General features: G+C 57.1%; 203 protein-coding genes (2 of these 203 only partly in view). 145 read left to right on the forward strand and 58 right to left on the reverse strand.

Annotated features, from left to right (window positions below; all coding sequences use genetic code 11):
• Together AC1V0D_RS03465 and grxB are read right to left on the reverse strand one after the other, a co-directional pair.
• Nucleotides 1–522 carry the 5' portion of a lipoprotein gene (locus tag AC1V0D_RS03465; RefSeq protein WP_482906968.1) on the reverse strand. It extends 42 nt beyond the left edge of the window, so the window shows 522 of its 564 coding nt (coding positions 1–522); it begins with the start codon at nt 520–522; its stop codon lies beyond the left edge, outside the window.
• 115 nt (nt 523–637) lie between these two features.
• Nucleotides 638–1,285, reverse strand: a complete 648-nt coding sequence (gene grxB, locus AC1V0D_RS03470) for a glutaredoxin 2 (protein ID WP_482906969.1) — start codon at nt 1,283–1,285, stop codon at nt 638–640.
• 295 nt (nt 1,286–1,580) lie between these two features.
• Between grxB and rimJ the strand changes: the two genes are divergently transcribed.
• The 4 genes from rimJ to murJ all read left to right on the forward strand — a co-directional run bounded on the left by rimJ (nt 1,581) and on the right by murJ (nt 5,407).
• A complete protein-coding gene (gene rimJ, locus AC1V0D_RS03475) occupies nt 1,581–2,177 on the forward strand; it encodes a ribosomal protein S5-alanine N-acetyltransferase (protein WP_482906970.1) in 597 nt (198 codons plus the stop codon).
• Between the two features lie 10 nt (nt 2,178–2,187).
• The gene (locus AC1V0D_RS03480; RefSeq protein ID WP_009090893.1) at nt 2,188–2,826 is read left to right on the forward strand and encodes a YceH family protein; all 639 of its coding nucleotides are present in this window, start codon (nt 2,188–2,190) and stop codon (nt 2,824–2,826) included.
• 1 nt (nt 2,827) lies between these two features.
• Nucleotides 2,828–3,748 carry a Gfo/Idh/MocA family protein gene (locus AC1V0D_RS03485; RefSeq protein ID WP_046101591.1) on the forward strand — a complete coding sequence of 307 codons (921 nt, stop codon included), beginning with the start codon at nt 2,828–2,830 and terminating at the stop codon, nt 3,746–3,748.
• A 120-nt stretch (nt 3,749–3,868) separates the two neighbouring features.
• Nucleotides 3,869–5,407: a murein biosynthesis integral membrane protein MurJ gene (murJ, locus tag AC1V0D_RS03490; RefSeq protein WP_009090890.1), complete on the forward strand. Its 1,539-nt coding sequence runs from the start codon at nt 3,869–3,871 to the stop codon at nt 5,405–5,407.
• 65 nt (nt 5,408–5,472) lie between these two features.
• On the opposite strand, the gene flgN is transcribed toward murJ, so the two are convergent.
• The 3 genes from flgN to flgA form a co-directional block, all read right to left on the reverse strand.
• The gene (flgN, locus tag AC1V0D_RS03495; protein ID WP_009090889.1) at nt 5,473–5,904 is read right to left on the reverse strand and encodes a flagellar export chaperone FlgN; all 432 of its coding nucleotides are present in this window, start codon (nt 5,902–5,904) and stop codon (nt 5,473–5,475) included.
• Between the two features lie 5 nt (nt 5,905–5,909).
• On the reverse strand, nt 5,910–6,212 hold the full coding sequence (gene flgM, locus AC1V0D_RS03500) for a flagellar biosynthesis anti-sigma factor FlgM (protein ID WP_009090886.1): 303 nt from the start codon (nt 6,210–6,212) through the stop codon (nt 5,910–5,912).
• A 104-nt stretch (nt 6,213–6,316) separates the two neighbouring features.
• Complete coding sequence (gene flgA, locus AC1V0D_RS03505; RefSeq protein WP_058957505.1) at nt 6,317–6,976, reverse strand: flagellar basal body P-ring formation chaperone FlgA; 660 nt, start codon at nt 6,974–6,976, stop codon at nt 6,317–6,319.
• A 154-nt stretch (nt 6,977–7,130) separates the two neighbouring features.
• Between flgA and flgB the strand changes: the two genes are divergently transcribed.
• The 11 genes from flgB (at nt 7,131) to flgL (ending at nt 17,098) form a co-directional block, all read left to right on the forward strand.
• Nucleotides 7,131–7,544, forward strand: coding sequence for a flagellar basal body rod protein FlgB (flgB, locus tag AC1V0D_RS03510; RefSeq protein WP_009090882.1), 414 nt, complete (start codon nt 7,131–7,133; stop codon nt 7,542–7,544).
• A 2-nt stretch (nt 7,545–7,546) separates the two neighbouring features.
• Nucleotides 7,547–7,951, forward strand: coding sequence for a flagellar basal body rod protein FlgC (flgC, locus tag AC1V0D_RS03515; RefSeq protein WP_009090881.1), 405 nt, complete (start codon nt 7,547–7,549; stop codon nt 7,949–7,951).
• Between the two features lie 12 nt (nt 7,952–7,963).
• Nucleotides 7,964–8,635 carry a flagellar hook assembly protein FlgD gene (flgD, locus tag AC1V0D_RS03520; protein ID WP_009090880.1) on the forward strand — a complete coding sequence of 224 codons (672 nt, stop codon included), beginning with the start codon at nt 7,964–7,966 and terminating at the stop codon, nt 8,633–8,635.
• Between the two features lie 26 nt (nt 8,636–8,661).
• On the forward strand, nt 8,662–9,918 hold the full coding sequence (gene flgE, locus AC1V0D_RS03525) for a flagellar hook protein FlgE (protein WP_009090879.1): 1,257 nt from the start codon (nt 8,662–8,664) through the stop codon (nt 9,916–9,918).
• A gap of 20 nt (nt 9,919–9,938) precedes the next feature.
• Complete coding sequence (locus AC1V0D_RS03530; RefSeq protein WP_009090878.1) at nt 9,939–10,694, forward strand: flagellar basal body rod protein FlgF; 756 nt, start codon at nt 9,939–9,941, stop codon at nt 10,692–10,694.
• Between the two features lie 17 nt (nt 10,695–10,711).
• Nucleotides 10,712–11,494 carry a flagellar basal-body rod protein FlgG gene (gene flgG / locus AC1V0D_RS03535; RefSeq protein ID WP_009090877.1) on the forward strand — a complete coding sequence of 261 codons (783 nt, stop codon included), beginning with the start codon at nt 10,712–10,714 and terminating at the stop codon, nt 11,492–11,494.
• A 60-nt stretch (nt 11,495–11,554) separates the two neighbouring features.
• Entirely contained in the window at nt 11,555–12,265 is a 711-nt protein-coding gene (locus tag AC1V0D_RS03540) for a flagellar basal body L-ring protein FlgH (RefSeq protein ID WP_033736336.1), read from the forward strand.
• A 9-nt stretch (nt 12,266–12,274) separates the two neighbouring features.
• Nucleotides 12,275–13,384 carry a flagellar basal body P-ring protein FlgI gene (locus AC1V0D_RS03545; protein WP_009090875.1) on the forward strand — a complete coding sequence of 370 codons (1,110 nt, stop codon included), beginning with the start codon at nt 12,275–12,277 and terminating at the stop codon, nt 13,382–13,384.
• Nucleotides 13,384–14,343, forward strand: coding sequence for a flagellar assembly peptidoglycan hydrolase FlgJ (flgJ, locus tag AC1V0D_RS03550; RefSeq protein WP_009090874.1), 960 nt, complete (start codon nt 13,384–13,386; stop codon nt 14,341–14,343). The genes AC1V0D_RS03545 and flgJ overlap by 1 nt, the downstream gene beginning before the upstream one ends.
• 125 nt (nt 14,344–14,468) lie before the next feature.
• Nucleotides 14,469–16,118: a flagellar hook-associated protein FlgK gene (flgK, locus tag AC1V0D_RS03555; RefSeq protein WP_058957504.1), complete on the forward strand. Its 1,650-nt coding sequence runs from the start codon at nt 14,469–14,471 to the stop codon at nt 16,116–16,118.
• A gap of 14 nt (nt 16,119–16,132) precedes the next feature.
• Entirely contained in the window at nt 16,133–17,098 is a 966-nt protein-coding gene (gene flgL / locus AC1V0D_RS03560; RefSeq protein ID WP_009090872.1) for a flagellar hook-associated protein FlgL, read from the forward strand.
• 179 nt (nt 17,099–17,277) lie between these two features.
• On the opposite strand, the gene rne is transcribed toward flgL, so the two are convergent.
• The gene (gene rne / locus AC1V0D_RS03565) at nt 17,278–20,712 is read right to left on the reverse strand and encodes a ribonuclease E (protein ID WP_482906971.1); all 3,435 of its coding nucleotides are present in this window, start codon (nt 20,710–20,712) and stop codon (nt 17,278–17,280) included.
• 572 nt (nt 20,713–21,284) lie between these two features.
• Here rne and rluC point away from each other — a divergent pair.
• Entirely contained in the window at nt 21,285–22,241 is a 957-nt protein-coding gene (gene rluC, locus AC1V0D_RS03570; RefSeq protein ID WP_009090870.1) for a 23S rRNA pseudouridine(955/2504/2580) synthase RluC, read from the forward strand.
• 11 nt (nt 22,242–22,252) lie between these two features.
• On the opposite strand, the gene AC1V0D_RS03575 is transcribed toward rluC, so the two are convergent.
• Nucleotides 22,253–22,840 (reverse strand): Maf family protein, encoded by a 588-nt coding sequence (locus AC1V0D_RS03575; protein ID WP_482906972.1) that lies wholly within the window; start codon nt 22,838–22,840, stop codon nt 22,253–22,255.
• Between the two features lie 140 nt (nt 22,841–22,980).
• Here AC1V0D_RS03575 and yceD point away from each other — a divergent pair, with 140 nt between their 5' ends.
• The 14 genes from yceD to ptsG all read left to right on the forward strand — a co-directional run bounded on the left by yceD (nt 22,981) and on the right by ptsG (nt 35,191).
• The gene (gene yceD, locus AC1V0D_RS03580; RefSeq protein ID WP_009090867.1) at nt 22,981–23,502 is read left to right on the forward strand and encodes a 23S rRNA accumulation protein YceD; all 522 of its coding nucleotides are present in this window, start codon (nt 22,981–22,983) and stop codon (nt 23,500–23,502) included.
• Nucleotides 23,503–23,516: 14 nt separating this feature from the next.
• Nucleotides 23,517–23,687 carry a 50S ribosomal protein L32 gene (rpmF, locus tag AC1V0D_RS03585; protein ID WP_003849870.1) on the forward strand — a complete coding sequence of 57 codons (171 nt, stop codon included), beginning with the start codon at nt 23,517–23,519 and terminating at the stop codon, nt 23,685–23,687.
• A gap of 25 nt (nt 23,688–23,712) precedes the next feature.
• Complete coding sequence (gene plsX, locus AC1V0D_RS03590) at nt 23,713–24,753, forward strand: phosphate acyltransferase PlsX (RefSeq protein WP_009090865.1); 1,041 nt, start codon at nt 23,713–23,715, stop codon at nt 24,751–24,753.
• Entirely contained in the window at nt 24,754–25,707 is a 954-nt protein-coding gene (locus AC1V0D_RS03595; protein WP_009090864.1) for a beta-ketoacyl-ACP synthase III, read from the forward strand.
• A gap of 16 nt (nt 25,708–25,723) precedes the next feature.
• The gene (fabD, locus tag AC1V0D_RS03600) at nt 25,724–26,656 is read left to right on the forward strand and encodes an ACP S-malonyltransferase (protein ID WP_009090863.1); all 933 of its coding nucleotides are present in this window, start codon (nt 25,724–25,726) and stop codon (nt 26,654–26,656) included.
• A 10-nt stretch (nt 26,657–26,666) separates the two neighbouring features.
• Entirely contained in the window at nt 26,667–27,401 is a 735-nt protein-coding gene (fabG, locus tag AC1V0D_RS03605; RefSeq protein ID WP_009090862.1) for a 3-oxoacyl-ACP reductase FabG, read from the forward strand.
• Nucleotides 27,402–27,555: 154 nt separating this feature from the next.
• Nucleotides 27,556–27,792, forward strand: a complete 237-nt coding sequence (gene acpP, locus AC1V0D_RS03610) for an acyl carrier protein (protein WP_003849865.1) — start codon at nt 27,556–27,558, stop codon at nt 27,790–27,792.
• A gap of 84 nt (nt 27,793–27,876) precedes the next feature.
• Nucleotides 27,877–29,118 (forward strand): beta-ketoacyl-ACP synthase II, encoded by a 1,242-nt coding sequence (gene fabF, locus AC1V0D_RS03615; protein WP_009090861.1) that lies wholly within the window; start codon nt 27,877–27,879, stop codon nt 29,116–29,118.
• A gap of 91 nt (nt 29,119–29,209) precedes the next feature.
• On the forward strand, nt 29,210–30,025 hold the full coding sequence (pabC, locus tag AC1V0D_RS03620; RefSeq protein WP_312828937.1) for an aminodeoxychorismate lyase: 816 nt from the start codon (nt 29,210–29,212) through the stop codon (nt 30,023–30,025).
• A complete protein-coding gene (mltG, locus tag AC1V0D_RS03625) occupies nt 30,022–31,041 on the forward strand; it encodes an endolytic transglycosylase MltG (RefSeq protein ID WP_046101601.1) in 1,020 nt (339 codons plus the stop codon). Before pabC ends, mltG begins: the two co-directional genes overlap by 4 nt.
• A complete protein-coding gene (gene tmk / locus AC1V0D_RS03630; protein WP_482906973.1) occupies nt 31,031–31,663 on the forward strand; it encodes a dTMP kinase in 633 nt (210 codons plus the stop codon). The genes mltG and tmk overlap by 11 nt, the downstream gene beginning before the upstream one ends.
• Complete coding sequence (gene holB, locus AC1V0D_RS03635) at nt 31,663–32,652, forward strand: DNA polymerase III subunit delta' (RefSeq protein WP_111207926.1); 990 nt, start codon at nt 31,663–31,665, stop codon at nt 32,650–32,652. The genes tmk and holB overlap by 1 nt, the downstream gene beginning before the upstream one ends.
• An 18-nt stretch (nt 32,653–32,670) precedes the next feature.
• Entirely contained in the window at nt 32,671–33,462 is a 792-nt protein-coding gene (locus AC1V0D_RS03640; RefSeq protein ID WP_111207925.1) for a metal-dependent hydrolase, read from the forward strand.
• Between the two features lie 292 nt (nt 33,463–33,754).
• Nucleotides 33,755–35,191, forward strand: a complete 1,437-nt coding sequence (ptsG, locus tag AC1V0D_RS03645) for a PTS glucose transporter subunit IIBC (RefSeq protein ID WP_009090856.1) — start codon at nt 33,755–33,757, stop codon at nt 35,189–35,191.
• 54 nt (nt 35,192–35,245) lie between these two features.
• Here ptsG and bglB read toward each other — a convergent pair whose 3' ends face one another.
• Nucleotides 35,246–36,385 carry a beta-galactosidase BglB gene (gene bglB / locus AC1V0D_RS03650; RefSeq protein ID WP_312829749.1) on the reverse strand — a complete coding sequence of 380 codons (1,140 nt, stop codon included), beginning with the start codon at nt 36,383–36,385 and terminating at the stop codon, nt 35,246–35,248.
• Entirely contained in the window at nt 36,382–37,983 is a 1,602-nt protein-coding gene (locus AC1V0D_RS03655; RefSeq protein ID WP_167428386.1) for an MFS transporter, read from the reverse strand. Before AC1V0D_RS03655 ends, bglB begins: the two co-directional genes overlap by 4 nt.
• A 359-nt stretch (nt 37,984–38,342) precedes the next feature.
• On the opposite strand from AC1V0D_RS03655, the gene hinT reads away from it, so the two are divergent.
• The 12 genes from hinT to AC1V0D_RS03715 all read left to right on the forward strand — a co-directional run bounded on the left by hinT (nt 38,343) and on the right by AC1V0D_RS03715 (nt 58,950).
• Nucleotides 38,343–38,693 (forward strand): purine nucleoside phosphoramidase, encoded by a 351-nt coding sequence (hinT, locus tag AC1V0D_RS03660; protein ID WP_009090851.1) that lies wholly within the window; start codon nt 38,343–38,345, stop codon nt 38,691–38,693.
• Nucleotides 38,694–38,713: 20 nt separating this feature from the next.
• Nucleotides 38,714–39,082: a YcfL family putative periplasmic lipoprotein gene (locus AC1V0D_RS03665; protein ID WP_009090849.1), complete on the forward strand. Its 369-nt coding sequence runs from the start codon at nt 38,714–38,716 to the stop codon at nt 39,080–39,082.
• 11 nt (nt 39,083–39,093) lie between these two features.
• Entirely contained in the window at nt 39,094–39,693 is a 600-nt protein-coding gene (gene lpoB, locus AC1V0D_RS03670) for a penicillin-binding protein activator LpoB (protein WP_482906974.1), read from the forward strand.
• Between the two features lie 16 nt (nt 39,694–39,709).
• Entirely contained in the window at nt 39,710–40,492 is a 783-nt protein-coding gene (gene thiK, locus AC1V0D_RS03675) for a thiamine kinase (RefSeq protein ID WP_111207939.1), read from the forward strand.
• A 39-nt stretch (nt 40,493–40,531) separates the two neighbouring features.
• A complete protein-coding gene (gene nagZ / locus AC1V0D_RS03680) occupies nt 40,532–41,572 on the forward strand; it encodes a beta-N-acetylhexosaminidase (RefSeq protein ID WP_140028342.1) in 1,041 nt (346 codons plus the stop codon).
• A gap of 40 nt (nt 41,573–41,612) precedes the next feature.
• Nucleotides 41,613–42,155 (forward strand): alpha/beta hydrolase YcfP, encoded by a 543-nt coding sequence (ycfP, locus tag AC1V0D_RS03685; protein WP_482906975.1) that lies wholly within the window; start codon nt 41,613–41,615, stop codon nt 42,153–42,155.
• Between the two features lie 213 nt (nt 42,156–42,368).
• Complete coding sequence (locus AC1V0D_RS03690) at nt 42,369–43,673, forward strand: NAD(P)/FAD-dependent oxidoreductase (protein WP_009090841.1); 1,305 nt, start codon at nt 42,369–42,371, stop codon at nt 43,671–43,673.
• A 546-nt stretch (nt 43,674–44,219) separates the two neighbouring features.
• Nucleotides 44,220–45,938, forward strand: coding sequence for a ShlB/FhaC/HecB family hemolysin secretion/activation protein (locus tag AC1V0D_RS03695; RefSeq protein ID WP_482906976.1), 1,719 nt, complete (start codon nt 44,220–44,222; stop codon nt 45,936–45,938).
• Between the two features lie 39 nt (nt 45,939–45,977).
• The gene (locus tag AC1V0D_RS03700) at nt 45,978–56,426 is read left to right on the forward strand and encodes a hemagglutinin repeat-containing protein (RefSeq protein ID WP_482906977.1); all 10,449 of its coding nucleotides are present in this window, start codon (nt 45,978–45,980) and stop codon (nt 56,424–56,426) included.
• Nucleotides 56,416–57,036: a hypothetical protein gene (locus AC1V0D_RS03705; protein WP_482906978.1), complete on the forward strand. Its 621-nt coding sequence runs from the start codon at nt 56,416–56,418 to the stop codon at nt 57,034–57,036. Before AC1V0D_RS03700 ends, AC1V0D_RS03705 begins: the two co-directional genes overlap by 11 nt.
• A gap of 200 nt (nt 57,037–57,236) precedes the next feature.
• Nucleotides 57,237–58,340 carry a VENN motif pre-toxin domain-containing protein gene (locus tag AC1V0D_RS03710; RefSeq protein ID WP_482906979.1) on the forward strand — a complete coding sequence of 368 codons (1,104 nt, stop codon included), beginning with the start codon at nt 57,237–57,239 and terminating at the stop codon, nt 58,338–58,340.
• Complete coding sequence (locus AC1V0D_RS03715; RefSeq protein ID WP_482906980.1) at nt 58,330–58,950, forward strand: hypothetical protein; 621 nt, start codon at nt 58,330–58,332, stop codon at nt 58,948–58,950. The genes AC1V0D_RS03710 and AC1V0D_RS03715 overlap by 11 nt, the downstream gene beginning before the upstream one ends.
• Nucleotides 58,951–59,043: 93 nt before the next feature.
• Here AC1V0D_RS03715 and AC1V0D_RS03720 read toward each other — a convergent pair whose 3' ends face one another.
• Nucleotides 59,044–59,307 (reverse strand): hypothetical protein, encoded by a 264-nt coding sequence (locus AC1V0D_RS03720; RefSeq protein ID WP_482906981.1) that lies wholly within the window; start codon nt 59,305–59,307, stop codon nt 59,044–59,046.
• Between the two features lie 43 nt (nt 59,308–59,350).
• On the opposite strand from AC1V0D_RS03720, the gene AC1V0D_RS03725 reads away from it, so the two are divergent.
• Complete coding sequence (locus tag AC1V0D_RS03725) at nt 59,351–61,192, forward strand: VENN motif pre-toxin domain-containing protein (RefSeq protein ID WP_482906982.1); 1,842 nt, start codon at nt 59,351–59,353, stop codon at nt 61,190–61,192.
• A gap of 84 nt (nt 61,193–61,276) precedes the next feature.
• Nucleotides 61,277–61,774 (forward strand): hypothetical protein, encoded by a 498-nt coding sequence (locus AC1V0D_RS03730; protein ID WP_482906983.1) that lies wholly within the window; start codon nt 61,277–61,279, stop codon nt 61,772–61,774.
• A 32-nt stretch (nt 61,775–61,806) separates the two neighbouring features.
• Here AC1V0D_RS03730 and AC1V0D_RS03735 read toward each other — a convergent pair whose 3' ends face one another.
• The gene (locus tag AC1V0D_RS03735; RefSeq protein WP_482906984.1) at nt 61,807–62,055 is read right to left on the reverse strand and encodes a SymE family type I addiction module toxin; all 249 of its coding nucleotides are present in this window, start codon (nt 62,053–62,055) and stop codon (nt 61,807–61,809) included.
• A gap of 1,006 nt (nt 62,056–63,061) precedes the next feature.
• Here AC1V0D_RS03735 and AC1V0D_RS03740 point away from each other — a divergent pair.
• The 4 genes from AC1V0D_RS03740 (at nt 63,062) to AC1V0D_RS03755 (ending at nt 65,935) form a co-directional block, all read left to right on the forward strand.
• The gene (locus tag AC1V0D_RS03740) at nt 63,062–63,625 is read left to right on the forward strand and encodes an Ail/Lom family outer membrane beta-barrel protein (RefSeq protein WP_482906985.1); all 564 of its coding nucleotides are present in this window, start codon (nt 63,062–63,064) and stop codon (nt 63,623–63,625) included.
• A 211-nt stretch (nt 63,626–63,836) separates the two neighbouring features.
• Entirely contained in the window at nt 63,837–64,331 is a 495-nt protein-coding gene (locus AC1V0D_RS03745) for a DUF2569 domain-containing protein (protein WP_482906986.1), read from the forward strand.
• A gap of 116 nt (nt 64,332–64,447) precedes the next feature.
• Nucleotides 64,448–64,987, forward strand: coding sequence for a hypothetical protein (locus AC1V0D_RS03750; RefSeq protein WP_482906987.1), 540 nt, complete (start codon nt 64,448–64,450; stop codon nt 64,985–64,987).
• A 405-nt stretch (nt 64,988–65,392) separates the two neighbouring features.
• A complete protein-coding gene (locus AC1V0D_RS03755) occupies nt 65,393–65,935 on the forward strand; it encodes a glycine zipper 2TM domain-containing protein (protein ID WP_009090837.1) in 543 nt (180 codons plus the stop codon).
• Between the two features lie 135 nt (nt 65,936–66,070).
• Here AC1V0D_RS03755 and mfd read toward each other — a convergent pair whose 3' ends face one another.
• Entirely contained in the window at nt 66,071–69,514 is a 3,444-nt protein-coding gene (mfd, locus tag AC1V0D_RS03760; RefSeq protein WP_482906988.1) for a transcription-repair coupling factor, read from the reverse strand.
• Between the two features lie 226 nt (nt 69,515–69,740).
• Nucleotides 69,741–69,950, reverse strand: a complete 210-nt coding sequence (locus tag AC1V0D_RS03765; RefSeq protein WP_009090835.1) for a hypothetical protein — start codon at nt 69,948–69,950, stop codon at nt 69,741–69,743.
• Nucleotides 69,951–70,198: 248 nt separating this feature from the next.
• Here AC1V0D_RS03765 and lolC point away from each other — a divergent pair, with 248 nt between their 5' ends.
• The 5 genes from lolC (at nt 70,199) to pepT (ending at nt 75,749) form a co-directional block, all read left to right on the forward strand.
• Nucleotides 70,199–71,398, forward strand: coding sequence for a lipoprotein-releasing ABC transporter permease subunit LolC (gene lolC / locus AC1V0D_RS03770; protein WP_009090834.1), 1,200 nt, complete (start codon nt 70,199–70,201; stop codon nt 71,396–71,398).
• The gene (gene lolD, locus AC1V0D_RS03775; protein ID WP_009090833.1) at nt 71,391–72,095 is read left to right on the forward strand and encodes a lipoprotein-releasing ABC transporter ATP-binding protein LolD; all 705 of its coding nucleotides are present in this window, start codon (nt 71,391–71,393) and stop codon (nt 72,093–72,095) included. The genes lolC and lolD overlap by 8 nt, the downstream gene beginning before the upstream one ends.
• The gene (lolE, locus tag AC1V0D_RS03780) at nt 72,095–73,339 is read left to right on the forward strand and encodes a lipoprotein-releasing ABC transporter permease subunit LolE (RefSeq protein WP_009090832.1); all 1,245 of its coding nucleotides are present in this window, start codon (nt 72,095–72,097) and stop codon (nt 73,337–73,339) included. The genes lolD and lolE overlap by 1 nt, the downstream gene beginning before the upstream one ends.
• A 146-nt stretch (nt 73,340–73,485) precedes the next feature.
• Entirely contained in the window at nt 73,486–74,319 is an 834-nt protein-coding gene (gene cobB / locus AC1V0D_RS03785) for a Sir2 family NAD+-dependent deacetylase (protein WP_058957489.1), read from the forward strand.
• Between the two features lie 200 nt (nt 74,320–74,519).
• Entirely contained in the window at nt 74,520–75,749 is a 1,230-nt protein-coding gene (pepT, locus tag AC1V0D_RS03790; RefSeq protein ID WP_009090830.1) for a peptidase T, read from the forward strand.
• A 59-nt stretch (nt 75,750–75,808) separates the two neighbouring features.
• Here the strand turns inward: pepT and AC1V0D_RS03795 are convergent, their stop codons facing one another.
• The 8 genes from AC1V0D_RS03795 to rluE all read right to left on the reverse strand — a co-directional run bounded on the left by AC1V0D_RS03795 (nt 75,809) and on the right by rluE (nt 83,661).
• On the reverse strand, nt 75,809–76,933 hold the full coding sequence (locus AC1V0D_RS03795; RefSeq protein ID WP_046101610.1) for a ribosomal protein uL16 3-hydroxylase: 1,125 nt from the start codon (nt 76,931–76,933) through the stop codon (nt 75,809–75,811).
• 57 nt (nt 76,934–76,990) lie between these two features.
• The gene (gene phoQ, locus AC1V0D_RS03800) at nt 76,991–78,451 is read right to left on the reverse strand and encodes a two-component system sensor histidine kinase PhoQ (protein WP_046101611.1); all 1,461 of its coding nucleotides are present in this window, start codon (nt 78,449–78,451) and stop codon (nt 76,991–76,993) included.
• A 2-nt stretch (nt 78,452–78,453) separates the two neighbouring features.
• Nucleotides 78,454–79,122 (reverse strand): two-component system response regulator PhoP, encoded by a 669-nt coding sequence (gene phoP, locus AC1V0D_RS03805; protein ID WP_009090826.1) that lies wholly within the window; start codon nt 79,120–79,122, stop codon nt 78,454–78,456.
• Between the two features lie 104 nt (nt 79,123–79,226).
• Nucleotides 79,227–80,597: an adenylosuccinate lyase gene (gene purB / locus AC1V0D_RS03810; RefSeq protein ID WP_307743670.1), complete on the reverse strand. Its 1,371-nt coding sequence runs from the start codon at nt 80,595–80,597 to the stop codon at nt 79,227–79,229.
• A 44-nt stretch (nt 80,598–80,641) separates the two neighbouring features.
• Entirely contained in the window at nt 80,642–81,283 is a 642-nt protein-coding gene (hflD, locus tag AC1V0D_RS03815) for a high frequency lysogenization protein HflD (RefSeq protein ID WP_009090821.1), read from the reverse strand.
• A 42-nt stretch (nt 81,284–81,325) separates the two neighbouring features.
• Entirely contained in the window at nt 81,326–82,438 is a 1,113-nt protein-coding gene (gene mnmA / locus AC1V0D_RS03820; protein ID WP_111207917.1) for a tRNA 2-thiouridine(34) synthase MnmA, read from the reverse strand.
• Between the two features lie 42 nt (nt 82,439–82,480).
• Nucleotides 82,481–82,954 carry an NUDIX domain-containing protein gene (locus AC1V0D_RS03825; protein WP_111207916.1) on the reverse strand — a complete coding sequence of 158 codons (474 nt, stop codon included), beginning with the start codon at nt 82,952–82,954 and terminating at the stop codon, nt 82,481–82,483.
• 44 nt (nt 82,955–82,998) lie between these two features.
• A complete protein-coding gene (rluE, locus tag AC1V0D_RS03830; RefSeq protein ID WP_140924294.1) occupies nt 82,999–83,661 on the reverse strand; it encodes a 23S rRNA pseudouridine(2457) synthase RluE in 663 nt (220 codons plus the stop codon).
• A 104-nt stretch (nt 83,662–83,765) separates the two neighbouring features.
• Here rluE and icd point away from each other — a divergent pair, with 104 nt between their 5' ends.
• The 3 genes from icd (at nt 83,766) to AC1V0D_RS03845 (ending at nt 86,802) form a co-directional block, all read left to right on the forward strand.
• Nucleotides 83,766–85,016: an NADP-dependent isocitrate dehydrogenase gene (icd, locus tag AC1V0D_RS03835; RefSeq protein WP_009090813.1), complete on the forward strand. Its 1,251-nt coding sequence runs from the start codon at nt 83,766–83,768 to the stop codon at nt 85,014–85,016.
• Between the two features lie 235 nt (nt 85,017–85,251).
• Nucleotides 85,252–85,449 (forward strand): hypothetical protein, encoded by a 198-nt coding sequence (locus tag AC1V0D_RS03840; protein ID WP_111207915.1) that lies wholly within the window; start codon nt 85,252–85,254, stop codon nt 85,447–85,449.
• A gap of 276 nt (nt 85,450–85,725) precedes the next feature.
• On the forward strand, nt 85,726–86,802 hold the full coding sequence (locus tag AC1V0D_RS03845; protein ID WP_482906989.1) for a glycosyltransferase family 9 protein: 1,077 nt from the start codon (nt 85,726–85,728) through the stop codon (nt 86,800–86,802).
• Here the strand turns inward: AC1V0D_RS03845 and AC1V0D_RS03850 are convergent.
• The 7 genes from AC1V0D_RS03850 to AC1V0D_RS03880 form a co-directional block, all read right to left on the reverse strand.
• Nucleotides 86,730–87,068, reverse strand: coding sequence for a DUF1493 family protein (locus AC1V0D_RS03850; RefSeq protein WP_482906990.1), 339 nt, complete (start codon nt 87,066–87,068; stop codon nt 86,730–86,732). The genes AC1V0D_RS03845 and AC1V0D_RS03850 overlap by 73 nt on opposite strands.
• Nucleotides 87,068–88,129 (reverse strand): glycosyltransferase family 9 protein, encoded by a 1,062-nt coding sequence (locus AC1V0D_RS03855; protein ID WP_482906991.1) that lies wholly within the window; start codon nt 88,127–88,129, stop codon nt 87,068–87,070. Before AC1V0D_RS03855 ends, AC1V0D_RS03850 begins: the two co-directional genes overlap by 1 nt.
• A gap of 365 nt (nt 88,130–88,494) precedes the next feature.
• Complete coding sequence (locus AC1V0D_RS03860) at nt 88,495–88,665, reverse strand: YgdI/YgdR family lipoprotein (protein ID WP_009090806.1); 171 nt, start codon at nt 88,663–88,665, stop codon at nt 88,495–88,497.
• 166 nt (nt 88,666–88,831) lie between these two features.
• Entirely contained in the window at nt 88,832–89,080 is a 249-nt protein-coding gene (locus AC1V0D_RS03865) for an ElaB/YgaM/YqjD family protein (protein WP_046101619.1), read from the reverse strand.
• Nucleotides 89,081–89,236: 156 nt separating this feature from the next.
• Entirely contained in the window at nt 89,237–90,247 is a 1,011-nt protein-coding gene (locus tag AC1V0D_RS03870; RefSeq protein ID WP_009090803.1) for a Ppx/GppA phosphatase family protein, read from the reverse strand.
• 23 nt (nt 90,248–90,270) lie between these two features.
• On the reverse strand, nt 90,271–90,828 hold the full coding sequence (locus AC1V0D_RS03875; RefSeq protein ID WP_046101621.1) for a hypothetical protein: 558 nt from the start codon (nt 90,826–90,828) through the stop codon (nt 90,271–90,273).
• Between the two features lie 61 nt (nt 90,829–90,889).
• Nucleotides 90,890–91,219, reverse strand: a complete 330-nt coding sequence (locus AC1V0D_RS03880; protein ID WP_009090800.1) for a hypothetical protein — start codon at nt 91,217–91,219, stop codon at nt 90,890–90,892.
• A 214-nt stretch (nt 91,220–91,433) separates the two neighbouring features.
• Between AC1V0D_RS03880 and AC1V0D_RS03885 the strand changes: the two genes are divergently transcribed.
• The 3 genes from AC1V0D_RS03885 (at nt 91,434) to AC1V0D_RS03895 (ending at nt 92,622) form a co-directional block, all read left to right on the forward strand.
• On the forward strand, nt 91,434–91,613 hold the full coding sequence (locus tag AC1V0D_RS03885; protein ID WP_009090798.1) for a hypothetical protein: 180 nt from the start codon (nt 91,434–91,436) through the stop codon (nt 91,611–91,613).
• Nucleotides 91,614–91,803: 190 nt separating this feature from the next.
• Nucleotides 91,804–92,187: a hypothetical protein gene (locus tag AC1V0D_RS03890; protein WP_009090796.1), complete on the forward strand. Its 384-nt coding sequence runs from the start codon at nt 91,804–91,806 to the stop codon at nt 92,185–92,187.
• Between the two features lie 21 nt (nt 92,188–92,208).
• Entirely contained in the window at nt 92,209–92,622 is a 414-nt protein-coding gene (locus AC1V0D_RS03895) for a GNAT family N-acetyltransferase (protein WP_058957481.1), read from the forward strand.
• On the opposite strand, the gene AC1V0D_RS03900 is transcribed toward AC1V0D_RS03895, so the two are convergent.
• Both AC1V0D_RS03900 and ldcA read right to left on the reverse strand, forming a co-directional pair.
• Entirely contained in the window at nt 92,623–93,285 is a 663-nt protein-coding gene (locus tag AC1V0D_RS03900) for an MBL fold metallo-hydrolase (RefSeq protein ID WP_482906992.1), read from the reverse strand. It abuts the gene before it with no gap.
• Nucleotides 93,286–93,307: 22 nt separating this feature from the next.
• Nucleotides 93,308–94,231, reverse strand: a complete 924-nt coding sequence (gene ldcA, locus AC1V0D_RS03905; RefSeq protein WP_325953212.1) for a muramoyltetrapeptide carboxypeptidase — start codon at nt 94,229–94,231, stop codon at nt 93,308–93,310.
• A 166-nt stretch (nt 94,232–94,397) separates the two neighbouring features.
• Between ldcA and emtA the strand changes: the two genes are divergently transcribed.
• Entirely contained in the window at nt 94,398–95,027 is a 630-nt protein-coding gene (gene emtA, locus AC1V0D_RS03910) for a membrane-bound lytic murein transglycosylase EmtA (protein ID WP_072215488.1), read from the forward strand.
• Between the two features lie 36 nt (nt 95,028–95,063).
• Here the strand turns inward: emtA and AC1V0D_RS03915 are convergent, their stop codons facing one another.
• Nucleotides 95,064–96,014: a sugar-binding transcriptional regulator gene (locus AC1V0D_RS03915; protein WP_009090789.1), complete on the reverse strand. Its 951-nt coding sequence runs from the start codon at nt 96,012–96,014 to the stop codon at nt 95,064–95,066.
• A gap of 398 nt (nt 96,015–96,412) precedes the next feature.
• Here AC1V0D_RS03915 and AC1V0D_RS03920 point away from each other — a divergent pair, with 398 nt between their 5' ends.
• From AC1V0D_RS03920 to AC1V0D_RS03930, 3 genes are read left to right on the forward strand one after another with little or no spacing between them, the layout of a single operon-like run.
• Nucleotides 96,413–97,243, forward strand: coding sequence for a transketolase (locus AC1V0D_RS03920; RefSeq protein ID WP_482906993.1), 831 nt, complete (start codon nt 96,413–96,415; stop codon nt 97,241–97,243).
• Nucleotides 97,236–98,180, forward strand: a complete 945-nt coding sequence (locus AC1V0D_RS03925) for a transketolase family protein (protein WP_009090787.1) — start codon at nt 97,236–97,238, stop codon at nt 98,178–98,180. Before AC1V0D_RS03920 ends, AC1V0D_RS03925 begins: the two co-directional genes overlap by 8 nt.
• A 2-nt stretch (nt 98,181–98,182) precedes the next feature.
• Nucleotides 98,183–99,670 carry an FGGY family carbohydrate kinase gene (locus AC1V0D_RS03930; protein WP_482906994.1) on the forward strand — a complete coding sequence of 496 codons (1,488 nt, stop codon included), beginning with the start codon at nt 98,183–98,185 and terminating at the stop codon, nt 99,668–99,670.
• Between the two features lie 65 nt (nt 99,671–99,735).
• On the opposite strand, the gene AC1V0D_RS03935 is transcribed toward AC1V0D_RS03930, so the two are convergent.
• Together AC1V0D_RS03935 and AC1V0D_RS03940 are read right to left on the reverse strand one after the other, a co-directional pair.
• Nucleotides 99,736–100,866 carry a mechanosensitive ion channel family protein gene (locus AC1V0D_RS03935; protein WP_482906995.1) on the reverse strand — a complete coding sequence of 377 codons (1,131 nt, stop codon included), beginning with the start codon at nt 100,864–100,866 and terminating at the stop codon, nt 99,736–99,738.
• A 96-nt stretch (nt 100,867–100,962) separates the two neighbouring features.
• Nucleotides 100,963–101,697: a flagellar brake protein gene (locus tag AC1V0D_RS03940; RefSeq protein ID WP_033736567.1), complete on the reverse strand. Its 735-nt coding sequence runs from the start codon at nt 101,695–101,697 to the stop codon at nt 100,963–100,965.
• Between the two features lie 208 nt (nt 101,698–101,905).
• Here AC1V0D_RS03940 and AC1V0D_RS03945 point away from each other — a divergent pair, with 208 nt between their 5' ends.
• A complete protein-coding gene (locus AC1V0D_RS03945) occupies nt 101,906–102,154 on the forward strand; it encodes a GlsB/YeaQ/YmgE family stress response membrane protein (protein ID WP_009090782.1) in 249 nt (82 codons plus the stop codon).
• Nucleotides 102,155–102,242: 88 nt separating this feature from the next.
• On the opposite strand, the gene AC1V0D_RS03950 is transcribed toward AC1V0D_RS03945, so the two are convergent.
• The 3 genes from AC1V0D_RS03950 to treA all read right to left on the reverse strand — a co-directional run bounded on the left by AC1V0D_RS03950 (nt 102,243) and on the right by treA (nt 107,166).
• The gene (locus AC1V0D_RS03950) at nt 102,243–102,926 is read right to left on the reverse strand and encodes a class I SAM-dependent methyltransferase (protein ID WP_482906996.1); all 684 of its coding nucleotides are present in this window, start codon (nt 102,924–102,926) and stop codon (nt 102,243–102,245) included.
• Nucleotides 102,927–103,187: 261 nt separating this feature from the next.
• A complete protein-coding gene (locus tag AC1V0D_RS03955) occupies nt 103,188–105,287 on the reverse strand; it encodes a TonB-dependent siderophore receptor (RefSeq protein WP_482906997.1) in 2,100 nt (699 codons plus the stop codon).
• A gap of 193 nt (nt 105,288–105,480) precedes the next feature.
• Complete coding sequence (gene treA / locus AC1V0D_RS03960; RefSeq protein ID WP_482906998.1) at nt 105,481–107,166, reverse strand: alpha,alpha-trehalase TreA; 1,686 nt, start codon at nt 107,164–107,166, stop codon at nt 105,481–105,483.
• A 210-nt stretch (nt 107,167–107,376) separates the two neighbouring features.
• On the opposite strand from treA, the gene ghrA reads away from it, so the two are divergent.
• The 3 genes from ghrA to AC1V0D_RS03975 are packed head-to-tail and all read left to right on the forward strand — an operon-like array spanning nt 107,377 to nt 109,690.
• Nucleotides 107,377–108,318, forward strand: a complete 942-nt coding sequence (gene ghrA, locus AC1V0D_RS03965) for a glyoxylate/hydroxypyruvate reductase GhrA (RefSeq protein WP_154927833.1) — start codon at nt 107,377–107,379, stop codon at nt 108,316–108,318.
• A 39-nt stretch (nt 108,319–108,357) separates the two neighbouring features.
• Entirely contained in the window at nt 108,358–109,095 is a 738-nt protein-coding gene (locus tag AC1V0D_RS03970) for a phosphatase (protein ID WP_111209085.1), read from the forward strand.
• Between the two features lie 28 nt (nt 109,096–109,123).
• The gene (locus tag AC1V0D_RS03975; RefSeq protein WP_482906999.1) at nt 109,124–109,690 is read left to right on the forward strand and encodes a TorD/DmsD family molecular chaperone; all 567 of its coding nucleotides are present in this window, start codon (nt 109,124–109,126) and stop codon (nt 109,688–109,690) included.
• Between the two features lies 1 nt (nt 109,691).
• On the opposite strand, the gene AC1V0D_RS03980 is transcribed toward AC1V0D_RS03975, so the two are convergent.
• Both AC1V0D_RS03980 and AC1V0D_RS03985 read right to left on the reverse strand, forming a co-directional pair.
• Entirely contained in the window at nt 109,692–111,071 is a 1,380-nt protein-coding gene (locus AC1V0D_RS03980; RefSeq protein ID WP_482907000.1) for a CoA transferase, read from the reverse strand.
• A 43-nt stretch (nt 111,072–111,114) separates the two neighbouring features.
• A complete protein-coding gene (locus AC1V0D_RS03985) occupies nt 111,115–111,999 on the reverse strand; it encodes a DMT family transporter (protein WP_046101638.1) in 885 nt (294 codons plus the stop codon).
• 163 nt (nt 112,000–112,162) lie between these two features.
• On the opposite strand from AC1V0D_RS03985, the gene AC1V0D_RS03990 reads away from it, so the two are divergent.
• Nucleotides 112,163–112,885: a glutamine amidotransferase gene (locus AC1V0D_RS03990; RefSeq protein ID WP_046101639.1), complete on the forward strand. Its 723-nt coding sequence runs from the start codon at nt 112,163–112,165 to the stop codon at nt 112,883–112,885.
• On the opposite strand, the gene AC1V0D_RS03995 is transcribed toward AC1V0D_RS03990, so the two are convergent.
• The gene (locus AC1V0D_RS03995; RefSeq protein WP_009090764.1) at nt 112,873–113,436 is read right to left on the reverse strand and encodes a class I SAM-dependent methyltransferase; all 564 of its coding nucleotides are present in this window, start codon (nt 113,434–113,436) and stop codon (nt 112,873–112,875) included. The two genes, AC1V0D_RS03990 and AC1V0D_RS03995, sit on opposite strands and share 13 nt — an antisense overlap.
• A gap of 232 nt (nt 113,437–113,668) precedes the next feature.
• On the opposite strand from AC1V0D_RS03995, the gene exaC reads away from it, so the two are divergent.
• The 10 genes from exaC to tssC all read left to right on the forward strand — a co-directional run bounded on the left by exaC (nt 113,669) and on the right by tssC (nt 127,476).
• Nucleotides 113,669–115,189: an acetaldehyde dehydrogenase ExaC gene (gene exaC / locus AC1V0D_RS04000; RefSeq protein ID WP_009090762.1), complete on the forward strand. Its 1,521-nt coding sequence runs from the start codon at nt 113,669–113,671 to the stop codon at nt 115,187–115,189.
• A gap of 1,067 nt (nt 115,190–116,256) precedes the next feature.
• Nucleotides 116,257–116,850, forward strand: coding sequence for an SH3 domain-containing protein (locus tag AC1V0D_RS04005; protein ID WP_046101640.1), 594 nt, complete (start codon nt 116,257–116,259; stop codon nt 116,848–116,850).
• Nucleotides 116,851–116,873: 23 nt separating this feature from the next.
• Nucleotides 116,874–117,368 (forward strand): type VI secretion system lipoprotein TssJ, encoded by a 495-nt coding sequence (gene tssJ, locus AC1V0D_RS04010; RefSeq protein WP_009090760.1) that lies wholly within the window; start codon nt 116,874–116,876, stop codon nt 117,366–117,368.
• A gap of 5 nt (nt 117,369–117,373) precedes the next feature.
• A complete protein-coding gene (tssK, locus tag AC1V0D_RS04015; RefSeq protein ID WP_009090759.1) occupies nt 117,374–118,714 on the forward strand; it encodes a type VI secretion system baseplate subunit TssK in 1,341 nt (446 codons plus the stop codon).
• A 17-nt stretch (nt 118,715–118,731) separates the two neighbouring features.
• Nucleotides 118,732–119,970 carry a DotU family type VI secretion system protein gene (locus AC1V0D_RS04020; RefSeq protein ID WP_046101641.1) on the forward strand — a complete coding sequence of 413 codons (1,239 nt, stop codon included), beginning with the start codon at nt 118,732–118,734 and terminating at the stop codon, nt 119,968–119,970.
• Nucleotides 119,971–119,973: 3 nt separating this feature from the next.
• Nucleotides 119,974–123,603: a type VI secretion system membrane subunit TssM gene (gene tssM / locus AC1V0D_RS04025; RefSeq protein WP_009090757.1), complete on the forward strand. Its 3,630-nt coding sequence runs from the start codon at nt 119,974–119,976 to the stop codon at nt 123,601–123,603.
• 14 nt (nt 123,604–123,617) lie between these two features.
• A complete protein-coding gene (gene tagF, locus AC1V0D_RS04030) occupies nt 123,618–124,334 on the forward strand; it encodes a type VI secretion system-associated protein TagF (protein WP_009090756.1) in 717 nt (238 codons plus the stop codon).
• 10 nt (nt 124,335–124,344) lie between these two features.
• A complete protein-coding gene (tssA, locus tag AC1V0D_RS04035; protein ID WP_307743694.1) occupies nt 124,345–125,367 on the forward strand; it encodes a type VI secretion system protein TssA in 1,023 nt (340 codons plus the stop codon).
• A 79-nt stretch (nt 125,368–125,446) separates the two neighbouring features.
• Entirely contained in the window at nt 125,447–125,980 is a 534-nt protein-coding gene (gene tssB, locus AC1V0D_RS04040; RefSeq protein ID WP_009090754.1) for a type VI secretion system contractile sheath small subunit, read from the forward strand.
• A complete protein-coding gene (gene tssC / locus AC1V0D_RS04045) occupies nt 125,977–127,476 on the forward strand; it encodes a type VI secretion system contractile sheath large subunit (RefSeq protein WP_482907001.1) in 1,500 nt (499 codons plus the stop codon). Before tssB ends, tssC begins: the two co-directional genes overlap by 4 nt.
• A gap of 101 nt (nt 127,477–127,577) precedes the next feature.
• Here tssC and AC1V0D_RS04050 read toward each other — a convergent pair whose 3' ends face one another.
• Nucleotides 127,578–127,817 (reverse strand): hypothetical protein, encoded by a 240-nt coding sequence (locus tag AC1V0D_RS04050; protein WP_482907002.1) that lies wholly within the window; start codon nt 127,815–127,817, stop codon nt 127,578–127,580.
• A gap of 121 nt (nt 127,818–127,938) precedes the next feature.
• Between AC1V0D_RS04050 and AC1V0D_RS04055 the strand changes: the two genes are divergently transcribed.
• The 30 genes from AC1V0D_RS04055 (at nt 127,939) to AC1V0D_RS04200 (ending at nt 161,556) form a co-directional block, all read left to right on the forward strand.
• Nucleotides 127,939–128,124: a hypothetical protein gene (locus AC1V0D_RS04055; RefSeq protein ID WP_167430990.1), complete on the forward strand. Its 186-nt coding sequence runs from the start codon at nt 127,939–127,941 to the stop codon at nt 128,122–128,124.
• A 13-nt stretch (nt 128,125–128,137) separates the two neighbouring features.
• A complete protein-coding gene (locus tag AC1V0D_RS04060; protein ID WP_009090751.1) occupies nt 128,138–128,620 on the forward strand; it encodes an Hcp family type VI secretion system effector in 483 nt (160 codons plus the stop codon).
• A 74-nt stretch (nt 128,621–128,694) separates the two neighbouring features.
• Complete coding sequence (locus tag AC1V0D_RS04065) at nt 128,695–129,687, forward strand: hypothetical protein (protein ID WP_482907003.1); 993 nt, start codon at nt 128,695–128,697, stop codon at nt 129,685–129,687.
• A complete protein-coding gene (locus AC1V0D_RS04070) occupies nt 129,684–130,097 on the forward strand; it encodes a hypothetical protein (protein ID WP_482907004.1) in 414 nt (137 codons plus the stop codon). Before AC1V0D_RS04065 ends, AC1V0D_RS04070 begins: the two co-directional genes overlap by 4 nt.
• A gap of 16 nt (nt 130,098–130,113) precedes the next feature.
• Entirely contained in the window at nt 130,114–130,509 is a 396-nt protein-coding gene (locus tag AC1V0D_RS04075) for a lysozyme inhibitor LprI family protein (protein ID WP_223813775.1), read from the forward strand.
• Between the two features lie 14 nt (nt 130,510–130,523).
• Nucleotides 130,524–130,943: a hypothetical protein gene (locus tag AC1V0D_RS04080; protein WP_482907005.1), complete on the forward strand. Its 420-nt coding sequence runs from the start codon at nt 130,524–130,526 to the stop codon at nt 130,941–130,943.
• A 174-nt stretch (nt 130,944–131,117) separates the two neighbouring features.
• A complete protein-coding gene (locus tag AC1V0D_RS04085; protein ID WP_476640139.1) occupies nt 131,118–131,492 on the forward strand; it encodes a T6SS amidase immunity protein Tai4 family protein in 375 nt (124 codons plus the stop codon).
• Between the two features lie 26 nt (nt 131,493–131,518).
• Nucleotides 131,519–131,893, forward strand: a complete 375-nt coding sequence (locus AC1V0D_RS04090; protein ID WP_140028378.1) for a hypothetical protein — start codon at nt 131,519–131,521, stop codon at nt 131,891–131,893.
• Nucleotides 131,894–132,206: 313 nt separating this feature from the next.
• Nucleotides 132,207–134,078 carry a type VI secretion system-associated FHA domain protein TagH gene (tagH, locus tag AC1V0D_RS04095; protein ID WP_267369450.1) on the forward strand — a complete coding sequence of 624 codons (1,872 nt, stop codon included), beginning with the start codon at nt 132,207–132,209 and terminating at the stop codon, nt 134,076–134,078.
• A complete protein-coding gene (locus AC1V0D_RS04100; protein ID WP_009090744.1) occupies nt 134,075–134,866 on the forward strand; it encodes a PP2C family protein-serine/threonine phosphatase in 792 nt (263 codons plus the stop codon). Before tagH (AC1V0D_RS04095) ends, AC1V0D_RS04100 begins: the two co-directional genes overlap by 4 nt.
• 10 nt (nt 134,867–134,876) lie before the next feature.
• Complete coding sequence (locus AC1V0D_RS04105) at nt 134,877–135,857, forward strand: hypothetical protein (protein ID WP_482907006.1); 981 nt, start codon at nt 134,877–134,879, stop codon at nt 135,855–135,857.
• A 16-nt stretch (nt 135,858–135,873) separates the two neighbouring features.
• A complete protein-coding gene (locus AC1V0D_RS04110) occupies nt 135,874–136,701 on the forward strand; it encodes a type VI secretion system accessory protein TagJ (protein WP_265136315.1) in 828 nt (275 codons plus the stop codon).
• The gene (gene tssE, locus AC1V0D_RS04115; protein WP_009090738.1) at nt 136,691–137,266 is read left to right on the forward strand and encodes a type VI secretion system baseplate subunit TssE; all 576 of its coding nucleotides are present in this window, start codon (nt 136,691–136,693) and stop codon (nt 137,264–137,266) included. Before AC1V0D_RS04110 ends, tssE begins: the two co-directional genes overlap by 11 nt.
• 2 nt (nt 137,267–137,268) lie before the next feature.
• Nucleotides 137,269–139,140 carry a type VI secretion system baseplate subunit TssF gene (gene tssF / locus AC1V0D_RS04120; RefSeq protein ID WP_482907007.1) on the forward strand — a complete coding sequence of 624 codons (1,872 nt, stop codon included), beginning with the start codon at nt 137,269–137,271 and terminating at the stop codon, nt 139,138–139,140.
• Nucleotides 139,137–140,183 carry a type VI secretion system baseplate subunit TssG gene (gene tssG / locus AC1V0D_RS04125; RefSeq protein ID WP_482907008.1) on the forward strand — a complete coding sequence of 349 codons (1,047 nt, stop codon included), beginning with the start codon at nt 139,137–139,139 and terminating at the stop codon, nt 140,181–140,183. Before tssF ends, tssG begins: the two co-directional genes overlap by 4 nt.
• Before the next feature lie 54 nt (nt 140,184–140,237).
• Nucleotides 140,238–142,847, forward strand: a complete 2,610-nt coding sequence (tssH, locus tag AC1V0D_RS04130) for a type VI secretion system ATPase TssH (protein ID WP_482907009.1) — start codon at nt 140,238–140,240, stop codon at nt 142,845–142,847.
• 27 nt (nt 142,848–142,874) lie between these two features.
• Nucleotides 142,875–144,377 (forward strand): serine/threonine protein kinase, encoded by a 1,503-nt coding sequence (locus tag AC1V0D_RS04135; RefSeq protein WP_140028383.1) that lies wholly within the window; start codon nt 142,875–142,877, stop codon nt 144,375–144,377.
• Between the two features lie 16 nt (nt 144,378–144,393).
• Nucleotides 144,394–146,340 carry a type VI secretion system Vgr family protein gene (locus tag AC1V0D_RS04140; protein WP_482907010.1) on the forward strand — a complete coding sequence of 649 codons (1,947 nt, stop codon included), beginning with the start codon at nt 144,394–144,396 and terminating at the stop codon, nt 146,338–146,340.
• A 2-nt stretch (nt 146,341–146,342) separates the two neighbouring features.
• Complete coding sequence (locus AC1V0D_RS04145; RefSeq protein WP_482907011.1) at nt 146,343–147,137, forward strand: DcrB-related protein; 795 nt, start codon at nt 146,343–146,345, stop codon at nt 147,135–147,137.
• Between the two features lie 3 nt (nt 147,138–147,140).
• Nucleotides 147,141–148,478, forward strand: a complete 1,338-nt coding sequence (locus tag AC1V0D_RS04150; protein WP_307745054.1) for a PAAR domain-containing protein — start codon at nt 147,141–147,143, stop codon at nt 148,476–148,478.
• The gene (gene tri1 / locus AC1V0D_RS04155; protein ID WP_307745055.1) at nt 148,475–149,566 is read left to right on the forward strand and encodes an ADP-ribosylarginine hydrolase Tri1; all 1,092 of its coding nucleotides are present in this window, start codon (nt 148,475–148,477) and stop codon (nt 149,564–149,566) included. The genes AC1V0D_RS04150 and tri1 overlap by 4 nt, the downstream gene beginning before the upstream one ends.
• Before the next feature lie 525 nt (nt 149,567–150,091).
• Nucleotides 150,092–150,529, forward strand: coding sequence for a hypothetical protein (locus tag AC1V0D_RS04160; protein WP_482907012.1), 438 nt, complete (start codon nt 150,092–150,094; stop codon nt 150,527–150,529).
• A gap of 519 nt (nt 150,530–151,048) precedes the next feature.
• Nucleotides 151,049–152,980, forward strand: a complete 1,932-nt coding sequence (locus AC1V0D_RS04165; RefSeq protein ID WP_482907013.1) for a type VI secretion system Vgr family protein — start codon at nt 151,049–151,051, stop codon at nt 152,978–152,980.
• Between the two features lie 108 nt (nt 152,981–153,088).
• Nucleotides 153,089–153,868, forward strand: a complete 780-nt coding sequence (locus AC1V0D_RS04170) for a hypothetical protein (RefSeq protein WP_482907014.1) — start codon at nt 153,089–153,091, stop codon at nt 153,866–153,868.
• Between the two features lie 332 nt (nt 153,869–154,200).
• Nucleotides 154,201–154,563, forward strand: coding sequence for a hypothetical protein (locus AC1V0D_RS04175; protein ID WP_140923100.1), 363 nt, complete (start codon nt 154,201–154,203; stop codon nt 154,561–154,563).
• Nucleotides 154,564–154,713: 150 nt separating this feature from the next.
• Nucleotides 154,714–155,424 (forward strand): hypothetical protein, encoded by a 711-nt coding sequence (locus AC1V0D_RS04180; RefSeq protein WP_482907015.1) that lies wholly within the window; start codon nt 154,714–154,716, stop codon nt 155,422–155,424.
• A gap of 71 nt (nt 155,425–155,495) precedes the next feature.
• A complete protein-coding gene (locus tag AC1V0D_RS04185; protein ID WP_482907016.1) occupies nt 155,496–156,344 on the forward strand; it encodes a hypothetical protein in 849 nt (282 codons plus the stop codon).
• A 14-nt stretch (nt 156,345–156,358) separates the two neighbouring features.
• A complete protein-coding gene (locus tag AC1V0D_RS04190; RefSeq protein WP_140925093.1) occupies nt 156,359–156,799 on the forward strand; it encodes a DcrB-related protein in 441 nt (146 codons plus the stop codon).
• A 3-nt stretch (nt 156,800–156,802) separates the two neighbouring features.
• Nucleotides 156,803–161,173 (forward strand): RHS repeat-associated core domain-containing protein, encoded by a 4,371-nt coding sequence (locus AC1V0D_RS04195; protein ID WP_482907017.1) that lies wholly within the window; start codon nt 156,803–156,805, stop codon nt 161,171–161,173.
• A complete protein-coding gene (locus AC1V0D_RS04200) occupies nt 161,170–161,556 on the forward strand; it encodes a hypothetical protein (protein WP_482907018.1) in 387 nt (128 codons plus the stop codon). The genes AC1V0D_RS04195 and AC1V0D_RS04200 overlap by 4 nt, the downstream gene beginning before the upstream one ends.
• A 178-nt stretch (nt 161,557–161,734) precedes the next feature.
• On the opposite strand, the gene AC1V0D_RS04205 is transcribed toward AC1V0D_RS04200, so the two are convergent.
• Nucleotides 161,735–161,965: a hypothetical protein gene (locus AC1V0D_RS04205; RefSeq protein WP_482907019.1), complete on the reverse strand. Its 231-nt coding sequence runs from the start codon at nt 161,963–161,965 to the stop codon at nt 161,735–161,737.
• A gap of 196 nt (nt 161,966–162,161) precedes the next feature.
• Between AC1V0D_RS04205 and dgcN the strand changes: the two genes are divergently transcribed.
• The 16 genes from dgcN to AC1V0D_RS04285 all read left to right on the forward strand — a co-directional run bounded on the left by dgcN (nt 162,162) and on the right by AC1V0D_RS04285 (nt 184,519).
• Nucleotides 162,162–163,169: an N-acetyltransferase DgcN gene (dgcN, locus tag AC1V0D_RS04210; protein WP_140925104.1), complete on the forward strand. Its 1,008-nt coding sequence runs from the start codon at nt 162,162–162,164 to the stop codon at nt 163,167–163,169.
• Nucleotide 163,170: 1 nt separating this feature from the next.
• Nucleotides 163,171–164,136 (forward strand): N-acetyl-D-Glu racemase DgcA, encoded by a 966-nt coding sequence (gene dgcA / locus AC1V0D_RS04215; protein ID WP_482907020.1) that lies wholly within the window; start codon nt 163,171–163,173, stop codon nt 164,134–164,136.
• 15 nt (nt 164,137–164,151) lie between these two features.
• The gene (locus tag AC1V0D_RS04220; RefSeq protein WP_482907021.1) at nt 164,152–166,017 is read left to right on the forward strand and encodes an ABC transporter ATP-binding protein; all 1,866 of its coding nucleotides are present in this window, start codon (nt 164,152–164,154) and stop codon (nt 166,015–166,017) included.
• A 22-nt stretch (nt 166,018–166,039) separates the two neighbouring features.
• Complete coding sequence (locus AC1V0D_RS04225; RefSeq protein ID WP_476639848.1) at nt 166,040–167,581, forward strand: glutathione ABC transporter substrate-binding protein; 1,542 nt, start codon at nt 166,040–166,042, stop codon at nt 167,579–167,581.
• Between the two features lie 83 nt (nt 167,582–167,664).
• Nucleotides 167,665–168,597, forward strand: a complete 933-nt coding sequence (locus tag AC1V0D_RS04230; RefSeq protein WP_009090709.1) for an ABC transporter permease — start codon at nt 167,665–167,667, stop codon at nt 168,595–168,597.
• A complete protein-coding gene (locus tag AC1V0D_RS04235; protein ID WP_482907022.1) occupies nt 168,594–169,478 on the forward strand; it encodes an ABC transporter permease subunit in 885 nt (294 codons plus the stop codon). The genes AC1V0D_RS04230 and AC1V0D_RS04235 overlap by 4 nt, the downstream gene beginning before the upstream one ends.
• A 2-nt stretch (nt 169,479–169,480) precedes the next feature.
• Nucleotides 169,481–170,524 carry a DmpA family aminopeptidase gene (locus AC1V0D_RS04240; protein ID WP_482907023.1) on the forward strand — a complete coding sequence of 348 codons (1,044 nt, stop codon included), beginning with the start codon at nt 169,481–169,483 and terminating at the stop codon, nt 170,522–170,524.
• The gene (locus tag AC1V0D_RS04245) at nt 170,521–171,348 is read left to right on the forward strand and encodes a M55 family metallopeptidase (RefSeq protein ID WP_482907024.1); all 828 of its coding nucleotides are present in this window, start codon (nt 170,521–170,523) and stop codon (nt 171,346–171,348) included. Before AC1V0D_RS04240 ends, AC1V0D_RS04245 begins: the two co-directional genes overlap by 4 nt.
• Before the next feature lie 170 nt (nt 171,349–171,518).
• Nucleotides 171,519–172,427: a LysR family transcriptional regulator gene (locus tag AC1V0D_RS04250; protein ID WP_009090702.1), complete on the forward strand. Its 909-nt coding sequence runs from the start codon at nt 171,519–171,521 to the stop codon at nt 172,425–172,427.
• A 310-nt stretch (nt 172,428–172,737) separates the two neighbouring features.
• Nucleotides 172,738–174,231, forward strand: coding sequence for a purine-cytosine permease family protein (locus tag AC1V0D_RS04255; protein WP_482907025.1), 1,494 nt, complete (start codon nt 172,738–172,740; stop codon nt 174,229–174,231).
• Nucleotides 174,231–175,937: a nitrilase-related carbon-nitrogen hydrolase gene (locus tag AC1V0D_RS04260; protein WP_482907026.1), complete on the forward strand. Its 1,707-nt coding sequence runs from the start codon at nt 174,231–174,233 to the stop codon at nt 175,935–175,937. Before AC1V0D_RS04255 ends, AC1V0D_RS04260 begins: the two co-directional genes overlap by 1 nt.
• A 43-nt stretch (nt 175,938–175,980) precedes the next feature.
• Nucleotides 175,981–177,138 (forward strand): transporter substrate-binding domain-containing protein, encoded by a 1,158-nt coding sequence (locus tag AC1V0D_RS04265; protein ID WP_140925117.1) that lies wholly within the window; start codon nt 175,981–175,983, stop codon nt 177,136–177,138.
• The gene (locus tag AC1V0D_RS04270) at nt 177,135–177,743 is read left to right on the forward strand and encodes an ANTAR domain-containing response regulator (RefSeq protein WP_140028435.1); all 609 of its coding nucleotides are present in this window, start codon (nt 177,135–177,137) and stop codon (nt 177,741–177,743) included. Before AC1V0D_RS04265 ends, AC1V0D_RS04270 begins: the two co-directional genes overlap by 4 nt.
• Nucleotides 177,744–178,697: 954 nt before the next feature.
• Complete coding sequence (locus tag AC1V0D_RS04275) at nt 178,698–181,007, forward strand: TerB N-terminal domain-containing protein (RefSeq protein WP_482907027.1); 2,310 nt, start codon at nt 178,698–178,700, stop codon at nt 181,005–181,007.
• Between the two features lie 3 nt (nt 181,008–181,010).
• Complete coding sequence (locus tag AC1V0D_RS04280; protein WP_058956603.1) at nt 181,011–182,327, forward strand: ATP-binding protein; 1,317 nt, start codon at nt 181,011–181,013, stop codon at nt 182,325–182,327.
• A complete protein-coding gene (locus AC1V0D_RS04285; RefSeq protein ID WP_150030022.1) occupies nt 182,324–184,519 on the forward strand; it encodes a DEAD/DEAH box helicase in 2,196 nt (731 codons plus the stop codon). The genes AC1V0D_RS04280 and AC1V0D_RS04285 overlap by 4 nt, the downstream gene beginning before the upstream one ends.
• A 196-nt stretch (nt 184,520–184,715) precedes the next feature.
• Here the strand turns inward: AC1V0D_RS04285 and AC1V0D_RS04290 are convergent, their stop codons facing one another.
• Complete coding sequence (locus tag AC1V0D_RS04290) at nt 184,716–188,345, reverse strand: DEAD/DEAH box helicase (RefSeq protein ID WP_482907395.1); 3,630 nt, start codon at nt 188,343–188,345, stop codon at nt 184,716–184,718.
• Between the two features lie 430 nt (nt 188,346–188,775).
• Here AC1V0D_RS04290 and AC1V0D_RS04295 point away from each other — a divergent pair, with 430 nt between their 5' ends.
• The gene (locus tag AC1V0D_RS04295) at nt 188,776–189,456 is read left to right on the forward strand and encodes a hypothetical protein (protein WP_058956600.1); all 681 of its coding nucleotides are present in this window, start codon (nt 188,776–188,778) and stop codon (nt 189,454–189,456) included.
• A gap of 728 nt (nt 189,457–190,184) precedes the next feature.
• Here the strand turns inward: AC1V0D_RS04295 and ychF are convergent.
• The gene (ychF, locus tag AC1V0D_RS04300) at nt 190,185–191,276 is read right to left on the reverse strand and encodes a redox-regulated ATPase YchF (RefSeq protein ID WP_046101684.1); all 1,092 of its coding nucleotides are present in this window, start codon (nt 191,274–191,276) and stop codon (nt 190,185–190,187) included.
• Nucleotides 191,277–191,384: 108 nt separating this feature from the next.
• Entirely contained in the window at nt 191,385–191,972 is a 588-nt protein-coding gene (pth, locus tag AC1V0D_RS04305; RefSeq protein ID WP_482907028.1) for an aminoacyl-tRNA hydrolase, read from the reverse strand.
• Nucleotides 191,973–192,227: 255 nt separating this feature from the next.
• On the opposite strand from pth, the gene ychH reads away from it, so the two are divergent.
• Nucleotides 192,228–192,503: a stress-induced protein YchH gene (gene ychH / locus AC1V0D_RS04310; protein ID WP_009090642.1), complete on the forward strand. Its 276-nt coding sequence runs from the start codon at nt 192,228–192,230 to the stop codon at nt 192,501–192,503.
• Here ychH and AC1V0D_RS04315 read toward each other — a convergent pair.
• From AC1V0D_RS04315 to lolB, 4 genes are all read right to left on the reverse strand, one after another.
• Complete coding sequence (locus AC1V0D_RS04315; protein ID WP_482907029.1) at nt 192,500–193,651, reverse strand: GGDEF domain-containing protein; 1,152 nt, start codon at nt 193,649–193,651, stop codon at nt 192,500–192,502. The genes ychH and AC1V0D_RS04315 overlap by 4 nt on opposite strands.
• 213 nt (nt 193,652–193,864) lie before the next feature.
• Nucleotides 193,865–194,812 carry a ribose-phosphate diphosphokinase gene (gene prs / locus AC1V0D_RS04320; protein ID WP_009090638.1) on the reverse strand — a complete coding sequence of 316 codons (948 nt, stop codon included), beginning with the start codon at nt 194,810–194,812 and terminating at the stop codon, nt 193,865–193,867.
• Between the two features lie 136 nt (nt 194,813–194,948).
• On the reverse strand, nt 194,949–195,806 hold the full coding sequence (gene ispE, locus AC1V0D_RS04325) for a 4-(cytidine 5'-diphospho)-2-C-methyl-D-erythritol kinase (protein ID WP_009090636.1): 858 nt from the start codon (nt 195,804–195,806) through the stop codon (nt 194,949–194,951).
• Nucleotides 195,803–196,426: a lipoprotein insertase outer membrane protein LolB gene (gene lolB / locus AC1V0D_RS04330; RefSeq protein WP_009090634.1), complete on the reverse strand. Its 624-nt coding sequence runs from the start codon at nt 196,424–196,426 to the stop codon at nt 195,803–195,805. Before lolB ends, ispE begins: the two co-directional genes overlap by 4 nt.
• A 216-nt stretch (nt 196,427–196,642) precedes the next feature.
• On the opposite strand from lolB, the gene hemA reads away from it, so the two are divergent.
• Genes hemA through kdsA form a run of 6 tightly spaced genes read left to right on the forward strand, consistent with a single transcriptional unit; the run spans nt 196,643 to nt 201,965 of the window.
• The gene (gene hemA / locus AC1V0D_RS04335) at nt 196,643–197,899 is read left to right on the forward strand and encodes a glutamyl-tRNA reductase (protein ID WP_009090632.1); all 1,257 of its coding nucleotides are present in this window, start codon (nt 196,643–196,645) and stop codon (nt 197,897–197,899) included.
• 42 nt (nt 197,900–197,941) lie between these two features.
• Complete coding sequence (gene prfA, locus AC1V0D_RS04340) at nt 197,942–199,024, forward strand: peptide chain release factor 1 (protein WP_482907030.1); 1,083 nt, start codon at nt 197,942–197,944, stop codon at nt 199,022–199,024.
• The gene (prmC, locus tag AC1V0D_RS04345) at nt 199,024–199,857 is read left to right on the forward strand and encodes a peptide chain release factor N(5)-glutamine methyltransferase (protein WP_046101689.1); all 834 of its coding nucleotides are present in this window, start codon (nt 199,024–199,026) and stop codon (nt 199,855–199,857) included. Before prfA ends, prmC begins: the two co-directional genes overlap by 1 nt.
• 24 nt (nt 199,858–199,881) lie before the next feature.
• The gene (locus AC1V0D_RS04350; RefSeq protein ID WP_009090625.1) at nt 199,882–200,274 is read left to right on the forward strand and encodes a SirB2 family protein; all 393 of its coding nucleotides are present in this window, start codon (nt 199,882–199,884) and stop codon (nt 200,272–200,274) included.
• A gap of 1 nt (nt 200,275) precedes the next feature.
• Complete coding sequence (sirB1, locus tag AC1V0D_RS04355; protein WP_009090623.1) at nt 200,276–201,085, forward strand: invasion regulator SirB1; 810 nt, start codon at nt 200,276–200,278, stop codon at nt 201,083–201,085.
• 25 nt (nt 201,086–201,110) lie between these two features.
• The gene (gene kdsA / locus AC1V0D_RS04360; RefSeq protein WP_009090621.1) at nt 201,111–201,965 is read left to right on the forward strand and encodes a 3-deoxy-8-phosphooctulonate synthase; all 855 of its coding nucleotides are present in this window, start codon (nt 201,111–201,113) and stop codon (nt 201,963–201,965) included.
• Between the two features lie 62 nt (nt 201,966–202,027).
• On the opposite strand, the gene chaA is transcribed toward kdsA, so the two are convergent.
• On the reverse strand, nt 202,028–203,119 hold the full coding sequence (gene chaA / locus AC1V0D_RS04365; RefSeq protein WP_009090620.1) for a sodium-potassium/proton antiporter ChaA: 1,092 nt from the start codon (nt 203,117–203,119) through the stop codon (nt 202,028–202,030).
• A 372-nt stretch (nt 203,120–203,491) separates the two neighbouring features.
• On the opposite strand from chaA, the gene chaB reads away from it, so the two are divergent.
• Together chaB and AC1V0D_RS04375 are read left to right on the forward strand one after the other, a co-directional pair.
• Nucleotides 203,492–203,722 carry a putative cation transport regulator ChaB gene (chaB, locus tag AC1V0D_RS04370; RefSeq protein WP_009090618.1) on the forward strand — a complete coding sequence of 77 codons (231 nt, stop codon included), beginning with the start codon at nt 203,492–203,494 and terminating at the stop codon, nt 203,720–203,722.
• A 225-nt stretch (nt 203,723–203,947) separates the two neighbouring features.
• On the forward strand, nt 203,948–204,622 hold the full coding sequence (locus tag AC1V0D_RS04375) for a gamma-glutamylcyclotransferase (RefSeq protein ID WP_482907396.1): 675 nt from the start codon (nt 203,948–203,950) through the stop codon (nt 204,620–204,622).
• 78 nt (nt 204,623–204,700) lie between these two features.
• On the opposite strand, the gene AC1V0D_RS04380 is transcribed toward AC1V0D_RS04375, so the two are convergent.
• The 8 genes from AC1V0D_RS04380 to AC1V0D_RS04415 form a co-directional block, all read right to left on the reverse strand.
• The gene (locus tag AC1V0D_RS04380; RefSeq protein ID WP_482907031.1) at nt 204,701–206,128 is read right to left on the reverse strand and encodes a serine/threonine protein kinase; all 1,428 of its coding nucleotides are present in this window, start codon (nt 206,126–206,128) and stop codon (nt 204,701–204,703) included.
• A gap of 44 nt (nt 206,129–206,172) precedes the next feature.
• The gene (locus AC1V0D_RS04385) at nt 206,173–207,126 is read right to left on the reverse strand and encodes a hypothetical protein (RefSeq protein ID WP_111208525.1); all 954 of its coding nucleotides are present in this window, start codon (nt 207,124–207,126) and stop codon (nt 206,173–206,175) included.
• 14 nt (nt 207,127–207,140) lie between these two features.
• Nucleotides 207,141–207,917 (reverse strand): PP2C family protein-serine/threonine phosphatase, encoded by a 777-nt coding sequence (locus tag AC1V0D_RS04390; protein WP_009090611.1) that lies wholly within the window; start codon nt 207,915–207,917, stop codon nt 207,141–207,143.
• Nucleotides 207,914–209,050: a type VI secretion system-associated FHA domain protein TagH gene (gene tagH / locus AC1V0D_RS04395; RefSeq protein ID WP_009090609.1), complete on the reverse strand. Its 1,137-nt coding sequence runs from the start codon at nt 209,048–209,050 to the stop codon at nt 207,914–207,916. Before tagH (AC1V0D_RS04395) ends, AC1V0D_RS04390 begins: the two co-directional genes overlap by 4 nt.
• A gap of 36 nt (nt 209,051–209,086) precedes the next feature.
• Complete coding sequence (gene tagF / locus AC1V0D_RS04400; protein WP_009090607.1) at nt 209,087–209,785, reverse strand: type VI secretion system-associated protein TagF; 699 nt, start codon at nt 209,783–209,785, stop codon at nt 209,087–209,089.
• A 13-nt stretch (nt 209,786–209,798) separates the two neighbouring features.
• Nucleotides 209,799–211,913 carry a type VI secretion system membrane subunit TssM gene (gene tssM / locus AC1V0D_RS04405; protein ID WP_009090605.1) on the reverse strand — a complete coding sequence of 705 codons (2,115 nt, stop codon included), beginning with the start codon at nt 211,911–211,913 and terminating at the stop codon, nt 209,799–209,801.
• The gene (icmH, locus tag AC1V0D_RS04410) at nt 211,913–213,130 is read right to left on the reverse strand and encodes a type IVB secretion system protein IcmH/DotU (protein ID WP_482907032.1); all 1,218 of its coding nucleotides are present in this window, start codon (nt 213,128–213,130) and stop codon (nt 211,913–211,915) included. The genes tssM (AC1V0D_RS04405) and icmH overlap by 1 nt, the downstream gene beginning before the upstream one ends.
• 85 nt (nt 213,131–213,215) lie before the next feature.
• Nucleotides 213,216–213,707, reverse strand: a complete 492-nt coding sequence (locus AC1V0D_RS04415; protein ID WP_009090601.1) for a hypothetical protein — start codon at nt 213,705–213,707, stop codon at nt 213,216–213,218.
• Nucleotides 213,708–214,194: 487 nt separating this feature from the next.
• Here AC1V0D_RS04415 and AC1V0D_RS04420 point away from each other — a divergent pair, with 487 nt between their 5' ends.
• The 7 genes from AC1V0D_RS04420 to cobA all read left to right on the forward strand — a co-directional run bounded on the left by AC1V0D_RS04420 (nt 214,195) and on the right by cobA (nt 226,128).
• Entirely contained in the window at nt 214,195–215,409 is a 1,215-nt protein-coding gene (locus tag AC1V0D_RS04420) for a nitrate- and nitrite sensing domain-containing protein (protein ID WP_482907033.1), read from the forward strand.
• 262 nt (nt 215,410–215,671) lie between these two features.
• Nucleotides 215,672–216,922, forward strand: coding sequence for a CmpA/NrtA family ABC transporter substrate-binding protein (locus AC1V0D_RS04425; protein ID WP_482907397.1), 1,251 nt, complete (start codon nt 215,672–215,674; stop codon nt 216,920–216,922).
• Nucleotides 216,923–216,933: 11 nt separating this feature from the next.
• Nucleotides 216,934–217,806, forward strand: coding sequence for a nitrate ABC transporter permease (gene ntrB / locus AC1V0D_RS04430; RefSeq protein WP_009090596.1), 873 nt, complete (start codon nt 216,934–216,936; stop codon nt 217,804–217,806).
• A 10-nt stretch (nt 217,807–217,816) separates the two neighbouring features.
• Nucleotides 217,817–218,605: an ABC transporter ATP-binding protein gene (locus AC1V0D_RS04435; RefSeq protein WP_111208531.1), complete on the forward strand. Its 789-nt coding sequence runs from the start codon at nt 217,817–217,819 to the stop codon at nt 218,603–218,605.
• A 10-nt stretch (nt 218,606–218,615) separates the two neighbouring features.
• A complete protein-coding gene (gene nirB / locus AC1V0D_RS04440; RefSeq protein ID WP_482907034.1) occupies nt 218,616–222,680 on the forward strand; it encodes a nitrite reductase large subunit NirB in 4,065 nt (1,354 codons plus the stop codon).
• Nucleotides 222,677–225,295, forward strand: coding sequence for a nitrate reductase (locus tag AC1V0D_RS04445; RefSeq protein WP_482907035.1), 2,619 nt, complete (start codon nt 222,677–222,679; stop codon nt 225,293–225,295). Before nirB ends, AC1V0D_RS04445 begins: the two co-directional genes overlap by 4 nt.
• Complete coding sequence (cobA, locus tag AC1V0D_RS04450) at nt 225,295–226,128, forward strand: uroporphyrinogen-III C-methyltransferase (RefSeq protein ID WP_482907398.1); 834 nt, start codon at nt 225,295–225,297, stop codon at nt 226,126–226,128. Before AC1V0D_RS04445 ends, cobA begins: the two co-directional genes overlap by 1 nt.
• A gap of 200 nt (nt 226,129–226,328) precedes the next feature.
• On the opposite strand, the gene AC1V0D_RS04455 is transcribed toward cobA, so the two are convergent.
• Complete coding sequence (locus AC1V0D_RS04455) at nt 226,329–227,141, reverse strand: DeoR/GlpR family DNA-binding transcription regulator (RefSeq protein WP_482907036.1); 813 nt, start codon at nt 227,139–227,141, stop codon at nt 226,329–226,331.
• 352 nt (nt 227,142–227,493) lie between these two features.
• Between AC1V0D_RS04455 and AC1V0D_RS04460 the strand changes: the two genes are divergently transcribed.
• The 4 genes in view from AC1V0D_RS04460 to AC1V0D_RS04475 are tightly spaced (at most 55 nt apart) and all read left to right on the forward strand, a layout consistent with a single transcriptional unit that may run on beyond the window.
• Complete coding sequence (locus AC1V0D_RS04460; RefSeq protein WP_482907037.1) at nt 227,494–228,291, forward strand: GolD/DthD family dehydrogenase; 798 nt, start codon at nt 227,494–227,496, stop codon at nt 228,289–228,291.
• A gap of 55 nt (nt 228,292–228,346) precedes the next feature.
• Nucleotides 228,347–229,282 carry a D-ribose ABC transporter substrate-binding protein gene (locus AC1V0D_RS04465; protein WP_046101702.1) on the forward strand — a complete coding sequence of 312 codons (936 nt, stop codon included), beginning with the start codon at nt 228,347–228,349 and terminating at the stop codon, nt 229,280–229,282.
• A 45-nt stretch (nt 229,283–229,327) separates the two neighbouring features.
• Nucleotides 229,328–229,939, forward strand: coding sequence for a DUF2291 family protein (locus AC1V0D_RS04470; RefSeq protein WP_482907038.1), 612 nt, complete (start codon nt 229,328–229,330; stop codon nt 229,937–229,939).
• Nucleotides 229,940–229,949: 10 nt separating this feature from the next.
• Nucleotides 229,950–230,686, forward strand: the 5' portion of a protein-coding gene (locus tag AC1V0D_RS04475) for a sugar ABC transporter ATP-binding protein (protein WP_482907039.1). The gene runs 790 nt beyond the window's last position; only the first 737 of its 1,527 coding nucleotides appear in the window; it begins with the start codon at nt 229,950–229,952; the stop codon falls past the right edge of the window.

Below are 230,686 nucleotides of genomic sequence, written 5' to 3' on the forward strand. Positions count from 1 at the left end.
CAGTCCTTTGGCAAATTTTTTCGCCAGTGACTCACCTTTACTGCGGTCAGCGCTGAGACGGTACGCCGGGTTTTGATCGAAATAGCTCTTCAGCGACTGATTCAGATAAGGCGTCAGGGTTTTCATGATGGCGGCCATTTTCTCCGGCGCCACCTGTGCGTCGGTTATCTCCAGATCGCGCAGAAAGATCGCCCCCTGCTGTGGGTCATAGACGGGCTGTGCGCGCATCGTCAGCTGCATGTCAGCCTGCTGCGGGCCGAACAGAGAGGTGACGTTAATCTTTGCTTTGCCGGAGAGCGACACTTTGCCGGGTTCTGCGCGGCCGATCTGGCTGGTGAGATTATTCAGGACAATATGCGCATTGACCAGACCGGACACGCCAATGTCTTTCTCGTAGTTGTTATGCTTTTGCAGCGCCTGATTCACTTCCTGTTCGCTGATAGTGTACTGCGTCAGTTTATTGCAGCCGCTCACCAGCAGCACAAACATCAGGGCAGTCAGCCCGAAAAATACCTTTTTCATCGTTCTATATCCTGGATAACAAAGTCAGTTAACAGGATATAGCCTGCCTGAATGCGTGAGAGGTGTCATCAGAAAAGGGATGAGAAACACCGCGGCGTCTCTCATCCGGGCGGGATTACTGCGCAATAGAAGAGAGCAGATTGACCTGGGTCTGTTTGGCCATATTGTCGCGATAGTCAGCGACCCGTGCTGGCCAGTCGATGCCCGGAACCAGCGTCAGGGAGCGCAGCAGCGGGAAGAGACTGAAATCATCCTCCGACAGCTCGCCGTTAACCGCATTAGGCTGGACAATTAGGCCGTCCAGTTTGCGCAGATTGCCGCTGACTTTTTTAATCAGTCCGGCCGAATGCGTTTTCAGCTCCTCGAAATCACCGATGCTGGCCTGCTTTTTCGCGCGGAAATAGTCACGTGCCGCCGGGGTGGCAAACTCCGCAAAAGGGGCCTCGGCAATGCGCGGCAGCAGCAGCTTATTCACGTAGCTGTTCATGTGACGCAGCCAGTCGCCAATGGCCGGATTGAGCGCACCGGTAATCAGCGGTTTGCCATCCTGCTGGTCGACATAGTGCACAATCTCCATGCTTTCCGGCATCGCGCTGCCATCCTTTTTCTGCAGGACAGGCGCCATTTTCTGGCCAATCAGTCGCTGAGGCGTCTCTTCATCGTCATTGAGCATGACCACCAGCTCAACCGGCAAATTCTTCAGACCAAAAATCATGCGCGCTTTCACACAGAAGGGGCAGTGGTCGTAGATATAGAGCTTCATCCTGATCTCCCTCGTTTACAGGTTAATGTTTAACAGAGTGAATCATTTCATCCTGTTCCGGGCGCCTGAAAAGTATGGAAGAGATTCCCCCTCCCGGCAAACCAGCCCGACAGATGGCCGGGCTGAACGGGCGTTGATGACGCCTGAGCAGGGGCGTCTGCGCGGTGATAACACAACAAAATCAACCTCTTTACGGCAAAAAATCCGTAATGTTTTACCGCAGCCCAGGCGGCGGTTATAGTGAAAGCCAGATAATGACGGCTTTCACTCTCAGCCATTGATTTCAGGAGTCAGGATGTTTGGCTATCGTTCTGCCGCGCCCAGGGTGCGCTTAACCACCGATCGGCTGGTGGTCCGTCTGGTTCACGAACGTGATGCCTGGCGAATGGCAGATTACTACGCGGAAAACCGCCTGTTTTTAAAACCGTGGGAGCCGGTGCGCGATGACAGTCACTGCTATCCCTCCGGCTGGCAGGCGCGGCTGGGGCTGATCGCCGACATGCATAAGCAGGGCTCGGCCTTCTATTTTATTCTGATGGACAGCGAAGAAACCGAAGTGCGCGGCGTAGCTAACTTCAGCAACGTACTGCGCGGTTCCTTTCACGCCTGTTATCTCGGCTATTCGCTGGGCGAAAAGTGGCAGGGACAGGGGCTGATGTTTGAAGCGTTACAGTCTGCTATCCGCTACATGCAGCGTCAGCAGCATATTCACCGCATCATGGCGAACTACATGCCGCATAACCAGCGCAGCGGCGACCTGCTGGCGCGCCTCGGTTTTGAGAAAGAGGGATATGCGAAAGACTATCTGCTGATTGACGGACGCTGGCAGGATCACGTGCTGACAGCGCTAACCCAGCGGGAATGGACGCCTGACCGGCGTGGACAACAATGAGGACGCAAGCATGAAGATGGCTTTATCGGCGCAGGCGCTGCGCGTGCTGGGCTGCCTGCTGGAGAAGCAGGTCACCACGCCGGAACAGTATCCGCTGTCACTGAATGGGGTCGTGGTGGCCTGTAACCAGAAATCAAACCGCGAGCCGGTGATGGAGCTGAGTGAAAGCGCGGTACAGGATGAACTCGATCAGTTGGTGAAGCGGCATCTGGTTACCGCCAGCAGCGCGTCCGGTCAGCGGGTCGTGAAATATGAGCAGCGTTTCTGTAACTCCGCCTTTGGCACGCTGAAGCTGAACAGCGCCGAAGTTGCCGTGCTGACGTTACTGATGCTGCGCGGTCCGCAGACGCCAGGCGAACTGCGCACCCGCAGCGGCCGTCTTCATGAGTTCAGTGACGTCAGCGAAACAGAACAGACGCTGGAAGGCCTGATGCAGCGTGACGACAGCGCCCGGGTGATCCGCCTGGCGCGCGAGCCGGGCAAGCGCGAAAGCCGCTTTATGCATCTGCTGGCCGGGGAGAGCGACACGCCACTGGCCGCCGATGAGCCGGAAGAGCAGGGCGATCTGGCAAGGCGTGTGGCCACCCTGGAACAGCAGGTCGCCCGGCTTCAGGCTCAGCTCACTCAACTGCTGCAGCCGGAGCATTAAGATGACTTTACGTATTGGTGTGGTGGGACTCGGCGGTATCGCACAGAAAGCCTGGCTGCCGGTGTTGTCGGCGGCGACGGACTGGACGCTGGTGGGGGCATTTTCGCCGAATCAGGCCAAAGCCCGGCCACTCTGCGACAGTTACCGTATGGACTGTTTCAGTTCCCTGAATGCGCTGGCCGCGGCCTGCGATGCCGTTTTTGTCCACAGCAGCACTGCCACGCACTATGAGGTGGTGAAGGCGCTGCTGCTGGCCGGAAAAGATGTCTGCGTCGATAAGCCGCTGGCGGAAACTCTGGATCAGGCTGAGGCGCTGGTGGCGCTGGCGGAGAAACAGCAGCGTAAGCTGATGGTCGCCTTTAATCGCCGCTTCGCCCCGCGCTATCAGCAGCTGCGGGCGGAGATGGGACACGTCGCTTCCCTGCGGATTGAAAAGCACCGCAGCGACAGCGTCGGGCCTCAGGATCTCCGCTTTACCCTGCTTGATGACTACCTGCACGTCGTCGACACCGCACTCTGGCTCGGCGGCAAGCCTGTTCAGCATGTTCAGGGGCGCATTGACACCAACGAACAGGGACAGATGCTCTACGCTGAGCACCACTTCGCCCTGGAGGGCCTGTCAATCACCACCAGCATGCATCGGCGCGCAGGCAGTCAGCGTGAGCGGGTCAGTGCGACAGGCGACGGTAAATGTATCGACATCAGTGAGATGCGCGACTGGCAGGAAGAGCGGCACGATGGCGTGCTGATCGCTCCGCCTGCCGCCTGGCAGAGCCATCTGACCCAGCGCGGGTTCAGCGGGGCCGCACGCCATTTTATCGACTGCGTGCAGAATCAGATGACGCCTGAAACCAGCGGTGAACAGGCGCTGATGGCGCAGCGTGTGGTGGAAAACCTCTGGCGTAGTGCCATTCTGGAATAACGCCTTGTAACACTCCGTGCTGGTCATTTCCCTCCGTGGCAGTAGACTGTCGCCGGGCATCTTTCAGGTGCCCGCGCGACTTCTCCTTTTTACTGATTTTTTCAGGATGCGCCGTCAATTATGAATCTTTTGAAATCGCTGGCAGCGGTCAGTTCCATGACCCTGTTTTCCCGCGTTCTGGGCTTTGCCCGTGATGCCATCGTGGCGCGGGTGTTTGGCGCCGGAATGGCGACCGATGCGTTTTTTGTTGCGTTTAAACTGCCGAATCTGCTGAGGCGTATTTTTGCCGAAGGCGCGTTTTCCCAGGCATTTGTACCCATTCTCGCGGAATATAAAAGCAAGCAGGGTGAGGAGGCGACACGTCTGTTCCTCTCCTATGTCTCAGGCCTGCTGACACTGGCGCTGGCGCTGGTGACCTTCGCGGGGATGCTCGCTGCGCCCTGGGTGATCATGATTACCGCACCGGGCTTCAGCGACCATGCGGATAAATTTGCCCTGACCAGTTCCCTGCTGCGGGTGACCTTTCCCTACATTATGCTGATCTCGCTGGCGTCGCTGGCGGGTGCGGTGCTGAACACCTGGAACCGCTTCTCGGTGCCAGCTTTTGCGCCGACCCTGCTGAACGTCAGCATGATCAGCTTCGCCCTGTTCGCCGCGCCGCATTTCCATCCGCCGGTGATGGCGCTCGCCTGGGCGGTCGTTGTGGGCGGGGTGCTGCAGCTCGGCTATCAGCTGCCACACCTGAAGAAGCTGGGAATGCTGGTGCTGCCACGCATCAATCTGCGTGACGCAGGCGTCTGGCGCGTGATGCGTCAGATGGGGCCGGCGATCCTGGGCGTTTCGGTCAGTCAGATCTCGCTGATCATCAATACCATCTTCGCCTCGTTCCTGGTGTCGGGTTCTGTCTCCTGGATGTACTACGCCGATCGCCTGATGGAGTTCCCCTCCGGCGTACTGGGCGTGGCGCTGGGTACCATTCTGCTGCCGTCGCTGGCCAAAAGTTTTTCCAGCGGCAATCACGATGAGTATTCCCGGCTGATGGACTGGGGACTACGCCTCTGCTTCCTGCTGGCGCTGCCCTGCGCTGTGGCGCTGGGGATGCTCTCCGGCCCGCTCACCGTGGCGCTGTTCCAGTATGGCAAATTCACGGCCTTTGATGCGCTGATGACGCAGCGTGCGCTGATCGCCTACTCTGTAGGCCTGATGGGCCTGATTGTGGTTAAGGTGCTGGCACCCGGCTTCTATTCACGGCAGGACATCAAAACCCCGGTTAAAATCGCGATTATCACGCTGATCATGACGCAGGTGATGAACCTGGCCTTCATCGGCCCGCTGAAACATGCCGGTCTCTCTCTGTCGATTGGGCTGGCGGCCTGTCTGAATGCCTCGCTGCTCTACTGGCAGCTGCGCAAGAAGCAGATATTTATGCCTCAGCCGGGCTGGAGCAGCTTTCTGGTGCGTCTGCTGATCGCCGTGGCGGTGATGGCCGGGGCGCTGTTTGCCATGCTGCAATGGATGCCCGCCTGGGAGCAGGGCTCGATGCTGTGGCGACTGCTGCGTCTGGCGCTGGTCTGTGCAGTGGGTGGGGGAAGTTACTTCCTGGCGCTGGCGCTGCTGGGATTTCGGCTGCGCGACTATGCGCGCCGAACCGCTGCCTGACGCGGTTCCTCTTCTGCCATAAAAAAATCCCGCATCAGGCGGGATTTTTTTTGCTACTTTTCTGCTCAGGCTTTACGGCTTAACGTGGCCTGGCCTTTACCCATCCCATCCGGGCCATAAAACGCCTGGGTCTGATGCGGCTTCAGCACCTCCAGGGCATCCTGGGTGTAGCGAATCTGATGCTGCAGCAGCATGCCGTTATGCACATTGGCATCCTGCAGACGACGGCTATGCTGCTGGATGACGTCCCAGCGGCGTGCCATGTCGTTCTGACCACGATAAGGTGCCGACACGGACTGACTCTTTTCAGCGGTGCGTCGCATCTCATCCAGATAGTTCAGCGTGCTGAGCAGCGCGCTTTTATCTTCAGTGATGCGCTGCAGCAGGTTGCTGTTAATGTTGCCGCTTGCCAGCTGCTGCTGCTCTTCTTCCAGCACCGCAGAAAGCGATGCCAGCACGTCCTGCATCTTATCTAATGTGGTCTGCAAATTACTCATGGTAACTAATTACCCTCTAAATACGCCTTAGTATCGGCAATCAGCGCATCGGCGATTTTGCCGGTATCCATCTTCAGTTCGCCATTACGAATGGCGGTTTTCAGTTGTTCAACGCGCTCGACGTTGATGTCTTTGCTGCTCGGCTGCATCAGCTGAGACTGCGCGCTGCTCAGATTGACCTGAGCGGCCGCCGCCGGCGCTGCCGCCGGGCTGGCACTCTGACGCACTTTGCTGCTGCCTGGCTCGCTGGTATCGCGGCTCTGTACGGTGCTGGCGGGTTTCAGAGGTTGCGTTCTGTCAATGCTCATATTCGGGCTCCTGTACGGTCAGGGGAAGTCTGCCACCTGAATCATAATAGCGTTATCGCTTTGTTGATTCTTCTATCGGCAGCATGATGGGCTTCTTTAACACTTTACAGCGTTATAAGAATATTCCCATCCTCGCGCACCTTACCGCTGACAATCTGACCATTCCCCATCCTGACGCGAACCCACTGTGAACGGGTGGCGTTGTTCAGCGCCTTGCCCTCACCACTGGCGTCAAAGCCGTCGCCGCTGGCTATCACCATCACACTCTGACCCGCCTTAACCCGCCACGGCTGACGCAGCATGGCGGGGTTGATTGGCTGTCCCGGTGGGATGTCACGCAGGACGACCGCATCGGCCACCGAGTCGCTGTTCAGCAGGGCGCGTGCGGGCAGGGTATCCAGACGCCCCGTCTGCAGCGTGAAGTCGCTTTCGCTGACGCTGCTGCCCCGGCTCAGCAGCCGGTTCGCCACCAGATAGCTCCCGGTCACCTGGACCTGGACCTGAAGATAACGGCGGTTTTCACCGCAGTTGGCCGCCACGCTCATGTTGCCCCATAACCGGCTGTTGCCGGGCAGGGTGAACTGGGGCGCCTCACAGGTGGGCCACTGCGCCTGCGGCGTGCGAATCACCACCGTCATGCCCTGAGCATGCTGGGCGTCACGCGCTTTAAAAAACTGGTTCAGTTGTGCATTGAGATCTCCCGCAGAAGCCGGCAGGGCGATCGCGACCAGCAGGCTGGTCAGCAGGGTCAGATATCGACGCATGGTGCAATTCCTCACTGATGATGGCAACGAGTGTAACCGTTAAGAAAAATCCTCAATTGTCAAAATAGCGGTCATTTGAGGCCTTATTCAGACGATGACCCCTTGCTTTTTCAAATTAAGCTGCCAGCTCGAAATTCTCATACGCGGAGGAAACATGCTCGACAAACTGGATGCGGCGCTGAAATTTGGTACGGAGGCCCTCAACCTGCGTGCTCAACGTCAGGAGATCCTGGCGTCAAATATTGCCAACGCCGATACCCCTGGTTATCAGGCCCGGGATATCGACTTTGCCAGCGAGCTGAGTCGGGTGATGTCCAATGGCCGTGCGGAAGGCAGCAGCATGGCGTTGAAGGTCACTTCAGCTCGCCACATTGAAGCACAGACAAACGGCGTACCCTCGATGGACATGCTTTATCGCATTCCCGATCAGCCTTCTGCCGACGGCAACACCGTAGATATGGACCGTGAGCGTACGCAGTTCGCGGATAACAGCCTGAAATATCAAACCGACCTCACCCTCATCAGCAGCCAGATCAAAGGCATGATGAGCGTGTTACAAGGGCAATAATTATGGCCTTGCTGAATATTTTTGACATTGCCGGTTCAGCGATGACCGCGCAATCACAGCGATTAAACGTCAGTGCCAGTAACCTGGCGAACGCCGACAGCGTCACCGGTCCCGATGGCAAGCCTTACGTGGCAAAGCAGGTGGTCTTCCAGACCGATGCGGCGCCGGGCTCAGCAACCGGCGGGGTGAAAGTCGCCCGGGTTGTCGAAGATCCGACGCCAGCGAAACTGGTTTACGACCCGGGCAACCCGATGGCCGATGCCAAAGGCTACGTGAAGATGCCGAACGTGGATGTGGTCTCCGAAAGCGTCAACACCATGTCGGCGTCACGCAGCTACCAGGCCAACGTGGAAGTGCTGAACACCGTGAAGTCGATGATGATGAAAACCCTGACGATTGGGCAATAACGGAGAAAAACCATGGCTATCGCGGTAGGCGTTAATGAAAAACTGGATCCGTCGGTTCTCAGCTCCTCCAGCACCGGCACCGGCAACAATGCGCAGGATCTGCAGAATCAGTTCCTGACCATGCTGGTTACCCAGTTACAGAACCAGGATCCCACCAATCCGATGGATAACAGCCAGCTCACCACCCAGCTGGCACAGATCAATACCCTGAGCGGGATTGAAAAACTGAACACCACGCTGGGATCGATCTCCGGCCAGATCAGCACCAGCCAGTCGCTGCAGAGCTCCACGCTGATTGGGCATGGCGTGATGGTCAACGGCAGCCAGATTCTGGTCGGCAACGGCACCACAACGCCTTTTGGTGTTGAGCTCGGCTCCGCCTCGACCGGCGCCACTGCCACCATTAAAGATGCCAGTGGCGCGGTAATTGACACCGTCGATCTGGGCGCGCTGAGCGCTGGCGTGCACACCTTCTCGTGGGACGGCAAGCTGACGGATGGTTCAGTGGCCCCGGATGGTAAATACAGCGTTGCGATTGCTGCAAGCAATGGCAACACACAACTGGTGGCACAACCGCTGAACTACGCCTACGTCAATGGGGTGAGTACCGCGAACGACACCACCAAACTGGATCTCGGCACCATGGGCTCCGCCACCCTTGACGACGTACGTCAGATTCTCTGATTAACCTGTAGACAGGAGACACACACATGTCATTTTCCCAAGCGGTCAGCGGCCTTGGCGCTGCCTCTAGTAACCTTGATGTCATCGGTAACAACATCGCCAACTCCGCCACCGCGGGCTTTAAATCCAGCACCATCGCGTTTGCCGATATGTTTGCCGGTTCTAACGTCGGCCTCGGCACGAAAGTGGCGGCCGTGATCCAGAACTTCAACGACGGTGCGACTACCACCACCAGCCGTGGCCTGGATGTGGCGCTGAGCGGTAACGGTTTCTTCCGCATGACCGACAACAGCGGCGGCGTGTTCTACTCACGTAATGGTCAGTTCACCCTTGATGCCAACCGTAACCTGGTTAACACCCAGGGCCTGAACGTGACCGGCTATCCGGCCAGCGGTTCACCGGCTACCATCCAGTCGGGTGCAAACCCGGTGGCGATCCGTATTCCGACCGAGCAGATGCCAGCCCGCGCCACCACCACGGCCGGACTGATTGCCAACCTGAACTCAACGGACACCACGCCATCTGTGACCACCTTCTCGACGGCGAACGCAGACAGCTACAACAAGAAAACCACGGCAACCGTGTTCGACTCGCAGGGTAATGACCATGCGCTCGACATGTACTTCGTGAAAGACACCACCAGCAACAGCTGGACCGTTCATACCATCGACGGTAACACCGGCAGCTCGGCGGGCGACTTCCGCATGACGTTTGATACCAGCGGTAAGCTGACAGGCGTCTCTAAGCTGGATGCAAACGGTGCGGTAGTGAGCACCACCAACGACGGTACCGTTGGCCTGACGCTGAACGTGGGCGGCGCCAATGGCGCGGTCGCGAACCAGCCGATCACCCTGAGCATGCTGGGCAGCCTGCAGCAGAACACCGGCGCCACCACTTTTGGCAGCCCGACACAGGATGGTTATGCACCTGGCGATCTGACCAGCTACGCCATCAATGATGACGGCACCATCACTGGCACCTACTCCAACAAGAAAACCCAGCTGCTGGGTCAGATTGTGCTGGCGAGCTTCTCTAACCCGGAAGGTCTGCAGTCACAGGGCGACAACGTCTGGTCTGCGTCAGGCGCATCCGGTCAGGCAGCAATTGGTCTGGCCAACACCGGAACCTTTGGTTCTCTGACGGCGGGCGCACTGGAGTCCTCAAACGTCGATATGAGTAAAGAGCTGGTGAACATGATCGTGGCGCAGCGTAACTATCAGGCGAATGCGCAGACCATCAAAACTCAGGACCAGATTCTCAACACGCTGGTTAACTTACGTTAATTCGCTAACAGGATTGCCATATGGATCACGCGATATATACCGCGATGGGCGCGGCCAGCCAGACGCTGGATCAGCAGGCGGTCACCGCCAGCAACCTCGCCAACGCCTCAACACCAGGCTTTCGTGCGCAGCTCAATGCGCTGCGCGCGGTGCCGGTGAATGGCTGGTCACTGCCAACCCGCACGCTGGTCGCCGCCTCCACACCCGGCGCCGACATGAGCCAGGGCGCGATGGATTACACCGAGCGTCCACTCGATGTGGCGGTGCAGCAGGATGGCTGGCTGGCGGTGCGTACCGCTGACGGCAGCGAAGCTTATACCCGCAACGGCAATATGCAGATCAGCCCGAACGGCACGCTGACGGTTCAGGGCAATCCTGTGATGGGCGACGGCGGTCCGATTGTGATCCCGCAGGGCACCGAAATCACCATTGCGGCTGACGGCTCCATTACCGGCCTGAATGCCGGTGACTCGCCTAACGCCACGGTTCAGCTGGGTAAGCTGAAGCTGGTCAGGGCCACCGGTCAGGAGCTGCAGCGCAGTGATGACGGGATGTTCCGTCCCACGGCTGCGACACAGGCAACCCGCGGTGCGGCGCTGCAGGCTGACGCCACCATGCAGGTGATGCCTGGCGTGCTGGAAGGCAGCAACGTCAAACCGGTGGAAACCATGGTCGATATGATCGCCAACGCCCGACGTTTTGAGATGCAGATGAAAGTCATCACTAACGTCGACGAAAATGAACAAAAAGCCAATCAGCTCCTGAACATGAGCTAAGGCGCGAGGATAACAACATGATTCGTTCTTTATGGATCGCTAAGACCGGTCTTGATGCGCAGCAGATGAACATGGACGTGATTGCCAACAACCTGGCTAACGTCAGCACCAATGGCTTTAAGCGTTCGCGTGCCGTGTTCGAAGATCTGATGTACCAGACCATGCGTCAGCCGGGCACGCAGTCGTCCGAACAGACGACGCTGCCCTCCGGTCTGCAGATCGGCACCGGTGTCCGTCCGGTCACCACCGAGCGTCTGCACACCCAGGGCAATCTGTCACAGACCAGCAATTCAAAAGATATCGCCATTAACGGCCAGGGCTATTTTCAGATTCAGATGCCGGATGGCACCTCTGCTTATACCCGTGACGGCGCGTTTCAGGTGGATCAGAACGGCCAGCTGGTGACCAACTCCGGTTTCCCGGTGCAGCCCGGCATTACCATTCCGGCTAACGCCACCAGCATCACGGTTTCGCGTGACGGTGTGGTCAGTGTGACGCAGCAGGGCCAGGCCCAGGCTGCGCAGGTGGGTCAGTTAACCCTGAGCACCTTCATGAACGATGCCGGTCTCGATAGCGTGGGTGAAAACCTCTACAAGGAAACTCAGGCATCGGGCGCACCGACTGACAGCACCCCAGGCCAGAACGGCGCGGGTCTGCTCTATCAGGGCTATACCGAAACCTCAAACGTTAACGTGGCGGAAGAGCTGGTCACCATGATTCAGACGCAGCGCGCTTACGAAATCAACAGCAAGGCGATCAGTACCTCTGATCAGATGCTGGCGAAATTAACGCAGATTTAATCCCGAACAGGGCCAGCCCGTGCTGGCCTGAATGACAGACATTAATAAGGTCGTGACGCCGTGGCGAAGCAACAGATTCTCAAGCCTGGACATTGGTTAGTCGCCTCGCTGCTGCTAACTCTTAACGGTTGTGCCCTGGTCCCCCGGACCCCGCTGGTCGAAGGCGCAACCACAGCACAGCCGATGCCGTCCGCGCCACCGGTGGTAAACGGCTCCATTTTCCAGGGCGTCGCGCCGCTTAACTACGGCTATCAGCCGCTGTTTGAAGACCGCCGTCCACGCAACATTGGCGATACCCTGACCATCACGCTGCAGGAAAACGTCAGTGCCAGTAAAAGCTCTTCCGCCAATGCCAGCCGCGATGGCAGCAACAGCTTTGGCCTGAACGCCGTGCCGACCGGTCTGGCGGGCCTGGTGGGTGCCGGTGGCGAAAAAGCCAATATCAGCGCGGAAGGCAAAAACGATTTCGCCGGGAAAGGGGGCGCATCTGCCAACAACACCTTTACCGGCACCATTACCGTTACGGTGGATCAGGTGTTGTCGAACGGCAACCTGCACGTGGTCGGTGAAAAACAGATCGCCATTAATCAGGGCACGGAGTTCATTCGCTTCTCAGGTGTAGTCAACCCACGCACCATCAGCGCCAGCAACGCCGTGTTATCTACCGCTGTCGCCGATGCACGTATTGAGTACGTCGGAAATGGCTATATCAATGAGGCGCAGACCATGGGTTGGTTACAGCGCTTCTTCCTGAACATCTCGCCGATGTAAGAGGTTTCAATGAAAAAGTTAACGCTGTTGCGCGCCGGGCTGGCGCTGCTGCTGGGCGTCAGCCTGCTGGCAAAAGCCGATTTAATTCGTGACTTAACCACCATCCAGGGGGTTCGCGAAAACCAGTTACTGGGCTATGGCCTGGTTGTGGGTCTCGATGGTACCGGTGACCAGACGACCCAGACGCCGTTTACCACTCAGACCGTCAGCAACATGCTGTCACAGCTGGGGATTACCGTGCCCGCAGGCACCAACATGCAGCTGAAAAACGTGGCGGCGGTTATGGTCACCGCAAAACTGCCCGCGTTTGCCCGTCAGGGACAGAACCTGGATGTGGTGGTCTCTTCACTGGGTAACGCCAAAAGCCTGCGCGGCGGCACGCTGTTAATGACGCCGCTGAAAGGGGTCGATAACCAGGTCTATGCGCTGGCGCAGGGAAATATCCTCGTCGGCGGTGCAGGCGCATCGGCAGGCGGCAGCAGTGTTCAGGTTAACCAGCTTAACGGCGGCCGGATTACCGGCGGGGCCACGGTAGAGCGTGAACTGCAGAGCAACTTTGGTTCGCAGAACACCATTAACCTGCAGCTGAACAACGAAGACTTCTCCATGGCGCAGCGGATTGCTGATGCCATCAACGCGCGTGGGGGATATGGCTCGGCTCAGCCGCTGGATGCGCGTACCGTGCAGATCCGCGTCTCACCAAACAATGGCGCGCAGGTGCGTCTGCTGGCCGATATCCAGAACATTAACGTCTCGATTCCGGTTGAAGATGCCAAAGTGATCATCAACTCCCGTACCGGCTCGGTGGTGATGAACCGCGAAGTGACGCTGAATCAGTGTGCGGTGGCGCAGGGCAACCTCTCTGTGACGGTCAACCAGCAGCAGAACGTCAGCCAGCCTGATACTCCGCTGGCCGGTGGTCAGACGGTGGCGACAACGCAGACCCAGATCGATCTGCGTCAGAGCGGCGGTGCGCTGCAACGCGTCAACGCCAGCGCCAACCTGAACAACGTGGTGCGTGCGCTGAATGCGCTGGGCGCTTCACCTATCGAGCTGATGTCGATTCTGCAGTCAATGCAGAGTGCCGGCTGTCTGCGTGCCAAACTGGAAATTATCTGATGGCTGATATGCAATCTGTGATGAGTGCGGCTTACGACAGCCGCTCCCTGAATGAACTGAAACACCAGGCCAGCAACGACCCGAAAGGGCATGCGTTGCAGGTGGCGCGTCAGGTCGAAGGGATGTTTGTACAGATGATGCTGAAAAGTATGCGCGAGGCGTTGCCGCAGGACGGCATTATGAGCAACGAACAGACCAAACTCTTCACCTCTATGTATGACCAGCAGATTGCGCAGGAGATGGGGAAACGCGGGCTTGGCCTGGCGGAAACCATCGTCAAACAGATGCAGCCCGCTGTCGCGCCGGATGAGAAAGCCGGAACGGTGCCGATGAAGCTGGATAACAGCTTCATCCTCAGCACCAGCGGGGCGACGCCGATGCCGGCGCAGCAGCTGGAGCAGATGGTGCGTAAAGCTATGCCGCGTCTGCCTGCCGCTTCGCCAACCGGCCTGCCCAGCGACAGCCGCGAGTTTATCGCGCAGCTGACGCAGCCCGCGCAGGCGGCCAGTCAGCAGAGTGGTATCCCTCATCACCTGATTCTGGCGCAGGCGGCGCTGGAGTCGGGCTGGGGCCAGCGTCAGATCCTGACCCGCGACGGCAAACCGAGCTACAACGTCTTCGGCATCAAAGCGAGTGGCGACTGGAAGGGTGACACAACCGACATCATGACCACCGAATATGAGCAGGGCGAAGCGAAAAAAGTCCGGGCCAGCTTCCGGGTCTATAACTCCTATTTCGAGGCGCTGACCGACTACGTCCGGCTCCTGACGAAAAACCCACGCTATGCGGCGGTCACTACCGCATCCAGTGCAGAGCAGGGCGCGCAGGCGCTGCAGGCGGCGGGCTATGCCACCGATCCTAAATATGCGCAGAAGCTGGTGGGAATGATTCAGCAATTCAAAAGCATGGGCGACAAAGTCGTTAAAGCGTACAGCCAGGATATTGGCGACCTGTTCTGATCATTGCGCCTCAAGTTTCACTTAAGCAAGCCGATAACATCACCATAAGCCAGATGCGTTTTCGCCCGCTGGCGTTCATTCAGATCTCTGCCAGCCCGGTTGACGGGGGAACGTAAGGAACCGAGATGTCCAGCATAATTAACTCCGCGATGAGCGGATTGAGTGCCGCACAGGCCGCCCTGAGCACCACCAGTAATAACATCACGAACTACACCGTGGCGGGCTACTCCCGTCAGACAACGGTGCTGGCGCAGGCAAACAGTACCCTGCAGGGCAACAGCTATTACGGCAACGGCGTAAAAATCTCCGGTGTACAGCGCGAGTATGATGCTTTCATCGCAACGCAGTTGCGCGGTGCCAGTGCCAGCTACAGTGCTGTCGATCTCCAGCATAGCCAGATCTCTAACATTGACGATCTGCTGTCGACCTCGACCACCAGCCTCTCCACCTCCCTGCAGGGCTTCTTTACCAACCTGCAGAACGTGGTCAGCAACGCCAACGATCCCTCGGCGCGTCAGTCTATGCTCAGTAACGCTCAGGGTCTGGTCAGCCAGTTTCAGACCACGGCGCAGTATCTGAACAACATGCAGAACAGCGTCAATTCTGATGTCGCCTCCAGCGTGAAACAGATCAACACCTACAGCTCGCAGATTGCCGACCTCAACCAGCAGATTGCCAAACTGACAAACGGCAACGGTGCCGAACCTAACGATCTGCTGGATAAACGCGATCAGCTGGTTAACGAGCTGAATAACGTGGTTGGCGTCACGGTTTCGCAGCAGGATGGCAATTACACCGTATCCATGGCCAACGGCCTGACGCTGGTGAACGGCTACAAATCCAGCGATCTGGTGGCGATGAACTCCAGCAGCGATCCGACACGCACCACCATCGGCTATGTCGACAAACAGGCGGGCAACGTCGAGATCCCGGAAAAGCTGATCACCACCGGATCGCTGGGCGGTCTGCTGGCGTTCCGCTCTCAGGATCTCGATCTGGCACAGAATCAGCTCGGACAGCTGGCGGCGGCCTTTACCACCAGCTTTAACGACGTGCACAAGCAGGGCTTTGACAGCAACGGCGACCAGGGTGTCGATTTCTTTAACATCGGCACTCCGCTGGTGGTCAGCAACAGCAAAAACAGCACCGCTGCGTCTGTCACCGCCGAATGGACCGATACCAGCGCACTGAAAGCCTCTAACTACACCGTCAGCTATGACGGCACTAAATGGACTGCTACCCGTGCTTCAGACAGCACGGCGGTCACCATTGCGCAGGGAACCGACGCCAGTGGCAACACGACGCTGAGCTTTGATGGTCTGAAACTGACCGTCGCGGCCACCCCGGCACCTGCCGCAAAAGACAGTTTCCTGGTGAAGCCCGTTCAGAACGTCATTAACGACATGTCCGTAGCGATTACCAGTGAATCCCAGGTAGCCGCGGCGAGCGCCGTAGGCGGCGAAAGTGATAACCGCAATGCGCAGAAGCTGCTGAACTTGCAGGATGTGAAGCTGGTGGGCGGAAATGCCACGCTGTCGCAGGCGTATGCGAGCATCGTCAGCACCGTGGGTAACAAAACCAGCTCGCTGGAAACCACCAGCACCACCCAGAAAAGCGTGGTCAGTCAGCTGACCGATCGCCAGCAGTCGGTCTCGGGTGTCAACCTCGATGAGGAGTACGCCAACCTGACTAAATACCAGCAATATTACATGGCTAATGCGCAGGTGCTGCAGACGGCCAGCACCGTGTTTAACGCATTGATTAATATTCGCTAAGGGCAGGAGATAACATGCGAATCAGTACAAATATGATTTTTGACCAGCAGGTGCGCGGCATTACCGACTCGCAGGCCTCCTGGCTGAAGGTGGGTGAGCAGCTCTCCAGCGGTCGCCGTGTAACGAATCCCTCGGATGACCCGATTGCGGCGTCACGCGCGGTGGTGCTGTCACAGACCCAGCAGAAGGGAAGTCAGTATGCGCTGGCGCGTACCTTTGCTGAGCAGGGGCTCTCCCTGGAAGAGAATGCGCTGAAAGGCGTGACCAGCAGTATTCAGAGCGCACAGACGCTGATCATCAACGGTTCAACCGGTACGCTGAGCGACGATGACCGTGGCTCGATCGCCACCCAGCTGGAGGGGATCCGTGCTCAGTTGCTGAACCAGGCAAACAGCCAGGATGCCAACGGACGCTACATCTTTGCCGGTTATAAAACCGACAGCGCACCTTTTGTTGATGGTGCCGGAACCGGCGTCACCTACACGGGCGGCACAGAAGCCATCACCCAGAAGGTCGATACCAGCCGTACCATGACCGTGGCGCACACCGGTGACAATGTCTTTATGTCTATCACCAGCAACGCAACCAAAGAGCCGGATGGCAGCGCCAGCGAAACCAACCTGTTTAAGATGCTGGATAGCGCGATTGCCGCACTGAAAGTGCCGCAGAATGATGCTGACGCCGCAACCAAAAAGACCTTCCAGGACGCCATGGATAAAACCAACCGCGGCCTGGGCAATGCGCTGAATAATGTTTTAACCGTGCGTGCTGAGATTGGTACCCAGCTGTCTGAAATCGATACGCTGAATGCGCAGGGTGATGACCGCGACGTGATCTATAACTCCCAGATGAGTGACCTGGTGAATGTGGATTACACCGAGGCCGCTTCCAGCTACACCATGCAGCAGACGGCACTACAGGCTTCTTATAAGACCTTTACCGACATGTCGAAGATGTCACTGTTTAAGATGAACTCGTAATCTGACCTGAAAATTTGAGCGTACTTTAACCGGATACGCTTATTTTTTCCCACTCTCCCCTCAGGGAGGGTGGGATTTTTTTTGCCTGTGATTTAGCGACTGGCGGAGCAGGAGGACAGAATGGCAGCCATAAAAAAACCCCGGCTAAGGCCGGGGTTCAGATGACAACTGCTGAGAGATTACGGCTTGGTTGCCGGGGCTGTTGCCTGATGCGTGGCGCTGTGACCGCCTGCCGAACCGCGACCGTCGAACTGATACGGTGAACGTACCCAGTCACTGTGCGGAGCCGGTTCTGACTGCCAGGCTGGCGCCGGGGCTTTAGTCATTGGCGCAGAGGCGAAGTGCTTCCAGCGCGTGCCGTCATTCGCTACCGCATCAGCAGCAGGCGCGGCTGCTACCGGCTCGGCTGCGGTCACGGGAGCTGCAGGCGCAACATCGCGCGCGGCAACCGGTGCGTGAGGTTCCTGAACCGGCGCAGTGTCAGCATCAGCTGCGACCGGAGCCTTCAGAACCTCTTCAACCTCGGCAGCAATCGCTTCGCTGACATCAACGGCAGCGTGCTCAGCAACGGCAGCTGGCTGTGCGGTATCCGCAGAGGTCGCAACCGGGGTTTCGGTGGCCGGTTCAGCAGGAACGGCTTCAGCCGCGACCACTTCTGCTTTTGCTTCGTCTGCAGCAGGAACCACAGAAGGCTGCTGATCAACCGGTGCTTCAATAGCGCGCGTGTCGTCAGTGTTCACCACCGGCACGGGCGTTTCTGCCAGTGGCTCGGCCTGCTGTACTGCGGCGTCAGCCTGCTGAACTGGCGCATCGGCTTGCGGCGCAGCCTGCTCTGCAGAGACGTCTGCCTGTACTGCGGATTCAGCCGCAGCCGCGACCGGCAGCGCAGTGGCTTCTGCGCTCTCTTCAGGGCTGTACGCCGGTGTCTCATGCGTCACATTCTGAACCTGCTCTTCGCTGGCCTGGCTTACCGGGTAGCGAACCCAGACTTTACCGGACGCCATCTCAGGCGAGGCTGCTGCCGCAGCCAGAGGCATTGCAGACTGCGTCGGATAACGCTCATCACGGTAACGACGGCGACGTTGTCCGCTGACGCGCAGATGACGCGGTGAACGACGTGAGCGACGCGGCATATTCGCACCGTCGCGGTTCTCGTTGTCATCCTGCTCATCAGTCTGAGCACTCTGCAGCTCAGGCTGCGGCTGAGCAACGTCGGCCGGCTGAGGCTGACGCACTTCGGCAGGCTGCGCATTGTCGCTGGCATCCGCTGCCACAGGCTGACGGTTGTCATCAACGCGGACCTTCTGGTTCAGCTGGCGCGGCTTACGACGCGGCATAACCTGAACGCGTTCCTCTTCCTGTGCGTCAGTTGCTTCCGGCGCATCTGCCACGGCTGACTGCTCAGCGGCTTTGGCGGCTTCTTCACCCGCGCGCTTCTCTTCCTGACGACGACGCTGACGTTCAGCGCGCTGTTCACGGCGCTGTTGCTGCTGCTCTTCACGCTGCTGACGCGCTTCTTCGCTCAGTGCCGGACGCTCTTCGCGAGTCTCGCCAGACTGAGACTGACGCTTGTTGCGGCGATTATCGTTGCCATCACGCGGCTCGCGGCTTTCGCGTGGCTCACGGCTCTCACGCGGTTCACGTGGCTCGCGACTTTCACGCGGTTCACGGCCTTCGCGTGACTGTGCATTGTCACCGTTACGCGGCGTGCGTTCACGACGATTGTTGTTGCGACGGTTGTTATTGTTGCGACGCTCGCCGCCACGGGAGGAACTCTGCTCCTGCTCACTTTCTGCGGCTTTCTGCGGTTCAGCAACGGCAGCGGTCTCAGGCTTAGCAGCAGGGGCTTCTTCGCCCGCGAACATTTTTTTCAGGCCACCCAGCAGTCGTCCGAAGAAACCGGTGCTGACGGTCGCTGACGGTGCCACCGCCGGCGCGCCTTTTGCTGCGGGTTTGCTTTCGGTGCGCTTCGCTTCAGGGGCGACTTCAACCGGGGCCGGCGGCGCATCAGGCATCACAAAGGCAGCCAGAGCTGGCTGCTCAGGACGACGACGCTCAGAGTGCTCCTCATCCGACGGCATCGCCATCTCGGCTTCATGCAACTTCGGCAGGTGATAACTCAGGGTCTGCGTCTCTTCGCCTTTACGCACGCGCAGCACGGAGTAGTGTGGGGTCTGCATCTTGTCATCAGGAACGATGATCGCCCGCACGCCACCCTGGCGTTTTTCAATCGCGTTGACCGCTTCACGTTTTTCGTTCAGCAGGTAAGAGGCCACCTGAACCGGAACTATCGCGTGCACTTCTTTGGTGTTGTCTTTCAGCGCTTCTTCTTCAATCAGACGCAGAATCGACAGCGCCAGCGACTCGTTATCACGAATGGTGCCGGTGCCGCTACAGCGCGGGCAGACGTGGTGGCTGGACTCGCCCAGTGACGGGCTCAGACGCTGACGTGACATCTCCAGCAGGCCAAAACGTGAAATGTGGCTGATCTGAATACGGGCACGATCCTGACGAACCGCTTCACGAAGCCGATTCTCGACGGCGCGCTGATGGCGAACCGGAGTCATATCGATGTAATCGATAACGATCAGCCCGCCCAGGTCGCGCAGACGCAGCTGACGGGCAATCTCATCGGCCGCTTCCAGGTTGGTGTTAAACGCCGTCTCTTCGATGTCACCGCCGCGAGTCGCACGGGCTGAGTTGATATCGATAGCGGTCAGCGCTTCCGTGCTGTCGATGACGATGGAGCCACCGGACGGCAGGCGAACCTCACGCTGGAACGCGGATTCAATTTGCGATTCGATCTGATAGTGGCTGAACAGCGGGATTTCACCGGTGTAGAGCTTGATTTTGCTGCTGAAGTCCGGGCGGCCCAGCGCAGCGATGTGCTGACGCGCCAGCTCCAGAACTTTCGGGTTATCGATAAGAATTTCACCGATGTCCTGACGCAGATAGTCGCGGAAGGCACGCACAATCACGTTACTTTCCTGATGGATCAGGAAGGGCGCCGGACGGCTCTCTGCGGCTTTTTTGATCGCATCCCAGTGCTTAAGACGGAAACTTAAATCCCACTGCAGCGATTCGGCAGATTTGCCGACGCCTGCGGTACGGACGATCAGGCCCATACCTTCCGGCAGTTCCAGCGCAGACAGGGCTTCTTTCAACTCGGTACGGTCGTCACCTTCAATGCGGCGGGAGATACCGCCTGCACGCGGGTTGTTCGGCATCAGCACCAGATAACTGCCCGCCAGCGAGATAAAGGTGGTCAGCGCCGCGCCTTTGTTGCCGCGCTCTTCTTTATCGATCTGAACAATCACTTCCTGACCTTCACGCAGCACATCTTTAATGTTGGGACGGCCATGCGCGTTGTAGCTGGAGGGGAAGTATTCGCGGGAAATTTCTTTTAACGGGAGGAAACCGTGACGCTCTGCGCCGTAGTCGACAAACGCAGCTTCAAGGCTGGGTTCAATGCGAGTGATTTTACCTTTGTAGATGTTGGCTTTTTTCTGTTCGTGTCCGGGGCTTTCGATATCCAGGTCGTACAGACGCTGACCGTCAACCAGGGCAACGCGCAACTCTTCCTGCTGAGTTGCGTTTATTAACATTCTTTTCATCGTGACTTACTCGTTATTCTTTCATGAGTGATTACAGCTGCGGGCATAGTTACCCTGGACGAGTATCAACCGATGGCCCCGTGACTTAGTGCAATGTCGTCAACCTCACGGCTGTCAACCGCGCGAGGGGCGCAAATAACGTCGGTGGCCTGTTTTTCATAAGGGAAAACAGCACCAGATAGTGGAAATGCCTGAGACAATTAAAAAACCCGTGCATCCCATACTGTTGTCCAGGCCGCAACCCGCAGCCCGCTAAGTGCCTGATTTCGCATTACGTCTTACGCCATTGCTGCGTGTCTGCTCAATCCGGCAAAATGACAATTTCGCTCTTTTTCTGCCCTGAAATGCTTCAGGTAAGAAACTCAAGCATTATTCCACTGCTAACCTTCATATAGCAAGGCGACTTTAGCCAGCTTGTGAAGTTTCTTTACATTTAACTTATTAATGTGTCGGACAAAGCAGCGGTTTGCTGAAAAAGCCAGCAGGGAGGCGACCTGCCGCCACATCAACCCCAGAGTTAAGCACAGAAAAAGGGGTGGCGCTATCAGGGGACACTATTTAGAATCGCCGCCATGAAAACAGAGAATCCGGGCGTACAATTTGTCGCCATCACGGCTGAAAATGCCGGACAACGCATTGATAACTTTTTGCGCACCCAGCTCAAGGGTGTGCCAAAAAGCATGGTTTATCGCATCGTTCGCAAAGGCGAGGTGCGGGTGAATAAAAAGCGCGTCAAGCCCGAGTATAAGCTGGAGGAGGGCGATGAGGTTCGCATTCCACCGGTGCGGGTCGCCGAACGCGATGACGAGGCCGTGTCACCGAAGCTGGCAAAAGTGGCCTCACTGGCTGACGCCATTCTGTATGAAGATGAGGCGCTGCTGGTGATGAACAAGCCTTCCGGCACCGCCGTTCACGGAGGCAGCGGGTTGACCTTCGGCGTCATCGAAGGCCTGCGCGCACTGCGTCCCGAAGCACGCTTCCTGGAACTGGTACATCGCCTGGACCGTGACACCTCCGGTATTCTGCTGGTGGCGAAAAAGCGCTCGGCGCTGCGCTCTCTGCATGAGCAACTGCGCGAAAAGGGGATGCAGAAGGATTATCTGGCGCTGGTGCGCGGCAACTGGCCGTCACACCTGAAAGTGGTTCAGGCTCCGCTGCTGAAAAACATCCTGCAGAGCGGCGAACGCGTGGTGCGCGTCAGCAGCGAAGGCAAACCCTCTGAAACCCGCTTTAAAGTCGAAGAGCGGTTTGAGTTTGCCACGCTGGTGAAGGCCAGCCCGGTAACCGGTCGCACGCATCAGATTCGTGTGCATACGCTGCACGCCGGTCATCCTATCGCGTTTGACGATCGCTATGGCGAACGTGACTTTGACAGTCAGCTGGCGGCAACCGGCTTAAATCGCCTCTTCCTGCACGCGGCGGCCCTGACCTTTACCCATCCTGGCACGGGCGACGTGATGCGGGTTGAAGCGCCGCTGGACGAAGGCCTGAAGCAGTGTCTGCTCAGGTTACGTCAGCGCAAAGGGTGAGTGCTCCGGCATCACGCGGTTAAAGGATTGATGCCGGCCTGCTGCAGCATTGCATTGAGCGCAATCAGCGGCAGGCCGACCAGCGTGTTGGGGTCGCGCCCCTCCAGTCGATCAAACAGACAAATTCCCAGCCCCTCACTTTTAAAGCTGCCCGCACACTGAAGCGGCTGCTCTTTCTCAACATAGCCGGTAATTTCTGCCTCGGTTAAGGTGCGGAAATGCACCACAAAAGGTTCACACTCCTGCAGCAGTGTGCCACTGGCGGGGTGGCAGAGTGCCAGACCGGTATAAAACGTGATCGCTTTGCCGCTGGCGGCACGCAGCTGCGCCCGCGCCTTCTCTGCAGTGTGAGGCTTCCCGGTAATCACGCCATCCAGTACACAGACCTGGTCGGAGCCGATAATCCAGTGACTGGGGTAGGTTTCTGCCAGTGCCTGCGCTTTGGCTTTGGCAAGTCGCATCACCAGCGCCTGCGCCGATTCATCCGGCAGCGGCGACTCATCTACTTCTGGCGCAGCCGTAATAAAAGGCAGCCCCAGCTTGCGCAGCAGCGCCTGTCGGAAGGGGGAGGTCGAAGCTAAAAGAATCGATGGCGTCATTTTTTTTCAATAGTAATAGCGAATTGGTGACAGTCATTTTAAACTGTGCGCCGCACTGGATGCGAATAGTGGTTGAAAGATGCTGTTTAACGGCCTTTTTCTTTGACTCTATGACATTACAAAGTTAATATGCGCGCCCTATGCAAAAGGTAAAATTACCCCTAACGCTGGACCCTGTCCGCACCGCTCAGAAGCGCCTTGATTATCAGGGTGTCTACACATCTGCACAGGTGGAGCGTGTGGCCGAGTCGGTCGTTAGTGTGGACAGTGATGTGGATTGTGCCATGTCGTTCGCGGTTGATAGCCAACGTCTGGCGGTACTGACGGGTACTGCTGAAGTTCAGGTGACGTTGCGTTGTCAGCGCTGCAACCAGACCTTTCCCCATCACGTAAAAGTCAGTTTTTGTTTCAGTCCCGTCTCTTCTGAAGAGCAGGCCGAAGCATTGCCGGAAGCGTACGAGCCGGTCGATGTCAACGAATTTGGTGAGATCGATCTGCTGGCGGTTGTTGAGGATGAACTGATCCTCGCGCTGCCGGTCGTTCCGGTGCACGATTCTGAACACTGTGAAGTGTCCGAGGCGGACATGGTCTTTGGTAAACTGCCTGCAGAGGCGGAGAAACCAAATCCATTTGCCGTATTAGCCAGTTTAAAGCGTAAGTAATAGGAGTAAGGTCCATGGCCGTACAACAGAATAAACCCACCCGTTCTAAGCGTGGTATGCGTCGTTCGCACGATGCGCTGACCACTGCTGCTCTGTCAGTAGATAAAGTTTCTGGCGAAACTCATCTGCGTCACCACATCACTGCGGACGGTTACTACCGCGGTCGCAAGGTTATCGTTAAGTAAGTTTCTTGCTTAGCAAGGCGATACCTTGACACGTTTGACCCTGGCGATTGATGCCATGGGCGGGGACTTCGGTCCCTGCGTGACAGTGCCTGCAGCATTGCAGGCACTGGCCTCTCATTCGGAACTATTCCTTCTTCTGGTCGGACATCCCGACACTCTCATGCCATTGCTTGCCAAAGCGGATTCCTCCCTGATGGGGCGTTTGCAGGTTATCCCTGCCGAATCGGTTATTGCAAGTGATGCGCGGCCCGCTCAGGCCATCCGGAACAGTCGCGGCAGCTCAATGCGTGTGGCGCTGGAGATGGTGAAAGAGGGACGTGCCCAGGCCTGTATCAGCGCCGGTAATACCGGGGCTTTGATGGGGCTGTCGACACTCTTATTAAAACCGCTGGATGGCATTAAGCGTCCGGCGCTGATGTCCGTTTTGCCGCATCAGCAGCAGGGTAAAACGGTGGTACTCGATCTGGGCGCGAATGTGGACTCAGACAGTGCGATGCTGGTGCAGTTTGCCGTGATGGGTTCCGTGATGGCCGAGTATGTACTGGGGATTTCACAGCCCCGTGTTGCATTGCTCAACATCGGTCATGAAGAGACCAAAGGGCTGGAAACGATCCGTGACGCCGCGGTTATGCTGCGAGAATCACCGCACATCAACTATATTGGTTACCTCGAAGGTAACGAGCTGCTGACCGGTAAAACCGATGTCATGGTCTGTGACGGTTTTGTCGGGAACGTCACGCTGAAGACGATGGAAGGCGTGGTAAGAATGTTTCTTTCTCTGCTGAAGTCCTCAGGGGAAGGCAAAAAACGGTCATGGTGGCTTCAGTTGCTGGGGCGCTGGGTTCAGAAACGTCTGGCAAAGCGCTTCGGGCATCTCAACCCCGACCAGTACAATGGCGCTTGTCTGTTAGGATTGCGCGGAACAGTGATCAAGAGTCACGGCGCAGCAAATCAACACGCCTTCGCCGTGGCGATAGAACAGGCAGAGCAGGCGGTGAGGCAGCAAATTCCCGAACGAATTGCTGCGCGCCTTGATGCTGTATTAGCCAGGAGTGACAAAGCCTAGATGTATACCAAAATTATCGGTACGGGCAGTTATCTGCCCAGCCAGGTTCGCACCAATGCCGATCTGGAAAAAATGGTGGAGACGTCGGACGAGTGGATTGTTACCCGTACCGGCATCCGTGAGCGTCGCATTGCTGCACCTGACGAAACCGTCGCCACCATGGGATTCAGCGCCGCTCAGCGCGCGCTGGAAATGGCCGGCATTGAGGCGAACGACGTTGGGCTGATCATTGTCGCCACAACCTCTTCCAGCCATGCCTTCCCGAGCTCCGCCTGCATGATCCAGCAAATGCTGGAGATCAAAGACTGCGCGGCGTTTGACCTTGCGGCCGCCTGCGCCGGTTTCACCTATGCACTGAGCGTGGCCGATCAATACATCAAAAATGGCGCCGTAAAACATGCGCTGGTGATTGGTGCTGATGTGCTGGCGCGTGCGCTGGATCCGGAAGATCGCGGCACCATCATCCTGTTCGGTGATGGCGCGGGTGCGGTTGTGCTGGGCCAGAGCGAAGAGCAGGGGATCATCTCTACCCATCTGCACGCCGACGGTCGCTATTCGCAGCTGCTGACCCTGCCTTATCAGGATCGCGCGCATCAGGATCAGCCTGCCTATGTCACCATGGCGGGCAACGAAGTCTTTAAAGTCGCCGTAACCGAGCTGGCCCACATCGTTGACGAAACGCTGCAGGCCAATAATCTCGATCGTGAAATGCTGGACTGGCTGGTGCCGCATCAGGCTAACCTGCGCATCATCAGCGCCACCGCGAAAAAACTCGGCATGACCATGGATAAAGTGGTCGTCACACTGGATCGCCACGGCAACACCTCTGCCGCCTCGGTGCCAAGCGCACTGGACGAAGCGGTTCGTGATGGCCGCATCAAACCCGGACACCTTATTCTGCTGGAAGCCTTTGGTGGTGGATTCACCTGGGGTTCTGCGCTGGTTCGCTTTTGATTGACAGGAACGAAAGATGACGCAAATTGCATTTGTTTTTCCCGGTCAGGGTTCACAGACCGTGGGCATGCTGGCTGAATTAGCAGCCACTTATCCGCAGGTTGAAGAGACCTTCCGTGAGGCTTCTGACGCGCTGGGATACGATCTGTGGCAGTTAGTCAGTCAGGGTCCGGCTGAAGAGCTGAATAAAACCTGGCAGACTCAGCCAGCCCTGCTGGCCGCCTCCGTGGCTATCTATCGTGTCTGGCAGGCGCAGGGCGGCGAACAGCCCGTTCTGATGGCTGGTCACAGCCTGGGCGAGTACTCGGCACTGGTGTGTGCAGGCGTGCTCAACTTCGCTGACGCGGTGAAACTGGTTGAGCTGCGCGGCAAACTGATGCAGGAAGCGGTGCCGGAAGGCACGGGCGCAATGCAGGCGATTATTGGCCTGGATGACGCCGCTATCCGTCAGGCCTGTGAAGAGAGTGCTCAGGGCCAGGTTGTTTCGCCGGTAAACTTCAACTCGCCAGGCCAGGTGGTCATTGCGGGTAACAAAGAAGCCGTTGAACGTGCAGGCGCTGCCTGTAAAGCAGCGGGTGCCAAGCGTGCCTTACCGCTGCCGGTCAGCGTGCCTTCCCACTGCGCACTGATGAAGCCTGCTGCCGACAAACTGGCGGTGGCGCTTGAAGGCATAACGTTTAATACGCCAGCGGTGCCGGTCATTAATAATGTCGATGTCAAAGCAGAATCCGATGCGTCGGCTATCCGCCATGCGCTGGTTCGTCAGCTTTACAGCCCGGTTCGCTGGACCGAGAGCGTGGAAGCGATGGCAGCACAGGGCGTGACACACCTGCTGGAGATGGGTCCGGGCAAAGTCCTGACCGGTCTGACCAAACGCATTGTCGATACCCTGACCGCTGCTGCCGTGAACGATACGGCTTCACTGAACGCTGCACTCGGAAAGGAATAAGAGGAAAATCATGAGCTTTGAAGGTAAAGTTGCGCTGGTTACCGGCGCGAGTCGCGGCATTGGTCGTGCGATTGCAGAAACCCTGGTGGCACGCGGTGCCAGAGTCGTCGGAACTGCAACCAGCCAGAGTGGCGCCGACGCCATCAGTGCTTACCTTGGCGACAAGGGCAAGGGCCTGTTACTGAATGTGACTGACGCTGACTCCATTAACAGCGTTTTAGAGAATATTCGCGCTGAATTTGGCGAAGTGGATATTTTAGTCAATAATGCAGGCATTACGCGTGACAATCTTCTCATGCGCATGAAGGACGATGAGTGGCAGGATATCCTGGATACTAACCTCACATCGGTATTCCGCCTTTCTAAGGCGGTTCTGCGTGCCATGATGAAAAAGCGCGTGGGCCGTATCATCACCATTGGTTCCGTTGTCGGCACCATGGGTAACGCGGGCCAGGCAAACTACGCAGCAGCAAAAGCGGGTTTGATTGGCTTTAGCAAATCACTGGCGCGCGAAATCGCGTCACGTGGCATTACCGTCAACGTCGTGGCTCCAGGCTTTATTGAGACTGACATGACGCGGGCACTGAACGAAGATCAACGTTCCGGTATTTTGGCGGAAGTGCCAGCGGGTCGCTTAGGCGAAGCGCAGGAAATCGCCAATGCTGTGGCATTTTTAGCCTCTGACGAAGCAGCCTACATCACAGGTGAAACGCTGCACGTCAATGGCGGAATGTACATGGTCTGATAAATCACGAAATCATTTGCATTATTTGCGGTTAAAACCGCAAAATAACGCAAAATCGTGGTTAGACCAGCCGGGATTTTGTTGCATCTTTTTCACCATTTTATACACTACGAAAACCATCGCGAAAGCGAGTTTTGATAGGAAATTAAATAGTATGAGCGATATCGAACAACGCGTTAAGAAAATCATCAGTGAGCAGCTGGGTGTGAAAGAGGAAGAAGTCACCAACTCTGCATCTTTCGTAGAAGACCTGGGTGCCGATTCTCTTGATACCGTTGAGCTGGTGATGGCTCTGGAAGAAGAGTTTGATACTGAGATTCCAGACGAAGAAGCTGAGAAAATCACTACCGTTCAGGCAGCGATCGACTACATCAATAGCCATAAAGGCTAATGAATATCTTCAGGCGGTCGCTCGACCGCCTGATTTTTTTGTTTGTCCCACATAGTTCCTATTTCCCCTCCCTGGAGGACGAACGTGTCTAAGCGTCGTGTAGTTGTGACTGGTCTTGGCATGTTGTCTCCTGTCGGCAATACCGTAGAGTCTACCTGGAGTGCTCTCCTTGCCGGTCAGAGCGGCATTACCCTGATCGACCATTTTGATACCAGTGCTTATGCAACGCGTTTTGCAGGTCTGGTAAGAGATTTTAATTGTGATGATTTCATCTCGCGCAAAGATCAGCGCAAGATGGACGAATTCATCCAATACGGCATCGTGGCTGGTATTCAGGCCATGCAGGACAGCGGTCTGGTTGTGACCGAGGAAAATGCAGGCCGTATGGGCGCAGCGATTGGCTCCGGCATCGGTGGCCTGGGTCTGATTGAAGAGAATCATACTTCCCTGGTCAACGGCGGCCCGCGCAAAATCAGTCCATTCTTTGTGCCTTCAACCATCGTTAACATGGTGGCGGGTCATCTCACCATCATGTATGGCCTGAAAGGTCCGAGCATCTCTATTGCGACAGCCTGTACTTCTGGCGTCCATAACATCGGTCATGCTGCACGTATCATCGCCTATAACGATGCTGACGTGATGCTGGCAGGTGGCACAGAGAAAGCCAGTACGCCATTGGGCGTGGGCGGTTTTGGTGCTGCACGTGCGCTCTCAACCCGTAACGACAACCCGCAGGCGGCAAGCCGTCCGTGGGATAAAGATCGGGATGGTTTTGTGCTGGGCGACGGTGCCGGTATCGTGGTGCTGGAAGAGTACGAACACGCGAAAAAACGCGGCGCGAAAATCTATGCAGAAATCGTCGGTTTCGGCATGAGCAGCGACGCTTACCACATGACATCACCACCGGAAAACGGTTCTGGTGCGGCGGCAGCGATGGTCAACGCGCTGCGTGACGCTCAGCTGGATCCGGCGCAGATCGGCTACGTTAACGCGCACGGCACGTCAACGCCGGCCGGTGACAAAGCGGAAGCGCAGGCAGTGAAATCCGTGTTTGGTGCGGCGGCACAGAGCGTGATGGTCAGCTCGACTAAGTCGATGACCGGTCACCTGCTGGGTGCGGCAGGCGCGGTGGAGGCGATCTACTCGATTCTGGCGCTGCGCGACCAGGCGATTCCACCGACCATCAACCTCGACAATCCGGATGAAGGCTGCGATCTCGACTTCGTGCCTCATACCGCACGTCAGGTTACCGGCCTGGAATACACGCTGTGTAACTCCTTTGGCTTTGGCGGAACCAACGGTTCGTTGATTTTCCGTAAAGTGTAATCGGTGTTGATGCGTAAAAAGGCCCGCGATGCGGGCCTTTTTTTATCCTGCAGAATGCGCTGAAATCACACGTCATCCCCGGGAGAGAACGATGTGGATTAACGGTATCAAACAATCAACGCTGGCAGCCAGCGACCGTGGCCTGCAGTTTGGCGACGGCTGCTTTACCACCGCGGCTGTGCGTCAGGGTAACATTCTGCTGCTGGAGAACCACCTTCAGCGGCTCAGGCAGGGCTGCGAACGGTTATGGATCGGCGGCATTGACTGGCTTCAGCTCGAGGCTGAGATGAAACAGGCCGCGCAGGGGCAGGAGCAGGCCGTTCTGAAAGTGATTATCAGCGCCGGTAGCGGCGGACGCGGATACAGCCGGCAGGGCTGCGCCGAACCCACACGGATTATTTCGCTCGCGCCCTGGCCGCACCATTACGCCACGTTGCAAGAGCGCGGTGTGTCTCTCAGCCTCAGTCCGGTTCGTCTGGCGCGTAATCCTCTGTTTGCCGGTATCAAACATCTTAATCGCCTGGAGCAGGTGCTGATCAGGGCTCATCTTGACCAGACAGACGCCGACGAGGCGCTGGTGCTTGACACTGAAGGTTGGGTGGTGGAATGCTGTGCGGCCAATTTATTCTGGCGTCACGGCACGCAGATTTACACCCCCGATCTGTCAGAATCGGGCGTGGATGGCATTATGCGGCGGAGTCTGATGGCACAACTCGCGGCGGCAGGTCAGGCTTGCCAGGTCATAAAAAGCGAACTGGCGCAGTTGCTGGACGCCGATGAAGTGGTGATATGTAATGCGCTGATGCCGGTTCTGCCGGTCCGACAGATAGAAGCGTCGCACTTTACTGAACGCTCGCTGTTTAATCAGTTGCTCGCAAGCTGTGAAAAGATAATGGATGCATCATGAGTCGAAGCAAAAAAATTCTCGCCGCTCTGCTGGCGATAGTGGGTCTCGCCGCGGTTGTCAGTTACTGGCAGGTTAAGCAGTTTGCGGCCACCCCTTTAACACTGCATCAGGAAACGATCTACACGCTGCCTGCCGGTACGGGACGGGTGGCGCTTGAAGCGCAGCTGGAAGAGCAGAAGATCATACCTGAGAGCATCTGGTTCGGTGCGCTGCTGAAGCTGGAGCCGGAACTGGCGACGTTTAAGGCGGGAACCTATCGCCTTGAGCCGACCATGACGGTGCGTTCGCTGTTACAGCTGCTGGCCAGCGGTAAAGAAGCCCAGTTCCCGTTGCGGTTCGTGGAAGGTCAGCGACTGAAAGAGTGGCTGAGTGAACTGCGCAAGGCACCCTATATCCGGCATACCCTGAAAGACGATCAGTTCGCTACCGTTGCCAGCGCGCTTAACGTGCCAGCGGATCAGCTGGAGGGCAACTTTTTCCCCGATACCTGGCTCTACACGGCGAACACCACCGATGTTTCGCTGCTGCAGCGTGCACATGAACGCATGAAAAAAACCATTGAGGAAGTGTGGCAGGGCCGGGCAGACAATCTGCCCTATAAAACGCCGCAGGATCTGGTCACGATGGCCTCTATTATTGAAAAAGAGACCGCCGTCAGCGCCGAGCGTGCGCGGGTTGCGTCGGTCTTTATCAATCGTCTGCGCACCGGGATGCGCCTCCAGACCGATCCCACCGTGATCTATGGCATGGGCGACAGCTACACCGGAACGCTGACCCGCAAAGATCTGGAGACGGCCAGCAGTTACAATACCTATATGATTAATGGCCTGCCGCCTGGCCCGATCGCCATACCGGGTAAAGCCTCGCTGCAGGCAGCGGCCCATCCGGAAAAAACCAACTATCTCTACTTTGTGGCGGATGGCAAGGGCGGGCATACCTTTACCACGAATCTTGCCAGCCATAATAAGGCGGTGCAGGTCTACCGGCAGACGCTTAAGGAAAAAAATGGACAGTAAGTTTATCGTCATTGAAGGCCTGGAAGGCGCCGGAAAAACCACCGCTCGCGACGCTATCGTCGCCACGCTGCGCGCCCGGGGCATCACCGAGCTGGTCTTTACCCGGGAGCCGGGCGGAACGCCGCTGGCGGAACAGCTGCGGGTGCTGGTCAAGCAGGGGATTGAGGGTGAACAGGTTACCGATAAAGCGGAACTGCTGATGCTCTACGCTGCTCGGGTTCAGCTGGTGGAAACCGTGATCAAACCGGCGCTGGCGCGCGGGGCCTGGGTGATCGGCGATCGTCACGATCTCTCCTCTCAGGCTTATCAGGGGGGCGGACGGGGACTCGACAGCGATCTGATGCAGACGCTGCGCAGTGCGGTACTCGGCGACTTCCGTCCGGATCTGACGCTCTATCTGGATGTGACACCTGAGATCGGTCTGCAGCGCGCCCGGGCACGCGGCGAACTGGACCGCATTGAGCAGGAGTCGCTGCGCTTCTTCGAACGCACCCGTGCGCGCTACCTGGCGCTGGCAGCCGCGGATCCGGCCATCCTCACGATTGATGCCACGCAGGCGCTGCCTGATGTGACAGCGTCACTTCAGGCAGCGCTGGATACGTGGCTGGCGGAGCAGGCGTGATGAACTGGTATCCGTGGCTGAACCAGCCTTACCGCCAGATCATCAGCCAGCATCAGGAGAATCGCGCTCACCATGCGCTGATGATCCATGCGATGACGGGCATGGGCGATGAGGCGCTGGTCTGGGGAATGAGCCGCTGGCTGATGTGTCAGCAGCCGGATGGCCTGAAAAGTTGCGGCCAGTGCCACGGTTGCCAGCTGATGCAGGCCAATACGCACCCGGACTGGTACCGGCTTGAGGCGGAGAAAGGTAAATCCACGCTGGGCATTGATGCAGTGCGGCAGGTGACAGAAAAAATGTACCACTTTGGTCAGCAGGGGGGGGCAAAAGTCGTCTGGCTGCCGGATGCGGCACAGCTTTCGGAAGCGGCGGCCAACGCCCTGTTGAAAACGCTGGAAGAACCCCCCGCTAACAGCTGGTTCTTCCTCAGCAGCCGCGATCCGTCACGGCTGCTGGCAACGCTGCGCAGTCGCTGCATGACGCTGCACCTGACGCCACCGGATGAAGGGCAGAGCCTGCTCTGGCTGAAGAAGCACGCCTCACAGGATGAAGCGATGCTGCTGGCGGCGTTACGCCTGAGCGCGGGCGCGCCCGGTGCGGCGCTGAGCCTGCTGGACACCGGGCCGTGGCAGGCCAGACAGAAGCTCTGCGACGCGCTGCCTGCGGCGTTACAGCATGACATCCTGCAACTGCTGCCTGTGCTGAATGCAGATGATGCGGCAGCACGCATTGGCTGGCTGATTTCATTACTGCTGGACGCCATGAAATGGCAGCAGAATGCGGAGCAGTGGCTGAGCAACATCGATCGCCAGGATGTGGTGGCCTTACTGGCCAGCCACTTTTCAGCCAGCGCGCTCAACAACACGGCCCGGACCTGGATGCGCTGCCGTGAACAGCTACTGCATGTGGCGTCAGTCAACCGTGAATTATTGCTGACCGATCAGCTCCTGAGCTGGGCAGATAACCAGAAGCCCGCCCTGATCGGCTAAATCACTCTGAGAGTTTTTATGTTTATTGTCGATTCCCATTGCCATCTTGATGGCCTGGATTATGAAAAGAACCACCGTGACCTGGATGACGTGCTTGCCAAAGCGGCGGCGCGTGATGTGAAATTTATGCTGGCCATCGCCACCACGCTGCCGGGTTTTCATACCCTGAAGCAGCTGGTAGGGGAGCGAAAAAACATTGCGCTCTCCTGCGGCGTACATCCGCTGAATCAGGAAGAGGCGTACGATGTTGAGGAGTTTCGCCGGCTCGCTGCCGATCCCCGCGTGGTCGCGCTGGGTGAAACCGGGCTGGATTATCACTACCAGCCTGAGACGCGGGAGCAGCAGCAGCGCTCGTTCCGGGAACATATCCGAACCGGTATCGCACTGAACAAACCGATTATTGTTCACACCCGCGATGCGCGTGACGATACGCTGGCGATCCTGCGGGAAGAGCAGGTTGAGCGCTGTGGTGGCGTGCTGCACTGCTTCACAGAAGATCAGCCCACCGCGGCTAAACTGCTGGATATGGGCTTCTACATCTCCTTCTCCGGTATCGTTACCTTCCGTAATGCCGAACAGTTACGTGAGGCCGCACGCTATGTACCGCTGGACCGGATGCTGGTCGAAACCGACTCGCCGTATCTGGCCCCGGTGCCTTATCGCGGCAAAGAGAACCAGCCCGCCTATACGCGCGACGTTGCCGACTATCTGGCCGTGCTGAAAGGTGTCGATATCGAAACGCTGGCGGAGGCGACCACCCGCAACTTCTCCACGCTGTTTCATATCCCGATGAGCCAGCTGGGTGCCTGAGTCGGCCGGTTTATTTCAGTCTCTGTAATTAATCTGCAATCTTCCCGAATGACCCTGTTTTTTTGAACAGGGTCAGTTTTTTATTGCGTGTTGCAGCGCTGAATTAATCAGAAATTTCGCAAATCATGCCGCTGTAATTGTTGAAACGTGATAGCCGTCAAAGTAAAAAATCGGTAATTATTTTACCCTTCGTAATAAATCAAAAGGCGGTTACCGCCACCCCGGTAAAGAATCCTCCCTCTTTACCACGCGCACTGCGCAAATATGCACTCATACTCAGGAGCTTCACGCTATGTTCAAAAATGCTTTTGCCAACCTTCAAAAGGTCGGTAAATCGCTGATGCTGCCGGTATCGGTTCTGCCGATTGCCGGGATTTTATTAGGGGTCGGTTCAGCTAATTTCAGCTGGTTACCTGCAGTAGTTTCGCATGTGATGGCAGAAGCGGGCGGCTCGGTGTTCGCCAATATGCCGCTGATTTTTGCGATTGGTGTGGCGCTGGGCTTTACCAACAATGACGGCGTTTCCGCACTGGCCGCTGTGGTCGCGTATGGCATCATGGTGAAAACCATGGCGGTCGTGGCGCCGCTGGTTCTGCATCTGCCGGCGGCAGAGATCGAGGCTAAACACCTCGCCGACACCGGGGTGCTGGGCGGAATTATCGCCGGCTCCATCGCCGCCTATATGTTTAACCGTTTTTACCGCATCAAGCTGCCTGAGTATCTGGGCTTCTTTGCCGGTAAGCGTTTTGTGCCGATTATTTCCGGCCTGGCGGCGATTGTGCTGGGCGTGCTGCTCTCCTTCATCTGGCCACCGGTGGGTGCCGCGATTCAGGAGTTCTCGCAGTGGGCGGCCTATCAGAACCCGGTTGTGGCCTTTGGTATCTATGGCGTCGTAGAACGCGCTCTGGTGCCGTTTGGTCTGCATCACATCTGGAACGTGCCTTTCCAGATGCAGATTGGCGAGTACACCAACGCCGCAGGCCAGGTGTTCCACGGCGATATCCCACGCTACATGGCGGGTGACCCGACTGCCGGTAAACTCTCAGGCGGCTTCCTGTTCAAAATGTACGGCCTGCCGGCTGCTGCGATTGCTATCTGGCACTCCGCGAAACCTGAAAACCGTGCCAAAGTCGGCGGCATCATGATCTCTGCTGCGCTGACCTCGTTCCTGACCGGTATCACCGAACCGATTGAATTCTCATTCATGTTCGTGGCACCCATTCTGTATGTGATCCATGCGATTCTGGCGGGTCTGGCGTTCCCAATCTGCATCCTGCTGGGTATGCGTGATGGCACCAGCTTCTCACACGGTCTGATCGACTTTATCGTGCTGAGCGGCAACAGCAGCAAAATCTGGCTGTTCCCGATTATCGGTATCATCTACGGTCTGGTGTACTACACCCTGTTCCGCGTACTGATTGTTAAGCTGAACCTGAAAACGCCTGGCCGTGAAGAGAGCAGCAGCAGCGAGCAATCTTCTGCGACCGGTACAGAGATGGCTGGCAAACTGGTTGCCGCGTTTGGCGGTAAAGAGAACATCACTAACCTGGATGCCTGTATCACCCGTCTGCGCGTCAGCGTGGCCGATGTGGCGAAAGTGGATCAGTCAGAACTGAAAAACCTCGGCGCCCGCGGCGTGGTAGTGGCCGGTTCAGGTGTGCAGGCCATTTTCGGCACCAAGTCCGATAACCTGAAAACCGATATGGATGATTACATCCGCAGCATGTAACGAGACACGCTGATGAGAAAGCCCCGCACTGCGGGGCTTTTTTTTTATTACCACTCAGAGGTAAACCCGCAGATACTCGGTCAGACAGAGCAGCGCCATTGCCTGGCCGTACGGCATTGAGGTCAGGGGAATGTTGCGGTAGTCATCGAGATCGCTGCTCATCGCGGTGCCAAACGAAACCTGTTTCAGCTCGCCATCTTCATCAATGTTGGCAATCACACCGCGCAGTGCTTTTTCAGCGACCTCACGATATTCAGCGGGCAGGTAACGTTTACGGACGCCTTTCAGAATCCCATAGGCAAAGCCAGCCGTGGCAGAGGCTTCCGGATAACTGTGCGGGTCATCGAGCAGGGTGTGCCATAATCCACTGCTGTGCTGACAGGCGCTGAGTGCTCTGACCTGGCTTTCCAGCACCTGCTGCAGAAAACGGCGGGTGGCGTGATGCTCAGGCCAGTCCATCATCTCCAGAAAGTCGGGGATCACTATCGTCACCCAGCTGTTGCCACGGGCCCAGCGCGCATTCGCGAAGTGATGGCGGCCGTCAAAGTTCCAGCCGTGAAACCACAAGCCGGTCCCGCGATCCATCAGATACTGGGTATGAAGCAGGAACTGATAAACCGCTTCCTCAATCCACGCGTCGCGCTTCAGCAGCTGCCCGATTTTGGCCAGCGCCATCACGCTCATCATGAGCGTATCGTCCCAGAGTTGCTGCCTGTTTTCGCTGTTATAGACAATGTGCTGCAGGCCACCCTGTTCGGTGCGCGGCATCTCATACATGACCCATTCCGCCCAGCGCTCAAGTACCGGCTTCCAGACCGGATTACCGGTCTCCTCATAGCGATAGGCCAGAGTCAGAAAAGGACAGACCGTATTGACATTTTTGGTCGGCGTGCCTTCCGCCAGCCGCTGCGAAAACCACGTATCGATAATCGACAGCGTCTGCTCATCACCGGTCTGCTGGTAGTAGTGCAGCATCCCATAGAGACCAATGCCGTGAGTCCACTCCCAGCCTGCCCAGCCTTTGGTATCAATCACCCGGCCATCATCCAGCCGCAGCAAAAATTCGCCGGTTTCATCGGTGATGTTAATCAGATTTTGTGTCAGCTTCTCAATCAGCTGTACCAGTTCACGGCGTGGCAGCAGATACTCAGGCTGGCGCAGCAGCGGACTCTGTTTAACGGGAAAGAGCATCATGATTTATTCCTGTTTAAGGTCGGGTTTAAAGAAGGGGAGATCAGAGAGGGGGCCGGGAGTTTGCCGGGAGCGGGCTTGTTGCGATTGAGGAAGCCAATATTATTGTTACCCCACAGATTCTCATAAGGCATGCCCGCCAGCGTTTCAACGATCCTGCGCGCGTCCGGGGTGATACTTTCCGGCACGATACGGCCCGCTTCGCGCATTTTCTGCGTCTCCTGACGCAGCACAGTATGGGTCTGCAGATTCAGCCTGAAGCGCAGTGACACCATAAAACCGCAGGCCAGAACGGCGACGGTGCCGATGCTCAGAATCGCCAGGATGGTGTGGCTGACCCCGGGTAACTGCGTCGACTGACCTGAGACAAAGCCCGAGAGTTGCAGAATGATGCCAACCAGCATCACCGCCCCCGCCTGCGATGCTTTCCGCGTCAGCGTCATGATGCCGGCAAAAATCCCTTCCCGTCGCTGACCGGTGATCACCTCATCCACGTCGGCGATATAGGTGTAGGTGTTCCACGGCACATAATTGATGCCGCCACGTCCCAGCCCAGCCAGGGCAGAGACGGCGAGCAGCAGTGACATGTTGTCGTTCAGGCCGGCATACCACAATCCGGCATAGGAGAGCGCCGCCAGAGCGAACAGGAGAGCCACCATACGGTAGGCGGGCGCAGGACCAAGACGGATGCAAAGCGGGATCATCACCATCACCGCGATGAACTGCAGCACCGCCATCGTGCCCATCAGGCTTGAGGCGACCTGGGCGCTCTGCATCAGCACAAATACCACATACCAGGTAAAGACGGCGTTAAAGATATCCTGAGCGATATAGCCACCGAGATACATGCCCAGGTGCTGGCGGAAGATGCGGATGCGCAGGGTAGAAGCCAGCTCCACATAGAGCCGTTTCAGGCTCTGCCGGAGCGTCAGTTGCTGTTTTTCCAGCCCGGCCCGGCGCGACTCCGCGGAAAAATCATCAGGATGACGCTCCCAGGTAAAACACCACACCAGTGTCAGCACCAGCGCACAGATGACGGAGAAGACCAGACTGGCGTAGAAAAAGGAGAGAGGGTTATCTTTCCCCAGCCAGCCCAGCAAAAGGCCAGGCAAAAACGCTGCCAGTATGGCCGACAGCTGTGCCAGCCCGATGCGTGCACCGGAGAAGTGCGTTTTTTGGCGGAAATCGTCCGTCATTTCCGGGACCAGCGTTTCATAAGGCACCAGGATCATGGTGTAGACGATGTCAAACAGCAGATAAGTGGAGAGATACCACCAGAAACTCATGTCGCTGACCCACATCAGGCTGTAACTGAACACCGCGGGAATGCCGAGCAGGATAAAGAATTTGCGGCGGCCAAAGCGTTTACCCAGTCGGGTAGAGCCGAAGTTATCGGTGATAAACCCCATCAGCGGACTGACTATTGCATCCAGAACGCGGGCGGCGGCGAAAATCAGGGTGGCCTGAATCGGGGTCAATCCACAAAAGGTGGTGTAAAAATAGAGCAACCAGGCGGCAGTCAGTGCCGTCGTGCCGGCTCCAAGAAAATCTCCAGAACCATAGGCCAGATAGTGGCCCGGACCAATTTTACGTGAGCGCATAGCAGAGGCTCCTTGAGGTTGTATGGCGGTTAACTCTGGTGACGCCGGACATCTCAACCGGACTGGTTAGCAAAGTAGAACTGACCGGAGGGGTAAACCTTCGCGATTTGGCAAGGGATGGCGCCAGAATGGCAACCAGATGAAGAAAAGGGGGGCGAAACTCTTATTTATGAAACAGCGTTTCATTTTTATAATGAGGCGGTGGTCAGCAGGACCAGCAAAACGGCATACTGGCTAGGAAGATAGCGCGCTGCTGCAAAGGCAGGCTAACAAAACAAGAAAAGTGGCACCGAGGTTGAAAGAAAACAAATTTCTCCCTCATACTGCTTGATTACGACTCATGCTAAAGGAATTGCACCATGGCTGAAGAAACCATTTTTAGTAAAATTATCCGCCGCGAAATCCCCGCTGATGTGGTTTATCAGGATGAGCTGGTCACTGCCTTCCGCGACATTTCGCCCAAAGCCCCGACCCATATCCTGATCGTGCCGAATGTACTGATCCCGACGGTTAACGAGGCGGAAGCGGCGCATGAGCATGCGCTGGGCCGCATGTTCACCACCGCGGCGAAAATCGCCCGTCAGGAAGGCATCGATCAGAATGGTTATCGGCTGATTGTGAACTGCAATCAACATGGGGGTCAGGAGGTTTATCATATTCACATGCATCTGCTGGGTGGCGAACCGCTGGGCCCGATGCTTTCAAACTGAACTGACAACGGAAACGTGCTATGCGATCCTGGCTGACTGGCCTGCCGATCCTGCTCTGCCTGACGGCCTGTAGCAGTGATAAACCGATGATCAATACCTCGCAATCGCTGGTGATGGAGTCCTCTGTGCTGTCGGCAGGGATCATCACCGATGAGCCGACGCTGGATGAGAACGATGGACTGAAACGCGCCACCAGCGTGCTCTATAATCAGCGCGAAACCCCGGTCATTGTGCACTATCGTTACTACTGGTATGACGACAAGGGGCTGGAAATCACCCCGCAGGAACCGGCGCAGACCGTCACCGTTCCGGCACAGGGGAGCATTGTCGCCACATCGCAACTGGGTAACCTGACTGCCAGCAAGGTTCGTCTCTATCTCTATCTTTAAGGATTTTCGACGTGATACGCAGTATTAATCGTACCGGAGCGCTCCTGATGGCGCTCATTCTCACCGGCTGTGTCGTGAAGCAGCAGCAGCCCGCCACGGTTGAACCGACCCAGCCTTCTGAGCCGGTGCAGCCCGTTCCGCAACCTGAACCGGTGCCGCAACCGCAGCCACAGCCGGTGCCGCAGCCACCGAAGCTGGTGACGATCAACTGGGACGCCAGCGTTCAGCCGCTGGTGGCGCAGATGCTGCAGGCGACCAGCGCCGAGCCAGGCAGCGTGCTGCTGGTGGATCGGATTAAAAACAGCACCAACGGATCGCTGCAAAGCGAGAAAGCCACAGCGGCGATCCAGAATGCGCTGAACAACAACGGCAAATTCACTCTGGTTTCAGCCGATCAACTGGCACAGGCCAAGCAGGCGCTGGGTTTGTCACCGGATGACAGCCTGAACTCGCGCAGTAAAGCGATTGGCCTGGCACGCAATGTTAACGCGCAGTATGTGCTTTACAGCAATGCACGCGGCGAAGTGAAAGCGCCGACCCTGCAGATGCAGCTGATGCTGGTGCAGACCGGCGAAATCATCTGGTCTGGCAACGGCATTGCACAGCATTGATTCCGCATTTTCGCGGATGATTCATCAGGTCACCGGCGAGCCAGAGAGGACGACATCGCTTCCGCTCGCCGGGCTGACCGGGCACAGTCAGAAAATCGTCAGCCCGCGTGGTCTCTTTATCGCGCGGGCGGCACCTCAGCCGCCGATTCCCTTTGTTGACCGGCAGCGTGAGTTTCGTCTGTTACGAAAACTGCGCGCCAGCGGAGTGGCCCCTCAGCCCGTTGCAGGCCACCGGCAGGGGAATGTGCTGAGCTGGTGTCCTGGCGAGGCGCTGGATGAACAGCGCTTCAGCCAGCAGCGTCCGCAGATTGTCACTCTGCTGCAACAGCTGCACCAGCAGCCGCTGACCGGCTACCGCCTGTCGCTGCTGCCGCTGCTCTGGCGGTACTGGCAACAGGTTCCTCAGCGCAATCATCGCTGGCTGCGGGCGCTCCGGCGGCTGACGCAGCAGGGCGAACCTCAGCCGCTGAGGCTGGCACCGCTGCACATGGACGTGCATGCCGGGAATATTATCCAGGGTGAGACAGGGCTGCATCTGATTGACTGGGAATATGCCGCGGATGGTGATGTGGCGCTGGAGCTGGCCGCACTCTGCGCCAGCGATCCGCAAAACCAGGCCGACTGGCTGGCCGACTATGCTGCGGCAATGCGGCTGCCGCCTGATGCCCTGGTAAAGCAGGTCAGACGCTGGCAGCCCTGGCTGCGGTTACTGATAGCCAGCTGGTATCAGCTCCGTGCCGCTCAGTGTGACGATGAAGCACTACAACAGATGGCTCGACAGAGCTGGCAACAGATTTAATCGCGTCACGCAGAGGCGTAACGCTACAGGATTCAGGTTATGAAATCACATTTACCCGGCCCACTGATGCTCGACGTTGAGGGTTATGAACTGGATGGCGAAGAGCGCGACATCCTGCAGCATCCGCTGGTCGGCGGTTTGATATTATTTGCCCGCAATTATCACGATCCCGCTCAGCTGGCCGAGCTGGTGCGCCAGATTCGCGCCGCCTCGCACACCCGGCTGGTGGTTGCGGTGGATCAGGAGGGGGGGCGCGTGCAGCGATTCCGCGACGGCTTCACCCAGCTGCCCGCCATGCAATCTTTTGCCGCCCTTCACGACGCTGAGCGCGCCGGTGAGATGGCACAGCAGGCAGGATGGCAGATGGCGGCAGAAATGATCGCGATGGACATCGACATCAGCTTCGCGCCGGTGCTTGATGTGGGTCATATCAGCGCCGCGATTGGCGACCGCGCTTTCCATGACGATCCGGCTATCGCGCTTGCCGTCGCCCGTCGTTTTATCGCCGGGATGCATGAGGCGGGCATGAAAACCACCGGGAAACATTTTCCGGGGCATGGTGCGGTCAGTGCCGATTCGCACAAAGAGACCCCGCGCGATCCGCGCGATGAAAAAACGCTGCGTGAACATGACATGGCGATCTTCAGCCAGCTGATAACCGAGCAGGCGCTGGATGCCATTATGCCCGCGCATGTCATCTACACCGACGTGGACCCGCTGCCTGCCAGTGGTTCGCCTTACTGGCTGAAAACCGTCCTGCGCGAGCAGCTGGGCTTCAGCGGGGTGATTTTCTCCGACGATCTCTCGATGGAGGGCGCCGCGGTCATGGGCAGCTATCCTGAGCGGGCACAGCAGTCTCTCTCTGCCGGTTGCGACATGATTCTGGTCTGTAATCAGCGTCAGGGGGCTATCAGTGTGCTCGATAACCTGATCCCGGTCGGGTCAGAGCGGGTAACGCAGCTGTATCATCAGGGCAGATTGACCCGCGATGCGCTGCAGGCAACGTCTCGCTGGAAAGAGAATGCCCGGCAACTGAGTGCACTTCAGGAACGCTGGCTGGCTCATAAAGCGTCGTGGTAAGGAGGGATTGCCCGGCGCTATCGATACCTTGAGGATTAACATGATCATCTATCTGCACGGTTTTGATTCAAACAGTCCAGGCAATCACGAAAAAGTGCTGCAACTGCAGTTTATCGACCCTGACGTCAGGTTGATCAGTTACAGCACCCGCCATCCTAAACATGACATGCAGTTTCTGCTGAAAGAGACGGACAAAATGCTGACCCTGTCTGACGATGACCGTCCGCTGATTTGCGGTGTCGGGCTGGGCGGCTACTGGTCAGAACGCATCGGATTTTTATGTGGCATCCGGCAGGCGATCTTCAACCCTAACCTGTTTCCGCAGGAGAACATGGAGGGGAAGATCGACCGGCCAGAGGAGTATCAGGATATCGCCACGAAATGCGTCAGTGACTTTCGCGAGCGTAACCGCGATCGCTGCCTGACTTTTCTTTCCCGTCAGGATGAGGCGCTGGATACGCAGCGCATCGCCAGTGAGCTGCATCCCTTTTATCAGATTGTCTGGGACGAAACGGAAGGGCACAAATTCAAAAATATATCCCCACACCTTCAGCGGATAAAAGCCTTTAAAACAGTAGGTTAAGCAGAGCAGGCACCGCAGGGTGCCTGTTTTCATTGCGTAATTCTCTGAGTTTTATTCGTCTTCTTTGATGTATATCAATATTCTTATGTCCTCCTCTTCCTGCCATGCTATTCTGCCAGCAGATTGCGATTTTTAACTTCGCCAACCCTATGTTTATTAAGGTTTAATTTAACCTTCAGTTAACTTCTGGTTCACAATTTGAGGGGGTCTTTGTTGACTACATCTGTTAAGAAAATTGTTATCGTCGGCGGGGGAGCAGGCGGCCTGGAAATGGCGACGCAGCTGGGCCATAAACTGGGCCGTAAAAAGAAGGCCGAGATTATTCTGGTCGATCGCAACCACAGTCATTTGTGGAAGCCGCTGCTGCATGAAGTGGCGACCGGCTCGATGGACGAAGGCATTGATGCACTGAGCTATCTGGCCCATGCCCGCAATCACGGTTTCGAGTTCCAGCTGGGATCGCTCACCGATATTGATCGCAGCCGTAAAGTGATCCGCCTGGCCGAAGTGCTTGATGCGCACGGTGAAGTGCTGGTGCCACAGCGCGAAGTGGCCTATGACCAGCTGGTTATGGCGCTGGGCAGCACCTCCAATGACTTCGGCACGCCTGGCGTGAAAGATCACTGTATCTTCCTGGATAACCCGCATCAGGCGCGTCGTTTCCATAATGAGATGCTCAACCTGTTTCTGAAGTTCTCTGCCAGCGAAGGTAAGGTCGAGAAAGTGAATATCGCCATTGTTGGCGGCGGTGCAACGGGCGTTGAGCTCTCAGCCGAACTGCACAACGCGGTGAAACAGCTGCACAGCTACGGATTTAAAGGTCTGGGACGCGAAGCGCTGAACGTGACGCTGGTTGAAGCGGGCGAGCGCATTCTGCCTGCGCTGCCACCGCGCATCTCTGCCGCCGCCCATCAGGAGCTGACCAAGCTGGGCGTGCGGGTGCTGACACAGACCATGGTGACCAGTGCCGAGCGCAACGGTCTTAACACCAAAGGCGGTGAGTTTATCGAAGCCGATCTGATGGTCTGGGCGGCGGGCATCAAAGCACCAGACTTCCTGAAAGAGATTGGCGGACTGGAAACGAACCGTATCAATCAGCTGGTGGTGAAAGAGACGCTGCAGACCACGCTGGATGATGACATCTATGCGATTGGCGACTGCGCCTCCTGCGCCCTGCCGGGTGGCGGATTTGTCCCGCCGCGTGCTCAGTCGGCGCACCAGATGGCTTCACGCGCGATGGAAAATATCCTGGCGCAGCGTCACGGTAAACCGCTGAAAGCCTATGTCTATAAAGATCATGGCTCGCTGGTATCGCTTTCCCGCTTCAGTACCGTCGGCAGCCTGATGGGCAACCTGATGCGCGGGTCCATGATGGTGGAAGGGCGCATTGCGCGCTTTGTCTACATCTCTCTCTATCGTATGCACCAGATCGCACTGCACGGCTACTTTAAAACCGGCCTGATGATGCTGGTCGGCAGCATCAACCGGGTGATCCGCCCGCGGCTTAAGCTGCACTAAGCAACCGCACTTAATCTGGTAAAGGCTGAGCCTCCTCATTTAAGAGGGGGCTTTTTTATTCCCTGAAAAGAGGCTGAGACCGATGCCGACAGCGGAAATAGACCTTCATCTCGCCAGCATTCATAAATTGATTAACACGGCTTAATGAATTTCCTGTGACGATCGCAGGCTGACAGGGAGGGGGGCTGTATTTGCGTGCCACTTTAAAAAAGAGGTTAGTCCGGTTGGTCAGATTAAATCGTGAACCTTTTTTTCCAGCGGGGCCGCAATCCATTTAGTCGTAACGTCCGGGGCGCAGACTTCATCCAGCTTATTGTGTCGACGATTTAACACGAGCTGATGCGTGGCTGAACAGGCCTCTGTCCCTGCTATAAGCAGATTGGTGATAAGGGATGGTACGTTTTTAAAGGGGCGCGCAGCTTGCTATTGTAAGTTTTATGTAAGTTTTTCTACATTTTTTCTTGAGGTTTTTGATATCGGCGGCATAATGTGCGACGAAAAAGTATTCATGTACATTTTGTAACATCTTAACCACATGGACAGGTTATGCGGCCCGATAAAAATGGATTTCTCACCGTGCTGGCACTTCTGCCCGGCGCGCTGTTGATCAATGCTCTGACAATGAATACGGTGCAGGCGGCACCCGGTGATGAGCAGTTGCAGCATCAGCAGGAGCAACAAAAAGCGCGTCAGCAGCGGCTGATGCCGCAGGTGCCTGATGTGCGTCTCTCCGAAACGGTTCCGTCACCATCCCATCTGAAGTTTCCGCGGGAAACACCCTGTTTTGTTATTCAGCAGGTCAGTCTTTCTGGCCAGGAAGCGCTGCCGCACTGGGTGCCTCTGCAGCGTCTCGCCAGTCAGGCGAATGGTCACTGTCTGGGCGTAAAAGGGATTAGCCAGTTAATGGGCACGCTGCAAAACCGGCTGATTAATCACGGCTGGGTCACTACGCGTGTGCTGGCACCGCAGCAGGATCTGCGTCAGGGCGTTCTGCACCTGCTAATCGTACCTGGCAAAATTCGCAATGTGGAATTGTCACCTTCCTCATCCCGCTACGTCAGCCTGTGGCCTGCATTACCCGCCCATGCCGGCAATCTGCTGGATCTGCGGGATATTGAGCAGGGACTGGAAAATCTGCAACGTCTGCCGACGGTAGAGGCGCACATGGCGCTGCGCCCTGGTCTCAATCCAGGTGAAAGTGACATTGTGATTGAACGCACGCAGCGTCGTTTCTGGCGACTCGGCGCATGGCTGGATGACTCCGGCACCGAAAGTACCGGGCGTTACCAGAGCGGGATCATGCTGGCGCTGGATAATCCCACCTCCCTCAGCGATCTCTTCTACCTGACCGCCAGCCGCGATCTGGGATTTGCGGGCAGAAAAAGCAGCAAAAGCCTGTCGGGACACTACTCAGTAGCTGTGGGCTACTGGCTGTTTGGCCTTACCGCCAGCGACTACGACTATCATCAGACGGTTGCCGGTTACAGCCGCGATTTTCTCTACGCCGGTAAGAGCCGATCGCTGGATGTTCAGGCCAGTCGGGTGATCTACCGCAATGCAACCGCCAGAACCAGCGTCAGCGCTGATGTGCTGGTCAAAGCGTCACGCAACTTCATCAACGACACCGAAATTACCAGCCAGCAGCGTCGTACCAGCGCATGGCGACTCGGCCTGTCGCACCGGCACTATATCGGCCCCGCCACGCTGGACGCCGGTGTCAGTTATCAGCGCGGCACGCGCTGGTTCGGCGCGCTGCCCGCCTGGGAGGAGTCGTATCAGGATTCCACTTATGCCACCGCGCTATCAAAAATTCTGACCTGGCAGGCGGGACTTACCACGCCGTTCACGCTGGGCAATCAGCATTTAAGTTACAACATCCAATATCGTCGCCAGATGAGCAACACCCCGCTGACAGCACAGGATGAGTTTGCAATTGGCAACCGCTGGACCGTGCGTGGTTTTGATGGTGAGCGCACTCTTAGCGCAAGTCGCGGCTGGACTGTTCAGAACACGCTCGCCTGGCAGACACCGCTGCCTGCGCAGGAACTCTACCTGGGTGCCGACTATGGCGAGGTAGGGGGCAATAGTGCCTCACAGGGTGGGCCCCTGGGACGTCATCTGGCGGGTGGCGTCATTGGGCTGCGCGGCGGCATCACGCCCGTCGGTGTCAGTTACGACTTATTTGCCGGAATGCCTCTATCGAAACCGGACGGTTTCAAAACCGATCCTGTGACGTTTGGTTTCAGCGTGAACTGGAACTACTGAATCCTTTATCAATATTGCTGACAATGGACTGTGCGCATTATGAATAAACTCTGCTATCGCCTTATCTTCAACCGGGTTCGCGGCATGTTAATGGTGGTGTCCGAGATCACCCGTAGCGGCTATTCGCGCGTTGCACGCAGCCCGAAACGTGCCTCAATTACAGAAGCACGGGTCAGAATCTCACTGCTCAGCTTTACACTCTGGCTGGCGGCGGGTGTGGTCAGTCTGCCTGTACAGGCGAATATTGTGGCCGACAGCAGTGCGCCGGGCAGCCTGCAGCCCACTGTCATGGCTACTGCCAACGGTCTGCCGCAAATCAATATTCAGACGCCCAACAGCCAGGGTGTTTCCCGCAATCAGTACAGCCAGCTCGACGTCGATGCGCGTGGCGCAATCCTCAACAACAGTCATCAGAACACCGCGACTCAACTGGGCGGCATGGTCGCGGCAAACCCATGGCTGTCAAAGCAGGAAGCGACGGTCATCCTTAATGAGGTAAACAGCCGTAACCCCAGCCAGTTGAACGGATTTATCGAAGTCGCGGGTAAACGGGCGGCGGTAGTAATTGCTAACCCTTCAGGCATTACCTGTAACGGCTGCGGATTTATCAACGCCAGCCGCAATACGCTCACCACCGGGCAGGCGCTGATTGAGAATGGGCAGCTTAAGGGCTTCGATGTGAACGGCGGTCGCATCAATATCGAAGGTAAGGGCCTGAATGACAGCGATGCGGACTACACCCAGATCATTGCGCAGTCGGTAGCGGTTAACGCAAAAGTCCATGCCCGCGAACTCAATGTGGTTACGGGCAGGAACCAGGTTACGGCTGAAGGCAACGTCACCACAGTAAAAGCGGATGATGGGACGCCACGGCCTGAGTTTGCGCTCGATGTGGCGGCGATTGGTGGTATGTATGCCAATAAAATTACCCTGACCGGGACTGAAAAGGGCGTGGGTGTGCGTAATGCCGGCGAACTGGGGGCCAGCGCCGGTGAACTGCATCTGACGGTGGATGGACGACTGGAGAACAGTGGCACACTGCAAAGTCAGGCCGCATTGCAGATAGCCAGCAATGGCGACCAGGATAACCGCGGCAATATCGTTTCTCAGCAGGATGTCACACTGACTTCCGGCGGCACGCTGCGCAACAGCGGGCTGGTGAGCGCGGGCAGGCACGCCACGCTCTCTGCCGGCACCCTGCAGAGTAGCGCTGAAAGCACGCTGGCGGCAGGCGTTGACGGCAACGGTACACTGAGTCAGCCTGGTAATCTGCTGCTGACCAGTCAGGGTGAGCTGAAAGCTCAGGGTAAAAATCTGGCGCATAACCAGATCCTGGTGCAGGGCAGCCGGATCGATCTGGCTGGCAGCCAGACCTCAGCCGATGCCATTGCGCTGACCTCCACCCAGGCAGATATCAGCACTCATGGTGCAACGGTAGCGGGCCGCACGCTCGGCATCCAGGCCGCAACAGCGCTTAACAATGACGACGGCAAAGTGGCCGCTGACAGCCTGGCCATCACAGCCCAAAACGTCAGTAACAATCGCGGTCTGCTGCGCCAGCAGAACCGTGAAGCGCTGACTCTCTCCACCGGTTCACTACTCAACAATCAGGGTACGCTGAGCAATGAAGGCGATACCCGGCTACAGGCACAGCACATTGAAAATCGCGGTGGACTCATCGCAGGCAACGGTGATTCGCTGCAGCTTGATACGCCATGGCTGGATAATCAGGGCGGCACGGTGCAGCTGGCGGGCAACGGCGCGCTGACCCTTAATACAACCCGGCTGGAAGGCAATCAGGGCAATCTGCTGTCAGCGGGTGCGTTAACGCTCAGCGGCGACAGGATCGATCTCTCTGAAGGTCATACCCAGGCAGAGGCGTTAACGCTGACGGCGGGCACGCTGGATCACCATCAGGGTCTGCTGTCGCAGCGCGGCACAGGCGAGATGGCGATCGCGGTTTCAGGTGACGCAGACAACCGCGGTGGACGGATTGAGAGCGGCGGTAATCTGCGCGTCACATCAGCCAGCCTGGATAACAGTGGCGGGACGCTACTGGCGGCGGGCAGCGGTGATCTGCAACTGCAGGTTCAGGAGACCCTTACGAATGTACAGGGCGCGCTGCAGGCCAGCCGCAATCTGCAACTTATTAGTGCTGGCCTGAGTAACCAGCAAGGCCGCATCACTGCCATCAGCGGCGATGCTACATTAACGACCCGCCAGGCTATCGATAATGAGCAGGGCCGCATCGAAGCGGGCCAGCAACTTACCCTGCGCAGCCAGGGACTGGATAACCACAGCGGGACCGTGCTCGGTGAGGGGGTAAACCTCGACACCCAACAGGGCCAGATCGATAACACCGGCGGAAATCTGGTGGCCCGGCGCGATTTGAAGATCTCCGGCGGTAAAACGGACAATAGCACCGGCCTGGTGCAGTCCGGCGGCGATCTGGCGATCAATACTCACGACAAGGCACTGATCAACCGTGACAGCGGTAAAGCCGGAATAGTCAGCGGCGGCGCACTTGCCCTCACCACCGGCGACCTTGATAACCAGAACGGCGTGATAGCAGCCGCTTCGGCAGCCACGATCAGTAGTGCAGGTGTGACCAACGGTGACGGCACGCTGCTGTCGGATGGCGCACTCACGCTGAACAGTGGCGCATTCGATAATCAGCGCGGCCTTATCCAGTCCGGTGCATCGCTGTCGCTGGACACCCACGGCGCGCAGCTGACCAACACGGCCAGTGGCGACCGCGGCGGCATTGTGGCGCGCGGTGATCTGCAACTCTCAACCGGAACGATTGCGGGCGACCACGGCGTCATTCAGGGACAAAACCTGTTCATTGATAGCCGGGGCCAGGCCGTCAATATTGAGGCGGGGCTGGTCAGTGCCAGAGGGGAAGTGCAGCTGAGCAGCGGTGCGCTGAACAATCGCGCCGGACGGCTCCAGTCTGGCGGTGATATGCAGCTGGATACGCAGGGAGAGGCGCTGAATAACGCGGCATCCGGCGTTATGGTGGCGGGCGGCAATCTGCACGTGAGCAGCGGCGATATCAACAACAGCGGCGGTTCGCTGGTTTCAGCGGGGAATGCACAGCTCAACAGCGGTGCGGTAAATAACACTGACGGCACCCTCACTGCCGATCGTGCGCTGACGCTGGAGAGCGGCAGCGTGGATAACCAGCATGGCCTGCTGCAGGCGGGTGAGGCGCTGTCGCTGAACACCCACGGCGCGCAGCTGACCAACACCGCCAGCGGTGCACAAGGGGGGATCGTGGCGGGTGGCGATCTGCTCCTTTCCACGGGCCAGATCGATGGCCAGAACGGGATGATGCTGGGACAGAATGTCCGCATCGACACCCATCAGCAGACCTTCGATCATCAGCAGGGACAACTGGGCGCTAAAGGCACACTGCAACTGGACAGCGGGATGCTCAACAACCGTGCAGGCAGGATTGAGTCGGGCGGCGATCTCCATCTGGATACCCATGGCAACGATCTCATTAACCGTGACAGTGGAGCGGCAGGCGGCCTGTTCAGTGCGGGCATCCTGAAGCTCTACAGCGGCACGCTGGATAACCTGCGCGGCTTTATCACCGGCAGCAAAGGGGCACAGATTGCGGCAGGCGACATTCACAACCAGTCCGGCACGCTGACGGGCGGTAAAGGACGGCTTGATCTCACCAGTGGCGAGCTGCAGAACCAGGGCGGTCTGTTACAGGCCGGCAGCGACATGACGCTGGACACCCAGGGCCACACCCTGATCAATCGCGACAGTGGCAGCCAGCGCGGCATCGTTGCTCTGAACAGTCTGGATCTGCGCAGTGGTGCGATTGATAACCAGACGGGCTTTATTGCCGCCGGAAACCAGACCACGATCAATGCCTCTGAGCTGAACAACAGTCAGGGACAAATCGCAGGTAATGGCGGGCTGTTGTTCAGCGGTCAGGCACTGAAAAACAGTGACGGTAAACTGCAGTCGGCGGGGGATATCACCCTTAACACGTCCGGCCAGACGCTGGCTAACCAGCGCGGACTGATTGCCAGTGGCGGTAACCTTCACATTGACAGTGGCGCGCTGGATAACCAGCAGGGGCAGATACAGGGCGGCACCGATCTGACGCTCAATGCGGGACAAAATGCGCTGCTTAATCAGACAGGCAAACTCCTCTCAGCAGGCACGCTATCACTGACGGCAGGTCAGCTCACCAACAGTGACGGACTGGTGCAAAGCGTCGGTGACGGCTTACTGTCGCTGAGCCAGCAACTGGATAACCGCAGCGGGCTGATTCAGGGCGGCCAGCAGATGACGATTACCACGCCATCGCTGATCAACCGCGATACCCGACAGAGCGGCAAAGGGATCGAAGCGGGCAGCTTAACCCTCGAAGCCGATACCCTGGATAACAGCCAGGGTGCGTTACGTGCAAATCAGCGGCTGGCATTGATCGTGCAGCAGGCGCTGGACAACGTCAGCGGGCTGATCTCATCCGCCGATACCCTGACCATCCAGCAGAGTGCGCCAGCCCGGTCTGCGGCCTCTAAAACCCAGCAGCGCCGGATGCTGGCCATCAATAATGCGCCTGGTCAGACGCTGACTATCAACAACCAGCAGGGCACCCTGATCGCCGATCACGACGCACAGATCAACGCGGCTGCACTGAGCGGCGACGGGCAGGTGTTATCGCAGGGTGATCTTGGCATCACCCTGGCGGGCGATTTTCATAACACCTCTGCGGTCAAAGCCAACGGCATACTGCGCCTGACGACAGGAGGGGACGTCACCAACGATGGCACCCTCGCGGGTCAGCAGTCGCTGTTCCTGACCGCACAGAACATCAACAACCAGGCAGGTGGTGAGATCAGCGGCGGACAGACCGACATCACGGCAGCCGATACCCTTAATAATAGGGGTCTGATTGACGGTGGCCTGACGCATCTGGTGGCGGGCATTCTGAATAATAGCGGCACCGGTCGCATCTTTGGCGATCACATTGCCATTGCGGCTTCGCTGCTCAATAACCTCAGCGAAGAGGGCAAAGCGGCAGTAATTGCTGCCCGACAGCGACTGGATATCGGGGCGGACACCCTGAATAACCGTGACCACGCGCTGATTTACAGTGATGGCGATCTGCATATTGGCGGCCAGCTGGATGCGAACTATCAGGCTACCGGCCAGGGGCAGCAGCTCAACAATGACGGGGCAACCATTGAGGCCGGGCAGGATGCCACGATCAGCATGGCGGAAATCAACAATACCAACCGTCATCTGACCACGCAGGTCGTTACGACTGAAGATAGCCAGCACCATGACGCGGTGCTCAAAGGCCATACTGACCGCTTCGACTGGGCCAAAGTGGACACCAGCAAAAAAAATAAATATGGCGTGCACACGGCAAAAATGCCGGACGGCACCAGCGGCAGCGAGTTTTATGAGTATGACTACCGAAGAGTAGTAAAAGAAACTCAGATCCAGGAGAGCGATCCGGGCAAAATCCTGTCAGGCGGCAACATGACCTTTAGCGCCGGCCGTCTCAACAACCACGACAGTCAGATTGTCGCGGGAGCCGTGCTGGGCGGTCAGATAGGCGAGCTGAATAATCAGGCGACGAAAGGGACGCGCGTTACCATGGACGACGGGAAATCGGTGCGCTGGTACGCGAAGAAGAAGAAAAAGAAATTTGGCGGGACCAAAACCTCGCAGGGTAAGGATCGGAAAACCTATCGCCCGGCCCCCGTAACGGAAACCATCGATCTGAAGACGCTGAGCTGGCAGGCGAATGCCGCGCCGCAGGGCAATGGCTACGAGACCGGCAACCGGCAGCAGCAGGGTGTCACTGCGCAGGCCGACAGTATTGGCTCGCCTTCTCTTCAGCAGGCGGTTACCGCCGTGGCGCTGAGTGCCACGGATAGCGGCAGTACCTTGCTGCCCGCCGGATTACGCTATGACAGCGCACTGACGCTGGACAAACTCGGCAGCCTCAAAGACCGGCCGCTGCTGTTACCTGCCGGGCAGCAGTTCTCGCTGACGCTGCCTGCGACGGTGGTCGACGGACAGACGATTACGCCAGTGATTCGCGCCGTCTCACCGGACATCCGTCTGCCGGATAACAGCCTCTATCAGTTGCAGCCCGGCAGTGACAGTCACTATCTGGTTGAGACCGATCCGCGTTTTGTGAATCAGAAACAGTGGCTCAGCAGCGACTATATGCAGAATGCCCTGACCACCGACAGCAGCCTGATTCTGAAGCGGCTGGGTGATGGTTATTACGAGCAGCGGCTGGTGCGTGATCAGATTATTCAGCTGACCGGCAACCGCTATATCAGCGGGTATGGCAGCGATGAAGATCAGTATCGCGGGCTGATGAATAATGGGGTAGCCTTTGGCAAAGCCTACGACCTTGAGTTGGGCGTGGCGCTGACCCCGGCACAGATGGCCCTGCTGACCAGCGATATCGTCTGGCTTGTGAATCAGACCGTGACGCTGCCGGATGGCACCCAGCAGACCGTGCTGGTGCCGCAGGTTTATGCGAAGGTAAAACAGGGTGACTTAACCGGCGACGGCGCGTTGATCGGGGGCGGTAGCGTGGCGCTGACTGCCCGCAACGACATCACCAACAGCGGGACCATTCAGGGCCGCGACGTGACGCAGCTGACGGCGCAGTCGCTGACTAACAGCGGTTACATCAGCGGCAACACCGTTAATCTTACCGCCCGTCAGGATATCACTAACCTCGGCGGTACCCTGCGTGGCGACAGTCAGCTTACGCTGCTGGCGGGGCGTGACATCACCAGCCAGTCAACGCTGCGCGGCGACGGTACCGACCGCTGGATCGATCGTCCGGCCGGTATCTACGTGCAGGGCAGTGACGGTGCGCTGACGCTGAGTGCACTGAACAATATCAACCTGGCCGCCAGCGATATCGGCAACGCCGGAGAGAAGAGCACCACGACGATTCAGGCGGGCAATGACCTGACGCTCGGCACCCTCAGCACGCAGCACAGTGAAGATGACAGCTGGAACAGCAGCAACTACCGTCGCCTGTCACAGCAGAGCGACGCCGGGACACGCATCACCGCCGGCGGCGCGCTGCAGCTGAGCGCCGGACAGGATATCCGCGCCACCGCCGCGGACGTTACGGCGGGCGGTGCACTGACCGCCAGTGCCGGACGAGACATCGTGCTCAGCGCGGGCAACAGCCGCACCGATCTCACCGAACACAGTAAGCAGTCCAGCAAAGGGCTGCTGTCGGGCAGCAGCCTGGAGACCCACGACGAGCTGCACAGCAGTCAGGCGCTCAGCACCACGCTGAGCGGCGACAGCGTCCGGCTTCAGGCGGGCCGTGACATTGGCGTGACAGGCAGCAACGTCGCCGGTACGCAGGATGTGGCGCTGGCCGCAGGCCGCGATCTCAGCATCACGACCGCCACAGAAACTCGTGATGAAGTGCATCAGCGCGAGGAGAAAAAATCGGGCCTGATGGGCACTGGCGGCATCGGTTTCACCGTGGGGCAGGCGATGCAGAAGAGCAGCACCGACGCCAGCGGCGCACTTAACCGGGGCAGCACGGTGGGCAGCAGCGACGGCAGCGTGATCCTCAGCGCCGGTAACCAGCTTACCGTGCACGGCAGCGACGTCATCGCCGGTAAAGATCTTTCTCTGAGCGGCAGCGATGTAACCGTCAGCGCAGCCGAAAACAGCCACACGGCACTGACGAAAACTGAGCAGAAGCAGAGCGGGCTGACGCTGGCGCTGTCCGGGACAGTTGGCGCGGCGCTTAATACGGCAGTCCAGACCGCCCGCACCGCCGATGAAAGCGATGATGGCCGGCTGAAGGCGCTGCAGGGTACTAAAGCGGCGCTGACGGCGGCGCAGGCCGCGCAGGCTTACCAGATGGACGGCGCGCAGACCGACGCGGCGAACGCCAGAAACACCGCTTCGGGCCTCAAACCGGGTGATAAAGGCTATGAAGAAGGCTCGACCAGCTCGGTCGGCATCAGCCTCTCGTACGGCAGCCAGTCGTCGAAAAGCGAGTCACGTTCCGAAAGCCGCGAGGCGCAGGGCAGTACGCTGGGCGCGGGCGGTAATCTGAACATCACCGCCACCGGCGCGCAGCCGGGCAGCGCGGGTGATATCCTCGTGCAGGGCAGTCAGCTGCAGGCGGGGGGTGACCTCGGGCTGACGGCGAAAAACGACATCAGCCTGCTCTCTGCGCAGAACAGCGAGCGCACCGACAGCACCAACAGCAGCAAGGGCGGCAGCGTCGGTATCGGGCTGACTGCCGGATCGGGCGGCTACGGCATCAGCGTGTCGGCCAGCGTCAATGCGGGCAAAGGGCGCGCAAACGGCAACGGGCTGACCCACACCGAGACCACGCTCACGGCGGGCAACGGGCTGAGCCTGAACGCCGGGCGCGACACCACGCTCACGGGCGCCCAGGTGCGCGGCGACAGCGTGAAGGTCGACACCGGCCGCAACCTGACGCTGACCTCAGAGCAGGACAGCGACCGCTACGACAGTAAGCAGCAGAACGCCAGCGCGGGCGGCAGCTTCACCTTCGGCTCGATGACCGGGTCGGCAAGCGTGAACCTCAGCCAGGACAAAATGCACAGCAACTGGCAGAGCGTGACCGAACAGACGGGCATCTTTGCCGGTAAGGGCGGCTTTGACGTAACCGCCGGTGAGCACACCCAGCTCAACGGTGCGGTCATCAGCTCCACCGCCAGCGCGGATAAAAACCGGCTCGACACCGGCACGCTGGGCTTCAGCAACATTGAGAACACCGCGGACTACAAAACCGAGCACCAGAGCGTGGGGATGAGCACCGGCGGCAGCATCGGCAGCCAGTTTGAGGGCAACATGGCGAACGGCCTGCTGGCGGGCCTGAACGGCAGCGGCAGCGCCTCGTCGGTAACGAAGTCGGCGGTGAGCGACGGCACGATTGTTATCCGCGATAAGGCGAAGCAGACGCAGGACGTGTCGGCGCTGAGCCGCGACGCAGAGGGGGCGAATCCGGGGCTTGATAAAATCTTCGATAAGGATAAAGAGCAGCGGCGGATGGAGACGGTGCAGCTGCTGGCAGAAATCGGCAGCCAGGCGGGCGACATCGCGCGGACGCAGGGCGAGATAGCGGGCCTGAAGGCGCAGACTGACCCGGCGGCGCTGGCCGCGGCGAGGGAAGAGCTGGCCGGAAAAGGGAAGCTGAACCCGACGTCAGATGAGATAGCGAAGCAGGCTTACAACATGGCGCAGAAGCCGTTCGGTACAGGTTCGTCGCTGCAGCAGGGTATCAGCGCGGCGACGGCGGCGATACAGGGACTGGCGGGGGGCAACATCGCCCAGGCCATGAGCGGGGCGGCGGCACCGTACCTGGCGGAGCAGATACATACGCTGACGACCACGAAAGGCCCGGACGGCAAGGATGTGGTGAACGTTGAGGCGAACCTGATAGCGCACGCGGTGGTGGGCGCGGTGACCGCATACGCATCGGGTAATCCTGCACTGGCGGGTGCCTCGGGCGCGGCGATGGGCGAGTACATCGCGCAGCAGATGTATCCGGGGGTCAGGCGCGAGGACCTGAGTGAGGATCAGCGCCAGACGATAAGCGCGCTGGGGACGCTGGCGGCGGGCCTGGCAGGCGGCATTGCCGGAGACAGCGCGGGCAGTGCGGTGGCGGGCGCGCAGGCGGGTAAAAATGCGCTGGAAAACAATAGTCTTCTCCTGCCAAGGCCTGTGCCGGTACCCGTTCCGGGACTACCATTGAGTCCAGGTGATAAGGTAGTTCTGGATGCGAATAACAAAATTGCATCGGAACTGGATAAGACTCTGAAAGGGTCAGGAACTGAGGCGGATACGCCACCGATTACTGATGGTCGTGCAATCGTTGAAGCGCGTGATGAGGCTGCCAAATCGCGCGATCTAAATGTGGCAAAGAATCAGCAGCATCAGGATGGCGCTGGTAACAGAACTGAAACGTTGCCGGTTAATGATGACCTGACGGGTGGTAAGCTGGTCAACCCGGCGCAGGATCAAAATAAAGGAACTTCACTGGTCACGCCGGATCGGTCTGGTGAGCAGGGACCAAGCAATACAGGGAATACGGATGGTCTGCCGGATACGGGAGGCAATACCACGGTAACGCCGATTCCCCCACAGAATAAGGATGATTTGGCTTATCTGGCTGAAGGGGATAAGCCTGCAAATCTTTCTCCTGAAGGGGCTGGTCGCTCAGGTGCTTTCAATGAGGCGAAGAGACAATCTGGTATACCAGTGAGTCAAAGCCCCAATAAGGTATCCCCGAATATAGACAAGCGTGGTAATCCTCAACCAGGTTATATCTATGAATTTATAGTTCAAAAACCGGGAGGAGGTACGCAAAAAGTTTATATAAGAGATGATGCAGGAGGCCATTTCTTTGGAGTCGATGATCCTCAAAATCGAGGCTCACATTTTAACGATCCTGCAGGTAACCACTATGACTACTGATGTTGTTATTAGATATGCTGAAGATATAAATGAAAAAAATGAAATCACAGATTTCAATTTATTTTCAATAAGCGGAAAAGATATCTCGGCAGTGAGCTGGGAATTACCCAATGTGCCACTAAAAAATTTTGGTGAGGGTTTGTTGAGGGAGATGGTAAAAAATTATTCTTCAGGTCTTAGCGATGAAGTCATATACACATTTGTCGTTTTATCAGCAGAGCAACCTGATAACGCAATTGTTAACCACAGAAAAACTTGGGGTTTACTTAATGTTAGAGGCGTTAAAGTTAATGGGGTTGATGAAAGGAAAGATTTGATAGTTAAAGGAAATGAAGGCTTGATTCTTTCCGGCTTAGGTTCTGTCAATTTAAATAGCGCGGGAGTAATTGAAAGCTTAATTAATAGCGGCGAGAAGGTGTTTTTTTCAACCATCCAACCAACTAATGTGAATATGACTGATTCCATACCGAGGCAGATAACAGAATGGATGAGTAATATCTGGATAAATAATGGTGTCGTTTTTTTTGCATTGGGGCGTTATGACGAACCGGATTGTGAAATCGTTGCTTTAGGCCAAAAAAGAAACCTGCAAAAACTTCAGTATACCTAGCGTTAAGGCGGTGGACATCGACAGGACACAAGGGCAGATTGCGGCGACGAAAACAGCCATTAATAAGCTGAAGATGATAATGCCAGAGCAGAAGAAGGATGCAGACGTGTAGTGGCAGTATACCGGGCGCGGGCGGTAACCTGAACATCACCGCCATCAGCGCGGCGACGGCGGCGATACAGGGGCTGGCGGGGGGCGATTTGAAAGCCGCACTGGCTGGCAGTTCGGCCCCTTACCTTGCCGAACTGATTAAGCAAAAAGCGCCGGATGAGGCCAGTCGTATAATGGCGCATGCTGCGGTGGCCGGGGTCGTGGCTGCCGCACAGGGGAATGCAGCGGCAGCGGGCGCGGCAGGCGCGGCCACCACGGCGGCGATGGGCGAAGCCATCAAAAACGCACTATATGGAGACGTACCGGTCAGCCAGATGAGCGAGCAGCAGAAGCAGACGCTGGTCGCGCTGGGCACGGTTGCGGCAGGACTTGCGGGCGGCCTGACCGGAAACGGCACAGCGGATGCAGTAGCCGGAGCGCAGGCCGGCCATAATGAAATCAGCAATAATATGGTCGGCATGGGCATGTTGCAGCAGATGCTGGCGCAGGAGACGCTGAATTCGGCAGCGATGGCCGAAGCGGGCAAAGGTGGTGCGAACGAGCAGGCGGCACTGGCGCTGACGAAAGCAGTTAAGGAAGGCCTTGATTCGACCTGCCGGGCAAATCCCAGCTGCGTGCTGATGGCAATCGTTTCGGCGCAGAGCCAGCAGCATACAAATGGAGCAGGCAGCAAAACGGAAACCGTGCCGGTTGATGATGACCTGACGGGTGGTAAGCTGGTTAATCCCGTGCAGGAGGAAAAGAAAGGAACGACGCTGGTTACGCCGGATCGATCTGGTGAGAAGGGAGCAGGCCATACCGGAAATACCGGAGGTACGCCGGATACGGCGGACAATAGCACGGTTACGCCGCTTCCTGAGCAGAATAAGGACGATCTGGCTTATCTGGCTGAAGGGGACAAGCCTGCAAATCTTTCTCCTGAAGGGGCTGGTCGCTCAGGTGCTTTTAATGAGGCGAAGAGGCAGTCAGGTATACCTGTATCAAAACATCCGGATAGAGTAACTCCTAATTATGATCGCCGTGGTAAGTTACAGCCAGGTAAAAATTATGAGTTTGATACACGAGATGAAAATGGAAATATCAAAACTATAATTATTAGAGATGATGCTAAAGGCCATTTTTTTGGTGATAATGACCCCCAAAATAGAGGTCCGCATTTTAATGACGATTTAGGTAACCATTATGACTATTAAATACAAGGTAAGAGCTACAGATAGCATCAAGAAAGGTAATGATGTTATCTGCTTTGATTATATCAATGAATTAACTAATGACTATAAGGCTACCAGTCTTGAAATAAATGCCAGCGATAGAAATGATGGCTATTTTCAGATTTTTAGTGACATGCTGAAGTGGTTGGGTTACTCATCTGAAAAAAAATTACTCTATTTTTATGGTGAATTAGCGCCCTGGTTAGATGATACTAAAATAAATCGGCATAAAGGGTTTTGGGGTTTAAAACCATATAATTGTAAGAATTATAGCTTCCTTAAGGAAAGAAAAAATGTCTTTTTAATCAGAGATAAAAAAATAAAGCTGTGCGGATTTGTTAAGTTGGAGTTTGAAAATTTATCTGACATGATTATGACGACATCGTACAAGGATAAAAGTTTTTATTTTCTTGTTGCTGACTCATGTTTTGATGAGGATTGTTTTGTTTCGGTTATACAAAAAAACTCGTTTGGGAAAGTTATGGATTATATTCTATCACAAGGTTCAGTAGTATTTATTCTCTTAGGTGATGAGGATTTTAAGTCTTCCGAAATTGTTATGATTGGTGACGTAGATAAAATTATTCCATAAAGGCCGTGGTGGTAATTTTTCAGTTTTAACATGAATTTGAACGTATATCGGGGACTGCAACCTGACGCTGACCTCAGAGCAGGACAGCGACCGCTACGACAGTAAGCAGCAGAACGCCAGCGCGGGCGGCAGCTTCACCTTCGGCTCGATGACCGGGTCGGCAAGCGTGAACCTCAGCCAGGACAAAATGCACAGCAACTGGCAGAGCGTGGCCGAACAGACGGGCATCTTTGCCGGTAAGGGCGGCTTTGACGTAACCGCCGGTGAGCACACCCAGCTCAACGGTGCGGTCATCAGCTCCACCGCCAGCGCGGATAAAAACCGGCTCGACACCGGCACGCTGGGCTTCAGCAACATTGAGAACACCGCGGACTACAAAACCGAGCACCAGAGCGTGGGGATGAGCACCGGCAGCAGCATCGGCAGCCAGTTTGAGGGCAATATGGCGAACGGCCTGCTGGCGGGGCTGAACGGCAGCGGCAGCGCCTCGTCGGTAACGAAGTCGGCGGTGAGCGACGGCACGATTGTTATCCGCGATAAGGCGAAGCAGACGCAGGACGTGTCGGCGCTGAGCCGCGACGCAGAGGGGGCGAATCCGGGGCTTGATAAAATCTTCGATAAGGATAAAGAGCAGCGGCGGATGGAGACGGTGCAGCTGCTGGCAGAAATCGGCAGCCAGGCGGGCGACATCGCGCGGACGCAGGGTGAGATTGCGGCGACAAAGGCCGCTACTGAGAAGATGAAAAACATCTCGCCGGACCAGAGGAAGGACGCCGAAGCGCAGTGGCGGAAGGCGAATCCGGGTCAGGAACCCACCACGGCCGACATCACCGGTCAGGTGTACCAGACGCTGTACAACCGGGCGATGCTGGACAGCGGAATGGGGACCGGCGGGGCGGTGCAGCAGGGTATCAGCGCGGCGACGGCGGCGATACAGGGGCTGGCGGGGGGCAACATCGCCCAGGCCGTGAGCGGGGCGGCGGCACCGTACCTGGCGGAGCAGATACATACGCTGACGACCACGAAAGGCCCGGACGGCAAGGATGTGGTGAACGTTGAGGCGAACCTGATAGCGCACGCGGTGGTGGGTGCGGTGACGGCACACGCATCGGGCAACGCGGCACTGGCGGGTGCCTCGGGCGCGGCGATGGGCGAATATATCGCGCAGCAGATGTATCCGGGTGTTAAGCGCGAGAACCTGAGTGAGGAGCAGCGCCAGACGATAAGCGCGCTGGGAACGCTGGCGGCGGGCCTGGCGGGCGGCATTGCCGGAGACAGCGCGGGCAGTGCGGTGGCGGGCGCGCAGGCGGGAAGAAATGCGGTTGAGAATAATTATCTGCACGTGTCCGAGAAGACTGAACTTGAGATAGCGAAACAGAAACTCAACAGTAGCGACCCGGCAGTGCGTGAGCAGGCACAGCAAACCATCAAGGACCTGCGTGAAAAGGACATCAGCCGCGATCAGAAGGTTATTGAAGCCTGTGGTAACGGAAATGCGGGAAGTGCGGCCTGTGCCGGAGCAAGGCTGGAAGTCATTGCGGCTAAGAGTGAATACGAAACCGGCCAGTACAATAATAAAGACAGTGAAATGTATGCTGACTCTTACGGCCAGATAGTGAACCTGCTGAATATCACCAGTGTTGATGCGCAGAATCAGCAGCAGGTGAAGGATGCGATGGTGAACTATGCCATGACGCAGCTTGGTGTTGATAAGGCGACGGCAGAGCAGTACGTCTCGACTTATGAGGGGATGCAGATTGTTACGGCTTCAATGACGCCTGTCATTGGCCCAGCAGCAGCCAGCAAAATTGAAGCTCTGGCAGGTAAGCAACGACTGGCCAGTAGTTTTGAAATACACTCTCTGCCAGATGCCAACGGGAAAAATCATGTTACAGCAGTGAAGGGTGATGCAAAGATATCTGTAGATAAGATTGAACTGTATATGCGCGGTAAAGCATCAGGTGATCTTGAGTCTCTGCAGAAAGAATATAACTCTTTAAAAGACGCAAAAATTAGCAGTCAAAGAGAATTTGCAAAAGATCCAGGTAATGCAGTTAGATTAAAGCAAGTGTCAGATCAAATATATAACATCGAAAGATCGCGTGATATGGATCGTGTTCTAAATAATGCGGGTATACCTGATACGCCTGCCAACAATAGTATGATAATGGATAAATTATTGGATTCAGCACAGACCAACGCCTTCAAACAAACAAACATCAGTTGTTGTCTCAGGACCTAACGGTAACGTAAGAGTTAATGCTACATGGACTATTTTACCTGATGGCTCGAGGCGGTTGGCAACTGTACAAACTGGAGCATTCAAATGATGATGAATCTAAAGCAGCCAGAAATCAAAGAGTTACTTGATGGGTTAAAAAGTTATTTGAAAAATGGCTATGTTAATGAACTTTCGCCTGAAGATCCTGCGAAAGATGCGTTTGATTATCTCAACGCTCTTTATTTGATTAAACAGCACGATGGGATTGTTTTTTGTAGATTAATTCTGGAGTCAAAAACATTACATAATGACTTTTTGAGAGCAACTTGCTTGTCTTATCTACTGTTATCAGAGAATGATTTGCAATACTCATTTTCATTTTTACTTGAAAATAGTAATTCTTTATCGGTCCCGTTGCTGCAAGAGGCGCTATTCTATTTTTACTGTGCAAAAAATGAAGAAGAACCTTATCCTGTACCAGAAGGTTTATTTAAAAAGCTAATGGAAAGATATGAGGAATTGAAAGGTGATCCCGATGAAAAATTTTATCATCTTCATGAAACGTACAATGATTTTTCAAAAGCTTACTCGCTGAAAAATTAATTAAATCCCGGCATTGGTGCCGGGATATTGTTTTACAGGTCAGTCCGGTACCCTTCAGTCGCCAGCCGGATAATCAGCTGTCCCGGCCCGGTGATCACCTCGATCTTCTGCCCGGTCGTAAAGCCCAGCGCTTCCAGCCAGCGGCCTTTGATGGTGAGCTGTGGCAGCGGGTTAGGCTGGCCTTTATTAGGCCGGTATCCCACTTTGTAATAATGCGACTGCGATCCGCTGGCGGTAGTTGTGGGTGTGTGCGTCTCTGGCTTATGATGCGTGTCAGCCATGATCAACTCCTCATTAGTTGGTTGTGGTCAGCGGCTGCTGCGGGGTGCCGCCCGCTTCAGCCGCGCTAAAATCTCACGTTACGCTCTTCCTCTCCTGTTTTCTCCTGTTCAAATATACACCTTCCGCCGGGTAAACTCGCTGAAAGCGAAGTAGTAAACTGCGAGCCGTCTCTGAGAACGGATTCTTTTTTTCGGTCTGCATTTTGCTTATCCTTTCTTCATCTCTCCTTACGGAATATTCTTTCCCGGCGGAATGTCACACTATGATTCCGCATTAACCAGCCTTCATTCTGTCTTACTGATTACGCCTTGCCTCCACTAAAGTCGGTAATAACGGCTGCGACGTGACGCAGCTGTAACATGACTGCGGATGAGCACATCCGGCAGAAGGGAGCATTGACAGCCTCCATTGGCAGTCAGTTTCAGGCCAGACTTTTGAATAAGTGCAGATGTAACTCGCCAATTGCTATTTTCCATACAGGTCAATTTAAATAGATCTGTAACTCAGGGTCTGAATAAAGGGGAACCTTGCGGTCAGATTGAGAATCTGTGTTAATAGACGGTATAAAATCGTGTGGTTTTCTGGATGTATTAGCGATAATATTTTCGGTGATTTTTCTTTTTTTGTGGTGATGCGGCCTTGATACCTCTGATTATTTTTGGTCTAATAATGCCCTGAAAATGGATTAATAAATAAAGTACATTAGTTATTCAGGTGGTGAAATTCCTGACTTAACTCAAATTAAATGGACGAAATGCCATTGTGAACGAGTGGGATTTAAATCCCAGATTTCCACAGGTCAGCCTGTTTTAAAACATCCGGATATAAACAGATGTACTCCGACCCTATCTGAGCATAAGGCGCGGAGCGCTACAGGAAATTCCTGGGCGGTACAGGCGGATTGATAAAACGATAACCAGTCCGTCGGGTATGGGTGATTCAGGGAACGAAGTCCTGCGATAAGCGCAGGGAAATAATGTTAAATTATGTAAAGGAATTAACCAGATGACCTCTAAGTTAACGATGCTGGCATTACTGTGTGGCGGTTTGTTCGTGGGCAGCAATGCGCTGGCTGATAATCACACTGTCTCGATCGGCTATGCTCAAAGCAAAGTTGATGACTTCAAAAACATTCGCGGTGTCAATGTTCAGTATCGCTATGAATGGGACTCTCCACTCAGCGTTATTGGTTCGTTCAGCTATCTGAAAGGCGATAAAAGTTTTTCTGAGCGCGAAGATTTTTATGGCGATGTCAGCGGGTATGACGGCAAAACTAAAGTGAAATATTATTCACTAATGGCTGGTCCGGCATATCGTATCAATGACTATGTCAGCTTCTATGGATTGATCGGTGTTGCCCATACCAAAGTGGATGAGAACGTGACTTATCTCGGAGCGTATTCCGAAGATTATAGCGAAAATAAATCCTCTTTTGCCTATGGCGCTGGCGTTATCGTGAATCCTGTCAGCAACCTCTCTGTGAGTGTTGGCTATGAAGGGACTCGCGTGAAATATAACGAAGATGTTGCCATCAATGGTTTTAACATCGGCATCGGATACCGTTTCTGATTCAACGCTAAAAACTGCAACCCTGATCATCTGGTCAGGGTTTTTACGGCCTGCAAAGGAAAGTATTTAATAAATACCGTCTTACGCGACTCTTCGTTAGGTTTAAAAAATACGTGATTCCGTCTTGTCAGAGATGCAAACCTCATGAAATAAGTCGGCTTAATTTTTGTTAAAAATATGGAAAACAATTGCTGTATGCAAGGAGATGAGCATGTTATGCATTAAGTGTCAGGAAGCGGAAGAGAACAAAGAGTCAGGCTTTTGTGATAATTGTGAAAAAAAAGAAGAGGGCAGGATTAATGGTTTATTATATCTGCCAGCTTTAGGCTTAATTGTTGGTTTTTTTACGGTGTTGTATAATGGTTTTAGTATTTTTGCGTTGATTGCCGACACCTACCAGAAACATGGTGTGATTAATAGTTTTAGTGTTTTACTGTCAGTGTTATCCATTATTAATCTTTCCGTAACAGTGCTGGCGTGCTGGTTCTTCTTTAAGAGAAAAGTGAAAGCCAGATATTTGATGATATCGTATTATTTATATGGTCTTCTCTTTGCGACTTTTTGCACGCTTTATCCTGCTTTGGTTTTTCACGTGGATCTTACGCAGTCTGCTATCAATATGCTGGCTCGGGCCTTGATCAGTTGTCTGATATGGGTGCCGTATTTTATTTTTTCCAGCAGGATTAATAAAGTCTTTGTACATTAATACGGTCAGTATGTTTTTCAAAAAATAAACGATGTGCAAGGCAACTCGCGCCTCGTTATAGTACCAATAAAATAACGAAGTCCAGTCTGTGTCAGTTAAATTAAGGGTAATAAAAAATGGCGGAAAAAATCATCATCTTCGGATTGATAGCGCTATTATTGAGTGGTTGCACCGCAGGTTTCAGACCTTCTCTGGATGATTATAAAGGACAGGATGCGGCCCGGATTCGCGTCGCTTCAGAGGGCAATACGGCACTTCAGTTCTTTGAAAAGCAGGGTTCAGGTTGCTATAAAAAAGTGCTGGAACGCCGTATTACTTCTGGCTTTGTCATTCTGGGTATCCCTGTCACAGGGAATAAACGAATAGGTATGCCAGCCTCATCCGATAATAATGGTGCTTTCATCAATGAGTTTACCCTGAAGCCGGGACAAATGATTCGGGTCATCCACTACTGGACAGAGGCTGGGTACTATCAGAACACTCAAAAATCTGCCACTGCTGAATTTATTCCTCAGGCTAACCATGACTACGATATTGTGGTCAGAGGCTCTGAATATTCAGGCGATAGCGTGTCCATCAAAAATCTCACCCCAGACGGCGCCGTAGTGGGCTGGGGCGACGTGAAGGAATGTCCGTCAGAGAGTATTTTTGATTAGTTTCCTCTTTCTTCATTCCTGAAGCCTGGTTGCTTCAGGAATGAATGTTCACGTTTACGGCATAGTCAGTAACCTGCTTACAGGTAGCGATGAAAATGCCGTTATCAGAACAGGCAGTCAGCGTCTTTATAACGCTTTGCAAAGGTTTATCACATTGATTTTAATAGTTAAATTTCTGGGTTAAATCGGTACAAGTAACAACTCTCTGCACCTCAGAACCCTCCTAAAAACTGGTCCTGAAAGCAAAGTGAACGATTTCCTCCATTTATCTGATGTTGCAATTTCGGTCCATCTGTAAAACTTCATCCCAACAAACACGGCGAGTCGCGCACGTCGGTTATGCCTCAGTTAACGAGGATGCTTTACGGCAGTAATGCGCGGTAACACTTTTCAGGAGGACTTCCTGTGAATAAATCAATGTTAGCGGGTATCGGTATTGGTGTGGCAGCAGCACTGGGTGTTGCCGCCGTAGCAGGCATGAACGTGTTTGATCGCGGTCCTCAATACGCTCAGGTACTGGCTGCAACGCCAATCAAAGAGAGCATCAGACAGCCACGTCAGGAGTGCCGAAACGTCACGCTGACGCATCGCCGGGCGGTTCAGGATGAGAACCGTATTGCTGGCTCGGTGTTAGGTGCAGTAGCCGGGGGCGTGTTAGGTCACCAGTTTGGTGGCGGACGCGGCAGGGACGTGGCAACCGTCGCAGGTGCGTTAGCGGGCGGTTATGCCGGTAATCAGGTCCAGGGCGGACTGCAGGATCGGGATACCTACACCACAACCGAGCAGCGCTGCAAAACAGTTTACGACAAACAAGAGAAACAACTGGGATATGACGTGACCTATAAAATAGGCGACCAGCAGGGCAAAATCCGTATGGAAAATGATCCCGGCACCCGTATTCCACTGGACCGCAATGGTCAGCTGATCCTTAACGGCGACCAGGCGTAATTGGGCAAAGCTTTGCCGCACTCGCGGCCACACAGCACGACGTAATAAAAAAGGCGCATCTCAGGATGCGCCTTTTTTCGTGGCGTTCTGCGCGCCGCGCTTCGCCGGAAAACGGGCGAGGCGCGGAAGAACCGGTTACGCCTGATGCTCAGCCAGTTGTGAAACGAAGCTCTGCACCCAATCCATACGAATCTTTCTTTCCGTCAGCTCACGCGTAAACCGGAGCCGTGTCGGGCCATCCAGCTTCCACTGCTGAGGCTCTTTCTGCAGCAGGCTGATCAGCCAGGCCGGATCCACCTTGTTCTGCGGCGCAAAATCGAAATAGCCGCCTTTATCGCTGGCTTCAATCTTGCGCAGCCCCACCGCGCGGGCCTTCAGCCTGATGATAGCGACATCCAGCAGATTGCGCGCCGGATCGGGCAGCAGGCCAAAGCGGTCGATCATCTCCACTTTCAGCTCCTGCAGCTCCTCTTCCGCTTCCGCGCTGGCGATGCGCTTATAGAGCGACAGACGGGTGCTGACATCCGGTATAAAGGTCTCCGGCAGCAGCGCGGGCATCCGCAGTTCTACCTCGGTCTGATTGCTGGTGAGATCCTCCAGTGAAGGTTCACGCCCCGCTTTCAGCGCATCGACGGCGTTCTCCAGCAGCTCCATATAGAGCGTGAAGCCCAGCGTCTCCATCTGCCCGCTCTGCTCATCACCCAGCAGTTCGCCAGCCCCGCGGATCTCCAGATCGTGCGTGGCCAGCGCAAAACCGGCCCCCAGATCTTCCAGCGAGGCGATCGCTTCCAGTCGCTTATGCGCGTCGGTGGTCATCGCCTTCGGATGTGGCGTTAACAGCCAGGCATAAGCCTGATGGTGCGAACGCCCGACGCGGCCGCGCAACTGATGCAGCTGCGCCAGGCCAAAGTGGTCGGCCCGCTCGATGATGATGGTGTTAGCGGTCGGAATATCGATCCCGGTTTCGATAATGGTGGTGCAGACCAGCACGTTGAAACGCTGATGATGGAAATCGTTCATCACCCGTTCCAGCTCACGCTCACGCATCTGCCCGTGGCCGATCGCTACCCGCGCCTCCGGCACCAGTTCGCTGAGACGCTGTGCCGCTTTCTCAATATTTTCGACGTCGTTGTAGAGGTAGTAGACCTGGCCGCCACGCAGAATCTCACGCAGGATCGCTTCGCGGATCACCAGATCATCATATTCGCGCACAAAGGTTTTCACCGCTAAGCGGCGGGCAGGCGGCGTGGCGATAATGGAGAGATCGCGCATGCCGCTCATCGCCATATTCAGGGTACGCGGAATAGGCGTGGCGGTCAGGGTCAGGATATCCACGTCGGCCCGCATCACCTTGATGCGCTCTTTGTGACGCACCCCGAAACGGTGCTCCTCATCGACAATCAGCAGACCCAGATCGTGCCATTTCAGATCGCTCATCAGCAGCTTATGCGTGCCGATCAGGATATCGATGTTGCCTTCGCTGGCCTGTTCCAGCACCTGCGCCTGCTCTTTCGCGGTGCGGAAACGGGACAGCATCTCAATGCGCACCGGCCAGTTGGCGAAGCGATCGCGGAAGTTATCGTAGTGCTGCTGCGCCAGCAGGGTTGTCGGCACCAGCACGGCAACCTGCTTGTGGTTCTCAATAGCCAGAAACGCGGCACGCATGGCCACTTCCGTTTTACCGAAGCCCACATCACCACATACCAGGCGGTCCATTGCCAGCGGCTGACACATATCGCTCAGCACCGCGTTGATGGCCTGAGCCTGATCGGGTGTGGTCTCAAACGGGAAGCTCTCGCAGAACAGCTGATACTGTTCACGGTCATGCTTAAAGGCAAAACCGGTTTTGGCGGCGCGCTGCGCATAGATGTCCAGCAGCTCCGCCGCTACGTCGCGCACTTTTTCAGCGGCTTTCTGCCGTGCGCGCGACCAGGCGTCGCTGCCCAGTTTGTGCAGCGGCGCGTTTTCGTCAGCCCCACCGGCATAGCGGCTAATCAGATGCAGCGAGGAGACCGGCACGTAAAGTTTGGCGTCGTTCGCGTAGGAGAGCATCAGGTATTCCGCCTGGATGCCACCCGCTTCCAGCGTAGTCAGGCCGATATAGCGGCCCACGCCGTGCTCCAGATGCACCACCGGCTGACCGGGATGAAGCTCCGCCAGGTTACGGATAAGGATATCCGGGTTAATGGTACGGCGGGTATCCTGACGGCGACGACTGACGCGTTCGCCCAGCAGATCGCTTTCGCAAATCAGCGCCCGGTTCCCCACGGTGTCGATAAAACCCCGTTCGCTGGCCCCGATCATCAGGCTGAAACGATCCTCACCGGTCTCATCGAAGCGATGCACCGGCTGAGGACGCAGTTTGATGCGTGCCAGCAGCTCCTGCAGGCTTTCCCGGCGGCCCTCACTTTCAACCGAGAAGACCACGGCACCGCTGAAGGTGTCGATAAACTGACGCAGCGGGTCAAGGGGCGCTTTTGCCTGGGCCTGAACGGCCACATCCGGCAGCGGGATATAACCGAGATTGGTGTTGGCGGCTTTTGCCGGGAGCACCTCATTGGTCATGGAGATGCGCGGCCAGGCTTTTAGTTCGCCCATCAGACCGTCCGGACGCAGCCACAGGGTGGCTGGCTCCAGCAGCGGACGCATCGGATCGACGCGACGATTCTCGTAACGCGCTTCCGCATCCTGCCAGAAGCGGGTGGCACTGCCTTCCAGGTCGCCGCAGTTCACAATCAGGGTGTTGTCAGGCAGATAGCTGAACAGGCTGGGCAGAGGCTGCTCAAAAAACAGCGGCTGCCAGTATTCGATGCCCGCCGGGAGCGTGCCTTTGCTGACCTGCTGATAGATATGCTCCGACTCGCGGCGCACGTCGAAGATCTCGCGCCAGCGGCTGCGGAACAGCTCAATGGCTGCCTTGTCGCTGGGAAATTCATGCGCGGGCAGCAGATTGATTTCCGGCACCGCTTCCAGCGTACGCTGACTGTCAACGTCGAACAGACGCAGGCTGTCAATCTCATCATCGAAGAAGTCGATGCGGTAGGGCTGATCGCTGCCCATCGGAAACAGGTCGAGCAGGGCGCCGCGCGTCGCGTATTCACCGTGCTCCATCACCTGGTCGACATGGCGGTAACCCGCCTGCTCAAGCTGGTCGCGCAGCCTGTCGCGCGACAGTTTTTGTCCCTGTTTCATCACCAGCGCGTGACCGTGCAGGAAGCTGTGCGGGCAGACGCGCTGCATTAGCGTATTGACCGGCATAATCAGCAACCCGCGCTGCATCACCGGCAGCTGGTAAAGGGTCGACAGGCGGGAGGAGATAATATCCTGATGCGGTGAAAAGCTGTCGTAGGGCAGCGTTTCCCAATCGGCGAGATGGGCCACTGGCAGATCGGTAAACTGGCGGATTTCATCCAGCAGACGCAGGGCGGTTTGGGTATCGGGCGTAATCATCAACACCGGACCGGCATGTCGCTCGGTAATGCTGGCACACTCTACCGCGTGCGCAGCGCCGATAAGCTGACCAAGCTGCCGGTGATCGCCGGATTTAACGGGCAGGGTATAACGAGTCTGTTCGGGCATGGGATCTCGGGGTTGCTCCATTTTTCCAGGACGTAATCATTCCATATTATGTCAGGGGGATCACCTTTGCGGCACAATTTTCCTGCCGCACCGTGCTCAACCCGAATCGGGCAGTGCTTACCGGGTGTCAGCGGTAACGCAGCGGCTAAAAAGAGAATAGACGGAGTCGGGCGGGGGGATCGGAAAAAACCACCGTCGCAATGCAGCGACGGGGTTAAACGGGCAGTTATTTTATGGATTGCTGTGTGTAATGCATGCGTGGGCGGTCGATATTCGCCCAGGATAACTCCTGCTCAGGATGAAAACTGAGGTTGCCGTCGTCCCACTTTACGTAGTAGCCAGCCGATGCCGCTCCCTGCTCAAAGACGTTGATAATCTCGCCCCGGATCTCCCCGGATTGATGTTTCACGATGCTGCCTTTGGGAAATCTGAACATGATCGCTACCTCTGTGGCCGGGCGATAACCTCGCTTCTTATCCTGTTACTGATTGTAGTCTACCCCCTGTGGTGGCGGATAATCAGCCAATAAGCGGCGGCTTTATGCTCTATTCCCCGGCTTTGGCAGGAAATGTGACGCATTCTGATGCAACTTTGCTGCCGACTCAGAGGGTTAGAGGTTTCATAAAGCCAGCCTCTCCTTTATCATCCCACTACCTATTTTCAGGCAACGGCTTACTGGATTCCATGTATCAACCTGTCGCGCTATTTATCGGTCTGCGTTACATGCGCGGACGAGCATCGGATCGCTTCGGTCGCTTTGTCTCCTGGCTCTCAACGATTGGCATTACGCTCGGCGTGCTGGCGATGGTGACCGTGTTATCGGTCATGAACGGATTTGAGCGTGAACTCGAAGGCAATATTCTTGGCCTGATGCCTCAGGCGCTGATCACCAGCGACAAAGGCAGCATTAATCCGCAACAGCAACCCGCCCGTTCCCTCAACCTCAACGGGGTCAGCCGTATTGCACCGCTGACCACGGCGAATGTGGTGTTGCAAAGCCCGCACAGCGTCTCGGTTGGGGTGATGCTCGGTATCGCGCCGGATGAGAAAGATCCGCTGACGCCGTTTCTGGTCAACACCGATCAGCGCGTCCTGCAGGCCGGGCAGTACAATGTCATCCTCGGGGAACAGCTGGCCTCTCAGCTGGGCGTTAAACGCGGCGACCAGCTGCGTCTGATGGTGCCGTCGGTCAGCCAGTTTACGCCGATGGGCCGCGTGCCGAGCCAGCGCCTGTTTACCGTGGCGGGCACCTATGCTGCCAACAGCGAAGTCGATGGTTATCAGATCCTGGTCAATCTTCAGGATGCGTCGCGTGTCATGCGCTATCCGGCCGGGAATATCACCGGCTGGCGACTCTGGCTCGACAAACCGCTTGAGGTTGACAGCCTGAGCCAGCAGACGCTGCCGGCGGGCCTGGTCTGGAAAGACTGGCGCGAGCGCAAAGGCGATCTCTTCCAGGCGGTGCGTATGGAGAAGAACATGATGGGCCTGCTGCTGAGCCTGATCATCGCCGTCGCCGCCTTTAACATCATTACGTCGCTGGGCCTGCTGATCATGGAGAAGCAGGGCGAAGTGGCGATCCTGCAAACCCAGGGCCTGACGCGCCGGCAGATTGTGGCGGTGTTTATGGTTCAGGGAGCCAGCGCCGGTATTATCGGCACGCTGCTCGGCACCCTGCTGGGCGTGCTGCTCGCCAGCCAGCTCAACACCTTAATGCCGGTCATTGGCCTGTTCCTGGATGGCGCAGCATTGCCGGTCGATATTAATCCGTGGCAGGTGGTGACCATCGCCCTCAGCGCGATGATCGTGGCGCTGCTGTCTACGCTTTATCCTTCATGGCGCGCTGCCGCCGTTCAACCCGCTGAGGCTTTACGTTATGAGTAACTCTCCTTTGTTGCAGTGTCGCGACCTGTGCAAACGCTATCAGGAAGGCAGCGTGCAGACCGATGTGCTGCGCAACGTGGCTTTCAGCCTCCAGCCGGGTGAACTGATGGCGATTGTCGGCAGCTCCGGTTCCGGTAAGAGTACGCTGCTGCATCTGCTGGGCGGCCTGGATGCGCCAACCTCTGGCGATGTGGTCTTCGACGGCCAGTCACTCAATGCGATGTCCTCCCCGGCCAAAGCCGAACTGCGCAACCGCGAGCTGGGCTTTATCTATCAGTTCCACCATCTGCTGCCGGACTTCAGCGCGCTGGAGAATGTAGCGATGCCGCTGCTGATTGGCAAAACCGCCAAAGCGGAAGCGCAGGATCGCGCCCGTGAAATGCTGGCCGCGGTCGGGCTGGACCACCGTGCCGCGCACCGGCCCTCTGAGCTTTCCGGCGGCGAGCGTCAGCGTGTGGCGATTGCCCGTGCGCTGGTCAACCGTCCCCGGCTGGTGATGGCGGATGAGCCTACCGGCAACCTCGATGCGCGCAACGCCGACGCTATTTTTGAACTGCTGGGCGAACTGAACGTCCGTCAGGGCACCGCCTTTCTGGTGGTGACCCACGATCTGATGCTGGCAAAACGCATGACGCGTCAGATGGAGATGCGTGACGGGCAGTTAAGCGATCGGCTCACCCTGGCAGGAGCGGTGTAATGGGTTCGTCGTTATCGCTGTTGCTGGGCCTGCGCTTCAGCCGCGGACGCCGCCGGGGCGGCATGGTGTCGCTGATTTCGGTGATCTCCACTATCGGTATCGCCCTGGGTGTGGCGGTGCTGATTATCGGTCTGAGCGCCATGAACGGCTTTGAGCGTGAACTGAATAACCGCATTCTGGCGGTGGTGCCGCACGGTGAGATCGAGGCGGTGAATCAGCCGTTTCAGCACTGGCAATCGATGATCGCCCCGATTGAAAAGGTGCCCGGCATTGCGGCCGCCGCCCCCTACGTTAACTTCACCGGCCTGATTGAGAGCGGAGCACGGCTGGAAGCGCTGCAGGTCAAGGGCGTCGATCCGGCTCAGGAGCCGCGCCTGAGCGCGCTGCCGCAGTTTGTAGCAGACAACGCCTGGTCCTCCTTTGCCGCCGGTAAACAGCAGATCATCCTCGGCGGCGGCATTGCCAAATCGCTGAATGTGAAGCAGGGCGACTGGATCACCATCATGATCCCGAATAACGATGGTGATAATAAACTGCTGCAGCCAAAACGCATCCGGCTGCAGGTGAGCGGCATCCTGCAACTCAGCGGTATGCTCGATCACAGCCTGGCGCTGGTGCCGCTGGCTGATGCCCAGCACTATCTGGAGATGGGGGAGAGCGTCTCCGGCATCGCCCTGAAGATGACCGACCCGTTCCAGGCCGTTAAGCTGGTGCGCGAGGCTGGTGAGGCGACCCGTTCTTACGTCTACATTAAGAGCTGGATCGGCACTTACGGCTACATGTACCGCGACATTCAGATGATCCGCGCCATTATGTATCTGGCAATGGTACTGGTGATTGGCGTCGCCTGCTTCAACATCGTCTCCACGCTGGTGATGGCGGTGAAAGATAAGAGCAGCGACATTGCGGTCCTGCGTACCCTGGGTGCCAAAGACCGCCTGATCCGTGCCATCTTTATCTGGTACGGGCTGCTGGCAGGTCTGCTGGGCAGCGTCAGCGGCGTGGTCGCGGGCGTGCTGGTGGCGCTGAATCTGACGAAACTGGTGCGCGGACTGGAGTCGATCACCGGTCATCATCTGCTGGCGGGCGATATTTACTTTATCGACTTTCTGCCGTCGGAACTGCACTGGATTGATGTGTTCTCAGTACTGATTACTGCGATTCTGTTGAGTCTGCTGGCGAGCTGGTATCCCGCCAGACGCGCCAGCCGCATTGACCCGGCTCGGGTTTTAAGCGGTCAGTAGCACAATGCGGCGCGAGTGATTATCGCGCCGCTTTTGTTTAAGACCTTTGCTATGGGTTTCTGCCCCCGGCAACCGTTACCATCGGGTGATGTTTACCCGGAATCTGTTCAGAGCAGCTCGCCGCAGCTGCTACGCCAGGAGATTTTATGCGAACACCACGTCGCCGCATACGACTTGCCCGCCTGAAGAAAACCCGGCGAAAAGTGCATCAGCGCTTTCGTCAGCGCATATTTGAGCGCGATCGTCAGGCCGAACTGGCCGCCCACCCTCTGCCGCATGTGGTGATCCTGACCGGCGCAGGTATTTCCGCCGAGTCCGGCATTCGTACGTTTCGCGCGGCTGACGGTCTGTGGGAAGAGCATCACGTAGAAGATGTGGCGACACCGGAAGGCTTTCAGCGCGATCCCGCGCTGGTGCAGCGCTTCTACAATGCGCGCCGTCAGCAGCTGCAGCAGCCAGAGATTCAGCCCAACGCGGCCCATCTGGCGCTGGCGGAGCTGGAGCAGGTGTTAGGCGATAATCTTCTGCTGGTTACGCAGAACATCGACAACCTGCATGAGCGCGCCGGAAACAGCCGGGTGCTGCATATGCACGGCGAGCTGTTAAAAGTGCGCTGTGTGACCAGCGGCCAGGTAATTGAGTGGAGCGGCGATATCACCCCGGACGATCGCTGCACCTGCTGCCAGTTTCCCTCCGCACTTCGACCGCATGTGGTCTGGTTTGGTGAGATGCCGCTGGGCATGGAGCAGATTTATCAGGCGCTGGAACAGGCCGACTATTTTATCGCCATCGGCACCTCGGGCCACGTCTATCCGGCGGCGGGCTTTGTTCACGAAGCCAGACTGCAGGGCGCGCATACCGTTGAGCTGAACCTGGAGCCGAGCCAGGTGGGCAACGAGTTTGCCGAGCGGCATTACGGCCTGGCGAGTGAAGTGGTGCCGGAGTTCGTGCATAAGCTACTGCGCGGTCTTTATAAATAAACAGGGGCGGCGATGGCCGCCCCTGTTGTTATCGACGACGTCTGACCCGATGCAACAATCTCGTCATCCGGCGTTTTTTTCGGGCTTATTACTTTGCTGAAGGTCAGCGACAGCGCTAACCTGACTGCTGATGATTTTACGCAACGTTGTGACTGGCCGATCGGTGAATAATACCGCACAGCACTTTTAAAGGATGGGATATGGAACAGTTACTTGAGCGCTTTTTAAGTTATGTGGCCGTTGAAACTCAGGCTAAGCCGCAGGCGCGCCAGGTGCCCAGCAGCGAAGGGCAGTGGACGCTGGCACGGCAGCTGCAGGAAGAGCTGCTGGCGCTGGGATTTGTCGATGTCACCTTAAGCGATCACTGCTGTGTTATGGGCACGCTGCCTGCCAATGTCGACTGGCCCACCCCGGTCATCGGTTTCATCTCCCACATGGATACGTCGCCTGATTTCACGGCGAAGCATGTGAATCCCCAGATCATTGAAAACTATCGCGGCGGTGACATCGCGCTGGGAAGCGGCAATGAGATCCTGTCGCCGGTCATGTTCCCGGTGCTGCACAAATTAATCGGTCATACGCTGATTACCACCGACGGCAAAACCCTGCTCGGTGCGGATGACAAAGCGGGCATTGCAGAGATCATGACGGCGATGGCGCAGCTGGCGGCGAGTGATACGCCGCACGGGGCGATCCGCGTGGCCTTTACGCCTGACGAAGAGATCGGACGCGGCACCTCTCACTTTGATGTGGAAGGCTTCGCCGCCGACTGGGCTTACACCATTGATGGCAGCGATCTGGGTGAGTTCGAATATGAGAACTTCAATGCCGCCTCGGCCACGGTCCGCATCGTCGGCAACAACGTCCACCCTGGCTCCGCCAAAGGGGTGATGGTGAATGCGCTGGAGCTGGCAAATCAGTTCCATGCGGCGGTACCGGCCCGTGAGAAACCGCAGTTTACCGACGGCTACGAGGGCTTCTACCATCTGCATCAGATCAAGGGCAGTGTCGAGCACGCCGAGATGCTCTACATTATCCGTGACTTTGAAACGGAAAGTTTTGAACAGCGGAAACAGACGCTGCTGCAGATCGCTGCGGAGATCAACAAAACCCTGCATCCTGACTGCTCCGTCACCGTTGAGATCACCAACAGCTATCGCAACATGCGTGAAAAGGTCGAGCCGTTCCCGCATATCATTGACCTGGCCCTGCAGGCGATGCGTGACTGCGGTATTGAACCGGTGGTGAAACCGATTCGTGGCGGCACCGATGGGTCGTCGCTGTCGTGGAAAGGGCTGCCCTGTCCGAACATCTTTACCGGGGGCTACAACTATCACGGCAAGCACGAGTTCGCCTCGCTGAACATCATGGCGAAAACGGTGGAAGTGATTGTGCGTCTGTCAGAACTGGCGGCGCAGAAGAAGGGATAATGAGAGAAGGCTCTCTGACCTGAGGGGCAGAGAGCCTGATTCTGGAAGCGGACTACTGGTTATTCGTCACCAAAATACCAGTACCCGGCATTCACCAGACCGGCGATCTGCGCCAGCACTGCCGGATCATCCAGCGCATCACCCAGATCATCCAGCGTGATGCGGGAGTGATGCGCCAGCACCGCCATCACCTCAGGGCGTGAACATTCGACCCGCTCACCGTTGACATACACCGCATCGCCAACCGTTAATACACGCAGGCCGCCCAGGCGGCTCAGGGCATCGCCCTGCTGCAGCGCATCATAAATTTCATCAGGCTGATAAGGCGGCTCCGGCGGGGCCACATCAAGCTCATGGCGCGACTGCGAAATAAATTCGCCAAACCAGTGCGCGAAATGCTCCGGCTGGTTAACGACATCCAGCATCAGCTGACGCACACCTTCAATCTCCTGCGGCAGGATCTGCGACGGGCATTCGCGCGCCGGGACATCCGGGTCGCTGAAGCGCAGGCTGCCCAGCTCATTCGCCAGAGCATAATCCGCAAAGCCGCTGATGAGCTCGCGGCCACTGGGGGCACGGAAACCAACGGAGTAGTTCAGGGCGTTTTCCAGCGAATAGCCTTCGTGCGGGAATCCTGGTGGAATGTAGAGGATATCGCCCGGCTCCAGCTCTTCATCAATGATGGCGTCGAACGGCTCAACCTGCAGCAGATCGGGATGCGGGCAGTGCTGCTTCATCGGCACTTTTTCACCGACGCGCCAGCGACGGCGACCGGTTCCCTGAATAATAAAGACATCGTACTGATCAAAATGGGGGCCGACGCCGCCGCCAGGCACAGCAAACGACACCATCAGGTCATCAATGCGCCAGTCAGGCAGGAAACGGAAAGGGCGCATCAGCGCAGCAGAGGGTTCGTGCCAGTGATTGACTGCCTGTACCAGCAGCGACCAGTTGTTCTCGCCCAGGTGATCGTAGCTCTCAAACGGGCCGTGGCTGACCTGCCATTTGCCATCCTGATGGCTGACAAGGCGGCTATCCACCTCGTTTTCCATCGCCAGTCCGGCCAGTTCATCCGGTGAAATCGGATCGACAAAGTCTTTAAAGCCACGCTTCAGCACCACCGGGCGTTTCTGCCAGTAGCGCTGAATAAAATCGGGCCAGTTAAGATCGAGCTGATAGTCCATAAAAGAGTTCCGCTTAGGGCTGTAAATGCCAGCAAGTATAACAGCCCGGCGGCTTTTCTACTCGCGGCGATGTTCGACTTCCTGCCGCTGAAAGATCACTTCCATGCGGGTTCCGCCGAGTGCACTGCCGGAGGCGATGACGTTACCTTCATACTGCTCAAGAATGTCGCGCACCACGGCCAGACCTAATCCCTGGCCAGGACGCAGCGTATCGGCCCGCTGTCCGCGAACAAACACCAGGTCGCGCTTGCTTTCAGGGATGCCCGGGCCATCGTCATCGATATAGAGATGCAGCGCCTTGTCGCTCTGAAACGCGCTCACTTCGATAAATTCCAGGCAATATTTGCAGGCGTTATCGAGCACGTTACCCAGCACTTCCATAAAGTCATTCTGGTCACCCACAAAGGTCAGCTCCGGGGAGATATCCAGGGTAATCGCCACGCCCTTACGCTGATAGACTTTATTCAGGGCCGAACAGAGGCTGTCGAGCAGGCCAGAGACCGAATGCAGATCGCGCTGCAGCGGATTGTGATCGGCCTGCATACTGGCGCGGTGCAGGTAATATCCTACCTGCTGCGAGATACGACTGATCTGCTCCAGCATCACCGGTTCTGCCTCTTCCACCGTCAGCTCTTTGCCGTTGCGCAGCGAGCGCAGCGTACTCTGCAACACGGCCAGCGGCGTTTTCAGGCTGTGGGTCAGGTCAGAGAGGGTGGTGCGATAGCGGGTATAACGCTGCCGCTCATTGGTCAGCAGCAGATTGAGATTGCGTACCAGGCTGCGCAGCTCCTGTGGGGGATTGTCGTCCAGGTTTTCGCGCTGACTGGTCTCCAGTTCGCGCACCTGCTGAGTCAGCGCACCGATGGGCCGCAGACTCCAGTGCGCGGCCAGCCACAGCAACGGAACAATCAGGATCAGGTTGGCGGCCAGCACGTAGCTGAACCACGACCAGACCACGTCCGAGTGCTGAAGCTCCTGCGGGATCGAGTCGACCACCACGATGGTGAGCGCAGGCAGATTGGTGGTGGCATCGTAACGGTTGACAGCCACCGAGTGGGTAAAGGTATCGTTGCTGTCGTTATCCCAGTCGTTGAGGCGTCGCTGCGCATTCAGGTTGTTCCCCATCGCCAGCATGCTGGTGCGGTTGCTGGTGTCAATCTCGTAAAAATCGGGCTTCAGCAGCCATTCATGGCGGATCTTTTTGCGGATATCCGGGACGTCGCGCTGCTGCCACAGCAGCTTGCCGCGCTCGTCGTAGATAAACACCAGCGTCGGGAAGTTGAGCGTCATCCGCTCCGGCTGGGCGATGGTGAGCTTGTTGTCATGCCATTGCGCCAGCGTAAAGAAGAGGTTGCTCTCACCACGCATGACGCGATAGGTGTTTTTATCAAAGCTCACCACATAGCCTATCACCGCGACCATGCCGTAAGAGAGGGAGAGGAACAGAACAATCGCTGCGGAGGCCAGCAGAAAGCGGGCGCGCAGCGAAATCGGGCGATAACGATTAAACCAGGACATGGTCAGAGATCAAAGCGGTAACCCTGGCCACGCACGGTGGCGATCACGTCAGTGGGGTGCAGCGCTAAAATCTTTTTGCGCAGGCGGCCCATTAGTACGTCGATGGTGTGGCTTTCACGCAGTTCCGCATCCGGATAGAGCTGGAGCATCAGCGAATCTTTGCTGACCACTTTGCCCGCGTTACGAATCAGCGTCTCGACGATGGTGTACTCAAAGGCGGTGAGCTTCACCGGCTGTTCATTGACGGTCAGTTCCCGGCGGGAGAGATCGACCTGAAAGGGAGCCATATCGATAATCTGCGAGGCGTGACCGCTGTTGCGGCGCATCAGCGCCTGCAGTCGGGCGGCCACCTCTTCAATATGAAACGGTTTGGTCACGTAGTCGTCGGCACCGGCTTCCAGCGCTTCGACTTTGGCCTGCCACCCTTCGCGAGCTGTCAGCACCAGAATGGGCTGGCGCACGGCGTCGCCGCGCCAGCGACGGATTAGCGACATGCCATCTTCATCCGGCAGGCCGAGGTCCACCAGCGCGATATCGGGCAGATGTTCCCGAAGAAAATAGTCGGCTTCTTTGGCGTCTTCGGCGGCATCGACCTGATGGCCCATGTCACGTAACTGGACGGCGAGATGATGGCGCAGCAGGGCATTGTCTTCAACAACCAGAACACGCATAGAAAGTCCTTACACTCTGTTTGAGTCAACCTGCAGAAAGTATACGCGAAATGTATTAAACAGGATGTTAACGCAGACCGGAGTGAGCCGGTCTGCGGCGGGCATTATTTCAGATCGTCAACCATCCGGACAGCGCGACCGATATAGTTTGCTGGCGTCATCTGCTTCAGACGCACTTTTTCCTCTTCCGGCAGCGCCAGGCTGTCGATAAAGGCCTGCATACCGGCGGCATCCACACGTTTGCCGCGCGTCAGCTCTTTCAGCTTCTCATAAGGTTTCTCGATGCCGTAACGGCGCATCACCGTCTGGATCGGCTCCGCCAGCACTTCCCAGTTGTGATCCAGTTCGTCCAGCAGACGTTCGCGGTTCACTTCCAGTTTAGAGATGCCTTTCAGCGTCGCCTGATAGGCGATCAGCGCATAACCGACGCCGACGCCAAGGTTACGCAGCACGGTAGAGTCGGTCAGGTCACGCTGCCAGCGCGACACCGGCAGTTTGCTGGCCAGATGCTGCATGACTGCATTCGCCAGACCCAGGTTGCCTTCGGAGTTTTCGAAGTCGATTGGGTTGACCTTATGCGGCATCGTTGACGAGCCAATCTCGCCCGCAATGGTTTTCTGTTTGAAATGGTTCAGCGCCACATAGCCCCAGATATCGCGATCAAAGTCGATCAGGATGGTGTTGAAGCGGGCGATGCAGTCGAACATCTCGGCGATGTAGTCGTGCGGCTCGATCTGCGTGGTGTAGGGGTTCCAGGTGATCCCCAGCGAGGTGACAAAATTCTCGCTCAGCGCGTGCCAGTCCACTTCCGGGTAGGCAGCAATGTGGGCGTTGTAGTTGCCCACTGCCCCGTTGATTTTGCCCAGCACTTCGATCTGCTTCAGCTGACGTAACTGACGCTCAAGGCGGTACGCCACGTTTGCCATCTCTTTACCCATGGTTGACGGCGTTGCCGGCTGTCCGTGGGTGCGGGAGAGCAGCGGAATATCACGGTATTCGCTGGCCAGACCCTTCACCGCACCGATCAACTGTTCCCAGTAAGGCAGCAGCACGTCACGGCGGGCTGTTTCCAGCATCAGCGCGTGCGACAGGTTGTTGATATCTTCCGAGGTGCAGGCGAAGTGGATAAATTCAGAGACGGCGTGCAGCGCAGGCGTGTCGGCAACTTTTTCTTTCAGGAAATACTCGACCGCTTTCACATCATGGTTGGTGGTGCGTTCGATGGTTTTGATGCGCGCGGCATCTTCTTCGGAAAAACCGGCAACAATCGCATCAAGGAAAGCGTTTGCGTCAGCGTCAAATGCAGGAACTTCCTTGATCTCTGCGGTCGCGGCCAGTTTTTGTAACCAGCGAACTTCAACCTCAACGCGGAATTTCAGCAGACCAAATTCGCTGAAAATCGCACGCAGCGGGCTGACTTTGTCGCCGTAACGACCATCGACAGGTGAGACGGCGGTCAGAGAGGATAATTCCATCAGTGCAACTCCTGAATCATTTAGCAGTGTTTGGCCACACCGACTTAGTAGGTCAGTGGCAGCCGGGATAAGAGGGTTTTCGCTTCACGCAGCAAACGCTGACGCGAGAACATCAGTTGCAGTCGGCCACCACCGACCTGCTGCCAGAGCACCGCCGCGCGGATACCGGCCAGCAGGGTGGCGCGCACTTTACTCTGAACCTGGCTGTTCTGCAGCACGGCAGGTGAACCGGTCACCTGAATCCGCGGGCCAAGCGGGCTGATGACATCGACATAGATGCCCGCCATGGCGCTGAGAATGGTATCGGATTCCAGCTCATAATGCGCCAGCTGGCGATCCAGCTGACTGATGCGCTGCGCCAGGGTCGCCATGGCAGACTTGCTGGCGCTGAGTTTACGTTCCAGCACCATCATGCTCAGGGTGTAACGGGTCAGTTCGGCACCGGCGCCCTGGCGACTGCTGCTGTTCAGCACCGCCATCAGGGTTTCCAGTCCGAGACGCAGGTTGGCTTCATTGTTGCCAAACACGGCCAGCGTGGAGTCAGGATTGAGATCCAGCACGCTGCGCAGCGAAACGGTCAGCGCCTCTGGCTGGCAGTGACCCTGCTGAGCCAGCTGCTGCACCAGATGCGCGGACTGACAGATGCCCGCCAGCGCCAGCGTAATTTCCTGATAATTTTTCGCCACGGTTACTCCTGTTTACGCGTCATCAATAGGTGCTGCGCCCGCTTACTCTGTCACGAAAGGCAGACGCTGTTCGATAATACCGCCACCGAGGCAGACATCGCCAAGATAAAAGACCGCAGACTGGCCGGGCGTCACCGCAGCAACCGGCTCATCGAAGCGCACTTCAATCCGATCGTCACCGTGAGGAATAATCTCACAGGGAATATCGGTCTGACGATAACGGGTTTTCACGGTGCAGCGAAGCGGGGCGGTGATCGGCTGACGATCGACCCAGTGCAGCTGCTGCGCAATCAGTCCCACAGACATCAGACGCGGATGATCGCCGCCCTGAGCGACAATCAGGCGGTTCCGCGCCACATCTTTGTCGACCACATACCAGGGATCATCTTTGCTCTCTTTCAGGCCACCGATACCCAGGCCTTTACGCTGTCCCAGGGTGTGGTACATCAGCCCCTGGTGCTCACCGACGATCTGACCGTCAGTGGTTTCAATCTCTCCTGGCTGGGCCGGCAGATAGCGTGCCAGGAAGTCGCGGAATTTACGCTCGCCGATAAAGCAGATGCCGGTCGAATCTTTCTTCTTCGCGGTGATCAGGTCCAGCTCTTCAGCGATGCGGCGCACTTCCGGCTTTTCCAGCTCGCCGACCGGGAACAGGCTCTGCGCAATCTGCTGGTGGCTCAGGGTGTAGAGGAAGTAGCTCTGATCTTTGTTGCCATCCAGGCCGCGCAGCAGCTGGCTCTGGCCAGCAACATCCTGACGGCGCACATAGTGACCGGTAGCGATGAAGTCAGCGCCGAGATCCTCAGCCGCGAACTCCAGGAACGCTTTGAATTTGATCTCTTTGTTACAGAGAATATCGGGGTTAGGGGTGCGGCCCGCTTTATACTCTTCGAGGAAATGCTCGAAGACGTTATCCCAGTATTCCGCGGCAAAGTTAACCTTGTGCAGCTTCATACCCAGCTTGTCGCACACCGCTTGCGCATCCGCCAGATCGTCCGCGGCGGTACAATACTCCTCGCCATCGTCCTCCTCCCAGTTCTTCATGAACAGGCCTTCAACCTGGTAACCCTGCTGCTGCAGTAACCAGGCGGAAACGGAAGAATCGACGCCGCCGGACATACCGACGATCACTTTTTTCTGGCTGTTGTCAGACATGACACGCTCGCATTACGATAAAAAAACAGGCGGCGCATTCTATCATGCAGAAGGCAGACGCGCACCCTCGTGAAACGGCCACCGGAACGGGCTGACCAGATGAAGCGGGTAGCGCGTGCCCTGTTGCCACAGGCGGACGCTCTCCGCCACCAGCGGCGAACGCAGGTTAGAAGCCGTGAGAATCTGCGCTGGCGGCAGCCACCAGCAGCAGTCGATGTCGCTGTCCTGCGGCTCCGTCACCACTTTTTCCGGCAGATCGACCCCAAACAGAAAACGCACAAAAGGCGTGGTGTCCGGGGCTATCCACTGGTTAATCGCAATGAAATAGTCCATCTGCGCCACGATGCCGGTCTCTTCATAGAGTTCACGCGCCGCGGCTTCATGCAGCGTTTCATCCGCTTCAAGATGGCCGGCTGGCTGGTTCCAGGTGGCGCGTCCGTTGATGGTCTCTTCCACCACCAGCAGCTCACCTTCCGCCTGAACCAGACAGGCGACCGTAACATGAGGTTTAAACATCCCTTCTCCGCAATTGTTAACCTGAGGTTATGAAAGTTCGGTTGTCAGACAGGGTCTGTGCTGATCTCGCGCCACGCTCCGGGGGCCAGATCGTCGAGGCTGTAGTGACCCATGGCATAGCGAATCAGGCGCAGGGTAGGAAAGCCGATGTGGGCGGTCATGCGGCGAACCTGACGATTACGCCCCTCATACAGCGTAACCTTCAGCCACTGCGTCGGAATGTTTTTACGCTCGCGGATCGGCGGCTGGCGTGGCCAGAGCCATTCGGGTTCATCGACTTTTTCCACGCCAGCGGGCAGGGTCGGACCATCTTTCAGATTAACCCCATCCCGCAGCGGCTGCAGATCCGCCTCCTGTGGCGCGCCTTCGACCTGCACGTAGTAGATTTTGCCGGTGCGTTTGCCGGGCTGAGTCAGCGCGGCCTGCAGGGCGCCGTCGTTGGTCAGCACCATCAGGCCTTCACTGTCACGATCGAGGCGGCCTGCGGCATAGACCCCGGTAACAGTAACAAAATCCTTCAGGGTGCGGCGGCCCGCTTCATCCGTAAACTGCGGCAGAACGTCGAAGGGTTTGTTAAAGAGAATCACGCGGCGCGGGGCCGCAGGACGGGCAGGCGTACGTCGCGCATCACGCGCCGGACGGCTGAATCGTTTATCCTGGTGAATTCGTTGAGAAGTTTTTCGCATGGGCTTTGCAGTCAGAAACATTCGGCGCATTATAACGTGAAATTGCGGTGATTGGCGTGGCGGAAATATTCAAGTAGTATTGACGCGCATCTTACAAATCATTAACAAACGCCCAGGAGAGGTTAATGGAAAGCAAAGTAGTTGTTCCGGCGGAAGGTCAAAAAATCACCCTGAATCAGGGCAAGCTGACAGTGCCAAACAATCCGATCATTCCTTACATTGAGGGTGACGGTATCGGTGTTGATGTTTCCCCGGTCATGCTGAAAGTGGTCGACGCGGCGGTGAAGAAAGCCTACAACGGCGAGCGTAAAATCTCCTGGATGGAGATTTACACCGGTGAGAAATCAGTCGAACTCTACGGCCAGGACGTCTGGCTGCCTCAGGAAACCCTCGATTTAATCAAAGAATATCGCGTTGCGATCAAAGGTCCACTGACCACCCCGGTCGGCGGCGGTATTCGTTCACTGAACGTGGCCCTGCGTCAGGAGCTTGACCTTTACGTCTGCCTGCGTCCGGTTCGTTACTACAAAGGCACGCCAAGCCCGGTTAAACGTCCTGAAGAGACCGACATGGTGATCTTCCGTGAAAACTCCGAAGATATCTATGCGGGTATCGAGTGGAAAGCGGGCTCTGCCGAAGCGGACAAAGTGATCAAGTTCCTGCGCGAAGAGATGGGCGTGAAGAAAATCCGCTTCCCTGAGCAGTGCGGTATCGGCGTTAAGCCATGCTCCGAAGAGGGAACCAAGCGTCTGGTGCGTGCGGCAGTGGAATACACCATCACCAACGATCGTGATTCACTGACCCTGGTTCACAAAGGCAACATCATGAAGTTCACCGAAGGCTCTTTCAAAGACTGGGGATACCAGTTAGTGAAAGAAGAGTTTGGCGGCGAGCTGATCGACGGCGGCCCGTGGATGAAGTTCAAAAACCCGAACACCGGCAAAGAGATCATCGTTAAAGATGTGATCGCGGATGCGTTCCTGCAGCAGATCCTGCTGCGTCCGGCTGAATATGACGTTATCGCCTGTATGAACCTGAACGGTGACTACATCTCTGACGCCCTGGCGGCTCAGGTCGGTGGTATCGGTATCGCACCTGGCGCCAACATCGGTGACGAGTGCGCGCTGTTTGAAGCCACGCACGGCACTGCGCCGAAGTATGCAGGCCAGGATAAAGTGAACCCAGGTTCCGTGATCCTGTCGGCAGAGATGATGCTGCGCCACCTGGAGTGGTTCGAAGCGGCTGACCTGATTGTTAAAGGTGTTGAAGGCGCTATCGCTAACAAGACCGTGACTTACGATTTCGAACGCCTGATGGATGGCGCTAAACTGCTGAAATGTTCAGAGTTTGGTGACGCGATCATCGAAAATATGTAATGTCTGATGCGGCCGGCACAGGGTCATGCTCTGTGCCGGCTTTTTTGTGCCCGCGTTTCACGCTTTTCTCTTTCTCCGCCTCACCTGACCCTTCAGTCAGTGACATCATCGCGTTTTAATATTTCTGCAAATCGGATTGTCTGATGCCACTGCAAAAAAAGGCAGCGCCCCTGCATCGGCCATTCTTCAGCGTCTGAATCCCGTTACTGTAAACACTCATTCATAAGGAGGATTTATGGACGCAAAATATACCAAAGACGCGATTTATATCTGTCGCCTGATGTTCGGTCAGGCTGTGCTGGAATTACTGGCGGATAATCAGGCCGTCACGAACCGCGCCCTGGAGGAGAAAATCAAGCGGATGTTACCCGATGCCCAGCCTGGGCTGATTTATCGGGTCGCCCTTGAGCTGTTAGACGACAGGCTCCATTAATCCCGTCCTGAAAACTGCGTGCCCGGCATACTCTGTGCCGGGCCGAATGATCCTGACGCTCTCCCTGCCGGAAACCGGCTAACTGCCCAAACCCGTTAAGCGTATTCGTCTGCTCTGCCCGGCCTCATATTTTAACAACATGGCAACTGTTGAACCAATCTGACACTTCGCTGACTAATCAGCTGACTGTACCGTTACGTTAGCATTCCGCGAGCGTTAACGGGGACGTCTTATTTTTAGCCAGCCAGCACAGACTGTGCGCAGAGGATGTCAGACATGCGGGTTTTAATTATTTGCAGGGATAATATTGGCGACACGTTACTGACCACGCCGCTCATCAGTGCGCTGGCGCAGTCGGGACGGTATCAGGTCGATGTACTGACGAACAACTACGCCGCCCCTGTGCTGGCGCATAACCCCGACATCCGGCAGCTCTTCTTTTACACCAAACTGCATCACCGGGAGTCAGGGCAGGGAAGAGTGACCTGCCTGTTACAGCGGCTGAAGCTGATGCTGACCCTGAAAAAGCAACGCTATGAGGTGGTGATACTGGCGAAAAGCCGCTGGGATCAGCATGGCCTGAAATGGGTAAAGAGCCTGCGTCCGGCAAGAGTCATCGCCCTGGGAGAGCAGTCCCATCCTCTGATTACCGACCTGCTGCCACCGCCCGACCCGTCGCCGTGCCATATCAGCGAAACGCTGTTCAGCCTGGGACGCCCCTTCAATCTCCGTGAAAAAAGACCGGGCAGACTGACGCTGCGGCCTGACGCCGCCCTTGCCGCCAGCCTGCGCGACACTTACGCAATTGATGCCGCCCTCCCGGTGTATGCGCTGCAAATCAGCGCCCGAAAGCCGAGCCAGCAATGGGAAGCGACACGTTTTGCCGGACTGGCTGAGAAGATTGCCGCTCACCACCCCTGCCAGATCATGCTGCTGTGGTCACCCGGCAGTCGCGATAATCCGCGTCATCCGGGTGATGATGAAAAAGCCGCAGACATCATGGCGCTCTGTCCGCACCTGCCGATCAGAGCGGTCTCAACAACCAGCCTGCCGCAACTGATCGCGGCGATGTCGTTATGTCAGGGGCTCGTGAGCAGTGATGGCGGGGCGATGCACATCGGTGCGGCGCTGGGATTGCCGGTGGTGGCGCTGTTCGGCGACAGCGACCCGGCGTGCTGGCATCCCTGGCAGGTGAATTATCAGGTGCTGCAGCCCGCGTCACGGAATGTTAACGCGCTGAACAGCTGTGAAGTCTATGACGCCGTTGTCCATACCCTGATTCAGTCATCCTCTTCAGGCCAGCACCCCCTGCTGGCCGCCTCAGACAGCATCGCGACGGTGACAGGGCGGTAAGCCGGTTCAGCGCCGGCTCTGAATCCGGGAGTGAAAGCCAAGCGTCGCCGTTGCGCTGCCGGAAAATAGCGGGACTCATCATAATGGTCGGCGCTGACGTTAAACGTGAGAAAAAAGTCGCTCATCAGCAGCGCAAATTCCACCTCATTCAGCGGAAGCTGTTGCAGGTGAAAACCCGGCCGGTCCACTCTGCGGAACCAGCCCAGCGGGGTCGGCTGATTATGATATTCAATCAGCGTAATAATGGCGGTAGATAAGCGGTTCATTATCCCACCAGTTGCGCCACGGCCTGCTCAACCTCTTCCGCCTTAATCGACGCCATGGGATGCTGCGTCGCCGTCTTATCCGGACGGTGAATGATAATGTGGCGATCGCTGTCCTGACAGGGGCCGGTATAGCGCGGGTTAGCGGTGGAGAAGAGGCTGACGGTCGGGGTCTGCGCCGCCACGGCGATGTGCAGCGGGCCGGTGTCGCCGGTGACCAGCAGATCCAGCGAGCGGATCAGGGTAATCAGGCCACTGAGGTTTGTTTTGCCCGCCATTGGCGTCACATTTTTCCGGCAGTGCGGCGGCAGACTGGCGATAAACGCCTGCTCAAGCGGTTGCTCAGCCGCTGTACCGGTCACAACGATTTCACTGTCAGGCCAGCGCGCAAGCAGGGCGGTGGCCAGCTGACTAAACGACTCCAGCGGCCAGCGGCGGATATCTTTCGATGCCCCCAGTTGAAACCCGATGCGGCGATGCGACGCGTCTGCCGTGGCACTGCTACTCAGCGCTGGCAGATGCATCCGGGTCTGCTGCGTCTCTGCGCCCAGTGCTTCAATTAATTTCAGCTTACGCTTGATGGTGTGATCGTCGAAATAACCCGAATAGTGGTCGAGATATTTATTCAGTACCGGCGATTCGCTGCCGTAATGGTCGCGTAAAATAGCCTGACTGCCGGTCAGTACCGAGCTCATAATATCGTAGGGGAAATGCGCGTGTAATATGACGGACAGTTCTGGTTTATGGCGACGCAGTTTGAAAAATAACGGCAGAAAATTTGCCAGTTTGTTATCCCAGATATAAATCTTATCGAACCAGGGATAGCGGCTGACGAGATCCTTATTTTTCAGGCTGGAGACCAGAATAAATTTACTGGCAGGAAAGCGTTTTTTCAGGCTCCAGATAGCGGGCGTATTCATCAGGAAATCGCCCAGCGCGGTGGTGGAGTAGATGACCACGGTCTCCGGGTTCAGCTGCTGCAGGGCCTGCGGTTGTCTTCTGCCGGAAAATCGAGAATAAAGCGTTAAAAGGCGGTCTATCAGATAAATCTTTTTTTTCTTCACGTCTCAATTCTCTTTCACGTAGCAATTATATTAAACAAAAAATCATTATGCGTGATTAGAGAATAGTTTCAGCGAGAAAGTTCATTACGGAAATGTTTTTTTAAACGCTGTAGAGGATCTGTTTAAATTGTTTCCACAATTTCTGTGTTGTTTATTCAGGGTGTATTTACAGGATTGCGTAAAGAGAGTAGGGGCTTATTGAAAAGGACTGGGATGAATCTTAAAAAATTATTTTATTTTGCATGTGATGTTAATTGCAGTAATAACTAATAGCAGGATAACAATGAGTGACATTATTTTATGCGCGCTATCGGTTAATGCCGCGCACTAAAAACAGACCCCGGCGTCAGAGCCGGGGCCGGGAATCAGGACTGAGGCTGACCCACCGGGCCGGAGCCGAGCGTGCCGCCAGGTGAGGACTGACCGCTTGGCGCATGAGGGCGTCCATCTTCTTTAATCGCGCTGCTCTGGTGTGAGCAGCCCGCCAGAGAGGTCAGCGTCGCTGCAACGAGCAGCAGGGCAGGAATCGTTTTCATAAGGTCACCTTGATGTTGTCAGAAAAAGGGAAGCTCACTTAATCATAGTGACTGACCGCGATCTGGCCTGAAAAGGGTTATTTTTCAGATGTTTCTCAGCGGCACGTCGCTGTGAGCGAAAAAAAACGGAAGCCACCGGCTTCCGTTCTGCTGACGTTCTGCAGGATTACTTGCGGCCCAGCAGAAAGCCGAGGATAACACCAACGCCTGCCGCAACAGCCAGACCGGCAACAGGATTAGACTGAACCTGATCCTTGATGCAGTCAGCAGCATCGCGTGCCGCGTAGCTTGCCTGGTTGGCATAACGGCGCGCGGCGCCTTTAGCCTGATGCTCAGAAGAGCCGGTTGCTGCGCCCCATTGTTCCTGAACTGCGCCAGCGGCTTCTTTTACTTTATCTTCGATTTTTCCTGACATCTGTTGCTCCTTGGTTTTAAGTGAGACACTCAAAGCGTAGCAAAGATAGTGAATCCTGCTCCGTCAGAGGCAAATCAGAGGCTAAAAAATTATGTCCGGCTGTTAATGGCGCGGTGTCAGCGGCTCAGCTGGAGGCGAAGCAGGGCAGAGACAGGGCTATTGCAGCAGCACGCCCTGGAGCAGACTGGCCTCCACGATGGTCACCTCGTTGATTTTCAGCGCCTCCATATAGCCTTCAACCAGCAACAGGTTGCTGACGTCCGTGGCGCGATAGTCGCCAGACAGTTCACTGTCACCCTTCCAGACCTGCTGCTGAGAGAGCTGGCGCAATGCTGCCAGCGTGTAGTGATGGGGTCTGCCCGGTAACTGATTGCGGATGGAAAACCCGTGCACACCACCAATACCGATGACCCGGCGACCCGCCACATCCTGTTTGATCTGCGGGCTGACCTCGTTAGTGGCATAAAACTGCACGAAGCGCAGCACGGACTGCCGCCAGGAGCCAATCGGGTTGGGTGACGGGGCATCCGGGCTGTTCTTCAGCACGCGCAGGATAAAGTTTTTCAGCGTCACGGAAGCCAGCTTCCCCTGATAGATATCGGCCACCGGCTGACCGGCCTGCTGTCGCCAGGCGGTCATCTGCATCGATCCGCCGCCAATATCCCAGACCAGCAACTGCTCATCACGGATCGCGGGATCGTTCAGCGCGGCTCTGGCGGAGAGGAAGCCGAGCTTCGCCTCCTGCTGCTGTGAGATCAGGCTGATTTGCGCCCCGGTCTGCCGCTGCAGATCGTCAATGACCGCCTGGCCATTGCGGGCGTTGCGAAACACGGCGGTCGCCACGCCGCTGATCCGCTGAGGATGAAAGCGCTGAGCATGGGCCAGAAGCTGCTGCAGCGCCGCGGCGCCCTGGCGGGCGATCGCCGGGGTGAGCTGATTGTCGGGAGCATGTGCCAGCGCATCGTTCCAGGCGACGGCGCGCTGATCCTGATAGAGCACTTTTTCAATGCGCGACTGGCAGACATTGACGCGGGCCACCGCGATTTTGGTGGTGCCGGAACCGATATCAAGACCGGCGCGAATTTGCTGGCAGCGATCGGCCAGGGCAGACGTGGCGAAAAAGAGCGAACAGAAGAGGGTAACAGCAGAAAGTGCAGCAGAACGCATAGCGACTCCGGATGCCAGGGGGATCAGCGTGAGCGGGCCGTGACGCAGGCCGGATAAACGCTCACCAGAAAATGACGCAGGTGATCGAAACACCATTCGGCGTCGTCAGCCTGCGGACAATAGAACTGAACGGTGATCTTTTCATAGTCGCGCTGACGCTGGCGCAGAGGCGACCAGCTCCAGTCGAGCACCGAGCGGGCATAATTTACCAGCGTTTCAGCAGGCAGGTTATGCTGCTTCTCCTGCCCGGCCAGGTAGCGGATGAAATGCGCTTCCAGCGCCAGTGCCTCGTCGTGACCGTGCTGCGGCAGATCGGGACGAAAGGCCACATCGATAAAGCCACAGACCGCATCGGCCTGCTGCTGCCAGTCGCAGGCGAGCGTCATAAACAGCCCCTCCTGCAGATTGACCTCTTCGACCAGACGGCGCAGGTTTTCTGAGCGGTTCAGGACCGCAATCTCCTCCAGCCGGCTGGTTTCCAGCGTTAAATCAATACCGCACGGATTGACGGAGCCATCCGCATTGCGGGTGGCCGGAAAGGGGAAGTCGATATAACCGTTGTTATCCAGACGCTTTTCCATCGGGGAAACCTGCTGCTTGACGTTTCCTGACAATAAACCATCTGGCAGCAGGATTCACCCCTTACGGACAGGTCCAGGTGATCTGGGTATCCTGGTAGGGATTGATCAGCCGGAACTGCTTATCAGAGAGGCGCTGCGCATAGTAGCCTTCCCGCGTCACGGCGGAGGGGACATATTTAAAGCGATCCAGCGACTGCAGCGGCCCACTCTCCACGCTGACGTCATCCCGGGTCACGGTGAAGGCGCTGACCAGATCAAAAATCCGCCCCTGCGTTTGCCCCATCGGCTGACCATAAATTGTCGAAACCTCACCCGGACAGTCGACCCCTTTCGGGCCAGATGAACATCCAGTCAGTATGGTGATGAGGATAAAAATGCTGAGTCGCATCATGATTTTCTACCTGCTTCAATCCCTGGGCGTGTCGTGGCGTGGCGTCTCTTCTGCCAGGCCATCATTTTGTTAATCATAGCAGTTTCCGCTGCGCTTCCTGTTTGCGATTTGTTTAATCGTTAAGCAACAGGAATGTAAAAGGGTGACTTTGCTTATCAATAAACGGTATTCTTGGCTCCTTTGCGCACCACTTAGGCAAATCCAGGGATAAATGATGAAAGAAGAAGAAGCCAGTCTAATGATTATTCGCCACGCGATTGACCAGTTAGATGCCGATAAGAAGCAACAGGTCGTTGCCTGCTCCGAGCGTATTCGCGCAGCGATGCAGGCGTATGACAGCGAGAATGCCGGGCTGGCGCTGATGCTGGTGGCCGCAGAGGTTGCCGCCGAATAACCGTTATCCGGTCAGCATGCGGCGCTGATATGCTGACCGGATTACTTTATCTTTTCTCAACTTTCCGCTTTTTCTCACCCCGATTCTATCTTTTCGTGGTCTTGTTCCCGACGCGCCCGTGCCTCATCAGGGGGCAGGGATATGTTAAGCTATTCATTCCTGTAGAAATCCTCTTCAGTGGAGACACAGCATGAAGGCAGCATTGATTGCTCTGGGCCTGATGGCCTGCCACGTCGCGCCCGCATGGAGCGAAACTGAATTTCAGCTCACCTGTCCCGGTCGGGCGACCATGACCATTTCACGCGCCGAATATGGATTATCCACCCTGATGTGGCCTCCCGGACACTTCCAGATTGCCGCAGGCCAGCAGCGTACCCGTCTGGAGGCGGGCGACAAAGTGGCGATTACCCGCTTTCGCAATGGCGATCAGCTGATTGTGAATCAGCGCACCCAGGCGACCTTCTTTGTTTATCGCGGTAGCGATAAACTGCTGCCCTGCAGCCGCAGTGAAAAACGCGATGTGGATGCACTGACGCTGGAGCGCTACGACGACAGAGCGCGCTCTGACACCTGATACCTGACACCGGAAGCCACGATGAAACCTGAAATTACTGACACGGTTACCGCACAGGATCTGGATGAGGTCAGACTGGGTCTGACCGCCTTCAACCGTAAGTTTATTAATGTGGATGAGATCCGCTCGATTGGCGTCTTCATCCGTGATGAGCAGGGCAAAAAGCTGGCGGGTCTGACCGGGTCAACGGCCGGAAACTGGCTGCGGATTGATATGCTGTGGGTCAGTGAGGCGCTGCGCGGGCAGGGGGCGGGCAGCGCGCTGATTCAGGCCGCCGAGCAGGAGGCGCGGGATCGCGGCTGCCGCTTTGCCCAGGTGGATACCGCCAGTTTTCAGGCGCGACCGTTTTATGAAAAGCTTGGCTATACGCTGCGTTTCAGCCTGGATAACTATCCACGCCACCACCAGCGCCACTATCTGACGAAAACGCTGTAATCAGAACAGCGGCTGCTGACGCAGATCGAGCGGGTGCTGCTCAGCTTCATCGATCGCCGCCAGCCAGCTCTGCAGGGTGACCTTTTTCCACGAGAGATGTCCGCGCGTGGTGCTCATCAGCACCACGTCGGGACGCAGCGAACGGTACAATTCCAGCGTCTGACTCAGCTCTGTCGGATTACTGTCCGGCACCAGCACGGTAATCCAGTTATCGTGCGACCGCGTCACCGTATCCCCGACAAACAGATAGGTCAGCCCCAGCGGCGACGTATAGAGGTAACTGCTGCTGCCCGGCGTGTGCCCTGGCGTCGGCAGCAGATGAAAATCCCCGAAGTGCGTCTCCTGCTGCGAAAAGGTGTCATCAGGCTCCGCGAAGCGGCTGATGGGACCCAGTGACCGGCTATGGCAGTAAAGTGCGCTGCTGAAGCGCTGCTGGATCACCGCCGCCCCCGGCGCAGACTCGTGCCAGTGGGTCAGATAGTGGCGGATCACGCCACCGCTATCGGCCAGCACTTCATGATCGAGCGGATTTTCTACGCGGCCAATCAGCAGATTGCCGCGAGGGTGACGCAGCATAAAGCCATGCATCATCAGGTCATTAACGGCATCTTCCACCGGAAATTCCGGGGTTGAGATCCACAAATCGTCATACAACGGCTTCAATGTCGATCTCCTGAAACGTTCTTTATTCCCGCAGAACGGGATGCCCGCTTGCCTGTAAACTGGCCTGGCCCTGACGGACCGCTAATCGTGCGCTGGCCCCCAGGGGCAGGGTCACGGTGTCAGCCGCGTGACCAAAATCCAGACCGCTGATCACCGGCAGGCCGGTGGTTTCACGCACCCGCTGCCAGACGGTGCTGAAGTCAAACCCGTTGTCATACTCTGTCAGTGCGGTGCTGGTAAAGCTGCCGGTGACCAGCGCCCGCTGGCGCGCCAGAATGCCGCTCTGCTGCAGCTGAATCAGCATACGTTCTATGCGGAACGGATGTTCATTCACATCCTCAATGACCAGAATGCCGTTTTCAATCTGTGGCATCCACGGCGTGCCAGTCAGCGAGCAGAGCATCGCCAGATTACCGCCCCATAGCGTCCCCTGCCACTCACCCTCATCAGGCGTTTCGCTCTGCCATGCCACGTCTACTGTAGGTGATGTCAGAGCCTGCCAGAAGTGATGCAGGGAAAATTCAGATAAGGTCGCGGCACCGAAGTTGCCGGCCAGCATCGGACCGCTGAAGGTGATTAAGCCGACCTGCGCCAGCAGCGCCAGCTGAATGGCGGTGAAATCACTGTGCCCGCACAGCGCCAGCGGCTGATTCAGCAGGCGACGCTGCAGGCCGACATAGTCGATCGATTCCAGTAACCGGCTGGCACCATAACCGCCACGCACCGCCAGCACCACATCGGGCAGCGTGCTGAGTGTGGCAAGCTGGTTAATATCCGCCAGCCGTTCGGCGTCTGTCCCGGCGAAGCGCTGAAAACGCCGGGTAATGATCTGCTCATTCTCTACCCGATGGCCCGCCTCGCGCAGTCGCGCAATCCCGCACAGCGCCGCAGGCTGATTGTGACAGTAACCGGAGGGGGAGATAAGACGAACTGAACGTGAAATCATCATACTTTCCTGCTGTTAGCGCCCTTGACCTGAGGCGATGATGACGAAATACACCCCTGAAGTCACGACACGGGCCGCTTTTTCGTGCATTTAGGATAAACGGTAATTTTGCTCTCAGGCTGTCTGGGTATGATAGCATTCGCCACTACCGCTATGAGACGAAAAATTGCTGAAAATCCGACACCTTATACTCTCAGCGTTACTCCTGACCGGCTGTGCCAGCGAGCCACCGCACCACGCAGTGAAACAGCGTAATACGCCTCTCACTCAGGCACCGCCTTCCAGCGTTAACAGCGCATGGTCAATGTTTACCGAAGATGCCGCCAGTCATTATGGCGTTGATGAGAAGCTTATCAGCGCCATTATCAGTGTCGAGTCGGGGGGAAATCCTGGCGTGGTGAGCCGTTCGAATGCGGTGGGCCTGATGCAGATCAAAGCCTCGACCGCCGGGCGTGAAGTTTACCGGACTCAGGGTCGCCGCGGTCAGCCATCGAATGCCGAACTGCGCGATCCGGCTAAAAATATCGATATCGGCACCGCCTATATCCGCATCCTGCAGGATTCCGCTCTGTCAGGGATTCGCGATCCGCTGACGCTGCGTTATGCCACCATCGTCTCCTATGCCAACGGTGCCGGTGCGCTGCTGCGAACCTTCTCCCGCGACCGCGATCGTGCCATTGCGATGATCAATGCGATGTCGCCGGATGAGTTTTATCAGCATGTCCAGAACAAACATCCGGCGGCGCAGGCTCCGCGCTATCTGTGGAAGGTTACCACCGCCTACCGCACGATCTGACCGGAAAGCGCCTCGGCATGATAGCGGGCGCACTCCCTACGGCGCGAGCAGCAGCCGCGCCGTCGGATAATCGACGATCAGCACTTTAATGTAGCCGCCCAGCAGCGCCGCACGAATCGCCGGCGCTTTCTCGCGTCCGCCAGCCAGTCCCACGACCTGCGGGCACTGCTTAACCTGCGCCAGCTCCATGCCGATCACCGGATCTTCTTCCGGCTGCAGCACCGGCTGTCCGCAGGCATCGAAGTAGTGCAGGCAGATATCCCCCACGGCACCGCGTGCCGCCAGGGTCTGCAGCATTTCACCATCGTAGTAGTTGCCTGAATTGCGCAACAGGGCTGACGGCTCAAGGTCGCCAATACCGACAATCGCCAGATCGACCTGCTCAAACTGCTCCAGTACCTCCGCAACTTCCGCGTTGGCTGACAGCCGCTGGCGATCGCTGACCGAATGTTCGATTGACTGAGACGGCAGCAGCCAGGCGGGGCAGTTCAGCAGCGCCGCCAGATTCTGCGTCAGAATGGTGGCCTGCACATTGCCGTTAGCGCCAACCCCGCCCAGCAGCTGGATAACCCCTTTGCAGGCGATGTTGAGCGGATGCAGCGCATCGACCATCGCCCGGATGGTGCCGCTCCAGGAGGAGATGCCAATCAGTTCATCGTTGCGCAGGCGGGTTTCGAGATAGTGCGCTGCCGCCGATCCAATCGCCTGTTTGATCTGCAGCGGAGAAGCCTGGTCCGGCACATCAACCACAATCGCCTGGGGCAGGTGGTAGGTCTGCTCAATCGCTTTTTCCAGCTCAGGATAGACATTGGCCGGTGGCACAACGCTGATTTTGACCACACCCTCTTTTACGCTGCGATTAAGGATGCGTGAGACAAAGGACTGCGACAGGGACAGCGACTGCGCGATCTCCGACTGCTTCAGCCCCTCGATATAGTAAAGGGTGGCGATCTTCACCATCAGTCGCTGTTCATCCTGTTTAGCCATCGGTTTTCCCTCTCAGAGTCTGCCCGGTATTGTTAACCAGGATCATCAAAATCACAACGCAGGCGAATTTGTGATCGTTTTCGCTTTTTGACGATCGCCTGTTGGACGATGCCTCAGCAGAGGCGCATAGTCATTATGCATATAAAATCGTCATTGAATATATATTCATTGAAATTCGTGAGCAGGCCCTTTTGTCCCCACGGTGCCGGTTGTCAGGCTAAAGGGATCATGGGGGGATGGAGATACCCGTCAGGTGATGAACCGATCTGACACGCTGTTTAACGACGCATTTATACAGGATGACAGGCGGCCGATTCCGGACCGGATACGTTAACGGTTAATTTTTTTACCCATCGTGAATATATATTCACGGTCGATTTAAAATTCAGAGGCAGAACATGAACCCTTTCAATCTTTCAGTCGATGAGCTTGAACGCCGGGCGCGGGCGATACGCCGCCGCATTATCCAGCTTAACGCGGGCAGTCCGGCAGGCGGGCACACCGGTGCTGACCTGTCGCAGGTCGAGATCCTGACCGCGCTCTACTTCCGTATTCTGAACTGCGCACCGGATCGCACAGAGGATAACGATCGCGACATCTACATTCAGTCCAAAGGGCATGCGGTAGGGGGCTACTACTGCGTACTGGCGGAAGCGGGCTATTTCCCGACCGAGTGGCTTGCCACCTATCAGCACGCTGACTCTCCTCTGCCGGGCCACCCGGTGCGCCAGAAGACACCGGGCGTGGAGCTGAACACCGGTGCGCTGGGGCACGGCCTGCCGGTGGCGGTAGGCATCGCCCTCGCGGCGAAAAAAGATCGCAGTTCCCGCCGCATCTTTGTCGTGACCGGTGATGGCGAACTGGCGGAAGGGAGCAACTGGGAGGCCGCTCTGGTGGCGGCGCACTATGGGCTCGACAATCTGATCATCATCAATGACAAGAACAAACTGCAACTGGCGGGCGCCACCCGGGACATCATGAACACGGACCCGCTGCCGGAAAAATGGCGCGCTTTCGGGCTGGAGGTCAGTGAATGTAACGGCAATGCGATGGCGGCGGTCGTCAGCACCCTTGAAAACCTGCCGCAGAACGGCAAGCCGCAGGTGGTTGTGGCGCATACCGAGAAAGGTTTCGGCGTCTCCTTTATTCAGAGCAAGGCGGAGTGGCATCACCGGGTGCCGAAAGGCGAAGAGATCGCGCTGGCACTGGAGGAACTGAAAGATGAGTAATGCACAACACCTGGCAAACGTCATGGTTACGGCCTTTATCGATGCGGTGAATCGCGGCGTCGATCTGGTACCGGTGGTCGCGGACTCCACCTCCACCGCCAAAATCGCGCCTTTTATCAAGGCCTTTCCCGACCGGCTGATTAACGTCGGCATCGCGGAGCAGACGCTGGTGGGAACGGCAGCAGGCCTGGCGCTGGGCGGCAAAATCGCCGTGACCTGCAACGCCGCGCCGTTTCTGGTTTCACGCGCCAATGAGCAGGTAAAAGTCGACGTCTGCTACAACAACACCAACGTCAAACTGTTCGGGCTGAATGCCGGTGCCAGCTATGGCCCGTTAGCCAGCACCCATCACAGCATTGACGATATCGCCGTGATGCGCGGCTTTGGCAACATCGAGATCTACGCACCGTCCTGTCCGCTGGAGTGTCGTCAGATTATTGATTACGCCCTGGAGCACGTCGGCCCGGTCTATATCCGCCTTGATGGCAAAGATCTGCCGCAGCTGCATGATGACACCTACCGCTTCAGACCCGGCGCGATCGACCTGTTACGTGAAGGCCGCGACATCGCCCTGGTGGCGATGGGATCCACGGTTCATGAGGTGGTTCACGCCGCTGCGCAACTGGCTGAGCAGGGTATTTCAGCGGGCGTGATCGCGGTTCCATCGATTCGACCCTGTGATACCCAACAGCTGCGCAACCTGTTAAATCACTATCCGGCGGTCGTGACCGTGGAGGAGCATAACGTCAATGGCGGTGTCGGCAGCCTGGTCGCGGAAGTGCTGGCAGAAGGCGGCTGCAGCATTCCGCTGGTCCGGCTCGGCATTGCTGATGGGGAGTATGCGATTGCCGGCGATCGGGCCGCCACGCGTGCCCGTCACGGCATTGACGCCAGCAGCGTGGTGAAGAGTGCAGCGCGCATCTGCGCAGGAGTGTGAACATGGCGGGACCTCTGATTCTGGCAATCGATGAAGGCACGACCAATGCCAAGGCGATAGCGGTTGATCGTGCCGGGCGGGTGGTGGCGCGTGGCAGCCAGAGTTTAACCCTGCACCATCCCCAGCCGGGGCTGGCTGAGCAGGACCCGATGGCAATCTGGCAGGCGGTGAGAGAGGCGATCACCCGGTGTCTGGCGGCATGCGGGGGCGCGCCTGTCGCCGCCGTCGCGATCAGTAATCAGCGGGAATCGGTGCTGATCTGGCAGCGGCGCGACGGGCAGCCACTGACGCCGCTGGTAAGCTGGCAGGATCGCCGTTCTGAGTCGTTCTGTCGCGATCTGCACCAGGCAGGCAAAGCCCCCCGGATCAGCGGCCTGACCGGGCTGGCCGTCGATCCGATGTTTCCGGCGGCGAAGCTGACCGGGATGCTGGCTGCCATCCCCGATGGCGCGGCACGGGCCGCAGCCGGCGAGCTCTGCATCGGCACGGTTGATTGCTGGCTCAGCTGGCAGCTCAGCGCGGGCGAATGCTTTGTGACCGATCATGCTAATGCCGCCCGTACGCAGCTCTACAGCCTGCACCTGAACGACTGGGACGACGAGCTGCTGACGCTGTTTCAGTTGCCGCGAGCCGCGCTGCCGCGCATCATCGCCTCCGCCAGTGAGCAGGGCGTGGTGGCGGTGAACACCATTCCCGGCTTAGCGCCGGGCACCCCCATTCTGGCGCGCATCGGCGATTCGCATGCCGCCCTGCAGGCGCAGCGACGCGGAGAGGCTGAAGTCGTAAAAGCCACCTACGGCACCGGCTCCTCCCTGATGATGTCCATGGCGACGCCGTTACTGACCGAAAATGGCCTCAGCACTACCGTGGCCTGGCACGACGGTACGCTGCGTTATGCCTTTGAAGGCAATATTACCCACACCGGCTCAGGCGCGGCCTGGCTGGGTAAGCTGCTCGGCGTGCAGGACCCACGTGAACTGACCGCACTGGCGCAGGGCTGCGATGACAATCAGGGCATCTACTTCGTCCCGGCGCTCTCAGGACTGGGCGCGCCCTGGTGGGATTTACAGGCGCGCGGCATGGTGTGCGGATTGACGGATGCCGCCACCCCCGCGGTGCTGGCGCGGGTGGCGCTGGAGTCGATCGTCTGGCAAATCGCCGATGTCTTTTTTGCGATGGAGCAGGCGAGCGGTCAGCAGCTTCCGGCGCTGTGTGTGGATGGCAGCGCCACGGAAAACAGCTGGCTGATGCAGCTACAGGCCGATGTGTTACAGCGCCCGCTCTACCGGGTGCCCACCGCCGAAGTCTCCGCCCTGGGCGCAGCGTTGCTGGCCGGCAAAGTGCTGGGATGGTGGCAGCAGGGCAGTGATATGCAGGCGCTGCAGGGGGGCAGCGTTATCCTGCCCCGTGACGCGCGCGCGCACGCTATGCAGGAAAACTACAAAGGCTGGCTCGACGCTGTTGCCCGCTGCCGTTTTCAGCCGCGTTAAGCGCGATCCGGCGCAGCGGCGTGACGGATTGCCTGGCCTGAAACCCCCTGAGGCCAGGCAACACTTCAGCGCGCCATTTGACGTATCTCGCCCTTATCATTCTCCACGGCAACCAGATCCACCGGCGGCAGATTGCCGCCGCTGAACTCGACCTGACGGATCGGGAAGGCGAAGCGAATATTGCGCGCTTCCATGGCCGCCATCAGCTGCAGGTTAATCTCCTGCTGAATATCCATATATTTGTTGTAATCCGCATCCAGCACGTAATAGACCACTTCAAACGTCAGCTTCGAATCCTCAAACGCCAGGAAGTGGGCGCGGTCAAAACGCGTGGTTTCCACACCCTCGATGATCGCCTTAACCAGCGGGCTGATCTCCCGAACCTGCTCCGACGGGGTGGCGTAGCTGATGCCAAACTTAAAGACGATGCGGCGCTGCTGCATACGCTTGTAGTTGTGAATGGTCTGCTGCAACAGAATGGTGTTTGAGCAGACGATTTGCTCTCCGCTCAGGCTGCGCAGCCGGGTCGTTTTCAGGCCGATATGCTCGATGGAACCGGCAATGTCGCCAAAGACAATAAAATCACCATGCTCAAAAGGCTTATCAAAACCAATCGCCAGTGACGCAAACACATCGCTCAGCACGGTCTGAATGGCCAGTGCAATGGCGATACCGCCGACCCCGAGGCTGGCGACCAGTGCGGTAATATTGATACCCATGTTCGACAGAATAGCGAGGAACATCATGATCCAGACCACGACCCGCAGCAGAATCCCGAGGATCACCGTGGTCACCGGATTACGCACGTGCAGCGGATCGCGCATCAGGCTCTTCAGCCACAGCCGGATGCCGCTGTCGATCCACAGGGCGAGTTGCACAATCAGCGCCAGGAACCAGCCGTGGGCGATGGTGGCGCTCCATGAGGCGGGCAGATCGACAAATTTCAGGGCAATCAGCAGCGAAAAGATCAGCAGCAGGGTCTGGCTGGTGCTTCGCAGGATCTCCACCAGGATCGCCGTGACACGAACGTGACGGTGTTCGCTGTAAAGGGCAATCCGGTTGGAGATAAAGCGAATCAGGGTGCGCAACACCCAGTAGATCACCAGGGTGGCGACCACCACGATGGCGCTGTTGAGCCAGAACGTCTGGTTAAAAAAGAGGGAGTGAAAATGACGTGATGAGAGCCAGTTTTCCATTGGGGAAGGTCTCCTTGCTGGGTTCCGGTTTAAAAGAAATCAAGCAGGAAGCATAGCCTGGATGCGGCCCCCTGGGGGCGCGCATCCGGAAAGCGGTTACTGGAATCGGGTCGATTTATCGCGGGCCAGTCGCTCAAGGGAGAAGATAATCTGCTGAAGCTGTCGCTCCTGCGTTGGGTTCAGCGTGGCAAACCGGAAGCTGAGACGGGGCGTCACGCGGGTTTCATTTTTATGCGTCACGACAGTTCGTTCGCCGATGTGCAGCAGCTTAACCGGCACCTCAAAATGACCATACTCACCCAGCTCCACGCGAAACTGATTGAAACTGTCGCCATTCTGCAATCCTTCCGGCAGTGCCTCGTCCACCAGCACACCGATCCCGCCCAGCGACAGATCCTGCAGGCGCAGACGCGTTTTCCGGCCATCCGGCCACACGGTATGGCACCAGAACTCCGGCGCCAGCGGGGCAGTGACCCGGAAAAATTCCCGTCGCTGAATCTGCCACACCAGCTCGGGCAGCGGCGCGCTGAAGGCGGGCAGGCCGTCAAAATCGACCTTCTCCAGCGAGGCGAGACTGAACTCAACCTTTGCGCCGTAGGTTTCCGCCGTGATGCTGAGATCGTCGCTGGTCAGGGCGTAGTCGTTATCCAGATTATTACTGCCGAGGTCAAACAGCAGGCGGTCTGCGTCGGCAGCCAGCATCCGGCTGATAAACTGCCCGCGCGGGAAACGCACCAGTAATGGTGTCTGCAGTCGCAGCAGATCTTTCATTACGCCCAGAACCGCCAGCGTGCCACGTTTTAAATATTGTTCCTGGTCGGCTTCTTTCACATCCTGCTCCACAAGGGGTTTTATTATTTTTACGTTCTGACTACCTCATTACGGTTATCGGCGCAGCGGAAAAAAGCTTTAGCCAGGGTACGCCGAAAAAATCGTGAGGGCAGGCAGGCACTTTCCGAAAAGCTCGCTATACTTAGCGCAGTAAACCGCTTGATTAATCAGGCGTTCACGATGTAATCAAAAAAGGAAGGAGCAACAGATGGGTATTATTTCCTGGATCGTCTTTGGCTTGATCGCGGGTATTCTGGCGAAGTGGATTATGCCGGGTAAAGACGGTGGCGGTTTCATTCTGACGGTGGTGCTGGGTATTATCGGTGCTGTGGTCGGGGGCTGGATCAGTACGCTGTTTGGCTTCGGCCGCGTCGATGGGTTTAACTTCGGAAGCTTTGTGGTCGCAGTGATCGGTGCCATCGTGGTGCTGTTTATCTACCGCAAGGTACGCAGTTGACCGTAACGGTTTAAACAAAAAAGGGGACGAAGTGATTCGTCCCCTTTTTTATGACTCAGACCGGATCGCTTTTTAGCGCGCTTGTCCGTCATGCTGTGAGCCTCTTTTGCTGCGAACAGACTATCGTAGCGTGATCCCACCATGCATTTTCATTAACGCTGACTGCCTCCACCGTGAAATGCGCACTCTCTACTTCACGCCGTAAATCAGGGAGCGGCTTCAGGGTCCGCCAGGGCTTGCCGGCTTTCCATAAATGATGGCTGCAGGGATCATAGGCCGCAATGTCGGCAGAATGACGAGGTGTGCCGCACATTGAACCGATCACAAAGCGTCCCTCCGGGCTGAGCAGCCTTCTTACCTCGGCAAAGAAGCGCTGCCGATCGTCGTCGATCAGGCAGTGTAAGCAGCTGCCGTCAATAATAAGCTCAAACGTTGCCGCCTGGCAGCGATCGATATGACAGACATTGCCGACAAGAAATGTCGCGGTGAGTCCGGCTTGCTGAAAACGCTTTTCGGCCCATTCTATTGCGGTCTCTGACCAGTCTACTTCCCAGACTGAATATCCCTGCTCAGCGAGAGACTGCGCGGCCATAGCGCCATTACCACATCCCATCTCCAGTACCGGCGCGCCAGGCTCCGGTAAATAGTGGTGAGTGCGGAGCCACTGAAAGATTTCTTCCTGCTGCTTTTTGGCTCTGAGATAACCTTCTCCTGCCCAGGCCACCGCGCCGTTTGTCAGGAGCTGCCTGTAATGTTGTTCATAGAGGTTCATGTCAGAGACTCCTTTTCAACGCCGGACCCTCTGTTTATACGTCAGGGTCGCCTGCGTGTCATCGCACCATTTCGGCCATAGTTCTATCTGTGAGCGAAGCGGCAGAAAAAAGGCCGGGCGGATTTCAGGAACGTTCGGGAGGGAAAGATCTGCAGGCAGATAAAGATAATTCTGAGCGGATTGGAAGAGGCTGAAAAAGGCGGATTATCAGAGGAGAAAACCCTCCGGGCTGGCCGGAGGGTTGCATCACGGAGGCTCTTATCAGAAGTCGTAACCGACGGTCGCCATCACGCTGCGTTCAGCGCCACGGTAGCAGTAGCCGGTGCCGTAACAGGCGGCCACATAGGTGCGATCGGTCAGGTTATTCGCGTTAACCTGCACCCAGGCCCCTTTCAGGCTGTTGTTCCAGGCGCCGAGATCGGCGCGAACGGAGGCATCAAACAGCGTGACCGACGGCAGACGAGTGGTGTTTTCGTTGTCCGCCCACTGCTTGCCGATGTAGCGTACGCCCGCGCCGGCACTCAGACCGTAATCAAACTGATAGTGGCCCCAGAGAGACGCCATGCTGTTTGGTGCCACGTAAGGCGTGTGCCCATCATTACCATCTACCGAATCTTTGTAGCGCAGATGATTCAGGGTATAGCTCGCCACCGTGCTCAGGCGTGAGGTGAGCTGATTACGTGCCTCCAGCTCAATACCCTGGGAATGAACTTTGCCCGATGGCGTATAGGTCGCCGTCAGCACGTCGCGGTTCGCCACATCTTTCTGCGTCAGATCATAAATCGCAGCGGTATAGAGATCGCGTGTACCAACCGGCTGATATTTCACCCCGGCCTCATACTGTTCTGACGTGGTCGGTTTCAGCAGGTTATTGTTCGGATCGGTGAGGGCGGTTGGCGTAATCGCCTGGCTCCAGCTGACATAGGGTGAGATGCCGTTATCGAAGGCATAGAGCAGGGCAGCGCGCCCGCTGATGTGATCATCCTGACGGCGATCGCTGCCGCTGTTATTGGCGACGATGCGATCGTACCGGCCAGAGAGATCCAGATGCCAGCGATCCAGCTTCATCTCATCCTGCAGATAGAGGCCGGTCTGGTAGTAACGACGGGTTTTATCCGCCCAGGTATAGGCTGGCATGTCACCGACCTGCTCGCCGGTCAGGGCATTCAGCTGTGAAGCCGAGCCGCCTGCCGCGGAGATCTCATTTTTGTAGCGGTGATATTCAGCACCCAGCGTCACGCGATGCTCCAGTTCACCGGTGGCAAACTCCGCCTGTAAACGGTTATCGGTAGCCCATGCCGCCAGCGAAGAGCGCTCACCTGAATAGTAGCGGTTCAGCAGATCGGGATTATTTTTGTCCCAGCCAATCTGATAGACCTGATCGAGATCGACATTCGAGTGGCTGTAGCTGCCGGTTGAGGAGAAGGACCAGACGTCATTAAAACGATGGGCGAAATCGAAGCTGTAGATCTGCTCGCGGCGTTTGAACTGGTCGAGGTCGCTGTTGCCCTCATAAAATCCCTTACTCAGCTTATAGCCGTTGTGTTCGGTGATGCTGCCGTCACCCGGGACGGAGCCGTGATAGCCGCCAGAGGGATCTTTCTGCAGATAGGCTTTCAGGATCAGATGGGTATCTTCATCCGGCTGCCACATCAGCTGCGGCATCAGCGCATATTTCTCTTCGCGGGTGTGATCGAACTGGGTATCGCTGTTGCGGGTTACGCCGGTCAGACGGTACGCCCACTGGTCGTTGATGGCATTGGTGTAGTCGAACATCGTGCCGGTGGTGGCATTGCTTCCCGCCTGCAGCTGAATGTGACCCTCTCCCGCGAACTGAGGACGCTTAGTGACCAGGTTTACCAGCCCGCCAGGCACCGTCTGGCCGTAAAGGGCCGAAGAGGGGCCTTTGATCACGTCGATGCGCTCAAGGAAGGCGTTATCCACCTGCAGAATGTTGAAACTGCCGCCGTCGCTCATCAGCCGCATGCCGTCGAGGAAGGTGTTATCGACATCGCCGCCGTGGAAGCCGCGCAGCGCGATGGTGTCGTAACGGGTGGCGGCACCGCCAAAGTTAGTAAAGACACCGGAGCTGTAGCCCAGCGCCTGATTCAGGGTCAGTGCCCCCTGGTCCTGGATCTGCTGACGGGTCACAACCGAAATTGACTGCGGTGTGGTCACCAGCGGCCGATCGCTTTTAGTTGCGCCCTGGCTGGTGGTCGCCAGATAGCCCTGGGTGGGAGAGGTCGCATCTTCCTGCGGCTGGGCAGTCACGACCATATCGGCAGCGTAACTCAGGGCAGGCGCGGCCAGCACCAGAGTGCAGAGGGGAACATAACCTTTCAGCGGCAATGACAGTTTCATCGAAATTCCTTTCTTAACAAAGGTTCAGGCAGGTGTAGTCAGTTTGTTGATACATAATCTCATTATCATAATGAGAATTATTACCTTTTGTAAAAACGCTGCAATTTTGCCTGTGGATGAGAGAACGTCAAGTAAAATTCGCTGAAGTGAGGAAAGAATACCTCCGGCCAGGCCAGAGGTATTCAGAGACTAATCAGGGCTGAGAGGCTGACGCCTGAGGAATATCGTGAGCGCTGTTACAGGTTTTATCTTTCGGGCAGTACTTATCCAGCAGTTTCAGCGTCACGCCGTTTGTCCAGCCGAAGCCATCCTGCAGCGGGTACTCACCGCCGCCGCCGCCACCGAGATTTTTGCCTTCAACGACATATTTCTCGACCAGCTTATGCTCACGGTCATAGGTGCTCTGGACATTTTGCAGGAAGCGTAATCCCACCTTTTTAGCCAGTTCTGGCTGGTTGTAATGCTCCAGTCCTTCGACTGCAACCCACTGCAGCGGTGCCCAGCCGTTAGGCGCGTCCCACTGCTGACCATTGTTCACGGTGGTCGTGACCAGCCCGCCTGGCTTCAGCAGCTGTTTCTCAACCGCGCTGGCGGTACTTTCCGCCTGCTTATTGCTGGCGACCTGCAGATAGAGCGGGAACAGTGTGGCGGCGGTCAGCTGCGGATGAACCTGCTTTTTCTGCCAGTCATAGTCGGCATACCAGTTCTGTTTACTGTCCCACAGATAGCGGTTAATCGCCGCCTGGCGCTTCTCTGCGCGATCGGCATACTGCTTCGCCAGATCGCTCTGTTTGTTCATCTGGTACCCTTTAGAGAGCGTCTGCTCCAGATGGAACAGCAGGCTGTTCAGGTCAACCGGGGCCAGCTGCGTCGTGCGGATGGTGGAGAGATTATGCGCATCGGTAAACCAGCGTGAACTGAAATCCCAGCCCGATGCTGCCCCGGAGCGCAGCTCGCGGTAGAGTTCCGCTTTATTGCGCTGCGGTGCTTTCTGCGCGGTGGCAATATCATCCATCCAGGATTCGGTGCGCGGCACGTCACGGGCATCCCAGTAGCGGTTAAGCAGCGTGCCATCCGCCAGCTTAATCACCCGCTTGCTGGCCGCGCCCGCCGCCACTTTGTCGCTATCCGCCATCCAGTAGTCATACTCTTTCTGCAGTTCAGGCAGGTAGTGGCTATACGCTTTGCCCTGGTCATGCGTCGCCAGCAGATCGACCATCAGGCTGAAGAATGGCGGCTGCGAGCGGCTCAGATAGTAGCTGCGGTTGCCGTTGGGTATGTGACCGTAGCGGTCAAGCAGCGAGGCAAAGTTATCCACCATATCCTGCACTTTATCCCAGTGTCCGCTCTCGGCCAGTCCCAGCATGGTGAAGTAGCTGTCCCAGTAATAGATCTCGCGGAAGCGACCACCCGGCACCACATAGGGTTTGGGAAGCGGCAGAAGCGAGTCATATTGTCCGGCGCTGCTGGTGGTGCGCGTCAGCACCGGCCACAGGCCATCAATGTGGTCACGCAGGTTTTGCCCGGCTGGCGGCACATATTTGTCGCCTGCGGCGGGCAGGGTAAAGTTGGCATCAACAAAACGCTTCAGATCGAAATTGCGCTGTTTCTTCTGCATCTGCCAGTCGGCAAGTATCGACGCGGGATCAAATTTCGGCACCGCATCGGCAAAGGTTTTCTGGTCCGGGTAGAACTTCGCCTGTTGCACGGCATTAAACAGCGGCCCCAGACGAACGTCTGGCGGCTGCGGCTGATTATCCAGCATGCGGCTGTGATCGTCGGCATGAGCAGTGAAGGCGGGTACGCTCAGCAGCAGAGTGAGCAGAAAGGGCGCATAACGCTGACGCCGTGGGGCGGCGTTTACCTCAATTTTTGTCATCGGTTTTTCTCCTTGTCCGAAATGCGGCCGCGCGTAACGCATTGACCACAGGACCAACTTTAGACCGTATCCTGACACTTCACCCTGAAGCGAGCCGGAAATGTGAAGCCACGGGAATTATTTTTAGGGTAAAAAGCCCTGCCCGACGCGGGTTTTTTCTTGCGCTGACCGGGATTTTCCCTGACGCTGAAAGAAAAAAAGGAGAGCAGGATGGAGATCATCTGGTATCACCCGTCGCAGTCTGCAACGGCCTGGATTAGGGGTTTACAACAGCGTCTGCCACAGGCGCGGGTGCGTGCCTGGCAGCCAGGCGATGAGGGGCCGGCCGATTATGCGCTGGTCCGTTCCCCTCCCGCAGAGATGCTGCGGGGAAGGTCTACCCTGCGCGGCGTCTTTGCCCTCGGCGCGGGCGTCGATGAGATTCTGAAACAGCTGGAGCAGCACCCGGAGATGCTGCCCGATAGCGTGCCGCTCTATCGGCTGGAAGATACCGGCATGGCGCGCCAGATGCAGGAGTATGCTGTCCATAGCGTCCTGACCTGGTTCCGCCGCTTTGATGACTACCGACTTCAGCAGCAGCAGGCGTGCTGGCAGCCGCTGCCTCCCTATGCGCGTGAAACCTTTACCGTCGGTATTCTGGGGGCGGGCGTGCTGGGGCAGAGCGTCGCCGAGGGCCTGAAGCCCTGGGGATTCCCGCTGCGCGTCTGGAGCCGTTCGCCGAAAACCATTGACGGCGTCACCAGCTTCGCCGGTCGCGATGCTCTGCAGCCGTTCCTGCAGGGGACGCAGGTGTTAATCAACCTGCTGCCGAGCACGCCGGAGACGATTAACCTGATCGACCAGCACTTTTTAGCGCAGCTGCCGCACGGCGCGTTCTTCCTCAACATCGCACGCGGTGCACAGGTGGTGGAAGCGGATCTGCTGGCGGCACTGGAGAGTGGTCAGCTGAAAGCGGCGGCCCTGGATGTGTTTCAGGTGGAGCCGCTTCCTGAAGCGCATCCGCTCTGGTCCCATCCGCGCGTCACAATTACCCCCCATAATGCGGCAGTCACGCTGATCGACGAAGCGATCGACTATATCGCCCGCGCCATTACTCAGGACCAGGCAGGCGAAACGCCGCAGGGCAGGGTAGATCGGCAGCGCGGCTATTAACTAACCGGCCCTGTCAGGGCCGCTCAGGAGGAGAGAAGAATGTATCCGGTAGATCTGCATATGCACACTGTTGCCAGCACACATGCTTACAGCACGCTGCACGACTATGTGGCTCAGGCGAAGCAAACGGGCCTGAAACTGTTTGCCATTACCGATCACGGCCCTGATATGGCTGACGCGCCGCACTACTGGCACTTTGTGAATATGCGCATCTGGCCGCGGGTGATCGATGGCGTGGCGATTCTGCGCGGTATTGAGGCCAACATTAAAAATCAGCAGGGGGAGATCGACTGCTCCGGCCCGATGCTTGATGCGCTGGATCTGATCGTTGCCGGCTTTCACGAGCCGGTTTATGCACCGCGCGACAAAAAACAGCACACTGACGCGATGATCGCCGCAATGGCCAGCGGACAGGTTCACATCATCAGCCATCCGGGTAACCCGAAATTCCCGGTCGATATCCCGGCTATCGCTGAAGCTGCCGCACATTATGACGTGGCGCTGGAACTGAACAACTCCTCCTTTACCCACTCGCGTCCCGGTAGTGAACCCAACTGTCGCGCGATTGCCGCCGCGGTGCGCGACGCCGGTGGACGGCTGGCGTTTGGCTCCGATTCCCATACCGCGTTTACGCTGGGCCATTTCGAACACTGCCTGCGCATCGCCCGTGAAGTGGATTTTCCGGAGGATCGGGTGTTAAATGTCACGCCGCGCCGCCTGCTCGACTTTCTGGAGCAGCGCAGCGGCAAACATATTGCTGAACTGGCTGACTTTTAACTTACTTTGCCTCAAGGAAATCTGACTCATGAATGAGTTTTCCATTCTGTGCCGCGTGATCGGCTCTCTGTTTAATCGTCAGCCGCAGGACCCGCTGCTGGTCCCGCTGTTTACCCTGCTACGCGAGGGTAAGCTGCAGTCACAGTGGCCGCTGGAGCAGGATGAGCTGCTGACCCGTCTGCAACAGAACAGCGATCCTCAGGCGCTGGCCACTGATTATAACGCGCTGTTTGTCGGCAGCGACTGTAACGTGCCGCCTTACGCTTCACAGTGGCCTGAAGGCAAAACCGAGCCGGAAGTGCGGGCGTTTCTCTCCTCGCGCGGTATGCCACTGAGCGATGCGCCCGCGGATCACTTTGGTGTTCTGCTGCTCTCTGCGTCATGGCTGGAAGATCAGTCGGCGGAAGATGAGAGCGCGGCACAGCTGGCGCTGTTCGAAGAGTATCTGCTGCCGTGGTGCGGGGCTTTCCTGGGCAAAGTGGAAGCGCATGCCACCACCGCGTTTTACCGCACGCTGGCGATGCTGAGCCGCGAAGCCATTCAGGTGATGTACAACGAGCTGCTTGAGAGTAACGAACAGCAGCCCGACGCCTGAGTCACCACGATGCCGGGTGCGTACCCGGCACACACCCCGGCGTTGCGCAGAACTGTGGTGTGCCGGGCAGCCAGGCGGCGGCGCGCAGCCGGACGCCAATCCCCCATGGCGTCAGCTCAAGAAAGGGCAGGTTGTCCTTCACCTGAGGCACAATGCCCGAGCCGGTGTGCTGGCCTGCGGCGTGCTGCTGCAACAGCCATGCGGTGCGCGCCAGTGACAGCCGTACCTGGCTGCCGTGCCCTCCGGTAAGACGCCGCCGTAATCCCTCCAGTACCGCGGCCGCCATCAGATAGCCGGTGGCATGATCCAGCGCCTGGACCGGCAGCGGGCACGGTTTATCGCTCTGCTGCCACTGCATGCCCCGTTCGGCAATACCGCAGCCCATCTGCACCAGACTGTCGAAACCGCGTCGGTTGCGCCACGGCCCCTGCCAGCCCCAGGCATTCAGGCTGGCATCGACCAGGCCCGGTGAGAGTGACTGGCGGGTTTCGGCGTCAAAACCGAGCCGTTCCAGCGCATCGGCCCGATAGCCGTGTACCAGAACATCGGCGTCCCGCAGCAGGCGGATAAACTGGTCGCGATCGACCGGCTGTGTCAGGTCGAGCACCGCACGTCGCTTGCCGCAGCTCATCTCCTCATCCAGCGTCGGCTCCGCCCAGCCGGGCGGATCGATGCGCAGTACCGTGGCACCCAGGCTGGCAAGAAAGCGGGTGGCGACGGGGCCGGCAATAATCCGCGTCAGATCCAGCACCCTGATCCCCTGTAACGGACGTGCTTCAGCCAGCGGCCACGCGGGCGCAGGCGCTGCATCCGTCGTGTGCCAGTCAAACAGCGGCTCGCGCTGCACCGCCTGACCCTGGGGATGCTGCTGCCAGGCTTCAGCGCTGCGCATTTTGGCGGCACAGCCTCCCGCATCAATAATTGCCTGCTCCAGTTCGCTGGCCTGCCACTGCTGAACCTGCTGCGCCAGCGCCGGGCGATCGGCGTGGGTGCCCAGTACCTGCTCCATCGCCAGCCGGTGATGAGCCGCGTTGGTATGCAGGCGGATCCAGCCGTCGCGACTGCGGTAGTCTCCGGCAAAAGCATCCCACATTGCCGGGGCCGGGCGGTTTAACGGATGAAAGCTCTGCTGGAACCAGCGTGACGCCTGTCTGACGTTGACGGTAACAGGTGGGGAGGGATAAGTCGGGCGGGCGGTGGCGAGAAGCGCCGCCACCGCCTGGGTTGCCAGACCCAGGCTGGTGGCCGCCAGTTCACTGACGGCAAACGCGGAAGAGAATGTTGAACGATCAATAAAAGCGGGGAGAGGCCAGACGTTATCGCTGCCTTGCAATCCCTGCACCATCTGTTGCCAGAGTGAGGCGGTGCGCGCTGAATCCATGTTGTGCTCCCTGAGTACGTTTTCTCAAGCATAGCACGCCGGATTAACGCCGCCGCAGGCGCGGGAAGCGGGCGTGCATGCGCAGGTTACGCAGGTTAAGCACGGCGATGGCCGTGCCAAGGATCACCAGCGAGGCACCGATAATCTTAAAGCGGTTGAGACTGTCTCCCAGTACGACGATGCCCATCAGCACCGACAACACCGGCGTCAGCAGGGAGTAGGGCATGATCAGGTTGACGTTGTATTTCTTCAGCAGCACATACCAGAGCGTGTAGGCAATAATTGATGAGGCGATGGCGCTGTAAAGAATGGCGAACCAGCCGTGCCAGCCTGCATGTTCGAGGGCGTAAAGCTGATTCGATTCCATCACCAGGCTGGAGGCACCGACAATCGGCATCGCCAGAAAGGCAATCCAGCCGGTCATGGTCAGTGGCTTAATCGGCGGCGACTTCTTCACAATCAGGTTACTGACAGCCCAGCCGGTGGCGCTGCACAACAGCAGGCAGAGCACCCACCACGACGGAATCGTCGGGCTGCCTGACAGCACCACCACACCGCTCAGCGAGATCATAATGCCCATCAGCTGCACCAGCTTCAGCTTCTCTTTCAGCACCAGCATCGCCAGCAGCATGGCAATCGGCGTGCCCAGCTGCACCACAATTGCCCCGGTGCCGGCATCGGTGTAGCGCAGGCCGACGAACAGCAGCGAGAAGTGCATAAACCCGAAGGTGAAAGCCAGCAGCAGCAGCCAGGGCAGTTGCTTACGTTCAATACGGCAAAACGGCACCAGCACCACGGCGACGACCAGAAAACGCATAAAGGTCAGAAACAGGGGCGGCAGCTCCAGCAGGCCCCATTTCACCGCCACATTGTTGAAGGCCCAGACAGAGACCACCATCAGAATCAGAAAAAAATGCCGCACAGCCACGATAATATCCTTTCGATGTTTTTTGCTTAGCCCGCTAATGATGGCACGAACTGCGGCATTCCAGCCAATGCCGGAAAAAATTTTCTGCGCGCAGTAGTGAGACTTTCGGACGTGATGCTGGCAGACTGATTTGACACGACTTCTGAAAAGGACCCGATTCGGTATGACCCAGACGCCCGCTTTACCCCTTGCCCTGATTCAGCTTGAAGTCCCGCCCGCTAACGTTGTTTCGCAGATTGGTGAACAGCCACGCTGGTTTATCGACGCCCTCGATCTGCAACCCCATGAGTACCTGATTGTGCGGCCCCATCTCGGTGAAGCGTTACCGGCTTTTGATGAGATCTCCGGGGCGATCCTCAGCGGCTCCTGGGCGATGGTTACCGATCATGAGGAGTGGAGTGAGCGCAGCGCGGCCTGGGTCCGGGCAGCCATTGAGCAGGAGCTGCCGCTGCTGGGTGTCTGCTATGGTCACCAGCTGATGGCCTATGCGCTGGGTGGCGAGGTGGCGGATAATCCGCATGGCTGGGAACGCGGCCTGCTCCCGATCCGCTGCAGCGCTCAGGCGCAGCGCGATCCGCTGCTGCAGGGTCTGCCAGCCGGGTTCAGCGTCTGGCTGTCACACCGGCAGTCGGTCATCACTCCGCCGCCTCAGGCGCAGGTGCTGGCGGCGTCGGCGCAGGATGGCTGCCAGATTGTGCGTTACGCTCCGCAGGCGCTGTCGGTGCAGTTTCATCCCGAATTTTCACGGCACATTATGAACGTCTGTCTGCCGGAAGGGCTGTCTGATGGCGGGGACGTTATCGAGGGGAAAGACTGGGCGCGTGCCTTGCTGGTGGAGTTCTGGCAACAGACGCGCCCGGCCGCAGCGCAGGCTCAGGGCGCGTAGTGACGCCGGCAGCGATAGACCCAGGCGGGTGGCACATTTTTCAGCACCCGCTCGCGTTCCCAGGTGAAGTAACGCGACAGGTCGGGCTGGGTCAGTGAGGTGTACTGAAACTGCACAAAGATCCCATCCGGCCCCAGGGCATTAAACACCGCCCGCAGGATCGCTTCGCGCAGCGCGGGCGGTAAGGATAGCAGTGGCAGGCCGGAGAAGATCGCATCATATTCCCCGTTCAGGTACTCCGCAGAGCAGGTGCGCACGGTCATGCGCGTGTCGTCCAGCGCGCTGAGCTGGTCGGCCAGCGCAGCGCTGATCTCAAAGGCATCCAGCGTGGCGTCAGGGGACATCTCTGCCAGTATCCGCCGTGTCAGGACGCCATCGCCCGCGCCCAGCTCGGCAATCCGTAACGTTTCAGGCCACGCAACAGAGGCAATCATGGTGCGGCATAACGCCTCTGAGGACGGTGTTATGCTGCCCATCATGCGCGGATTGCGGATAAACTGATGCACGAAATTGGCTTTAGCGCGCATCTGGGTAAAAGCCGAAGCCAGCATGCTTATCTCCCGAATGAATTCATCCTCTCGTTGACCCCTTTGTGACGCACTAGTTTCTTATTTGCCAGCCTTTCCGAAAAAAGTCGGAATTTTCTATAAACGAAGCGGAAGCGACGATTCCTTCGGCGCGGTCACAGTTTCCGGTCATCGGAACTGACAGGCTGGCGATGATCATTCATGTTAATAATAAGTTTCGTCATTGTTACATCAGTCACCTGTCAGGAGAATGACCATGCGTTATGCCGCCCCGGGAGAACAGGGTTCTCTGATCACGTTACAAAAGAATTATGGCAACTTTATTAATGGTGAATTCGTCGCGCCGGTGAACGGCAACTACTTCACCAATACCTCGCCGGTAAACGGGTCTGAGGCCGGTGAGTTCCCGCGCTCAGACGTGGCTGATGTGGATAACGCGGTGGCAGCGGCCGCGGCGGCCGCAGAAGCCTGGGGCAAAACCTCTCCGCAGCAACGCGCGCTGCTGCTGCTGAAAATTGCCGATCGGCTTGAAGCGAATCTGGAGACGATGGCGGTTTATGAAACCTGGGATAACGGTAAGCCCGTGCGCGAAACGCTGGCGGCGGATCTGCCTCTCGCTGTCGACCACTTCCGTTATTTTGCCGGCTGCGTCCGGGCGCAGGAGGGGAGTGCGGCGGAGATCGATGAGTTCACCGCCGCCTACCATTTCCATGAGCCGCTGGGCGTGGTGGCGCAGATTATCCCGTGGAACTTCCCGCTGTTAATGGCGGCCTGGAAACTGGCCCCGGCGCTGGGCGCAGGGAACTGTGTGGTACTGAAACCGGCGGAACAGACGCCGCTGTCGATCACCGTGTTTGTCGATCTGATCAAAGACCTGCTGCCGCCGGGGGTGCTGAACGTGGTGCACGGGTATGGTAAAGAGGCGGGTGAGGCGCTGGCGTCCCACGCCGGCATTGCCAAAGTTGCCTTTACCGGTTCTACTGCCACCGGCGGCCACATTCTGGAGCTGGCGGCGAAGAGCCTGATCCCCTCTACGGTCGAACTGGGGGGGAAATCACCCAATATCTTCTTTGAAGATATCATGCAGGCGGAAGAGAGCTTTATTGAGAAAGCAGCCGAAGGCGTGGTGCTGGGCTTCCTGAACCAGGGCGAAGTCTGTACCTGTCCGTCACGGGCGCTGGTGCAGGAGTCGATATATGAGCCGTTCATGGCGGCTGTCATGAAGCGGGTGAAAACCATCAAACGGGGCGATCCGCTGGATACAGAGACGATGGTGGGTGCCCAGGCGTCGCAGCAGCAGTTTGATAAAATCCTCTCCTATCTGGACGTGGCCCGGCAGGAGGGCGCGGAGGTGCTGGTGGGCGGAGGCGTTGAGAAACTGGATGATTCCCTCAACAGTGGCTACTACATTCAGCCGACCCTGCTGAAAGGCAACAACAGCATGCGGGTATTCCAGGAGGAGATCTTTGGCCCGGTTATCGGCATCACCACCTTTAAGGATGAAGCCGAAGCCGTCCGCATCGCCAACGACTCCATCTATGGGCTGGGGGCAGGCGTCTGGACCCGCGATATCAACCGCGCTTATCGGGTCGGCCGGGCAATCAAAGCCGGACGCGTCTGGACAAACTGCTATCACCTCTATCCGGCGCACGCGGCCTTTGGTGGCTATAAGAAATCGGGGATTGGGCGTGAGACCCACAAAATGATGCTGGATCACTATCAGCAGACCAAAAACCTGCTGGTCAGCTACAGTATCGAACCGCTCGGTTTCTTCTGAACCTGAAATGGGGAGCCGCTGTCTGCGGCTCTCCGGCTTCTCCGCTATCACCGCTGAACCACGCTACGGCGTGGTTTTTGTACGATTAGAGGATGTAATGTACCGGGTGATTTTTGCCTTCGGGAACCGTCAGACGGCCCGGTAAAGAACAATTAATCAGTCTGTTAAAAAATTTAACATGTTTATTTAACGTTTCGCTTACTTTCCTCTCCCCACGCCGGGTGTCTGGCTGCAGCCAGGCACTACATCAATATTTTAACGTATTGATAAACTGGAATTTATACGAATCCTCCTTTGCGAACCGACGCCCGATGCCTCTCTGCTTCCGGGGCACGAATCATTCTGATCTTTCCTTAATAGCGCCACTCATTACATGAGAGGTATTAATGCTGATTTCAGCCCTGTCATATTTTTGAGTAAAAATACTTCATATTAACGCAACTTGTTAAGATTACTCTTATGTAGATGGTTAAAAGTGAGGCAGATTTGTATTAACAAAATTAGTTAACTAAATCTGATGTTTTTTGCACCAAAACCGTGCCGTTGAATTTTCGTCAGTCTTATGTAAACTTGCAGCTAATATTTACAAATGGATTTTGGTTTCAGGCTCACGGGCAGGATTTTCCTGACTCGTGCGGTAGCTATGAGAGATCATGGATTGATAAAGTGTTTAAAATGAACAACTAACAGCGGTCAGGGAAGGGTGGCTGGTGCGGTCTGCTTAAACTTTCAGCGGCGTCTGAATTGTCAACGCGAAAGTTTTTCTGTCATGGATGGCTTAAGTAATCTCTGGATTTACCCTGCCTCAGGAATTTTGTCGGAAAGAAATAGATCAACAATTTGATCATTTACATTCAGGCGTAATTTCTTCCCGTCTCTGCCTTAGCCTGCCGAAGTCGCTTTTCATACTTAATCTTTGTTGATCGTTTTTCAGCAGTTCAGACGCTAATTCAGCGCAATCTGCTTAATGATTGCTTTTTGGTCTGGTACTAATCAGCGGCCAGACATTTAACACCCTCCGATTTTCATTACTGACACCCGGCCCCTGGCCACTCTTCTAGGTACGAATGGAACACAACATGAAAAATATGGTGAAGCTCCGCATTGCATTAGGCCTGATGGTTGTTTTCTCTCTTGCGGGCTGTAAAACGCCCCCAAAAATGACGGATGACACGCTGGTGACCAGCACAGTCGATGGCGTGGCGATCAGCCACCGCTATGCGATTAAACCGCCAGCCCAGTTCACGCCGGTGAATCAGCCTTACCGTGCGCTCTATCCTGCCTCGGTAATGAGCCAGCCCAGCTTTGGCGGCAAAGTGGTTGAGACCCTGAAAAGCGGTGACAGCTACACCGTCATTGGTCAGGTAGAGAACAACTGGCTGGCGCTGGGTGAACCGGCTCAGGCCGCTGCGGAACCGGAAAAGGACGCCGCCAGCGCGAAAGAGGCGACGCCACCGGCTGCGCCACAGGCCTCCGTTAAGCTGGCAGGCTATGTGCCGTTCCGCGCCGTCGTGAAAAGCGAGCTTTACGATCAGACCGTGAAAGCCGATCAGCCAAAACGCCGTGCACGCAGCAGCAGTAAGAAGAAGACCTGCGTCGCGGTCAACGGTGACAGCACTGCCTGCCAGAACAGCAGCAGCGGGACCTGGATCATTAACTAATCGCACTGAGCAGGGAGGGCAGGATGATGATGACACGACAACTGCGCGCGGCGCTGATCGGCGTGATGGCCTGGCTGCTGGCAGGCTGCAGCAGCAGTACGCCGCCGGTGGCCTACTACAACCTGGATGTGCAGGCGCAGAACCAGGTTAACGGCGGTGCGCCGCTGAAAGTGCGGGTCATGTTACTGACCTCCGACGCGGATTTCATGTCGGCCGATTTCTACTCCCTGCAAAACCAGCCGGCGACCGCGCTGGGTAGTGCACAACTGAATACGCAACAGTTCTTCCTGACGCCGGACCAGCGCAGCAAAACGCTGCGCATCCGGAGTCTGCCCGAGGCGCGCTTCATCGGCATCATGGCGGAATACCAGGCGCTGGATGGCAAAGTCTGGCGGCTGTCGCTGCCGGTCCCGGAAGGCGATGCCCCCGCATTCTGGGCGTTCTGGAAACGTAACGATGGCGAGCTGAATGCCCGCATCGTCGCGGGCGTTAACGGCTTACGAGTGGAAAAACAGTGATGCCTATGAACAGAGCCGAAAAGGTGGTCTGGACCGAGGGGATGTTTCTGCGTCCTCACCATTTCCAGCAGTCAGAAAATTATCTTCTCAGTACCCTGCGGGAATGGGGTCAGTCCCAGCGCCCCTTCACCTGGGGTTTTTACGATCTGGAGTTTGATGAGGCGCTGATGCGTCAGGGCAAACTGGCTCTGAGTGCCGCCAGCGGCTGCCTGCCGGACGGCACCTTCTTTGCGTTCAGTCAGCCCCGGCATGGCCCGGCACCGCTCGATCTGCCTGCCACGATTGACCGCAGCAAGGTCGTGCTGGCGATACCGGCCCGCCGCAACGGACGTGAGGCAGTTGCCTTCCAGGAGTCTCAGGATTCTCTGGCGCGCTATCTGGCCTGGGAAGCGGAAGTGGAAGATGACAACGCTCAGGCGGTGGGCAGCGCGACCGTGCAGTTTGGCAAACTGCGCCTGCGTCTGATGCTGGAGCAGGACCTGACCGCTGAGTGGACCGCAATGGGCGTGGCGCAGGTGATTGAAAAACGCAGCGACAACCATATCCGGCTCGACAGCGACTACATTCCACCGATGCTGACCCTCAACAGCAGCCGTCCGCTGCAAAACATGTTCAACGATCTGCACGGGCTGATCCAGCAACGCAGCCAGCAGCTGAGCCAGCGGGCGCCCGGCACAGGCCGCTTCAACAGCGCCGATATGGTCGATTTTATGCTGCTGGCGCTGCTCAATCGTCAGCTTGGCCTGCACAGCCATCTGCAGCATCTGCCGCTGCTTCATCCGGAGACGCTCTACAGCCACTGGGTGCAACTGGCGGCAGAACTCAGCACCTGGACGCCCGCCCGCGCCCCGGACGGGCTGCCGCTTTACGATCATGACGATCTGCAGGGCTGCTTCAGCCGCCTGTCACTGCTGCTGCGTCAGGGGCTGTCACAGGTGATGGAGGAGAGCGCCATTCAGCTGCCGCTGATCCAGCGCTCACACGGCCTCAATGTCGCGACCGTGCCGGAAAGCAGCATGGTGCATGAGTTTGGCTTTGTGCTGGCGGTTAAAGCCAGCGTCCCCGCCGACACCCTGCAGACCCACTTCCCGGCGCAGATGAAAGTCGCACCGGTCAGCAAAATCCGCGATCTGGTGCAGCTGCAGCTGCCGGGGCTGGCCCTGAGGGCAATGCCCGGCGCGCCGCCGCAGATCCCGTGGCATGCCGGTTACAACTATTTCGAACTGGATAAGAACAGCGAGCTATGGAAAGAGATGGAGCGCTCAGGCGCTTTTGCGCTGCACCTTGCCGGTGAGTTTCCGGGCCTGAACATGGAGTTCTGGGCCATCCGCAGTCAGTCAGAATAATAAACTGAGCACGCAGCATGATGCAGGAACACGAAAAATCACACAGCGACATTGCGCCGGATGCCAGCCATCAGAATGTGCTGGTCGCGGCGGCGAATCCCCTGATTAATGCCATTCCCCAGATCCGACATTCCGTCACTCATGACGACCCGGCCCAACTGCGGCAGCAGCTGATCGACCAGATCCGGCGCTTTGAACTGAGCTGCCAGCAGTCGGGGCTCGGCTATGAAGTGATTATCGGCGCGCGTTACTGCCTCTGCACGGCGCTGGATGAGGCGGCGGCGCTGACCCCCTGGGGCAGTCGCGGCGTCTGGACCAGCAACGGTCTGCTGGTCACCTTTCACAACGAAACCTGGGGCGGCGAAAAGTTTTTCCAGCTGCTGGCGAAGCTGTCACAGAACCCGCGTCGTCACATTCTGATGCTGGAACTGATCTACTTCTGTCTGGTGCTGGGATTCGAAGGGCGCTATCGGGTGCTGGACAACGGGCGCTCGCAGCTGGAGACCATTAAACAGCGGCTGCTGCAGATGATTAAAAGCGTGCGCGGCAGTTACGCGGCGGCGCTGTCACCGCACCCGACCGATCAGCCGGTACTGCGCAAACTCTGGCGGCCGATGATTCCGCTGTGGGCCTGTGCGGCCGTGGCGGGGCTGGCTGCCTGCCTGTTTTATATCGTGCTCAACTGGCGTCTGGGCGATTACACCTCGCCGGTGCTGGCGCGTATCTACCAGACGGCCCTGCCGGAAGTGAAGATCGGTAATCCGGCTCCGCCTCCGCCTGCCACGCTGAACCTGCGCGCCTTCCTGAAACCGGAAATTGATGCCGGGCTGGTGGCGGTGCGTGACGAAGCGGACCGCAGCGTCGTGACGCTGAAAGGGGACGGGCTGTTTGCATCTGCAGCCACCGAGGTGCGCGGACGTTATACCGACGTCATCCGGCGTATCGCCGCCGCCATGAATAACGTCAGCGGCCAGATTCAGGTGATTGGCTACAGCGACAACGTGCCGATTCGCAGTGCGCGCTTCGCTTCCAACTTTGAACTCTCTCTGGCGCGTGCCGAGTCGGTGCAGAGCCTGCTGCAACAGCAGCTGGCGCAGCCTTCACGGGTGAAAGCGGAAGGGCGCGGTGAAAGCAATCCGCTGGTGCCAAACACCAGCGCAGAAAATCGTGCACGTAACCGTCGGGTTGAAATCACGCTGCTGGTAGCACCGGATGCGACCCATGCCGAACTTAACGGCCTGGCGAGAGGGAACTGATCCATGCTGAATATCCTGTTTGCGGTACTGACCAGCCGCCTTGCGTGGGGCTTTGTCGGCATCACCGCGCTCTCTTTTATCATCTGGGTCATCGGCCCGGTCTTCTCTATCGTGGATTCGCGTCCGCTTGAGCCGGAGCAGAATCGCATCATCAGTATTGCGCTGCTCTATCTGGTGTGGGGCCTGGGGCAGGCGATCCCGCGGTTCTATAACTTCTGGCTTAACCGCAAGCTGATGTCGAGCCTGGAAACCGGTAAGAGTGACGCTCCGGAAGCGGACCGGCAGCGGCTGACCAGCGAAGAGCAGGTGCTGGCAGGGCGCTTCTCAGAAGCCACAGAGATGCTGAAAAAGGCGCACTTCCAGCGTCACAGCAGCAAAGGGACACCGTTCTGGGCGCAGCGCTTTGGCCGCCAGTATCTCTACCAGCTGCCGTGGTACATGATTATCGGGGCACCCGGTGCCGGTAAAACCACCGCGCTGGTCAACTCCGGCCTGCAGTTTCCGCTGGCGGATAAGTTCGGGAAGTCGGCGCTGCGCGGGATTGGCGGCACACGCAACTGCGACTGGTGGTTTACCAATGAAGCTGTTCTGCTCGACACGGCGGGGCGTTACAGCACCCAGGAGAGTCAGCAGGAGCGCGACGCCAGCGAATGGCACCACTTTCTCGGACTCCTGCGCAAATATCGCGGGCGTCAGCCGATCAACGGCGTGGTCGTCACCCTCAGCGTCTCCGATCTGCTGACCCAGTCGCCTGAAGCGCTGCGCAACCAGGCGCTCGCTTTGCGTCAGCGCCTGATGGAGCTGCATGACCGTCTCGGCATCCGCTTCCCGGTCTATGTGCTGGTGACCAAGGCGGACCTGCTCAAAGGGTTCCGCAGCTACTTTGCCGCGCTGGATAAAGCGCAGCGTGAACAGGTGTGGGGGTTCACCTTCCCGTGGGCGCAGGCCTCCGCCGCCGATTTTGAGCTGAATAACCAGTTTCAGCAGGAGTACTCCCTGCTGCAGCAGCGGCTGGAAGCGGGGCTGGCGGATCGGCTGCTGACAGAGAGCGACGCGCAGGCGCGGGCCGAGAGCTATCTGTTCCCGCAGGAGTTTGCGGCACTGCGTCCGGTGCTGGCAGAGGCGCTCGACACGCTGTTTGCCCGCTCTGATTTTGAAACCCAGTTCGCCCCGCGCGGCATCTATTTTGCCAGCGGCACCCAGGAAGGTCTGCCGTTTGACCGGGTGATGGGGGAGCTGAACCGCGCACTCAATCTGCCGAACCAGCAGGCGGGTGAGTCGGGAAGCTGGGACCATGTCGATAAAGAGGCGCCGATCCCGCAGAACAAAGGGCAGAGCTTCTTCCTGAAAGGGGTGCTGGAAAATGTGATTTTCCAGGAGTCTGGCCTGGCAGGCAGCAACCGCTGGTGGGAGCTGCGCAACCGCGCCGGTCTGTGGTCGGGCTATCTGGCCCTGCTGGTGCTGTTACTGGTAGCTGGCGCGCTGTGGCTCACCAGCTACAGCAAAAATAAAGCCTATCTGCAGGAGATGGCTGCCAAAACGCCGCAGGTGGAGCAGCTGGGCGATCGGTTACAGCAGCAGGTCAATGGCGATCTGTTTGCGCTGGTGCCCTATCTCAACACCCTATTGCACCTGCCGGAGAGCGCCGACTTCTCGCTCGACTCGCCACCGCTGACGCGCCGGATGGGGCTCTATCGCGGCACCGAGGTCAGCGATGCAACCCGGGCGCTCTATGACAAAGCGCTGAAGCAGCTGCTGTTGCCGCAGGTGGCACAGAACATCACCCGCTGGCTGCGCAATGACAATGGCAGCGACGCTGACTACAGCTATGAGGCGCTGAAGGCGTATCAGATGCTCTACCAGCCTAAGCATTACGATGGCAAGTTCCTGCAGGCGTGGCTGATGCTTAACCTCTCCCGCGAACTGCCGCAGAACGTCACCCAGCAGCAGGTCAAACAGCTGGCGTGGCATCTGCAACAGCTGCTGGAGACGCAGATCCAGTCGTCGCCTTACGCGAAGGATGAGGCGCTGGTCAGGCGCGAACAGACGCTGATTAACCAGATGCCGCTCTCACAGCGGGTTTATGGCCGACTGAAGCGGCTGCTGCAGCGCAACGGCACGTTACAGCCGGTCACGCTGTCGGCGCTGGGTGGGCCGCAGAGCGAGCTGGTGTTTTCACGCAAAAGCGGCAAGTCGGTCAACGACGGGGTCGAGGGGCTCTACACGCCGGACGGCTACTGGCAGCAGGTGGATAAGCAGATCGCGCCGGTCACGCAGGCGCTCTATAAGGACGATCTCTGGGTGCTGGATGGGGCCGCGCCGCAGCAGAAAAGCGAGGAGATCGACCTCGCGGTGCGCCAGCTCTATGTGCAGGACTATATCCGCCAGTGGGAGCAGTTCCTCAGCGATATCCAGCTCAACAGCAGCGCCGATCTGTCACAGCGCATCAACACGGCGCGCCTGCTCTCTGGCAATCACTCACCGCTGCGCCAGATGGTCATCAACCTCAGTAAACTGCTGACGCTGAACCGGGCACAGCCTGATGAGAAAACCGCGCAGCCGCAGCAGCCATCAGATAACAGCGCCACCCGCACGCTGGAAGCGCTGTTTACCTCGCCCGACGCCAGCGCCGCGCGTGGCCAGGCTGCCGCGCAGGCCGCACCAGAGCAGGCTGTGGCGCTGCACTTCGCGCCGATTCTGGAGCTGGCGCAGCCGTTACAGCAGGGTAGCAAGGTGCTGGCAGTCGATGATTTCCTGCATCAGATTGACGACCTTTATCGTTACCTCACGGCGGTGCAGGATGCCGCCAACAGCGGGATGCCACCACCGGCCAGCGATGCCATCAGCCGTCTGCAGGCCAGCGCCGGTCGCCTGCCGGGGTCGCTGCAGAACATGGTTTCCAGCATGGCCGTGGGGGCCAGCAGCGATGCTCAGCGTCGCGACATGGATAATGTCCGCAAACGCATCACCATGGAGGTCGGCAGCTTCTGCCGTCAGGCGATTGCCGGTCGCTATCCGCTGGTGCGCTCTGCGCGCAGCGAGGTAACGCCCGACGACCTGGCCCGCATGTTTGCGCCAGGCAGCGGCATGATGGACAGCTTCTTCCGTGACAACCTGGCGAGCAAGGTGGATACCACCCGCGCGGCGTGGCGCTTTACGCCGGGCATCGACGGTAAAACCCTGCCAGGCGGCGAAGCCCTGCTGCGTCCCTTCCAGCAGGCGCAGTCGATTCGCGATGCCTTCTTTGCCAACGGCGCAACCACCCCAGGCTTCCGCGTGACGCTGCGCACCGTCAGGATGGACAACGATATTCTTAACCTGACGCTGGATGTGGATGGACAGATTCTGCGTTACAGCCACGGCCCGCAGGCGGTGCAGCTGGTCAGCTGGCCGGGTCCCGGCGGCACCAGCCAGGTGCGGATGCAGCTCGGTCTGACCAACGGCACCACGTCCACCCTGGTTACCAGCGGCCCGTGGGCGCTCAATCGCTTCTTCGACCGCGCCCGGGTGACGGCGGCTGGCGGACTGACCCGCGAAGCAACGTTCAGCGTGGAAGGCCATCAGGTGACGCTGTCGTTTACCCCAGGCAGCATTCGTAACCCGTTCCAGCTTCCCGGCTTTAGCTGCCCCTGAAACAGGATCCGACAATGACTCAATACGCTGCACCCTGCTGGTACGGCAAACTGCCCAGCGCGGGTGACTTTGTAAAGCGCCGCTTTCCGGACGTGCTCTATCGCCAGTGGTCCAGCTGGTTTCAGGTGGGGCTCCACCACTGGCAGAGCAATCAGGAAGGCGATAACGCGCCTTCACGGCCGTTTCTCAACGCGCCGGTATGGAACTTTGTGGTGCCCCCGATGCTCGGCAGCCAGCTCATCCAGATGGGCTGCCTGATTGCCGCGCGTGACAGCGTGGGGCGTAACTACCCGCTCTGTGCGCTGCGTCATTTCACCCCGGCCGAGTGGTCACCCGCGCTGCTGGCGCGTTCCGGTGAGTGGTATCAGCAGGTGGGCAATACACTGCTGCGGGTGGTGCAGGGCGGCGGCTCACCGGAACAGCTGGATCAGGCGCTGCTCAGTATCCCGCAGCCGCAGCCTCCTCAGGCGTCAGACGAATCGTCAGACATTCTCAACGTGATCGGGCATGGCGATACCCCTTCGACGCTGAACTGGACGCTGCCGGGTGAGAACTTTGACCCGCAGTTCTACACCAGCTTCTGGTGGACGAACCAGAGCGACGGGTTTCCGCTTTATACCCAGGTGCACAGCGGTAACTTCACCGCCCAGCTTTTTTCCCTGCTGTTTGATCCGGCCGGTGGGGCAAAGCCGGGACGAAACGGACTTTATCCCCCGATGTTTGAATCCTGAGGCGATACGCATGACGACCAATATTGAGGCTTTGCTGGCTCCGGTCAGCGACGACAATCCCGGTGGGGATAACCTGGAGTATCACGCCGATTTTCAGGCGATGGAGCAGGCCAGCGCCGGTAAAGCGGAGCAGCAGTTCGGCAGCACGATCATTCCGGCGGAACCGGCGGACTGGAACAAAGTGGAGAGACTGGCGATCGCGCTGCTGGAACGCAGCAAAGATCTGCGGGTGATGCTGGCGCTGACTCACGCCTGGACCGAGCTGAAAGGGCTGCCGGGCTACGCACAGGGCCTGAAACTGATTGAGCAGGCTTTACTGCTTTACTGGGAGCCGCTGTGGCCGCGGCTGGAAGAGTATGGCGAACAGGATCCTTTCTACCGCATCAACGCGCTGGCGCTGCTGGGTGACAAGTCGCCCCTGAGCAGCGCGGTGCGCCAGAGCTGGCTGCTGCGCTACCCCTCAGATGGGATCACGCTGCGTGATGCCGCTGCGCTGTGCGACGGCAGCAAGACAGAGGTGGCTGATTATCCGGGTGGCCTGCCGCGTCTGATCGACGAACTGGCGCGGGGCGATCAGCCCGGCATTGAGGCGGTGCTGCAGATTCATGAGCGGCTGCAGACCATCTGCGAAACCGTGGCCGAACGGCTGGGCGACGCCGCCGTGCCGGAACTGACGCAGCTGCGCAGGCAGATTGCACTGATCGCCGAGCGCGGCGAGGCCACCGATCTCAGCGCCCTGGTCCCCACGGCAGCGGCGACGGAACAGCCGGCTGAAACCGCAGCAGCGCCTGCACCGGCGGCACTCCGTGCAGCCACTGACTGGCGCAGTGTGCAGATTGGCTCCCGCGCCGACGCTCAGCTGATGCTGGAAAAGGTAAAGCTCTATTTTACCCAGCACGAGCCGAGCCATCCGGCACCACTGATGATCGACCGGGTTCAGCGTTTAATCGAACGCGACTTTCTGGAGATCATCCGTGAACTGGCCCCTGATGGGGTGCATCAGCTGGAAACCATTTTCGGCCGTCGCGATTAAGCAGACATAACGCACTCACACAGCGGGACCTGCGCGCCTGCTGTGACACTTTATCCGCGCATCATTAATGGAGAAAACCATGGCAACAAGCAAATCCAGTGGGCAGAAGTTCATTGCCCGCAATCGCGCGCCTCGCGTTCAGATTGAATATGACGTGGAAATTTATGGCGCGGAACGCAAAATTCAGCTGCCGTTTGTGATGGGCGTGCTGGCGGATCTGGTGGGTAAACCGCTGGAGCCGCAACCGGGCATCGACGAGCGTAAATTCCTTGAGATCGACATCGATAACTTCGATGAGCGCATGAAAGCCCTGAAGCCGCGCGCCGCTTTCCAGGTGGATAACACCCTGAACGGCGAAGGCAAACTGAACATTGATCTGACTTTTGACAGCATGGATGACTTCTCGCCGGATGCCGTGGCCCGTAACGTCGAGCCGCTGAGCAAATTGCTGGAAGCGCGTACCCAGCTGGCCAACCTGCTGACCTACATGGATGGCAAAAACGGCGCGGAAGAGCTGATTGGTAAAGTGCTGCAGGACCCGACGCTGTTACAGGCCCTGACCCATCTGCCAAAGCAGGGTGACACCACTGACGCAGAGGAGCCTAAAGCATGACCCAGACTTCACAACAGCCGCAGTCCCAGGGCGCGGCCAGCTTCAGTCAGGATGAGTTCAGCGCGCTGCTGAACAAAGAGTTCCGGCCGAAAAGCGATCAGGCGCGCGCTGCCGTGGAAAGCGCGGTAAAAACCCTGGCGCAGCAGGCGCTGGAAAATACCGTGACCGTCTCCAGCGATGCCTATCGCACCATCCAGGCACTAATCGCGGAGATTGATGAAAAGCTGTCGCAGCAGGTAAACCAGATTATTCACCATCCGGATTTTCAGTCGCTGGAGAGTGCCTGGCGTGGCCTGAGCTACCTGGTGAACAACACCGAAACCGACGAGATGCTGAAAATCCGCTTCATGAGCATCTCCAAACAGGAGCTGGGTCGCTCCCTGAAGCGCTACAAAGGCGCTGGCTGGGACCAGAGCCCGCTGTTCAAGAAGATTTATGAGCAGGAGTATGGTCAGTTCGGCGGCGAGCCGTTTGGCTGTCTGGTAGGTGACTACTATTTCGATCACAGTCCGCAGGATGTTGAGCTGCTGGGTGAGATGGCACGTATCGGGGCGGCAGCGCACTGTCCGTTTATTACCGGTACCGCGCCAGAAGTGATGCAGATGGAGTCCTGGCAGGAGCTGGCGAATCCGCGTGACCTCTCCAAGATCTTCCAGAACACTGAATATGCCGCCTGGCGCAGTCTGCGTGAATCGGAAGATGCCCGTTATCTGGGGCTGGTGATGCCGCGCTTCCTGTCGCGTCTGCCCTACGGCATCCGCACCAACCCGGTCGACAGCTTCGATTTTGAAGAGCAGACCGACGGTTCCGATCACAGCAACTACGCGTGGAGCAACGCCGCCTACGCGATGGCAGCCAACATCAACCGTTCGTTCAAAGAGTATGGCTGGTGCACCGCGATTCGCGGCGTGGAGTCAGGCGGGGCGGTTGAAAACCTGCCGTGCCACACCTTCCCAAGCGACGACGGCGGCGTGGACATGAAGTGTCCGACCGAAATCGCCATCAGCGATCGCCGCGAAGCGGAGCTGGCGAAAAACGGCTTTATGCCGCTGGTACATCGCAAAAACTCTGATTTTGCCGCCTTTATCGGTGCGCAGTCACTGCAGAAGCCGACGGAGTATCACGATGCGGATGCCACGGCCAATGCCCGTCTGGCGGCGCGCCTGCCTTACCTGTTTGCCTGCTGCCGCTTCGCGCACTACCTGAAGTGCATCGTGCGTGACAAGATCGGCTCCTTCCGCGAGCGCGATGAGATGGAGCGCTGGCTGAACGACTGGGTGATGAACTATGTCGATGGCGATCCGGCTAACTCCTCCCAGGAGACCAAATCACGTAAGCCACTGGCGGCGGCTGAGGTCAATGTGGAAGAGCAGGAGGATAATCCAGGCTACTACGCCGCGAAGTTCTTCCTGCGTCCGCACTACCAGCTGGAAGGACTGACGGTGTCACTGCGTCTGGTTTCTAAGCTGCCGTCACTGAAAAATGACAACACCTAAAGGGTGAGAAGGGGCGCGATGCTGGAGTCTGAATCTACATCGCGCGCTTCCCTGCTGATGAGGCTATTAACCGGATGTTTGCCTGAGCCTGGTGTGCAATGCTATGCCCGGTCTTTTTCAGACTGAGTGCGTTTGCGTACGCTTTTCACCAGTATAAAAGTCACCGCGACACAAACTGCGATGAAAACGGCTTTACCGGCAATCAATCCGAGTGAACAGGCATTGAAATGCTCATAGCGAGAAATGAGATATAGCGACCCGATAAGATCAGTGATCGAATAAAGTGAAAGTAGTGACATTAATATGGCCAGGAAAAGTAAGATGATTTTCTTCACGCTCATTCCTTTTTGAGCAATTGACAGGCCCGCTACTATAAACTTTGCATGATATTACTGTCTACAGAATGGCCGGCTGCAATCTCAGGCGAATGGAAGAACATTAATTCGCATGTCAGGTTTCGCTATGAACAAGCGAGAAATAAAAGTATTTGTCCGATTTAAAAAAACGGGCAGCAAGAAGTCTGAAATAGCGTTAATGACGCTATTTCAGAAGCAAGGCAAAGGTAAAATATGGACTGTTTTATTCAGCCCCATGCTTTTCTTTTTGCCATATCCTTGCTTTTTTGAAAGCAATAATCTCAACCAATAAAGAGTGAAAGATAATGGCTATTGATATGTTTATGAAGGTTGACGGTGTCACCGGCGAGTCTAAAGACTCTAACCACACTGGCTGGACCGATATTACCTCTTTCTCATGGGGTGCCTCTCAGCCAGGCAACATGTCTGTTGGCGGCGGCGGCGGTGCCGGTAAAGTTAACTTTAACGACCTGCACGTTAACGCCCTGATCGACAAATCGACCACGGCACTGCTGAAGAACTGTGCCAGCGGTAAGCATCTCGCTAAAGTTGAACTCTCTATCTGTAAAGCGGGTGGGACTCAGGTTGAGTATGCACGCATTACTCTGGAAGATGTGCTGGTGACAACCGTTAATTACAACGGTTCTGACAACGGCGATACGCTGGGCATGACCTACTCCTTCCAGGCTTCTAAAGTGAAGCAGCAATACTGGGAACAGAGTGCTTCCGGCGGCAAGGGCGCAGAAAGCAGCGCCGGCTGGGACATCAAAGGCAACAAAGAAGCGTAATCAGGTACGCCCCTGCCAGGGGCGTATTTTAAAAGCAGGAACTGACATGCGTTTAATAGCAAAAGGAGATTGTGATGGCTGAAAAAAATTCAATTGAACCGGGATTTTGTGTTGTCCAGCGTCCGGGAAGGCTAACCGAGCAGGCAATGTGGCTCTATGGCACTCGAAATATGGCTGCTGCGAACTTCTTTTTGCAATTGAATGCTGATGTTGCCTGGGCTAAACCCGGCCAGATACTAATTTTTGCCGATCCCAATGGAAACAATCATCCCGCAGCAATGCGTACTCTGGATGAGGCTAAAAAAAGAACTAATGATAGTGTCACTCATCTGACAGTGGATGAGGCGGATTTTTTCAATCGTCATTATGCTTCAATTGCTGCAATCACTAATTACATGGACAAAGCTTCAGGGATTGTTGGAGATGCAGGTGAAAAATATTTCGATGAAATCGGTAAGAAACTTGTCGCGATTGAAAATGCCTACCGCAACCAATATCTGACTTCAGGAACTCTGTTCGGACAGCAGTTTTTTATCGAGCGCCGAAAGTTGTTTGGCGAACTTGATCTACTGTTGAATCGTTTATCGCGATTAATGCTAAATATGCGGCCTTATGACAAGATCAAACATGCCTTAAACCTATCCAGTTCTTCGATAGTCCATGACTGGCAAACTGCCGGAGCAACAGCAATAAGAGGTTATTCGACTTATGTTGATGGTGCAGCTAAAGCCGCAAAATTTATGAAAATGGGCGGATGGGTTTCGATAGGATTTAGCGCTATCAATACTACTAATGAGGTTTACCATAGTTGTACTTCAGAGCGTGAGAGTGAATGTTCCAAAGTGGCGGTTAAGGAATACTCTAAGTTTGCAGCGAGCACGACAGCAGGCATTCTGGGTGGTGCAGCGTCAGCAACTCTTGCAACTTCAGTTTGCGTAGCATTAGGTGTTGCCACCGGAGGCGTGGGTGCGTTAGCTTGTGGAATAGTCGGCTCCGCAGTAGGGGGTTATGGAACAGCTAAATTAGGTGAAAAAGGCGCAGGTATATTTATGGATAAGATTTTATGAGTTTGTATGATTTTTTCATGTATGGCTGTTTGTTTTTATCTGCGTTAGTGATTGCTATGCATATTTATGCTGCCTGGTATTTTAAAGCTCATCAGGTGGCGTATCAAAATTTTGTTGATCGCTATCAGAAGGCTGGCTTGCAGTTAGATCTGACAACGAAATTTGCAAATAACCTGGGTTTTTATGCTAACTATCAGAAAATCGCTTTTTTCATGAATCTCAGAAAAGGGCGTAAGATGCGCTTTTCTCAAACGGAAAAGGTTAGCATCAGAGCCTATGACTTCGTCCAGCAACAACCTCAGGAAAATGTGGCGTGGATGGAGAAGACGCTTCATCTTTATCAGTTTACGTTCTGCATGACTTTTGCCTGGGTTTTCTTTATGTCCATATTTATTTATGTGCTCAACTAGATGTTGCAGGATACCTGTGAAGCTCTTTAAGTGCGTTTTTGCCGCAGCCTCTCTTTTTATTAGTGCTTCAGCACTTGCGGATGATATCTGTGTAAAACAGCCTTCAGACGGTGCGTTGTATCAGTGTACTGTTCAGCAGAAAAAGCTGGCAGAAGAGGAGCTGAACAGGGAGTACCAGACGGCAAAAAAACGCATTTTTCAGCTGTATGGCGCGCAGAAAAAAGTGGCGGATGAGTATGTCGCTGTTATGGTCGATACACAGCGTAACTGGCTTAAATATCGTGATGGTCAATGTAGACTTGAAGCCTTTGCCGCTGAAGAGAATAGTAATGCCAATGCGGTGGCAACCAACCTCTGTGTTATCCGTATTGACAAAGGGCGTACTGACCTTCTCAGGAAACTGCCTTACTGAATGGGTCCCAGAAAATGAACACGATACCTTTTTCTGATGTACTTATTTTTTTATCAGTGTGTGCATTCTTAATCTCAATCCCGTTACAGCTTGTCGGTTATATCATCTTCAGGCGTCATGCCAGAGACTATGATGCATTGATAAGTGAGTTTCGTAAGCGGAATCTGCAACTGGATATACTCACTCAGACCAGCTCCTTTTTAGGTTCATCTTTTCACCCTTTGAAGATTTCCTGGTTTGCTCGCCTCTATAAAGGCGTGCGGATGAATAGCAGCAGGCATCAGCCGGTAAGCCGTGAAACATACAGGTTCATTCAGTCGCTGCCTGAAGATGAAATTGGCTGGCTGGTCCGCCTTCATCATTTAAATATGCTGACGGGTGTCTTAATGATTGGCGGTGGGATGGGTTTTGTTATCTGGCGCCATTTCTTTTAATCGTCTGTGTTTAGTTGCCTGCAGAATTTGAGTCGAAATTCGTTGTGCTGAGAATGGCTGAAACGATGCCCGTGAAAGGATATTAGGGTGGAGCGCATTTTTTTGTGCCTCTTATCCTGAAGGGGCGCTGAGATTGAAAGTTATTTCCTGTGAGACTTCCCCCTGGGTGCTGAAATGAAAAAACCGTTCCTGTTACTTGCTCTGGTCATATCGCATGCCGCCCTGGCGATATCGCCACCTGCAACAGACGCCTATACGCAACCGCAGATTTTCAGCAACTGGCTGTTGAATCGATGTGCAGGGAAAGTTTCTTCTGATAAGGCGTTTACTGATGATGCCTTTAAAAGTGCCTCAGTCTGGCTGGAAGCAAGCCATCTCCCTGTTGACGCCTTTAGTGAGGGCGACAGATTAATTGATGATTATCTGAAGATGGACCTGACCGGTTCGATCGCTGGAAACTTCAGAATGTTGAAATGCACACTGCTCTCGCAAAGCCAGGACGCAGAAACGGTTTACAGAAAGTACTCAGCTTCACATGAGCCAGACTAAAAGAGAATGAGGAAGAGCTGAATAACATGAAGATTAAGAAGGTGTTTCTGGGGTTTTTTGTTCTGATCTCTTTGCCTCTTATGGCGTTTGCTAAGACAACGTTCAGTTTTGAAGGTAAGCATTTCAACGCGCAGATAACGTATGGTTGTGAAGAAGGAAATCTGACCTGCGATAAGGTCTTGCTCAAATCGGTAAGCCTTAAGGATGGCTCCTTTATCGTGCTTAAGGGGAAAACGATTAACACGCACTGTCCTGACGTTTGCGACTTTAAGGGCTATGAGTTCAGCAACAGAACGTTTAACTACGCATTCTACCCCAGCACCAAAGGTGAGGACCTCTGGGACTACATAGTGACGAAGAGGGATAAGGTTATCGCTCACGATGTTGGGACCATGAAATAACGTCGGGAAAGGAAGGTTTAAACGTAATTCTGACCGGGATTTTCGTAGCAGAGTTATCTCTTCCATATGATGTTCAGCGTTACTTATTACACTAGTCGGGTTCGCTTTCGCTGAAAACGGTCCAGTTGCTGATCTGTTTTCATATGACACCCTGCAACGTTCACTTTTGATCAATCTGAACCGGCTTCGTACCACAAGGCGTTGCATTGATATTCACCCATCGCCCGTAATATCTCATTGCTCCCTATACCCCGCACCTTTCCCTGAGAGGTGCGCACTATAGATGCCGAACCGCTAACCGCAGGAATCCGTTATGCGCTTTACGATAATAACGACTAAACCGGGCCAACAGCCGCCGCAGACCCATTGTGACTTCTTTCCGCCCGGCGGCACCATTGGTCGCGGCGTGGACAACAATCTGGTCCTGCCAGATGACGACCGAACACTCTCCCGACTGCAGGCGATTGTGCATATCACCGCCAGCGGTGAATGCCGCCTGACCAACCGTGGCAATGTGACGCGGGTGCTGCTCAACGATATTCCGCTTGAGCGTGGCCGTCAGGTCGAGCTGCAGGATGGGGACATTCTGGGTATTGATGATTATCAGCTGCGGGTCAGTGACCTCAACAGTGCGCAGCCGCCGCAGACGGAGAGGACGGCTCCGCGCCCTGAGCCGGTGCTCCCTGCGTCGGTAGTGCCTGAGCCGCCGGTGGAAAAAACCGCGACGGCGGCCATTCCCAGCGAAATCTGGGACAGCCTGGCGAAAGAGTTTTCCATCTCGGACGATCTTTCTAAGCGCAAAGCCGCGCCGGAACTGCCGGAGGCACATCCGCTGACCGCGCCTGCCGCGCCGGAACGTAACCCGGAAGATCCGCTTTCCCAGCTGGCTAATGACGCGCCGCTCGATTTTGGTCAGCAGCCTAAAAACAGCAGCCTGTTTGATGAAGGCGATGCGCTGTTCGCCCGGGAAAGCATTTTTGACGACAGAACGCCAAGCACGCTCTCTGCTCAGCCGAAGACGGCGGCACCTCAGGCTGAAAAGCCCGCCGCTGAACTGGACCCGCTGAGCCTGTTTGAGGGTGAAAGCAGCACAGATGCGCGCAACCATGACGATCCGCTGGGACTGATGATGGGCAACGCGGTGCCGCTGGCACAGCCGGAGTCGCAGACCGCGAAACCGGCCACCCTGCATGTGCCCCCGGAAGCCCCGGCCAGCGTGAAACCGGCGACCGGACGTCCGCCGGAAGCGGTGCCTGCCACGCCGGAGGCGCAGGATTTTTCGATGCTGTTCAGTGACGCACCACCACCTCAGCAGGCAGCAGATAGCCAGCCTCACCCTGAAGCGCCGGGGCAGACGCCCCTGATCGAAGATGAAGACGCCGCTCAGCCCGACGCGGTCACGCCGCAAAATGAGTATGGCGGGATTACGCTGCCCACGCCGCAGGCCGTACAGCGCGCTCCTTCACCGACGCCAAAAGGGCGGCTGCGTATCGATCCGGTCGCCTCGGGATATCAGCCTGCCGCCACGGAACAGCCGTCGACCGCCGGCCAGAACAGCGGCGACGCCCTGAAGGGGGAACTGCTGGATGCGCTGCTGGAAGGGATGGGTCTGCGTGACCTGCAGCCGACGCCCCAGTTTGACCGGGAACAGATGCTGCAGTTTGGTCAGATGCTCAGCATGTTCTCGCAGGGGACGGTCGCGCTGCTCTCATCGCGTTCGATCCTCAAGCGCGGCGTCAAAGCTGACATGACGGTGATCCTCGACGACGCCAATAACCCGTTCAAGCTGCTGCCGTCAGGCAAGACCGTCCTGATGCAGATGTTCGGCAGCCGGATGCCGGGCTTTATGCCACCGCGTCAGGCCGTGCGCGACGCGCTGATCGACCTGCAGGCCCACCAGCTGGGGATGATCGCCGGGATCCGCGCCATCATCGCCTCCATGCTGCAATCCTTTAATCCGGAACAGCTGGAGGAGGAGGCGCGTCAGGCGGGATCGGTGTCACGTATCGGTCTGCCGGGCAGCCGCAAAGCCGCCCTGTGGGAACATTTTGTTGAGCGTTACGGCGAGACGGCGGGCGAAATCGAGGACGATTTTCACACCCTGTTTGGCGAAGCGTTCCTGCACGCCTATGACCTGGAAGTCAATCAGTACAAAGACTCACAAACCCACACGGATGACGCATGAATATCACTATTGCCTCGACGTCGAATCAGGGCGATCGCGCCAGTAACCAGGACCAGATCGGTGATGTGATCGGCAGGCGCTCCGCCTGCTTTGTCGTGTGTGATGGCGTGGCGGGATTTCCCGGCGGCGAGATTGCCGCGTCGATCGCCCGCAGCAGCCTGCTGGAGGCCTTTGATGGCAATGCGCATCTTGATGCGCAGTCGATTCGCCGCTATGTCAATCACGCCAATCACGCCATTCGTCAGCAGCAGAAAGTCAGCAGTGAACACAGCCGGATGGGTACCACGATGGTCAGCCTGTTTATCGACCGGGACTACCATCTGGCCTGCTGGGCCCACGCCGGGGACAGCCGCCTCTATCTGTTCCGGCGCGGTTATCTCTATCTGGTCACCACCGATCACAGTCTGGTGCAGCAGATGAAGGATGCCGGACACCGTACCGAAGGGATCAACAGCAATCTGCTCTATTTTGCGCTGGGGATGGGTGATGAGCAGCGCGACGCCAGCTACAGCGACGTGGTGGAGATTGAAGATGGCGATGCCTTTCTGCTCTGCACCGACGGTTTCTGGCACGGCGTGTCGCTGGAGCAGATGCAGCAGTCGCTGCACATGGTGAATACGCCGGAAGAGTGGCTGACGCTGATGCAGCAGATCATTAAAAACGACCAGCCGGATGCCGGACAGCAGGATAACTTCAGTGCGCTGGCCGTCTGGATTGGGTCACCTCAGGACACCACTTTGCTGCACTCGCTCTCTGAAGCGGCGCAGTTCTTCCCTCTGCGAGATTGAGAACGCCAACATGAAATATGGATTACTGGGTCTGGCAGCGCTGCTGCTCAGCACGCACGCTTATGCTGAAAACTATCGCATCGTCCAGTCCCCGGCACAGAAACTGGATGTCTGGATCGATAACGTAAAAAACAATCAGCTGTCGAGCTGGTGTAACAGCACAATCTCTCTGCGGATCGTCACGCTGGGTGAAAAAGACCCGGCGGTGCTGAAAACCTTCCTGCCGCGCGTTGCCGGATTGATGGCGTCCCAGTGTAAACCGCTGCAACAGCTGCACTGGCAGCTCACCGACGCGCAGGGCAGTGAAATCGCGACCGGCAGCGCCGCCAGAGCGCAGCAGTGGAAAACCGTGGTTACGCCGCCTGCGACACCGCCTGCGACACCGTCTGCCACGGCCGCCGCCGTGCCTGCCGATCCGCTGGTCAACGCCGCGCAGGCCGACACCTCACCGTGGCTGCAGTTCAGTCTGCTCGATGGCTGCCATTTCCGTACCTGGTGGCAGCACCCGGCTCAGGGTAGCGCGCTGTTTGTTCCGGCAAAGCAGGGACTGGTATGCGGGTCGGATGGCTGGCTCAGCGGACACAGCAGCCTGACGCAGCAGGGTAACGGCGCGACGGCGCAGGTGGGTGTGACCTTCCTGCAGGGCTTCCCGGTCATGGGGCTGAGCAATCAGTCGGCGACCACCGAACTGCACATCACTACGGTCAACAGCGAGCGGATGGTGCTGAGCAACGAAAAATCACCGGACAGCTGGCTGATACTGCCGTTCAGCAACCGGTTTAACGGCTGGCAGGCCAGCCCGCAGGTCGTCGTACAGATGCCGGTCAGCGAAGCTGCGGATGAGAGCGCGGTCGCGGCACGTCTGCAGGAGGTGCGCAAAGTCTGGTCGCCGTGGATCAGCGGCAATGCGGCGCTGAGCGTGAAGCTGGTGGAAAAGCTGCATCCTGAACTGAAAGATCCGGCCGCTGCGGTCTATCGCACCCTCAACTGACGCAAAAGGAGTTTGCATGGAAACCTTACAGCATCGTCTGGCCAATGCCTCGCTGAGCGAAGCGCTGGCTGATGTTACCCGCCAGATCCAGGCCTCTCCGGCCAGCGCTGACCTGCGGGCCGCGTTTGTGCAGCTGCTCTGCCTGGCAGGCAACTGGTCGCGGGCGCAGACCCAGCTGCAATCCTGGCTGGCGTTAAGCCCGCAGGCGCAGCCGACGGTGAATCTTTTGCAGCAGGCGATTGCCGGTGAGCTGCAGCGCGACGCCGTGCTGCGTGGCGAGGCGCAGCCGGTGCTGCCCGGCAGTGCCTGGCACTGGTGCGACACGCTGCTGGCCGCACTGCAGGCGGAGGCAGAGGGCGATGCCGCACGTGGCTCTGCACTGCGTGCCGAAGCACTCGAACTCGCTGCCGCGAATCCCGGCAGCGCCACTCAGCAGGATCAGCCTTCGGCCTTCAGCTGGCTGATGGATGGCGACAGCCGCTTCGGGCCGGTGTGTGAAGTCATCAATCAGGGCCGTTACTACTGGATCCCGTTCGCGGCGATCCGTGAAATGCAGTTTCAGGCGCCCGCCAGCGTCACCGATCTGGTGTGGCGTCATACGCGCGTGCAGCTGATTGATGGCAGTGAGCAGGTGTGCCAGATCCCGGCGCGCTATCCGCTGCTGGCGGGGGCGGATGAACGTTTTCTGCGTGCCGGTGCCACCGAATGGCAGCCGCTGGGCGACGATCCGGATCAGTTCATCGGTCAGGGACAAAAAATGTGGCTCACCGACAGCGCAGAGTTTTCGCTGCTGAGTCTGCAGCAGGTCCTGTTTGATAACGTTGAGAGTGCTGATGAGTCATGATTCAGGCGGGCAGAATGACGGCTATGCCCAGCTGCATGGCGGCTTTCGTGCGCGCAAAAAGCGCGATGCGTTAACGTCCCGCGACAAACTGCAATCCTCGCTGCTGGATCGTCTTACCGACAACGCGCCGGAGAAGCAGCAGGAGGCGGAGAACAGCATGCTGATTACGCACAGCACGCTGCGCCGCCACGTTCTGCGCGATCTGCAGTGGCTGTTTAATACCATCAATAACGAAGCGCAGCAGGATCTCAGCGGCTTTGATCAGGTGCAGCGCTCGGTCTGGAATTTCGGCGTGGCACCCCTGGCCGGACAGAATGTCTCCGATATCGAGTGGCAGGATATCCAGCGCAAAATGACCAACGCCATTCTCCACTTCGAACCGCGCATTCTGCCGCAGGGCCTGCAGGTGCGGTGCGTGAGCGATCTCAGTTCGCTCAGCCTGCACAACGTGCTGTCGATTGAAATCAAAGGGCGGCTCTGGTGTGTGCCTTATCCGCTGGCGTTTCTGTTCCGCACCCAGGTTGATCTGGAGAGCGGCCATTTCGAACTTCAGGATGCAGGGTAATCATGGATAGCAATCTGCTCGACTACTACAACCGCGAACTGGCCTATCTGCGTGAGATGGGGGCGGAGTTTGCGGCGCGCTATCCCAAAGTGGCGGGACGTCTGGGCATGCGCGGCATCGACGTGGCGGACCCCTACGTCGAACGGCTGATGGAGGGATTCGCCTTTCTGACCTCCCGCGTGCAGCTGAAGATGGATGCGGAGTTTCCGCGCTTCTCGCAGCGTCTGCTGGAGATGATTGCGCCTTCCTATCTGTCGCCGACGCCGTCGATGGCGATCGCCCAGCTGACCCCGGACAGCCGGAAAGGGGACATCACGCAGGGATTCCATGTGCCGCGTGGCACCATGATGGAAAGCCAGAACCTGAAAAAAACCGGCGTCACCTGCAGCTATACCACCGCCCAGGATGTGATGCTGCATCCGCTGCGCATCAGCGAAGTCACGCTTGGCGGGGTGCCCGGCGATCTGCCCACGGGGGAGCTGAAACTCAGCGGCCTGGGGGCAGCCAGTGCACTGCGCATCCGCATCAGCTGTGAGGGGATCTCCTCGCTGAGTCAGCTAAACGTGGATGACCTGATGCTGTTTCTCAGCGGCCCGGATATTCAGGCCCTGAAACTGCTTGAGCTGCTGATGGCGCACCGGGTGGGCATCGTGCTGCAGTCCGTTGAGAAACACCCTCAGCGTCAGGTGCTTTCAGATGATGCCCTGCAGCAGGAAGGGTTCGCGCCGGAGCAGGCGCTGCTGCCGGACGATCTGCGCAACTTCGACGGCTATCGTCTGTTGCAGGAATATTTCGCGTTCCCGGCGCGCTTCCAGTTTATCAGCCTGAACCAGCTCGCGCCGTTTCTGCGCCGCTGCGACAGCGCCCAGGCCTTCGACATCATCATTCTGCTCGACAAGGCAGACAGTGGGCTGGAGAGCGTGGTCGATCACAGCCACCTGGCGCTGCACTGCACCCCGGTCATCAACCTGTTCCCGAAAACGGCAGAGCGCCTGAAGGTCAGTGACAGTCAGCACGAATATCACCTGGTGGTGGATAACATCCGGCCGCTGGATTATGAAGTGCATTCGGTGCAGCGCCTGTTCGCCACCATTGAGGGCAAGCGTGAAGAGCAGGTTTTCCGCCCCTTCTGGAGCACCTTCAGTGGCGATCAGGGCGACTATGGCGCCTATTTCTCGCTGCGCCGCGAGCAGCGCACCCTGTCTGAACAGGCGCAGCGCTATGGCACCCGCACCGGCTACATCGGTTCAGAGCTCTTTCTCTCGCTGGTGGATGAGCATCACGCGCCGTGGCGCGATGAGATGCGCTATCTCTCCGCCGAAGTGATGTGTACCAGCCGCGATCTGCCGCTGATGCTGCAGCAGGATCAGGGCAACTTCGTCATGCCGGACTCCATTCCGGTGGCGGAGCTGAAGCTGTGCAAAGGCCCGACGCCGCCGCGTCCGGCCCTGGCCGAGGGGCTTTCCGCATGGCGGCTGATCAGCCATCTGCAGATGAACTACCTCAGCCTGATGGACAGCAGCGACGGAGAGGGCGCGGCGGCGCTGCGTCAGCTGTTGAGCCTTTACGCCAACCTGGCGGAAGCACCGGTTGCCCGCCAGATTGACGGCATCCGCCACTGCACGCTCAGCGCCGTTAACCGCCGCGTGCCGGAGCCAGGCCCGGTGGTGTTTGCGCGCGGTGTCAGTATCACGCTGGAGGTGGATGAGCAGGCGTTTTCGGGTGCCAGCCCGTGGCTGCTCGGCAGCGTACTGGAGCGGGTCTGCAGCCGCCTTGTGGCGCTGAACAGCTTCACCGAGTTCACCCTCAACAGCCAGCAGCGCGGCGAAGTCGGCTACTGGTCGCCGCGCATGGGCCGGAAGGCGCTGATATGAGTGGCGAAAAAGTCATTACGCTGCCACGACTGACCCGCCTGCCGGACGATTTCTGGCAGAAGGTGATGGCCGCGCCGTGGCGCTACGATCTGTTCCAGCTGCTGCGGCGGCTGGATGCGCAGGGTGGGCAGCGTTATCCGCTGGGCCGTGCGCCGCTGCCGAAGTTTGAAGCGGTGCGCATCGGGCAGACGCCGTCACTGGCGTTTGCTCCCTCTACCGTCGCCAGCGCCGCGCCGCGGGAGGAGACGGGACGCCACGATCTCTCTATTTACAGCTTTGGTCTGTTTGGCCCCAATGGTCCGCTGCCGACCCATCTGACCGAATATGTGCACGAACGGATTGTGCATCATCAGGATCACAGCCTGTCGGCATTTGCTGACCTGTTTCATCATCGCGCCACGCTGCTGTTCTATCGCGCCTGGGCGGATGCGCAGCCGACGGTCTCCCTGGATCGGCCCGACGACAGTCGCTTTCTGAACTACCTTGCCTGCCTTGCCGGCATCGGGTTGCCGGCCCAGCAGCAGGCCAGCTCACTCAGCCTGCATGCGCGGCTGATGCTGGTGGGGCATCTCAGCCGTCACGGTCACGACGCCGAAGGGCTGGTGCGCATTCTGCAGCACTATTTCGGCGTGCCGGTCAGGCTGACGCAGAACCTGCCGCACTGGCTTACGCTGGACAGCCGCGATCAGGCCCGGCTGGGTGCGGGACGCCATATGCCCCGGCTGGGTGCCTCCGCTTTTCTCGGCGTGGCGGTACGCGACGTGCAGCACCGTTTCCGCCTCCATCTGGGGCCGCTCAGCGCCGCGCAGTATGCCCATTTCCTGCCCGATGCCCCCGGCGCGCGCGAAGTGCGCGACTGGGTACGTCACTACCTCGGCATCGAAATGCAGTGGGATCTCAGTCTGATCCTCGCCGCAGACGAGGTCGGGGGCGTGGCACTGGGTGGCGGTGCCCGGCTTGGTTACACCAGCTGGCTGGGGCAGATGCCGCAGCCGCAGGATCGCGAAGATTTTCTGTTTGAGGTTGAGGCTGCCTCGCGCTAGCCCAGCCGCTTTCCCTGTTACACAGCCTGCGTCTTTCATTGAAGAGAGTCCCCTATGTCAGAAATCAGCCGTGCCGTCCTGTTCGGCAAACTGGATACGCTGTTATTTACCTCGCTGGAAAGCGCCACCGCCTTTTGCAAACTGCGCGGCAATCCCTATGTTGAACTGGTGCACTGGCTGCATCAGCTGATGCAGCAGCAGGATGGCGACTTACAGCAGGTCATCACACATTTTTCACTGGATGAAAAGGCCCTGACTCAGGACATCGTCGCTGCGCTGGATCGCCTGCCGCGCGGTGCCAGTGCAGTCTCCGACCTCTCTGAGCATATCGACAGCGCCGTTGAGCGGGCGTGGGTTTACGCCTCACTGAAATATGGCGCAACCCGCATTCGCGGCGGTCATCTGCTCATCGGCATCCTTAAAACCTTTAACCTCGCCAGCGTGCTGAAAGGCATTTCCGGTCAGTTTGCCCGGATTAACGCCGATGCCCTGCTGGCAGAGTTCGACACGCTGCTCGGCAACAGTAAAGAAGCGCAGCAGGCGCTGAGCGCACCGCAGGATGTCGCAGGCGCACCGCCAGCCGCCAGCGGCAGCACGCTGGCGCAGTATGGCCAGGACCTGACGGCGCGCGCCCGTGCGGGAAGCATCGATCCGGTGACCGGGCGTGACGACGAGATCCGCCAGATGGTCGATATCCTGATGCGTCGCCGCCAGAACAACCCGCTGCTGACCGGCGAAGCGGGCGTCGGCAAAACGGCGGTGGTCGAGGGCCTTGCCCTGCGTATCGCGGCGGGCGATGTGCCTGCGCCACTGCGCGACGTGCAGCTCTGGCTGCTGGATATCGGTCTGCTGCAGGCCGGTGCCGGGATGAAAGGGGAGTTTGAGGCGCGCCTGCAGGCACTGATCAACGAGGTGCAGTCCAGCCCGACGCCGATTGTGCTGTTTGTGGATGAGATCCACACCCTGGTCGGCGCGGGGGGGCAGCAGGGCACCGGCGACGCCGCCAACCTGCTGAAACCGGCGCTGGCGCGTGGCCAGCTGCGCACCATCGGCGCGACCACCTGGGCGGAATATAAAAAGTATATCGAGAAAGATCCGGCGCTGACCCGACGCTTCCAGACCGTGCAGGTGCAGGAGCCGGATGAGGCCAGAGCGATTCTGATGCTGCGCAGCACCGTCAGCACACTGGAGAAGCATCACCGGGTGCTGCTGCTGGATGATGCAGTCAGCGCAGCGGTGAAGCTCTCGCATCGCTACATCCCGGCGCGTCAGTTACCTGATAAAGCCGTGGCGTTGCTGGATACGGCCTGTGCCCGCGTGGCGGTCAGTCAGGGCGCGCAGCCCGCGGCACTGGAGGATTGTCTGCACCGTCTGGCCGCGCTGGAGATTGAAGCGGAGATCGTGGAACGTGAAATCCGTGTCGGCCTCGGTGACGTGACCCGCCAGCAGGCGATTGCCGGAGAGCGTGCGGCGCTGGAAGCGGAACATGATGCGCTGCAACAGCGCTGGCTGCAGGAGCGCGAACTGGTCGAGACGCTGATTGCGCTGCGCGCCCGCTGTGCCACCGAAGAGGATGCGGCGCTGCGTGAACAGCGCGATGCCACACAGCAGCAGCTGACTGCGCTGCAGGGTGACACACCGCTGCTCTTCGCCGCTGTCGATGCGGGCGTGGTCGCCGCCGTGGTCTCTGACTGGACCGGCATTCCGCTGGGCCGGATGGTGAAGAATGAGATCGACGCCGTACTCAATCTGGCGGACACCCTGAACCAGCGCGTTATCGGTCAGCGTCACGGTCTGGATCTGATCGCGAAGCGGGTTCGCACCACGCGCGCCCGCCTCGACAACCCCAACAAACCGGCAGGCGTCTTTATGCTGTGCGGGCCGTCGGGCGTGGGTAAAACCGAGACCGCGCTGGCGCTCGCCGAGTCGCTGTATGGCGGCGAGCAGAACATCATCACCATTAACATGAGCGAGTTTCAGGAGGCGCACACCGTTTCAACGCTGAAAGGGGCCCCGCCGGGCTATGTGGGTTACGGCGAAGGTGGCGTGCTGACCGAAGCGGTGCGCCGTCGCCCTTACAGCGTGGTGCTGCTGGATGAAATTGAGAAAGCTCATCCCGATGTGCATGAGCTCTTCTTCCAGGTGTTCGACAAGGGCTGGATGGAAGATGGCGAAGGGCGTCACATCGACTTCCGCAATACCATCATCATTCTGACCTCGAATGTCGGCACGCAGCTTATCAGCGCGATGTGCGCCGATCCGGAACTGATGCCCGATCCTGACGCCCTCAGCGCCGCCCTGCGTAAGCCGCTGCTGGAGGTGTTCCCGCCTGCGCTGCTGGGTCGTCTGCTGGTGGTGCCGTACTACCCGCTCAGCGATGACATGCTGGCGGAGATTGTGCGGCTGCAGCTGGCGCGCATTGTGCGTCGTCTCGCCGACAATCACGGCATCGAGGCGGAGATCGACGAGTCGGTGGTGAATCAGATCGTGCAGCGCTGCACCGAAGTGGAGTCGGGCGGACGCATGGTCGACGCCATCCTCACCAACACGCTGTTACCGCAGATGAGCCAGATACTGCTCAGCGCCCACGCCCGCGATGAACGCTATCGCCGCGTTGCGGTGCGCTGTGAGCAGGGCGAATTTGTCTGCCAGTTCGCTGTTTAAAGCCTAGTCATCAGAGAGTTTTCGAATATGTCGGAACATGATCAACCCCTGAATGTCCCCAACGCCCTGCCGCTGGGTTACCGCTTCAATGAGTTTGAGATTAAAGAGGTCATCGGCGGTGGCGGCTTTGGCATCGTCTATCGCGCCTGGGACCACCAGCTGGAACGCGATATCGCCATCAAAGAGTTCATGCCCGCCTCGCTGGCGGTGCGCAGCGATGATCTCAACCTGGTGCTGCGCAGTGAGCGTTTCAGCAAAACCTTTCACGCCGGGCTGAACAGCTTTATCCAGGAGGCGCGGCTGCTGGCCCGCTTCAATCATCCCAACCTGCTGCACGTGCTGCGGTTCTGGGTGCAGAACGACACCGCCTATATGGGCACGGTGTTCTACAGCGGCACCACACTCTCGACCTTCCGCGAACGTAATCCGCAGTCGGTGAATGAGGCCTGGATCCGCCGCCTGCTGCCACCGCTGCTGGGGGCGATTAAAACCATCCATGAAGCGGGCTATCTGCACCGTGACATTTCGCTGGATAACATCCAGATCCAGAGCAGCGGTGAGCCGATCCTGCTGGACTTCGGATCAGCGCGTAAAACCATCGGCAACCTCTCCGATGAGAGCGAGACGATGCTGCGTCCCGGTTATGCGCCGATTGAGCAGTACAGCGACAACGATGAGAGCGAGCAGGGCGCATGGACCGATATCTACGCGCTGGGCGCGGTGCTGCATACGCTGATCACGGGCGCGCCGCCGCCGGTGAGCGTGGTGCGCAGTATCGAAGATAACTACCAGCCGCTGGTGCAGCGTCGTCTGGCGGGGTATTCCTCTGCGCTGCTCAGCGCTGTCGATCGTGCGCTGGCGCTGAAACCGGAAGATCGTCCGCAGAGCATTGATGACTTTGCGGCGCTGATGGCGCTGCCGGAACGTGAACCGGAGCCGCTGCTCAGCGCAAAAATGAGCGGGCCGGGCACCATGCTGGTGCCGATCGAAGAAGAGGAGGCGGTCAGCCCCGACTCGCGGCTGAAAACGCTGCTGGGCCACCGCTTTGCCCTGCCGGGCCTGGTGGCCGCGGGCGTGCTGGTCGGGCTGTGCGCCGGTCTGCTGATGTCGCGTGGTGATGAACAGACCGCCCCGGCGGAGACCGCGCAAAACAGCGCGCCTGCCGTCACCGTCGCGCCGGTTAACCAGCCGGTGGCTGCGCCACCGACGCAGGCTGAGACCCCGCCGGATAGCGTTGCCAGCACCCCGGCTCAGACAACCGCGCCAGCGCAGACCGCCGCACGTGAACCCGATCCTCAACCAGCCCCGCCACCTGCGCCGGTGGCTCAGGTCTACATTCGCCTGCAGCAGGGCGAACGGGTTCAGGTGAACGGTCAGCCGCAGGCGCTGGTGCCTGCGGTCAATGGCTTTGCCACGCTGCAGCTGGCGCCGGGCAACTACACCTTTGCCATCAGTGGCCAGAGCGGCACCCGCCAGCAGACGCTGAACATCAGCGAAGAAGGTGTCTGGTTGCTCGATCCACACAGTTAATAGTCAGGGATTACTTATGTTCTCACGCATTACTGCACAGCTGCCGGCGGACGGCCTGCTGTTCCACACGCTCACGGGCAACGAGACGCTGTCCCGTCCGTTTGTGCTCACCGCTGAGCTGCTCTCCACCGACGCGCGCATCGACCGCCACGCCCTGCTGGGCCAGCCGGTGACGTTCACGCTGCCCACCGACGGCCTGATGAGCGCGCTGAGCCCGCGCTACCTCAACGGTAAAATCACCCGGGTGGCGGTGCGCAGCCAGGAGCTGAACGGCACGCGCTACGCGTGCTATGAACTCACGGTGGAGCCGGACCTGTGGCCGATGAAGCGGGACCGCAACCTGCGCATCTTCCAGAGCCAGACGGTGCCGCAGATAGTGCAGACGCTGCTGAAGGAGTACGGGGTGAGCGTCGAGACGCGGCTGGCGGGCAGCTACCGGGTGTGGGAGTACTGCGTGCAGTATCAGGAGAGCAGCCTGGACTTCATCAGCCGCCTGATGGAGCTGGAGGGGATGTACTACTTCTTCCGCCACGAGGCGGACAAACATACGCTGGTGCTGTGCGACGCGCCGGACCAGCATCAGGCGTTTCCGGGTTATGAGACCATCGCCTATCACGTCACGCAGTCCGGCGGCGTGGTCACGGAAGAGGGCATCAGCCAGTGGTCGCTGGCGGAGAGCGTGACGCCGGGCATCTACAGCACCGACGACTACGACTTCCGCAAGCCGAACGCGTGGATGCTGCAGGCGCGGCAGAACCCGGCGTCGCCGGTGCCGGGCTCGGTGGACGTCTACGACTGGCCGGGGCACTTTGTGGACCACAGCCACGGCGAGTCCTACGCGCGCATCCGTCAGGAGGTATGGCAGGCCGAGCACCACCGCGTCAGCGGGTCGGGCACGGCCACCGGCATCGCGCCGGGATACACCTTCTCGGTCCTCAACGCGCCGCACTTCAGCGACAACGGCGAATACCTGGTGACCTCGGCGAGCTATGACTTCGCCGAGAACCCCTACGCCAGCGGCGACGGCGGGGAGAGCCGGCACAACATTGACTTCACGGTGCTGCCGTCGTCGGTGACGTGGCGCACGCCGCCGGAGACGCCGTGGCCGAAGACGCACGGTCCGCAGACGGCGAAGGTGGTGGGGCCGAAGGGGGAGTCCATCTGGACGGACCGCTACGGGCGGGTGAAGGTGAAGTTTCACTGGGACCGGCTGGCGAAGGGCGACGACACCAGCTCCTGCTGGGTGCGCGTCTCCAGCGCCTGGGCCGGTCAGGGATTTGGCGGGGTGCAGATCCCGCGCGTGAACGACGAAGTGGTGGTGGACTTCATCAACGGTGACCCGGATCGTCCGCTGATCATTGGTCGGGTGTACAACGAGGCGAGCATGCCGCCGTGGGCGCTGCCGGCGGCGGCGACGCAGATGGGGTTCCTGAGCCGGTCGAAGGACGGCACGGCGGACACCGCGAACGCGCTGAGGTTTGAGGACAAGGCGGGTGAGGAACACCTGTGGATTCAGGCGCAGAAGAACATGGATACGCATGTTAAAAATGATGAATCACATAGTGTTCTGAACAACCGGACAGTTTCGGTGGGTGCAAATAATGAGACTCGGGTAGAGGGCGATCATACTCTCGGTACTCAGGGAAACAGCAAGACGCTGACAACCGGCAACCGTACTGAACAGGCTTTTGCTTCTTACACAATTGCAGCCGGAGATACTGTACGGATTGAGTGTGGCCTGAGCGCAATAGAGTTAACTAAAGACGGCGCAATTAATTTCATTGGCAAAAATTTTAATCTTACCGTCGATAATAATGGTGAAATTAACACTAAGGGTGGGGAGTTACATTTAAATCCTGAAGGAGGAAGCGCTGCAACAATTGCACCGGGTAGCGGACATAAAGATAAAATAAAAAATGAAATTGAAAGCTACTTCTCATCATCAGAAAAGAATAAAGGATAAAAATGACCACCTATACTCTTCAGGAAGCATCAATTGAGTTGCCGGACGTATTTAAAGACAGAACAATGAATCTGTTTACACTCAGCGAAAATAATGCGAGTGAATTTACCTTTGTGGTGTCTCGTGCATCTGCTTTCCATGACGATACTGTGCAAAAAGTGGCTGCGAGAATTATAAATGAGATGAGTGTCACTGTTCCCGCTTTTGTAAGCGTGACATCACAACTTGTCCAGATAGATAATCTGCCTGCGGCTGAGCTTTTCTATCATTTTGAAAATGACGGTATTGAGATATGGCAAAAGCAATCCATTGTTTTATTAGATGATGACGTCGGGGGTAAAAAAATAGTCTGCTATATTGGAACGTGCCCTGGAACTTTCAATGATTACTATGACAGGCAATATCAGAATATTATTAGCAGTATAAAATTTAATCCTTTAGATTCTCTTCATGAGCCAGAACCTATAGCCGCTGATGCATCGGGAATTTTCTTTTCTTTTGATAACGATACTAAAGTGCTTACCGCACATGAAACGGTGACATTACTCTATCAGAATGTTGATTTGAAAAGAGCATTGAATGGCAGTTATTTATTCTTTGACTCGGCAGGAAGCCCACTGCGTATCGCCGCATTAAACAATGAAGAGCCCTTACGCTATGCCTTGTGGACAGCACCTAATAGAAAAACAGCATCACTGAGAAATATTCTTGGTATGGTAAAAGGATTGAAAGGACCGGCAGAACTCTCCAGCGAACAACAAATCCTTGCGTTTCTTCAGAGGCAAGGAGATGTATAAATCATGGCTGAATTCAATGCTGCCAGAGAGCAGGACGAGATAGCCCATACGGCTTCTAAAGGCTGGATGATCGCCGGTTTAGTAGGGGGGGCGATATTAGGTGCAGCAGCCGTGGTTGTTACTGGTGGAGCAGCTCTGGTTGCAGTATCAGCGGCAGCAGCCGGTGCCTGTGCTGCCGGGGGCGTGGGTGAAGTGCTTGGAAGCATGTCATGGGCTCCGCGGCATAACACAGGCAAGCTGTTATCCGGATCGCCGAATGTTTTCACTAATAGCAGAGCAGCAATACGGGCACATTTGTCTAAAGGCGACTGCGGTGAGCACAGCGGCTCATCGCAACGTGTTGCTGAAGGTTCAGATAAGGTTTTTATTAACAACTTTCCTGCTGCCCGTATTGGAGACCGTTTGACCTGCAGTGCGGAGATCTCTGGCGGTTCTACCAATGTGTTTATTGGCGGAGGTAAACTTCAGACTGACGATATCAACCCCGAAATCCCTGGCTGGGTAAACTGGGTGATGATGGGAGTCGGTACTGCAGCTGTTGCGGTGCTGGCTTCTCCTGCTATTGCGCTGCTAGGATTAGCAGGCGCAATGGGCGGCGGTTACGCTGGTAGCTGGGTCGGTGGCAGGCTGTTCGGGGAAGACTCTGACGGACAAAAATGGTCTATGCTGGCAGGCAGTTTTGTCGGTGGAGCATTTGGTGGTAAAGGGGGCATGAAGTTTGATGCCTGGCGTGCTGTCAAAACGGGCGAGAACGTTGAGGTTGTACCTGAAGTTGTAGCTGAGCCTGTTGTTCCGAAAATGCCTTTATCTGAGGCTGTTGGAAAGGCCCAGGCGGATGAATGGATTGCAGCAGGACGTGCAAGAGCACTGAGCAATAATGCGGTGAAATCTGCAATGCTAACGGATGATCAAGTGGGAGCTTTATATGGCTATACCACGAATGAGGGTTACACAGCATTAAATCCAGCATTAAGAGGTCAAACTCCATTAACTCCAGAATTAGAAGCCTTTGCCGCACATGCTAAGGATGGCCTTTCTAAGCTCCCTCCTTATAAAGGACCTTCATATCGAGGAATAAATTCCCTCCCTGAAGAAGTACTTGCTAAAAATCAGCCTGGTAACATTGTTTCAGATGGTGCATTTATGAGTACATCCTCCACTGAACCATTTAAAGGTAACATATTGATTAAAGTTAATGGTGCTTCCGGGAGAGACGTAGCATTTTTGTCAGAGTATCCTCTTGAAGCCGAAGTTTTATACCCTCCAGACACACAATTTAAAGTTATCGAAAGAATTGATGATGGCGGGAGCATTACATTGATTTATAAGGAGTTTTTATGATTGATCTTAGGGCTGATGATGATGCGCTTTTCATTTATGCCAGACGTTACGCTCATTTAATACCCCAGGCATCACGGCAGTTGATGAATAGGATGTCTTATGAACAAAAACCTTTACGCGCTAAACCTGAGGACGCTCTCAAGCCAGAATGGGCGAAATCTCTACCTCAGAAAATTACTGATGAACAGGCATTAGATAAATGTCAGGGCGCTTTAATGGGGTTGGCGGTTGGAGACGCTATAGGCACAACGCTAGAATTTATGCCAAGAGATAAAGCTCGCGTTGATGACATGGTTGGCGGGGGACCTTTCTCTCTTAAACCCGGTGAGTGGACTGATGACACTTCGATGGCGCTGTGTCTCGCTGAAACTTATATTGAAAGCAATAAATGTGATATTACATTGTTCCGACAAAAGCTACTCAACTGGTATAAGAATGGGACAAATAGTTCTAACGGCATATGCTTTGATATAGGTAATACAACGCGCTATGCACTTGAGCAGTTTGTCCTTCATGGAGCAACCTGGATGGGGAATACTTCTCCTGAAACTGCAGGGAATGCAGCATTAATTCGCCATGCACCTACTGCTATTTTCAGAAGGAAATCGTTTATTGACGGTTGGCGAGATGCGATACTACAGAGTGAGGCTACACATTGTGCCGCAGAGTCTATAGATAGCTGTCGCTTTTTTAATGTCATGCTTCATTACATCTTAAATGGTTACAGTAAGAGTGAGAGCTTTGCTCCTCATCTTATGGGATCAACATTACGTGTATTGATCATCAATGCCGGTGAATATAAAGAAAAGCATCGTGATCAAATCCGTTCCTCTGGTTATGTCATCGACACCCTTGAGGCAGCATTATGGGCCGTCTGGCATACAGACAATTTTAAAGATGCCATTTTGCTGGCGGCAAATCTTGCTGATGATGCTGACAGCGTGGCAGCAACCGCAGGCCAGCTAGCGGGTGCATTGTATGGACTGTCAGGTATTCCTCAGGAATGGGTTAATAAAATAGTCGATAAAGACAGAATTCTTTCGATGGCAGAAGAGTTGTTTCAGCTTGCACCGGAAGAAAAAGATTGATGATAAAATCCCATATCAGATATGGGATTTTTTTTAACAAAACCTGGCGTTCAAATGAAATTTTTTCTCGCATAGCATAAATGCATCGGATTGAATGTTCAATAATTAGGCTCAATGAAAATTTTTAGCAGCAAAGTGATATGTGATGTGTGTTTTTTGATTAAAGCCATTTAAAAGTCAACCTTCGCCTAAGTTTCCTGTCCGGTATCCAGAATGGATATTAATTACAAAAATTATCCTGTCGATTATGTTAATCAATATTACCCTTTTATGCAGGCACTGGTTTTGAAAGGTGGTTTACTCCCGGAATTTATTTCTTATGACCATAAGATGCTTTAAGTAAATATCATTTAACTTTCACTGACCCACCTCACAATCAGTTCTTTCTGTACAAAAAAGCATGTGTTCACGCATTACTGTAATGCTGCCAGTTGACGGCTTGCTACTCTACGCGTTTAAAGTCAGTGAGGTGCTATATAAACATTTTCTGATAATTGATCTATTTTTAACAGGGATGACAATATCATGGAAAACATAGTATTTTTGTTTTTCTTTTTAGTGACTGCATATTTTATCTGGAGTAGTAAGATTTCCTATGGGAAAAGAACCCTGGTCCGTATAGGGAAAGCTTTTATCGGGGTTTTTATCGCCATTATTGCTTTAGGCTTCGTTCTTAAAGCATTGGCAGCGATAATTCCAGGTTTTACCAGGGACGCGGCGGGGGATTTAATGGAGGAGTTAGGGGTGTCATTACTGTTTGTATGGGGTATGAGGTATATACTTGTTGCATTGTGCAATATGTTTGGCACTATCATGGACTTCCACAAGAAGTATAACGCTGATAATTACAGGAAGTTTTCACCGATAACCAGCAAGCTGGCACCCTGGCTGTTCATTTTTTTAAAAATCATTCTTACTTTTGGCTCTATAGTCATTTATTACGGAATCTGGCTTGCGAATTAGATTAGGAAGGGGGACAGGCTATGATTATCAGTACAGGATATGATTTTCCTCTTACGTCGGGTTTTTCTGACTAACAGATCCAGCAGCGTTTTTCTAACGTCTTTATGGTAAACCATCGGATAAGGCTAGTTTTGCGGATGTATTAACCCTGAAACGCACACTTCCGGTGGCGCCGTGTTCTCACGATGCACTTATCTGAAAGAGTACAACCGGAACAGCATCAGTGGAAACTTAATTCGCCATATGATGCATTGCAACAGTAAAAGACGCTTATCTGACAGGCAGCAATAGCCGCTTAATTCACCGATGCTTGTCAGTCCGGGTAATCACTATGTATTTATCGCATCACCATCCTTCTGCCGGTCGGTAGTCTGCGGTTCTGGAAACTCAGCTGTCGCGAGCAACTTACCGGCGCCATTGAGTTGTTCAGCACCGGCGCGCGTCCTGACCATAAATTCAGAACCCATCCACCTAGCTGACTTGCCCTATCGTCAGTTTTGTCTGTACGGAAAAAAGACTATGTACTCACGCATTACCGCACAGCTGCCGGCGGACGGCCTGCTGTTCCACACGCTGAAGGGCACCGAGGCGCTGTCGCACCCGTTTGTGCTCACCGCCGAGCTGCTCTCCACCGACGCGCGCATCGACCGTCACGCCCTGCTGGGCCAGCCGGTGACGTTCACGCTGCCCACCGACGGCCTGATGAGCGCGCTGAGCCCGCGCTACCTCAACGGTAAAATCACCCGGGTGGCGGTGCGCAGCCAGGAGCTGAGCGGCACGCGCTACGCGTGCTATGAACTGACGGTGGAGCCGGACCTGTGGCCGATGAAGCGGGACCGCAACCTGCGCATCTTCCAGAGCCAGACGGTGCCGCAGATAGTGCAGACGCTGCTGAAGGAGTACGGGGTGAGCGTCGAGACGCGGCTGGCGGGCAGCTACCGGGTGTGGGAGTACTGCGTGCAGTATCAGGAGAGCAGCCTGGACTTCATCAGCCGCCTGATGGAGCTGGAGGGGATGTACTACTTCTTCCGCCACGAGGCGGACAAACACACGCTGGTGCTGTGCGACGCGCCGGACCAGCACCAGGCGTTTCCGGGCTATGAGACCATCGCCTACCACGTCACGCCGTCCGGTGGCGTGGTGACGGAGGAGGGCATCAGCCAGTGGTCGCTGTCGGAGAGCGTGACGCCGGGGATGTACAGCACCGACGACTACGACTTCCGCAAGCCGAACGCGTGGATGCTGCAGGCGCGGCAGAACCCGGCGTCGCCGGTGCCGGGCGCGGTGGACGTCTACGACTGGCCGGGGCACTTTGTGGACCACAGCCACGGCGAGTCCTACGCGCGCATCCGTCAGGAGGTGTGGCAGGCGGAGCACCACCGCGTCAGCGGGTCGGGAACGGCCACCGGCATCGCGCCGGGGTACACCTTCTCGGTCCTCAACGCGCCGCACTTCAGCGACAACGGCGAATACCTGGTGACCTCGGCGAGCTATGACTTCGCCGAGAACCCCTACGCCAGCGGCGACGGCGGGGAGAGCCGGCACAACATTGACTTCACGGTGCTGCCGTCGTCGGTGACGTGGCGCACGCCGCCGGAGACGCCGTGGCCTAAGACCCACGGCCCGCAGACGGCGAAGGTGGTGGGGCCGAAGGGGGAGTCCATCTGGACGGACCGCTACGGGCGGGTGAAGGTGAAGTTTCACTGGGACCGTCTGGCGAAGGGTGACGACACCAGCTCCTGCTGGGTGCGCGTGTCGAGCGCGTGGGCGGGCCAGGGCTTCGGCGGGGTGCAGATCCCGCGCGTGAACGACGAGGTGGTGGTGGACTTCATCAACGGCGACCCGGACCGTCCGCTGATCATTGGTCGGGTGTACAACGAGGCGAGCATGCCGCCGTGGGCGCTGCCGGCGGCGGCGACGCAGATGGGGTTCCTGAGCCGGTCGAAGGACGGCACGGCGGACACCGCGAACGCGCTGAGGTTTGAGGACAAGGCGGGTGAGGAGCACCTCTGGATCCAGGCGCAGAAGAACATGGATACCCATGTTAAAAATGACGCCAGCCATTCAGTCGCTAATAATCACAGCCATTACGCAGGTGGCAATGAGCTTTACCGTGTCGAAACCAACCGTGTCCACGGTGTAAAAGGTGGCGAAGAGCAGCTGACCGGTAAGGGCAAACTCGATGCGGTAGTCGATACCTATGTAGTGGGATCGGGCACTCAACTTCGCCTGGAATGCGGAGAGAGCGCTATCGAACTTAACGCGAATGGCCAGATAAATATCGTCGGCAAGGGATTCAATATTTTCGTGCAGGGCGACGGGCATATCACCACATCCGGCGGCAAACTGAATCTGAACACAGATGGCGCTAAACCGGGCACAAGCGCCCCGGGTTCAGGTCATAAACAGAACATCAGCCAGGCCGTAGAAAACCTTTTCCCGCCGAAGTAGAACGGTGAAAAATGGGCTCATATTACTGGTGGAGATATTACTCAGATGGCTCCACCAGACGCTATGACCAGGAGGTTACCGAATTTTAAGATTATTTCAGGTAAATAAATGAATTTATTTATTAGATTGCTTTTTTTAGGTTTTTTTACATGTGGCTCATCAGGTATTGCTACAGCATCGGATACCCGGGCGTCTTATGCTCAATATAATAGCCTCAGTAGTGTTTCAACTATCTTCAACGATCAGAAAGTTATTTCCAGTTTAAAAACTGTTTTGGGTGATGATTACAGTGACTTCAGCCAGAATTTTGATGTTTTTGGCGAACCCCATAAAACAGTGAATGGTGGGATATTCGTCGAGGGCTGGTTAAAAGATCTTTATCTGGTTCAGGCATCGGCTTTTGTGATACAGCCTGACGGTAAAGTCTATGCTGCATGGATTCTGCCTGAAGATAATAAAACACATTATGTGAGCAATGATCGTACAAATAGCAAAATGCAGGAAGACATTGCGAACTGGGCAAAACGTTTTGGTAAAGAACAGTTAATTATTCCCGATAAAGTCCAAAAAGAACTTCAAAATAGTAGTGAGAAGTTTTTCGAGACCGCAAAGTTCAGAATTAAAATAATGTCGCTCTGTGCTGAGGGTACGGAGTGTAATGATGTTAGTTACGAGGGAGTCAGGAAATCAGATGGGGCAATTGTCAGATTAAAAGGGAAAGCCACGAAAAGTGATTGTGGTCAAGCAACCTGTCCTGTACTGAGTTATAAATTCCGAAATCATGACGCGGTCTATATTATCAACAATGTGATTAGTAATCTTACTGTTGTTGTTAATAATAAGATTGTATTATCTGAAGACGGGAAGTGGGAGAGTAACCCCAAATAAACGTATTATCGCGTAGTGGTTGCTGACTTCTGCACCACTATTCGTGATTTTCATCCATCATTTTTCAGCAAGGCTGGACCCGATCATAGTCAGAATGTGTTGGTCAGTAAATGTGGTCAGGGTACGGTCGTTGACAGTGATAATCAGCACTGGTTAAATTATGATGCGGATGAAAGACATATCTCTTTTCAGCTGGATAGTAAAAATTCAGCCATATTATGATGACGCTCAATTCAAATGACTGAAAGTAACAATGCATGACATTTCATACAGGATAAAATTATATTTTATTATTTTGATATGGATGTTTTATCAGGCATGTCAGGGGGGATATGTTTAAATTTCTATTGTTGATTGCCTTTTTATGTCCTCCGGCACTATTTGCCAATGAGTTCTGCCACATTTTGAGCAACGAAGCTAACAATAGAGGTGTTCGTTTTGACAATACCGATAATGTCTATAAGGTCGGCGGAAAAGGCAGGTTGCACTTTTATTCTGCTCCCAATGAAAAATGTATAGAAAAAGACGTTTTTGTTGTTCCTGGTAATGAGTTATATGCTTATGTTGAATATGGAGAATATTACAGTGTAATGTATGTTTCTGATGACGGGAATCAGGTTGATGGCTGGGTTAAAAAAGACAGGCTGGTTGAAACAAAGTATGGTATTGCACCTGATTATGATGCCCAAAAATAGGCATTGCACTTTTTAACCGAAATGGTAATGAGAGTCACTGCATTATGGATGAAAATTTGTGGTGACATTTACAATCGCGTTGGTATTGAAATGTTCTCAACAGCTGAAATAACAGGGTCAATAATGACCTGCAAAGTAAAGGTTAATTGAATGCTTAAGGCGGGTTTAGCGGTTTTGCTGTCAATCTCCTCATTGCCCTTGTTTGCTTCTGATAGCTTTACCGGTCATTGGAGTGGGCAAGAAAAAAATGATGACGGATCACTCTTTTCTACTTTAACTTTAAAGCTAAAGCAGGATCATAATAATATAACAGGGAGGTATTGTTATGTTACCCGAAACGGTAACAAAATAGATTGCCCTGAAGATGATGCAATGAATGTTCAAGGCATTGCAAATGGAACTAATGCTTTAGTTGATTTTGACTCTTCTTTTGGTGGAGTAAAGGGTAAGGCAAGTTTAGAAATTAAAAATAATAAAATTTTATGGAGGTTAATTAAAGAGCCTGAGAGTGGCGATTTCTACGCTCCAGAAACTTACACGCTCGATAAAGAAGTTAATGATGGAGAGTTAAAGCCGGATGTAAAGGTTTTTTCAACACCTGAATTTACCGTTACGCTATTAAACGGTTGCGGAGATTTTTATACCATATGTGATAAAGTAAAATACTCAGGCCTCAGAAATAAAGATGGAAAGCAAATCACTCTCTCAGGTAAAACCACGCAGTCAGTTAACTCAGACAGGGCTGACGGGATGATTTTCAGTAATGGCAGTGTGGATTATGTTGTGAGATTTAATCCGCTTGCGTTAAAAGTAACACAAGGGGATAAAATACTTTTGGATCAACGTGGTAAATGGGAGTAAAAGTTAAAGGTCTCTTTAATCCCTGCCTGAACATTAATTCATTTTTTTATTATCCACTACGATAAAATATAATGATTGAGAATCGCTTTTTAACCAGATTTATAATCGTGCCTGTTCTTCTCTTTTTATCCTGCATTGTCAGGGCTGAATCCGGCACGGAGTCGCCTGCTCCTGCTCTTAACGAGGGGGATTTTTCGGTTCTGCTTAATGACTATGTTTTCACGCCCGGCGATATGTGGAGTGACGAAAGCTTTGTACGCGCAGGCGAGGCACTGAGCTCCGATCTGGCTGGAGAGGTAGTGATTGATAATCAGCAATATAAATATTTCCAGCATACCTATAACGGGTTTAAGTTGTTCAGCGCGGCGGCGGCAGGAAAGGGAATGCACCCGATTCTGGCTGAGATTCTTTTGGGAAATGCCAGCGTGCCGACGGCCCGAAATATCATGGTTGGTGACAGCCTGGAAAAGGTTCAGCAAGCCTATGGACCCGGAAAAGAAGATAACAGTGATAATCAGCACTGGCTTGTTTATCAGTCGGGCAAAAAACAGTTGATGTTCCATATCGTTCAGGGAAAAGTCAGTGACATCATGCTGAAAACAGACCCGGGTGCAGAGCAAAGCGAAATCAGCCCTGACCAGGCTATCGGTATCGCCACCGAAGCCATTCATACCTGGCACCTGACCACTCTCGATGATAAATGCCTGCGTTACGATCTTGATGAAAGCCGTGAGAAAAACTTCTATATCATCACGGTCCGTGAAGATAATCGGGATATCAGTTGCGGTGGCGACCCTGATATTTCGCACCGACTCTTTGATATTAAAGTTGCGCGTGACAATACGCAGATACTCACTAACGCCGATAACGTTGATGGTGATTATCGCGACCTGAATTCTCCTGCCACAAACAATGAATAAGACGGACATCCGATATGCATTACCAATTCAATGAGGGCGCTTTTGCGCTTTTTCCTGCTGCCTGGCAGGACAACACCATGAACATTCTGCGCGATGAGGCCAGTGGACTGGCGTGGGTGGTGAGTCGTGGTGTTATTGCAGAAGGCAGTGATGCAGAAAAAGAGTTTCAGCGTCAGTGGGACACATTGCGCAGCCAGATGGGGCACATTCAGCAGAGTGAATTTGTTCCTGTGATGGCCGGTGTGAATAACACCTTACCTGCGACAGAAGTTGAAACCCTGTTTGACCGTAACGGACAACAGGTGTGGCAGAAACAGCTGGCTGCACAGGTTCCTGAGTCGAACATCTTTATGATTTTTACGCTCTCCGCAATGCGCCCATTCAATGAGGAAGACGGTCAGCGCTGGCAGGCTTTCAAACAAAGCCTGAGTCTGAATACGCCACGGAAAGATTAACTTATGGATAACCATGCGGCCCGCGTGGGCGACGAGATCATTCACTCCAGCATTTTCGCTGATATCACCAGTGTCGTGGCTGAAGGGGCGGCTTATGCCGTCATCGGGGCTGCGGTAGGAGCGGCGGCAACACTGGCTGCGCCTTTACTGGGTGCCGGCATGGCGGCGGCCGGGGTTGCCGCTATCGGTTCCAGCTGTCTGCTCAGCGGCATCATTGGCGGTGTGTTAGCCAATGCTGCGGGCCTGTCGGACGACATCTCTGAAGCGGCAGAGGGGCTGGGCGACATGATATTCCCGCCTTCACCCGCCGGGGTGATCGCCAGCGGTTCAGACAACGTACGCGTGAATGGTCTTATGGCCGCTCGCGCGGCCGGGATGATGACGCCGGGTGAGACACCGCCACCGGAACCGCAATCACCGCAGAGCTTCGCGGACTACGGCGGCATGCTGCTCTCTGCGGTGGGCCAGTTCGGCAGTGCTATGTGGCAGCCCACGGTCGCCTCTGCCGATGCGGGGAGTTCTCCGCTTGAGCAGGATAAAGTGGCCTGTGAAAAACACAGTGCGCCGCAGTATCTGGCTCAGGGTTCAAAAAGCGTTTTTATCAATGGCCAGCCTGCGGTGCGAGCAAAGGACAAAACGACCTGTGACGCCACGGTAAGTGATGCTGTTTCCCCCAATGTCATCATCGGAGGTGAGACCGTTACGGTCAGAGAGATCAAAAGTGGCAAGGTGCCGGGTCTCGCGGTGATGATGATTGGCCTTTCGCTCATACGCGGTCGCCCCAGCCAGATCCTGAAAAATATGCCCTGCGCGCTGGCCGGTGCGGCGGGCGGCATGATGGCGGATATGTCCATCAACGCCGCCTTCTCATCGCTATTCCCGGTTCATGCCGCAACCGGCGTCAAAGTCCTTAATGATGAGGCCGAACGCGATTTCTCTCTTCCCGGCCGTTTCCCGCTCAGTTTTCAGCGCAGCTACAACAGCCTGACTCAGCGCGCAGGCCTGTTCGGTCAGGGCTGGGCCACGGTGTTTGACAGCTATCTGACGCTGGAAGGCAACCGGGCAACCTGGTTTGACGACAACGGGCGCGAGCTGAGCTTTGACGTTCCCGGTGAAAAAGAGGTGCTCTACAGCATCAGCGAAGGGCTGATGGTGCGGCGCAGCGAGACTGGCGATATCGCCATTGCCGATGACGACGGTGCGGTATGGCGTCTTTACCAGCGCACGGCCGCCGATCCGCAGGTGCTGCGGCTGGCGTCACTCAGCGACGAGTACGGCAATGCGCTGGAGACGGGCTGGGATGAACAGGCCCGTCTGGTGCGTATCCATGACGCGCCGCTGGCGATTGACGTCACGCTGCACTACGAGGACAGACAGCATCCGCGGCGGCCGACGTCAGCCAGCCATTTTGATGGCGAGCAGCACTGGCCTCTGACGCGCTGGACCTACAGCCAACAGGGCCAGCTTGCCAGCGTGACCGATGCGGCAGGCGTCGTTACCCGCCGGTTCCGTTACAACGACGACGGACTGATGGTCTGGCATCAGCTGCCCGGCGGGCTGGAAAGTGAATACCGCTGGCAGAAGCTGGATCACTGGCGCGTGGTCGAGAACCGCACCAATAGCGGTGACGGCTGCCGCATGCACTACGATCTTGCGGCGGGTATCACGCGGGTGTCGACCTATGACGGTCAGCAGCGCGAACACCACTGGAACGCCGCGGGCCTCATCACCTGTTTCATTGATGAGCGGGGCGAGAAGTGGCGCTATGAGTGGGATGAAAACGAACTCCTGACGCGCCGCATCGATCCACTCGGCAACACGGTGAGTTTCACCTATGACGATCTGGGCAACCACGTTGAAGAGAAAGATGCTGACGGCGGTGTGCAGGCGGTGCAATGGCTGTCACACCGTGCGCTGCCCACCGTGGTTGCCGGAGCGGATGGTTCCACGACGAAATACTATTACGATCCCCATCATGGCCTTGAGCGCGTCGTTGATGCGCTCGGGCAAAGCACGATCTATAAGCGGGATGAATCCGGGCTGATTGTCGAGGAGATCGATGCAGCAGGTAACAGCTATCGCCGGGAGTTTAACGATGCCGGACAGGTTATCCGTGAAACCGACTGTTCAGGGCTGACAACGCGCTACCGTTATCATCCTCTGGGCTGGCTCAGCTCTGTCACCGCGCCGGATGGTGAAGAAACCCGTTATCACTATGACGCCGCAGGCCGTCCTCTCCAGCTGGAGCGCGCAGAGGGCTGGGAAGAGCGACTGCACTGGAGTGAAAACGGCCTGCCGCTGGCCCATGAGTCGGCGGATGGCAACCGCAGTGAATTCCGTTACGACAATGTCGGACGACTGATCGCCAACCGCAACGCACAGGGCGAGACGGTTCAGCGAAGCTGGGACAGCCGTGGCCGCCTCACGGCGTTAAAAAACGAGAACGGTGAGCAGTACCAGTTCGAATGGGGCGCAGACTCTCTGTTGCTGGCCCAGGTGGGGCTGGATGGTGTTGCCACGCGATACGACTATGACGCGGCGGGCCGCACCGTATCACGTACCTTTGCCGCCGGCCATCCTCAGGCCATCACCCATCATTACCACTGGAGCCGCGCGGGGCAACTGCTGGCGCGAACCACGCCGGAGGGTCAGACGCGCTATCACTACAGCGGTGTCGGCCAGCTCGATAAAGTGTCGCAGCATCTGCCGCTGTCTGACACCGAGTGGAGCCAGCAGGCTGAGCAGGAGATTACCTTTAAATATGATGCGCTGGGCCGCATCGTTGCTGAACAGGGGGAGCAGGGCGAACTGGCGTGGGCGTATGACGCGCTGGGTAACTGCACGGCCTTAACCCTGCCGGATGGTCGCAACCTGAAGCAGCTTTATTACGGTAGCGGCCATTTGCTGAGCATCGCACTGGACAACCTGCCGGTCACGGAATTTACCCGTGACACGCTGCATCGGGAACTGAGCCGCACACAGGGCGGCCTGACAATGCGTAGCGAGTATGACCGCTTAGGCAGACTGCGCCGCTGTGACGTGTTCAGGGGTGAAGCACAGCGACCTGCGCCGCGCATCTGGTCCCGCCGGCGCGACTTCGATTACGGTAACAACCTGATCCGCGAAGAGCGTGACGATAATCCGTTCAGCCAGACGTTATGGCACTACGATAACGCCGGCCGGCTGTTGTCACAGGACGGTGCGCAGCCGGGTAATGAACAGTGGCGCTGGGATGGCGCAGGCAACCCGCTGGATCGCCATAGTGCCGCTCATGTCATGCATAACCGCGTCACCGGACTGAACGGTATCCGCTGGCAGTATGACATTCATGGCCGCACCACAGAGAAAGATGACGGCCAGACCCGCTGGCGATATCGCTACGATGGTGAGCATCGCCTGACGGAGGTGATCAGCGAGCCGCGGGACCGTAACAAGCCGCGCACAAAGGTGAGTTTCCGTTACGATCCGCTGGGACGTCGCATCAGTAAAACCAGCCAGCAGCTGTTACAGGGGAGACCTTCTGGCAACGCCGTCACGACGCGCTTCGTGTGGGAAGGTTACCGGCTGCTGCAGGAAATCCACGACGGCACTCCGCTGACCTACGTTTATAGTGACAGCCAGAGCTATGAACCGCTGGCGCGTATTGATGGCGTGGAAAGCCCGGAGGTTTACTGGTTCCATAATGCAGCCAACGGAATGCCGGAGCTGCTGACTGACGCGGAAGGGCAAAAAGCCTGGGAAGGGATCAACAGCGCGTGGGGCAAACTGCTGCGCGAGTCCAGCCAGCGGCTGCCTGCCGTGCAGCAGAACCTGCGTATGCAGGGCCAGTACCTGGATCGTGAAACCGGACTGCACTACAATCTGTTTCGATATTATGATCCGGACAGCGGACGGTTTACCCAGCAGGACCCGATAGGGCTTGCGGGCGGGATCAACCTTTACCAGTATGCGCCGAATGCGCTGGGTTGGGTGGATCCTTGGGGGTTGAGTAAGTGCTCAAGTGCCAGACCAACTAAACCGTTGCCACCACATATCGAAGGTGAGTATTTATATCGAGGGATATACCGCGGACATCCAGATGAAGCCAATGCTCTCAGGGGGCATGTCGCCCCAGGCAATCCCAAATCAAATATTACTGAAGATGAACATAATCTAGGCGAAGTCTCCGCAAATAGTCCGTTTACTTCATGGACCAGAGATCCTGATATTGCAAGAAAATTTGCCAAAGAAGACGGTGTGGTTTTGAGGGTCAAGACTGGCGCTCCTCCAGAAGGTGCTGGTTGGTCATGGGCCTGGTCACCAGATAGATACTATGAGCAGGAAGTCCTTCTAAGAGGACCTCGGAGCGGAGACATAGAGGTATTTTTGCCATGATTGAAAATAGTAATGAGAAATTAATTTTAGATGCATTGGCGCCAAAAATACTGCGAGATTATATTGATCTTGCAGATGCCAGTAATTTAATTCTTATAAAAAAGCTCAAGAAAAGAACGCTTGAAGAAATGGAAATTCATATCGAAAATGTCAGGAAGAATGGCGCTGATATTATTGGGTATTCCGAACTCAAAAATATGCTTAATGATGTTGAGGATGAGCATGTATATATACTAAGCGGATGTGATAAAAAATTTGGTTTTGATCTTTACTTTGGCGAAGATAAAACAAAAGTACTTGGTGTATTAATTATTAAGCTTAGAATAAAGAGTGAGGATGAATTAAAGTGGGAGAGGGATAAGTTAGGAATTGTACGCCCATGAGTTTAGGCCGGATAGGATCAAAAGGTTCTTCCGGCATTTTTATATGGTTAGCAATGATATAGTTTAGATTTAATGCTGTTAGTAAAGTGGCCTACATCATTAACACGTATTATTCGATTATTTAAGCAAACAGCTGAACTTAGAGGGTTAAATAAGATCTTCATTGCGACGTCATTTTTCAAAATATACTCTTTATCTTTGGAATATATCTTTCTGGATTATTTACCGTCTTCCCAATAAATTTATAGAAAAGAAAAATACTAGCAATGAGCTGGTTTTTTTGTGATTTCACTAACTCCAAAGGCTGGCGAGGTATATTTTTGGAGTTCGAATTTTCAAATATACCAGTGGAATTAAGTGCTGGGTAAACCATTTCTTCCCCTTGGCCATACCCCACCTCCCCAAACATCTTCTTTTCCTATGACCCCCTCCCGGTTTAAGTCCCTCTGACGCTCACTTCCGCCGGAAAAATCCCCGTATCATCGCAATTACCTCTGACTATAACCTGCCGTTATACCCTCCTGCTAAACAAGCATTCGTCACCTTTCAGACCGCATGAAATAGTGGTTTCAGAACCTGATCTTTTGGCTGAAACGAGAGACAACATGCTAATTCCACAACCCTATTTACTCTTTCTTGGCGATGTGACCGATCCCCTTGCGGCAAAAACGGCGCGCGGTATTCATATCTGGCGGCCGGAGCAGTGCGTTGGCGAAATCAAACTGCCGGGCTGCACAGTCAGTCTGGGTCTGGATGAACTGGATATTCCCGGTGCCAAAGCGCGTGGCGCAAAAACGCTGGTGCTGGGTACCGCCAACGCAGGGGGCTATCTGCCTGCGCACTGGCTGGAAACCATTAAAAGTGCCATCAAAGCAGGCATGAATGTGGCCAGTGGTCTGCATCACCGTCTGGTGGACGAACCGGAACTGGTCGCGCTTGCGCAGGCTTCGGGTGTTGAGCTTTTTGACCTGCGTCATATGCGTCCGGTGCTCAATGTTGGCAGCGGTAAGAAGCGTTCAGGTAAGCGCATCCTGACAGTGGGCACGGACTGCTCAGTGGGCAAGATGTACACCTCCCTGGCGCTGGAAGCGGCGATGCGTGCTCGCGGGATGAAAGCCGATTTTCGCGCCACGGGCCAGACCGGCATTCTGGTTGCGGGTGAGGGCATTGCTGTGGATGCGGTCATCGCGGATTTTATTGCCGGCGCGGCAGAAGCGCTGTCACCCGCGAATGACGCGGACCACTGGGACATCGTCGAGGGGCAGGGCTCACTGTTCCATCCCTCTTATGCGGGTGTGAGTATGGGGCTGATGCACGGCGCTCAACCGCACTGGCTGGTCATGTGTCATGAAATGGGACGCCCGCATATGCGTCATTTGCCCCACCAGCCGATGGTCAGCCTGAAGGAGTGCGTTGAAGCCAATCTGCGCGCCGCGCAGGTGACCAGTGAGTCGGTGCAGCTCGCAGGCTTTGCGATTAACACCTCAAATTACAGCGAAGAAGAGGCGCTCGCGTATTGCGCTGAAATCACCGCTGAGTTTGGCCTGCCGGCAACCGATCCTGTGCGTTTTGGTATCGACGGGATCGCCGCGCTGCTTCAGGAGCGTGGCTGAAATGAGAACATTGCAGATCGATGTGGTGGCATTGCCGCTGGCGCGCCCCTTTGCCATCTCTCGTGGAACCCGGACCGTCGTGACGGTCATCCGGGTCACCCTGGAGCAAAACGGGTTCATCGGGCAGGGCGAATGCACTCCGACGGCCCGCTACGGTGAGACGCCCGAAAGCGTGCAGGCGATGCTTGAAGCCGTGCGTGCTGAGGTGGAGGCGGGCTTGAGCCATGACGATCTGCAACAGCGCTTACCCGCAGGCGCCGCGCGCAACGTGCTGGACTGTGCGCTATGGCGACTCGACGCCGCACGGACGCATCAGACGCTGTGGCAGAAGAGCCAGTGCCCTCAGCCACCGTCGGTGGTAACGGCCGAAACCCTCAGCCTCGACACGCAGGAAAATATGGCGCTCGCAGCGGCAGAGGCCGTCTCACGCGGGGCCATCCTGCTCAAAATTAAGCTCGACCGTGATGCGGTTCTGGAAAAGGTGGCCTCGATCCGTGCGGCGGCACCGCGCGCCACGCTCATTATCGATGCCAATGAAGCCTGGTCGGGGCTGGACCTGGAGAGCCTGCTGGTGGCACTGAAGGCCTTCAGCATCGCGATGGTCGAGCAACCGCTGCCCGCCGGACAGGATCATGACCTGCAACGCTTTAAGCATCCCATCCCGGTCTGTGCCGATGAGAGTTGTCATACGCGGGCGGATATTGCGGAACTGCGCGATCGTTACGAGATGGTCAACATCAAACTCGACAAGTGCGGGGGCCTGACCGAAGCGCTGGCGATGGTGGAGGCGGCCCGGGCGCAGAATATGCGCATTATGGTTGGCTGCATGCTGGGTTCGTCACTGGCGATGGAGGCCGCCTTACCCGTCGCGGTCAATGCGGAGTTCATCGACCTGGATGGCCCCATCTGGCTGGCCGCCGACAGTTCTCCTTTTTTGAGCTACTCCCAGGGCCGCATCTGGCTATAACTTTGCGAGGCGACGATGACGGACACACGACTTACCTCTTCTGCAGCGCGCACAGCCTCTGCCTCTCCCGTGCTGGCGATTCAGGATCTCAGCGTCTCGTTTCGGGGACGCAGCGGTGAGAATCAGGCACTCAGGGGGATCAGTTTTGCCATCAATCCGGGTGAGATTGTCGCCGTGGTAGGCGAAAGCGGCTCCGGTAAATCTGTCACGTCGCTGGCCGTGATGGGCTTACTGGCAAACGGCGGCCGTGTCGATCGCGGCAGCATGCAGTTTCGCGATCGCAGTGGAAACGTGCATGCGCTGGAAACGCTGGATGAGAATCAGCGTCGCACGTTGCGGGGCCGTGAAATGGCGATGATCTTTCAGGAGCCCATGACCTCGCTGAATCCGGTGCTGCGCATTGATGACCAGCTGACCGAAGCGTTACGCGATCACCAGCAGTGCAGCAGAAAAGAGGCGCAGGCGCGCGTGCGTGAACTGCTGCGACAGGTGCGTATCGCCGATGTGGATCGCGTCATGAAAAGCTATCCGCACTCGCTGTCCGGCGGCATGCGGCAACGTGTCATGATTGCGCAGGCGCTGGCCTGTGACCCGCAGCTCCTGATCGCCGACGAGCCGACCACCGCGCTGGATGTCACCGTGCAGGAGCGTATTCTGCATATCCTGCGGGAACTGCAACGCGAGAAACAGATGGCGGTGCTGTTTATCACTCATGATATGGGCGTGGTGGCAGAAATCGCCGATCGGGTAGTGGTGATGCTGCGCGGCGAAGTCATCGAGCAGGGCACCGTCTCTGAGATTTTTGCCGCTCCGCAGCACGCTTATACCAGAGCATTACTGGCAGCCGTGCCCAGACTCGGTGATATGCGGGAGCACAACTGGCCGCAACGTTTTCCTCTGCCGGGTGCCCGCGACGCGGTGCAACGCGAACAGCAGACCGCGCGTTACGACGTGGCGCCGCTGCTCGATGTGCGCGGGTTGAAAGTCTATTACCCGATCCGCAGCGGCATCTTATCGAGCCTGACGCACCATGTGCATGCAGTGGAGCAGATTGATTTCACGCTGTGGCCCGGTGAAACCCTGGCCATCGTGGGTGAAAGCGGCTGCGGCAAATCGACCACCGGACGCGCACTGATGCGGCTCATCAGCAGTGAGGCCGAAAGCATTCACTTTGAGGGAAGAGAGATCTCTGACCTGAAAGAGGCGGCATTCCAGCCGCTCCGCCGTGAAATTCAGATGGTCTTTCAGGATCCCTACGCCTCACTGAATCCCCGCCTGACCGTGGGCTTTACCATCGCCGAGCCGTTGCTCCTGCACGGCATCGTGAAATCGCTGGAGGAGGCTTCGCCGCAGATCGATGCGTTACTGAAGAGCGTCGGCCTGCTGCCGGAGCATGCGCGTCGCTATCCGCACGAATTTTCGGGCGGGCAGCGTCAGCGGATTGCCATCGCCCGCGCCATGGCACTGAAGCCGAAAGTCATTATCGCCGACGAGGCGGTCTCAGCCCTCGACGTCTCAATTCAGGCGCAGGTGGTCAATCTGATGATGGACCTCCAGCAGCAGACCGGCGTGGCGTGGATCTTTATCTCTCACGATATGGCAGTGGTAGAGCGCATTGCGAATCGCGTGGCGGTGATGTACCTCGGCCAGATTGTGGAGCTGGGACCGCGCCAGTCGGTATTTAATCACCCGCAGCACCCCTATACCCAGCGTCTGCTGGCCTCCGTGCCGGTAGCCGATCCTGAGAACCGTCAGCCCCGCCTTGTCGATGACAGCGAGATCCCTTCGCCGTTACGTAAGGTGGGCGAAACGGTCACTAAGCCCCGTTATCGACAGGTTGCGCCTCTGCACTGGGTCGCTGACGGCATTGCATTGCGATAATCCTCAACGACCAGGAGATTTCATGAAACCCATTTTTCGCCGTACCTCACTCGCCTTCGCCCTGACGACGATGCTGGTCTCTGCTGCGCAGGCGCAGGATCTGCGTATCTCCATGTATGCCGATATCACGGGGCTGGACCCGCACGACACCTCGGATAACATCAGCTACTCCGTACAGAGCGGTATCTTTGAACGCCTGTTCCAGTTTGATCCGCAGATGAAGCTGCAACCCTGGCTGGCGACCGGTTATACCGCCAATGAGAGCGCGACCGAATTTACCCTGACGCTGCGCAAGGGCGTCACCTTCCAGGATGGCACCCCTTTTGATGCGGAAGCCGTCAAAGCCAACCTCGATCGTCTGGCTGACCAGAAAAAAGGGCTGAAGCGCAACAGCCTCTACAAAATGATCGACAGGGTGACGGTGCTGGCACCTGACCAGGTCAGAATCGACCTGAATCAGTCGTTCGGGGCTTTTATTAACACGCTGGCGCACCCCTCGGCGGTGATGTGGAGCCCGGCGATCCTGAAGCAATACCCGGACGAAGCCCAGCTCCGGCTGCATCCGGTAGGAACCGGTCCGTTTAAATTTGTCGACTGGAAACCGGGCAAAGCCGTGACGATGGCGAAGTATGCGGGTTACTGGCAGGCGGGGTGGCCGAAAGTCGACCAGGTGATCTTCTCGCCAAGTCCGGAAGATGCGACACGCGTTGCGGCTTTAAAATCGGGGCAGGTGGATGCCATCTGGCCACTGCCGTCCGACCTCATTGCGGCGGTGCAGCAGGACAGCCATCTGTCGGTGCAGCGCGACCCGAGCATCTATCTCTATTACATGGCGATGAACACGCAGCACAAGCCGCTGGCGGATGTTCGCGTGCGTCAGGCTATCAACTATGCGATTGACCGTAATCTGTGGCTGAAAGTGGCCTTTGCCGGTCTGGGCAAACCGGCCACCTCGGCTATGCCGGAAGGGGTGCAGTTCTATCAGAAACAAACCGATCCCGATTACCACTATGCACCCGATAAGGCCAAAGCCCTGCTGAAAGCGGCAGGCTATCCGCAGGGGCTGGATCTCAAGCTCTGGGTAACCAATGCCACGGCCGCCGTGCGAGCCGGTCAGGTGCTGAAGGCACAGCTGGCTGCGGTGGGGATTCGTGCCACGGTTACCCCGATGGATTCGGGAACGCGCAATGCGAAATTGTGGGGCGTAAAGGATCCGAAAATGGCGGAGTTTGACCTCTATTATGGCGGCTGGTCGACCTCTACCGGCGATGCGGACTGGGCGCTGCGCCCGCTGTTTGCCACCGAGTCCTGGGTGCCGACCTCCTATAATGTCTCCTACTTCAGCAACCCGGAAGTGGACAAAGCGATCGCCGCCGGGCTGGTGACGGCCGATGCGGCGAAGCGTGGCATCGCCTATGCGCAGGCCCAGACGGCGCTATGGAAAGCGGCACCGGTAGCCTTTCTTGGCACGCCAGACAACCTGGTGGGCAAGCGCAGCAACCTGAGCGGCGTTTCAATGCTGCCTGATGGCAATTTCATATTCACTCAGGCGTCCTTTAAATAAGACGATTTCTTCCCCCACGCCCCTGACCCCATGCGGGAGAAGGGCGTGGAAAGGCCCGTCGCACCTCTGTTTCAGGGAATCGCATGTTTGCATATATCCTTCGCCGATTGCTCGAGATGATCCCGGTTTTGCTGGTGGTCTCGCTGCTGGTTTTCGGTTTTATCAAGCTGCTGCCGGGCGATCCGGCGCGCATCTATGCCGGACCGGATGCGCCCATCGAGGCGGTAGAGGCGGCACGTCAGCATCTCGGGCTGAACGATCCGCTGCCGCAGCAGTATCTCCACTGGGTCGGCAGCCTGCTGCAGGGCGATCTCGGCATCACCTACCGCACGCAGCAACCGGTGCGGCAGGTGATCGCGCAGGGATTCATGCCGACACTGTGGCTCGCCCTCGCAGGGTTTACCTGGTCCGTGATCCTCGGCCTGCTCTTCGGCGTTCTGGCGGCGCTGAAACGGGGGAAATGGCAGGACTGGACATTGATGAGCGTGGCCGTCGGCGGCATCTCCATGCCCGCCTTCTGGCTGGGGCTGCTGCTGATCCAGTTCGTCGCGATGCCGTTTGGGCTCTTTTCGGTCAGCGGCTTTAACAGGGCCAGCGATATTGTCCTGCCTGCCATCACCCTGGGGTCGTCGGTGGCGGCCGTGATGGCGCGCTTTACCCGTTCGGCCTTTCTTGAGGTGGCGCAGGAAGATTACGTGCGCACCGCAAAAGCGAAAGGGCTGCGAAAACGGCTGGTGACGTGGAAACATGTGATGCGCAACGCACTCATCCCGGTGATCACCATGCTGGGCCTGCAGTTCGGTTTTCTGCTGGGGGGCTCTATCGTCGTGGAGAGCGTCTTCAACTGGCCTGGTCTGGGCTGGTTACTGATTGAGTCGATCAAGGCGCAGGACCAGCCGGTCATTCAGGCGCTGGTGATGCTGTTCGTGTTTGAATTTATCGTGATTAACCTGCTGGTCGATCTGCTCTATGCAGTCGTCAATCCGGCCATTCGTTTGCGACAGGAGCCGAGATGAGTTCGTCATCACTGACTGAAAACCCGCCACAGATCATTCGTTCACCCTGGCGCGACTTCCTGCACGCCTTTGTGCGTAATCCCCTGGCGCTGGTGTCGGGCGGATTTGTGCTGCTGCTGATCGTAGTCGCCCTCTTTGCGCCCTGGCTGGCCCCCTGGGACCCGATGGCACCGGACTGGATGGCGTTATCGTCGCCGCCGACGGCCGCCCACTGGATGGGGACCGACGAGCTGGGGCGTGACCTGCTGAGCCGGATTATTTACGGTGCCCGCATCTCGCTCTATGTCGGGGTGCTGTCGGTCACGCTGGGCATGATCGTCGGGGTGATACTGGGTTTACTGGCCGGCTACTATGGCCGCTGGATCGATATGCTGATTATGCGCGGCGCCGACGTGCTGTTCGCCTTTCCCGGCATGCTGCTGGCCATCGCGGTGGTGGCGCTGCTGGGAACGGGCCTGAACAATGTCATCATCGCGGTCGCGGTGTTCAGCGTACCGGTCTTTGCCCGTATCGTGCGTGCTTCGACGCTTTCACTGCGACAGGCGGCGTATGTTGAGGCGGTGCGCTGCGCCGGTGCGCCAGACCGGGTGATTATTCTGCGGCATATTCTGCCCGGCACGCTCTCCAGCGTGATTGTCTATTTCACTATGCGCATTGGCACCAGTATTCTCACGGCGGCGGGCCTGAGCTTTATCGGACTGGGCCCGGAACCTGACGTGCCTGAATGGGGCAATATTCTGGCGATGAGCCGCAGCATGATGATGGCCGGGGCCTGGCATATGAGCGTCTTTCCGGGGCTGGCGATCTTTCTGACCGTGCTGGCCTTTAACCTGCTTGGGGATGCGCTGCGCGACACCCTCGATCCCAAACTCAAGGGCTGACAATGGATTTTCAACATGTGCAGCGCACGCTGCTGCTGGAGCGCTGGCGTGAGACGCGTCAACTGGGTCAGCCGCGCAGCGCCTGCGGAGCCACTAATCGCATCAGCGATGTGGCGGGCGTGCGGGTCGGCCACTCTACGCTGAGTGCAGGCGAGACGCAGACAGGCGTCACCGCTATCGTGCCGCCGGGCGACAATCTGTTTCTGACGCCGCTGCCGTGCGGGGCAGAGGTCCTGAACGGGTTTGCCAAACCGGTCGGGCTGGTTCAGATCGAGGAGCTTGGCGTGCTGCAGACGCCGATTCTGCTCAGCAACACGCTGGCGGTCGGCACGCTGTTTACCACGCTGGTACGGGATGCCATCCGTCGCAACCCGGAGCTGGGGCGAACGCTGCCAACGGTCAATCCTCTGGCGCTGGAGTGTAACGATGGCTGGCTCAACGATATTCAGGCGCTGGCTGTCAGCGAGGCGATGGCGCAGACGGCCCTGCAGACCGCTTCAGCCGACTTCGCACGCGGCAGCGTCGGGGCCGGACGCGGCATGAGCTGTTTCAGCCTGAAAGGGGGGATCGGCACCGCCTCGCGGCTGATCCCCTCGCTCAGCGCCACGCTTGGCGTGCTGGTGCTGGCCAATTTTGGCGCACTGGAGGCCCTGACGCTCGATGGCGTGCGAGCCGGTGAGATGATTGCGCCGCTGCTGCCAGGCCACACGCCGCAGCGCGATGCCGGTTCTGTCATCATCATCATGGCAACGGATGCGCCGCTGGAGGCGCGACAGTTAAAGCGCCTCGCGAAGCGCGCCGGTGCCGGCCTGGGACGGCTGGGCAGCCACTGGGGCCACGGCTCGGGCGACATTGCGGTGGCGTTTTCAACGCAACCGCTGCCGCAACCGCCACGGGAGGAGCAGCTGGAGCCGCTGCTTGCCGCCGCGGCCGATGCCACCGAACAGGCTGTACTGGACGCCCTGTTGAGCGCGGAGGCCGTGACCGGCTTTCGGGGTCATCATCGGCCCTCACTGACTCCGATACTGGACAGGTTAACCTCATGAAAATTTTTATCTCTGCCGATATCGAAGGCATCGCGGGCGTCATGTGCCCGGAGCAATGCACCCCAGGCAACCCGGAGTACCAGCTGGCCCGGGGGCTGATGGAGCAGGAAGTCAATGCTGCGATTGAGGGCGCTTTCGCGGGCGGCGCCACGGACGTGGTGGTTGCAGACAGCCATGCCCGGATGACCAACCTGCGGGCGGAACATATCGATTCCCGTGCCCGGCTGGTGCAGGGCAAACCTCGCGGGCTGTCGATGGTGGAAGGCATTGAACAGCAGCAGTTCGACGGCTTATTTCTGGTGGGCTATCACAGCGCCGCGGGTGAACCCGGCGTGCTGGCGCATACCATCAACGGCCGGGCATTCTGGCGTATCCATATCAATGGTCTGGTGATGGGCGAAACCGATATCTACGCCGCCGCCGCGGCTGAGCAGGGCACGCCACTGCTGCTGGTGACGGGCGACGATCAGCTGCAGGGCTGGATAGCGGAACACTACCCGACGGTCGATTACGTCTGTGTCAAACGCGCCATTTCCCACACCTGCGCGGAATCGATCAGCCCTCACGCCGCGCAGCGTGCGATTGCTGCCGCGGCACGCACCGCATTGCAGCATCAGCATCAGCCTCAGGTGAGCACGACCCGCCTGACGGCACCCTACGCGATGCGGCTGCAGGCCAGCAGACCGGTGCTGGCCGATCTGTTCTGTCTGATCCCCGGCGTCACGCGTCTTGATGGTGTCACCGTCGGCTATCGGGCGGAGAAAATGGCGACGTTAATCAGCCTGCTCAGTGCTTTCTCTTATCTGGCGACGACCCAGTCGTAGCGACATTACCCCGTAGATGTAACCCTGTCTGTGAGGCGGGTAACTGCCTCCTCTCTGGCTTTGCGGTACAGTTTTTGCATGAGGAGACCATTCGCCTCTCCTCCGCCCGGACCTGATCAGGCCACCTGGCGGAGGCGCCTTTATTCGCTATTCCATCCAGGGTAAAAATTATGCGGCTCCGCCATATAGAGGTCTTTCAGGCCATCGTTCAGACCGGCAGCATCAGCGCAGCGGCGCGCCTGCTGAATGTGTCGCAGCCGAACATCAGCCGGGTGCTGAATCACGCTGAACAGCAGCTGGGGTTTGCGCTGTTTGAACGCCGTATTCAGGGGATGAGCGTGACAGCAGAGGGGCGGCGCCTGCTGCCGGAAATCGACGAACTCTGTCAGCGCCTGCAATCCATTACCCAGCTCGCCGAACAGCTGCGACGCGGCGAAGGGCAGTTAGTGCGCGTCGGGGCGGCTCACGCATTTGGTCAGATGGTGATGGCTCCCGCCCTGGTGACCTGGCGGCAGCAGATGGCCTCTGTCAGCGTTGAACTGGTCACCGAGCACTTCAGTACCTTATGCCAGATGATCCTGGAGAATCAGCTCGATTTTGCCCTGGTTTTCGGTCAGCAGGTCGACGCGGCTCTGCTGGCTGAACCCCTGTTTCACTCCTCCATGGTGGCGCTGCTGCCACGTCATCATCCCCAGGCTGACCCCGTTACGCTGGCGTGGTTATGCGACAACAATCTGCTGATGATGCAGGCCCAGGACCCTTTAGGGCGCGTGCTCCATCGTGCGCTGCGCGATAAAAAACTGAATCCCGCCGTGTCGTTATCGATCAAAACCTACTCGGTCATCGCGGATATGGTGCTGGCGGGCGGCGGCGTGGGCGTCGTGGATCTCTTCACCGCCTGCCGCTATGCCGACCAGCTGAAATTGCTGCCCGTGGCCCAGCCCCTGCCGTTTGAAGTGATGCTGATCAGCCGTCGCGACCTGCCTCAGTCGCAGTCCACGCTGCAGCTCAAGCAGGTGATCCGCAACCGACTGTGGGAGATTGCCCGGCAGTGTGAAACGCAGTTTATCGTTGCCTGAACCCGCGTCGCAGTTCCGTTCTCCGCCATCATTAACCCGGATGGCTCACGAAATCTGGATCACCATGGTGCGCGCTGCACCGGCATTATGCGTCTCTCGCCTGCCATCCGCCTCTCTACCGCCTTTCTGCGCCACTTTTAACAGTTGGCGCATTAATTGCTTCTTTATCGTTACCGCATCCTGCCGGGCAGGAACAGGCACCGTAGCCTGGTAAGCGGCCTGTGGCGAGCAGCCACTCCACAACATCGATTTCAGGCGAAGAAGCCCTGCCGGCAATGCTGCCGGCGGGGCTTTTTTTTGGAGCAAATCTATGAGTAAGTTAAAAGCATGGTTTCAGGGGCCGCAGGATATTACCGAAGCAGAGGCCGTTGAGGATTACGCGGTGGGCCGTGTGCCGGCGCACTATCGCTGGCCGATTCCGGCCATTATTCTGGTGCTGCTGGGCAACTCTACCGCGATGTTCTGGTTCAGCCTCGGGGCAGACATGAGCTACCAGGTCGGCTGGCCAATGCTGCTGCTGCCGATCGGTTATATGGTGGTGTTCGCCACCCTGATTGGCTCGTGCATTATGAAGATGGCGAGTAAAGAGGGGCTCTCACTCAATCTGATGACGCGCGGCCTGGGGTTTGGCTATATGGGCTCCGCCTTCACCTCGCTGATTTACGCCGTCAACTTCATCTTCTATTTCCTGTTTGAAGGCACCATTGTGTCTCACGCCATCGCCAACTATGCGGGCGTGCCGGTCAACTCCCTGACCGGCATCGCTATCTTTGCGCTGATGGGGCTGGCCGCCATCTGGTTTGTCTGGAAGGGCATGTCATCCATGCAGTTCCTGCAAACCTGGGGCGTTCCCATTTTCATTGTGCTGTTTGGCTTCTGTATCTGGCAGTTAACGCACCACTATCCGGCGGTCAGCTTCAGCGGCTGGCAGCCGAAAGGAGAGGCGGACAGTAACGCCCTATGGCTGGTGATGAATATGGCCAACGGGCAGATCGTTTTTCAGGGACTGATGGCCACTGACTACGGTCGTTTTGCCCGTCCGGGGATCACGCATAAAGGCACCGCAACGATCATGCTGGGAATGCTGATCCCGATTGTTGTCGTCATGCTGTTTGGAGCCTTTATGGCCTACACCCTGATGCCGCATATTCAGGGCGAGGATGTCTGGTCGCTGGCGCTCGATCCGGGCTTCGTCTTCCCGCTGATTATGGGGCTGACCGGCGTGTTATTTGCAGTGATTACCCAGATCCGCATCAACGTCCTGAATCTCTACTCAGGTTCGATTGCCCTGTCGAACACCATGGATATGGCGTTTAACTATCGCCCGGGACGTCAGTGGTGGATGCTGCTGGTCTGGTTGCTCGGCGTGCTGTTCTATATCTGCAATATCCTGCAGTATACCGGCACGTTCCTCGCCATTACCGGCATTCTCACCAACACCTGGGTCTTTATTATCCTTGCGGATTACTTTATCTGCCGCAAAGTGCTGCACCTTGCGCCTTCCGATTTCGTGGAGTATCGCAAAGCGTATCTGCGGATGTGGAATCCGTCCGGGGTCATTGCGTTGTGCGTCGCGGTGGCAACAGGCGCGGCAGGCGTGCTGGGCCTCTATCCGATGGTGTACGCCTCATTTATTGCCATGCTGGTTGGCCCTGTGCTGCATGTCGCTATCAGCGTGGCGACCCGCGGCAGCTACTACTTCAAAACCTTCCCGGAAGATATGCAAACCAGCTGGAAACCCTCTGATGCTTACCAGGGGCCGAAACCGGTGTTTAAACCCTTACTGAGCAAGGAGGCCGAATAATGCGCATCAACGTTGCAACCATTCAGTTTGAACCCACGCAGTTCAGAAAAGAGGAAAACGTCGCCCGGCTGCTGGCATTAGCCACTCAGGCGGCACGTGACGGCGCACGCTTAATCGTGATGCCGGAAATGGCCACTACCGGCTACTGCTGGCAGGATCGTGCGGAGGTCGCCCCCTACACAGAAACGGCGGATGGCCCCACCAGTCAGGCATTCGCTGCGATTGCGCGTGAGTTTAACTGCTTTCTGGTTTTTGGCATGCCGGAGCGGGACAGGGTAACCGACCTCTACTATAACAGCGCCATTCTGGTCGGCCCGCAGGGCGTGATTGGCGTCCACCGTAAAACACATCCCTATATTTCGGAACCGAAATGGGCGGCTAACGGTGATGGCGGGCATCAGGTCTTTCAGACTGAGATCGGCAATATTGCGCTGCTGGTCTGTATGGATATTCACTTCATTGAAACTGCCCGGCTGGCTGCGCTGGGGGGCGCACAGATTATCTGCCACATCAGTAACTGGCTGGCTGAACGCACTCCTGCGCCTTACTGGCTCACGCGCGCCTGGGAGAATGGCTGTGCGCTGATTGAAAGTAACCGCTGGGGATGGGAGCGGGGCGTGCAGTTCAGCGGCGGCAGCTGCATTGTGGATAGCCAGGGAAATGTGCTGGCCGGCTGCGACAGTGGCGATCGGATACTCAGCGCTGAGTTACCTTTTCCGGCGGAGAATCCACAGCTGAATAAGCGCCGGCCTGAGCTCTATCAGCGGCTGATGACCAATACTTTCCTCTGGAATCCGGCGGACTTTTTTGGCTTATATGGGCGTGATCCCCTGCCTGACGGCAAAGCGTCCCGTATTGCGGTGGCGCAGTTTCGCCCGCAAGACGAGGTGAATGCTAATCTGGCACAGATTCGGCACTGGGCCGGACAGGCGAAATCAGAGGGCGCGGAACTGCTGATCCTGCCGGAGCGCGCGCTGACCGGGGGTGACGGCAGCCATTGCGCGCTGACGCGGGAGGATGCGCCTGTACAGGCGCTGATCGCGCTCGCGATGGAGCTGGATATCGCGCTGCTTGCAGGGTTCGCCGAGCGGGAAGGGGAGCAGTGCTACAACAGCGCGCTGCTGGTGAGCAGTGAGGGAGTCAACGCGCACTATCGCCAGATTCACCTCAGCGACCAGGATCGGCACTGGGCCTGCGCAGGGGATCAGTGGGTGACGTGCGATCTGCCCTGCGGACGCGTCGGTATTCTGCTGGGTGAGGATCTGCTGGTGCCGGAAGCGGCCCGCATTCTGGCGCTGGAAGGCTGCGACATCATCGCCTGCCCGGCGCAGCTTCATTCACCTCTGCCCATGGCGCACCCGGGCACGGCGATACCGCATGTCTGGCCGATCCCGCGCGGCGCCGATCCTTACCACTGGCTGCTGCCACGCGTTCGGGCCGGAGAGAATAATGTCTGGCTGGCTTTTGCCAACTGGCCCGTCGCTGCAGGCGAAAGCTTTGGCCTGAGCGGGATATACGGGCCGGATACCTTTGCCTTTCCACGCAGGGAAGCGAAAGCGACCGGTGCGAAGGGGCTGGCGCTGCTGGATATCTCCACGGGGTCAGCCGGCGATCCTTATCCCAATCATGTGGTAAGGCGTAAAGACCTGGTGCTGATGCGTCAGCCGCATTTCTACACTGCGCTGATTGCTTCATCACCGAAATGAGCCACAGACGCGGCCTGCGGGCCGCGCTGATTCAGGAGCTATTATGACTGCCACTCAGCCGCTGCCGAAACCCGTTATTCCGGTCGGTATTCTCTATTCAGTGTCAGGCGATTATGCGGTGATCGGGCGCGAGATGCTCAACGGCATCCTGCTGGCGATTGAGGAGATAAACGCCAATCCCGCCCATCCGTTTACCCTGGCGCCCGTGATCCGCGATCCGCAGGGGTCGCTGGATCTCTATTACGACTATTGCCACGACTTACTCTATCGCCATGGAGTACGTCACGTGATTGGCTGCTACACGTCTGCGGCGCGGAAGACCATCCTGCCGTTGATCGAAGGTGCTAACGCGCTGTTGTGGCATTCCGCGCGCTATGAGGGGTTTGAGAGCAGCAATAGCGTGATTTACCTGGGGGCCAGTCCCAACCAGCATATCCTGCCGATGCTCAGCTGGCTGTTACAGCAGCAGGCAGCAGAGATCTATCACATTGGTTCTAACTATGTCTGGTCATGGGAGATGGATCGCCTGACCCGTGAAGCCGTCATCCCCGCGGGCGGCAGCGTATTGCAGAGTAAATTACTGCCGATGGGAGACGAAAACGTGGAGGCGTTAATCGCGGATATTATCGCCTGCCGCCCGAAAGTCCTCCTGAATACCATGGTCGGTAAAAGCGCCTACAGTTTCTATCGCGCCTGGCACCAGGCCTGTCAGCAGCAGCCGTGGCTAAATGAGGTGCTGAAGCTCAGCCTGACGCTGTGTGAACCGGAAGTGCAGTTAATTGGCGCAGAGGCGTTAGAGGGATATCTGGTTTCTGCCAGCTGGTTTCAGTCGATTGACAGCGCCGCCAACCACCGTTTTCTGAGCAGCTATCATCAGCGCTTTGGTGAGCAGGTTTCCCCGTCAGTGGACAGCGAGAGTGCCTGGCTGGCCGGACATTTGCTGGCGAGAGCCATTGCGCGCCACGGCAATGCGGATGTGGACGGTGTGCGTAATGCGGTATTGCAGGATGAGATGGATTCGCCCGCCGGACGGATCCGCCTCGACGCCGACAATAATCACTGCTGGCTGACGCCGCATCTGGCGCGATGCCATAACGGCAGGCTGGAGAGTTTCTGGCAGGCAGAGGCGGCGGTGAAACCCGATCCCTGGCTGGCCAGGGTGGATCTCGCGAGCCTCATGCCACGCGGAGGTGACGAATGAGCCGAAAAAACGTACAGATGCGCGGATTAAAAGTGTGTGTGATCGGCTGTTCCGACCGTGATAACCACCATCTGGCGCAGCAGTTCAGCCGCATAGGCATTGAGGGGCTGTTCTGTACGGTGTTTCCGGACGAGAGCCAGCTGGCTGACCAGCAGTTACTGGTGTTCGACGGAGATAACTCCACGCTGTTTCACCCCACGAACCCGCTCCCGTGGCCCGCGCTGCCAAAGGTAGCGCTTACCGCCATTGAAACGCCCTCGCGCTTGCAGTGGATTGCTGAACAGAAGATCGACAGCTATATGCGTAAACCGGTGCGCTTTGATGGTGTGATGACCGCTTTTACCCTGGCGCTCAACCATGCCGCGCACATCAGCCAGCTCGACGCGCAGCTTCGGCGGCAGGAGGAACGACTTCGGGCGCGTAAGTTTCTGTTCTCCGCACAGCTGCGGGTGATGAACGCGCTGGGGCTGGATGAGGATGATGCCTACAGCCTGCTGCGCCGCGCCTCAATGGCGCAACACATGACCATTGAAAATCTCAGCTGTGCGCTGCTGAACGATACGGAAGCCTGGCTCAGCCGGCTGAAATCACTGCTGGTAGAATAGGGGGCTTTGTTTGCGAGGGTGGAGGACAGGGGTGTGGAGGTATTCCGGGCTGCGTTGTTTCGGGAGAGAGCAGGAGGGTGTGCAATGAAAAATCCACGCGGTTGCGTGGATTTAAGGAGTCTGTCAGATTTCATGGGCTTGATAAAGCTCCATGAAAAAAACAGCTTTTAATCAAACGCTGAACGGTGACTCTCACTTCATTCTATTGATTTTTATAATTTTTTAATATTGTATTTTATGTGTGCTCATTATGGAGTTGGCTTAATTCCGGAAGAGAATTTCACAGGTCTGACTCCAATTATCGGCACCATTCAAGCCCCTCTCATAATCTGCTCAGGTTCACTCAAACCCTCTTGTAGACTGCATCTTCCAGCTCTCGACTGTATTCTGACGTCTACTAATACGCCTCAAAATTACATGCATACAGGGTTACAGTGGAAGATATATGCTGTTCGGTCTTATGGAGATAACCAATCAGAGACATAAGGAACAGGAGGAAAAGCGTGCTCAAAAAGTTAACATCACCAGCGTATGAATTTGATACACAAACTTGCTGGGTGGTTTGTTCAGGTCACCGGAGCATGAAATGCCTTTTGCACGGTTCGCGGTAGGTGAGATCATTTCCCGTTAGCAGAGTCAGTTCTGACAGCAAATAGATAAGGATAATTGCCGCCAGTTCGGCATTCATGTAACAGCTAGTCGTATGTTTAAGCAGAACTAATTCAACTTCATTCTGATGAGAATGACCCACAAGCATTCACATGCCTTCAAAAATTCTGTTTGAAAATCATGCTTACGCATTAATTATTTTCATCTAGAACAATAAATTAATTTTGACTGCATTATGGCTTGAAGCCTTGCGATTTAGACGTATTATTTTGAGATTAATCCACTTGCCCAATCTTCATTGCCGCTTGTTAGTGTGCGTGAGGAATGATTTTAAGGTTATATCTCATGGAGTTATTGATATTTTTGGCGGCGATTTTTGTCATTTACTTGTTGTATTTTAGGAACAAAAAAAGAAAGTCTCCAAAGCCTTATGCTTTAAGCTTCATGAAAGCACCACCAAAAGAATGGCTTACTGACATCAAGAAAAAAGAGGCGGTTGTGCGAAACGATAGTAGTGAAGACGATAACCTTGCAACTTTTACATTGAGCGGTGGCCGGGGTGTTGAAGTTCGGGTGACAACCAATCATTACCGGAACACCTCAAAGTCAGCAGGTGCACCAGCTCGATGGGTCCTTCCTGGTGAAATGATAACTGTAGCTGGTGTAACAATCACTGGTGGTCACATTTACGTGGGACAACGTATGAAGCCCTCCGGTCAGGAATCAGGCGGCTATTATGACGATGGAAGTGAGGCATCCTTAATTGATGACACATGTAAGATAAAACCTACTTCTTATCTTTACGAGGACAGTTCATTAGGATACTGGCCCAGTTTTTCCTCTCTTTCCCCAGAAGCACGCGGTGCGTATGTCAGTTGGCTCGCCAGCGATAGGTCTGATCCATCGTGTCCTATCGGCTATGTTTTTATCTACCTCTACGGTCTGGAAAGAAAAGCGTTCGTAGATTCCACTAACTCAAAATTTCCTGATGCTGAGTTCCGTAATCTGTTCAATGAAGTCGCTCGGTTAAGATCGGTATTCATTGAGAATCGCTCATTCCGTGGATATTCGGCCCAATTACTCGAAGCCATGTCTATTCTGCGCCCGAACATGGGCTTAGCCACAGATCTCGATATTGAATCAGGTTTCAGTAATGGCATGCAATTTAAGCTAGCTCTGGCTAAAACTGTACATGAAGGCGTTCCTGTATCAGCTGAACTGGCGTTGGCTTGGGTGATAAACCATACCGAATATGCGCTGCGTACCCCTGCTCGCCGGTGTGCCAAAGAGTTTGCTGCGCTTTTCAAACGGCGTTACACCATCAAATATGGTGAAGGGATGGTCGTTAAGGCGAATAAAACACGCCTGCGGTTAGATTACACACCTGCAAGCCCCAGTTTGCGAGGCGTTCGTCTTCCTGTTCCCGACTTACCTGACCCAAGTGCATTGAAGGGCCCGGTTCAGAAAATTATTGCCCTTGCCGACATATGTACAGATGAGCTCGATGCATATAGTCGCTATCTTGGCAGGAAAGGTACGTCAGTCAATGATACGGCTGCAATTATGTTGCTCCCTTCAGAGATCGTTAATGAAGGCGCAGAAAAAATATTAAGCTCATTCAAACGCTGGGCTGATGAGGCGATCCTCGTCAAGGAGGGGTTAGTCTCAGTTGCTGACTTTTGGGCACATATGAATGCCACTTGCCCCAATAAGATCAATAAAAAAGAGGCCGATTTGATGCAGGCCTTTGCTCTGAAGATGGGTTACGGTCTGGCACCTGACCCGTATTATCACCATGTGAAGGCCGATGTTGATGGGACACTTGTTCTATTCCCTGCCGCCGAAGCTGGACGCTTCTCACCTTCTCCTGAATTTATCTCAGCAGTAATGACGCTCAGATTAGGGGCGATGGTCGCCTTGATTGACGATTCTCTTGATCAAGCCGAGCAGAAAGTGCTTGAGAATGCTATCAACAACAATACTGGCTTCACCGATGATGAAAAACGCTCTCTACATGCGTATTTAACGTGGCAACTTCATACCCCAGCCAATATGACAGGAATGAAAAGCAGGATTGAGTTGATGGGGGCCGCGGAAAAAACTGCTGTGGGTAAAGTTATCGTTAGTGTTGCCTGTTCGGATGGGACAATAGCGCCTTCCGAAATCAAACAGCTTGAGAAGATTTATTCAAGTTTGGGGCTGGATCCCTCATCTGTCTCGAGCAATATCCATCAGCATTCAGCAACTGAACATGACCTTGTCTCGTCTGTACCAACTGATCAGCCAGCAGCAGGGTTCACACTGGATGCTAATGTACTTGCCCGCCACGAATCTGCCACGGATGATGTTCGTAAATTGCTGAAGACAATTTTCACCGACGAAGAACCGGAAGAGCCAGAAAGCGCTCCAGTTTCATTAGCGGAGGCGGTGGGCCTTGATTCCGCACATAGTCAGCTTTATCGCAGTTTGCTGGAGAAAGAACAGTGGTCCCGAAAAGAGGCGACAGAATTGTGCGGAAATTTGAATCTGATGCTCGGCGGTGCACTTGAGGTGATCAATGACTGGTCCTATGCGGTGGTTGATGCTCCGGTGCTGGACGATGCCGATGATGATATCTGGGTTGACCTGGAAATTGCCAAAGAATTAGAGGGATAGTGAATGTCTGTAACACGTATAAGAGTGAAAGAACGCGACGCTATTATTCAGTCACTTAAGTCAGGTGTAACGCCAAGGATAGGTATTCAGCATATCCAGGTTGGCCGTGTGAATGAGATCACCGCTCTCCATCAGGATATTGAGAGGATAGCTGACGGTGGTGCAAGCTTCAGACTTATCATCGGTGAATATGGTTCCGGTAAAACATTCTTTCTGAGTGTTGTGCGCTCTATTGCGTTAGAGAAGAAGCTGGTGTCAGTCAGTGCTGACCTTTCTCCTGACAGACGTATTCACTCATCGGGAGGTCAGGCTCGTAACCTCTATTCAGAGCTTATGAAAAACATGTCCACCAGAAACAAGCCGGATGGTAATGCGTTACTTAGCGTTGTTGAAAGGTTCGTTACGGAGGCAAGGAAGGAAGCTGACACGGACGGCTCCGAGGTTTCATCAGTTATTCATAAACGCCTGGCAGCTCTGTCAGATATGGTGGGTGGATATGACTTTGCGAAGGTCATTGATGCATTCTGGCGCGGGCATGAACAGGATAACGAAACGCTAAAATCCAATGCTATTCGCTGGTTGCGGGGAGAGTACACCACCAAAACTGATGCCCGTAACGATCTCGACGTTCGGACTATTATCTCAGACGCATCATTCTATGATTCTTTGAAGCTGATGAGCCTTTTTGTCCGCCAGGCAGGCTATGCCGGTCTTTTGGTCAGCCTCGACGAAATGGTGAACCTCTTTAAGCTGAATAATACGCAAGCAAGAACAGCGAACTACGAACAGATTTTGCGGATCCTGAATGACTGCCTGCAAGGCTCAGCCGAGAACATTGGTTTTATCCTCGGGGGTACGCCAGAGTTTCTTTTCGATCCGCGTAAAGGTCTTTACAGCTATGAGGCGCTCCAGTCGCGTCTGGCGGAAAACCGGTTCGCGCAAAAAGCAGGAGTGATCGACTACTCATCCCCCACTTTGCATCTTGCCAGCCTCACCCCTGAGGAACTGTATATTTTGCTGAGAAATCTCCGTCATGTTTATGCAGGTGGAGATCCAGAGAATTATCTGGTACCAGATGAGGCACTGACTGGATTCCTGCGTCACTGTAGTAAAACCATTGGAGACGCTTACTTCCGTACCCCCCGTAATACCATAAAAGGTTTCCTGGACATGCTTGCCGTGCTGGAACAAAACAGAACGATGAACTGGCAAACACTAATCGAGGGTGTAGCGATTGAAGAGGACCGGCCCAGCGATATGGATGACGCCACTACGGAGGAAAGCGATGACGACGACGGACTGGCGAACTTCAAACTATGAGCAGTGCCTACGATAGCCTCGATCCCCGCGTCCGTAAGTGGGTTTACAAGCAGGGGTGGTCTACATTAAGGCCCTTGCAGGAGAGTTCTATCCCGGCAATTTTAGCCCGTGATCGAGACGTGCTAATCAGTGCAGGTACAGCAGCGGGTAAAACAGAGGCTTTCTTTCTTCCTGCCTGTTCGGCAGTTGCAGATCTTACGAATGGATTTGGCATCGTCTATATCAGTCCGTTGAAGGCATTGATTAACGATCAATACCGTCGTCTTGAGAGCCTTGGAGATGCATTGGAAATGCCAGTGACTCCCTGGCACGGGGACGTACCACAAAGCAAAAAGAAGAAGGCTCGGACAAACCCTGCTGGCATTTTACTGATTACACCTGAGTCACTTGAGTCTTTGCTCATAAATTCAATGGGCTGGCTCAAACAGGCTTTTTCTTCAGTCGCATACATCGTTATTGATGAGTTTCATGCTTTTATTGGCTCAGAGCGTGGTGTACAGCTGCTTTCTCTGCTCAATAGAATTGACCATGTGCTAGATCGCCAGGTAAATCCAATTCCCCGCGTTGCGTTGAGTGCCACGCTGGGAGAACTGGAGAAAGTGCCTGAAATGTTGCGCCCTGACAAACGACTCCCCTGCGTAACTGTTACAGATAGTAATAGCACGGCCACTCTTCAGGTACAGGTCAAAGGGTACCTGGAACGAGTGCTCCAAAAAGAGGAAGAACTTCAGAGTTCAGCTGAACATGAGGTTTGCGCTGACATTTTTAGACTTTGCCGTGGCGATTCTCATTTGGTCTTTGCAAACAGCCGAAAGCGCACTGAAAGCATTGCGGCAACGCTGAGCGACATGTGTGAGGAACAAATTGTTCCGAATGAATTTTTCCCGCACCATGGTTCCCTTGCCAGGGAATTACGTGAGGCGCTTGAATCTCGTCTTCAGAAAGGAAATTTGCCCACAACAGCTGTTTGTACAATGACGCTCGAGTTGGGCATTGATATCGGTAAGGTTAAGTCAGTTATCCAAGTTACGCCTCCGCATTCTGTTTCCAGTCTGCGTCAGCGTATGGGACGTTCTGGGCGACGCGATTCCCCATCAGTGCTAAGAATGCTAATTACAGAAAATGAGCTCACTGTGACTAGCAGTATCGTTGACCACCTACGGCTGCAGTTGGTCCAGTCGATGGCAATGATCAGATTGATGATCTCTGAACAATGGTTTGAACCTGCCGATTCCCGGCAGATGCATTACTCTACGCTGCTACACCAGATTCTTGCAATTACCGCACAATGGGGTGGAGTTCGTGCCGACCAGCTCTGGTCACAACTATGCCAGACAGGGCCGTTCAGAAATGTAGATTTAAACGATTTCAAAAGCCTGCTTAAACATATGGGAGCATGTGGCCTACTCACTCAACTTGCTAGCGGTGAAATGGTTGTTGGGGCAGAGGGGGAGATACTGACTAACCATTACACTTTTTATGCCGTGTTCAATACACCAGAAGAGTTCCGCATTGTCACCGGAAACAGAACCCTTGGAACAGTGCCTGTGGACTCCCCACTGCTACCAGACCAACATATCATCTTCGGTGGGCGGCGCTGGAAAGTGACAGAGATCGAGACAGAGAAAAAAGTTATCTATGTAGAGGCGACCAAAGGCGGCCAGCCACCACAATTTAGTGGGGGAGGAATGTCTGTTCATGACACCGTTCGTCAGGAAATGCTTGCTATCTATAGGGAGGGTGATTACCGCATAGCAATAGGTAGCAAGAAAGTAGATTATGCCGATACGGCCGCCAGAAACCTATTTGCGGAAGGCTGTAGTAACTTTCAGCGCTATAACCTAAAAAATGAGTATTTTATTACGAGTGGGCAACACTGTTACGTAATTCCCTGGATGGGGGATAAAGTTGTCAATACGGTCACAGCCTTGCTCGTACGTTGTGGTTTTAAAGCTAATTCATTTGCTGGAGTTATAGAAATTGATGGCTCAAGTGTCGCTTATGTTCAACAGGCACTTAAAGGTATGCTGCTGTCAGGCTTGCCTTCAGCGTTTGATCTTGCTGTAAATGTTCCAGAAAAGTACTTAGATAAATATGACGAATATTTACCAGAGTCTCTGCTTGCGAAAGGATTTGGGGAAAAAGCGTATGATATTGAAGGCACTCGTATTTGGTTGAGTCTGCACCTTTAGTAAACTGGCTATGTAATAGGGGATGCAGTTCCTGGTAGATTGAGGTGACATGCTCCCCGTTGATTAATCGCCTTTGGCTAAAATAATCTACTCTAAAAACTCCAGCTTCTGCCACATGACGGCCGGTCTCTTACTGAGGTAAATTGAAGACTATTAGCGAGGAGGCCCTCAACAATGAGGGCCTCCTCGGAGATTGTCAGGATGATTGCGCCAATTGCCGATGCAGGACCTGCAGACTAGTTCCCGCTCCAGCCCATGCAGTAGCCGAGCCGACCACATACAAGTTTTGCTTGGCGCGTGAGACGGCTACATTGATTATATTTGGCGGGCTTGCCGCCCACTGACGCGCCCTTTGCTGACTCGCTTTCGGCGCACCCAGCAACAGGATGACCGTGTCCGCTTCTCGACCCTGGAACGTGTGGATCGTGCCTACACGATCAGGGCACCACTCATCCAGCTTCACGCCGAACGCCCGCAGCAGATTAGTTTCACTTTCGAGACGCCGACGCATGTTCTGCTCTACGATCTTGAATGGTGTAATGATAAATACGTCCGGATTTGTAATGCCCGATGCTGCCAGTTCTTTGAGCATTCGTACAACCGCTTCGCCCTCGTCGGGGCACCACTTTGTCTCAGCATTGCCATTGATATCCACCCAGCGAGATCTTCCTAATGCCGAGCCAATAGATCCTGGTCTTTTAGGCCCGACAGCATTGACCATCTGCCCGGCATAGGCGATGGAGTTAGAAACATCGAACATGGGGTTCTGGCAACGCCTGTGAACGAGCAGTGGCAGGCCGACTTCTCGATCACCTACATCCATGACAAAGGTGGATTTGAAGCGCGATGCCTTATCAGCAAGTGTCTGTGTAGATGCTGCGGGGGCAGACCATTCGTTCTGGTCAATGTCAAAGAACTTGCAGATTTCGGCGTTCAGCTTTTCAGGAAGTGAAACTACAGGTGGGATTTGCAACGGGTCACCTACCACGATGGAGCGCTTTGCCCGCATGATAGCTCCCACTGCTGCCTGAGGAACGGCCTGGCCCGCTTCATCTATCAGAAGCCAGCCTATGCTCTCTGGTGGCAGATCCCCGAACATCGTATGAACAGAGGCGAATGTCGTGGACACGGTCGGCACGACCATGAAAAGGCTCGACCAAAGGTCGGGGAGAAGTTCACGGTGAGCAGAAGACTGAAAGGCACCAGCTACCATGCCCGACATCAATAGCCCAAGATTGTGTTGCAAGCGGCTGGCCGAAGCATCGATGAACGTTTTATGCACAGTCAGGGCAGCGGCGAAAAGATCCTCACGCAGGCGATGAACCTCATCGGGAAGCCATGGCGCAGTCAGGTGGATCGCCTCGTGATCACGCTCGAAGAATCTCTCCTCAACGACCCTGTCTCCCATGCGGTTTCGTGCCTGTTCCTCGGTCGCCTTCAATTTCGAAACAGCCTGATATTTTCTGAAAATTTCCTGGTCGAGTTGCTGTAACTGGGACTCAGTATTGCTCCATTTAGTCCTTGCAAGCTCCAGGGCTCCGTCTGTCTCCTGCGCCCGTAAGACTGATTGCTGCAAGGTCGCCGAGAGCTTCTGAAGAGTTGATCTCCACGACTTCCAGGCCGCAGTCGCGAACAAGCGGGAGAAGAAACCTGGACGGCAAGCAAGATGACTGTCGAGCATGATCTTGTCCTGCTCGATCTGCGATTTTGTCTTCTCATGCTCTCGTTGGCAGGATTCAGCAATCTGGTGTGCCTCTTCAACGGCTTCATTCAGACTCGGCCGACGCTGTTCAACCCTTTGAAGTTCGGTGGTCGCTTCCTTGAGCGCCAGGATATCCCGTCGCATCTCTTCGATACTGGCGATTTCGGCCTCTACCGTCTCCTTAAGTTTAAGGAAAACGGTTCGCGCTTTCCGCCAGGCCGCTAAAGCATCCGCTTCGTTGGTGCTGGGCCGCTCATTGACAACCACGCTGGGCATCACACGATCGATGATTTCGCCAGTTCGTTCGTCCTTGATCTCACGCATGACATTTATGCCGCGAGCTGCTTTCAGGTAGGTAAGGAAACCACCGTCTTCATTCCACCAGAAACCTTGCTGGAACGCGCCTCGGTTGCTGCTTTTGCCGAGAGCAGCGGCGATCAGCCCCCAGGTTTCGACAGGGTCGGATGGGATGTCCCCCTCGGCCTCGGCTTCGAAATAGCCTACGCGTTTGGGGTTCGCAATCAGGTCGCTGATGGATCGAAAATAGGCGATCTGTTCATGGCGACCATTGGCCTCCTTGAGAGGAAGCTCTTTACTGACGTTCTCGACCGCTTTGTTATTGGAGGACGCTACAACGATCTCATGGCCCCTCAAGGATGCATGTAGCTTGTAGAAGTGCAGGAAGGCATTGGAGCCGAATTCCAGCTTCTCGCCTGAGGTGGAAAATGCATCCTGCGGTTTGTTGAAGCCGCACATCGCCGTGGCCCGATCGAGAATGCACCCAACGACAATATCCCGCAGAAGAGTGGTCTTTCCGGTACCCGGTGGTCCGTTGACACCGATGATGCCTGAAGCCTTATTCAGCTCAGCACGCGCCGCATTCACGGCAGCCTGCTGAAGCAATACCAATGGATGGCCGCCTTTCGAAGGCCAACGAGCCTGCGGCATGAGCGACGGTGCGACGAAAGGCTCAACTGCGGAAATGGGCGATAGCACGTCGATTTTCTGGTCAGGCCTGCCAATTCCCATGTAGCGGTGCAAACCGGTTCCGGCTTTGCCCGTCTCGAGCAATTTGGTTGCTTCACCGAGATCTTCAAGATAGAAGGAATTGAGTAACGAAGGTTCAGGCGGCGCTTTGGCCTTGAAATGATGAAACACCTTAATCGCGAATGTGGGTGGCTCAACCAAATGCTCGGGTACACCGAACTGAGACACAAGCCATCTATAAGCGGTAAGAACGACATCCAAATCGAGCGGTATGGGTTCTCCATCTTCGTTGTGGCGGCGAACTCTTCGATCCAGATGCTCAATAATGCGTGGCTCAACATTCGGCCAATTCCCTAAGCTCCCAAGCTTCAGATCGAGAGCCGGCTTGAGTGCCCAGGCAAAACTGGAAACAGCAACGCCCTTGTCCTCAAGCACATAGCCTTCTTTGTCGATCAGGATCGAACCAATGGCCGCTTTCTTACCGTCCGGGCGTGAACGCTCCTCATCCTCGCCAAAAACCTTGACCAGCTCGTCCGTCGCCTTATCGAGAGCGATGGAGCCGAGGACGACCTCGAAATAAAGCTTATAACTGGGCTTGCTGCGGGCGTTTGGTCCCCATGGAACACCTCGCTCCAATAGAGCAACCTTGGATCGATCGCCGGTTGCCATATCCTCTGGGCGTTTATAACTTTGAGGCGACAGTGCTTCGAGGGCTGTCCATGCTGCCAGTATTGCTCGCGCATCATTCGCCTTATCTGACGGAGAGAATGAGGGGAGTGGACCTGGATCGATTTGGTCTTTGTCATATTGCTGTCGCATGGCAGCGTCTGGGATAGTCTTTGGTTGCAGTTGCTCTACATCTGCAGTCGCATTGTGGGGCATAGCTTGAAAAGATTGTGTGGGCGTCGAATCGGGATGACGTGTTGATGGGCTGGAAGCCGACGTGGCGACCACACTGCGGTCGTTAATTACAATTAGAGCTTGCTCGATTTTAGACGTCAGCGTCCGCGCCCTGGCAGTGTTGCGAAAGGTCAGTTCGCTCAACAGCTGTTCAAGTTCACTAACATTGTTGCGGGACTGTTCGAAGATTGCTTCCAGATCGAAGATAGATTTTTGCGCATACTGCCGTGTATTCATTTCTTTCTGCGGCTCCATATCCCTTCAGTTAAGAGATATTATGCTAATTGGCTTGATTTCTAAAACTATTAACTTTCGCTCATGAGGTAGATCCAGATTTCGGTGGCATGCTCAACTGGCTGCTTACGTGAGAAGACGCACTCTGTGCAAATCAATATAATGCAGGTTGTTGGTATGACTTGATGGTTGAGGGATAGCCAAAGGCTATTACCTGTGAACGTGAGGTACAGTAATAAGTTTTTGGCATCTAGATAGATTTTTATTCGCGTGTCTATGAGCACATTGACTTCGTCTCTACGCATTAATGATATGCGACATATTGCCCAAGCCCCCATACTTTTTGATCTCTTGTTAGCAAGTGGATTTCCTTATTCCCATTAGCTAAACTGTGCGGCTGGATTCCTCCCAGCAACTACGCGCAGAGCGAACCATGATCCGCAGAAAAAAACCATTTAATACACTTTCCCGCCGTCAGCGTCGCGCCCGTACACAACACGTTAAGAATCTGATCTACCGCGAGCGTCAGCGCTGCGGAGGACTGCATTATGATGATTGCGATTCTGAAAATGCCGAGGCCATTGCTGCAGGTTGGGTGTGGACCTGGAGCGATGTTTTATTCCTGGGTAATTCTCCAGATCTGTACTGGAATGCGGAGATCATTACCATTGACGTAGCGCGTGCGGATATTGCGGAAAATCTGGTATTTGAAGAAGCTCATGCAATGTTGAACCAAAGCCAGCAGGAAGATGAAGCCCGCATGGATACAACGTCAAACTTCAATACTAATGGGAAGGTGATTAGCCATACGGTGATAGAACGTACGCGCGTTTCTTACCCTCAATTCGATGGATTAACCTATTTCGAATACATTGATAAACGCTTGGCCGAAGTCATGCGCGACAATCCGCCTATAGTTACTCATGGCTACCGCATTCAATCTGGCTATCGTAGCGGCATTGGTTTGCAAATCATCGTGGAAGAGCCTGTGCTCACTCGCGAGATTATCGACAGTGCGATCCACTCATTTTTGGCTGGGGAAATGCCCCTGGTCCCCCAGGTTGACAAAATTATGAAGCAAACTCTTTTTAAGCAACCTGGCAATAAAAGCTGAAATGCACCCGATAAAATCTATGGCGGGCGAATGAACGTGTGAACATGAATTCGTCCCAGTAGTAGGCTCGGATGCCACAGGAATGAGTTCAGATATCAAGGCTGATACCTGATACTTTTAAACGCTACTTAAGTCCTTTTTTATTGCAATTTATCTGTACTCCTTGCAGATATGGCGGATCGAATGGGAAAAGTTTTAAGTCGACGTCCAGACTTATATTGGCGATCCGCGGTCACTCCAGGAAGAATTTGACACCATTCGTGCGACTCAACTTGGGTTCATCCTGGTATGCGTGCAGCCAGTGATAAGCAGCAATGAAATCGATGCTCATCTCGCAGATTTCGTGTCATTTAATATCTTTCACGCGATGCAAAATGGTGCAACAAAAGCTCGTTGGTCAATGAGTAAACATTAATCCTGTCAAAGGCGGAAAATCAGACAGATTATTTATCGGTTCAGTATCCGCTTATGGCACGGAACGGACAAGTTAACTGGGCTGAAGGTCTGCTTTGAGCCGGGAGTTCAATTGACGGATAGAACACACTTATTGAATCGCTCTGCGAGTCAATGGAAGAAAATCGTACTCATCCCCATACTCATCTTTAACTGCGTTGTGACGAGGTGATTCGAGACGTTGTGAAATGAAAAATCCACGCAATTGCGTGGATTTAAAGTTTTTTCCGGCGCTCATAAGATTCAATGAAACCCCATGAAACAGCAGATTTTAATCAGACGTTAAACAGGAAGTTCATCACATCGCCATCTTTCACGATGTACTCTTTCCCTTCTGAACGCATCTTTCCAGCTTCTTTCGCACCCTGTTCACCCTTGCAGGCGATAAAGTCATCAAATGCGATGGTCTGCGCGCGGATAAAGCCTTTTTCGAAGTCGGTGTGAATTTTACCGGCAGCCTGAGGGGCAGTCGCGCCCACCGGGATAGTCCAGGCACGCACTTCTTTCACGCCTGCGGTGAAATAGGTCTGCAGGTTCAGCAGGGCGTAACCGGCGCGGATCACGCGGTTCAGGCCCGGCTCTTCCAGTCCCAGCTCCGCCATGAACTCGTCACGCTCTTCATCTTCCAGCTCGGCGATATCAGATTCCACTGCGGCACACACCGGTACCACCACTGAACCTTCCGCTGCTGCGATAGCGCGAACCTGATCCAGATAGGGGTTGTTCTCAAAACCGTCTTCATTGACGTTAGCAATGTACATGGTCGGTTTCAGGGTCAGGAAGCTCAGATAGCGAATCGCCGCTTTCTCATCGGCATCCAGATTCAGAGAGCGCAGCATGCCCGCTTCAGAGAGGTGCGGCAGGCATTTTTCCAGCGCAGCCAGCTCGGCTTTCGCATCTTTGTCGCCGCCTTTGGCTTTCTTCTGCACGCGCTGAATCGCACGCTCACAGGTATCAAGGTCAGAAAGTGCCAGCTCGGTGTTAATCACGTCGATATCTTCCGCCGGGTTAACTTTACCCGCGACGTGGATGATGTTGTCATTTTCAAAGCAGCGCACCACGTGACCGATCGCTTCGGTTTCACGGATGTTAGTCAGGAACTGGTTGCCCAGGCCCTCACCCTTAGACGCGCCTTTCACCAGACCCGCGATATCGACGAATTCCATGGTAGTCGGCACCACGCGCTGCGGCTTAACAATCTCCGAGAGCTGGTCGAGACGCAGGTCAGGCATAGGCACCACGCCCGTGTTAGGCTCAATGGTGCAGAAGGGGAAGTTAGCCGCTTCGATACCCGCTTTGGTCAGCGCGTTAAACAGAGTGGATTTACCGACGTTCGGCAGGCCCACGATACCGCATTTGAATCCCATGGTTTGATACCCTTTATAACTGGATGGACAGTGCGCCCGATGGCGAGCTGTCGGAGAAGAATTGAAAAATTCCGCGCATTATACACGGAATCGCGACGATTCGGGCGTTTAAGCAGGTTTGAAGGCGTGCAGCCGGTTCATGGCTTTGATGCGATCCTCTTTCAGCCACAGCTCAGTGCAGCGCGCCGCCTCATCAATGGCTTCATCAATCAGCTTCTGCTCGCTGACGGGCGGTTTACCCAGCACAAATCCGGTCACCTTATTGCGATCGCCGGGATGGCCGATACCGATGCGCAGGCGGTGAAAATTGTTGTTGTTGCCCAGTTTGCTGATGATGTCTTTCAGACCGTTATGGCCGCCGTGGCCGCCACCCTGCTTAAATTTCGCGACGCCGGCCGGTAAATCGAGTTCATCATGCGCCACCAGAATCTCTTCAGGCGCGATGCGATAAAAGGTCGCCATCGCCGCCACCGCTTTACCGCTCAGGTTCATAAAGGTGGTCGGCACCAGCAGGCGGACATCCTCTCCGGCTATCGCCAGACGGGCGGTGTAGCCATAGAATTTGCCTTCCTCTTTCAGAGACTGATTGTGGCGTTCCGCCAGTAAATCCAGATACCAGGCACCCGCATTATGGCGCGTGGCGGCATATTCAGCGCCAGGATTGGCCAGTCCCACAATCAGTTTAATGCTGCTCACAATGATTATCCTGCTGTTATCGCGAAAGGGCGTTAGTTTACTTCGCGACAGGCGAGATGACAAAGCAGAAGCAGTCAAATGGTTCATCAGCGTGATTAATCATTTTCTATCGGAATCAACAGTCTGCAATCAGGACCAGGCGAAGCTTTATGGTTGATGTGTGATCCAGCCCGCATCGCGGGGCTGAGCCATTGCCTAAACTTATGACACTTAACATTGTGTGCGGTTATTGGCTCTTATGGATGGAGGTGCATTATGAAACATCATCACTGCCGTGTAGCGGGTAACACGCTAATGGTACTGGGATTAGTTACCATGGTTCTGGGCGTGGGTTTCTCTATTATGAACCAGCTGCCCGCGCTCGATCTGCCTCAGTCTCTGGCGCAGGGCGCTATCTTCAGCATCTTTATTGGTGCGCTGCTCTGGCTGGTGGGCGCCCGTGTCAGTGGCCGGGAAAAGATAGAAGATCGTTATTACTGGGTGCGTCACTATGACCAGCGCTGCCGCCGGTCACATAACTCACACCACTAAATAATGGCAGCAGGCAGCGGATGCTGCGCGGTGCGGTTTCGGCCGCTGGCCTTGGCGTGGTAGAGCGCCGCATCCGCCTGCACCAGTAACGCTTCAAAACCCTGCTGATGATGTGTGGCCGTAGCAAAGCCAATGCTGACCGAATAGGCAATCGCATTATGTTGTGATGCACAGACCGCCAGCCGGATTGTCTCACACCACGCTTCTGTCTCCTGTGCCGTCGCCGTAATGATGGCCGCAAACTCCTCTCCGCCCAGTCGCGCAAAACGTCCCCCCGCCGGAATCAGTGCGCTCACCACCTCGCAAAAGTGGATCAGAATCTGGTCGCCCTGCTGATGCCCGTAGCGATCGTTGATGCTTTTGAAATGGTCCAGGTCAAACAGGATGGCGCTGAAGGGCCGGTTCTGGCGATGGCATCGCGCCGCAATGTTCTCTGCTTCGCTGAACAGGGCGCGGCGGTTCCAGACGCGGGTCAGCGGGTCGTGCAGCGAAGCATGTTTCAGGGTCTGCTGCATCCGTTCATTCACCATCGCCAGGATGGTGAAGGTGAGGCCAATAACAAACAGAATCGACTCCAGGATAACGTAAACCGAGAAAGCCGACCCGCCAATCGCGCCTGGCAGCCCGCTGGCAACGGCGCTATCCAGAAGCAGCCGGGCCAGATGGAACAGCAGATGGATCCAGAGCAGCAGCTGGGCCGGCCAGAAGGTGGCTTTCAGCGTCTCTCGAGCCAGCCAGACCAGCTGGATCAGGGCGGCGGTATAGGCGACGCAGGCAAGACAGAGCACTACTACTCGTTTCGGCAGGCTGTCGTAAAATGCCGGGAAACAGCAGAGCAGCGCCCAGAGCAGGGCACCCAGCAGCCAGTGGCTGCCGATGGGTTTGCCACAGAAGCGGCGAAAGGCATTCAGCAACCCGCCATAGGCCAGCATCACCAGCACGTTCCCGACAGCCACTGGCAGAAAATGGAAGCCGCTGCTGCGCAGGCTGCTTAAAAAGACCGCCACCAGCGTCAGGACCAGCGACAGCAGGGTAAAGCCCAGCACGCGATCGTACTGCGATCCGACCCAGGCAAAAATCATGATCAGGCTTAAAAAGCCCAGCACATAGAGCTCGCAAATAAACAGGGTATAGATATCGAGAGTCATGATGGCCGGGTTCTGGTGAGAAATGGGCAGCAAATTACCATTTAACGGCAGCGGGCAGAAGCGGGAAACGAGGCCATTGATGAAAAGAGTGCGTGGCGTTGCAAACCGGGGCGAACGGGAAAATTTATCGCGCTAATCTCAGAAAAAGAAGAGAGTTAAGCGGGCAGGAACAGGCATAAAAAAACCGGGCACAGGGCCCGGTTTCCGCGAAGATTAATGCTCGAACATCGCCGAGATGGACTCTTCGTTACTGATGCGGCGAATGGCTTCAGCCAGCATGCCTGAGAGGGTCAGTGTGCGCACGTTCGGCAGCGCCCTGATCTCTTCAGAGAGAGGGATGGTGTCACAGACAATCACCTGATCGAGCACCGATTTACGCAGGTTTTCAACCGCGTTGCCGGAGAAGATTGGGTGGGTTGCATAAGCAAACACGCGTTTGGCACCACGCTCTTTCAGCGCTTCAGCCGCTTTGCACAGCGTGCCGCCGGTGTCGATCATGTCGTCGACCAGCACGCAGTCGCGGCCAGCAACGTCACCAATAATATGCATCACCTGAGAGACGTTCGCGCGCGGGCGACGTTTATCGATGATAGCCATATCGGTGTCGTTCAGCAGTTTAGCGATAGCACGGGCACGTACTACGCCACCAATATCGGGAGAAACAACAATCGGGTTTTCCAGTCCGATCTGCATCATATCTTCCAGCAGGATCGGGCTGCCAAATACGTTATCAACCGGGACGTCGAAGAAGCCCTGGATCTGCTCGGCGTGCAGGTCAACCGTCAGAACACGGTCAACACCGACGCTGGAAAGGAAGTCAGCCACAACTTTAGCGGTGATCGGCACACGCGCAGAGCGCACGCGGCGATCCTGACGGGCATAGCCAAAGTAGGGGATGACTGCGGTAATACGACCAGCAGAAGCACGACGCAGCGCGTCGACCATCACAACCAGTTCCATCAGATTATCGTTGGTGGGGGCACAGGTGGACTGGATGATGAAAATATCACCACCGCGTACATTTTCGTTGATCTGTACGCTCACTTCACCATCGCTGAAACGTCCGACAGCGGCGTCTCCCAGACTGGTGTAAAGGCGGTTGGCAATACGTTGTGCTAGTTCCGGGGTGGCGTTACCAGCAAATAGCTTCATATCAGGCACGAGAAGAACCTCAGGCTTTGCGTCCAGAGAATGAACGACATGACCGTAACCGGCGTGCACGGTCATGGGCGTTCACACGGGTGTGTTGATGCAAAAGGTGCAGTGTCCGGAACGTGGTGACACTGTCACGCTTTTGCTAATCGCCTCGCAGGGTACGCTGTAGCGGCGACACGTTAACGCCCCGGGCTACAAATCCGCGCACCCCATTCGGGGCAAGCTCCAGCACCTGGCGGGCAGCAGACTCGGTGTCAAATTCAGCAAACACACAAGCGCCCGTGCCAGTCAGGCGTGACGGCGCGTATTCTAGCAGCCAGGAAACAAGCTCATCAACCTCGCGAAAACGTTTTCTTACCACTGCTTCACAATCGTTGGCGAAGGGGGAGGCTAAAAGTGTCGATAAACTGCGCGCTGGGGTGTCACGCGTCAGGTCGGGATCGCCGAACACCACCGGCGTGCTGATATGCACGCCAGGGTGCGCAACGAGGTACCATTTTTCAGCCGGGTCGGCAGGCTGAAGCTCTTCGCCCACGCCCTGCGCAAACGCCGCGAAGCCGTGGACAAACACCGGGACATCAGCACCGAGCGTCACACCCATCGCCGCCAGTTCTTCTGTCGAAAAGCCGGTCTGCCACAGATGATTCAGCGCCACCAGCACGGTAGCGGCATCAGACGAGCCGCCGCCGATGCCGCCCCCCATGGGCAGTCTCTTCTCGATAGCAATCTGCGCACCCGCGCTGGCAGAAAGGCGATTGCTCTGCAGCGCCGCCTGTTTCAGCAGGTTCGCGGCGCGCACAATCAGGTTGTCCTCGTCTGCCACACCCGCCAGCGGCGTCAGCAGCTGAATGCGACCGCTCTGGTCAGCATGAATCTGCAGTTCGTCACCGTAATCGAGAAACTGAAACAGCGTCTGCAGGTTGTGGTAGCCGTCGGGCCGACGGCCGGTAATGTAGAGAAAAAGATTCAGTTTTGCCGGGGCGGGCCAGTGGGTGATCATTGAACGGTCCAGCTGTCCATGCGCAGTTTAATCCGCTGGTCACCCTCTTTCAGCTCCAGGCTGGAAGGAAGTGGCGGAGTCACTTTGCTGTCGTAACCGGCGATGGAGACCTGCCAGGTCTGACCGTCGCGGCTGTAGTTCAGGCTGCGCAGCTGATAACTCTCGTTGAGCTGATAGTCGCTGGCATCGCCTGGCAGACCCATCATCCACTGACGCAGGTTAGCCAGCGGGATGTCCATGCCGGTTAACTGGGAAATCATCTTCTGTGCATCGTTGCTGACGTAACGCTTGCCCTTGTTATCGACAATCTGCACGACCGAGCCCTGCGCATCCAGCTGCAGCTCGGTGCTGCCCAGCGGATTGGTCAGCAGCAGGCGATAGCGGTCAGGCGCGGTCTGCTGCCAGTTGAAGCGGGCATACACTTTCTGTTTGTCGGAGAGGTAGGCAAAGGCGCCGCGGGTCTGATAATGCGTGACCTTTGAGACCGCCTGCTGATGCTGTTGCCACTGCGGCGCGGTGACGCTGGGGCCCGGACCCTGCGGTTTGTTGACGCTACAGGCCGCCAGCAGCACGCTGGCAAGGGGCAAAAGGCGCAACAGATTGCGTGGTGAAGTAAGCATCAAGTGGTCATCTCCTCGGACACATTTATTATTGGCAACGGATAACGCTAACCGTCACGGTTTTAACCGTCAATGCTGTTATGCAGCAAATTGCGTATGATCGGGTTAATCTTATTACAGTCATAGCCTTTGTATGGCTTTTCTTGATCTGTCGCATCTTGTAGAATGCGCCTCACAAAACCCTGACATTATTGGGACATCCCAACCAAAATCACCATGACGCTGCTCGCTCTCGGAATCAACCACAAGACCGCCCCCATTGCTCTGCGCGAACGTGTTACGTTCGGGCCGGAGACGCTTGAGCAGGCCTTAAACAGCCTGTTATCACAGCCAATGGTGCAGAGCGGCGTGGTGCTGTCCACCTGTAACCGGACTGAGCTCTACCTGAGTGTAGAGCAGCAGGCGGATTTACAGGCGCGTCTGGTGAGCTGGCTGTGCAATTATCATCAGCTGAATGAAGAGGATGTGCGTAACAGCCTCTACTGGCATCAGGATAATGAGGCGGTCAGCCACCTGATGCGGGTCGCCAGCGGACTCGATTCCCTGGTGCTGGGCGAACCGCAGATCCTCGGTCAGGTGAAAAAAGCGTTTGCCGACTCCTCACGTGGTCAGGCGCTGAGCAGTGAACTGGAGCGCATGTTCCAGAAAACCTTCTCGGTGGCCAAACGCGTGCGCACGGAAACCGACATCGGTGCCAATGCCGTTTCGGTGGCGTTCGCGGCCTGTACGCTGGCCCGTCAGATCTTTGAATCACTCTCCACCGTCAATGTCATGCTGGTCGGCGCCGGTGAGACCATCGAGCTGGTGGCCCGCCACCTGCGCGAACACCAGGTCAAAAATCTGATCATCGCCAACCGCACCCGCGAGCGCGCCGAAACGCTGGCGTCGGAAGTGGGTGCCGAGGTGATTACCCTGGCGGAGATCGACGCCCGTCTGGCGGAGGCGGACATTATTATCTCCTCCACCGCCAGTCCGTTACCGATTATCGGTAAGGGGATGATGGAGCGCGCCCTGAAAGCGCGTCGTAATAAGCCGATGCTGCTGGTGGATATTGCCGTGCCGCGCGACGTCGAGCCGGAAGTGGGCGATCTGCCTAACGCCTATCTCTACAGCGTGGACGATCTGCAGGCGATTATCGAGCAGAACCTGGCGCAGCGCAAAGCGGCGGCAGTGCAGGCCGAAAGCATCGTGGTGCAGGAAAGCAGCGAATTTATGGCGTGGCTGCGCTCGCAGGGCGCGGTGAACACCATCCGGGAATATCGATCTCAGGCGGATGAGATCCGCGCTGAGCTGGAAGGCCGTGCGCTGCAGGCGCTGCAGCAGGGCACCGATCCGCAGAAAGTTCTGCAGGAACTGGCGCACAAGCTGACCAACCGTTTAATACATGCCCCAACCAAATCACTTCAGCAGGCCGCCCGCGACGGCGATAATGAACGCCTGCAGATTTTACGCGACAGCCTGGGTCTCGATTAGGCACACTGCTGTCGCCACCTGTTTACGGGAATCCCACATTTAATGAAGACCTCTATAGTTGCCAAGCTGGAAGCCCTGCAGGAGCGCCACGAAGAAGTGGAAGCGATGCTGGGGGATGCTGGCGTGATTGCCGATCAGGAGCGTTTCCGTGCGCTGTCACGTGAATATGCTCAGCTGACCGATGTAACCCGTTGCTTCCGCGACTGGCAGCAGGTGCAGGAAGATATCGAAACCGCGCAGCAGATGCTCGATGACCCCGAAATGCGCGACATGGCGCAGGAGGAGTTACAGGCGGCGCGCGAGAAGGGCGAAACCCTGGAGCAGCAGCTCCAGGTGCTGTTGCTGCCAAAAGATCCCGATGATGAACGCGCCTGTTTCGTTGAAGTGCGCGCCGGTACCGGCGGTGATGAAGCGGCGATCTTCGCGGGCGATCTGTTCCGCATGTACAGCCGCTATGCTGAAGGCCGCCGCTGGCGTGTGGAGATCGTCAGTGCCAACGACGGTGAGCACGGCGGATACAAAGAGGTGATTGCCCGGGTGACCGGAGAGGGTGCCTATGGCCGCATGAAGTTTGAATCTGGCGGACACCGCGTGCAGCGCGTACCGGAAACGGAATCGCAGGGTCGTATCCATACCTCGGCCTGTACGGTCGCCGTAATGCCGGAGATCCCGGAAGCGGAACTGCCGGAGATCAATTCCGGCGATCTGAAGATTGACACCTTCCGCTCATCGGGCGCAGGCGGTCAGCACGTCAACACCACCGACTCCGCGATTCGTATTACTCACCTGCCAACCGGCATCGTGGTGGAGTGTCAGGACGAACGTTCACAGCATAAAAACAAAGCCAAAGCGCTGGCCGTGCTGGGCGCGCGCATTCACGCCGCCGAAATGGCCCGCCGTCACGCGGCGGAAGCCAGCACCCGCCGCAACCTGCTGGGCAGTGGCGATCGTTCCGACCGCATCCGTACCTATAACTTCCCGCAGGGGCGCGTAACCGACCACCGTATCAACCTGACCATCTACCGTCTGGATGAAGTGATGGAAGGTAAAATCGACAGCCTGATCGAACCGATTGTGCAGGAGTACCAGGCGGATCAGCTGGCGGCGCTGGCTGGTCAGGATTAATGGATATTCGTCACTGGCTGAAACAGGCGACCGCCACGCTGTGTGGTGGCGACAGCCCGAAGCGTGACGCGGAGATCCTGTTAGGTTTCGTGACCGGTAAATCGCGCAGCTGGCTGATCGCCTTCGATGAGACCGTGCTCACGGAAGCACAGCGCGCGCAGCTGGATAGCCTGCTGGCGCGTCGTGCCCGGGGCGAACCGGTGGCGCATCTTGTAGGCGAACGGGAATTCTGGTCGCTGCCGCTGCGCGTCAATGACGCCACGCTGATCCCGCGTCCTGATACCGAACTGCTGGTGGAGCAGGCGCTGACGCGTCTGCCTGCCACCCCGGCGGCGATTCTGGATATGGGCACCGGCACCGGGGCAATTGCACTGGCGCTGGCCAGCGAGCGTCCCGACTGTCAGGTGACGGGCGTGGATCGCATTGACGCCGCCGTCGCGCTGGCCCGCACGAATGCGCAGGCGCTTAACCTCACTAATACCACCTTTCTGCTCAGTCACTGGTTTCGCTCCCTGCCGCCGCAGCGGTTTGCGCTCATCGTCAGTAACCCGCCCTATATCGATGCCAGCGACAGTCATCTGGCGCAGGGCGACGTGCGCTTTGAGCCGCGCAGTGCGCTGGTTGCCGACGAAGCGGGGCTGGCCGATCTGCGCACGCTGATCGAGCAGGCCCCCGCGTGGCTGCTGCCGGGAGGCTGGCTGCTGCTGGAACATGGCTGGCAGCAGGGCGAGGCGGTGGCAGCGCTGATGCAGCAAAACGGCTATCAGGCCGTCGAAACCCTTGAAGATTACGGCGGCAACCCGCGCGTGACCCTGGGACAACTTCTTACCTGAAAGCGCTTGAGAAAAGGACGCAGCATGATCGCTTTTTATCCCCTGATTAAAAATCTTCACCTGGTGACGGTCTGGATCACCGTAACGCTGTTTCTGCTGCGTTTTTACTGGCTGCGGCGCGGCTCACCCCTGCTGACGCGGCGCTGGGTCCGCATTCTGCCGCACGTCAATGACACCCTGTTACTGCTGAGCGGCGTCGCGCTGGTGATGATTACTCACTTCTATCCCTTCACACCGCAAGGAAGCTGGCTGACGGAGAAGCTTTTAGCGGTTATCATCTACATCGCCTTAGGATTTGTGGCATTGAGTCGCCGTCCACGCACTGATCGCACCCGCTGGATCGCTTTTCTGGTGGCGTTAATCGCCCTGGTGACCATCATTACGCTGGCGCTGACCAAAATGCCGTTATGGGGATAGCATGACCTCGACCGAACAATTAGATTTCAGCCAGACACCGCTGTGTGAAGCGGTGATTGGCGCAACGCAAGCCATCCGCGCCGATTTTCCGGCGATCTCGGTGGAAGCGCAGCTGGCGGCGTTAGTCGCCGAAGCCCGTGATTATGTCAGCCATACGGAAGATGCCGATCTGCAGCTCGAAAAGCTGCTGGAGCTCTTCTATCGCCAGTGGGGATTTGGCGGTGCCAGCGGTGTCTACAATCTCTCTGATGCGCTGTGGATCGACAACGTTCTGCGGACCCGTCAGGGCACCGCGGTCTCACTGGGCATCATTCTGCTGCACATCGCCGCCGAGCTGGACCTGCCGCTGATGCCGGTGATCTTCCCGACACAGCTGATTCTGCGTGCGGACTGGATTGATGGCGATAAGTGGATGATCAATCCGTTTAACGGGGAAACCCTCGACCGGCACACGCTGGAAGTGTGGCTCAAGGGCAATATCAGCCCGACCGCACGCCTGTATGATGACGATCTCGACGAAGCCAAAACCGTCACCGTGATGCGCAAGATGCTCGATACCCTGAAAGCGGCGCTGATGGAAGAGAAGAAGATGGAGCTGGCGCTGAACGTCAGTCAGGTGCTGCTGCGTATCGACCCTGACGATCCCTATGAGATCCGCGATCGCGGTCTGATTTACGCGCAGCTGGAGTGCGAACATATCGCGCTGAATGATTTAACGTACTTCGTTGAGCAGTGTCCTGAAGACCCGGTCAGCGAAATGATCAAAGTTCAGATTCATGCAATCGAACAAAAACAGGTTACGCTGCACTAAGCGGACCCATTGAAAAGGAAAGGGCATGACACAGAAAGTCGTGAGTATTGGTGATATCAAAGTAGCAAACGATCTGCCGTTTGTGCTGTTTGGCGGGATGAACGTGCTGGAGTCCCGTGACCTGGCGATGCGTATCTGCGAACACTACGTGAACGTCACCGGTAAGCTGGGTATTCCTTACGTATTCAAAGCGTCCTTTGATAAAGCGAACCGTTCCTCGATCCACTCTTACCGAGGCCCGGGCCTGGAAGAGGGAATGAAGATTTTCCAGGAGCTGAAGCAGACGTTCGGTGTGAAGATCATCACCGATGTGCATGAAGCCGCTCAGGCGCAGCCGGTTTCTGAAGTGGTCGATGTGATCCAGCTGCCCGCCTTCCTGGCGCGTCAGACGGATCTGGTGGAAGCGATGGCGAAAACCGGCGCCGTGATCAACGTCAAGAAGCCGCAGTTCGTCAGCCCAGGCCAGATGGGTAACATCGTGGATAAGTTTGCAGAAGGCGGCAACGAGCAGGTTATCCTGTGCGATCGCGGCAGCAACTTCGGCTACGACAACCTGGTTGTGGACATGCTCGGCTTCAACGTGATGAAGAAAGTGACCCGAAACAGCCCGGTCATTTTCGACGTGACCCATGCGCTGCAGACCCGCGATCCGTTTGGTGCGGCATCAGGCGGTCGTCGTGCCCAGGTGGGTGAGCTGGCGCGTGCGGGTATGGCGGTCGGCATTGCCGGTCTGTTTATCGAAGCGCATCCGGACCCGGACCACGCCCTGTGTGACGGTCCTTCCGCACTGCCGCTGGATAAGCTGGAGCCATTCCTGGTGCAGATGAAAGCGATTGACGATCTGGTGAAAAGCTTCCCGGAACTCGATACCAGCAAATAAGTCTGCGGTATAAAAAAAAGAGCGAGAAATCGCTCTTTTTTTTCGCCTGACGTCCGGTGCCGTTACAGCATGATGGTCATCAGATAGCCGATAAACAGGGCCAGATGCGCCGCGCCGTTCAGGACATTGGTACGGCCGGTGGAGAAGGAGATCTGACACAGGATCAGGGACGCCATCATAATCACCATCTGCGGCGGCTCCAGACCAAAAATCAGCTCCTGTCCGGTCAGGGTGGCGATGATGGTCACCGCCGGCACCGTCAGGGAGATGGTCGCCAGCACGGAACCGAAGAAGAGATTCATGGCGCGCTGCACCTGATTCATCAGCACCGCCTTAATCGCGCCCAGGCCTTCCGGCGAGAGGATCAGCAGGGCCACCAGGAAGCCGGTGAACTGCGCCGGAGCATTCATCTCTGTCAGCAGGCTTTCCAGCGTATTCGCGTTCATCTTGGTCACGGCAATCACCGCAATCAGATGTACGATCAGCCAGACGGTGTGCCAGATGCTGCTGTGCGCCGAGGGTTTACCGTGATGCGGGTCACCGTCGTCACTCTCATCCTCATGCTCATAGACGAACAGGCTCTGGTGGGTTTTCGTCTGAATCAGCAGGAAAACGCCATACATCGCCGCTGAAATAGCCGCAATCAGCAGTGCCTGGGTGACAGAGAAATTCCCGCCGGGCAGCGCGTTGGGGAAGACCAGCACCAGAATCGCCAGCGGGAATATCGCGATCAGATACTGCTTCACGCCGGCCAGATTGACGTACTGGGTCGCAAACTTATTGCCTCCCAGCAGCAGCGCAAAGCCCACCAGCCCGCCGGTCACGATCATGACAATCGAATAGAGCGTATCGCGCATCAGCCCCGGCGCCGCATCGCCCGTGGCCATCAGCGCCGAGATCAGGCTCACTTCAAGAATCACCACCGAGAGACTCAGGATCAGGGAACCATAGGGTTCGCCAAGCCGGTGAGCCAGCACGTCGGCGTGACGCACCACGCTGAACGCGCTGCTCAGGATGGCGACCAGCGCCAGCAGGTTAATCCCGACGACCACCGGAAAAGAGGTCTGCGCACCAAAAAAATAGAGGATACCCAGCGTGATAATCGGAAATATCAGCGAGAATTCCTTGTGACGTGTTTTTTCATGTGAAGGCATTCACCATCCTCTCTGGTTAATGATTGTCCGACGCAGCGCGAACTGCTGTTAGAAATATAATCAGTTTTGGAGCAGGGCGCAGTTTATCTTTTCACCGGCCCGACAGGGAAAAATTTACTGCTTTTTACTAAAATGCAATAAACGATTGAAGCTGCATTAACCTGAAGTTATCCCGAATAATCTAATAATAATCAGTCTGCAACATTCGCGATCAGCCAGACCATCCTGGCATTCTGTGCCTGAAAATCCGCAGTTAATTTGCCTTTGTTGCGCCTGTAGGCGGTTTTCAGACTGAAACAGGGATAAGTGACGATTTGAAATTTTGCGCAGTTGCGCCAGGCTTAACAGGAATCCGTCAACAGAGGAGCCGTTATGCCTTACGCCAGCCGAAGCGATTTACCTGACAACGTTAAACACGTTCTGCCCGCTCACGCCCAGGATATCTATCAGCAGGCGTTCAACAGCGCCTGGGATCAGTATAAAGAGGCGGAAGATCGACGCGGCGATGATTCACGGGAAGAGGTGGCACATAAAGTGGCCTGGTCCGCCGTCAAAAAAGAGTATGAAAAGGGCGATGACGACAAGTGGCATCCGAAGCATTAACCCTGCTGCTTCTCCGCACCGCCTGAGGGCCGGCATCAGCTGGTCCTTTTTTTCGTCTGCGCTATCAGGTTTATCTGGTTTTTTTTAAGCTGCGACCCGCCTCACGCTTGAAACCCCGCGCGAAAATAGATTAATGTCAATTTCATGACCGAAACGCCAGAAGCCTCTGGCGATCAGGTGACAGGAGCTGGTGCGCAGGACGCCGTTGATGTTGAGGAGGTCGCATTGCTTACCCGGGAATTTCTGTTAAAAGCGGATTGTAAAACGTCGTTCGGGGATATCGAAGAGACGCTGATCTGGAGTTGCGAGCAGCGTGCGGCGTCGCTGGCCGCCACGCTGGCCTGCCGTCCCGATCACAGCCCGGTCTGGATTTTTGGCTATGGCTCGCTGATGTGGAACCCGATTTTTGAGGCGGATGAGGTCGCGTCCGGTTCGCTGGAAGGCTGGCATCGCGCGTTCTGTCTGCGACTGATTGCCGGTCGCGGCACCGCTTCCCATCCCGGCCGCATGCTGGCGCTGAAGCAGGGCGGCAGAACCAGCGGCCTGGCCTTTCGCCTGCCGGAAGCGCGCCTGCATGAAGAGCTGACGCTGCTGTGGAAGCGTGAGATGGTCACCGGCTGCTACCTGCCTACCTGGTGTGAGCTCCAGCTGGATGATGGCCGCAGCGTCACGGCGCTGACCTTTATTATGGACCCGCGTCATCCTTTGTATGAATCGGACTCCTGTCCGGATGCGGTTGCGCCGTTAATTGCCGTGGCCAGCGGCCCGCTCGGCTCGAATGCGCAGTATCTGTTTGCCCTGGAGGAGGAGCTGACCCGCCGCGGCATGGAGGAGGAGGGGCTGAGCCGACTGGCGCATCAGGTGCGGACATTACAGCAAACCTGCCTGAAACAGGCCTGACACACCGCTTTCCTTTTTAACAGAGAAAGGGCGCATCCTCGTGCGCCCTTTCTCTTTTCTGCTGCAAGCCCGCGAAACTCAGTTACCCGGATTAATCAGCCAGGTGCCGGGCTTATCAATGGTCAGGGACTGAGAGTGGGTCACGCTGCCATTGTGAATATCGATTTTATACTGACCCGCCGCCAGGTTCAGCGCGGCAAAGCCACTGCTGCCGGGTTTGACCTCCACCGGCTGGCCGTTAAGCACCACGCTTTCGCCGCTCTCCAGCTTAAGGTAGACGGTTGCCAGCGCGGCGGGAACGGCGGCCGCTGACGGCGCAGAGGCGGGCGCCTGCGTGACGACCGCTGAGGAGTCTGCCGCTTCCGGCGCGGCGCTGTGACGGTTCGCCAGCCAGACGGCGGCCCCGGTCGCCAGCACCGCCACCGCAGCCAGTGTCAGCAGGGCGGGCGACAACCGGCGCGCCGTGCGCGGTGTCACCGGTTCAGCCGACGCCGCGGCGTGATTCATGGCCATCACCACCGGCGGCGCGGCCTCGACCGGCTCCTCCACCCGCGCAGCAGGCGGTTCACCGGGAACCGGGAAGCTGTTGACCACGGCTTCCACGTCGCTGACCGGCAGATCAATCAGCGCCGCAAAGGCATCAATCGTCTGCGGGCGATCGCCCGGCTTCATCGCCAGCGCGCAGTCAATCGCATGGAGCAGCGGCAGCGAGTAGCCCTCCGGCTGACGTTCCACCAGCGGCTGATAGTTATCTTCAATACAGCGCACCACGCTGACCGGCGGCGGATTATGGGTAATCAGGCTGTGCAGTACCGCGCCCAGCGCGTAGATGTCGGTCCACGGGCCCTGTTCAACTTCCCCCTCTTCGCTGTACTGCTCAATCGGCGCAAAGCCGGGTTTGAGCATGATTTCCGTTTCATCAGAGAGGTTGCCAATCTCTTTGCGCGCCGAGCCGAAATCGAGCAGCACCGGCAGCTGATTCTCCTGAATCTGGATATTGTCGAGCGAGATATCGCGATGCAGATAGCCCGCCTGATGGATGGTGCTGATCGCCCCCAGCAGCGGAGGCAGCAGGCGGCGTATCCAGGCTTCAGAGATCGACTCCGGGCTGGTGAGCTGCCACTCCTTCAGGGTCATGCCGCTGTAATAGAGCGTGCCCATATAGGCCGTGCCGTTCTGCTCCCAGAAGCGCAGCACGTGCAGCAGGCCCGGATGGTTAAAGCGGGCCAGCAGGCGCGCTTCCTGAATAAAGCTGTTCAGACCGGCATTAAAGAGCTTCTGAAAACGCTCACCGCGCAATTCCAGGGTGAGATCCGCAGCACGGACGGCCAGCGACACCGGCATATACTCTTTAATGGCGATGGTGCGTTCAAGCTGATGATCCCAGGCGCGATAGACGATGCCGAAGCCGCCGCCGCCAATCACTTCCTTGATCTCAAACTCGTTAAAACGGTATCCGTCAGGCAGGGCATTCGGAATGGTTTTCGGATTTTCATTTGCCGACATAGTGAACTCTCTGTACACGGCCTGCTCGCCAGGCTGCGCGGTAATTAATTGATGTTACGCCAGGCACCAATGGCAGGATCAACCAGATCCGCGTGCAGGGTGTCGATGAGTAACACATTCACTTTTTGCTGTGGCATGAAATAGGGCGCCCACTGGCTGCGCAAGGTATCGACCCGCGATTTCACAGCGTCAGCACTCTGCTGCGCAGCATTCTTATCCATTTTGATTAACAGGGCCCCGTTGAAGCGCCAGACGTGATGCTGGTCATCAAAGGGCAGCACCAGCCAGCTCTCTGCGGCATCCGCCCGGGTCACGATCATGCGCTGATTATTGGCGGCAATCACTTCCAGCCGGCTGTCCGGGATCGTCAGGTTGGCGATGGGATAGCCCTGATAGAAGGTGACGGCGACTGGCGTCTTCTGATCCGGTGTAACCAGCGTCATCTCACTTTTGCCTTCTGCCCAGCCATCCGGCGAGCACTGCTGCTTGCTGACGTCCGGGATAAACAGGGTGTGAGCATGTTCATCCCAGGCAGTACGAAAATGACAGCCGCTGGGCAGATCAAAGTGTTGCAGCGGCGTGCTGTCAGCCGGCCGCGACAGGTCCAGCGGCGCGGCGTTGCTCTCACTGGCGCTGGCGGTGGCATCAGCCATCACGATAGGCCGCCAGTTCTGCAGCTTGCTGGCACTGCCGCTGGCCAGCACGCTTCCCTCTTTACTGGTCATCTGCCAGGGCAGCACATCCAGCAGGCCGCACTGGTTGGCGAGCAGGGTGCCGACGCGCGGCAAAAAGGTAGTCAGCACCGCCGAATCCTTACTCTTGCCAGAGACGATGCGCAGCGGCAGCGTCTCTTTACACCAGTCGTCAGGCGCTTTGCTGACCACATCATCGATATAAACCTCCAGCTCCAGGCTGGGGGAGTAGACCACACGATAATTTTCAGCCTGGGCGTGAAAGGCCATCAGCAGAGTGATGATGCCGGGCAACCACAGTTTCATAAGGATCCTTGGAATCAAAAACGAGGCGGCAGAAAGCGCGCCGAATCAGCCAGTGAATAGAGCAGCGTGGCCTCTTCCGGCTCACCAATCCAGACCGCCAGTGCGCTGAGATTATCTTTTTTAACGTTGCGGCTGACCGCCTGCTCCATCAGCGCCAGCCACTCTTCGCAGGCATTCACCATGCGCAGCGCCTGTTCCATTTCGCCGGTGGTCAGATTCAGCCAGAAGCCGTCGGTACAGACCAGAAAGGCGTCACCATCCTCCAGCGCCATCTCCTGTGAAAAGCTCACTAAGCGAGGCGGCTCAGCGCCGAGCGCATTATAAAGTAAATTACTGTTAATGCCGGTATTTTCATAGCCTGCTTCTTTCAGCTGCTGCGCCAGACTGTGGTCACGGGTCACCTCGTTGAGCACCCCCCGGCGGAAGTGGTAAACCCGGCTGTCACCCGCATGGGCCCACCATGCACGCTGTTTTTTGCGGTCTATAAACAGGGCCGCCAGCGTGGTGCTCATGCGTGAAAATTTCGGATTTTTACCCTGTGCCTCATGCAGCGCCAGACGGCACTGCTCAATCGCCTGATGGGTGATTTCCGGGGTAAAGGCGTCGTACGCCTGCAACTGACTCAGCAGGGTGTCGCGCACCAGCTGAGCCGCCATCTCGCCGCCCGGCAGACCGGCGACGCCATCGCACACCACAAAACAGGCTTTATGGTCATCCAGTTCAGCGCCGGTGCGATCCTGATTCTCATCGCGGAGTCCCTGCTGGCAGCGACTGGCAAACACAATCTTCATGCTTCATCTACCCGCGTCTGAGAATCCTTATACTGGTTAACTTCCATGTCATAAGCATGAAGAAACGCTTCGCCAAACAGCGTATGGAAATCATCCTCGATCTCCCCGGCGGTGCGCTGATAGTTACGGGTAAAGTAGTCCCACAGCGCCGCTTTCTTCACGGTGGAGAAGGGCAGTTTAGAGACCACACCGTCGGCGCGCGCCTGCTCCTCCAGCCGCTGCGGATTAAAGGATTGCAGCATCGCGGCGATGATGGCGCGGATGCCGGCAATCATGCCCAGCTGGTGGGCCTGCAGATCGACCAGCGCATCGCGCACCGCCTGTTCCGGCGGCATAAAGCCCGGCATCTGGCTCTGATACATCTGCATCAGCACGGTCTTCCCGGAGGGCAGGATCTTAAACGGGTTGTTGGCCTCGTTGAGGATCATCGTCATGTCTGCCTTCACGCCGCGCTTGAGAATGGAGCGTGAGGAGAGCAGCGCGACCGTGCCCTGCGAGAAGAGGCTCAGCATCCGGCCCGTAATCCGCATCTGCTCTTCATCAATCGGCGTGGCGTGCCCGTTGCTCAGCCCCATACCGTCCAGCAGCGCGGCGATGAGCCGATCCTGATCCACCGGCTGGGCTGTCAGCGTGCGGCGTGGCTCACTCGCCTGCGGGTCGATGGCCAGCCGCGCATCGCTGTGGCGTTCGTGGCGGGCGGGCGCCGCCTCGCTGACTAGCAGCCGCGCCTCAATGTCGTGATGTTCGTGAATGCCGAGCGGATTGGCGGGCTGTGCACTGTCACCGGCAAACAGCGCCAGCGGATCGCTCTGGGCGGCGTGGCAGGCAGGGTCGCGCACTTCCAGCGCATAGTCGCCGATCCGCAGCGCATCGCCATGTTTCAGCAGCACCTGCATGCCGCGTCCCAGGGTAATGCCGTTGTGCTCCACTGGCGTCACGCTGCCCTGATTGGTCAGGCGACACTCGCCCTCCTGCGACAGATGAACCAGCGCCTGCAGACGCGAAATGGCGCGCGTCTCATCGGGCAGCACCAGATCATTATCCTGACTGCGGCCAATGGTGCCGCCAGGCGGCTGAAACGCGACGCTTTTGACCGGAACATCCGTAGTGCACTGCACAATGGTAAATTGCATGAGTTATCCCAGATTAAACGGCAAACGCATCCGGCCTCATTCGAACATTGGCGGATAGAGGCCATTACGTCCCGGCTGTGAACCTGCCGCCGGGTTGAACAGTAACGAAAACAGTTGCGCGGTGAGGTTGCCGCTATGCTTGTGGGTCGCATGCACAAACCCGTCACTGCGATTACTCCACCAGTAGCTCATATGCTGCTGCGGATCGAAGCGTTCCGCCACTTCACGCCAGCTCAGCGTGCAGGGCAGGTCCTGAAAACCGATCACATCCATGATTTCAGACGGCTTGCGGGCGGGCACCAGCAGCGGGGGCAGCGCCTGAATCGCCTGCTCCAGCTGCTCGCCGTTCAGCGGCGTCTGCACCGCCCGTAACAGCGTGGCGCCCAGATCCTGAAACCAGTCACCGGAGATCCGCAGCTGCGCCGGATGCCACTGCGCCAGCGGAAAACTGTGCAGGGCCAGCAGCGGCCAGGCGCGTCCGACGCGGTCACAGGAGGGCAGCAGGCAGCCCATCTGTATCTGTGGCCGGGTGGCCGTCACCGGCAGAACAAAGTTCCACACCGGCGCGTGGAGAAAATTCGCGCTGATCGCATACGCCTGCTGATGCCAGTGCATCAGTCCCTGCTGAAACCAGTGATTCCAGGGACTAATCTGCTGTTCGCTCAGTCGATGGTGCAGAAAGTCACCGGTCGACGGCAGCTTGCCATACCAGCCGGGGGCCGTGTAAGCAGCCATGTTTACCTCACCATTACTCGCTATGCGAGGAAAATTGCGGGGCAGCGTGCCGGGGCGTCGCCGCCAGCACCGGGCCCGACTGGCCCGCAATGTTCAGATTTTCCGCCAATTTACGCATCATCAGGGCGTTGTCGCGGGCATAGGGCGACGACTGAATCTGCTGATCCAGCAGCTGGCTCAGATGCCAGTCGAGCTGCTGAAGGTCGCGGGCGCTGACCGAATCGGGCAGCGAGCGCTGTAAGTTCTGCAGCAGCCAGGCCCGTAAAAATTCGCCATCATAATTACGCGGCTGATAGAGCATCTGATAAGCGCGCAGCGCATTGCGACTGTAGGCGTTATCGTCACCCGGATCGTTGCGCAGGATATTGGTGATCTGCTGGGCCACGCGCGGCAGCAGCAGCGACTTGAGTGCATTCTGATACAGCACCCAAGCCGCATCGCTCACCTGACTCCCGCGATATAAGCCCGCCCGCATAGTAAGCGGTGGATTATCGAGAGAAAAACGCGGCGAGAGCGGCAGCTTCACCAGGTTATTCAGAAAGGGTAGCAGATCAAAAATATTATCTGCAGGCTGATGAATGACCTGCTGACTCTGCGACCGGATGGCCGGCACCCGTGCCGCCACCTCCTGCAGATAGTGCTGATTCTGATAGTAGCTGAGGCACCACAGGCTGGAGGCGATCAACAGCGCGCCCGCCAGCACACCGTAGCCAATCCAGTGGAACAGCTGATTGCGGTACTCCCAGCGGCGATTGCTGCCCGCCAGGCCGCTCTCTTTAAAAATCAGATCGCTCAGCAGATCGCGGATAAAGAAGCTCTGCCCTTTGTTGCCGGGGATGGGGCGGCTGCGGTTAACGCTGTCCCACGCCGCGATGGAGTGATCGCCCGCCTGGCGCAACTGCAGCTTACGGCTCAGTTCACCCATCACCCGATCAAAGGGCAGCCCCTCCTGGGTGCCGCTGGTGAAGAAGAGGCCACGCGGACTCCAGGCCACCGCATCCTGATGGTCAGAAAAGACGATATCCAGATATTCGTTCAGCAGCGGACGCAGTGAAGCGAACTCCTGCGGGAAGAGGAAACACTCCGCGCGCTGGTTCAGGTCGCGCTCCTGGGTCATCTGATCCGCCAGCTGCTGCTGAAGCTGCTGCTCCAGCCGCTGAAACTGCTGACCAAAGTGGTGATGCCAGTCACTCTTTGGCGATTTGCCCGGTTCACGGTTAAACGTGAAGCCCCAGATGGCGTCACGCCGCGCCTTATCCATCGAGCCAAAATAGCTCATAAAGCCTTTCAGCAGGTCGGTTTTGGTCACCATCACATAGACCGGGAAATGAATGCCGGTCTGCTGATGCAGTTCCGCCATGCGCTCACGCAGGGCACTCGCCTGAGCGAAACGTGCCTCGGCTGAGTCACTCAGCAGGTCGGCGACGCTGATGGTCATGATGACGCCGTTAATCGGCTGACGGGTGCGGTAGCGTTTGAGCAGATTGATAAAACTGTGCCACTCCGCGGCGTCGCGCACGCGCTGGCTCTCCTGCAGCGCATAGCGACCGGCGGTATCAATCAGCACAGCGCTGTCGGTAAACCACCAGTCACAGTTGCGGGTGCCGCCGACGCCGCGAATGGCATTTTTCCCCAGCGTGTCGGTCAGCGGAAAGTCCAGCCCCGCATTCAGCAGCGCGGTGGTCTTACCGGCACCGGGGGCACCCATCACCAGATACCAGGGAAGCTGATAGAGGTAGCTGGCGTTGACGCGCGCCAGCCAGCCGCCACTGTGGCGGCGGCCAAACTGCGTGCGTTTCAGCTGCATCACGGCTTCACTGAAGCGCTGATTGAGCCGCTCTTCGGTCATCTGACGCTCGGCCGGATCTTCATTGTCGGCCAGCTGGAGCTGGGTCAGCAGGCGGCTGTTAAACCAGGCGCGATAGAGTGACGGGATCAGCTGGAACAGGATCCAGAGAAAAAAGAGTGCGCCGACGGTGAGCTGGCGGGGCAGCGCCGGTTCCAGAGGACGTGACTCATCCCATGTCCAGAACGGCCCCAGCATCCAGACCAGGCAGCTCAGCGCCGTGACGCCGATAAAACTCCACAGCAGGCGGTGGGTTAACAACAGACGAAGTGAGGCGCGCATTATCGGGCTCCCTGGTGATTACTGAGCGTTTCAGGCGCGGCAAAAAGGGTGATCTCTACGCGGCGGTTGCGGGTCCGGTTTTCGCTGCTGTCGTTGGGCAGCAGCGGGTCGCTGTCGCCGCGGCCTTCAGAGCGAACCGTATGGCCGTCAGCCAGCTGCACCTGCAGAAGCTGGGTGATGGCGCGGGCGCGGGCAAAGGAGAACTCGTAGCTGGAGGCAAAGCGGCTGTTATCCACCGGATGATCGTCGGTGAACACCGACACCAGAATGGTGCCTTTCACATCATTCATCGCGGTTGAAACACGCGCCAGCAGCGCCCGGCCTACCGGATTGATGACCGTGCCCTGCTGGGCAAACAGTTTATCCGCCGGGATAATCACTTTACTGCCAAACGCGCCGTCGCTCACTTCGAGCTGACCGGCCGCGATGACATCGTTCAGGCGCTGACGCAGATCGAGCAGCGCCTGCGGCGAAGAGGGGCGGCGTCCGGCGGTGATCTGCGGCAGCGGCGTCTGATAAATGGTGCGCAGCAGCGGCTCCGCCGCATTGCCGAGTCGCCAGTTCAGGCCACTGTAGATCAGGCAGCCGACCAGCGCGACCAGCATGGCGCACGCCCAGAGCGGCACCATCGGGCGGGCGAGGGTGCTCACCAGCGGATGCACCTCCACCAGCGGCGGTTGCGGGGATTCGCGCTGCGCGCGGGTTTCATCTATAAGGGTTTTCAGGCGTTTACGGATGCCGTCGCACTGGGTTCGGCCATTTTCGCTGCCGCGATAGCGCCCCTCATAGCCCAGCAGCAGGCAGTAGTGAACCACCTCCAGCAGCCAGAGGTGCTGTTGCGGGCTCTGCGAAATGCGTGACAGCAGCTGAAAAACTTTCTCGCCGCCCCAGCTTTCATTATGAAAGGTGACCAGCATGCCGTTGCCCGACCAGACGCCGCGGGTGCCCCAGGGGGTCTGGGCTGCCGCTTCATCCAGCGCGCTGCAGATGCAGTAACGCGCGCCGATAATCATCTCAAACGGCAGTCCGGCCTGTTTACAGCGCTGTTCGAACTGGCGGATTTCATCGATCAGAGACTGACGCAGCCCGGCAGGGTCGTCATGGGTGGCTGCCTGACGAATCTGCACCACCGCGTTCAGCAGGGGGGCTGCAGCCTGAAGTAACAGATTCTCATTGCCTGAGGGGGACGCCTCACGCGCAGGGGATTCCACAGTCATTACAGTGTGATCTTCCAGCTAATGGCAAATGCCTGTGCCCGCAGCACGGGACGGTGCTGCGGGCAATATGCGCCGGATTTCATAGTCAGTCTAAGATCCAGGTCGCGGTATCGTTAGTGCGGCAGGCTTTGCTGGCGCCGCCGACGGCCACACAGACCTGTTTCGCTTTGCGGGGACGGGGGCGATCGCTCTGCACGGTGGCGTCGTAACGACTGCTCTCCACGCCCGCTTTCAATGGGACGTAACCGATTAACGGGCCATCAGCCTGGTCAGCAATCGCCAGCCAGCTGTGTTCTACATTGCCTAATACTTCAAACGGTTTACCCGTTTCGAGATAGCGAACCACCTTGCCGCCGTAGTCGGGTGAGGTCATCACGGAGGCGCCATAAAGCGCACGCCAGGTCTGATTGACCGGCTCAAAGGCAGTGGGTGCCGCGACAGCGTGTCGATGGACCAGTTTGACGCCGTTAATTTCGCTGGTGACCAGCGTATCGTCAGTGACGGGCGGCGGCGGGGCCTTACAGCCTGCCAGGGTAAGTACCGCCAGCAGCGTTAACGCAAGACTCTTTTTCACCATGTTCCTCGTGATCTCATCAAAGTATCTGCATATTGCCAGGCCCGATGCAGAAAACGCTGATTCAGGCGCCGCATCGTGCTGAAAGTCTGTTTGTTAAAAAACGGTCAGATTACATCGGGATAGTAACGCGTTTAGTCTACCTAAGACTTTTGAGATTTCAAACCATTGCGCCTGCTGCCGATGCGTGATAGCGGGCGGTTCCGGGGCGTGATACGCCCTGAAAAAAGCCGCGAATAAAGTGATAGTTAAAGCGAACTGAATGATCGCACAGACAAACTGATTGATAACGTGGCTTCCCATTCTGACACGCAATGGGTTCGATGGGAAACTATTAAGTATCACTAACCTTTAGTTGCCGGAAAATTTTCCTGGCGCAGGATAAGAATCTTTTCAAAATCAGAATTTCCGGGGCGGTTTATGCCGCTTTTTTTCGGAAAGCGGCACGCCTTTTGCTTCAGAAGGATTTTACGGCGCGGAGAGATGAAAAATGGCTGACGCCCTGGCCTGGCTGCAGGCTTCACGTGAGAGCGATATCGCCAGCCTGCAGCGGCTGCTTCAGACCGGCGAGCTGATGGCCGCCGTCAGCGAACTGGTTCATCGGCTGCAGCGGGAACGCGGCGCCACTAACCTCTGGCTCTGCTCGGACGGTGCGCTGTTCAGCGCAGAGCGTGGCGCCCGTCAGCAGGCGGTGAGTGAGGCGCTGCAGCACTTTTATCAGGCCCTTCCGCCCGCCGTGGCCCAGCCTGGCTTCAGCCGCTTCTGCAACCTGATTGCCACCGCCCTGCAGGCGCTGGAGGGGTTACCCGCGCTGCGTCAGCAGATCAGCCTGCGTGAACGTGAGCAGGCCGCCGCAATGGCCGCCTTTAATCAGGTGATCCGCACCTTACTGAATCTGGTGTTTGAAGCGGCCGACACCGCCAGCCATCCCGACATCTCCCGCGCGCTGATCGCCCTGTTCAGTTTTATGCAGGGCAAAGAGCTGGCCGGGCAGGAGCGGGCTATCGGTTCCGCCGGTTTTGCGGCGCGACAGTTCACCGACGGGCAGCGCAGCCAGATGGTGGCGCTGATTGCGGCGCAGGAGCAGAGTTTTACCACCTTCCGGCAGTTTGCCGACAGCACCGCCTGTGAACGCTGGCAGCCGCTGGCCCAGGCCAGCCGGGACATCGAACGTCTGCGGCGTATCGCCTGCACCGGTGGCCCCTGTGAGGAGAACGGTGCACTGCACTGGTTTTCTCTGCTCTCAGAGCGGCTGGATCAGATGAAAACGCTGGAGGATGCCCTGACGGCCACGCTGATGCAGCGCTGTCGCACGGCCATCGATCAGGCGCAGCAGCAGGCGACAGGGCAGGTTGTCCAGGGGGAGAGCACCTTTGCGCTCTATGTTTCCGGCGCTGACTGGCTGCCCGGCGCGGCGGCGCTCGACAGTGACGGACTGGCACCCCAGCTCGGGCGCTCGGTGCTGTCGCTGATTAGCGAGCAGTCGCAGCGTCTGCAGCAGCAGGCGGATGAGCTGGCATCGATGCGTGCCTCCCTCGACGAGCGGCGGGTGGTCGATCAGGCCAAACACTGGCTGATGCAGCAGCAGGGGTTCAGCGAAGAGGCCGCCTGGCAGGCGCTGCGCAAAAGTGCCATGAATCAGAACAGGCGGATCGTGGAGATCGCGCAGGCGGTGCTGGCGGTCGCCGCGACGCTGCGCAGCTAACCCGGAAGAGGTAGCTGCACAACCGCCGTGCGCAACCTGCGTCACAAACGTGCAAAAACGGTCAGATTTTCAGCAGAGGGAGGCCGGTGAACCGCCATTGACGGCGTTGAAAAAACTGGCACACCCTTTGCTTTAACCTTACAGAGAGTATGCATTGCGCCCGCCAATGGCGGTGGGATCAGTGCTTTGGATAAAGGCGTCCATCCGCAGGCTTCGGTCTGTCGGAGGACGCCTTTTTTTATTTCTGTTCAGGGGCAACATGATGAGCAAACCGTCATTTTCACTGACACGACGTCAGGCACTGCTTTCCGGCGCGGCGCTGGGCGCAGCCTGGATCATTCCGGGATTACGCAATGCGGTCTGGGCGGCCGGGTCGGACGCGCCGGAAAAAGCGCAGGTGCGGGTCGGGTTTATTCCGCTGACCGACTGTGCACCGGTGGTGATGGCGTCGGTGAAAGGCTTCGACAAAAAGTATGGCCTGACGCTGCAGGTCAGCAAAGAGGCGAGCTGGGCGGCGGTGCGTGACAAGCTGACCTCCGGTGAACTGGATGCGGCGCACGTGCTCTACGGCATGATCTACGCGCTGCAGCTCGGCGTGGCGGGGCCACAGCACGACATGGCCAACCTGATGACGCTCAACCATAACGGCCAGGCCATTACCCTGTCGAACCAGCTGAAGGGCCAGGGCGTGACCGATCTGGCGAGCCTGAAAAAGGCGGTCGACAGCCGCCCCAAAGGCAGTCTGACCTTCGCCCACACCTTTCCCACCAGCACCCACGCGATGTGGCTCTACTACTGGCTGGCCAGTGCCGGAATTAATCCGTTTGAGGATATCCGCACCGTGGTTGTGCCGCCGCCGCAGATGGTGATGAACATGAAGATCGGCAACATGAGTGGCTTCTGCGTCGGTGAGCCGTGGAACCAGCGTGCCATCAGCGACAGCATCGGCTTTACCGCCGCCACCAGCCAGCAGATCTGGCCGGAGCATCCGGAGAAAGTGCTCGGCACCCGCGCGCAGTGGGTGAAAGAGAACCCCAACACCGCCCGTGCACTGACCGCCGCCGTGCTGGACGCCGCGCGCTGGATCGACGCCTCAGACGATAACCGCCGCGAAACCGCGCAGGTGCTGGCCGGACGCGCCTGGATCAACACCCGCGTCGACACGCTGCAGGGGCGGATGCTGGGCCAGTATGAGAACGGTCTGGGCCAGACGTGGCAGGACGCCCATCCGATGCGCTTTTTCGACAACGGCAACGTCAGTTTTCCGTGGCTCTCCGACGGCATGTGGTTCCTGACCCAGATGAAACGCTGGGGCCTGCTCACCCACGATCCCGATTACCTCGCGGTGGCCCGCCAGATCAACCGCCTCGATATCTATAAAGAGGCGGCCAGCGCGGTGGGCCAGGTTGCCGTGCCCGGCAGTGAGATGCGCAGCAGCACCCTGATCGACGGCAAAGTCTGGAATGGCAGTGACCCTGCCGCCTACGCCGCCAGTTTCGCTATCAAACGTTAAGAGAGGTTGTTATGAAAACTGACGCGCGCGCCGTGGCGCAGCCGGTGAACCCCCCGAGTCGTGCCACCGTGATCCCGTTACAGGTCACCCCAAAAATCGCGCCCCGTCCGGCGCGTCTGCGGCCTCTGCTGCAGCGCACCATTCCGGCCGCGGGCGGCCTGCTGCTGCTCCTGCTGGTGTGGCAGCTCGCCGCGCTGGCGGAACCGGCGTTTCCGTCGCCTTACGTGACCTGGCAGGCCGCGCAGACCCTGTTCGCCGATCCGTTCTACAGCAACGGCCCCAACGACCAGGGCATCGGCTGGAACGTGCTGGCCTCGCTGCAGCGCGTCGCCATCGGCTTTGGCCTCGCCGCGCTGGTGGGCATCCCGGCAGGCTTTCTGCTGGGACGGTTCACCTTTCTCGCCCGGATGGGCAATCCGGTTATCGCCCTGCTGCGCCCGGTGAGTCCACTGGCCTGGCTGCCGATTGGCCTGCTGCTGTTTCAGCGCGCCGAGCCGGCGGCCAGCTGGACCATTTTCATCTGTTCCATCTGGCCGATGATCATCAACACTGCCGAAGGCGTGCAGCGTATTCCGCAGGATTACCTCAACGTGGCGCGGGTGTTACAGCTCTCTGAATGGACGGTGATGCGCCGCATTCTGCTGCCCGCCGTGCTGCCCGCTGTCCTTACCGGGGTGCGCCTCTCTATCGGCATCGCCTGGCTGGTGATCGTCGCCGCTGAAATGCTGACCGGCGGACTGGGCATCGGCTTCTGGATCTGGAACGAGTGGAACAACCTCAACGTGGCCAACATCCTGATCGCCATTCTGATTATCGGCGTGGTCGGCCTGCTGCTGGAGCAGGGGCTGATGCTGCTGGTGCGTCGCTTCAGCTGGGAAAAATAAGGGGAAGAGCATGAAACACATTATTCGCGTTCAGCAGGTGAGCCAGCGTTTTAACACCGCCAGCGGCGAGTTCCTGGCCCTCGACAACGTCAGTTTTGATCTCCACGAAGGTGAAACCCTGAGCCTGATCGGTCACTCCGGTTGCGGCAAATCGACGCTGCTCAACCTGATCGCCGGGTTGACCCGCCCCAGCAGCGGCGTGCTGCTCTGTGACAACCGTGAGATTACCGGTCCCGGCCCGGAGCGCGCCGTGGTGTTTCAGAACCATTCGCTGCTGCCGTGGCTGACGGCCTTTCAGAACGTCGAGCTGGCGGTGCAGCAGGTGTTTAAAGGGCGTCTCACCCGCGCGGAGATGCACGACTGGATCGAGCACAACCTGAATCGGGTGCAGATGAGCCACGCCATGCACAAGCGGCCAGGCGAAATCTCCGGCGGCATGAAGCAGCGCGTCGGCATTGCACGGGCGCTGGCGATGAAGCCACGCGTGCTGCTGCTGGATGAGCCGTTTGGCGCGCTGGACGCCTTAACCCGCGCCCATCTGCAGGACAGCGTGATGCGCATTCAGCAGGAGCTGAACACCAGCATCGTGCTGATTACCCATGACGTCGATGAGGCGGTGCTGCTCTCCGATCGGGTGCTGATGATGACCAATGGCCCTGCCGCGCAGATTGGCGAGATCCTCACCGTCGATCTGCCGCGTCCCCGCGCCAGGGTGGCGCTGGCCGATGAGCCGCGCTATCACCAGCTGCGCCAGAAGGTGCTGCATTTCCTCTATGAAAAACAGACCACGGCGGCATAGGGAGCAGACCATGAGGCAACGGTTGCTGGTGATAGGCAATGGCATGGCGGGGATGCAGATGGTGGAGCGGCTGGTGCAGCGTGCGCCGCAGCGCTTTGCTATCACGGTCATTGGCCGCGAGCCGCACGGCAACTACAACCGCGTGCTGCTCTCGCCGGTGCTGGCCGGGGAAATGGTGTTCGATGAAACCCTGATCCATGACCCTGACTGGTATCAGCGGCACGGCGTCACGCTGCTGAGCGGTGAAACCGTGCTGCAGATCGATCTGGCGGCCCGCACGCTGCAGACCTGTCAGCGCCAGCTCGGCTGGGATCGGCTGGTGTTTGCTACCGGGTCACGGCCGCGCCGTCCTGCGATCCCCGGCATTGAGGGCGATAACGTCGTGACGTTTCGCAGCATTGCAGATGTCCGGCAGCTGCTGGCGGGTGAGGGGCCGATCGTGGTGCTGGGTGGCGGCTATCTCGGAATTGAAGCCGCGGCGGCGCTGCGTGCCCGGGGACGGGCGGTGACGCTGGTTCATCACAAACCCTGGCTGCTGGATCGCCAGCTGGATGCACAGGCGGGCGGGCTGTTACAGGCGGCCCTGGAACAGCGCGGTATCCGCTGTCTGCTGAACAGCGGCATTGCGGCCATCGGCAAAGCAGATGTGACGCTGACGGATGGCCAGCGCTGCGCCGCTCGTCAGGTGGTGATCGCCATCGGCGTTGAGCCGGAGGTGACGCTGGCCAGGGCGGCGGGGCTGCCCTGTCAGCGCGGCATTCTGGTCGATGGCCAGCTGCGCAGCGCGGTCAGCGGGGTGTATGCCGTGGGCGAGTGTTGTGAACACAAGGGTGAAACCCTGGGGCTGGTGGCCCCCTGCCTGGCGCAGGCTGAGATTCTGGCGGCGCAGCTGGCGGGATCGCCGCAGCCCGATTTCGTCAGTCAGCCGCTGGCGACCCGGCTCAAAGTCAGCGGCATTTCGCTGTTCAGCGCCGGGGATATCAGTGAGGGGGAATCCCTCCACAGTTTCGATCCGCTTTCCGGCGACTATCGCCGTCTGTTTCTTCGCCAGGGCCGCCTGCGCGGGGTGCTGCTCTCTGGCGACACCCGGCAGGGCCCGGCACTGCTGGCGCGTCTGCAGCGGGGCGAGACGGTCACGCTTAACGCCCTGTTCGACCCCGATCAACCTGAACCGCAGCCGCAGGCTGCAGAGAGTCCTGAGATGAGTAAACCCGTATTAGCCGTGGTCGGTCACGGTATGGTCAGTCACTACTTTCTTGAGCAACTCGTTGCCCGCCAGCTGCATCAGCACTACCACATCGTGGTGTACGGCGAGGAGTTGCAGCCAGCCTACGATCGGGTTCATCTCTCCGACTACTTCAGCGGCAAAGCGGCGGATGCGCTGTCACTGGTCAGCGCAGACTTTTTTGCCCTGCAGGGGATTGAACTGCGCAGCGGCTGTCAGGTGATGGCAATCGATCGGGCGCAGCGCAGCCTGCGCGACAGCGCGGGCAATGAGCTGGCGTGGGACAGTCTGGTGCTGGCAACCGGTTCACGCGCGTTTGTGCCGCCGGTGCCGGGCCACGATGGCGACCGCTGCTTTGTCTACCGCACCCTGGACGATCTGGATGCGATCGCAGCCTGCGCCCGCCACAGTCAGCGCGGTGTGGTGATCGGCGGCGGCCTGCTCGGTCTGGAGGCGGCCAACGCCCTGAAGCAGCTCGGGCTGGAAACCCACGTGGTGGAGTTCGCGCCACGGCTGATGGCGGTGCAGCTGGATGAGGGCGGGGCGCTGATGCTGCGCCAGAAGATCGATGCGCTGGGCGTCACGGTTCACACCTCGAAGCAGACCGACATCATTGAGCCGCAGCCGGACGGCAGCGTGGTGCTGCGGTTTGCCGACGGCAGCGCGCTGCCCACCGATCTGGTGCTCTTCTCCGCCGGTATCCGGCCGCGGGATGAGCTGGCGCGGGAGGCGGGCCTGACGCTCGGCCCCCGCGGCGGCATTGAAATTAACGACTGCTGCCAGACCAGCGATGCGGCGATCTTTGCCATTGGCGAATGCGCCTTGTGGAACGGGCAGATTTTCGGGCTGGTCGCCCCCGGTTACCAGATGGCACGGGTGCTCGCCGGACATCTGGCTGGAGAGCCTGCGGCCTTCAGCGGTGCCGACATGAGCACAAAACTGAAGCTGCTGGGGGTGGAGGTGGCGTCGTTCGGCGACGCGCACGGGCGCACGCCGGGCAGCCAGCACTATTACTGGAGTGATGGCCCTAAAGGCATCTACAAAAAGATCGTGGTCTCCGCGGATAACACCCGGCTGCTGGGGGGCGTGCTGGTGGGCGACAGCAGTGAGTACACCACGCTGCTGCAGATGATGCTCAATGCATTGCCGCTGCCCGCAACCCCGGAAAGCCTGATCCTGCCTGCGCTGGCCGGTGCGCCGAAAGCGCCCGGCGTCGCGGCGCTGCCCGACAGTGCGCAGGTCTGCTCCTGCCACAACGTCAGCAAGGGCGACATCTGTGCGGCGGTTCAGGCCGGATGCGGGGAGATGAGCACTATCAAAAGCTGCACCCGAGCCGCCACCGGCTGCGGCGGCTGCGCGGCGCTGGTGAAGCAGGTCATGGAGTATGAACTGGAAAACCTCGGCGTCGAGGTGAAGAAGGATGTCTGCGACCATTTCAGCTATTCGCGTCAGGAGCTGTATCACCTGGTGCGGGCGGGGGAGTTCAGAACCTTCGACGCGCTGCTGGCGTCTCACGGCAAAGGCCAGGGCTGCGAAGTGTGCAAACCGCTGGTGGCGTCGCTGCTCGCTTCCTGCTGGAACGACTACCTGCTAAGACCGGCGCATCTGCCGTTGCAGGACACCAACGATCGCTACTTCGCCAACATCCAGAAAGATGGCACCTACTCCGTCGTGCCGCGCGTGCCGGGGGGCGAAATCACGCCGCAGGGGCTGATTGCCATTGGTGAGGTGGCGGCGCGCTACGATCTCTACACCAAAATTACCGGCGGCCAGCGTATCGACCTGTTTGGCGCACGGCTCGACCAGCTGCCCGACATCTGGCAGACGCTGCTCGACGCCGGGTTTGAAACCGGTCACGCCTATGGCAAGTCGCTGCGCACCGTGAAGTCCTGCGTCGGATCGACCTGGTGCCGCTATGGCGTGCAGGACTCGACCGCCTTCGCTATCGCCCTGGAGAACCGCTACAAGGGACTGCGCGCGCCGCACAAGATCAAGATGGCGGTCTCCGGCTGCACCCGCGAATGCGCCGAGGCGCAGAGCAAGGATATCGGGGTGATCGCCACCGACAAGGGCTGGAACCTCTACGTCTGCGGCAATGGCGGCATGAAGCCGCGTCACGCTGACCTCTTCGCCAGCGATCTTGATGATGTCACGCTGCTGCGCTATGTGGATCGCCTGCTGATGTTCTACATCCGCACCGCCGATCGTCTGCAGCGTACCAGCGTCTGGATGGACAATCTGGAGGGCGGTCTGGACTATCTGCGGCAGGTGATCATCGAGGATAGCCTCGGGCTGGGCGCAACGCTGGAGGCGGAAATGCAGCAGGTGGTCGACGCTTACCAGTGCGAGTGGCAGACCACGCTGGCGGACCCGTCGCGCCTGGCGCTGTTCACCCCAACCCTCAACAGCGCGCAGCCGGATGAGACGCTGCACTACAGCCGGGTTCGCGGTCAGCGTCAGCCTGAAGCGGTGGCCGCGCGGCCGCTGTTACAGCTGCCCGCCGAGCCGTGGAGTGCCATCTGCGCGCTGGAGGCGATTCCGCCTCAGGCGGGGATCGGTGCGCGCCTCGGCAGCGAACGGGTGGCCCTGTTCCGCTTTGGCGAGACGCTCTATGCGCTGGAGGATCGCGAGCCCGGCAGCGATGCCAGCGTGCTGTCGCGCGGGATTCTGGGCGATGTGGGCGGCGAACCGGTGGTGATCTCCCCGCTCTATAAACAGCGGGTGCGGCTGCGTGACGGACAGAGCCTGGATAACCCGCAGCATCAGCTGCGCTGCTGGCCGGTGAAGCTGGAAGCGGGGCAGATCTGGCTGGCAAACCGTCCGCTTAACCCGCTGGCGCAGGCATCATGAACAGCACCTGTCCCTATTGTGGCGTGGGCTGTGGCGTCTGCATCACGCCGCAGGGGTCGCAGCAGGCCGTTGTCACCGGCGATCCGCATCATCCTGCCAGCCTGGGCCGGTTATGCGTCAAGGGCGCGGCGCTGGGCGAGACGCTGACCCCGGAAGGCCGGTTGCTGACGGCCAGGGTCGACGGTCAGCCGGTCAGCCTGGCATCCGCGCTGGATGCGGCGGCGGCGGGGCTGCGCGCCGTGATCGATCGCTATGGGCCGGAGGCGGTAGCGTTTTACGGCTCCGGTCAGCTGCTGACCGAGGATTACTACGTCGCCAATAAACTGATGAAGGGCTACATCGGCGCCGCCAACATCGACACCAATTCGCGGCTCTGTATGGCGTCCGCCGTGGTGGGATATAAGCGGGCGCTGGGCGCGGACGCAGTGCCCTGCTGTTATGAGGATCTGGAGCAGGCCGATCTGGTGCTGCTGGTCGGCTCTAACGCCGCCTGGGCGCACCCGGTCGTCTGGCAGCGGCTGATGCAGGCGAAGCAGCAGCGTCCGGCGATGCGCATCGTGGTGCTGGACCCGCGCCGGACCGCAAGCGGCGATCAGGCTGATCTGCACCTGCCGCTGCGTCCCGGCAGCGATGCGGTGCTGTTTTCCGGCCTGCTGCACTGGCTGGCACAGACGAAGGGCCTGGATGCCGGCATGCTGCCGCACCTCAACGGCGTCTCAGAGACGCTGGCCGCGGCGGCGGCGTGGGATGTGGTTCGGGTGGCGGTGGAGTGCGATTTAACCGTGCAGCAGGTGACGCACTTTTTCCGGCTGTTCAGTGAGCACGATCGGGTGCTGACGCTCTGGTGTATGGGGATCAATCAGTCCGTCACCGGCAGCGACAACAATCAGGCCATCCTCAATCTGCATCTGCTGAGCGGCAAAATAGGCCGCCCGGGCTGCGGCCCCTTTTCGCTGACCGGACAGCCAAATGCCATGGGTGGCCGCGAGGTGGGCGGGCTGGCGAACCAGCTGGCGGCACACATGACGTTTACCGCAGAAGATTGCGACCGGGTGCAGCGTTTCTGGCGCAGTCCGGTGATAGCCCGCCAGCCGGGGCTGACCGCGCTGGAACTGTTCAGGGCGATCGGGGAGGGCAGCGTGAAAGCGGTGTGGATCATGGGGACCAACCCGGCGGTGTCGATGCCTGAGGGCAATCGGGTGGCGCAGGCGCTGGCGGCCTGTCCGCTGGTGATTGTGTCCGATGTGATGGCGCAGACTGACACCAGCGCCTTTGCCGATATTCTGCTGCCTGCCCAGGGCTGGGGCGAGAAGAGTGGCACCGTGACCAACTCAGAGCGGCGGATTTCACGTCAGCGCGCTTTCGCCAGCGCACCGGGTGATACCCGGCCAGACTGGTGGCTGCTGGCTCAGGTGGCGCAGCGGTTAGGGTTCAGTGAGGGGTTTAACTGGCAGCATCCGTCGGAGATCTTCCGCGAACATGCTGCGCTGTCTGGTTTTGAGAACGGGGGGCAGCGGGCATTCGATATCAGCGGGCTGGCGCAGCTGAGTCAGGCGGAGTGGGACGCGCTGCGCCCGGTGCAGTGGCCGGTAAACGCTGACCACCCCCGGGGCTGCGCCCGGCTGTTCAGCGATCGGCGCTTTTATCATCCGGACGGTAAAGCGCAGTTACGGGTGCCGGCAACGCCGCACGCTGTGCCGCGTGATGCGGCTTATCCGCTGCTGATGAACAGCGGTCGGGTGCGCGACCAGTGGCATACCATGACCCGGACCGGGCTGGTGCCGCGCCTGATGCAGCATTGTGATGAGCCGTTTGCGGCACTGCATCCGGCGGATGCCGTGCAGTATGGTGTGACGCCGGGCGGGCTGGCGCGGGTGCAGTCGCAGCAGGGCTGGATCAGCGTGCGGGTGCGTGCGGATGCCGGGATGCGGCGCGGCGAGCTGTTTGTGCCGATGCACTGGAACCGGCAGTTCAGTCAGCAGGGGCACGTCGACATGCTGGTTGCCGCCCGTGCCTGTCCTTTTTCCGGGCAGCCTGCGCTGAAGCAGACGCCCGTGCGCATCCTGCCGCTGGCGGTGAAGTGGCAGGGCTGGCTGTGGCAGCGCGGGATGACACCGCCCGCCGGATTGCGTTACTGGGCGCGCGTGCCCTATCCGGCGGTGCAGCGGTTTGCGGTGGCGGGCGAGGGTTCGCCGCAGGCGTGGCTGGCCGACCATGCGGATCTGACCGGTTGTGAGGTGCAGGTCGCCACCGGCAGCGGCAGTGACTACCGGCTGCTGGCCTGGCGCGACGGCGCGTTGCAGCTGGCGTTTTACGCCGGCGCTGCGCAGCCGGCGCTGGAGAGTGCGTTTGTCGCGGCGGCCTTCCTGGCTGCCCCGCAGGATGCGGCCGGGCGGCACAGCGTGCTGGCCGGTCGGGCCGCAGAGGGCAGGGCGACGGGCCGGATAATCTGCAGCTGTATGGCGGTGGGTGAGCAGGCGATTTTGCAGGCGATGGCGCAGGGGTGCCGGTCGACTCAGGCGCTGGGCGAGAGGCTGAAGTGCGGCACACAGTGCGGCTCCTGTATTCCGGAGCTGAAACAGCTGTTGTTGTCTGACGTGGTGGTGGAGGAATGATGACGCGGGCAATTGATTCTCTGGATAAGTTACTGGCTCCGGCCGGTGCGGACGGGCAGGCGGGCAGGGTCTGGCTGGTCGGTGCCGGGCCGGGTGATGTGGATCTGCTGACGGTGAAGGCGTTGCGGTTGCTGCAGCGTGCGGAGGTGGTGGTGTATGACCGGCTGGTGAGCGACGCGGTGATGGCGGAGGTACCGGAGAGCGCGTTGTCGATTGACGTGGGCAAGCAGCCGGGCGCGCATGGGCTGAAGCAGGCGCAGATCAATCAGCTGCTGGTGGATCTGGCGCGCAGCGGGCGCAACGTGATCCGGCTGAAAGGCGGCGATCCGTTTATTTTTGGTCGCGGTGGCGAGGAGATGGTGAGCCTGCAGCAGGCCGGGATCCGTTGTGAGGTGGTGCCGGGGATCACGGCGGCGGTGGGCTGTGCGGCGGCCAGCGGCATCCCGCTAACGCACCGGGATTGCGCGCAGTCGTTGCGGTTGATTACCGGGCATGGGCGGCTGGGCGAGCCGCAGCTGGATGCGGCTGCGCTGGCGGCGGTGAATGAGACGCTGGTGTTCTATATGGGGCTGAGCTGGAGTGCCTCGATCAGTGCGCAGCTCCAGGCAAACGGGCGCGACAGAGAGACGCCGGTGGCGATTATCGAAAAGGGGACCCGGCCGGATCAGCGGGTGCTGATCACTACCCTGGGCGGGCTGGCGGAGACGGTGGCGCAGGCGCAGCCGGTGTCGCCGTCGCTGCTGATGGTAGGAGACGTCGTGCGGTTTTACCGGGCAGATTTGCAGGAGCAGGGCGTTGTGCGTGCAGCAGGCGCAGGCTGGAGCGGGCTGTGAGGGCGGTGCGTCGTGCAGCAGGGGCAGGCTGTGAGAGCGGTGCGTCGTGCAGGAAAGGCCTGCCTGATCGCAAAGGATTCCCGCCTCCCTGCGGATTGGGCTCGCCCTCCCTGGCTCGCACACTTTGCTCTTCAGGCAGGCCTTACCTGCCCGGCTGACGGCAGTGCTTTCTTTAGCTCAAAACGCTGCGTGCTAATCCGTTACATCGCCCGCTTCATGGGTAGAGGGGCCACCAGCACTTTCACGCCCAGCGCTTCGAACGCGCTGACCTGAGCAGCGCTGATGCCGCTGTCGGTAATCAGATAGTGAATGTGGCTCCAGTCGCAGGGCAGCGCAAACATCGATACTTTGTCGATTTTGCTCGAATCGGCGACCACGTAAACCGTGCTGGCCGATTTGATCATCGCCAGTTTTACCTTGATGTCGGTTTCACTGGGAAAGCTCAGGCCGAGACGCGGCGAGATGCAGGCGGTGGCCAGAAAGAGTTTTTCAGCCAGCACGTTCTCAAAGAAACTGGCCGCTTTTTCGCCAGAGGTGGAGAGCGTCGGAAATTTAAAGGTGCCCCCGGTGAGCAGGATGTTGATCCCCGGCTCGCCACCCAGCTTCAGGGCGATATTCACCGCGGTCGTTACCACGGAGAGACGCCGGATATGGCCGAGGGCATCAGTGATGGCCGTGGTGGTGGTGCCGGAATCGAAAATCACCGTATCCCCATTTTCGATGTGCTGCGCCGCCAGTCGGCCAATTGCCTCTTTCTCTTCCAGATGTGTCTGCCGCTCCAGCAGCATTGCACCGCTGTTCTGTTTACCGGTCATCAGGGTCGCGCCGCCGTGATAGCGCTGTACAAACCCCTGTTTTTGCAGCATACGCAGGTCGCTGCGCAGGGTGGCCTCCGTCAGCCCAAAGGTCTCCGTCAGGGCTTTAACCGTGACGGTGCCATCCTCACGGATCATCTCCAGAATTTTCTCGCGGCGTTGCTGCATGTCAGCGAACTGCTCACTTTTGCTTTTCAATCGAAATGCTCCCTTTTCCAGTGACCTGACGGGTCGGGCGAACAGGCTCTTTGTGGCTGAGTTTAACGCGCCCTTTTTCTGAATGCGAGATGGCCCGGCGCATCATTGATTTTCGAATGAAAATAAAAAGCAGACAGGTTGTTGAATCTCTCACGCTTTCCGGATCGCGCCTGTCAGGCTTTATTTCACTACTGCAAGCCAGATCACGCCTTTTCAATCAGATAAGCGGCGCGGGCTGTGAGATGGTCGAAATTTGATCTGCTCCACATATCATTTCTTTTCGATAGCATATATTTTTGTTCGAAAATGATTACGCCAACGGCATCAGCAAAAATCTGAGGGGAAGAGTGGGATGAGTGGTGAATATGACGTAAACCTGCGCTACGGCGTGGATACCGCCCTGAATCTGGGTGACAAAGTGGCCGTCGTGACCGGCGGGCTGGGCGGGATTGCGATGGCCACCAACGGCATGCTGCTGGAGAAGGGGGCGCGTCTGGTACTGCTCTATCCGCCGTTTGAAGCGGAGAAGGTTGCCAGTCTGCAGAAGGACTTTGCCGCCGACCGGGTCCGGTTTGTCTGCTGTGACGTCACCGACCCCGCCTCTGTCGACGCCGCCTTTGAGACGGTGGTTGCCCACTATGGCCGCATCGACATTCTGGTGAACTGCGCAGGCTACGTGATGCTGCAGCCAGTGGTAGAGACCGACTTTGCCGAGTGGCAGAAGCAGATCGCCGTCAACCTCACCGGGCCTTTTCTCTGCTCACAGGCGGCTGCACGACAGATGATCCGGGCGGGTGCGGGCGGCAAAATTATCAATATCGCCTCACAGGCTGCCTCGATCGCTATCGACAACCATGTTGCCTACACCTCAGCCAAAGCGGGCCTGCTCGGCATGACCAAAGTCATGGCGAAAGAGTTTGCCCCGCATCGTATCAACGTAAACACCCTGTCGCCCACCGTGGTGCTGACGCCAATGGGCGAAAAAGCGTGGCGCGGCGAGAAGGGCGAGCAGATGAAAAAGCTGATCCCGCTGGGACGCTTTGCCTACACCGACGAGATCGCCGCCGCCGTGCTCTTTTTCGCCAGCAACGGCAGCGACATGATTACCGGCGCAGACCTGATGATCGATGGGGGCTTCACCATCTGGTAACGCCACGCTGACACCCGGGAATGAACACCCTGACATAACGATAAGCGAGAACATCATGAAAAACCGTACCCTGCTGTGTAGTGCCGTGGCTGCCTGTCTGGTTTCGCAGGCGGCGTTTGCCGCCGAAAAAGGCACCATTATGATCCTGGTTAACTCACTCGATAATCCCTATTACGCGTCAGAGGCCAAAGGGGCCAATCTTAAAGCGCAGGAGCTGGGCTACAAAACCACCGTGCTGTCGCATGGTGAAGATGTGAAGAAGCAGAGCGAACTGATCGACGCCGCGATTGGTAAAAAAGTGCAGGGTATCGTGCTCGATAACGCTGACTCCACTGCCAGCGTAGCGGCCATTAAAAAAGCCAAAGATGCCGGGATCCCGGTGGTGCTGATCAACCGTGAAATTCCGGTGGATGACGTGGCGCTGGCCCAGATCACCCACAACAACTTTCAGGCCGGCTCAGACGTGGCCAATGTCTTCGTGGAAAAGATGGGTGAAAAGGGTAAGTACGCCGAACTCGCCTGCAACCTGGCGGATAACAACTGCGTGACACGCTCGAAATCGTTCCATCAGGTGCTGGATCAATATCCCGACATGCAGAGCGTGGCGCGTCAGGATGCCAAAGGCACGCTGATCGACGGCAAGCGCATCATGGACAGCATCCTGCAGGCGCACCCGGATGTAAAAGGGGTCATCTGCGGCAACGGTCCGGTGGCGCTGGGGGCGATTGCGGCACTGAAAGCGGCGGGGCGTGACGATGTGATTGTGGTGGGAATTGACGGCAGCAACGACGAACGCGACGCGGTGAAAGCCGGCACGCTGAAAGCCACCGTCATGCTGCAGGCGCAGGCGATTGCCGCCGAAGGGGTGACCGATCTCGACAACTTCATTCAGAAAGGCGTGAAGCCGGAAAAACAGCGGGTGATGTTCCGCGGCATTCTGATCACCCCGGAGAATGCCAAAGGCGTTCAGGACTTCAACTACAAGTCGTAATTAACCGCTGCCGCGCCTGCGCTGGCGGGCGCCTGGGAGAAGAAGATGTCCCGAAAAGTCTGGCTGACGCTGGTGGTCGTGCTGCTGAGTGGCTGCCGAATTGTGTCGCAGCAGGAGCTGGCTGACCTGAAAAATCCCCCTAACCCGAAGATGGCTGATATTGACCAGATGTGGCAGCAGAAGCTGGTGCCGCAGCTCCAGGCGGAGGCGCGGCCCGTGTCAGCGCTGCTGACCTCAATGCGGTCAGCCAAAGATTTTGACACTGCCTGTCAGACCGACGGCTATCGCACTCAGGCGGAGAATCCCTGCATCTTCAGCGTCTCGGTACAGGGCGATGTCACGGCAGTCAACACCACCTCACGCAGCGGAAAGATGACCGTAAAGGATGAGTCAGGTGACAGTGTCACTATTCAGATCGGGCCGATCATCCGTGGCACCGCACTGCGTGATGGCTACCGGGGCGCAGGTTATCAGGATTTTAACGACCAGGTGCTGTTCGGTGACTTCGGCAAGGCGATTAATCAGCACGCCTCGCAGATGATGCAGCAGTTCGCGCCGAAGGTGGGCGATAAGGTGAAGGTGACCGGCGTGTTCAGCAGCTGGGACATTCCGCAACAGCTGCCGGATATCACCCCGGCCGCCATTTCCCGGCAATAAGGAGCGGCAGATGCAGCAACCTCAACAGCCCGGCGATGTAATTATTGAAACGCGCAACCTGTCGCGTCTTTACCCCGGCGTAACCGCACTCGATCAGGTCAACTACCGGGTTTACCGCAACAAAGTGAATGTCCTGATCGGTGAGAACGGCGCCGGGAAGTCCACCATGATGAAGATGCTGGCCGGCGTGGAGACCCCCTCGTCGGGCGAGATTTTGCTGGATGGCCGGCCGGTGTCGCTTCACTCCACCCAGCAGGCGGAGAAACAGGGGATCAGCATTATTTTTCAGGAGCTGAACCTGTTTCCCAACATGAACGTCATGGACAACATCTTTATCGCCAACGAGTTTTTCCAGCGCGGGATGATCAACGAGAAGTATCAGTATGCGCTGGCGAAGTCGCTGCTGGAGCGGCTGCAGCTGGATGTCGATCCCTTTGCGCCGCTGAGCGAGCTGGGTATCGGTCATCAGCAGCTGGTGGAGATCGCCCGGGCGCTCTCCAAGGATACCCGGGTGCTGATCATGGACGAGCCGACCAGCGCGCTCAGCCAGTCGGAGGTGAAAGTGCTGTTCAGCGTCATTGAGCAGCTCAAGCGGCGCGGCGTCACCATTATCTACATCTCCCATCGGCTGGAGGAGCTGATGGAGATCGGCGATCACATCACGATTTTCCGCGATGGCCGCTTTATCAGTGAGCGCGAGGTGCGCGACGCCAGCGTGCCGTGGATTATCGCGCAGATGGTGGGCGA

Source organism: Pantoea sp. PA1 (assembly GCF_056856975.1).

What these genes read in the sequence shown, in the direction of transcription:
- grxB (WP_482906969.1), bottom strand. Translation starts at nt 1,285, where the DNA reads ATGAAGCTCTATATCTACGACCACTGCCCCTTCTGTGTGAAAGCGCGC.
- rimJ (WP_482906970.1), top strand. Translation starts at nt 1,581, where the DNA reads ATGTTTGGCTATCGTTCTGCCGCGCCCAGGGTGCGCTTAACCACCGAT.
- AC1V0D_RS03480 (WP_009090893.1), top strand. Translation starts at nt 2,188, where the DNA reads ATGAAGATGGCTTTATCGGCGCAGGCGCTGCGCGTGCTGGGCTGCCTG.
- AC1V0D_RS03485 (WP_046101591.1), top strand. Translation starts at nt 2,828, where the DNA reads ATGACTTTACGTATTGGTGTGGTGGGACTCGGCGGTATCGCACAGAAA.
- murJ (WP_009090890.1), top strand. Translation starts at nt 3,869, where the DNA reads ATGAATCTTTTGAAATCGCTGGCAGCGGTCAGTTCCATGACCCTGTTT.
- flgN (WP_009090889.1), bottom strand. Translation starts at nt 5,904, where the DNA reads ATGAGTAATTTGCAGACCACATTAGATAAGATGCAGGACGTGCTGGCA.
- flgM (WP_009090886.1), bottom strand. Translation starts at nt 6,212, where the DNA reads ATGAGCATTGACAGAACGCAACCTCTGAAACCCGCCAGCACCGTACAG.
- flgA (WP_058957505.1), bottom strand. Translation starts at nt 6,976, where the DNA reads ATGCGTCGATATCTGACCCTGCTGACCAGCCTGCTGGTCGCGATCGCC.
- flgB (WP_009090882.1), top strand. Translation starts at nt 7,131, where the DNA reads ATGCTCGACAAACTGGATGCGGCGCTGAAATTTGGTACGGAGGCCCTC.
- flgC (WP_009090881.1), top strand. Translation starts at nt 7,547, where the DNA reads ATGGCCTTGCTGAATATTTTTGACATTGCCGGTTCAGCGATGACCGCG.
- flgD (WP_009090880.1), top strand. Translation starts at nt 7,964, where the DNA reads ATGGCTATCGCGGTAGGCGTTAATGAAAAACTGGATCCGTCGGTTCTC.
- flgE (WP_009090879.1), top strand. Translation starts at nt 8,662, where the DNA reads ATGTCATTTTCCCAAGCGGTCAGCGGCCTTGGCGCTGCCTCTAGTAAC.
- AC1V0D_RS03530 (WP_009090878.1), top strand. Translation starts at nt 9,939, where the DNA reads ATGGATCACGCGATATATACCGCGATGGGCGCGGCCAGCCAGACGCTG.
- flgG (WP_009090877.1), top strand. Translation starts at nt 10,712, where the DNA reads ATGATTCGTTCTTTATGGATCGCTAAGACCGGTCTTGATGCGCAGCAG.
- AC1V0D_RS03545 (WP_009090875.1), top strand. Translation starts at nt 12,275, where the DNA reads ATGAAAAAGTTAACGCTGTTGCGCGCCGGGCTGGCGCTGCTGCTGGGC.
- flgJ (WP_009090874.1), top strand. Translation starts at nt 13,384, where the DNA reads ATGGCTGATATGCAATCTGTGATGAGTGCGGCTTACGACAGCCGCTCC.
- flgK (WP_058957504.1), top strand. Translation starts at nt 14,469, where the DNA reads ATGTCCAGCATAATTAACTCCGCGATGAGCGGATTGAGTGCCGCACAG.
- flgL (WP_009090872.1), top strand. Translation starts at nt 16,133, where the DNA reads ATGCGAATCAGTACAAATATGATTTTTGACCAGCAGGTGCGCGGCATT.
- rne (WP_482906971.1), bottom strand. Translation starts at nt 20,712, where the DNA reads ATGAAAAGAATGTTAATAAACGCAACTCAGCAGGAAGAGTTGCGCGTT.
- rluC (WP_009090870.1), top strand. Translation starts at nt 21,285, where the DNA reads ATGAAAACAGAGAATCCGGGCGTACAATTTGTCGCCATCACGGCTGAA.
- AC1V0D_RS03575 (WP_482906972.1), bottom strand. Translation starts at nt 22,840, where the DNA reads ATGACGCCATCGATTCTTTTAGCTTCGACCTCCCCCTTCCGACAGGCG.
- yceD (WP_009090867.1), top strand. Translation starts at nt 22,981, where the DNA reads ATGCAAAAGGTAAAATTACCCCTAACGCTGGACCCTGTCCGCACCGCT.
- rpmF (WP_003849870.1), top strand. Translation starts at nt 23,517, where the DNA reads ATGGCCGTACAACAGAATAAACCCACCCGTTCTAAGCGTGGTATGCGT.
- AC1V0D_RS03595 (WP_009090864.1), top strand. Translation starts at nt 24,754, where the DNA reads ATGTATACCAAAATTATCGGTACGGGCAGTTATCTGCCCAGCCAGGTT.
- fabD (WP_009090863.1), top strand. Translation starts at nt 25,724, where the DNA reads ATGACGCAAATTGCATTTGTTTTTCCCGGTCAGGGTTCACAGACCGTG.
- fabG (WP_009090862.1), top strand. Translation starts at nt 26,667, where the DNA reads ATGAGCTTTGAAGGTAAAGTTGCGCTGGTTACCGGCGCGAGTCGCGGC.
- acpP (WP_003849865.1), top strand. Translation starts at nt 27,556, where the DNA reads ATGAGCGATATCGAACAACGCGTTAAGAAAATCATCAGTGAGCAGCTG.
- pabC (WP_312828937.1), top strand. Translation starts at nt 29,210, where the DNA reads ATGTGGATTAACGGTATCAAACAATCAACGCTGGCAGCCAGCGACCGT.
- mltG (WP_046101601.1), top strand. Translation starts at nt 30,022, where the DNA reads ATGAGTCGAAGCAAAAAAATTCTCGCCGCTCTGCTGGCGATAGTGGGT.
- tmk (WP_482906973.1), top strand. Translation starts at nt 31,031, where the DNA reads ATGGACAGTAAGTTTATCGTCATTGAAGGCCTGGAAGGCGCCGGAAAA.
- holB (WP_111207926.1), top strand. Translation starts at nt 31,663, where the DNA reads ATGAACTGGTATCCGTGGCTGAACCAGCCTTACCGCCAGATCATCAGC.
- AC1V0D_RS03640 (WP_111207925.1), top strand. Translation starts at nt 32,671, where the DNA reads ATGTTTATTGTCGATTCCCATTGCCATCTTGATGGCCTGGATTATGAA.
- ptsG (WP_009090856.1), top strand. Translation starts at nt 33,755, where the DNA reads ATGTTCAAAAATGCTTTTGCCAACCTTCAAAAGGTCGGTAAATCGCTG.
- bglB (WP_312829749.1), bottom strand. Translation starts at nt 36,385, where the DNA reads ATGATGCTCTTTCCCGTTAAACAGAGTCCGCTGCTGCGCCAGCCTGAG.
- AC1V0D_RS03655 (WP_167428386.1), bottom strand. Translation starts at nt 37,983, where the DNA reads ATGCGCTCACGTAAAATTGGTCCGGGCCACTATCTGGCCTATGGTTCT.
- hinT (WP_009090851.1), top strand. Translation starts at nt 38,343, where the DNA reads ATGGCTGAAGAAACCATTTTTAGTAAAATTATCCGCCGCGAAATCCCC.
- AC1V0D_RS03665 (WP_009090849.1), top strand. Translation starts at nt 38,714, where the DNA reads ATGCGATCCTGGCTGACTGGCCTGCCGATCCTGCTCTGCCTGACGGCC.
- thiK (WP_111207939.1), top strand. Translation starts at nt 39,710, where the DNA reads ATGATTCATCAGGTCACCGGCGAGCCAGAGAGGACGACATCGCTTCCG.
- nagZ (WP_140028342.1), top strand. Translation starts at nt 40,532, where the DNA reads ATGAAATCACATTTACCCGGCCCACTGATGCTCGACGTTGAGGGTTAT.
- ycfP (WP_482906975.1), top strand. Translation starts at nt 41,613, where the DNA reads ATGATCATCTATCTGCACGGTTTTGATTCAAACAGTCCAGGCAATCAC.
- AC1V0D_RS03695 (WP_482906976.1), top strand. Translation starts at nt 44,220, where the DNA reads ATGCGGCCCGATAAAAATGGATTTCTCACCGTGCTGGCACTTCTGCCC.
- AC1V0D_RS03700 (WP_482906977.1), top strand. Translation starts at nt 45,978, where the DNA reads ATGAATAAACTCTGCTATCGCCTTATCTTCAACCGGGTTCGCGGCATG.
- AC1V0D_RS03705 (WP_482906978.1), top strand. Translation starts at nt 56,416, where the DNA reads ATGACTACTGATGTTGTTATTAGATATGCTGAAGATATAAATGAAAAA.
- AC1V0D_RS03715 (WP_482906980.1), top strand. Translation starts at nt 58,330, where the DNA reads ATGACTATTAAATACAAGGTAAGAGCTACAGATAGCATCAAGAAAGGT.
- AC1V0D_RS03720 (WP_482906981.1), bottom strand. Translation starts at nt 59,307, where the DNA reads ATGTTGCTGAAGCCCAGCGTGCCGGTGTCGAGCCGGTTTTTATCCGCG.
- AC1V0D_RS03725 (WP_482906982.1), top strand. Translation starts at nt 59,351, where the DNA reads ATGAGCACCGGCAGCAGCATCGGCAGCCAGTTTGAGGGCAATATGGCG.
- AC1V0D_RS03730 (WP_482906983.1), top strand. Translation starts at nt 61,277, where the DNA reads ATGATGATGAATCTAAAGCAGCCAGAAATCAAAGAGTTACTTGATGGG.
- AC1V0D_RS03735 (WP_482906984.1), bottom strand. Translation starts at nt 62,055, where the DNA reads ATGGCTGACACGCATCATAAGCCAGAGACGCACACACCCACAACTACC.
- AC1V0D_RS03740 (WP_482906985.1), top strand. Translation starts at nt 63,062, where the DNA reads ATGACCTCTAAGTTAACGATGCTGGCATTACTGTGTGGCGGTTTGTTC.
- AC1V0D_RS03745 (WP_482906986.1), top strand. Translation starts at nt 63,837, where the DNA reads ATGTTATGCATTAAGTGTCAGGAAGCGGAAGAGAACAAAGAGTCAGGC.
- AC1V0D_RS03750 (WP_482906987.1), top strand. Translation starts at nt 64,448, where the DNA reads ATGGCGGAAAAAATCATCATCTTCGGATTGATAGCGCTATTATTGAGT.
- mfd (WP_482906988.1), bottom strand. Translation starts at nt 69,514, where the DNA reads ATGCCCGAACAGACTCGTTATACCCTGCCCGTTAAATCCGGCGATCAC.
- AC1V0D_RS03765 (WP_009090835.1), bottom strand. Translation starts at nt 69,950, where the DNA reads ATGTTCAGATTTCCCAAAGGCAGCATCGTGAAACATCAATCCGGGGAG.
- lolC (WP_009090834.1), top strand. Translation starts at nt 70,199, where the DNA reads ATGTATCAACCTGTCGCGCTATTTATCGGTCTGCGTTACATGCGCGGA.
- lolD (WP_009090833.1), top strand. Translation starts at nt 71,391, where the DNA reads ATGAGTAACTCTCCTTTGTTGCAGTGTCGCGACCTGTGCAAACGCTAT.
- lolE (WP_009090832.1), top strand. Translation starts at nt 72,095, where the DNA reads ATGGGTTCGTCGTTATCGCTGTTGCTGGGCCTGCGCTTCAGCCGCGGA.
- cobB (WP_058957489.1), top strand. Translation starts at nt 73,486, where the DNA reads ATGCGAACACCACGTCGCCGCATACGACTTGCCCGCCTGAAGAAAACC.
- pepT (WP_009090830.1), top strand. Translation starts at nt 74,520, where the DNA reads ATGGAACAGTTACTTGAGCGCTTTTTAAGTTATGTGGCCGTTGAAACT.
- AC1V0D_RS03795 (WP_046101610.1), bottom strand. Translation starts at nt 76,933, where the DNA reads ATGGACTATCAGCTCGATCTTAACTGGCCCGATTTTATTCAGCGCTAC.
- phoQ (WP_046101611.1), bottom strand. Translation starts at nt 78,451, where the DNA reads ATGTCCTGGTTTAATCGTTATCGCCCGATTTCGCTGCGCGCCCGCTTT.
- phoP (WP_009090826.1), bottom strand. Translation starts at nt 79,122, where the DNA reads ATGCGTGTTCTGGTTGTTGAAGACAATGCCCTGCTGCGCCATCATCTC.
- purB (WP_307743670.1), bottom strand. Translation starts at nt 80,597, where the DNA reads ATGGAATTATCCTCTCTGACCGCCGTCTCACCTGTCGATGGTCGTTAC.
- mnmA (WP_111207917.1), bottom strand. Translation starts at nt 82,438, where the DNA reads ATGTCTGACAACAGCCAGAAAAAAGTGATCGTCGGTATGTCCGGCGGC.
- AC1V0D_RS03825 (WP_111207916.1), bottom strand. Translation starts at nt 82,954, where the DNA reads ATGTTTAAACCTCATGTTACGGTCGCCTGTCTGGTTCAGGCGGAAGGT.
- rluE (WP_140924294.1), bottom strand. Translation starts at nt 83,661, where the DNA reads ATGTTTCTGACTGCAAAGCCCATGCGAAAAACTTCTCAACGAATTCAC.
- icd (WP_009090813.1), top strand. Translation starts at nt 83,766, where the DNA reads ATGGAAAGCAAAGTAGTTGTTCCGGCGGAAGGTCAAAAAATCACCCTG.
- AC1V0D_RS03840 (WP_111207915.1), top strand. Translation starts at nt 85,252, where the DNA reads ATGGACGCAAAATATACCAAAGACGCGATTTATATCTGTCGCCTGATG.
- AC1V0D_RS03845 (WP_482906989.1), top strand. Translation starts at nt 85,726, where the DNA reads ATGCGGGTTTTAATTATTTGCAGGGATAATATTGGCGACACGTTACTG.
- AC1V0D_RS03850 (WP_482906990.1), bottom strand. Translation starts at nt 87,068, where the DNA reads ATGAACCGCTTATCTACCGCCATTATTACGCTGATTGAATATCATAAT.
- AC1V0D_RS03860 (WP_009090806.1), bottom strand. Translation starts at nt 88,665, where the DNA reads ATGAAAACGATTCCTGCCCTGCTGCTCGTTGCAGCGACGCTGACCTCT.
- AC1V0D_RS03865 (WP_046101619.1), bottom strand. Translation starts at nt 89,080, where the DNA reads ATGTCAGGAAAAATCGAAGATAAAGTAAAAGAAGCCGCTGGCGCAGTT.
- AC1V0D_RS03870 (WP_009090803.1), bottom strand. Translation starts at nt 90,247, where the DNA reads ATGCGTTCTGCTGCACTTTCTGCTGTTACCCTCTTCTGTTCGCTCTTT.
- AC1V0D_RS03875 (WP_046101621.1), bottom strand. Translation starts at nt 90,828, where the DNA reads ATGGAAAAGCGTCTGGATAACAACGGTTATATCGACTTCCCCTTTCCG.
- AC1V0D_RS03880 (WP_009090800.1), bottom strand. Translation starts at nt 91,219, where the DNA reads ATGATGCGACTCAGCATTTTTATCCTCATCACCATACTGACTGGATGT.
- AC1V0D_RS03885 (WP_009090798.1), top strand. Translation starts at nt 91,434, where the DNA reads ATGAAAGAAGAAGAAGCCAGTCTAATGATTATTCGCCACGCGATTGAC.
- AC1V0D_RS03890 (WP_009090796.1), top strand. Translation starts at nt 91,804, where the DNA reads ATGAAGGCAGCATTGATTGCTCTGGGCCTGATGGCCTGCCACGTCGCG.
- AC1V0D_RS03895 (WP_058957481.1), top strand. Translation starts at nt 92,209, where the DNA reads ATGAAACCTGAAATTACTGACACGGTTACCGCACAGGATCTGGATGAG.
- ldcA (WP_325953212.1), bottom strand. Translation starts at nt 94,231, where the DNA reads ATGATTTCACGTTCAGTTCGTCTTATCTCCCCCTCCGGTTACTGTCAC.
- AC1V0D_RS03915 (WP_009090789.1), bottom strand. Translation starts at nt 96,014, where the DNA reads ATGGCTAAACAGGATGAACAGCGACTGATGGTGAAGATCGCCACCCTT.
- AC1V0D_RS03920 (WP_482906993.1), top strand. Translation starts at nt 96,413, where the DNA reads ATGAACCCTTTCAATCTTTCAGTCGATGAGCTTGAACGCCGGGCGCGG.
- AC1V0D_RS03925 (WP_009090787.1), top strand. Translation starts at nt 97,236, where the DNA reads ATGAGTAATGCACAACACCTGGCAAACGTCATGGTTACGGCCTTTATC.
- AC1V0D_RS03930 (WP_482906994.1), top strand. Translation starts at nt 98,183, where the DNA reads ATGGCGGGACCTCTGATTCTGGCAATCGATGAAGGCACGACCAATGCC.
- AC1V0D_RS03935 (WP_482906995.1), bottom strand. Translation starts at nt 100,866, where the DNA reads ATGGAAAACTGGCTCTCATCACGTCATTTTCACTCCCTCTTTTTTAAC.
- AC1V0D_RS03945 (WP_009090782.1), top strand. Translation starts at nt 101,906, where the DNA reads ATGGGTATTATTTCCTGGATCGTCTTTGGCTTGATCGCGGGTATTCTG.
- AC1V0D_RS03950 (WP_482906996.1), bottom strand. Translation starts at nt 102,926, where the DNA reads ATGAACCTCTATGAACAACATTACAGGCAGCTCCTGACAAACGGCGCG.
- AC1V0D_RS03955 (WP_482906997.1), bottom strand. Translation starts at nt 105,287, where the DNA reads ATGAAACTGTCATTGCCGCTGAAAGGTTATGTTCCCCTCTGCACTCTG.
- treA (WP_482906998.1), bottom strand. Translation starts at nt 107,166, where the DNA reads ATGACAAAAATTGAGGTAAACGCCGCCCCACGGCGTCAGCGTTATGCG.
- ghrA (WP_154927833.1), top strand. Translation starts at nt 107,377, where the DNA reads ATGGAGATCATCTGGTATCACCCGTCGCAGTCTGCAACGGCCTGGATT.
- AC1V0D_RS03970 (WP_111209085.1), top strand. Translation starts at nt 108,358, where the DNA reads ATGTATCCGGTAGATCTGCATATGCACACTGTTGCCAGCACACATGCT.
- AC1V0D_RS03975 (WP_482906999.1), top strand. Translation starts at nt 109,124, where the DNA reads ATGAATGAGTTTTCCATTCTGTGCCGCGTGATCGGCTCTCTGTTTAAT.
- AC1V0D_RS03980 (WP_482907000.1), bottom strand. Translation starts at nt 111,071, where the DNA reads ATGGATTCAGCGCGCACCGCCTCACTCTGGCAACAGATGGTGCAGGGA.
- AC1V0D_RS03990 (WP_046101639.1), top strand. Translation starts at nt 112,163, where the DNA reads ATGACCCAGACGCCCGCTTTACCCCTTGCCCTGATTCAGCTTGAAGTC.
- AC1V0D_RS03995 (WP_009090764.1), bottom strand. Translation starts at nt 113,436, where the DNA reads ATGCTGGCTTCGGCTTTTACCCAGATGCGCGCTAAAGCCAATTTCGTG.
- exaC (WP_009090762.1), top strand. Translation starts at nt 113,669, where the DNA reads ATGCGTTATGCCGCCCCGGGAGAACAGGGTTCTCTGATCACGTTACAA.
- AC1V0D_RS04005 (WP_046101640.1), top strand. Translation starts at nt 116,257, where the DNA reads ATGGAACACAACATGAAAAATATGGTGAAGCTCCGCATTGCATTAGGC.
- tssJ (WP_009090760.1), top strand. Translation starts at nt 116,874, where the DNA reads ATGATGATGACACGACAACTGCGCGCGGCGCTGATCGGCGTGATGGCC.
- tssK (WP_009090759.1), top strand. Translation starts at nt 117,374, where the DNA reads ATGAACAGAGCCGAAAAGGTGGTCTGGACCGAGGGGATGTTTCTGCGT.
- AC1V0D_RS04020 (WP_046101641.1), top strand. Translation starts at nt 118,732, where the DNA reads ATGATGCAGGAACACGAAAAATCACACAGCGACATTGCGCCGGATGCC.
- tssM (WP_009090757.1), top strand. Translation starts at nt 119,974, where the DNA reads ATGCTGAATATCCTGTTTGCGGTACTGACCAGCCGCCTTGCGTGGGGC.
- tagF (WP_009090756.1), top strand. Translation starts at nt 123,618, where the DNA reads ATGACTCAATACGCTGCACCCTGCTGGTACGGCAAACTGCCCAGCGCG.
- tssA (WP_307743694.1), top strand. Translation starts at nt 124,345, where the DNA reads ATGACGACCAATATTGAGGCTTTGCTGGCTCCGGTCAGCGACGACAAT.
- tssB (WP_009090754.1), top strand. Translation starts at nt 125,447, where the DNA reads ATGGCAACAAGCAAATCCAGTGGGCAGAAGTTCATTGCCCGCAATCGC.
- tssC (WP_482907001.1), top strand. Translation starts at nt 125,977, where the DNA reads ATGACCCAGACTTCACAACAGCCGCAGTCCCAGGGCGCGGCCAGCTTC.
- AC1V0D_RS04050 (WP_482907002.1), bottom strand. Translation starts at nt 127,817, where the DNA reads ATGAGCGTGAAGAAAATCATCTTACTTTTCCTGGCCATATTAATGTCA.
- AC1V0D_RS04055 (WP_167430990.1), top strand. Translation starts at nt 127,939, where the DNA reads ATGAACAAGCGAGAAATAAAAGTATTTGTCCGATTTAAAAAAACGGGC.
- AC1V0D_RS04060 (WP_009090751.1), top strand. Translation starts at nt 128,138, where the DNA reads ATGGCTATTGATATGTTTATGAAGGTTGACGGTGTCACCGGCGAGTCT.
- AC1V0D_RS04065 (WP_482907003.1), top strand. Translation starts at nt 128,695, where the DNA reads ATGGCTGAAAAAAATTCAATTGAACCGGGATTTTGTGTTGTCCAGCGT.
- AC1V0D_RS04070 (WP_482907004.1), top strand. Translation starts at nt 129,684, where the DNA reads ATGAGTTTGTATGATTTTTTCATGTATGGCTGTTTGTTTTTATCTGCG.
- AC1V0D_RS04080 (WP_482907005.1), top strand. Translation starts at nt 130,524, where the DNA reads ATGAACACGATACCTTTTTCTGATGTACTTATTTTTTTATCAGTGTGT.
- AC1V0D_RS04085 (WP_476640139.1), top strand. Translation starts at nt 131,118, where the DNA reads ATGAAAAAACCGTTCCTGTTACTTGCTCTGGTCATATCGCATGCCGCC.
- AC1V0D_RS04090 (WP_140028378.1), top strand. Translation starts at nt 131,519, where the DNA reads ATGAAGATTAAGAAGGTGTTTCTGGGGTTTTTTGTTCTGATCTCTTTG.
- tagH (WP_267369450.1), top strand. Translation starts at nt 132,207, where the DNA reads ATGCGCTTTACGATAATAACGACTAAACCGGGCCAACAGCCGCCGCAG.
- AC1V0D_RS04100 (WP_009090744.1), top strand. Translation starts at nt 134,075, where the DNA reads ATGAATATCACTATTGCCTCGACGTCGAATCAGGGCGATCGCGCCAGT.
- AC1V0D_RS04105 (WP_482907006.1), top strand. Translation starts at nt 134,877, where the DNA reads ATGAAATATGGATTACTGGGTCTGGCAGCGCTGCTGCTCAGCACGCAC.
- AC1V0D_RS04110 (WP_265136315.1), top strand. Translation starts at nt 135,874, where the DNA reads ATGGAAACCTTACAGCATCGTCTGGCCAATGCCTCGCTGAGCGAAGCG.
- tssE (WP_009090738.1), top strand. Translation starts at nt 136,691, where the DNA reads ATGAGTCATGATTCAGGCGGGCAGAATGACGGCTATGCCCAGCTGCAT.
- tssF (WP_482907007.1), top strand. Translation starts at nt 137,269, where the DNA reads ATGGATAGCAATCTGCTCGACTACTACAACCGCGAACTGGCCTATCTG.
- tssG (WP_482907008.1), top strand. Translation starts at nt 139,137, where the DNA reads ATGAGTGGCGAAAAAGTCATTACGCTGCCACGACTGACCCGCCTGCCG.
- tssH (WP_482907009.1), top strand. Translation starts at nt 140,238, where the DNA reads ATGTCAGAAATCAGCCGTGCCGTCCTGTTCGGCAAACTGGATACGCTG.
- AC1V0D_RS04135 (WP_140028383.1), top strand. Translation starts at nt 142,875, where the DNA reads ATGTCGGAACATGATCAACCCCTGAATGTCCCCAACGCCCTGCCGCTG.
- AC1V0D_RS04140 (WP_482907010.1), top strand. Translation starts at nt 144,394, where the DNA reads ATGTTCTCACGCATTACTGCACAGCTGCCGGCGGACGGCCTGCTGTTC.
- AC1V0D_RS04145 (WP_482907011.1), top strand. Translation starts at nt 146,343, where the DNA reads ATGACCACCTATACTCTTCAGGAAGCATCAATTGAGTTGCCGGACGTA.
- AC1V0D_RS04150 (WP_307745054.1), top strand. Translation starts at nt 147,141, where the DNA reads ATGGCTGAATTCAATGCTGCCAGAGAGCAGGACGAGATAGCCCATACG.
- tri1 (WP_307745055.1), top strand. Translation starts at nt 148,475, where the DNA reads ATGATTGATCTTAGGGCTGATGATGATGCGCTTTTCATTTATGCCAGA.
- AC1V0D_RS04160 (WP_482907012.1), top strand. Translation starts at nt 150,092, where the DNA reads ATGGAAAACATAGTATTTTTGTTTTTCTTTTTAGTGACTGCATATTTT.
- AC1V0D_RS04165 (WP_482907013.1), top strand. Translation starts at nt 151,049, where the DNA reads ATGTACTCACGCATTACCGCACAGCTGCCGGCGGACGGCCTGCTGTTC.
- AC1V0D_RS04170 (WP_482907014.1), top strand. Translation starts at nt 153,089, where the DNA reads ATGAATTTATTTATTAGATTGCTTTTTTTAGGTTTTTTTACATGTGGC.
- AC1V0D_RS04175 (WP_140923100.1), top strand. Translation starts at nt 154,201, where the DNA reads ATGTTTAAATTTCTATTGTTGATTGCCTTTTTATGTCCTCCGGCACTA.
- AC1V0D_RS04180 (WP_482907015.1), top strand. Translation starts at nt 154,714, where the DNA reads ATGCTTAAGGCGGGTTTAGCGGTTTTGCTGTCAATCTCCTCATTGCCC.
- AC1V0D_RS04185 (WP_482907016.1), top strand. Translation starts at nt 155,496, where the DNA reads ATGATTGAGAATCGCTTTTTAACCAGATTTATAATCGTGCCTGTTCTT.
- AC1V0D_RS04190 (WP_140925093.1), top strand. Translation starts at nt 156,359, where the DNA reads ATGCATTACCAATTCAATGAGGGCGCTTTTGCGCTTTTTCCTGCTGCC.
- AC1V0D_RS04195 (WP_482907017.1), top strand. Translation starts at nt 156,803, where the DNA reads ATGGATAACCATGCGGCCCGCGTGGGCGACGAGATCATTCACTCCAGC.
- AC1V0D_RS04200 (WP_482907018.1), top strand. Translation starts at nt 161,170, where the DNA reads ATGATTGAAAATAGTAATGAGAAATTAATTTTAGATGCATTGGCGCCA.
- AC1V0D_RS04205 (WP_482907019.1), bottom strand. Translation starts at nt 161,965, where the DNA reads ATGTTTGGGGAGGTGGGGTATGGCCAAGGGGAAGAAATGGTTTACCCA.
- dgcN (WP_140925104.1), top strand. Translation starts at nt 162,162, where the DNA reads ATGCTAATTCCACAACCCTATTTACTCTTTCTTGGCGATGTGACCGAT.
- dgcA (WP_482907020.1), top strand. Translation starts at nt 163,171, where the DNA reads ATGAGAACATTGCAGATCGATGTGGTGGCATTGCCGCTGGCGCGCCCC.
- AC1V0D_RS04220 (WP_482907021.1), top strand. Translation starts at nt 164,152, where the DNA reads ATGACGGACACACGACTTACCTCTTCTGCAGCGCGCACAGCCTCTGCC.
- AC1V0D_RS04225 (WP_476639848.1), top strand. Translation starts at nt 166,040, where the DNA reads ATGAAACCCATTTTTCGCCGTACCTCACTCGCCTTCGCCCTGACGACG.
- AC1V0D_RS04230 (WP_009090709.1), top strand. Translation starts at nt 167,665, where the DNA reads ATGTTTGCATATATCCTTCGCCGATTGCTCGAGATGATCCCGGTTTTG.
- AC1V0D_RS04235 (WP_482907022.1), top strand. Translation starts at nt 168,594, where the DNA reads ATGAGTTCGTCATCACTGACTGAAAACCCGCCACAGATCATTCGTTCA.
- AC1V0D_RS04240 (WP_482907023.1), top strand. Translation starts at nt 169,481, where the DNA reads ATGGATTTTCAACATGTGCAGCGCACGCTGCTGCTGGAGCGCTGGCGT.
- AC1V0D_RS04245 (WP_482907024.1), top strand. Translation starts at nt 170,521, where the DNA reads ATGAAAATTTTTATCTCTGCCGATATCGAAGGCATCGCGGGCGTCATG.
- AC1V0D_RS04250 (WP_009090702.1), top strand. Translation starts at nt 171,519, where the DNA reads ATGCGGCTCCGCCATATAGAGGTCTTTCAGGCCATCGTTCAGACCGGC.
- AC1V0D_RS04255 (WP_482907025.1), top strand. Translation starts at nt 172,738, where the DNA reads ATGAGTAAGTTAAAAGCATGGTTTCAGGGGCCGCAGGATATTACCGAA.
- AC1V0D_RS04260 (WP_482907026.1), top strand. Translation starts at nt 174,231, where the DNA reads ATGCGCATCAACGTTGCAACCATTCAGTTTGAACCCACGCAGTTCAGA.
- AC1V0D_RS04265 (WP_140925117.1), top strand. Translation starts at nt 175,981, where the DNA reads ATGACTGCCACTCAGCCGCTGCCGAAACCCGTTATTCCGGTCGGTATT.
- AC1V0D_RS04270 (WP_140028435.1), top strand. Translation starts at nt 177,135, where the DNA reads ATGAGCCGAAAAAACGTACAGATGCGCGGATTAAAAGTGTGTGTGATC.
- AC1V0D_RS04275 (WP_482907027.1), top strand. Translation starts at nt 178,698, where the DNA reads ATGGAGTTATTGATATTTTTGGCGGCGATTTTTGTCATTTACTTGTTG.
- AC1V0D_RS04280 (WP_058956603.1), top strand. Translation starts at nt 181,011, where the DNA reads ATGTCTGTAACACGTATAAGAGTGAAAGAACGCGACGCTATTATTCAG.
- AC1V0D_RS04285 (WP_150030022.1), top strand. Translation starts at nt 182,324, where the DNA reads ATGAGCAGTGCCTACGATAGCCTCGATCCCCGCGTCCGTAAGTGGGTT.
- AC1V0D_RS04290 (WP_482907395.1), bottom strand. Translation starts at nt 188,345, where the DNA reads ATGAATACACGGCAGTATGCGCAAAAATCTATCTTCGATCTGGAAGCA.
- AC1V0D_RS04295 (WP_058956600.1), top strand. Translation starts at nt 188,776, where the DNA reads ATGATCCGCAGAAAAAAACCATTTAATACACTTTCCCGCCGTCAGCGT.
- ychF (WP_046101684.1), bottom strand. Translation starts at nt 191,276, where the DNA reads ATGGGATTCAAATGCGGTATCGTGGGCCTGCCGAACGTCGGTAAATCC.
- ychH (WP_009090642.1), top strand. Translation starts at nt 192,228, where the DNA reads ATGAAACATCATCACTGCCGTGTAGCGGGTAACACGCTAATGGTACTG.
- AC1V0D_RS04315 (WP_482907029.1), bottom strand. Translation starts at nt 193,651, where the DNA reads ATGACTCTCGATATCTATACCCTGTTTATTTGCGAGCTCTATGTGCTG.
- ispE (WP_009090636.1), bottom strand. Translation starts at nt 195,806, where the DNA reads ATGATCACCCACTGGCCCGCCCCGGCAAAACTGAATCTTTTTCTCTAC.
- lolB (WP_009090634.1), bottom strand. Translation starts at nt 196,426, where the DNA reads ATGCTTACTTCACCACGCAATCTGTTGCGCCTTTTGCCCCTTGCCAGC.
- hemA (WP_009090632.1), top strand. Translation starts at nt 196,643, where the DNA reads ATGACGCTGCTCGCTCTCGGAATCAACCACAAGACCGCCCCCATTGCT.
- prfA (WP_482907030.1), top strand. Translation starts at nt 197,942, where the DNA reads ATGAAGACCTCTATAGTTGCCAAGCTGGAAGCCCTGCAGGAGCGCCAC.
- prmC (WP_046101689.1), top strand. Translation starts at nt 199,024, where the DNA reads ATGGATATTCGTCACTGGCTGAAACAGGCGACCGCCACGCTGTGTGGT.
- AC1V0D_RS04350 (WP_009090625.1), top strand. Translation starts at nt 199,882, where the DNA reads ATGATCGCTTTTTATCCCCTGATTAAAAATCTTCACCTGGTGACGGTC.
- sirB1 (WP_009090623.1), top strand. Translation starts at nt 200,276, where the DNA reads ATGACCTCGACCGAACAATTAGATTTCAGCCAGACACCGCTGTGTGAA.
- kdsA (WP_009090621.1), top strand. Translation starts at nt 201,111, where the DNA reads ATGACACAGAAAGTCGTGAGTATTGGTGATATCAAAGTAGCAAACGAT.
- chaA (WP_009090620.1), bottom strand. Translation starts at nt 203,119, where the DNA reads ATGCCTTCACATGAAAAAACACGTCACAAGGAATTCTCGCTGATATTT.
- chaB (WP_009090618.1), top strand. Translation starts at nt 203,492, where the DNA reads ATGCCTTACGCCAGCCGAAGCGATTTACCTGACAACGTTAAACACGTT.
- AC1V0D_RS04380 (WP_482907031.1), bottom strand. Translation starts at nt 206,128, where the DNA reads ATGTCGGCAAATGAAAATCCGAAAACCATTCCGAATGCCCTGCCTGAC.
- AC1V0D_RS04385 (WP_111208525.1), bottom strand. Translation starts at nt 207,126, where the DNA reads ATGAAACTGTGGTTGCCCGGCATCATCACTCTGCTGATGGCCTTTCAC.
- AC1V0D_RS04390 (WP_009090611.1), bottom strand. Translation starts at nt 207,917, where the DNA reads ATGAAGATTGTGTTTGCCAGTCGCTGCCAGCAGGGACTCCGCGATGAG.
- tagH (WP_009090609.1), bottom strand. Translation starts at nt 209,050, where the DNA reads ATGCAATTTACCATTGTGCAGTGCACTACGGATGTTCCGGTCAAAAGC.
- tagF (WP_009090607.1), bottom strand. Translation starts at nt 209,785, where the DNA reads ATGGCTGCTTACACGGCCCCCGGCTGGTATGGCAAGCTGCCGTCGACC.
- tssM (WP_009090605.1), bottom strand. Translation starts at nt 211,913, where the DNA reads ATGCGCGCCTCACTTCGTCTGTTGTTAACCCACCGCCTGCTGTGGAGT.
- icmH (WP_482907032.1), bottom strand. Translation starts at nt 213,130, where the DNA reads ATGACTGTGGAATCCCCTGCGCGTGAGGCGTCCCCCTCAGGCAATGAG.
- AC1V0D_RS04415 (WP_009090601.1), bottom strand. Translation starts at nt 213,707, where the DNA reads ATGGTGAAAAAGAGTCTTGCGTTAACGCTGCTGGCGGTACTTACCCTG.
- AC1V0D_RS04420 (WP_482907033.1), top strand. Translation starts at nt 214,195, where the DNA reads ATGGCTGACGCCCTGGCCTGGCTGCAGGCTTCACGTGAGAGCGATATC.
- AC1V0D_RS04425 (WP_482907397.1), top strand. Translation starts at nt 215,672, where the DNA reads ATGAGCAAACCGTCATTTTCACTGACACGACGTCAGGCACTGCTTTCC.
- ntrB (WP_009090596.1), top strand. Translation starts at nt 216,934, where the DNA reads ATGAAAACTGACGCGCGCGCCGTGGCGCAGCCGGTGAACCCCCCGAGT.
- AC1V0D_RS04435 (WP_111208531.1), top strand. Translation starts at nt 217,817, where the DNA reads ATGAAACACATTATTCGCGTTCAGCAGGTGAGCCAGCGTTTTAACACC.
- nirB (WP_482907034.1), top strand. Translation starts at nt 218,616, where the DNA reads ATGAGGCAACGGTTGCTGGTGATAGGCAATGGCATGGCGGGGATGCAG.
- AC1V0D_RS04445 (WP_482907035.1), top strand. Translation starts at nt 222,677, where the DNA reads ATGAACAGCACCTGTCCCTATTGTGGCGTGGGCTGTGGCGTCTGCATC.
- cobA (WP_482907398.1), top strand. Translation starts at nt 225,295, where the DNA reads ATGACGCGGGCAATTGATTCTCTGGATAAGTTACTGGCTCCGGCCGGT.
- AC1V0D_RS04460 (WP_482907037.1), top strand. Translation starts at nt 227,494, where the DNA reads ATGAGTGGTGAATATGACGTAAACCTGCGCTACGGCGTGGATACCGCC.
- AC1V0D_RS04465 (WP_046101702.1), top strand. Translation starts at nt 228,347, where the DNA reads ATGAAAAACCGTACCCTGCTGTGTAGTGCCGTGGCTGCCTGTCTGGTT.
- AC1V0D_RS04470 (WP_482907038.1), top strand. Translation starts at nt 229,328, where the DNA reads ATGTCCCGAAAAGTCTGGCTGACGCTGGTGGTCGTGCTGCTGAGTGGC.